The 227486-nt window shown below is 63.9% G+C and carries 212 protein-coding genes, 2 tRNA genes, 5 pseudogenes and 2 riboswitches (2 of these 221 cut by a window edge); of the genes and pseudogenes, 106 read left to right on the top strand and 113 right to left on the bottom strand.

What is annotated here, in order from left to right; genetic code table 11:
• Positions 1 to 761, top strand: the end of a protein-coding gene (locus AAG612_RS14130; protein ID WP_342511163.1) for a M16 family metallopeptidase. It extends 1990 nt beyond the left edge of the window; the window shows 761 of its 2751 coding nt (coding positions 1991-2751); its start codon lies off the left edge, out of view; it ends in the stop codon at positions 759 to 761.
• Positions 762 to 1004: 243 nt separating this feature from the next.
• Here the strand turns inward: AAG612_RS14130 and AAG612_RS14125 are convergent, their stop codons facing one another.
• Positions 1005 to 2942: a S9 family peptidase gene (locus AAG612_RS14125; protein ID WP_342511161.1), complete on the bottom strand. Its 1938-nt coding sequence runs from the start codon at positions 2940 to 2942 to the stop codon at positions 1005 to 1007.
• A 97-nt stretch (positions 2943 to 3039) separates the two neighbouring features.
• Complete coding sequence (locus AAG612_RS14120; RefSeq protein ID WP_342511160.1) at positions 3040 to 6057, bottom strand: TonB-dependent receptor plug domain-containing protein; 3018 nt, start codon at positions 6055 to 6057, stop codon at positions 3040 to 3042.
• Positions 6058 to 6233: 176 nt separating this feature from the next.
• Between AAG612_RS14120 and AAG612_RS14115 the strand changes: the two genes are divergently transcribed.
• From AAG612_RS14115 to AAG612_RS14105, 3 genes and pseudogenes are all read left to right on the top strand, one after another.
• Entirely contained in the window at positions 6234 to 7124 is an 891-nt protein-coding gene (locus AAG612_RS14115; protein ID WP_342511158.1) for a LysR family transcriptional regulator, read from the top strand.
• 678 nt (positions 7125 to 7802) lie between these two features.
• Positions 7803 to 7991: a hypothetical protein gene (locus AAG612_RS14110; RefSeq protein WP_342511155.1), complete on the top strand. Its 189-nt coding sequence runs from the start codon at positions 7803 to 7805 to the stop codon at positions 7989 to 7991.
• A gap of 101 nt (positions 7992 to 8092) precedes the next feature.
• Positions 8093 to 8515 (top strand): annotated as a pseudogene (locus tag AAG612_RS14105) (TonB-dependent receptor domain-containing protein); the annotation flags it as partial.
• Between the two features lie 148 nt (positions 8516 to 8663).
• Here the strand turns inward: AAG612_RS14105 and AAG612_RS14100 are convergent.
• Positions 8664 to 9095 (bottom strand): annotated as a pseudogene (locus AAG612_RS14100) (PfkB family carbohydrate kinase); the annotation flags it as partial.
• A gap of 38 nt (positions 9096 to 9133) precedes the next feature.
• Entirely contained in the window at positions 9134 to 10342 is a 1209-nt protein-coding gene (manD, locus tag AAG612_RS14095; protein WP_342511154.1) for a D-mannonate dehydratase ManD, read from the bottom strand.
• Between the two features lie 104 nt (positions 10343 to 10446).
• On the opposite strand from manD, the gene AAG612_RS14090 reads away from it, so the two are divergent.
• The 6 genes and pseudogenes from AAG612_RS14090 to AAG612_RS14065 all read left to right on the top strand — a co-directional run bounded on the left by AAG612_RS14090 (position 10447) and on the right by AAG612_RS14065 (position 16291).
• Positions 10447 to 11202 carry a FadR/GntR family transcriptional regulator gene (locus AAG612_RS14090; RefSeq protein WP_342511152.1) on the top strand — a complete coding sequence of 252 codons (756 nt, stop codon included), beginning with the start codon at positions 10447 to 10449 and terminating at the stop codon, positions 11200 to 11202.
• 27 nt (positions 11203 to 11229) lie between these two features.
• Positions 11230 to 12639: a glucuronate isomerase gene (gene uxaC / locus AAG612_RS14085; protein ID WP_342511150.1), complete on the top strand. Its 1410-nt coding sequence runs from the start codon at positions 11230 to 11232 to the stop codon at positions 12637 to 12639.
• Positions 12636 to 14009 carry a mannitol dehydrogenase family protein gene (locus AAG612_RS14080; RefSeq protein ID WP_342511149.1) on the top strand — a complete coding sequence of 458 codons (1374 nt, stop codon included), beginning with the start codon at positions 12636 to 12638 and terminating at the stop codon, positions 14007 to 14009. Before uxaC (AAG612_RS14085) ends, AAG612_RS14080 begins: the two co-directional genes overlap by 4 nt.
• A gap of 108 nt (positions 14010 to 14117) precedes the next feature.
• A pseudogene (locus tag AAG612_RS14075) lies at positions 14118 to 14834 on the top strand (TRAP transporter substrate-binding protein); the annotation flags it as partial.
• Entirely contained in the window at positions 14832 to 15731 is a 900-nt protein-coding gene (locus AAG612_RS14070; RefSeq protein ID WP_342511221.1) for a DUF2855 family protein, read from the top strand. The pseudogene AAG612_RS14075 and the gene AAG612_RS14070, both read left to right, overlap by 3 nt.
• 419 nt (positions 15732 to 16150) lie before the next feature.
• A complete protein-coding gene (locus AAG612_RS14065) occupies positions 16151 to 16291 on the top strand; it encodes a hypothetical protein (RefSeq protein ID WP_342511147.1) in 141 nt (46 codons plus the stop codon).
• 102 nt (positions 16292 to 16393) lie between these two features.
• Here AAG612_RS14065 and AAG612_RS14060 read toward each other — a convergent pair whose 3' ends face one another.
• A complete protein-coding gene (locus AAG612_RS14060; RefSeq protein ID WP_342511145.1) occupies positions 16394 to 19480 on the bottom strand; it encodes a PAS domain S-box protein in 3087 nt (1028 codons plus the stop codon).
• Here AAG612_RS14060 and AAG612_RS14055 point away from each other — a divergent pair.
• From AAG612_RS14055 to AAG612_RS14030, 6 genes are all read left to right on the top strand, one after another.
• A complete protein-coding gene (locus AAG612_RS14055) occupies positions 19470 to 19634 on the top strand; it encodes a hypothetical protein (protein WP_342511142.1) in 165 nt (54 codons plus the stop codon). The genes AAG612_RS14060 and AAG612_RS14055 overlap by 11 nt on opposite strands.
• 377 nt (positions 19635 to 20011) lie before the next feature.
• On the top strand, positions 20012 to 20254 hold the full coding sequence (locus AAG612_RS14050) for a hypothetical protein (RefSeq protein WP_342511140.1): 243 nt from the start codon (positions 20012 to 20014) through the stop codon (positions 20252 to 20254).
• Positions 20255 to 21428: 1174 nt separating this feature from the next.
• Positions 21429 to 23522 (top strand): catalase, encoded by a 2094-nt coding sequence (locus tag AAG612_RS14045; RefSeq protein ID WP_342511139.1) that lies wholly within the window; start codon positions 21429 to 21431, stop codon positions 23520 to 23522.
• 17 nt (positions 23523 to 23539) lie between these two features.
• On the top strand, positions 23540 to 24196 hold the full coding sequence (locus AAG612_RS14040) for an SRPBCC family protein (RefSeq protein ID WP_342511137.1): 657 nt from the start codon (positions 23540 to 23542) through the stop codon (positions 24194 to 24196).
• Positions 24196 to 25389 carry a zinc-dependent alcohol dehydrogenase gene (locus AAG612_RS14035; RefSeq protein ID WP_342511135.1) on the top strand — a complete coding sequence of 398 codons (1194 nt, stop codon included), beginning with the start codon at positions 24196 to 24198 and terminating at the stop codon, positions 25387 to 25389. The genes AAG612_RS14040 and AAG612_RS14035 overlap by 1 nt, the downstream gene beginning before the upstream one ends.
• A complete protein-coding gene (locus tag AAG612_RS14030; RefSeq protein WP_342511133.1) occupies positions 25386 to 26183 on the top strand; it encodes an SDR family NAD(P)-dependent oxidoreductase in 798 nt (265 codons plus the stop codon). Before AAG612_RS14035 ends, AAG612_RS14030 begins: the two co-directional genes overlap by 4 nt.
• Here the strand turns inward: AAG612_RS14030 and AAG612_RS14025 are convergent.
• Together AAG612_RS14025 and AAG612_RS14020 are read right to left on the bottom strand one after the other, a co-directional pair.
• A complete protein-coding gene (locus AAG612_RS14025; RefSeq protein ID WP_342511132.1) occupies positions 26180 to 26980 on the bottom strand; it encodes a sulfotransferase in 801 nt (266 codons plus the stop codon). The genes AAG612_RS14030 and AAG612_RS14025 overlap by 4 nt on opposite strands.
• On the bottom strand, positions 26977 to 27822 hold the full coding sequence (locus AAG612_RS14020; RefSeq protein ID WP_342511130.1) for a Crp/Fnr family transcriptional regulator: 846 nt from the start codon (positions 27820 to 27822) through the stop codon (positions 26977 to 26979). The genes AAG612_RS14025 and AAG612_RS14020 overlap by 4 nt, the downstream gene beginning before the upstream one ends.
• Positions 27823 to 27916: 94 nt before the next feature.
• Here AAG612_RS14020 and AAG612_RS14015 point away from each other — a divergent pair, with 94 nt between their 5' ends.
• Positions 27917 to 29053: a glycosyltransferase gene (locus tag AAG612_RS14015; RefSeq protein WP_342511128.1), complete on the top strand. Its 1137-nt coding sequence runs from the start codon at positions 27917 to 27919 to the stop codon at positions 29051 to 29053.
• On the opposite strand, the gene AAG612_RS14010 is transcribed toward AAG612_RS14015, so the two are convergent.
• From AAG612_RS14010 to AAG612_RS13995, 4 genes are all read right to left on the bottom strand, one after another.
• Entirely contained in the window at positions 28945 to 29898 is a 954-nt protein-coding gene (locus tag AAG612_RS14010) for a glycosyltransferase family 2 protein (RefSeq protein WP_342511126.1), read from the bottom strand. The two genes, AAG612_RS14015 and AAG612_RS14010, sit on opposite strands and share 109 nt — an antisense overlap.
• Complete coding sequence (locus AAG612_RS14005) at positions 29895 to 31052, bottom strand: glycosyltransferase family protein (RefSeq protein WP_342511124.1); 1158 nt, start codon at positions 31050 to 31052, stop codon at positions 29895 to 29897. The genes AAG612_RS14010 and AAG612_RS14005 overlap by 4 nt, the downstream gene beginning before the upstream one ends.
• A complete protein-coding gene (locus AAG612_RS14000; RefSeq protein WP_342511123.1) occupies positions 31049 to 33115 on the bottom strand; it encodes an HAD-IIB family hydrolase in 2067 nt (688 codons plus the stop codon). The genes AAG612_RS14005 and AAG612_RS14000 overlap by 4 nt, the downstream gene beginning before the upstream one ends.
• A gap of 529 nt (positions 33116 to 33644) precedes the next feature.
• Entirely contained in the window at positions 33645 to 34433 is a 789-nt protein-coding gene (locus AAG612_RS13995) for a 2-keto-4-pentenoate hydratase (RefSeq protein WP_342511121.1), read from the bottom strand.
• 168 nt (positions 34434 to 34601) lie between these two features.
• Here AAG612_RS13995 and AAG612_RS13990 point away from each other — a divergent pair, with 168 nt between their 5' ends.
• The 6 genes from AAG612_RS13990 (at position 34602) to AAG612_RS13965 (ending at position 40623) form a co-directional block, all read left to right on the top strand.
• Entirely contained in the window at positions 34602 to 35627 is a 1026-nt protein-coding gene (locus AAG612_RS13990) for a LacI family DNA-binding transcriptional regulator (protein ID WP_342511119.1), read from the top strand.
• Between the two features lie 120 nt (positions 35628 to 35747).
• Positions 35748 to 36380, top strand: coding sequence for an RpiB/LacA/LacB family sugar-phosphate isomerase (locus tag AAG612_RS13985; protein WP_342511117.1), 633 nt, complete (start codon positions 35748 to 35750; stop codon positions 36378 to 36380).
• A 22-nt stretch (positions 36381 to 36402) separates the two neighbouring features.
• Positions 36403 to 37176 carry a 2-dehydro-3-deoxy-D-gluconate 5-dehydrogenase KduD gene (gene kduD, locus AAG612_RS13980; protein WP_342511115.1) on the top strand — a complete coding sequence of 258 codons (774 nt, stop codon included), beginning with the start codon at positions 36403 to 36405 and terminating at the stop codon, positions 37174 to 37176.
• On the top strand, positions 37161 to 38198 hold the full coding sequence (locus AAG612_RS13975) for a sugar kinase (protein WP_425341866.1): 1038 nt from the start codon (positions 37161 to 37163) through the stop codon (positions 38196 to 38198). The genes kduD and AAG612_RS13975 overlap by 16 nt, the downstream gene beginning before the upstream one ends.
• A complete protein-coding gene (locus tag AAG612_RS13970) occupies positions 38185 to 39750 on the top strand; it encodes a carboxylesterase/lipase family protein (protein ID WP_342511219.1) in 1566 nt (521 codons plus the stop codon). The genes AAG612_RS13975 and AAG612_RS13970 overlap by 14 nt, the downstream gene beginning before the upstream one ends.
• Positions 39751 to 39753: 3 nt before the next feature.
• Complete coding sequence (locus AAG612_RS13965) at positions 39754 to 40623, top strand: rhamnogalacturonan acetylesterase (RefSeq protein ID WP_342511112.1); 870 nt, start codon at positions 39754 to 39756, stop codon at positions 40621 to 40623.
• Positions 40624 to 40629: 6 nt separating this feature from the next.
• On the opposite strand, the gene AAG612_RS13960 is transcribed toward AAG612_RS13965, so the two are convergent.
• Together AAG612_RS13960 and AAG612_RS13955 are read right to left on the bottom strand one after the other, a co-directional pair.
• Entirely contained in the window at positions 40630 to 40980 is a 351-nt protein-coding gene (locus tag AAG612_RS13960) for a cupin domain-containing protein (RefSeq protein WP_342511217.1), read from the bottom strand.
• A gap of 80 nt (positions 40981 to 41060) precedes the next feature.
• Positions 41061 to 42389, bottom strand: coding sequence for a pectate lyase family protein (locus tag AAG612_RS13955; protein ID WP_342511110.1), 1329 nt, complete (start codon positions 42387 to 42389; stop codon positions 41061 to 41063).
• A gap of 230 nt (positions 42390 to 42619) precedes the next feature.
• Here AAG612_RS13955 and AAG612_RS13950 point away from each other — a divergent pair, with 230 nt between their 5' ends.
• The 6 genes from AAG612_RS13950 to AAG612_RS13925 all read left to right on the top strand — a co-directional run bounded on the left by AAG612_RS13950 (position 42620) and on the right by AAG612_RS13925 (position 50760).
• Positions 42620 to 45313 carry a TonB-dependent receptor gene (locus tag AAG612_RS13950; protein WP_342511108.1) on the top strand — a complete coding sequence of 898 codons (2694 nt, stop codon included), beginning with the start codon at positions 42620 to 42622 and terminating at the stop codon, positions 45311 to 45313.
• Positions 45314 to 45344: 31 nt separating this feature from the next.
• Positions 45345 to 46346, top strand: a complete 1002-nt coding sequence (locus tag AAG612_RS13945) for an alpha/beta hydrolase (RefSeq protein ID WP_342511106.1) — start codon at positions 45345 to 45347, stop codon at positions 46344 to 46346.
• Positions 46343 to 47959, top strand: a complete 1617-nt coding sequence (locus AAG612_RS13940; RefSeq protein WP_342511104.1) for a family 43 glycosylhydrolase — start codon at positions 46343 to 46345, stop codon at positions 47957 to 47959. Before AAG612_RS13945 ends, AAG612_RS13940 begins: the two co-directional genes overlap by 4 nt.
• A 64-nt stretch (positions 47960 to 48023) precedes the next feature.
• Positions 48024 to 48995: a TRAP transporter substrate-binding protein gene (locus AAG612_RS13935; RefSeq protein ID WP_342511102.1), complete on the top strand. Its 972-nt coding sequence runs from the start codon at positions 48024 to 48026 to the stop codon at positions 48993 to 48995.
• Between the two features lie 2 nt (positions 48996 to 48997).
• Positions 48998 to 49477: a TRAP transporter small permease gene (locus AAG612_RS13930; RefSeq protein ID WP_342511100.1), complete on the top strand. Its 480-nt coding sequence runs from the start codon at positions 48998 to 49000 to the stop codon at positions 49475 to 49477.
• Positions 49477 to 50760, top strand: a complete 1284-nt coding sequence (locus tag AAG612_RS13925) for a TRAP transporter large permease (RefSeq protein ID WP_342511098.1) — start codon at positions 49477 to 49479, stop codon at positions 50758 to 50760. Before AAG612_RS13930 ends, AAG612_RS13925 begins: the two co-directional genes overlap by 1 nt.
• Here AAG612_RS13925 and AAG612_RS13920 read toward each other — a convergent pair whose 3' ends face one another.
• The gene (locus AAG612_RS13920; RefSeq protein WP_342511096.1) at positions 50761 to 52284 is read right to left on the bottom strand and encodes a UxaA family hydrolase; all 1524 of its coding nucleotides are present in this window, start codon (positions 52282 to 52284) and stop codon (positions 50761 to 50763) included.
• Positions 52285 to 52439: 155 nt separating this feature from the next.
• Here AAG612_RS13920 and uxaC (AAG612_RS13915) point away from each other — a divergent pair, with 155 nt between their 5' ends.
• On the top strand, positions 52440 to 53840 hold the full coding sequence (uxaC, locus tag AAG612_RS13915) for a glucuronate isomerase (RefSeq protein ID WP_342511093.1): 1401 nt from the start codon (positions 52440 to 52442) through the stop codon (positions 53838 to 53840).
• Between the two features lie 52 nt (positions 53841 to 53892).
• On the opposite strand, the gene AAG612_RS13910 is transcribed toward uxaC (AAG612_RS13915), so the two are convergent.
• The 4 genes and pseudogenes from AAG612_RS13910 to AAG612_RS13895 form a co-directional block, all read right to left on the bottom strand.
• Complete coding sequence (locus AAG612_RS13910) at positions 53893 to 55362, bottom strand: PepSY-associated TM helix domain-containing protein (RefSeq protein ID WP_342511092.1); 1470 nt, start codon at positions 55360 to 55362, stop codon at positions 53893 to 53895.
• 38 nt (positions 55363 to 55400) lie between these two features.
• Positions 55401 to 55970, bottom strand: coding sequence for a hypothetical protein (locus AAG612_RS13905; protein ID WP_342511090.1), 570 nt, complete (start codon positions 55968 to 55970; stop codon positions 55401 to 55403).
• Positions 55967 to 56728: pseudogene (locus tag AAG612_RS13900) on the bottom strand (TonB-dependent receptor domain-containing protein); the annotation flags it as partial. The gene AAG612_RS13905 and the pseudogene AAG612_RS13900, both read right to left, overlap by 4 nt.
• Positions 56729 to 56755: 27 nt before the next feature.
• Positions 56756 to 58252: a TonB-dependent receptor gene (locus tag AAG612_RS13895; RefSeq protein ID WP_342511088.1), complete on the bottom strand. Its 1497-nt coding sequence runs from the start codon at positions 58250 to 58252 to the stop codon at positions 56756 to 56758.
• Positions 58253 to 58448: 196 nt separating this feature from the next.
• On the opposite strand from AAG612_RS13895, the pseudogene AAG612_RS13890 reads away from it, so the two are divergent.
• A pseudogene (locus tag AAG612_RS13890) lies at positions 58449 to 58703 on the top strand (LysR substrate-binding domain-containing protein); the annotation flags it as partial.
• A gap of 710 nt (positions 58704 to 59413) precedes the next feature.
• On the opposite strand, the gene AAG612_RS13885 reads toward AAG612_RS13890, so the two are convergent.
• The 7 genes from AAG612_RS13885 to AAG612_RS13855 form a co-directional block, all read right to left on the bottom strand.
• A complete protein-coding gene (locus AAG612_RS13885) occupies positions 59414 to 60682 on the bottom strand; it encodes a hypothetical protein (RefSeq protein WP_342511085.1) in 1269 nt (422 codons plus the stop codon).
• Between the two features lie 32 nt (positions 60683 to 60714).
• Positions 60715 to 61299 carry a hypothetical protein gene (locus AAG612_RS13880; protein ID WP_342511083.1) on the bottom strand — a complete coding sequence of 195 codons (585 nt, stop codon included), beginning with the start codon at positions 61297 to 61299 and terminating at the stop codon, positions 60715 to 60717.
• A 116-nt stretch (positions 61300 to 61415) separates the two neighbouring features.
• On the bottom strand, positions 61416 to 61814 hold the full coding sequence (locus AAG612_RS13875; RefSeq protein ID WP_342511081.1) for a hypothetical protein: 399 nt from the start codon (positions 61812 to 61814) through the stop codon (positions 61416 to 61418).
• Positions 61815 to 61905: 91 nt separating this feature from the next.
• A complete protein-coding gene (locus tag AAG612_RS13870; protein ID WP_342511079.1) occupies positions 61906 to 62673 on the bottom strand; it encodes a hypothetical protein in 768 nt (255 codons plus the stop codon).
• 123 nt (positions 62674 to 62796) lie between these two features.
• Positions 62797 to 63432 carry a response regulator gene (locus AAG612_RS13865; protein WP_342511077.1) on the bottom strand — a complete coding sequence of 212 codons (636 nt, stop codon included), beginning with the start codon at positions 63430 to 63432 and terminating at the stop codon, positions 62797 to 62799.
• Positions 63433 to 63436: 4 nt separating this feature from the next.
• Positions 63437 to 65854 (bottom strand): sensor histidine kinase, encoded by a 2418-nt coding sequence (locus AAG612_RS13860; protein WP_342511076.1) that lies wholly within the window; start codon positions 65852 to 65854, stop codon positions 63437 to 63439.
• A gap of 166 nt (positions 65855 to 66020) precedes the next feature.
• Positions 66021 to 66323, bottom strand: coding sequence for a hypothetical protein (locus AAG612_RS13855; RefSeq protein ID WP_342511074.1), 303 nt, complete (start codon positions 66321 to 66323; stop codon positions 66021 to 66023).
• Between the two features lie 790 nt (positions 66324 to 67113).
• On the opposite strand from AAG612_RS13855, the gene AAG612_RS13850 reads away from it, so the two are divergent.
• Complete coding sequence (locus AAG612_RS13850; RefSeq protein ID WP_342511072.1) at positions 67114 to 67752, top strand: hypothetical protein; 639 nt, start codon at positions 67114 to 67116, stop codon at positions 67750 to 67752.
• A 57-nt stretch (positions 67753 to 67809) separates the two neighbouring features.
• Here the strand turns inward: AAG612_RS13850 and AAG612_RS13845 are convergent, their stop codons facing one another.
• The 4 genes from AAG612_RS13845 to AAG612_RS13830 form a co-directional block, all read right to left on the bottom strand.
• Positions 67810 to 73716 (bottom strand): autotransporter domain-containing protein, encoded by a 5907-nt coding sequence (locus AAG612_RS13845; RefSeq protein WP_342511069.1) that lies wholly within the window; start codon positions 73714 to 73716, stop codon positions 67810 to 67812.
• A gap of 106 nt (positions 73717 to 73822) precedes the next feature.
• A complete protein-coding gene (locus AAG612_RS13840; RefSeq protein ID WP_342511067.1) occupies positions 73823 to 74653 on the bottom strand; it encodes a hypothetical protein in 831 nt (276 codons plus the stop codon).
• 247 nt (positions 74654 to 74900) lie between these two features.
• Positions 74901 to 75824 carry a helix-turn-helix transcriptional regulator gene (locus tag AAG612_RS13835; protein WP_342511065.1) on the bottom strand — a complete coding sequence of 308 codons (924 nt, stop codon included), beginning with the start codon at positions 75822 to 75824 and terminating at the stop codon, positions 74901 to 74903.
• Between the two features lie 652 nt (positions 75825 to 76476).
• Positions 76477 to 76567, bottom strand: a tRNA-Ser gene (locus tag AAG612_RS13830).
• Positions 76568 to 76649: 82 nt separating this feature from the next.
• On the opposite strand from AAG612_RS13830, the gene AAG612_RS13825 reads away from it, so the two are divergent.
• The 3 genes from AAG612_RS13825 to AAG612_RS13815 all read left to right on the top strand — a co-directional run bounded on the left by AAG612_RS13825 (position 76650) and on the right by AAG612_RS13815 (position 78737).
• A complete protein-coding gene (locus AAG612_RS13825; RefSeq protein ID WP_342511063.1) occupies positions 76650 to 77054 on the top strand; it encodes a metallopeptidase family protein in 405 nt (134 codons plus the stop codon).
• Between the two features lie 115 nt (positions 77055 to 77169).
• Positions 77170 to 78423: a peptidylprolyl isomerase gene (locus AAG612_RS13820; protein WP_342511061.1), complete on the top strand. Its 1254-nt coding sequence runs from the start codon at positions 77170 to 77172 to the stop codon at positions 78421 to 78423.
• Positions 78420 to 78737: a DUF1905 domain-containing protein gene (locus tag AAG612_RS13815; RefSeq protein WP_342511059.1), complete on the top strand. Its 318-nt coding sequence runs from the start codon at positions 78420 to 78422 to the stop codon at positions 78735 to 78737. The genes AAG612_RS13820 and AAG612_RS13815 overlap by 4 nt, the downstream gene beginning before the upstream one ends.
• Here AAG612_RS13815 and AAG612_RS13810 read toward each other — a convergent pair.
• The 5 genes from AAG612_RS13810 to AAG612_RS13790 form a co-directional block, all read right to left on the bottom strand.
• Positions 78734 to 79108: a VOC family protein gene (locus AAG612_RS13810; RefSeq protein WP_342511057.1), complete on the bottom strand. Its 375-nt coding sequence runs from the start codon at positions 79106 to 79108 to the stop codon at positions 78734 to 78736. The two genes, AAG612_RS13815 and AAG612_RS13810, sit on opposite strands and share 4 nt — an antisense overlap.
• On the bottom strand, positions 79105 to 81198 hold the full coding sequence (locus AAG612_RS13805; RefSeq protein ID WP_342511055.1) for a RelA/SpoT family protein: 2094 nt from the start codon (positions 81196 to 81198) through the stop codon (positions 79105 to 79107). Before AAG612_RS13805 ends, AAG612_RS13810 begins: the two co-directional genes overlap by 4 nt.
• Before the next feature lie 49 nt (positions 81199 to 81247).
• Positions 81248 to 83149: a M1 family metallopeptidase gene (locus AAG612_RS13800; protein ID WP_342511053.1), complete on the bottom strand. Its 1902-nt coding sequence runs from the start codon at positions 83147 to 83149 to the stop codon at positions 81248 to 81250.
• 84 nt (positions 83150 to 83233) lie between these two features.
• On the bottom strand, positions 83234 to 83899 hold the full coding sequence (locus tag AAG612_RS13795) for a potassium channel family protein (protein ID WP_342511051.1): 666 nt from the start codon (positions 83897 to 83899) through the stop codon (positions 83234 to 83236).
• Positions 83889 to 85208 (bottom strand): TrkH family potassium uptake protein, encoded by a 1320-nt coding sequence (locus AAG612_RS13790; RefSeq protein ID WP_342511049.1) that lies wholly within the window; start codon positions 85206 to 85208, stop codon positions 83889 to 83891. The genes AAG612_RS13795 and AAG612_RS13790 overlap by 11 nt, the downstream gene beginning before the upstream one ends.
• Before the next feature lie 151 nt (positions 85209 to 85359).
• Here AAG612_RS13790 and AAG612_RS13785 point away from each other — a divergent pair, with 151 nt between their 5' ends.
• Together AAG612_RS13785 and AAG612_RS13780 are read left to right on the top strand one after the other, a co-directional pair.
• Positions 85360 to 86220 carry a glycoside hydrolase family 16 protein gene (locus tag AAG612_RS13785; protein WP_342511047.1) on the top strand — a complete coding sequence of 287 codons (861 nt, stop codon included), beginning with the start codon at positions 85360 to 85362 and terminating at the stop codon, positions 86218 to 86220.
• 139 nt (positions 86221 to 86359) lie between these two features.
• The gene (locus AAG612_RS13780; protein WP_342511045.1) at positions 86360 to 86767 is read left to right on the top strand and encodes a hypothetical protein; all 408 of its coding nucleotides are present in this window, start codon (positions 86360 to 86362) and stop codon (positions 86765 to 86767) included.
• A gap of 51 nt (positions 86768 to 86818) precedes the next feature.
• On the opposite strand, the gene hemF is transcribed toward AAG612_RS13780, so the two are convergent.
• Positions 86819 to 87673 carry an oxygen-dependent coproporphyrinogen oxidase gene (gene hemF, locus AAG612_RS13775; protein ID WP_342511215.1) on the bottom strand — a complete coding sequence of 285 codons (855 nt, stop codon included), beginning with the start codon at positions 87671 to 87673 and terminating at the stop codon, positions 86819 to 86821.
• 70 nt (positions 87674 to 87743) lie between these two features.
• Here hemF and pdeM point away from each other — a divergent pair, with 70 nt between their 5' ends.
• From pdeM to AAG612_RS13750, 5 genes are all read left to right on the top strand, one after another.
• Positions 87744 to 88466, top strand: a complete 723-nt coding sequence (gene pdeM, locus AAG612_RS13770; RefSeq protein WP_342511043.1) for a ligase-associated DNA damage response endonuclease PdeM — start codon at positions 87744 to 87746, stop codon at positions 88464 to 88466.
• Positions 88467 to 88591: 125 nt separating this feature from the next.
• Positions 88592 to 89134, top strand: coding sequence for a translation initiation factor IF-3 (gene infC / locus AAG612_RS13765; RefSeq protein ID WP_342511212.1), 543 nt, complete (start codon positions 88592 to 88594; stop codon positions 89132 to 89134).
• Positions 89135 to 89150: 16 nt separating this feature from the next.
• Entirely contained in the window at positions 89151 to 89387 is a 237-nt protein-coding gene (locus AAG612_RS13760; protein WP_342511041.1) for a hypothetical protein, read from the top strand.
• A gap of 256 nt (positions 89388 to 89643) precedes the next feature.
• Positions 89644 to 90819: a DUF547 domain-containing protein gene (locus AAG612_RS13755; RefSeq protein WP_342511038.1), complete on the top strand. Its 1176-nt coding sequence runs from the start codon at positions 89644 to 89646 to the stop codon at positions 90817 to 90819.
• 100 nt (positions 90820 to 90919) lie between these two features.
• Positions 90920 to 91498 carry a hypothetical protein gene (locus tag AAG612_RS13750; protein ID WP_342511036.1) on the top strand — a complete coding sequence of 193 codons (579 nt, stop codon included), beginning with the start codon at positions 90920 to 90922 and terminating at the stop codon, positions 91496 to 91498.
• 64 nt (positions 91499 to 91562) lie between these two features.
• On the opposite strand, the gene AAG612_RS13745 is transcribed toward AAG612_RS13750, so the two are convergent.
• On the bottom strand, positions 91563 to 92324 hold the full coding sequence (locus AAG612_RS13745; protein WP_342511034.1) for a DNA/RNA non-specific endonuclease: 762 nt from the start codon (positions 92322 to 92324) through the stop codon (positions 91563 to 91565).
• 251 nt (positions 92325 to 92575) lie between these two features.
• On the opposite strand from AAG612_RS13745, the gene AAG612_RS13740 reads away from it, so the two are divergent.
• On the top strand, positions 92576 to 93892 hold the full coding sequence (locus AAG612_RS13740; protein WP_342511032.1) for a cystathionine gamma-synthase family protein: 1317 nt from the start codon (positions 92576 to 92578) through the stop codon (positions 93890 to 93892).
• 60 nt (positions 93893 to 93952) lie between these two features.
• Here the strand turns inward: AAG612_RS13740 and AAG612_RS13735 are convergent, their stop codons facing one another.
• From AAG612_RS13735 to hisB, 16 genes are all read right to left on the bottom strand, one after another.
• The gene (locus tag AAG612_RS13735; protein WP_342511031.1) at positions 93953 to 96328 is read right to left on the bottom strand and encodes a TonB-dependent receptor; all 2376 of its coding nucleotides are present in this window, start codon (positions 96326 to 96328) and stop codon (positions 93953 to 93955) included.
• A 103-nt stretch (positions 96329 to 96431) separates the two neighbouring features.
• Positions 96432 to 96965 carry a J domain-containing protein gene (locus AAG612_RS13730; RefSeq protein WP_342511029.1) on the bottom strand — a complete coding sequence of 178 codons (534 nt, stop codon included), beginning with the start codon at positions 96963 to 96965 and terminating at the stop codon, positions 96432 to 96434.
• 117 nt (positions 96966 to 97082) lie between these two features.
• Positions 97083 to 97598: a peptidoglycan-associated lipoprotein Pal gene (gene pal, locus AAG612_RS13725; RefSeq protein ID WP_342511027.1), complete on the bottom strand. Its 516-nt coding sequence runs from the start codon at positions 97596 to 97598 to the stop codon at positions 97083 to 97085.
• A 74-nt stretch (positions 97599 to 97672) separates the two neighbouring features.
• Positions 97673 to 99097, bottom strand: coding sequence for a Tol-Pal system beta propeller repeat protein TolB (gene tolB / locus AAG612_RS13720; protein ID WP_342511025.1), 1425 nt, complete (start codon positions 99095 to 99097; stop codon positions 97673 to 97675).
• A 2-nt stretch (positions 99098 to 99099) separates the two neighbouring features.
• Positions 99100 to 99933 carry an energy transducer TonB gene (locus tag AAG612_RS13715; RefSeq protein WP_342511023.1) on the bottom strand — a complete coding sequence of 278 codons (834 nt, stop codon included), beginning with the start codon at positions 99931 to 99933 and terminating at the stop codon, positions 99100 to 99102.
• 12 nt (positions 99934 to 99945) lie between these two features.
• On the bottom strand, positions 99946 to 100389 hold the full coding sequence (gene tolR / locus AAG612_RS13710) for a protein TolR (RefSeq protein ID WP_342511021.1): 444 nt from the start codon (positions 100387 to 100389) through the stop codon (positions 99946 to 99948).
• 1 nt (position 100390) lies between these two features.
• Positions 100391 to 101110 carry a protein TolQ gene (gene tolQ, locus AAG612_RS13705; RefSeq protein WP_342511020.1) on the bottom strand — a complete coding sequence of 240 codons (720 nt, stop codon included), beginning with the start codon at positions 101108 to 101110 and terminating at the stop codon, positions 100391 to 100393.
• On the bottom strand, positions 101111 to 101593 hold the full coding sequence (locus AAG612_RS13700; RefSeq protein ID WP_342511018.1) for a YbgC/FadM family acyl-CoA thioesterase: 483 nt from the start codon (positions 101591 to 101593) through the stop codon (positions 101111 to 101113).
• Between the two features lie 109 nt (positions 101594 to 101702).
• The gene (locus AAG612_RS13695) at positions 101703 to 102077 is read right to left on the bottom strand and encodes a histidine triad nucleotide-binding protein (RefSeq protein WP_342511015.1); all 375 of its coding nucleotides are present in this window, start codon (positions 102075 to 102077) and stop codon (positions 101703 to 101705) included.
• Positions 102067 to 102405 (bottom strand): phosphoribosyl-ATP diphosphatase, encoded by a 339-nt coding sequence (locus AAG612_RS13690; protein WP_342511013.1) that lies wholly within the window; start codon positions 102403 to 102405, stop codon positions 102067 to 102069. The genes AAG612_RS13695 and AAG612_RS13690 overlap by 11 nt, the downstream gene beginning before the upstream one ends.
• Positions 102406 to 102440: 35 nt before the next feature.
• Positions 102441 to 103229: an imidazole glycerol phosphate synthase subunit HisF gene (gene hisF / locus AAG612_RS13685; RefSeq protein ID WP_342511011.1), complete on the bottom strand. Its 789-nt coding sequence runs from the start codon at positions 103227 to 103229 to the stop codon at positions 102441 to 102443.
• Positions 103226 to 103498, bottom strand: coding sequence for a hypothetical protein (locus AAG612_RS13680; protein ID WP_342511009.1), 273 nt, complete (start codon positions 103496 to 103498; stop codon positions 103226 to 103228). Before AAG612_RS13680 ends, hisF begins: the two co-directional genes overlap by 4 nt.
• Complete coding sequence (locus AAG612_RS13675) at positions 103495 to 103698, bottom strand: hypothetical protein (RefSeq protein ID WP_342511007.1); 204 nt, start codon at positions 103696 to 103698, stop codon at positions 103495 to 103497. Before AAG612_RS13675 ends, AAG612_RS13680 begins: the two co-directional genes overlap by 4 nt.
• Positions 103695 to 104423: a 1-(5-phosphoribosyl)-5-[(5-phosphoribosylamino)methylideneamino]imidazole-4-carboxamide isomerase gene (gene hisA, locus AAG612_RS13670; protein WP_342511006.1), complete on the bottom strand. Its 729-nt coding sequence runs from the start codon at positions 104421 to 104423 to the stop codon at positions 103695 to 103697. The genes AAG612_RS13675 and hisA overlap by 4 nt, the downstream gene beginning before the upstream one ends.
• A 109-nt stretch (positions 104424 to 104532) precedes the next feature.
• Positions 104533 to 105150: an imidazole glycerol phosphate synthase subunit HisH gene (gene hisH, locus AAG612_RS13665; RefSeq protein WP_342511004.1), complete on the bottom strand. Its 618-nt coding sequence runs from the start codon at positions 105148 to 105150 to the stop codon at positions 104533 to 104535.
• Positions 105143 to 105736 (bottom strand): imidazoleglycerol-phosphate dehydratase HisB, encoded by a 594-nt coding sequence (hisB, locus tag AAG612_RS13660; protein WP_342511002.1) that lies wholly within the window; start codon positions 105734 to 105736, stop codon positions 105143 to 105145. Before hisB ends, hisH begins: the two co-directional genes overlap by 8 nt.
• A 137-nt stretch (positions 105737 to 105873) precedes the next feature.
• On the opposite strand from hisB, the gene AAG612_RS13655 reads away from it, so the two are divergent.
• The 4 genes from AAG612_RS13655 to AAG612_RS13640 all read left to right on the top strand — a co-directional run bounded on the left by AAG612_RS13655 (position 105874) and on the right by AAG612_RS13640 (position 108555).
• On the top strand, positions 105874 to 106377 hold the full coding sequence (locus AAG612_RS13655) for an SspB family protein (protein ID WP_342511001.1): 504 nt from the start codon (positions 105874 to 105876) through the stop codon (positions 106375 to 106377).
• 41 nt (positions 106378 to 106418) lie between these two features.
• Positions 106419 to 106829: a hypothetical protein gene (locus AAG612_RS13650; RefSeq protein ID WP_342510999.1), complete on the top strand. Its 411-nt coding sequence runs from the start codon at positions 106419 to 106421 to the stop codon at positions 106827 to 106829.
• 65 nt (positions 106830 to 106894) lie between these two features.
• Positions 106895 to 107551 (top strand): guanylate kinase, encoded by a 657-nt coding sequence (gene gmk, locus AAG612_RS13645; protein ID WP_342510997.1) that lies wholly within the window; start codon positions 106895 to 106897, stop codon positions 107549 to 107551.
• A 26-nt stretch (positions 107552 to 107577) separates the two neighbouring features.
• The gene (locus tag AAG612_RS13640; protein ID WP_342510994.1) at positions 107578 to 108555 is read left to right on the top strand and encodes a hypothetical protein; all 978 of its coding nucleotides are present in this window, start codon (positions 107578 to 107580) and stop codon (positions 108553 to 108555) included.
• 32 nt (positions 108556 to 108587) lie between these two features.
• On the opposite strand, the gene AAG612_RS13635 is transcribed toward AAG612_RS13640, so the two are convergent.
• The 3 genes from AAG612_RS13635 to AAG612_RS13625 form a co-directional block, all read right to left on the bottom strand.
• Positions 108588 to 109394, bottom strand: a complete 807-nt coding sequence (locus tag AAG612_RS13635; protein ID WP_342511211.1) for an SDR family NAD(P)-dependent oxidoreductase — start codon at positions 109392 to 109394, stop codon at positions 108588 to 108590.
• Between the two features lie 116 nt (positions 109395 to 109510).
• Positions 109511 to 110650, bottom strand: a complete 1140-nt coding sequence (locus tag AAG612_RS13630; RefSeq protein WP_342510993.1) for an acyl-CoA dehydrogenase family protein — start codon at positions 110648 to 110650, stop codon at positions 109511 to 109513.
• Positions 110651 to 110858: 208 nt separating this feature from the next.
• A complete protein-coding gene (locus AAG612_RS13625) occupies positions 110859 to 112037 on the bottom strand; it encodes an acyl-CoA dehydrogenase family protein (RefSeq protein WP_342510992.1) in 1179 nt (392 codons plus the stop codon).
• A gap of 227 nt (positions 112038 to 112264) precedes the next feature.
• Between AAG612_RS13625 and AAG612_RS13620 the strand changes: the two genes are divergently transcribed.
• The 8 genes from AAG612_RS13620 (at position 112265) to AAG612_RS13585 (ending at position 119463) form a co-directional block, all read left to right on the top strand.
• On the top strand, positions 112265 to 113701 hold the full coding sequence (locus AAG612_RS13620; protein WP_342510990.1) for an MFS transporter: 1437 nt from the start codon (positions 112265 to 112267) through the stop codon (positions 113699 to 113701).
• A 111-nt stretch (positions 113702 to 113812) separates the two neighbouring features.
• Positions 113813 to 115105, top strand: a complete 1293-nt coding sequence (locus AAG612_RS13615; RefSeq protein ID WP_342510987.1) for an acyl-CoA dehydrogenase family protein — start codon at positions 113813 to 113815, stop codon at positions 115103 to 115105.
• A gap of 154 nt (positions 115106 to 115259) precedes the next feature.
• Positions 115260 to 116345, top strand: coding sequence for a Zn-dependent alcohol dehydrogenase (locus AAG612_RS13610; RefSeq protein ID WP_342510984.1), 1086 nt, complete (start codon positions 115260 to 115262; stop codon positions 116343 to 116345).
• A gap of 320 nt (positions 116346 to 116665) precedes the next feature.
• Positions 116666 to 117736 carry a phosphotransferase family protein gene (locus tag AAG612_RS13605; RefSeq protein ID WP_342510981.1) on the top strand — a complete coding sequence of 357 codons (1071 nt, stop codon included), beginning with the start codon at positions 116666 to 116668 and terminating at the stop codon, positions 117734 to 117736.
• Positions 117737 to 117816: 80 nt separating this feature from the next.
• Positions 117817 to 118638 carry a 2,3,4,5-tetrahydropyridine-2,6-dicarboxylate N-succinyltransferase gene (gene dapD / locus AAG612_RS13600; protein WP_342510979.1) on the top strand — a complete coding sequence of 274 codons (822 nt, stop codon included), beginning with the start codon at positions 117817 to 117819 and terminating at the stop codon, positions 118636 to 118638.
• Positions 118639 to 118708: 70 nt separating this feature from the next.
• Entirely contained in the window at positions 118709 to 119023 is a 315-nt protein-coding gene (locus AAG612_RS13595; protein ID WP_342510977.1) for a hypothetical protein, read from the top strand.
• Between the two features lie 21 nt (positions 119024 to 119044).
• On the top strand, positions 119045 to 119272 hold the full coding sequence (locus tag AAG612_RS13590; RefSeq protein WP_342510975.1) for a hypervirulence associated TUDOR domain-containing protein: 228 nt from the start codon (positions 119045 to 119047) through the stop codon (positions 119270 to 119272).
• The gene (locus tag AAG612_RS13585) at positions 119272 to 119463 is read left to right on the top strand and encodes a DUF3008 family protein (RefSeq protein ID WP_342510973.1); all 192 of its coding nucleotides are present in this window, start codon (positions 119272 to 119274) and stop codon (positions 119461 to 119463) included. Before AAG612_RS13590 ends, AAG612_RS13585 begins: the two co-directional genes overlap by 1 nt.
• Before the next feature lie 21 nt (positions 119464 to 119484).
• On the opposite strand, the gene AAG612_RS13580 is transcribed toward AAG612_RS13585, so the two are convergent.
• Positions 119485 to 120750, bottom strand: a complete 1266-nt coding sequence (locus tag AAG612_RS13580; protein ID WP_342510972.1) for a dipeptidase — start codon at positions 120748 to 120750, stop codon at positions 119485 to 119487.
• Between the two features lie 143 nt (positions 120751 to 120893).
• Between AAG612_RS13580 and AAG612_RS13575 the strand changes: the two genes are divergently transcribed.
• Together AAG612_RS13575 and AAG612_RS13570 are read left to right on the top strand one after the other, a co-directional pair.
• The gene (locus AAG612_RS13575; protein WP_342510970.1) at positions 120894 to 121331 is read left to right on the top strand and encodes a cupin domain-containing protein; all 438 of its coding nucleotides are present in this window, start codon (positions 120894 to 120896) and stop codon (positions 121329 to 121331) included.
• A gap of 2 nt (positions 121332 to 121333) precedes the next feature.
• Positions 121334 to 121747 (top strand): DoxX family protein, encoded by a 414-nt coding sequence (locus AAG612_RS13570; RefSeq protein WP_342510968.1) that lies wholly within the window; start codon positions 121334 to 121336, stop codon positions 121745 to 121747.
• A 13-nt stretch (positions 121748 to 121760) separates the two neighbouring features.
• Here AAG612_RS13570 and AAG612_RS13565 read toward each other — a convergent pair whose 3' ends face one another.
• Complete coding sequence (locus tag AAG612_RS13565) at positions 121761 to 122345, bottom strand: YbhB/YbcL family Raf kinase inhibitor-like protein (protein ID WP_342510966.1); 585 nt, start codon at positions 122343 to 122345, stop codon at positions 121761 to 121763.
• Positions 122346 to 122533: 188 nt separating this feature from the next.
• On the opposite strand from AAG612_RS13565, the gene AAG612_RS13560 reads away from it, so the two are divergent.
• Positions 122534 to 123943: a S41 family peptidase gene (locus AAG612_RS13560; RefSeq protein ID WP_342510964.1), complete on the top strand. Its 1410-nt coding sequence runs from the start codon at positions 122534 to 122536 to the stop codon at positions 123941 to 123943.
• Between the two features lie 78 nt (positions 123944 to 124021).
• Here the strand turns inward: AAG612_RS13560 and AAG612_RS13555 are convergent, their stop codons facing one another.
• Together AAG612_RS13555 and AAG612_RS13550 are read right to left on the bottom strand one after the other, a co-directional pair.
• The gene (locus tag AAG612_RS13555) at positions 124022 to 124393 is read right to left on the bottom strand and encodes a response regulator (RefSeq protein WP_342510962.1); all 372 of its coding nucleotides are present in this window, start codon (positions 124391 to 124393) and stop codon (positions 124022 to 124024) included.
• Positions 124390 to 125430 (bottom strand): PAS domain-containing protein, encoded by a 1041-nt coding sequence (locus AAG612_RS13550; RefSeq protein WP_425341865.1) that lies wholly within the window; start codon positions 125428 to 125430, stop codon positions 124390 to 124392. Before AAG612_RS13550 ends, AAG612_RS13555 begins: the two co-directional genes overlap by 4 nt.
• A 175-nt stretch (positions 125431 to 125605) precedes the next feature.
• On the opposite strand from AAG612_RS13550, the gene AAG612_RS13545 reads away from it, so the two are divergent.
• Positions 125606 to 125950: an Mpo1-like protein gene (locus tag AAG612_RS13545; RefSeq protein WP_342510958.1), complete on the top strand. Its 345-nt coding sequence runs from the start codon at positions 125606 to 125608 to the stop codon at positions 125948 to 125950.
• Here the strand turns inward: AAG612_RS13545 and AAG612_RS13540 are convergent.
• Positions 125947 to 126390 carry a COG3650 family protein gene (locus tag AAG612_RS13540; protein ID WP_342510953.1) on the bottom strand — a complete coding sequence of 148 codons (444 nt, stop codon included), beginning with the start codon at positions 126388 to 126390 and terminating at the stop codon, positions 125947 to 125949. The genes AAG612_RS13545 and AAG612_RS13540 overlap by 4 nt on opposite strands.
• A 158-nt stretch (positions 126391 to 126548) precedes the next feature.
• On the opposite strand from AAG612_RS13540, the gene AAG612_RS13535 reads away from it, so the two are divergent.
• The gene (locus tag AAG612_RS13535; protein ID WP_342510951.1) at positions 126549 to 127049 is read left to right on the top strand and encodes a hypothetical protein; all 501 of its coding nucleotides are present in this window, start codon (positions 126549 to 126551) and stop codon (positions 127047 to 127049) included.
• 102 nt (positions 127050 to 127151) lie between these two features.
• On the opposite strand, the gene AAG612_RS13530 is transcribed toward AAG612_RS13535, so the two are convergent.
• The 3 genes from AAG612_RS13530 to AAG612_RS13520 form a co-directional block, all read right to left on the bottom strand.
• Positions 127152 to 127733, bottom strand: a complete 582-nt coding sequence (locus AAG612_RS13530; RefSeq protein WP_342510949.1) for a fasciclin domain-containing protein — start codon at positions 127731 to 127733, stop codon at positions 127152 to 127154.
• A 388-nt stretch (positions 127734 to 128121) separates the two neighbouring features.
• A complete protein-coding gene (locus AAG612_RS13525) occupies positions 128122 to 128376 on the bottom strand; it encodes a hypothetical protein (RefSeq protein ID WP_342510947.1) in 255 nt (84 codons plus the stop codon).
• Positions 128377 to 128461: 85 nt separating this feature from the next.
• Positions 128462 to 128674: a cold-shock protein gene (locus AAG612_RS13520; protein WP_342510945.1), complete on the bottom strand. Its 213-nt coding sequence runs from the start codon at positions 128672 to 128674 to the stop codon at positions 128462 to 128464.
• 325 nt (positions 128675 to 128999) lie between these two features.
• Here AAG612_RS13520 and AAG612_RS13515 point away from each other — a divergent pair, with 325 nt between their 5' ends.
• The 3 genes from AAG612_RS13515 (at position 129000) to AAG612_RS13505 (ending at position 130269) form a co-directional block, all read left to right on the top strand.
• Positions 129000 to 129437, top strand: a complete 438-nt coding sequence (locus AAG612_RS13515) for a PRC-barrel domain-containing protein (RefSeq protein ID WP_342510942.1) — start codon at positions 129000 to 129002, stop codon at positions 129435 to 129437.
• 183 nt (positions 129438 to 129620) lie between these two features.
• Positions 129621 to 129752 (top strand): hypothetical protein, encoded by a 132-nt coding sequence (locus AAG612_RS13510; protein WP_342510940.1) that lies wholly within the window; start codon positions 129621 to 129623, stop codon positions 129750 to 129752.
• A gap of 34 nt (positions 129753 to 129786) precedes the next feature.
• Positions 129787 to 130269 (top strand): YaiI/YqxD family protein, encoded by a 483-nt coding sequence (locus AAG612_RS13505; protein WP_342510938.1) that lies wholly within the window; start codon positions 129787 to 129789, stop codon positions 130267 to 130269.
• A gap of 138 nt (positions 130270 to 130407) precedes the next feature.
• On the opposite strand, the gene AAG612_RS13500 is transcribed toward AAG612_RS13505, so the two are convergent.
• From AAG612_RS13500 to thiC, 6 genes are all read right to left on the bottom strand, one after another.
• Positions 130408 to 130560 (bottom strand): hypothetical protein, encoded by a 153-nt coding sequence (locus AAG612_RS13500; protein ID WP_342510936.1) that lies wholly within the window; start codon positions 130558 to 130560, stop codon positions 130408 to 130410.
• Between the two features lie 66 nt (positions 130561 to 130626).
• Positions 130627 to 130926, bottom strand: a complete 300-nt coding sequence (locus AAG612_RS13495) for a hypothetical protein (protein WP_342510934.1) — start codon at positions 130924 to 130926, stop codon at positions 130627 to 130629.
• 107 nt (positions 130927 to 131033) lie between these two features.
• A complete protein-coding gene (locus AAG612_RS13490; protein ID WP_342510933.1) occupies positions 131034 to 132452 on the bottom strand; it encodes a hypothetical protein in 1419 nt (472 codons plus the stop codon).
• A gap of 17 nt (positions 132453 to 132469) precedes the next feature.
• The gene (locus AAG612_RS13485; RefSeq protein WP_342510931.1) at positions 132470 to 132811 is read right to left on the bottom strand and encodes a hypothetical protein; all 342 of its coding nucleotides are present in this window, start codon (positions 132809 to 132811) and stop codon (positions 132470 to 132472) included.
• A gap of 6 nt (positions 132812 to 132817) precedes the next feature.
• The gene (locus tag AAG612_RS13480; protein ID WP_342510929.1) at positions 132818 to 133162 is read right to left on the bottom strand and encodes an HPF/RaiA family ribosome-associated protein; all 345 of its coding nucleotides are present in this window, start codon (positions 133160 to 133162) and stop codon (positions 132818 to 132820) included.
• Between the two features lie 128 nt (positions 133163 to 133290).
• Positions 133291 to 135195: a phosphomethylpyrimidine synthase ThiC gene (gene thiC / locus AAG612_RS13475; RefSeq protein ID WP_342510927.1), complete on the bottom strand. Its 1905-nt coding sequence runs from the start codon at positions 135193 to 135195 to the stop codon at positions 133291 to 133293.
• Positions 135196 to 135237: 42 nt separating this feature from the next.
• Positions 135238 to 135349, bottom strand: a riboswitch (TPP riboswitch).
• Positions 135350 to 135465: 116 nt separating this feature from the next.
• Between thiC and AAG612_RS13470 the strand changes: the two genes are divergently transcribed.
• The gene (locus AAG612_RS13470) at positions 135466 to 137301 is read left to right on the top strand and encodes a hypothetical protein (RefSeq protein WP_342510925.1); all 1836 of its coding nucleotides are present in this window, start codon (positions 135466 to 135468) and stop codon (positions 137299 to 137301) included.
• An 88-nt stretch (positions 137302 to 137389) separates the two neighbouring features.
• Here the strand turns inward: AAG612_RS13470 and AAG612_RS13465 are convergent, their stop codons facing one another.
• Positions 137390 to 137575 carry a DUF1328 domain-containing protein gene (locus AAG612_RS13465; protein WP_342510923.1) on the bottom strand — a complete coding sequence of 62 codons (186 nt, stop codon included), beginning with the start codon at positions 137573 to 137575 and terminating at the stop codon, positions 137390 to 137392.
• A gap of 192 nt (positions 137576 to 137767) precedes the next feature.
• On the opposite strand from AAG612_RS13465, the gene AAG612_RS13460 reads away from it, so the two are divergent.
• A complete protein-coding gene (locus AAG612_RS13460) occupies positions 137768 to 139384 on the top strand; it encodes an AbgT family transporter (RefSeq protein WP_342510921.1) in 1617 nt (538 codons plus the stop codon).
• Positions 139385 to 139469: 85 nt separating this feature from the next.
• Positions 139470 to 139889, top strand: a complete 420-nt coding sequence (locus AAG612_RS13455; protein ID WP_342510918.1) for a hypothetical protein — start codon at positions 139470 to 139472, stop codon at positions 139887 to 139889.
• Positions 139890 to 139917: 28 nt separating this feature from the next.
• Here AAG612_RS13455 and AAG612_RS13450 read toward each other — a convergent pair whose 3' ends face one another.
• The 3 genes from AAG612_RS13450 to AAG612_RS13440 form a co-directional block, all read right to left on the bottom strand.
• Positions 139918 to 140325, bottom strand: a complete 408-nt coding sequence (locus tag AAG612_RS13450) for a hypothetical protein (RefSeq protein WP_342510916.1) — start codon at positions 140323 to 140325, stop codon at positions 139918 to 139920.
• 265 nt (positions 140326 to 140590) lie between these two features.
• Positions 140591 to 142435, bottom strand: a complete 1845-nt coding sequence (locus AAG612_RS13445) for a DUF885 domain-containing protein (protein ID WP_342510914.1) — start codon at positions 142433 to 142435, stop codon at positions 140591 to 140593.
• A gap of 378 nt (positions 142436 to 142813) precedes the next feature.
• The gene (locus tag AAG612_RS13440; protein ID WP_342510912.1) at positions 142814 to 144097 is read right to left on the bottom strand and encodes a metal-dependent hydrolase family protein; all 1284 of its coding nucleotides are present in this window, start codon (positions 144095 to 144097) and stop codon (positions 142814 to 142816) included.
• 146 nt (positions 144098 to 144243) lie between these two features.
• Between AAG612_RS13440 and AAG612_RS13435 the strand changes: the two genes are divergently transcribed.
• The 3 genes from AAG612_RS13435 (at position 144244) to AAG612_RS13425 (ending at position 147214) form a co-directional block, all read left to right on the top strand.
• Positions 144244 to 146292, top strand: coding sequence for a S9 family peptidase (locus tag AAG612_RS13435; RefSeq protein ID WP_342510910.1), 2049 nt, complete (start codon positions 144244 to 144246; stop codon positions 146290 to 146292).
• Between the two features lie 170 nt (positions 146293 to 146462).
• A complete protein-coding gene (locus AAG612_RS13430) occupies positions 146463 to 146909 on the top strand; it encodes a hypothetical protein (RefSeq protein ID WP_342510907.1) in 447 nt (148 codons plus the stop codon).
• Positions 146906 to 147214 carry a transcriptional regulator gene (locus tag AAG612_RS13425; protein WP_342510905.1) on the top strand — a complete coding sequence of 103 codons (309 nt, stop codon included), beginning with the start codon at positions 146906 to 146908 and terminating at the stop codon, positions 147212 to 147214. Before AAG612_RS13430 ends, AAG612_RS13425 begins: the two co-directional genes overlap by 4 nt.
• A 24-nt stretch (positions 147215 to 147238) precedes the next feature.
• Here AAG612_RS13425 and AAG612_RS13420 read toward each other — a convergent pair whose 3' ends face one another.
• Complete coding sequence (locus AAG612_RS13420) at positions 147239 to 148111, bottom strand: MipA/OmpV family protein (protein ID WP_342510903.1); 873 nt, start codon at positions 148109 to 148111, stop codon at positions 147239 to 147241.
• Positions 148112 to 148256: 145 nt separating this feature from the next.
• Here AAG612_RS13420 and AAG612_RS13415 point away from each other — a divergent pair, with 145 nt between their 5' ends.
• From AAG612_RS13415 to AAG612_RS13385, 7 genes are all read left to right on the top strand, one after another.
• Complete coding sequence (locus tag AAG612_RS13415) at positions 148257 to 149018, top strand: hypothetical protein (protein WP_342510902.1); 762 nt, start codon at positions 148257 to 148259, stop codon at positions 149016 to 149018.
• A 45-nt stretch (positions 149019 to 149063) separates the two neighbouring features.
• On the top strand, positions 149064 to 150263 hold the full coding sequence (gene crtY / locus AAG612_RS13410; protein WP_342510899.1) for a lycopene beta-cyclase CrtY: 1200 nt from the start codon (positions 149064 to 149066) through the stop codon (positions 150261 to 150263).
• On the top strand, positions 150256 to 151743 hold the full coding sequence (locus AAG612_RS13405) for a phytoene desaturase (protein WP_342510898.1): 1488 nt from the start codon (positions 150256 to 150258) through the stop codon (positions 151741 to 151743). Before crtY ends, AAG612_RS13405 begins: the two co-directional genes overlap by 8 nt.
• 55 nt (positions 151744 to 151798) lie before the next feature.
• The gene (locus AAG612_RS13400) at positions 151799 to 152221 is read left to right on the top strand and encodes an endonuclease domain-containing protein (RefSeq protein WP_342510896.1); all 423 of its coding nucleotides are present in this window, start codon (positions 151799 to 151801) and stop codon (positions 152219 to 152221) included.
• An 8-nt stretch (positions 152222 to 152229) separates the two neighbouring features.
• On the top strand, positions 152230 to 152811 hold the full coding sequence (locus tag AAG612_RS13395; protein ID WP_342511209.1) for an LOG family protein: 582 nt from the start codon (positions 152230 to 152232) through the stop codon (positions 152809 to 152811).
• Positions 152808 to 153818: a phytoene/squalene synthase family protein gene (locus AAG612_RS13390; RefSeq protein WP_425341864.1), complete on the top strand. Its 1011-nt coding sequence runs from the start codon at positions 152808 to 152810 to the stop codon at positions 153816 to 153818. The genes AAG612_RS13395 and AAG612_RS13390 overlap by 4 nt, the downstream gene beginning before the upstream one ends.
• A gap of 126 nt (positions 153819 to 153944) precedes the next feature.
• Positions 153945 to 155813, top strand: coding sequence for an acetyl/propionyl/methylcrotonyl-CoA carboxylase subunit alpha (locus AAG612_RS13385; RefSeq protein ID WP_342510891.1), 1869 nt, complete (start codon positions 153945 to 153947; stop codon positions 155811 to 155813).
• A gap of 89 nt (positions 155814 to 155902) precedes the next feature.
• Here AAG612_RS13385 and AAG612_RS13380 read toward each other — a convergent pair whose 3' ends face one another.
• Complete coding sequence (locus AAG612_RS13380; RefSeq protein WP_342510889.1) at positions 155903 to 157225, bottom strand: multidrug effflux MFS transporter; 1323 nt, start codon at positions 157223 to 157225, stop codon at positions 155903 to 155905.
• 66 nt (positions 157226 to 157291) lie between these two features.
• Between AAG612_RS13380 and dinB the strand changes: the two genes are divergently transcribed.
• Both dinB and AAG612_RS13370 read left to right on the top strand, forming a co-directional pair.
• A complete protein-coding gene (dinB, locus tag AAG612_RS13375) occupies positions 157292 to 158434 on the top strand; it encodes a DNA polymerase IV (RefSeq protein ID WP_342510888.1) in 1143 nt (380 codons plus the stop codon).
• Between the two features lie 39 nt (positions 158435 to 158473).
• Positions 158474 to 158827, top strand: coding sequence for a hypothetical protein (locus tag AAG612_RS13370; protein WP_342510886.1), 354 nt, complete (start codon positions 158474 to 158476; stop codon positions 158825 to 158827).
• Here AAG612_RS13370 and AAG612_RS13365 read toward each other — a convergent pair.
• The 10 genes from AAG612_RS13365 to AAG612_RS13320 form a co-directional block, all read right to left on the bottom strand.
• A complete protein-coding gene (locus AAG612_RS13365; RefSeq protein WP_342510884.1) occupies positions 158824 to 159288 on the bottom strand; it encodes an NUDIX hydrolase in 465 nt (154 codons plus the stop codon). The genes AAG612_RS13370 and AAG612_RS13365 overlap by 4 nt on opposite strands.
• 76 nt (positions 159289 to 159364) lie before the next feature.
• Positions 159365 to 159826, bottom strand: a complete 462-nt coding sequence (locus AAG612_RS13360) for a Dps family protein (RefSeq protein WP_342510882.1) — start codon at positions 159824 to 159826, stop codon at positions 159365 to 159367.
• Positions 159827 to 159939: 113 nt separating this feature from the next.
• On the bottom strand, positions 159940 to 160491 hold the full coding sequence (locus AAG612_RS13355; protein ID WP_342510880.1) for a hypothetical protein: 552 nt from the start codon (positions 160489 to 160491) through the stop codon (positions 159940 to 159942).
• Between the two features lie 13 nt (positions 160492 to 160504).
• Entirely contained in the window at positions 160505 to 161497 is a 993-nt protein-coding gene (locus tag AAG612_RS13350; protein WP_342510877.1) for a GGDEF domain-containing protein, read from the bottom strand.
• A gap of 162 nt (positions 161498 to 161659) precedes the next feature.
• The gene (locus AAG612_RS13345) at positions 161660 to 162487 is read right to left on the bottom strand and encodes a hypothetical protein (protein ID WP_342510876.1); all 828 of its coding nucleotides are present in this window, start codon (positions 162485 to 162487) and stop codon (positions 161660 to 161662) included.
• A gap of 52 nt (positions 162488 to 162539) precedes the next feature.
• Positions 162540 to 163622: a tetratricopeptide repeat protein gene (locus AAG612_RS13340; protein ID WP_342510874.1), complete on the bottom strand. Its 1083-nt coding sequence runs from the start codon at positions 163620 to 163622 to the stop codon at positions 162540 to 162542.
• A gap of 35 nt (positions 163623 to 163657) precedes the next feature.
• Positions 163658 to 164242 carry a hypothetical protein gene (locus AAG612_RS13335; RefSeq protein WP_342510872.1) on the bottom strand — a complete coding sequence of 195 codons (585 nt, stop codon included), beginning with the start codon at positions 164240 to 164242 and terminating at the stop codon, positions 163658 to 163660.
• A gap of 56 nt (positions 164243 to 164298) precedes the next feature.
• Positions 164299 to 165189: a tetratricopeptide repeat protein gene (locus tag AAG612_RS13330; RefSeq protein WP_342510870.1), complete on the bottom strand. Its 891-nt coding sequence runs from the start codon at positions 165187 to 165189 to the stop codon at positions 164299 to 164301.
• Between the two features lie 16 nt (positions 165190 to 165205).
• Entirely contained in the window at positions 165206 to 166354 is a 1149-nt protein-coding gene (locus tag AAG612_RS13325) for an SEL1-like repeat protein (RefSeq protein WP_342510868.1), read from the bottom strand.
• Positions 166354 to 166704: a hypothetical protein gene (locus AAG612_RS13320; RefSeq protein ID WP_342510866.1), complete on the bottom strand. Its 351-nt coding sequence runs from the start codon at positions 166702 to 166704 to the stop codon at positions 166354 to 166356. The genes AAG612_RS13325 and AAG612_RS13320 overlap by 1 nt, the downstream gene beginning before the upstream one ends.
• 343 nt (positions 166705 to 167047) lie before the next feature.
• On the opposite strand from AAG612_RS13320, the gene AAG612_RS13315 reads away from it, so the two are divergent.
• From AAG612_RS13315 to AAG612_RS13300, 4 genes are all read left to right on the top strand, one after another.
• Positions 167048 to 167731, top strand: a complete 684-nt coding sequence (locus AAG612_RS13315) for a response regulator transcription factor (protein WP_342510864.1) — start codon at positions 167048 to 167050, stop codon at positions 167729 to 167731.
• An 80-nt stretch (positions 167732 to 167811) separates the two neighbouring features.
• Entirely contained in the window at positions 167812 to 169080 is a 1269-nt protein-coding gene (locus AAG612_RS13310; protein ID WP_342510862.1) for a sensor histidine kinase, read from the top strand.
• Entirely contained in the window at positions 169080 to 169694 is a 615-nt protein-coding gene (locus tag AAG612_RS13305; RefSeq protein WP_342510861.1) for a hypothetical protein, read from the top strand. Before AAG612_RS13310 ends, AAG612_RS13305 begins: the two co-directional genes overlap by 1 nt.
• 40 nt (positions 169695 to 169734) lie before the next feature.
• Positions 169735 to 172635: a CHAT domain-containing tetratricopeptide repeat protein gene (locus AAG612_RS13300; protein WP_342510859.1), complete on the top strand. Its 2901-nt coding sequence runs from the start codon at positions 169735 to 169737 to the stop codon at positions 172633 to 172635.
• 50 nt (positions 172636 to 172685) lie between these two features.
• Here AAG612_RS13300 and AAG612_RS13295 read toward each other — a convergent pair.
• The 5 genes from AAG612_RS13295 to AAG612_RS13275 form a co-directional block, all read right to left on the bottom strand.
• Positions 172686 to 172759, bottom strand: a tRNA-Gly gene (locus AAG612_RS13295).
• Positions 172760 to 172982: 223 nt separating this feature from the next.
• Positions 172983 to 173450 (bottom strand): nuclear transport factor 2 family protein, encoded by a 468-nt coding sequence (locus AAG612_RS13290; protein ID WP_342510857.1) that lies wholly within the window; start codon positions 173448 to 173450, stop codon positions 172983 to 172985.
• A 73-nt stretch (positions 173451 to 173523) separates the two neighbouring features.
• Complete coding sequence (locus tag AAG612_RS13285; protein ID WP_342510855.1) at positions 173524 to 174015, bottom strand: YHS domain-containing (seleno)protein; 492 nt, start codon at positions 174013 to 174015, stop codon at positions 173524 to 173526.
• A gap of 150 nt (positions 174016 to 174165) precedes the next feature.
• Positions 174166 to 174387, bottom strand: coding sequence for an isochorismatase family protein (locus tag AAG612_RS13280; RefSeq protein WP_342510851.1), 222 nt, complete (start codon positions 174385 to 174387; stop codon positions 174166 to 174168).
• Positions 174384 to 174983 (bottom strand): isochorismatase family protein, encoded by a 600-nt coding sequence (locus tag AAG612_RS13275; RefSeq protein ID WP_342510849.1) that lies wholly within the window; start codon positions 174981 to 174983, stop codon positions 174384 to 174386. Before AAG612_RS13275 ends, AAG612_RS13280 begins: the two co-directional genes overlap by 4 nt.
• A gap of 176 nt (positions 174984 to 175159) precedes the next feature.
• Here AAG612_RS13275 and AAG612_RS13270 point away from each other — a divergent pair, with 176 nt between their 5' ends.
• Positions 175160 to 176239, top strand: a complete 1080-nt coding sequence (locus tag AAG612_RS13270; protein ID WP_342510847.1) for an AraC family transcriptional regulator — start codon at positions 175160 to 175162, stop codon at positions 176237 to 176239.
• A 3-nt stretch (positions 176240 to 176242) separates the two neighbouring features.
• Here AAG612_RS13270 and AAG612_RS13265 read toward each other — a convergent pair whose 3' ends face one another.
• The 4 genes from AAG612_RS13265 to AAG612_RS13250 all read right to left on the bottom strand — a co-directional run bounded on the left by AAG612_RS13265 (position 176243) and on the right by AAG612_RS13250 (position 179173).
• A complete protein-coding gene (locus AAG612_RS13265; protein ID WP_342510845.1) occupies positions 176243 to 177517 on the bottom strand; it encodes a serine hydrolase domain-containing protein in 1275 nt (424 codons plus the stop codon).
• Complete coding sequence (locus AAG612_RS13260; RefSeq protein WP_342510843.1) at positions 177514 to 178023, bottom strand: anthrone oxygenase family protein; 510 nt, start codon at positions 178021 to 178023, stop codon at positions 177514 to 177516. Before AAG612_RS13260 ends, AAG612_RS13265 begins: the two co-directional genes overlap by 4 nt.
• Positions 178020 to 178865, bottom strand: a complete 846-nt coding sequence (locus AAG612_RS13255) for an NAD(P)H-binding protein (RefSeq protein ID WP_342510841.1) — start codon at positions 178863 to 178865, stop codon at positions 178020 to 178022. Before AAG612_RS13255 ends, AAG612_RS13260 begins: the two co-directional genes overlap by 4 nt.
• Positions 178866 to 178984: 119 nt before the next feature.
• Positions 178985 to 179173, bottom strand: a complete 189-nt coding sequence (locus AAG612_RS13250; RefSeq protein ID WP_342510839.1) for a hypothetical protein — start codon at positions 179171 to 179173, stop codon at positions 178985 to 178987.
• Positions 179174 to 179445: 272 nt separating this feature from the next.
• Here AAG612_RS13250 and AAG612_RS13245 point away from each other — a divergent pair, with 272 nt between their 5' ends.
• From AAG612_RS13245 to AAG612_RS13175, 15 genes are all read left to right on the top strand, one after another.
• Positions 179446 to 180582, top strand: a complete 1137-nt coding sequence (locus AAG612_RS13245; RefSeq protein WP_342510837.1) for an efflux RND transporter periplasmic adaptor subunit — start codon at positions 179446 to 179448, stop codon at positions 180580 to 180582.
• Positions 180572 to 183694: an efflux RND transporter permease subunit gene (locus tag AAG612_RS13240; protein WP_342510836.1), complete on the top strand. Its 3123-nt coding sequence runs from the start codon at positions 180572 to 180574 to the stop codon at positions 183692 to 183694. The genes AAG612_RS13245 and AAG612_RS13240 overlap by 11 nt, the downstream gene beginning before the upstream one ends.
• Positions 183691 to 185052: an efflux transporter outer membrane subunit gene (locus AAG612_RS13235; RefSeq protein ID WP_342510834.1), complete on the top strand. Its 1362-nt coding sequence runs from the start codon at positions 183691 to 183693 to the stop codon at positions 185050 to 185052. Before AAG612_RS13240 ends, AAG612_RS13235 begins: the two co-directional genes overlap by 4 nt.
• Positions 185053 to 185199: 147 nt before the next feature.
• On the top strand, positions 185200 to 186705 hold the full coding sequence (locus tag AAG612_RS13230) for a CoA-acylating methylmalonate-semialdehyde dehydrogenase (RefSeq protein WP_342510832.1): 1506 nt from the start codon (positions 185200 to 185202) through the stop codon (positions 186703 to 186705).
• 107 nt (positions 186706 to 186812) lie between these two features.
• Positions 186813 to 187547 (top strand): hypothetical protein, encoded by a 735-nt coding sequence (locus AAG612_RS13225; protein ID WP_342510830.1) that lies wholly within the window; start codon positions 186813 to 186815, stop codon positions 187545 to 187547.
• Positions 187548 to 187617: 70 nt separating this feature from the next.
• The gene (locus AAG612_RS13220; RefSeq protein ID WP_342510828.1) at positions 187618 to 188217 is read left to right on the top strand and encodes a hypothetical protein; all 600 of its coding nucleotides are present in this window, start codon (positions 187618 to 187620) and stop codon (positions 188215 to 188217) included.
• Positions 188218 to 188226: 9 nt separating this feature from the next.
• Positions 188227 to 189189, top strand: a complete 963-nt coding sequence (locus AAG612_RS13215; protein ID WP_342510826.1) for a polysaccharide deacetylase family protein — start codon at positions 188227 to 188229, stop codon at positions 189187 to 189189.
• An 83-nt stretch (positions 189190 to 189272) separates the two neighbouring features.
• Complete coding sequence (locus tag AAG612_RS13210) at positions 189273 to 190091, top strand: hypothetical protein (RefSeq protein WP_342510824.1); 819 nt, start codon at positions 189273 to 189275, stop codon at positions 190089 to 190091.
• Positions 190092 to 190101: 10 nt separating this feature from the next.
• Positions 190102 to 190305, top strand: coding sequence for a hypothetical protein (locus tag AAG612_RS13205; protein ID WP_342510822.1), 204 nt, complete (start codon positions 190102 to 190104; stop codon positions 190303 to 190305).
• A gap of 12 nt (positions 190306 to 190317) precedes the next feature.
• Positions 190318 to 190935 (top strand): hypothetical protein, encoded by a 618-nt coding sequence (locus tag AAG612_RS13200; RefSeq protein WP_342510820.1) that lies wholly within the window; start codon positions 190318 to 190320, stop codon positions 190933 to 190935.
• 48 nt (positions 190936 to 190983) lie between these two features.
• Positions 190984 to 192129 (top strand): acyl-CoA dehydrogenase family protein, encoded by a 1146-nt coding sequence (locus tag AAG612_RS13195; RefSeq protein WP_342510818.1) that lies wholly within the window; start codon positions 190984 to 190986, stop codon positions 192127 to 192129.
• Positions 192130 to 192292: 163 nt separating this feature from the next.
• Positions 192293 to 193342: an enoyl-CoA hydratase/isomerase family protein gene (locus AAG612_RS13190; RefSeq protein ID WP_342510816.1), complete on the top strand. Its 1050-nt coding sequence runs from the start codon at positions 192293 to 192295 to the stop codon at positions 193340 to 193342.
• Between the two features lie 122 nt (positions 193343 to 193464).
• On the top strand, positions 193465 to 194247 hold the full coding sequence (locus AAG612_RS13185) for an enoyl-CoA hydratase-related protein (protein ID WP_342510814.1): 783 nt from the start codon (positions 193465 to 193467) through the stop codon (positions 194245 to 194247).
• Between the two features lie 167 nt (positions 194248 to 194414).
• Positions 194415 to 195287, top strand: a complete 873-nt coding sequence (gene mmsB, locus AAG612_RS13180) for a 3-hydroxyisobutyrate dehydrogenase (protein ID WP_342510813.1) — start codon at positions 194415 to 194417, stop codon at positions 195285 to 195287.
• Positions 195288 to 195342: 55 nt separating this feature from the next.
• Positions 195343 to 196260, top strand: a complete 918-nt coding sequence (locus AAG612_RS13175) for an oxygenase MpaB family protein (protein ID WP_342510811.1) — start codon at positions 195343 to 195345, stop codon at positions 196258 to 196260.
• 5 nt (positions 196261 to 196265) lie between these two features.
• On the opposite strand, the gene AAG612_RS13170 is transcribed toward AAG612_RS13175, so the two are convergent.
• The 13 genes from AAG612_RS13170 to AAG612_RS13110 all read right to left on the bottom strand — a co-directional run bounded on the left by AAG612_RS13170 (position 196266) and on the right by AAG612_RS13110 (position 209917).
• The gene (locus tag AAG612_RS13170) at positions 196266 to 197000 is read right to left on the bottom strand and encodes an Nmad3 family putative nucleotide modification protein (RefSeq protein WP_342510809.1); all 735 of its coding nucleotides are present in this window, start codon (positions 196998 to 197000) and stop codon (positions 196266 to 196268) included.
• A 17-nt stretch (positions 197001 to 197017) separates the two neighbouring features.
• On the bottom strand, positions 197018 to 197710 hold the full coding sequence (locus AAG612_RS13165) for a hypothetical protein (protein WP_342510807.1): 693 nt from the start codon (positions 197708 to 197710) through the stop codon (positions 197018 to 197020).
• A gap of 62 nt (positions 197711 to 197772) precedes the next feature.
• Complete coding sequence (gene gcvPB, locus AAG612_RS13160; RefSeq protein ID WP_342510804.1) at positions 197773 to 199440, bottom strand: aminomethyl-transferring glycine dehydrogenase subunit GcvPB; 1668 nt, start codon at positions 199438 to 199440, stop codon at positions 197773 to 197775.
• On the bottom strand, positions 199437 to 200804 hold the full coding sequence (gcvPA, locus tag AAG612_RS13155) for an aminomethyl-transferring glycine dehydrogenase subunit GcvPA (RefSeq protein WP_342510801.1): 1368 nt from the start codon (positions 200802 to 200804) through the stop codon (positions 199437 to 199439). The genes gcvPB and gcvPA overlap by 4 nt, the downstream gene beginning before the upstream one ends.
• Complete coding sequence (locus AAG612_RS13150) at positions 200805 to 201257, bottom strand: hypothetical protein (protein ID WP_342510799.1); 453 nt, start codon at positions 201255 to 201257, stop codon at positions 200805 to 200807. It lies immediately after the preceding gene.
• Position 201258: 1 nt separating this feature from the next.
• Positions 201259 to 201630 (bottom strand): glycine cleavage system protein GcvH, encoded by a 372-nt coding sequence (gene gcvH / locus AAG612_RS13145; RefSeq protein ID WP_342510796.1) that lies wholly within the window; start codon positions 201628 to 201630, stop codon positions 201259 to 201261.
• 3 nt (positions 201631 to 201633) lie between these two features.
• Positions 201634 to 202776, bottom strand: a complete 1143-nt coding sequence (gene gcvT, locus AAG612_RS13140; protein ID WP_342510794.1) for a glycine cleavage system aminomethyltransferase GcvT — start codon at positions 202774 to 202776, stop codon at positions 201634 to 201636.
• Between the two features lie 135 nt (positions 202777 to 202911).
• Positions 202912 to 203008: riboswitch (glycine riboswitch) on the bottom strand.
• A gap of 55 nt (positions 203009 to 203063) precedes the next feature.
• The gene (gene metH, locus AAG612_RS13135; RefSeq protein ID WP_342510792.1) at positions 203064 to 205691 is read right to left on the bottom strand and encodes a methionine synthase; all 2628 of its coding nucleotides are present in this window, start codon (positions 205689 to 205691) and stop codon (positions 203064 to 203066) included.
• 3 nt (positions 205692 to 205694) lie between these two features.
• Positions 205695 to 206225, bottom strand: a complete 531-nt coding sequence (locus AAG612_RS13130) for a GNAT family N-acetyltransferase (RefSeq protein ID WP_342510789.1) — start codon at positions 206223 to 206225, stop codon at positions 205695 to 205697.
• Positions 206222 to 207283: a homocysteine S-methyltransferase family protein gene (locus AAG612_RS13125; RefSeq protein ID WP_342510787.1), complete on the bottom strand. Its 1062-nt coding sequence runs from the start codon at positions 207281 to 207283 to the stop codon at positions 206222 to 206224. The genes AAG612_RS13130 and AAG612_RS13125 overlap by 4 nt, the downstream gene beginning before the upstream one ends.
• Entirely contained in the window at positions 207280 to 208239 is a 960-nt protein-coding gene (gene metF / locus AAG612_RS13120; RefSeq protein WP_342510785.1) for a methylenetetrahydrofolate reductase [NAD(P)H], read from the bottom strand. Before metF ends, AAG612_RS13125 begins: the two co-directional genes overlap by 4 nt.
• A complete protein-coding gene (locus tag AAG612_RS13115) occupies positions 208236 to 209225 on the bottom strand; it encodes an ArsR/SmtB family transcription factor (protein ID WP_342510783.1) in 990 nt (329 codons plus the stop codon). Before AAG612_RS13115 ends, metF begins: the two co-directional genes overlap by 4 nt.
• Positions 209226 to 209305: 80 nt before the next feature.
• Positions 209306 to 209917 carry a flavin reductase family protein gene (locus AAG612_RS13110; protein WP_342510781.1) on the bottom strand — a complete coding sequence of 204 codons (612 nt, stop codon included), beginning with the start codon at positions 209915 to 209917 and terminating at the stop codon, positions 209306 to 209308.
• Between the two features lie 88 nt (positions 209918 to 210005).
• Between AAG612_RS13110 and AAG612_RS13105 the strand changes: the two genes are divergently transcribed.
• The 3 genes from AAG612_RS13105 to fghA are packed head-to-tail and all read left to right on the top strand — an operon-like array spanning position 210006 to position 212327.
• A complete protein-coding gene (locus AAG612_RS13105) occupies positions 210006 to 211115 on the top strand; it encodes an S-(hydroxymethyl)glutathione dehydrogenase/class III alcohol dehydrogenase (RefSeq protein WP_342510779.1) in 1110 nt (369 codons plus the stop codon).
• Positions 211115 to 211486, top strand: coding sequence for a cupin domain-containing protein (locus AAG612_RS13100; RefSeq protein ID WP_342510777.1), 372 nt, complete (start codon positions 211115 to 211117; stop codon positions 211484 to 211486). Before AAG612_RS13105 ends, AAG612_RS13100 begins: the two co-directional genes overlap by 1 nt.
• Position 211487: 1 nt before the next feature.
• Positions 211488 to 212327 (top strand): S-formylglutathione hydrolase, encoded by an 840-nt coding sequence (fghA, locus tag AAG612_RS13095; protein ID WP_342510776.1) that lies wholly within the window; start codon positions 211488 to 211490, stop codon positions 212325 to 212327.
• A 6-nt stretch (positions 212328 to 212333) separates the two neighbouring features.
• On the opposite strand, the gene AAG612_RS13090 is transcribed toward fghA, so the two are convergent.
• Complete coding sequence (locus AAG612_RS13090) at positions 212334 to 213626, bottom strand: sensor domain-containing diguanylate cyclase (protein WP_342510773.1); 1293 nt, start codon at positions 213624 to 213626, stop codon at positions 212334 to 212336.
• 446 nt (positions 213627 to 214072) lie between these two features.
• Here AAG612_RS13090 and AAG612_RS13085 point away from each other — a divergent pair, with 446 nt between their 5' ends.
• On the top strand, positions 214073 to 216253 hold the full coding sequence (locus tag AAG612_RS13085; RefSeq protein ID WP_342510771.1) for a hypothetical protein: 2181 nt from the start codon (positions 214073 to 214075) through the stop codon (positions 216251 to 216253).
• A 96-nt stretch (positions 216254 to 216349) separates the two neighbouring features.
• Here AAG612_RS13085 and AAG612_RS13080 read toward each other — a convergent pair whose 3' ends face one another.
• The gene (locus AAG612_RS13080) at positions 216350 to 219304 is read right to left on the bottom strand and encodes a M10 family metallopeptidase C-terminal domain-containing protein (RefSeq protein WP_342510769.1); all 2955 of its coding nucleotides are present in this window, start codon (positions 219302 to 219304) and stop codon (positions 216350 to 216352) included.
• Positions 219305 to 219366: 62 nt separating this feature from the next.
• Complete coding sequence (locus AAG612_RS13075) at positions 219367 to 219756, bottom strand: hypothetical protein (RefSeq protein WP_342510767.1); 390 nt, start codon at positions 219754 to 219756, stop codon at positions 219367 to 219369.
• Positions 219757 to 219969: 213 nt separating this feature from the next.
• On the opposite strand from AAG612_RS13075, the gene AAG612_RS13070 reads away from it, so the two are divergent.
• The 3 genes from AAG612_RS13070 (at position 219970) to AAG612_RS13060 (ending at position 223658) form a co-directional block, all read left to right on the top strand.
• A complete protein-coding gene (locus tag AAG612_RS13070; protein ID WP_342510765.1) occupies positions 219970 to 221694 on the top strand; it encodes an ATP-binding cassette domain-containing protein in 1725 nt (574 codons plus the stop codon).
• A complete protein-coding gene (locus tag AAG612_RS13065; protein ID WP_342510763.1) occupies positions 221691 to 222962 on the top strand; it encodes a nucleotidyltransferase family protein in 1272 nt (423 codons plus the stop codon). Before AAG612_RS13070 ends, AAG612_RS13065 begins: the two co-directional genes overlap by 4 nt.
• 78 nt (positions 222963 to 223040) lie before the next feature.
• Complete coding sequence (locus tag AAG612_RS13060; RefSeq protein WP_342510761.1) at positions 223041 to 223658, top strand: hypothetical protein; 618 nt, start codon at positions 223041 to 223043, stop codon at positions 223656 to 223658.
• A gap of 254 nt (positions 223659 to 223912) precedes the next feature.
• On the opposite strand, the gene AAG612_RS13055 is transcribed toward AAG612_RS13060, so the two are convergent.
• Genes AAG612_RS13055 through AAG612_RS13045 form a run of 3 tightly spaced genes read right to left on the bottom strand, consistent with a single transcriptional unit; the run spans position 223913 to position 226997 of the window.
• Positions 223913 to 225775 carry an asparagine synthase-related protein gene (locus AAG612_RS13055; protein WP_342510759.1) on the bottom strand — a complete coding sequence of 621 codons (1863 nt, stop codon included), beginning with the start codon at positions 225773 to 225775 and terminating at the stop codon, positions 223913 to 223915.
• 6 nt (positions 225776 to 225781) lie between these two features.
• Positions 225782 to 226075: a PqqD family peptide modification chaperone gene (locus AAG612_RS13050; protein ID WP_342510757.1), complete on the bottom strand. Its 294-nt coding sequence runs from the start codon at positions 226073 to 226075 to the stop codon at positions 225782 to 225784.
• Positions 226068 to 226997 carry a phosphoenolpyruvate carboxykinase (ATP) gene (locus tag AAG612_RS13045; RefSeq protein WP_342510755.1) on the bottom strand — a complete coding sequence of 310 codons (930 nt, stop codon included), beginning with the start codon at positions 226995 to 226997 and terminating at the stop codon, positions 226068 to 226070. The genes AAG612_RS13050 and AAG612_RS13045 overlap by 8 nt, the downstream gene beginning before the upstream one ends.
• 175 nt (positions 226998 to 227172) lie before the next feature.
• Here AAG612_RS13045 and AAG612_RS13040 point away from each other — a divergent pair, with 175 nt between their 5' ends.
• Positions 227173 to 227486, top strand: the 5' portion of a protein-coding gene (locus AAG612_RS13040) for a lasso peptide biosynthesis B2 protein (RefSeq protein ID WP_342510753.1). It continues 151 nt past the right edge of the window; only the first 314 of its 465 coding nucleotides appear in the window; its start codon is at positions 227173 to 227175; its stop codon lies off the right edge, out of view.

The following is a 227486-nucleotide window of genomic DNA, read 5'->3' as shown; positions in this document are numbered from 1 at the left end:
TCTACGCTGCCGGGGCGACCGACTATGCACGCCTGATGGCCGAACTGGAGGATGCATTCGGAAGCTGGCAAGCGCCCGACGTGCCTCTGGGGACAAAGAGCGTGACACCGCTCGCCCCTCAGGCCGGCCCGCGGGTCATCCTGATCGACAAGCCGGGCGCCATCCAATCCGCGCTGCGGGTCGGGCGGATCGTGCCGGACGGGCGCGATCCCGTGAACTTCGACCTCGGGGTGCTCAATTCGGTGTTCGGCGGCGGATTTACTGCGCGGATCAATTCCAACCTGCGCGAGGACAAGGGCTGGACCTACGGCGCGGGCAGCGGGATTTCATCCGCTGTCGGACCGCAGACCTTCCAGATTTCGACCAGCGTGCAGACCGACAAGACGGCTGCCGCGCTGGCGGAAATCGTGAAAGAGCTGGAAGGCATCACGGATAGTCGCCCGGTCACCCCCGAAGAGCTGGAGCTTGTCCGGCGCGGCGATGTGCTGACACTGGCCGACCGTTACGAGACGAACAACGCGATGGTTGGCTACCTGCGCTATGTCGACCGCTTCGATCATCCGGTGAACTGGATCGAAACCCTGCCCGACCGCTACGCGTCATTGACCCCGGGCGATACAGCCCAGGTTTCCTCATTACTCGATCCCGAGGCGATGACTTGGGTTATCGTGGGCGATCTCTCGCAGATCGAGGACAACGTGCGCGCCCTGAATCTCGGGCCCGTCGAGGTTCGTGCGCCGGATGGGAGCATTGTGCGATGAGCCTTCCCGGGTCGATCCATGCTCGGGAAGGAAGATCGCAAGAATTGAGGGCGCACCACTATGACGGTGGCCTCGGCAGACGGTAAGCGGCCAGACCCGGCTGCCTCCTGTCCGTGCAGTTCTGTTGCGCCTTGCCCCCGTTGTCTTCCCGCCCGGTCATCGCCGGATCGCTCGTGACCTTCCGCTTGGGCGCGACTGCCCCGGGCGGACGGCGGCCCCTCGCGGGTCAGCTGTCCGCTGCCCTCAGTCGAGCAGCATCTCGCGCAGGAAGGCGATCTGCGCGCCATCGGATATGCGGCTGTTCTCGCTCTTGTCGAAACCGTGCCCCTCATCGGTGGCGAGAACATAGGACACCCGCACGCCGTTGGCCCGGATCGCCGCGATCATGTCTTCGGACTGCTGCTGCGGCACCCGCGGATCGTTGCCCCCCTGAATGAACAGGACGGGCACCGTGATCCTGTCCGCATTCTGCATCGGAGATACCTTCCGGAAGAACGCCGCAACCTCGGGGTCGCGCTCGTCGCCATATTCGCGCCTCCGGTTATCGACCCGGTAAGGCTCGGTATTTTCCATGAAGGAGGCGAAATCGGAGACGCCGAAGCGCGAGATTCCGCCCTTCAGGCGATCCGAATATTCGACCAGCGAGGCAAGCGAGACGAACCCTCCATACGAGCCGCCTGCAATCACCACGCGCGACGCATCGAGATCGGACTGTTCCTCGACCCAATCGAGCAGGGTCCCGATATCGCGGATCGCATCCGCCCGGCGGGTCGTCTCGTCGAGCTGTTCGAAGGTCTTGCCATACCCATCGGAGCCGCGAATGTTCGGCCGCAGCACGGCGATCCCCATCTGCGTCACGATATAGTGGTAGAAACGGCTGAAGCTGGGGCGCGACTGCGATTCCGGGCCGCCATGCGCGAAGATCACCACCGGCGCGGGTTTCTCGGCCGAAGCGGTCGAGGGACGATAGACGAGCAGCGGGATGCGACGGGGTGCGTCGCCATCCATGTCGAAAGTCTGGTAGGAGGTCAGGTCCGGTATGAGCGAGGTCATCTTCTGGTTCGGCTTGAAACCGCCCGTCCACGGCTCGAACGCGCCGGTGCGATAATCGTACAGCCCCGAACGCCATGGCACTTCGGGCTGCGACACGCGCATCGCCAGCATCTCGCCATCGGGCGAAAAGCGCATGCCGCTGACCACACCGGGCGAACGCTCGGCCGGGCCAGCGATGAGCGCCAGCCGGTTCATGTCGATCACGACGATAATCGACAGCCCGTCGCGGTTGTACGACACCGCCATCCGGCTGCGATCGGGCGCAACCGCGATGCCATCAATGTCGAAACCGACATCGCTGAGCACCGGGATCAGTTCGCCGGTCTCACGATCATAACGCATCAGTTCGATGAAGTCGGAATAGGCGTTGCTGGTGAAGAAGATGTACCGCCCGTCCGCTGAGTAGGCGGAGTCCTTTATGTCCTCGTCCGCGTGCAGAAGGATTGTCTCCTCCCCGGTTTCGAGGTCGATTTCCGAGAGCTTGAAGCCCTCGTCTGCCGGGCCTTCGGCGAGCAGGTGGCGGCCAGCGGGGCTGAAGTCGTCGGGATAGAAAGGCGCATTGCCCCGTGCGAGGACCTGCGGAGCTTCATCGGCGCAGGTCGATTGCGCGATCAGCTGCCACACCCCGGTGCCTGCCTCTGCGCTTGCGTAAGCGATCCGGTCGCGCGTGTCGGACACGATGACCGATACGTTGCGCGACTTCCCCGGCGAGATCTTGTCGGCATCGAAAGACCGCCCGTCGGTCAGGTAGACGGCGCTATACTCGTCGCCATCGCGGTCGGAGGTGAAGACATAACCCTCGCGCCCACAGACAGACGCGGGTTTCGCATTCGACAGGCTGACGCCCGGCAGGTCTAGAAGTTTGGCGTAGTCGCCGTTGACGCTCGCCCGGCGATAGAGGTCGCCGCGATAGGAAAACAGCATGGCGTCGCCATCATGCGTCCAGCCGCGCACCGAATAGCTGTTCTGCGTCTGCATGTGCCCGGCGACCTCGCGCCCATCGTACAGAACCGACTGCGGCACATTCTCAAGGTACAGATTATCGCCGAACTGGCGGCGCTCTTGGGCACTTGCGGGTGCGGAGAGAAGGACAAGACAGGTGAGGATCAGGGGCAGCGGTCGCCGCATGGTGGCGCACCTCCATGGCAGGTCTGGGGTTTGCGGCGGATGGGCGAAATGGGGAGAGCCGGGCAATAGCCTGCCCGGCTCTCCTCTCGATCGCTCGTCAGAAAGCGAAGCGTGCGCCGAGGTAGAATTCACGTCCGTCGAGATCGTTGAGCGAGGACACGATGTTGCGGCTGTTTCCGCTGTTCAGGCCGCTGGGCAGGAACGGCCCCAGATCGTCGAACACGTTGTTCACACCGGCATACAAGCGAACCGTCGGACGGCGACGCAGCGTGTAGCCGACGTAGACGTTGTGATAGGACTGCGAACCGACGTCGAAATAGGCGGGTTCGCCCGGTCCAACATCCTTGTCATCCACGCCGCCGCTCTTGAACAGCGTCGTCCAGGTCACGCGCAGGCCCTCGTGACTCCAGCCGATCTTGGCGCGGAATTCGTCCTTCGGATTGCCGATGATGCCGAGCGTATCCTCGGTCTGCAGCCCGTCGATCGCTTGGAACGAATACGAATCCTCAAGGTAGTGCGTGTAGATCACATTGAAATCGAAATCGCCCGGAATGCCGCCGATTTCCCAGTCGTAGTTGAGCGTGGTGTCGATCCCGGACGTCTCGTAGCGATCGAGGTTCTCGGACTGGTTGATGACTTCGCGGACCGCGCCATTGGCCGGGTTGCGAGTGATCGTGTCGCAAAAGCGATTGTTCGGATAATTGTCCGCAGTGTAGCACAGCTCGGCTGCCAGCTGGGTCGAGACCGAACCGATCGCGTCCTTCACGTTGATCTGGTAGTAATCGACGATCAGCGACAGGCCGGGGACGAAGCGGGGGGTCAGGATCACACCCGCAGTGAACGTGTCCGCCGTTTCTTCCCGCAGGTTGGTGTTGCCTGCGTTGGGCCCGTAAACGCTGCCCCCCACACCGAACGCCTGCCCGGCGTTGTCCGGGTCCGCAAAATAGGCCTGGATGCCCGGTTCGGCGAGGCAATTGGCGGCAATCGTCGCCGCACTCGCATCGCTCCCCGGAGGCGGCGTGATTCCGGTACCGTCTGGCAGCAGCCCGCCGCACGGATCGGTGAGCGAGTCATAGTCGCCGCGTGGCGGGGAGAAGAACTCGGTCAGGGTCGGCGCACGCTGCGAGCGCGAATATTGCGCGCGGAAGCGAACGTCGGGGCTTGGGAAGAAGCTGCCCCCGATGTTGTAGCTGGAGACCGTGCCAACGGTGGAGTAGTCCGCAATGCGACCGGCGAGCTGGAGCGAAACGGTCTCCAAAACCGGAACGTCGATCTCGGCAAACGCTTCGATGACGTCGAAGCGCGCCTCGATATCCGGCACGCCGGTCGAGGTCGTCTGAAGGATCTTGTCACCTCCCTGCCCCCAGGTCCGCTGGTACTCGCGACGGTATTCCAGTCCCGCAGCAGCCTTGAGTGGTCCGGCCGGAAGCTCGAACAACGTGCCGTTGGCGCTGGCAAGGCCGGTCACCTGCTCGCGTTCCTGCCGCAGGTCGGCATTGTACCGGATATAGTCTGCCATGGGCTCGGTGATCGAACCCTCGCCGAAGATGTTGACCGCCACGCAGCCCTCCTCGCGCGCTGCGGCGCTGGCGCAGACCACTTCTCCGTCGATCGTTGTCACCTGAAGAGCGTTCGCGAGATGCTGAAGGTCGATCTCGTTCAGGTCACGCTGATGCTGGTTATAGGTGCCGTAGGTGCCGCCGACATTCCACTGCCAGTCGCCCCACGCATCGCCTGAAAGGCCGAAATTGGTCCGCAGGGTCTGGCGATCATTGTTCTTCTCGTCCCAGCCCAGCTCGTTGAAACGGCGGTACCAGCTAACCGAGCCCGAGCGCGTTTCTTCGACTTCGGGCGGAATGAACGGATGGCTGGAGGCGATTTGCGGCAGTTCGGCCTCGATGATGACGCCGTTGGCATCATACGTCGCATTCCCGTCGGCATCGAGCACGGCGTAGGTGTCGCCATAAATCGCCGCTTCCGGTGCGCTGCGGGCGCGCGTGTTGATGACGGTGTACATGGCCCCGGCGTCGAACCTGATGCTCGGCGTCAGGTCGTAACGCGCCTTGATCGCGCCCGACCACATTTCATATTCGGGCGAGAGCGTCTGGCCGGGACGAAGGTTGTAGCCGTCCGGATAGGTCTCGAACGCTTCTCCCGAAGTACGGCCATCGTCGGGCAGCAACGACTGATCATTGTACCACACGCCGCCGATATTCCACGCATCGTCGGACTCGAAGCGCCCGCCGGGGATGTAGGAAGTAAGGCTGGGCGTGAAGCAGTAGCGCCCGCTGTCATCGCAACCCGGAAGCAGCGACTCATCGTTGAAATTGCCGATGTCGCTTGGCACGCCCCACGACACGGCGCGGATCGAATCCGGGCGGGTTCCATCCGCGTAGATCGGGTCTTCATGCTCGTAGCTGAAGCCGACCATGATGTTGCCGCGCCCTTCGTCGAAATTGCGGCCCCACGCCAGGTCGGCAAGGATTTCCTGCTCGCCCGAGCGTTCCGGCTTAGCGTAACGCAGGTTTGCGTCGAACCCGTCGAAGTCGTCCTTGAGCAGAATGTTCACCACCCCCGCGATCGCGTCCGACCCATAGATCGCAGACGCGCCGCCGGTGGTGATTTCGATCGAGTCGACGAACCCGGCCGGGATTGTGTTCAGGCTGACGCGCTCGCCATTGCCCGCGTTGGAGATGGCGCGGCGACCGTCGATCAGGGTCAGCGTCCGATTGCTGCCAAGGCGGCGCAGGTTGATCGTGCTGATGCCCGAGTTCTGGACGCTGGTGTTCGTCGATTCGGGAGAAAGGTCGGAATCGACGCCGGGAATTTCGGCGACAATCTCTGCGAGATCGACCGATCCGCTTTCCTCGATCGTTTCGCGATTGAAGATCTGGAGGGGAATGGCGGCCGTGGCGTTCGAACGCCGGATGCGCGAGCCGGTCACCGTGATGACGTTTTCTTCCGGTTCGGCTTGCTGATCGGTCGCAACCGGCAGTGTCGCAGGGTTTTCCGCCGATCCGGTATCCTGGCCCGTACTCTGGGCGAGAGCGGCGCCAGGGGTCATCGCGATCGCGAGTGCTCCTGTGCAGGACGTGACGAGCAATAGGTTTTTCATACGACCCCCTTATTCTTGATCGATTATCTGAATCCCGACGAAATTTTCGGATGCCGACAACGCCGCAATTTGAAATTCCGTTTCACCCAATAAGGGCGGCGCCTTCCGACCTGCGCAAATTCGAAATTGACCATGGCCGATGACAAAAACGCAAGACGCTGATAAGCCGACGCCTTATGCATCTCAGGTGGCTTGAAGACCTCGTTTGTGTTGCCGAAGTGGGACACTTTGCGCGTGCAGCAGAGCGTCGGCATATCACCCAGTCCGCGCTCAGCCGCCGTATCAAGTCGCTCGAATTGTGGGCCGGCGCGGAACTGCTGGACCGTTCGCAGCATCCCATTCGCATGACCGCTGCGGGGGCGGAATTCGTGGCCGCGGCGCACGAGATCATCTCCCATGCCTATGAAGCCCGGCTCCAGGCCGAAGCGCTCTCGCGAGAATCGCGCGACGAGGTCACCATCGCTTCGCTCCACACGCTGGCGCTCTATTTCGTGCCCTCGCTCGTTTCGAAGCTGAACCGGATGATCGGACCGTTCGAGGTGTCGGTCGTGGCCGAGACCCGGACGGTGGAGGAGTACCTTTCCTCATTGAGCGAGCAGCGGACGGATTTTTTCATCAGCTACGCGCTGCCCACAGGTTCGGAAGCGATCGATTCCAACGTGTTCGAGCAGAAGGTCATCGGCCGCGACCGGCTCGTCCCCTATGCCCACACCAGCATCGAAGATCCGCAGCTGGACAACCCCGATGGCCCGCCGATCCCGTATGTCGGCTATTCGGGCACCGCGATGATGTCGTTCCTGGTCATGGAACTGATTCAGGACGCGCCGTTTCGCCAGCGTCTGCAAACCCGGTACCGTGCGACCCTGGCGGAAAGCGTGCGGACCGCCGTGTCATTCGGCCTCGGGATCGCTTGGCTGCCGGAAACGACGATCATCGCACATGGCAACGACCCGGACTTGCGGCCGATCCCCGGCCCCTGGCAGACCGAATTCGAGATCAGGCTATTCCGGTCGCGTAATAACACCCGGCCCGTGGTCGAACGTATCTGGGCCGCTGCCGGCGAGTGAGCAAGCTCGGACGGGCGGCCAGACATCTTCTCTGGGAGGGCGCAAAGCACCGTCGATCCCCAAGAGTATCTTCTGGGCCTGGTCGAGACGCAGCTATCGGCAGTGCGGCAGAGCCGCCCGGCTTATCCATAGACCGAACCGATAGTTTCCCATCATTCGAAGTCGTTTTACCTTTGGTCCGATCGCTTTAACGTCGCCCACTCGGCGGAGCCATCGCGGCCGAAGGATAGTGCGCAAAGCTCGCTTGGACGGCTCGCGCACGACGCACTTCCCGACCAAGTCCATGCCCCCACATCATCGGTATTACCAATGAGCGGACGCCGCAGGGGGTCTCGCTGCATTTTCACAGCGCCAGCCGAGGGAAATTCACGGCCCCCGCCCGCCCAGACCGCTTTTTTGCGTAATCAACATCGCGACGAAAGACCCGACCGACCACTTCACCGGCTATGCGCAGGCCACCGCGACCACGGACGAGGAATACCGCTTCGACGCGATGCTGTCCGGCCCGATTTCCGATCAGGTAGGCTTCCGGCTCAACGGCTACTATTCCGACTACGAAGGCTACCTGACCAATCTCACCAACAACAGCACGCCGTTGCGGAAGAGAACTGGGGCGTTCGCGGCAAGCTGAATGCCAATCTCGGCGCGGTCGAGATCGGCCTCATCGCCGACTACAGCGTGTCGAGCGGCAACGGCGGGATCGATACCTATCGTCGGCTCGACCAGGTCGATGACAGCGGCAATCCGATCAACCAGGGCTTCGACCTGACCGGCGTGACCGTCGGGCCGGAAAACCGCACGGTCACGATCAATAATGAGAACGTGAACGATACCGACCAGCTTCTGCTGGCCGGCAAAGCGGACTAAGACCTTGGTTTTGCAACCCTGTCTTCCGTGAGCAGTTACCAAAACTGGAACTACTATGCGGAGAACGACCAGGATTTCACCGCCAGCCCACGATCTTCCTGATGAGCCCCTACGCGGCCAAACAATTCTCGCAGGAGCTGCGGCTGACATCGCCGACGAGCGGCGTTTTCGATTACATGGTCGGGCTGTATTTCTCCGACGGGTCGACCGACCGCAGCTTCGAATGCGAAACCGCCCCGTTCCTGTCCTTCCTGCGCCAGAACTGGGAGTCGGAGGCTTCGACGACCAGCAATGCTGCGTTCGCGCAGTTGGGGTACGACATTACGCCAACCACGCTGCTGACCGGCGGTGCCCGTATCAACCGCGAAGAAATCACAGTCCGGTTCGTGGACAACCGCAGCACCCCGGCGGACGTCTACGAAGGCGACACCGGCGAAACCGCGGTAACCTGGCGCTTGGCCTTGCAGCAATTCCTCGGCGACGACCTGATGGCCTTCGGTTCCGTCTCGACCGGCTACAAAGGCCAAGCCTACGATATCTCGTCCGGCTTCGACCAGCGCCGTGCGGACAACCCGACGCCGCGATCGCGCGGTCGCGCCAGCGAGCGGCGGTTGCAGCATCCTCCCACAGGCGCGGGCGGTAATTACCGTCGAAGGCGACAAGCCCGTCCGCTTCGCGGACCGAGCGCGCGAGCGCCACAAGGGCTTCCCTCCCCTCCTCCGGCAATATCGCCAAGGAAATCAGCGAGAAAGCGAGCGCGCCTGTCTCACGGATGGCTTGTGCGAGGGCGCTGCTCCCCGGCATAGCGAAGAGCTGCCGTGCGGCGCTGTCGCTGCGCCAATAGGCAAAGCTGCGTTCGCCCGCCGTATCCAGCGTGATGGCATAGAGCCCGGCGCCACGCTCCGGGTCGGTCAGGATGGCGCTGCAATCGAGCCCTTCAGCAGACCAAGCAGCGTGCAGCTGCGTGCTGAAAGTGTCTTCACCAAGCGCAGTGGCGTATGCAAGGTCGCAGCCGTGGCGGGCCATATGGATCGCGGTATTGAGCGTATCGCCGCCATACCCGATGCGGCATGTGCCGTCGGCTTCATTCCGCAGCTCGACCATGCCTTCTCCGATCAGGCAGATCTTGCGGCCCGCCATTCCTACCAGTTCCACATTGAGCCGTCCTCCAGTCGCGCGACGGGGAGGTAGGCAGGCTTGTAAGGGTACTTCGCGGCAAGGTCCTCGTCGATATCGACGCCGTGGCCCGGGGTTTCGCCGCAATGCAGGTAGCCGTCCGCGAAGCTGTAATCGTGCGGGAAAACCTCGTCGGTTGCCTCGGTATGGCGCATGTATTCCTGAATGCCGAAATTCGGCACCCAAGTGTCGAAATGCAGCGCGGTGCCCATCGTGACGGGCGAGAGGTCGGTCGCGCCGTGGCAGCCGGTGCGCACCTGATACAGCGCGGCAAGGTCGGCGATGCGGCGCAGATGGGTCAGGCCGCCCGCGCCGACGATGGTGGCGCGGATATAGTCGATCAGCTGGTTCTGGATCAGGTCCTTGCAGTCCCAGATCGTGGTGAAGATCTCGCCCACGGCAAGCGGGGTGACCGTATGCTGACGGACCAGCTTGAACGCTTCCTGGTTTTCAGCGGCGGTGCAATCTTCCAGCCAGAACAGCTGGAAAGGTTCGAGCATCTTGCCCAGGTTCGCCGCTTCCTGCGGGGTGTAACGATGATGGCCGTCATGCAGCAGGTGATGGTCGTAGCCGTAAGTATTGCGCAGCTTTTCGAACAGCTTGGGCACGTAGTCCAGCGCCTTGCGCGTATCCCACCCTGTCACCGAAGGCAGCTCCGCATCGGCGGGTTCGTAATGCAGCTTGCCCCGGCCCACTCCATAGGCATCCTTGATGCCCGGCACGCCGGTCTGCGCGCGGATCGCCTTGTAGCCAAGATCGATATACTCGCCCACGGCTTCGACCGTCTCGCCGATATCGCTGCCGTTGGCATGACCATAGACCATCACCTTGTCGCGGCTGCGTCCGCCCCGCAATTGGTACAGCGGCATGCCCGCCATCTTGGCCTTGATATCCCACAGCGCCACGTCGACCGCCGCAATTGCCCGCATTGTCACCGGACCGCGACGCCAGTAGGCGCCGCGATAGAGATACTGCCAGATATCCTCGATCCGGCGCGGATCCTTCCCGATCAGGGCCGGATTGACGTGATCTTCGAGATAGGAAACCACCGAAAGTTCGCGCCCGTTCAGCGTGGCATCGCCGATTCCGTGGACTCCCTGGTCGGTTTCGATCTTGAGCGTCACGAAGTTGCGCCCGGGGCTCGTAACGATGACTTTGGCAGCCTGGATTTGCATGCAGGACCCCGAAAACCAGGCTACTATGGAGCAGTCGCTCCTTGACGCCCGCATTTTGGTCTGTCAATTTTCAAGCAATCGGTAAGTCCAAAAGGTATTCCCAGATGCAGCGCAACATGCGGTCCACGCTGCGGCTCTACAAAGACATTGCGGGAAAATTGATCGCGGCGATCCAGGACGGTCAGTTTCCTGTCGGTGGCCGCCTGCCGGCGGAGCGCGATCTGGCAGAGCAATTCGAAGTCAGCCGCCCGGTCATTCGCGAAGCGATCATTGCGCTCGAGGTGCAGGGTCTGGTCGAAGTACGCGTCGGCTCTGGCGTCTATGTTCTCTCCGCCTGCGAAGCCGAGCAGGATGGCGGGCAGGATGTCTCTGCCATCGAACTGACCGAGGCACGCCTGCTGGTCGAGAGCGAAGTGGCTGCTCTTGCTGCCGCGCAGATCACCGATGCGGAACTGCGCGAGCTGGCGGAACTGGTCGACCGGATCGAAGAAGAGAACAAGACGCCCGATGGCAAGGAAGAGGCGGACGCCGCCTTCCACCTCGCTATCGCCAAGGCCGCGCGCAACAGCGCGCTCTTCGACACGGTGGAGCGTCTGTGGGGCCTTCGCCACACATCGCGCGAGGCGGCGCTGCTGCATGAAAAGGCGCGCCACGCCAACATCAAGCCGATCGTCGATGAACACACGGCCATCCTCACTGCCCTGAGGGCCAGAGACCCGAAGGCCGCGCGCGAAGCGATGCGCGCGCATCTCTCCCAAGTGCTCGAGAGCCTGCTTTTCGCCACCGAACAGCGCGCCGTGGATGAAGCCCGGCGCAATATGCAGGCGCGCCGCGAACGCTTCTCCCGCGTGACGGCCTGAGCGCGCCAGACAACACGGAAATTCCCCATGCCCAAGCTTGAGCTTCACCCCGATCGGCTGTTCCCGGCCGATCCGTCCATCAGGACGATCGCCCGCGATCTGTATAAGTCCGTGCGCGACCTGCCGATCGTCAGCCCGCACGGCCATACGGACCCCTCGTGGTTCGCGCTTGACGAGAGTTTCGGCAACGCGACCGAGCTGTTGCTGGTGCCCGATCACTACGTGCTGCGGATGCTCTATTCGCAGGGCATCGCGATGGAAGACATGGGTGTGGCGCCTGCGGGAAGCGGGGCCGCCGCCGACCCGCGCGAAGCATGGCGCCTGCTGGCCGCGAACTATCACCTTTTCCGCGGTACGCCCTCGCGCATCTGGCTCGACTGGGTGTTCAGCGAGGTCTTCGATCTCGACCAGATGCTGACCGCCGAAACGGCGGACCTTTACTACGACCGTATCACCGACAGCCTGCAGCAGGACGCGTTCCGTCCGCGCGCCCTGTTCGATCGGTTCAATATCGAGGTGATCGCCACCACCGAGGCCCCGCTCGACACGCTGGAACACCACGCGCAGATCCGCGAGAGCGACTGGAACGGGCGCGTCATCACCGCCTACCGGCCCGATCCGGTCATCGACCCCGAGTTCGAAGGCTTCCGCGATAACCTGCGCAAGCTCGGCGAGCTGACCGGCGAGGATTGCACTTCGTGGAAGGGCTATCTCGCCGCGCACCGCCAGCGGCGCGAATTCTTCCGCGAAATGGGCGCGACCTCGACCGATCACGGCCACCCGACCGCGAAGACGGCCGATCTCTCGTCCGGCGAGTGCGAACAGCTGTTCGCGCGGGTGCAGGCCGACGATGTCAGCGCTGCCGATGCCGAGCTGTTCCGCGCGCAGATGCTGACCGAAATGGCGGGGATGAGCCTCGACGACGGGCTGGTGATGCAGATCCACCCCGGCTCTTTCCGCAACCACAATCCGCAGCTCTTCGAACGGTTCGGGCGGGACAAGGGCGCCGATATTCCGGTGCGCACCGAATATGTTCACGCGCTGCAACCGCTGCTGGCGAAGTACGGCAACGACACGCGGCTTTCGGTGATCGTCTTCACGCTCGACGAAACGACCTATGCCCGCGAACTGGCTCCACTGGCCGGGCACTATCCGGTGCTTAAGCTGGGCCCCGCATGGTGGTTCCACGACAGCCCGGAAGGCATGCGCCGCTATCGCCGAATGATCACCGAGACCGCCGGCTTCTACAACACGGTCGGCTTCAACGACGATACGCGCGCGTTCCTCTCGATCCCCGCCCGGCATGATCTGGCGCGGCGGATCGACTGCGGTTTTCTCGCAGAGCTGGTGGCACAGCATCGGCTTGAGGATTGGGAAGCGGGCGAGCTTGCGCAGGACCTTGCGTACAACTTCGCCAAAGCGGCGTACAAGCTGTGAGGCTTTCCGAAGCGAGCAAGGACCGGTTGCCCGGCAACGTCGGCGTACCGGGTTACGACCGGTCCGGCGCACTTCATGCCGTGCATTTCGGTATCGGCGCATTCCACCGCGCGCACCAAGCGGCGTTCACCGATGCCTGCAATCGCGCCGGGAATGAGGCGTGGAGCATCACCGGCGTCTCCATGCGCTCGGCGACGGTTGCGGAGCAGCTCAATCCGCAGGATGGGCTTTATACGCTCACCGTGCGCTCGGACGAAGGCAGCGACACGCGCGTGATCGGTTCGGTCGGCGAAGTGCTGGTCGCCGGGCCCGACCGCGATACGATTGTCGATCGGCTGGCGTCGCCCGAATGCCATCTCGCCACCTTCACCGTGACCGAGAAGGGCTATTGCCGCGCGCCCGACGGATCGCTCGATCTCACGCTGGCGAGCGAGGGCTTCTATCCCATTTTGTGCGAGGCGCTTGTTCGGCGACGCGATGCGGGCCTGCCCGGCCTCTCGCTGCTGAGCTGCGACAACCTTTCGGGCAACGGCAAGCAGCTGGGCCGGCTGATGCGCGAATGGATCGACGCGAAGGCACCGACCTTGCGCGATTGGTTCGCCGAAAATTGCACCACGCCCGATAGCATGGTGGATCGCATCGTGCCTGCCCCCTCCGCCGACGATCTCGACGCGCTGGAGCAGCGCATCGGACTGCGCGACGAAGGTGCCATCTTCACCGAAGGCTTCACCCAGTGGGTGATCGAAGACGACTTCGCGGGCCCGCGCCCTGCATGGGAAAAGCAGGGCGTGCAGGTCGTGGACGACGTTGCACCCTACGAAACCGCCAAGCTGCGCCTGCTAAACGGCGCGCACTCGCTGCTCGCCTATGCCGGACTCGATCATGGGCACACCTACGTGCACCAGGCCATCGCCGATCCGAAGCTTCGCGCGCTGGTGAAGCGCCTGATGCTGGAAGAAGCCGCGCCGACCATCGATGCGGGCGAAGATCAGGACCTTGCGTCCTACGCCGATCAGCTTGTCACGCGATTCGAGAACCCGGCGCTCAATCATCGGCTCGACCAGATCGCGATGGATGGCAGCCAGAAGATCGGCCAGCGCTGGCTTGAGGTACTGGCCGAGCGGAACGACCGCGCCGGCCTGTGCGAAGCGATCCTGACGGGCATCGCCCACTGGCTGCATCATGTGAGCGGGCAGGTGCGTGTCGTCGACGATCCTCGGGCGGACGCGTTGCAAAACGCCTGCGCCGAAGCGTCCGGGGCCGAACTGGTCACAACCATGTTCGGCAAGGCCGGGGTCGTGCAATCACCATGGAGCCCTTCCGATACGGAAACCGCCTTCATTATCGCGCAGCTGCGCGATCTGGCTTGAACCCATGCTGCACCTGAACAGACGGTCCGCCATGCTGGGCGCCGGCGCCTTCGGCATTACCGCCGCTCTGGGCGGCTGCAGCGCGACCGCGCGGCCGCGCGACCGCTGATGGCAGCGGACAGCCAGCCGGAAAGCTACCCGACCGTGCGGGCGCTGCGCTTCTTCGCCAAAGAGCTCGCCCGCCTCACCGAGGGGCGGCTTAAGGTCGACGTCTACCCTTCCGAACAGCTCGGCGGGCAGAGCGACACGCTGGAGCTGGCGCAGTTGGGCGGCATCGATTTCATCCGCATCAACTCCGCGCCGCTCAACGTCCTCGTACCCGAGACGCTCGTCCCATCCCTGCCTTTCCTGTTCCGGTCGATCCCGCACATGCGCGCGGCGATGGACAGGGCGCCGGGCCGTGCAATCCTGTCCGGCCTCACGCAGCACGGCCTTGTCGGCCTCGCGTTCTAAGACAGCGGTGCGCGCTCGATCTATACGGTCGACCGCCCGGTGCGCGAACCGGCAGACATGGCGGGGCTGAAAATCTGGGTGCGAACGTCCGATCTGTTCGTCAGCATGATCGAAGCGATGGGCGGCAATGCCACCCCGATGGCCTATGGAGAAGTGTACCAGGGCATGGTGCAAGGCGTGATCGACGGGGCGGAGAACAACTTCCCGTCTTACGAAAGCTCGCGCCATTTCGAGGTGGCGCCGGTCTACAGCCTCACTCGCCCCGTGATGGCACCCGAAATTCTCGCCATGTCCAAGCGTAGCTGGGATAAGCTCTCCGCCGCCGGCAAGGAAGCGGTGCGCGCAGCCGCGCAGGCTTCGGTCCCCGTCATGACCGCCAACAACGTCACCTATGGCGTGATGCGAGAGCGCATCGGATACTGGAAGTTCTTCCCGGTCGAAAGCGAGTGGGAGGGCGTCATTCCCGTATGGGGTTTCGCCGAGATCGTTGAATCCACCCATCCGGAGGTGCCGGTCGGAGAGCGGATCTACGGCTTCTTCCCCATGGCGAGCCACCTCGTCATGCAGCCGGGAAAGGTCAGCGAAGGCCGTTTCGTCGATGGCGCGGAGCATCGCGCAGGGCTGCCGCCGGTGTACAATTCCTACACCCGTGTCGTCGCAGAGCCCGATTACGATGGCGACCTGGACGATGCGCGCATGGTGCTGTTCCCGCTCTATGCGACATCCTTCTGCATTTACGACTTCATGCAGGACCATGACTGGTACGGGGCCAGACAGGTCGTCGTGCTGAGCGCGTCGTCCAAGACCGCGATCGGGTGCGCCCATGCGATCTCCGCCGATGCGTCTGCGCCCAGGAGCGTCGGCGTCACCTCGCCCCGCAGCGTGGCGTCGGTCGAAAAGCTGGGTCTCTACGACGAGGCCCTGACCTACGACGCGCTGGACAATATCGACGCGAGTATTCCGACCGTCATCATCGACATGTCGGGCGATGGCGGCGTGCTAGGGCGGCTGCACGAGCATCTGAGCGACGCCATGAAGTACACGTCCAACGTCGGCGTCACCCATTACGACGCGAACACCATGCCGCCCGGCTTCATCCGCGAACGCAGCGAAGTGTTCTTTGCGCCCGGCCATATCCAGAAGCGCCGCAAGGAGTGGGGCCCGGGCGTGTTCGAAAAGCGCGCGCACGACTTCTGGAAAGACACCGCGCTGAAATCGCGCGACTGGCTGACGATTCACCGCGAGGAGGGCGATGATGCCGTGAAGTAGGCATGGAGTGCGGTCGCCCTGGGCAAGACCCCGGCGGACGAGGCCTGGGTGGTCGGTTTTTAGCGGGCAGCTGGGATGCAATGCTCTCACGGCCGCTGCGGCGTCATCGGCGAGGGCGAGGATGTTGGCCGCTTTCAAACCCCCAGCCCGTGCGCCCTAGTTTCGGACATTCGTGTCCGCGCCTTGGCCGCCCAGAAGCAGTCATTCGGATTGAAGTGTCCACCGTTGCTCCTTGCCTCGCATACTCTGAACGACAGCTTGCAAAGGCCTGTCTACTATTTGCTCGTGGACGAGATGAATTGGCAGTCCGTCGGGCACCCCAATGACTATTGAGAGGCACAGAGCGAATTCTGGTGATGCCTTTCTGACAAAGCTTAGATCCTTTGATCGTTGGCGTCGGCGAAACGGCTTTCACTGCGATGATCGCCCCGCTCGGCATTGCCTGTCAGCTTAATGGCCAGCGTGAGGAAACCATTGAGACCATCGCGGAAAATGAGCGTCGGAAGCTCAAGGCGGCGAATTCTCAAGGACGCCGTAAAGGTGGCCCGAGAATTGTTTGACTCCGCTCTGGCGCTTTCCACGCCGACCGATCAATTCGGCCCCACTTACGCATATCACCGTCGCTCGTGCGATGCCGCAGAATCAAGGTTAGAGGCGGCCGCCTAGCTCGCTTCTCGAAAGCGCGGAAAATTCTCGCGGAGAATTTGGGCACTCCGGTCTGGCTCCGCGATAAGTGCGTGCTCGATCCTTGACGCCAGTTCGCCAAGGCGATCATCGCCAAACAGCCCAGCGGTTCCGGCAAGCTTGTGCAGCAGTTCCTTCAGTTCCTCCAGTCGAGCTTCGTCGATCAGGTCTACGCCCAGACTTTCTTCGATCGTTGTCAGGACCTTCTGCTTCCGAGCACCGTATTTTTCCAGCAGTGAGGCCGGCATCTGTATGTCGGCAGCGTTGCGCGAAGCAGCGGGTTTGCGCGGGCCCCATCGATCGAGGATTTCGCGCAAACCTTGCAATTTCAGGGGCTTCGCGAGGTGTGCTTGCATGCCGGCCAACAGGCAGGTCCTGATATCCTCTGCGTAGGCATTCGCAGTAATCGCGATGATCGGCAGTTCTTCAGCATTGATCCCTGCAGCCCGCAATCTGCGCGTGGCTTCCAGACCATCAACGACCGGCATCTGGACGTCCATCAGCACCAGATCGAAGCGCTTGCCGCCGTCGCGTGCCGCTATCACTCGCTCAATTGCTTTCTCGCCGTTTTCGGCGATTTCGAGATCGAGCCCGATGCGCTTGCCCATAGCGGTGATCAGCTCCTGGTTGATGTCGTTGTCTTCGGCGACCAGCACGCGCGCAGTGTACCCCGCCTCGACCGGTTCGACGCTCGCATCGCTATCGAAGCTCTGCTCCGGAACGTCCGCCTCGACGAGAGGCAAGGTGACGGTGAAGGTCGTCCCTTCCCCCTCTTTGCTCTCGACCGAGATGGACCCATTCATGAGCTCCACCAGATTTTGGCTGATGCTCAGCCCCAGGCCGGTCCCGCCATATCTGCGTGCAGTCGAGGTCTCTGCCTGTGCGAAACTCTGGAACACGGCATCGATCCGGTCTGCGGGGATCCCGATACCCGTGTCGGAGACGCAAATTCGCAAGACGGGTTTCGATGCGTCTGACACGACGTCGGCACACAGGGAAATGCTTCCCTCGTGCGTGAACTTGACCGCGTTTCCGACCAGGTTGAGTACGACCTGACGCAGCCTGTGCGGATCGCCAACGATGTGGGCGGGAACCTGCTCGGAAACCTCCAGATCCAGTCGGACGCCTTTCTGAGCTGCTAGCGGTTTCAGCAGCCGCACGCAGCTGAGCAGTTTATGCCGAACATCGACCGGCTCGATGGCTATTTGCATCTGCCCCGCTTCGATCTTCGAGATGTCGAGGATATCGTTGAGCAGGCGCATCATCGCTCGTCCCGAATCTGCGATTAACTGCGCGTGCCTCTGCTGACGCTCGGTCAGGTGTTCGGAGAGGAGGATATCGGCAAAGCCGAGAATACCATTCATCGGCGTACGAAGTTCGTGACTCATGTTCGCGAGGAAAGCCGATTTGGCCTTGGCTGCGTCCTCGGCCCGCAGGCGGGCCTCTTTCAGTTCGAATTCCATCTGCTTTCGCTCGGTTATGTCGACCGAGACGCCGATGTAGCCAGTGACCTCGCCATCGGCTTGCCTGATAGGCTGAACGAGCACATCGACCCAGGTTTCTTCCCCGTCTGCGTGCCGCCAGCGAAACTCGCTACGATAGTCTGATGATAGCGCAGTGGCTTTTGCCCAACCTGCAGAGATCCGCTCTGCATCTTCAGGGGTCATGGCGCTCGTCCAGCCACTGTCTTGCGCGTCCTCGAGGGTGAGCCCCGACATGTGGCTCCAGGCAGAATTCACATAAGCGAGCTGATTGTCCGGACCTGTCCGGAAAATGCCGACAGGGGCGGCTTCGGCCAGCAGTCGAAAGCGTTCTTCGCTTTCTCGCAGATGTCGTTCGGCGGTTTTCTGGGGAGTGACATCGCGCAGATTGCCCGCTGTCCCTGCGAAGTTGCCATCTTCGTCGGCGAGGCGCCTGACATTGACCACAATATCATGCCTCGCGCCGGCCGCATCCGTGAAGACTTGTTCCAGCTGGCAATCCAGTAGCTCGCCCGAGGCAATTCTCGGATAGATTTCGCGAGCATCTTCCAGCGATTCAGCAGTCAGCAGCTTGGTGGTTGGCCAGCCAAGGCTTTCCTCGACCGTGTAGCCGGAAAGATCCTCCCACGCGGGGTTGAGAAACACCCATCGGCCTGCTGCGTCCGCCCGAAACACGACGTCGCGCATCCCCAGCAAAATCGACTGCGCCGTGTCCCTGCTCTCGCGCAATTCGCGTCGCATGCCCGCCAGCCCCGCCAGGGCCGATGCGACGGGCAGGGCCATGAAAAAGGTGCTGGCGATGAAGAGCTGCAGGACGATCAGCTTCGTCGACAGGTCGCCTCGGACCAGCATGACAGGACCGTACCCGAACAGGGTCGCAATCCACGCTATGACGGAAATGATCAGCACGGCGACGGCGGTGCCGAGAACCCCGGTACGGAAGGCAGCCACTATCGAGATAGGGCCGACCAGGAAAAGGAAGGGATACCGCGTCTGCGCAAATACCGCGACGGAGACAGCCGACGCGATCGACACGAATATTGCCCATTCCCTCAGCTCTTCGCGGGTTGGTGTGCGGCGATTTCGCCAGGCATCGATCGCGATCAGCATCACCGGTGTGACGACCAGCAAGCCGAGGCCATCCGACACCACCCAGGAGAGCCAGACATCGGCCGAAAAAGTGGAGCCCGGGGAAGCCAGGATGATCGCAGCCGGGCAAGCCGACAAGATCGGAGCAAAGATGCTCGCGGCGACAAGCTTGCACAGATCGGCCAGCTTGCTCATCACGAGCGGTGCGGGGCTAAGATAATGGAGCAGGGCGAGTGCCAGCAGCACCTCCGCCGTATTGGTCAGGCTGAGGCCAATCGCCAATCCGATGCCATCGCCAGCCAGAAGATTGGTAGCGCAGTTCGCCAAGAATGCGGCACCGATGAACTGAATCGATGTCCGCTTGTCGGCCCGCAAAACTGCGGCGAGCACGATCGCATTGGGTATCCACAGAGCCGCGACACGGCCACTGTCGCGCGTCAAACCGATGCCTATCCAGGCGAACAGCCCGAAGGCGAGGGTTAGAATGACGACCACCCAAAGACTGCCTGATAATCGCCGGGCGGACGCACCCTCGTCTGACGGCATTATCGGCGACCTCTCATCAAAATCATTAATTTCATTTGGTTTGGATACTAACAAAACCCTGCTTAAGAAAGCTTGGGCGAGGCTGGCCGAGAACCCGGATTAAGGTGGGCGCATGAGGCCCGGCAGATACTACTCGCTCTTGCGAGCGTGAAGAAAGCGCAGGATCTCGTCGAGCAAACGCGGATTGCCATCGGCCTCGTCGAGCACAAGTTGCCGCTGCGGCGCGGTGAGTCCCGGGTAATCGTTCCTCGCGATCGAGATGAAAGCGGATCGCCCAAATCTGCTTCATGGCGGCAGCAACTGCGATGGTCGGCAGCGCGTTCTCGACCGAGCCCAGCCCCTTCTGAGTGTTGAAGAGATTGACGCTGAAAGAGCCGAGCCAGATGCCGGGCCAGATACCCCGTCCCCGTAAGAGCAGACCGCACAGCGCCACGCCCGATGCCGGCCAGATGATCGTGGCTCGTTGCAGACGGGCGGCTATTGTCCAGAGCGGCCCGACGGGCATCCGACGGGGAAACGACGATCGCCGAGCTCGCCCGCGAGCAAGGCATCAACGCCTCGTGGATCAGCCGGGTCGTGAGGCTCGCCTTCCTGTCGCCGGAGATCGTCGACCGCATCCTCGCCGGGACGCATCCGGCCGCTTTGAACGGCACAACTCTGACTACGGCCAATCAGATCCCCAGATCTTGGAGCGAGCAGGCAATGCGTCTGCGCCCGACCTGATCGGCGGCAATCCAGCGATGCGCAAGGGGTAGCGCGATGCGCTGCCCCTTCTCGTTCCGGCTCGTCGCCGAGTCCGGTGTGGCGAAGTGGCCGCCAGAGAAATCTGGCCGTTTCGGCTAAAAGAGAGCGAGTTGCGAAGTCTTCGACACCGGACAACGTGGCGGAACCCCGCGAGATTGCGGGCTTCAGGGGGGCAGGCCGCAGATCTTGCGAAAATCCCAGACCAGGTGGCGGAGCGGGTGGGATCCGATCTAATTGTCTATTAGACTGATTTCGAAATCGAAATAATAGCCCGCGCCACCGCGAGCCCCCCCACTCATACCCCGCATTCATTTATGAATTTCGGAGCAGATCGATCCTGTATCGGTTCTCATCCCATTTCAGGCTCCGGCTCCAGGGGGAGGCGTCTGCAAAAAGGTTCGAGGCTTCAATCCCGTCTATCGGAAGATAGTTGTGCCCCGTCCAGTTGACCAGAGGACATTCGCCTCCTTTGGGAAGCGAGCGATAGCAAAGGCGCGAGGTGGTTTCGATTTCTGCGGCTGTAAGAAAATACAGGACCTCCGACAGAACGATCAAATCGAATGACCTTCCGGCCACTCCGAGGGAATTTCCCCGAGATAGAACACGACATTACGGCTCGCGGGTATAGGCCGGGCGGGCAGGATTGATCCATTCCGCGCCCGACACGCGCGTTCGTCCCGCGAAGGGTGGTGCACTGAGAATCGAGCCAAGGCCTGGCATGGGCCGTACATCGGAAGCATAGCTGTTCCTCAGCTTGCGGACCGACCTATCGTCCATGGGGGCTTCCGATTTCATCGCTTCGCTGGATCGGGCCAACGGCTGATGCTCCGGCCACGGGTCAAATTACAGAAGCAGAGCATGTGTCTTTCCTTCGCGCCTTGGCATGTCAACCGCTCGCGCGGGACGTTTTAAACGCTAAGGACGAAGGGCGGGATGGTTCCTGGAATAAGCCGCCTTTAGGAAAGGACATCATTTATCAGTTTTACACAGTCGGTACCCAGAGAAATTCCAGCTTGGTGGGGTTTTAGGAACCCCACAAATGTTATTATTCGACGCATTACTGCGATAGCACAAATAATATTCGAGACGGGATGCAACCTAAGGCGAAAGGCTCCGTTGGAGAGGGATTACCCCTCAACCACGGGAGCCTTCAATGCCGAACGAACTCGACCTGTCCAAAGGCGGCGCCAACCATCAGAAGCCTAAGGGCGACGACGATGTGATGACCACCGCGCAAGGTCATCCGATCGCCGACGATCAGAACTGGCTGACTGCCGGCCCGCGCGGGCCCCAGCTGCTCGAAGACCAGATCGCACGCGAGAAAATCTTTCATTTTGACCACGAACGCATTCCCGAGCGTGTGGTTCATGCCCGCGGGTATGGCGTGCATGGTCATTTCGAGCTGAAGAAAGCCATCCCGCAATATTCGCGGGCGCGGATCTTCAATGAAGAGGGTGTGAAGGTGCCCACCTTCACGCGCTTCTCCACGGTGGCGGGCAACAAGGGTTCGCCCGATCTGGCGCGCGACGTGCGCGGCTTCGCGACTAAGTTCTATACGCAGGAGGGTAATTGGGACCTCGTCGGCAACAACATCCCGGTGTTCTTCATCCAGGATGCGATCAAGTTCCCCGACCTGATCCATGCCGCCAAGCCCGCACCCGATCGCGGCTTCCCGCAGGCACAGACTGCGCACGACAATTTCTGGGACTTCATCAGCCTCAGCCCCGAAGCGATGAACATGGTCATGTGGATCATGTCCGACCGCACGATCCCGCGTTCGTTCCGGTTCATGGAAGGCTTCGGCGTCCACACCTTCCGCCTGTTGAACGAGAAGGGTGAGAGCCACTTCGTCAAGTTCCACTGGAAGCCTAAGCTGGGCCTCCAGTCGGTGATCTGGAACGAGGCACTCAAGGTCAACGGGATGGATCCCGATTTCCATCGCCGCGACATGTGGGATGCGATCGATGCGGGCGACTTTCCGCAGTGGGATCTGGGCATTCAGGTGTTCGACGAGGAATTCGCCGAAAAGTTTGATTTCGATGTGCTCGACGCGACCAAGATCATCCCCGAAGAACAGGTCCCGGTCGAAATCATCGGCACGCTGACGCTCGACGCCAATGTCGACAATTTCTTCGCCGAAACCGAGCAGGTCGCCTTCTGTACGCAGAACCTGGTGCCTGGCATCGACCATTCGGACGATCCGCTGCTGCAGGGGCGCAATTTCAGCTATCTCGACACGCAGCTGAAGCGTCTGGGCGGCCCCAACTTCACGCATCTGCCGATCAACGCGCCCAAGTGCCCGGTGCGCCATTTCCAGCAGGATGGTCACATGGCGATGACCAATCCGAAGGGGCGCGTGAACTACGAGCCCAACAGCTGGGGCGACGGCGACGGGGCCGAGGAAGATCGCGGTCCGCGCGCCTGCCCGATGAACGGGTTCCAGAGCTATGAGGCTCCGGTCGAAGGGCCCAAAATGCGCGTGCGCAGCGAAACTTTCGCCGATCACTACAGCCAGGCGCGCCAGTTCTACGTTAGCCAGACCCCGGTCGAGCAGACGCATATGGCCAACGCGCTGACCTTCGAGCTGTCGAAGGTCGGCCGCATGAGCATCCGCAAGCGGATGATCGGCCACCTTCGCCATATCGATGAGGGACTGGCGCAGGAGGTGGCCGACGGGATCGGCCTTCCCGAACTGCCCGAAAAGGTACCGGCGGCGCGCGACCCGATCACCGATCTGGCCGAAAGCCCCGCGCTCTCGATCCTCAAGAACGGGCCCGGCAATTTCAAGGGCCGCAAGCTGGGCATCTATATTGCCGAAGGCGCTGATGCGGATGTGGTGAAGGCGCTGAAGGATGCCGCGACCGGCGCAGGCGGCATGGTCGAGATCGTCGCACCCCATGTGGCCGGTGCCAAGCTGTCCGACGGCACCACGATGGAAGCCGACGAGAAGATCGATGGCGGCCCCTCGGTCACCTACGACGCGGTCGCGGTGGTGATGAGCGAGGCTTCGGCCGATCGCTACGACAAGGACAAGCCGAGCATCGATTTCGTCAACGACGCCTTCGCCCATGCCAAGTTCGTTGCCTACGTCCCGGCGGTGAAGCCGCTCTTCGAAAGCGCGGGCGTGTGGAACTGGATGGACGAAGGCTTCTTCGACGTTTCGGGCGGCAAGGACGCGGCGGACGCCTTCATCGAGAAGTGCGGCGAGCTGCGCTTCTGGGCCCGCGAAAGCGTCAAGCAGGACTGAGTGGGAAGGATACCGACATGAAACATAATCGAGAAATCGGCATCGCAGGTAGCGTCGCGGCCGCCGGAGTCGCGCTGGGGGCGGCCGCCTTCGGCGCGTTCCTCTCCCGCCGGCACGCGGGTGGTGGTGACGACGCCCCCAAATTCGCGCGCCGGAGCAATCATGGTGACCATGCACTGGTCGGTCGGACCGTCACGATCCGCAAACCGGCATCGGACCTCTACGAATTCTGGCGGGACTTTTCGAACCTCCCCGAATTCATGGAAAACGTCGAGAGCATCACCAAGCAGGGCGGTACGAAAAGCCGCGCCACCTGGACGATCAAGGCCCCGGGCGAGACCCATGTCGAACTCAAAACGGAGATCGTCGGCGAGACGGAAAACCAGCGCATTGCATGGGCTTCGGTCGAAGATTCGGACATCGAGACGCGGGGTGAGGTGACCTTCACCCCGGCCCCTGGGGATCGCGGCACGCGGGTGTCGCTGACGATCGAGTACGATGCGCCCGGTGGCGCAGTCGGGCGCGCGATCGCCAAGGCCTTCCTGCGCGAACCCGAAGTGCAGGCCCGCCACGACCTCAAACGATTCAAGATGCTGATGGAAACTGGCGAGATCGCCACGTCCGCGCACCGCAAGAGCGAGACGCGCGAAGCCAAGCAACAGGAGAACACATAATGCGCGCACTAACCTGGCAGGGAACGCACGATGTTCGCGTCGACTCGGTCCCCGACCCCGAAATCATCAACCCGCGCGACGCGATCCTGAAGATTACCTCGACCGCGATCTGTGGTTCCGACCTGCATCTTTATGATGGCGTAATCCCCGGGGTATTGCCCGGCGATGTCCTGGGACATGAGTTCATGGGTGAAGTCGTGGAAACCGGCAAGGACAGCACGCTAAAGAAGGGCCAACGCGTGGTCGTACCCTTCACGATCAGCTGTGGCGGATGCTTTCACTGCAAAATCCAGCAATATTCCGCCTGCGAGAATTCGAACCCGGCGGAAAAGCAGGATATGTCGGCCACGCTCTATGGCCATCCGATGTCCGCGCTGTTCGGATACTCGCACCTCACCGGCGGCTATTCAGGTGGGCAGGCCGAATATGCCCGCGTGCCCTTTTCCGACGTCGGCCCAATCGTCATTCCCGATCACCTCGACGACGATCAGGTGCTGTTCCTGTCCGACATCCTGCCGACCGGCTGGATGGCGGCCGAGAATGCGGATATCCAGCCTGACGATACGGTCGCGGTGTGGGGCTGCGGCCCGGTGGGGCTCTTTTCCATCCAGTCCGCCATCGTCATGGGCGCGAGCAAGGTTATCGCGATCGATCACTATCCGCACCGGCTGGAGCTCGCCAAGCAAATGGGCGCGGAAGTCATCGATTTCCGCAAGACCGAGGTGCGCGAGGCATTGATGGAAATGTCGGGCGGCATCGGCGTCGATGCCGTGATCGACGCGGTCGGCATGGAATCGCACGGCTTCGCGGTCGACAATATGCTCGATATGGTCAAGCAGACCGTCGGCATGGGCGCAGACCGCGCCGCTGCGCTCAAGCAGGCGATCTTGGCGGTTCGGCCCGGCGGGCGCGTCTCGATCCCCGGCGTGTTCGGTGGGATGACCGACAAGTTTCCGCTAGGCGCGCTGATGGAAAAGGGGCTGAAGGTCAATTCGGGCCAGACCCACGTGCAGCGCTACACCAAGCCGCTGCTTGAGAAAATCGAGGACGGCACGCTCGATACCACGTGGCTTATCTCGCACCGGCTGCCGCTGGAAGAAGCCGCGCGCGGCTACAAGAACTTCCGCGAACAACAGGACAGCTGGACCAAGGTTATTCTGAAGCCCGGGATGGAGAAAGGGGCGGCAGCATGAGCAAGAACCCGGTCGAAAGACTTTCTGGCCTGTGCATCGTGACCGGCGCCTCCAGCGGCATCGGGCTCGAATTGGCGAAGCTTGCGGCGAAGGACGGATGCGACCTGCTGCTGGTGGCGGATCGCGATCTGGCCTCCGCCGCCGGTGCCGTACGCGAATGCGGCGCTGCCTCGGTCGAGTATCTCGAGACGGACCTTTCCACCGAGAGCGGTGTCGATGAGTTGATGAACACGATCGGCGATCGCCCGGTCGACGTGCTTATGGCCAATGCGGGCCAGGGCCAGGGCGGCGCTTTCCTCGGCCATTCGTGGAGCGATGTCAAAACCACGATCGATACCAACATCACCGGGACAATTTCGCTGATCCACAAGATCGGTGGCCGTATGGTCCTGCGCGAGGAGGGCCGCATTCTTGTGACCGGTTCCATCGCCGGGAGCATGCCCGGCCCGTTCAACCTGGTATATAATGCGACCAAGGCGTTCATCGACAACTTCTGCGTTGGTCTCGCCAACGAACTGAAGGTGACTCCGGTGGTGATTACGTGCCTCCTGCCCGGGATCACCGAAACGCGCTTTTTCGAGCGCGCGGATATGGAGAACACGGGGCTTGGCCAGTCGAAAAAGGCGGACCCGGCCAAGGTCGCGCGCGATGGTTACGAGGCGCTTCTCAAGGGCGAAACTCAGGAAGTCAGCGGCTTCATGAACAAGCTGCAGGATACGTTCGCAGATATCCTGCCGGACGAACTTGTAGCGAAGATGCACGAGCGGCTGGCGAAGCCTCGACACGCGGCCTAGGCCAAACGGAACGGCTGCCGGGCCAACGCCCGGATGGTCGCTTCCCGGATCGCGCGTAAAGGATGGCGTACGATCGGCTCGAAAGGCGACGCTGCTCCGTCCGCTCCATAGCCCCATCGGCTCGCCCGTTCGATCTGGCTCTGGCTCATGCGGGGAAGGTCATCGTAATCTGCGTTACCATCGCGCAGTGCGACCGCTGTCGGTGCGCCGGGATCGAGACCGAGGAAACCGAACAGCTCAGGCCGCAGGTCGCGTGCCACGAAATCCTCGTACCGGATCACCAATGCCGAATGCAGGTAGGGCAAATCCTGAGCGACGATATCGTACGCGTCGAGCCCGTAGTCTATCAACTCGGACGCGTCATCGACCACCCATTTAGCCAATGCAGCCGCCATGACCGCGGGATGGCGCAGAATGATGATGAACTGGCAGGTCGGGAACAGCTGCTGGTATAATCGCATGCGCGTAAGGTTGACGGGCGATTTTTCGGCCCGCCAGGTGGAGCCTCCGCTGAACCAACGGGCCCAGTCTAACTCGATGCGCTGCTTGGTCTCGCGCGTATCGAACGCGCACCCCTCTATCAAATGCTGCGCAGGGTCGGTCGCAAAGTGACCGGGTCGTCCGTGGAGAGCGGTATGCGGTATGGCACCCTGAAGATAACATCCTTCGTTTTCCGGAACGGGCGCGTTCTCGATGGTCGCAATGTCCGAATGCTCGGCGAGCAATCGCGCCAGCAGGCTCGTCCCGGTCCGATGAAGTCCCGCCACGAAGACGTAACGGCCCGGATAGATGCTCACTTTGCCATTTGCCGTTCGCCCGCTTCCTTGTTTAGCGCCGAACCGACCTCGAGCCCACCTTCGCCGTAGAGGTAGGCTGGGTTGAACCGCGCCATTTCCTTCAGGCGATCGGCATTGAGGATCGTTATTCTTCCGCGACGGAAGTCGACCACTTCGCCCTCGCGCAAATCGCGGACCGAGCGGTTGACGTGGATTTCCGATAACCCGCAAATATGAGCCAGATCCACTTGGGTGAACGGAGTGGTGAAGCCGGACGAGTTGCCCAATCCAACCATGCGCAGGCGATACCAGAGCTCGGTAATGACATGCGCAATCCGGCCCACCGCGCGCAACCTGGCCATCTTTGACAGCCACTCCCGATGGATCGATGCATCCAGCAGGGTTCCGAACCAGAACAGCCGCGCCAGATGCGGCTCGTTCTCGAGCACATCGCGCAGGCGCTCGTGCGGGACGATCCCGAATTGCGTGTAGCCAAGTGCGCAAAGGTCATGATCGAGGCGCTTGAGCGCAAATCCGTGCAGATCGACGAAGTCACCGGGCACCTGCAAGCCGACGATACTGCGGTCGGTTTCATCTTCGATGACGCGGGTCATGAAGCCTTTGATCAGGATGGTGGAGTATTCGCAGAAATCACCCCGCGAGAGAATTTTCGTGTACCCGTTCGTCTCACGCACGTCATCGACCAGGCTTTCGAGAAGCTCCTTCTCCAGCGCGGTCATGGCATGACGCAGGCGGCTTGCCAGAAACCGCCCGGTCATTGGAAACTGCGCGAGCTCTTCGCGCATCGTACCCCTGTCATCCCTCATGGCGTGTTTTACGCGCGTTCGCGCAGCGCGTTCCAACTCCCACACAGGTTAACTTTTGTCCGTCTGTGGGCCCAAGTCGGAAGGCCGGCGGTTCTGGTTGGGATAATCTCTCCGCCGCTGAGGTCTGCCCGTGAAAATCGCCGTCGTCGGTCACATACGCCACCCCATCTCCGCGCCTTTCATGGGCGGTATGGAGTCCCACTGTCATCAACTGACGAGTGCGCTCGAACGGCGCGGGCATGACGTTACCTTGTTCGCTGCGCCCGGCAGCGATGCGCGCCAGCTTTATCCTATCTGCGATGTCCCCTACGAGACCTGTCTACCTTGGCGTGACTGGCATGGATCGGGTCGGCTGCAGAACTTTCAGGACGAAGCTTTTGGCCGGGCGCAACGGGAGATCGAGCACGGTTCATTCGATATCGTGCACAACAATTCGCTTTCGCCAGCGATGATCGAGTGGGGTTTGGCCAGCGGCCATCCCATCGTCACGTCCCAACACGTTCCACCCTTCGCCACGATGAGCGCTGCGGTGGCGCGGGCCCGCAATTCGCACTCCTCGCACTTCACCGTGACATCGAACCACCAGCGTCAGCTGTGGAGCGGGCGTGCGGGCGACAACATGCACGTTGTGCCGAACGGCATTGCGCTGGACGATTGGCACGAAGCACCCGTGCGCTCCGAGTACCTCCTCTGGTTCGGGCGAATAACTCCGACCAAAGGCCTGCGCGAGACCGTGGCTGCCGCCAGGATCGCGGGGGTTAGGCTGAAGATCGTAGGCACCATCGAGGACCGACCCTATTTCGAGGACGATGTCGAGCCATTCCTCGACCACCGTATAACCTACGAAGGCCATTTGGCCGGTAGTGCGTTGGCCGCGATGGTCGCGCAGGCCCGGGCGGCAGTAGTCACGCCCATTTGGGACGAACCCTTTGGCCTCGTCGCGGCGGAGGCGATGGCGGCGGGCGTTCCGGTCATCGCCTTCGATCGTGGCGCGATGCGCGAAGTGCTCGGCGACTGCGGGCAACTTGTTTCTGCTGGAAACGTCGCAGCGCTCGCCCGCACAATGGCGACAGCCGACGACCTTGATGGAGCGCCCTGCCGCGAGAGGGTGCGCACACATTTCTCCGTCGGACGGATGATCGAGCGCTACGAAGCGATCTACGCGCTCGCGATCGCCGGTGCAGGGGTGGCTTCCGGGCCGCCGTCCGCGTCCGGCGAGGCTGCGCGGGCCTCCAGCCAGTCGAGCACGGTAGCGCTGCTCGCATAGGGAGCACTTTCTTGCTGACGGGTCAGTTCGAGGTCGCTTTCGTCAGGCTCGCGCAGCTTACGCCACCCGTCACCGGCTCGTTCCACCAGACCCATCAGGACGAAAGCGCGAAGCCAGTGCTGCATCGTCGGCTCCCCCCACTTCGCAGCGAACCGACGTGCATTCGCGAGCACGCTGTCGAGATGGTGCACCGGCGGCATGTGATGGGGGTGATACTGGTGAAAGGCTTTCGCGCCGAGAACCCACCATATCGGCAGCTCATGTGTCGCCACGGTGCGACCGAAGTCGGTATCTTCGCCGCCATATCCGACGAACCTCTCGTCGAAACCGCCGGTCCGCGTGAAGCTCTCTTTCGTCATTGCGAAGTTGAGCGACCAGAAACAGCGATAGTCGCTGCAAAGAGCATGCGTGCCTTTGGGCGCTCCGGCGCGTTCGGAGTGTTTTACCCCGACCTGCTCGAACCGGGCCTCGTCTATCCCGGGCATGGCGGCTCCATCGGGCAGGTAGGCGACCTCGCCCATCAGCAACCCGCCTAGGCTCTCGGCGTGGCGCGCATAGTCTTCGACGCAGCGCGAAGCAGGGATGCAGTCCACATCGAGAAACACCAGCAGGTCGCCCCTGGCTTCGGCAGCCGCTCGGTTTCGCCCTGCCGCCAGCGGTATGCCATCCGCGCCCAGCATGATCTGCCTGACGGGAAAAGGCGCATCGGGCAGCCGGAAGGGCGCACTCTGCATGACGGCGATCACGAGCTCGTCGGGCAAGCGCGTACTGGCACACAGCCCCCGCACGAGATTGGCGAGATGCTCTTCGCGCCCGAAGGCGAGCGTGCAGACCGAAATGCTCACTGCGTGCTGGCTCCGGAGGTTGCCCGGATGGCCGAGGGAGGTCGGTCGTGCGACCAGAGCCGTGCGATCAGGCCTTCGATCTCGTCGGCCACCTTTCGGTCCGCTCCCCCGCTGACCAACCTGCGCTGGTTTTCGGGTTCGATTCCCGAAGCCGCCTGCCAGTACCCGGCCCATTCCTGCGCGCTGGAAGGCCAGATACGCGCGTGTGCCGCTGCGCCAGCCCGGTCCAGCGCTTCCGCTTTGCAGACCTGTTCTCCGAAGTAGCGCCATTCCGGCACCACGATCCACGGCTTGGCTGCCGCAGCGACGAGGTGGACCGTAGTGTTCCCCGCGCTCGACACGATCCGGTCCGCCGCCGATATCCAGTCCTCTGCGTTCTCCACCCAGCCCAGATGGGTCAGGTTCGCAGGCGGCGTCTCGTGCCATTCGCTCTCGATTTTGCCGAGGGTGACCCATTGCGTGTCGGGCTCGGCCCGCGCGCCTAGCGTCAGAGGTGCCGAGGGCAGACCGCGACCGCCGCCGCCGCCCACGACCACGATATATTCCCTGTTATCCGCCAGCCCTAGCCGACGTCTGGCGGCGGTCTTGTCTCCCAGCCTTGCGGTATCCACGCCAAGGCCGGGTGCGTGAATCGTCTTGGCGCGCTTCCATCCCGGCTCGTTGGGCTGATCGAGCGTGCTGTCATACGGGGCGAGCAATGCCGCGGCGCCGCGATAGGCGGCCACGTGACCGGGATCGTCGCGCAGCCCGTGCTGCAGTACCGCAACGTGTGGAACCGATGCGATCCTCGCAAGCTGCCCCAACTCCGCCGAGACATCCGTGATGAACAGCGTGGGGCGTGCCTCGTCGAACCACCCGACGATCTGTGCGATCGCGTTGGTGATCTGCGGCCATCCGACCGGGGCGCAATGCAGCGTGTCGGGGGTTTCGAGCTCGGCTAGGCTGGGCGGTGAGGGTTTGCCCTCTTCGAAAAGAGAGGGGATCACCCGACATTCGACACCACCGGCCAGTTCGGGGAAGATGTCGTCGCGCGCGCAAAACAGCGTCACCGGGCGGTTCGGCGCGAGCGCGTTGGCGATCGCCGCAGCCCGCTCCGCATGGCCGCGGCCCTGGTGGTGGACAAAGTACCCGACGGGCCCCTGTTCTATGCTCATGCCGCGCTCCTCGAAATGTGCTTTTCGGTCAGCGCGAGCAACCCTTCGAGGACGCCCGCGGAATATGGGCGGGACGCCATGAAGGCGCCCGCGTGATCGCGGCCCTGCTCGATCAGAGCAGGTTCGCTGTTGGCGACGATGATGGGGTTTCGGCATACCCGAACCATATCGGCATCATTGCCGCTATCGCCCGCTACGATCAGGCATTCGTCGGGTAGTCCGAGGCACCTGAGCACATGCCGCGCGGCTTCGCCCTTGCCCGCCCTTGCCGGAAGGATGTCGAGCAGGCGGTGATGGCTGTAAATGACCTTGGCGGGCAGGCTCTCGCGCATCAAGTCGCGTTCGATCTGCCCCGGCAAGGCGGGATCTTCACAAAAATAGCTGCGCTTGAAGCGGCGCTGCTCGATGGGAGGCTGCGGCGGAACGTCCGCGCGCTTGCTCAGCAACCGCTCGATCCGCGACGTGCTCCATCCTCCTGATATGCTGGCATCGTACTCCGTGTCCGCGCGCAGACCGTGCTCGTCGTCCCAATAGATTTCACTGCCGACGGAGGTGATCAGAATGCTGGGCGCTGGCAGGTTCCATTCCAGCAGTAGCCGTCGCGCTTCTGGTAGACTGCGCCCGGTAGCGATGCCGAAGGTAATGTCGGGCCGGGTCTTCAGGTAATCGGTGAGTTCGCGGGCGGAGCGGCGGCACCCGGTGAGCGTGTTGTCGATATCGCAGAGCAGGATCCTGCGCGAACGCGGCATGTCCACCATGCGGGTGGTGCCCTTGCGCAGCGTGCGCAGGATCGCGATGCACTGGTCGGCGTAGCGATCCCACGTGACCTCGCCGATCTTGCGCGCAGCGTTGCGGGCGCATTCGGCGTAGAGTCCGCGATCCGACAGCAGACGATGCAGGCTTGCGCCAAGGGCCGGGGGATCGCCCGGGTTGACCACCAGGCCGTGGCCGATCTCACCCACGATGTCGCTCGGCCCGCCACGGTCGGTCGCCACCACGGGAAGCGCATGGACGGCGGCTTCGAGAATGGTCAGCCCGAACGGTTCGAACATCGCCGGGTTGCAGAAGATGCCACCAGATTTTGCGGCCAGCGCGTAGAGCCCGCGTACGGCTGACGCGTCGTGGTGCCTGGGGTAAGCGACCGATCCGTGCAGGTCGTGCCCATCGATCAGATCGACCAGTTCGCGCATGACAGCGACCTGTTCGCTCTCGCCGCTCTCGACCGAGGTGCGCAGTCCGGGCAGGATGACGAGGTTGGCCATTTCGCGCAGCTGAGGGTGGTCAGCGAAGGCCTGGACCAGCCCGGCGAGGTTCTTCTTGTGAACAGGGCGCGCGATCGCGAGGATGATCGGCCTGCCGGGATTGCGCAGGAAAGGTTCGATCAGGCTGCCTGCGGCCCGTTCGTCCACCAGGCTTGCCCGGGTCTGGTCAATGCCCGGATGGACGCGCCAAATCCGTTCCGGACGGGCGCCGGAATAGGAAGTGACCTGTCGCTCACACTCATCGCGCGAAGATGCGATCACCGCATCCGCCCCTGCTATGGCCCGGTCTTCCTCCGCCAGCCGATCGGCAAAACCGGGTGACACGGCGCACCCGGCGTCAAGCTTATCACGGCCGAGCGAGTGGGGCGTATAGATGACGGGGATCCCGAAAATCTCGCGCACGCGCAGGGCGACATCCGCCGCGTCGGCAAAATGGGCATGGATAGCATCGGGCAACCGGTTGCGCTGATGCAGGTCGGCGATCAGCGCCGTGGCAAACGCGTCGCGATCCGCGGCCAGCGCCTCCTTGGCGAGGTAGCGCCTGTCGCCACTATCAATCCGCGTGATGGTGAGTTTCGGCGCAACGCGTTCGCTCGGTTCCGCGTGGATCGTTCCGAGCCGATCGTCCTCGAACAGCCGCGTCACGATCTCGCACTCGCCTACGTCCCGCCGCCGCGCCATGGCTTTCGCCTCATCCAGGATATAGGTGATATGGCCGCCCGTATCCTCCGTCAGTCCATAGCGTGGCGTGCCCCGCAAACAGCCGCCCAACGCGATATGCATGATGAAAAGTGATTGCATTCAGGGCCATAGCCGATGGGCCCGATATGCGTTCCCCAACCCATCTTTTGACGGGAGCGGGATGCGAGATTTAGCGCCAGTCGCCTTTCGGTTTAGTACCTCCCCTCAAAGACTCGTACGCGGCAACAGACGCATCCCATACCGGAATGGCCGCACAAGTCCTAATTACCGAAGTTGCGAAGTTTTCCGCGGAATAGTGGCCCAGGCATCAGATCGGCGAGAAGAGAACCGGTGGCGGAGCGGGCGGAATTCGATTTGCGCAACGAAATTACTGATAGAAAACGGACAATGACGTCGCATTCCCTCATAATCCCCTGCAATTCCCCGCTCTAAATCCCGCCTCTCTTCTTGTGACAGGCTTAACTTTTCATTACCTGACTATGCGGGGGGATGCTTTCCGCATCAGCTTGTTGGAACGCCCCCAACTGACTTCGATTCCGACCTTCGCAAATTTGCGCATGCGCTCACTCCGCGCAATTTCGCGCCAGTAGCGACAAAGACCTATCTCACACGTCGAGGGGCTCAACAGTCAGGTTGGATCGGCATCTACCCGCGCGGTAATACTTCCGACATTCTCGAAATATGCAGTGGCATCACCGCCAGGCGCGATTTCGTGAACTCCGGTGATCGCACCGCTGGAAATCCACCATCCAGCACGGGGCTCGATCTGGCGTTCGGCAAGATTCTGAATGAGAAAAGTTACAGCTCCGAACGGGCCATCAAGCATCGTCGCCGTCGTGGCCCTGCCTGCTTCCTTGCCATCGATATCGAGCGACACGTCGACTTCATCGAGCATCGGCCAATGCTCCCGATCGATGCGCTGGCCGATCAGGAGGCCGGCATTGTTTCCGTGATCGGAGACCGTCACACAGGGGCCATCAACATTGATCCGGGCATAGGGTGACGAGGCTACCTCTATCCCGATCCGCACATCGTCCACCCAGTCCATCGCCTCCTGACGGTTACGGGGCAAAGGCCCCCCTGTCGGGGCCAATCGGAGCATGAACTCTGCTTCAACTGCAGCAAACCCCCGGTCGAATATCCGGAACACATTGCCATCGCCCATTTCGAACTGGATGGCATCTTCGAAAACCGGGCCGATTAGCCGGTTCGCGCCCAGAGCTTCGCTGGCGGGCGGATTGATCTTGCCCACTTTCCAGCCACCGATCCGGCGCTTCCAAATCGAAAGCGCTTCGTCCTGAATGCGATATGCGGTTGCCAAATCGGCGGGCGGATTACCTGGATAGGTTGAGACGGATTTCCAAGATCGACGGGCTTCAACAAACGCGTGCGCAATCTCTCCCGCTGCGGAATTCATCGGTTTCCCCCTTCGAGAACGGCGTAATTTGCTGGACTTTGACGAAAAAGGAAACCGGTGTCAAAACGATTCCGACTTCCTGCACGCGGATAGGGTGCGGTCAGGCCCTCCACTTCCGCCCCGGTGCGCCTATAGGATGTGCGCAACAATCGAGAAGGGTTTCACGGAATGCCAAAATCCGGTTCGGCACCGACGATCAACGACGTTGCGCGCATTGCAGGCGTGTCGAAGAAGACTGTCAGCAGGGTCATCAATCGCTCGCCGCTGCTCAAGGAAGCGACCCTTCAAAAGGTGCAGAAGGTCATTGCAGAGCTTGGCTATACGCCCAATCCGCAAGCTCGGGCTCTCGCCCTGCGACGCAATTTCCTGCTAGGTTTGCTGCACGACAATCCAAATGCGCAGACCGTACTGAACTTTCAGGAAGGCGTGCTCGACGCGATACGCGATACCGAGTTCGCCCTCGTGGTGCGCCCGGTCGATCGCCATTCGCCAGACATGCTCGAAGATATCCGTAGCTTCCTCGAGCTGCAGAGGCTCTACGGCGTGCTTCTTTTGCCGCCTATCTCCGAGAATGACGAATTGGCGAAACTCTGTCGCGACATGGGTTGCGGTTACGTGAGGATGGGTTCGGCCGCGCTCGACGAAGCCGAGCATCTCGTACAGTCGAACGATCGCGAAATGGTCGAATCCGTGATCGATTATCTGGTTGAGATTGGCCATCGACGGATCGGAATTATCGAGGGGCCGTCGGGATTTCGGTCTGCCGACGAAAGGCGCGTAGGTTTCATGGCGGCGATGAAACGTCACGGCCTGGAGGTGCCGGAAGGTGCCAGCGCGCAAGGCAGTTATCGGTTCAACTCTGGGATCGAGGCAGCGACCAGGCTTCTGGCGGGGGAACCAAAGATAACGGCAATTTTCGCCAGCAACGACGAAATGGCGGCAGGGGCCTATCATGCGGCCAGAGAGCGCGGACTTAAGGTGCCGGAGCAATTATCGATCGTCGGCTTCGACAACTCCCCGATCGCCGCTCATATCTGGCCTCCGATGACGACCGTCGGTTGGCCGATCCGCGAAATGGCCAAGTCCGCCGCGCTGAAATTGATCGATCCCGGGTCCGAGGGTGCGCTGCCATCAACCTTCCCCGCCCGTCTTGTGACCAGGGACTCCGTTGCTCCGCCAACCGAAGGAAGTTGAAGCGCAAGGTTGAAATGCAGTTCCGATTCGGTCTACACACCGTAATGACACCGGTTTCCTCACGTCGAGATCGAGGGCCACTGAAAACGAAACAAGTCTCTACTGAAACGAGGATACTCTATGAAAATCGCGTTGATTAACGAGAATAGCCAAGCTGCGAAGAACGGCATCATTCACGACGCGCTTACGTCCGTTGCCGAGCCCCTTGGCCACGAAGTGCACAATTACGGGATGTACACCGCCGACGACGAGGCGCAGGTGACCTATCCCATGGTCGGCTTGCTGACCGGCATTCTGCTCAATTCGGGCGCTGCCGACTTCGTGGTGACCGGCTGCGGCACTGGCTCGGGCTCGATGCTCGCCGCCAATGCCATGCCGGGCGTGTTCTGCGGGTTGGTGATCGACCCGACCGACGCGTTCCTGTTCGCCCAGATCAATGACGGCAATGCCATCGCCATGCCCTACGCCAAAGGCTTCGGTTGGGCCGCCGAGCTCAATCTTCAGGATTGCTATCGCAAACTTTTCGAAGGTGAAAGCGGCGTCGGCTATCCCAAAGAACGCGCGGCAATCATGAAGAAAAACCGTGGCGTGCTCGCGGATCTGAAATCGAAGACCTGCCATGACATGCTGACGGTTCTGAAGGCCGTGGATCAGGACCTGCTGAAGAGCGCAATCGCGGGCGAGAAATTCTCCGAGCTCTTCTATGCCAACTCGAAAGATGAGAGCATCAGCGATTACCTGCGCGGGCTTTGATTGCGATCGGGAGAATTGATCTATGGCTACCGGAGCATTCGATCTGACCGGAAAGGTCGCGCTCGTTACGGGAGCAAACACGGGCATCGGCCAGGGTATCGCCGTGGCGCTGGCCAAAGCAGGGGCCGATGTGGCGCTTATTGCCCGGCGCGACCCGTCCGAAACACGCGAACTCGTCGAGGCGCAGGGCGTCCGGGCGCATGTCATCATGGCTGATCTATCCTCGATCGAACCGTGCCAGCGGATCGTCGACGAGGCGATTGCCGCACTTGGCCGGATCGACATCCTCGTGAACAATGCTGGAATCATCCGCCGTGCCGACGCACTCGACTTCTCGGAGGAGGACTGGGACGCGGTGATGGAGGTAAACCTCAAGGTCCTGTTCTTCCTCAGCCAGGCGGTCGCCCGCCACATGGTCGGCTGGGCCGGCCAGACGGGTGCGCGCGGCAAGATCATCAACATCGCTTCCATGCTCACCTTCCAAGGTGGCATTCGGGTTCCAAGTTACACTGCCAGCAAGAGCGGTGTGGGCGGGCTGACCAAGCTGATGGCGAACGAATGGGCGCCCAAGGGCATCAACACCAACGCCATCGCCCCGGGCTATATCGCCACCAACAACACGGCCGCGCTTCAGGCAGACGAAACGCGCAACCGCCAGATACTGGAACGCATCCCCGAAGGGCGTTGGGGCGATCCGGCCGATATCGGCGGAGCTGCAGTATTCCTCGCGAGTACGGCGGCGGATTACGTCCAGGGCCATGTTCTGGCAGTCGATGGCGGATGGCTCGCGCGGTGAGCACCGAGCCAGGACCGAGGCCGGTCGTCTGCTTCGGCGAAATGCTGCTGCGCCTGTCGCCGCGCCCCGGTACGCCATTGGCATCGGCGAATTATCTCGAGGTGGCGGTCGGCGGAGCAGAGGCAAATGTAGCGGTCGCACTGGCAAGTCTTGACTGGCCTGCACGCATGGTGACCGCCCTGCCCGACAACCCCTTGGCGCGGCGGGCAATCGGGCAGCTTCGTTTCGCTGGGGTCGATTGCAAGTTTATCGAACAGGGCGAGGGCCGCATCGGCCTCTATTTCTTTGAACCGCCAAGTGGCCCGATCGGCGGGCGGGTAACCTATGATCGTGCGGGAAGCTCGTTCGCGGAAAGTTCGCCAGAGTCGTTCGACTTTAAAGCTGCGCTGAAGGGCGCATCACTATTGCATCTGTCGGGAATTACGCCCGCTCTCGGCCATGCCGGGGTCGAACTGGCGCGCGGAGCGATTGCTGCAGCGAACAATGCCGAAGTGCCCATTTGCTTCGACGGCAATTACCGCGCCAACCTGTGGGACGCGTGGGACAGCGATCCACGCGCAATTCTGACCGAACTGGTCGGCGAAGCGCACATCCTCATCGGCAACCATCGCGACATCTCCCTATTGCTGGGCACGACCTTTTCGGGCGATGGTCCCGACCGTCGGCGTGAAGCCGCCGAGGCCGCGTTCGGCACGTTCCCGAAACTTGAGGTAATAGCTTCGACAGCCCGCCATATGGAAAGCGCAACCGCGAACCGACTGGCGGCACGTGTCGATTTGCGGGAAAGCCACTGGCAAACCGACGAAGTCCGCATCGCACCGATCGTCGATCGCATCGGAACGGGCGATGCATTTGCTGCGGGCGTGCTGCTACGTTGGCTCGAAGATGCCTCGGCTCAGGACATGGCCAAGACCGGGTTGGCTCTGGCGGCGATGAAGCACGGTGTCCCGGGTGACAGCATCGGCGTCACCCGTAACGATCTGGAGACCTTTGATCCGGCCGGGTCCGATGTCAGCAGGTAAGGGAATAACGCGGCGCGGCGCCATCGGCGGTGCGTTGGCCGGCGCTGCGTTTCTGGGTTCGCCCGCAATCGGCGCTGCAGCGGGCCAATCCGATCCGCGTGCATTGAATTATCGTGGTGTCATCGACCGCGGAACTCCCGCCTTCCGGGGCATTCGATATGCCCGCGCGCAGCGGTTCGACAGACCGATCCGCGAGCCTTTGCCTGACAGCGAGACACCTGCCACTCAATTCGGCCCCCTGTGCCCTCAGCGCAATCCCATGACGCCGGAAATCAGCGAGGATTGTCTCTTCCTCAATATCTGGTCGCCGGATCCGCGCCCGGACGTGCGACGCCCAGTGATGGTCTATTTCCATGGCGGCGCTTATAATTGGGGGTCCGTCACAGATCCGATAACGCAAGGCCCTCACCTTGCCGCTGAAGGCGATGTCGTGGTCGTCAGCGTCAACCATCGAATCAACCTGTTCGGTTATGGATGGCTTTCTCCTTTCGGCGAGAGATTTATTCACAGCGGCAATGCCGGACAGCTCGACCTTATCTGCGCACTGGAATGGATACGCGACCATATCGGCGCATTCGGCGGTGACCCGGGCCGGGTAATGGTGTTCGGCCAGTCCGGAGGGGGAGCCAAGATCGCGACCCTCATGGCGATGCCCGAGGCAAGCGGCCTGTTCCATTCCGCGGCCACGATGAGCGGCCAGCAGGTCACCGCACAAGGCCCAAGCAATGCCCTGCAACGCACTCGCGCCTTGATGAGCGAGCTCGGCCTAGGCGAGAACGATGCCGCCGCGCTGTTGACATTGCCGTACGAACGGCTCGTCGAGGGTCTGTCAGCAATCGACCCGGTGCTGGGCGGCGGAATCTATTTCGGCCCCGTGCTCGATATGGTCCATTTGCATCGCCATCCCTTCTGGCCCGATGCGGCTCCGCAGTCGCTGCAACTGCCGATGATTCTAGGCAATACGAGCGACGAGACACGCGCCTTCATCCGGCCGGACGGGCCCGTTGTGCAAGGCCTCGACTGGTCCAACATCGCCCAGCGACTCGCACCGCAGATCAAGATCGACCTGCGACCCGACTGGGTTGTTTCACAGTACCGCTCCCAATTCCCGCAATGGAGCGCGGAAGAAGTATTCTACGCCGCGACGACCGCCGGGCGAAGCTGGCCGGGGCAAGTCATCGAAGCGGACCGGCGTGCGGAAGCAGGCGCTCGGGCGACATGGGTCTACCAGTTGGATCGCGAGAGCCCGCTCGATCCGGGTCGCGGCGCGGCCCATACTGATGATCTGCCCTATGTTTTCGGCACACTGGACGCTCCGGGCAGCTATTCTGGCACCGACAAGCGCGCGCGGGAAATCAGCGAGACGATGATCGCGGCCTTTGCGGGCATGGCGCATAAAGGAAGACCGGGCCTGACGCGCTGGTCGTCTTACGAGCTGCCGTCTCGCGATACGCTGTTTATCGGTCAGGACCGGACCGAGCTACGAAGCGATCCCCGGCAGTGGGAGCGCGAGCTATGGGCCACGGGCCCGTACATCCAACCGGGGAGTTGATACGTGGGCCATCGTCATCTTGTACTTGCGGGTATTGCGGCGTCTTGCCTGGCAAGCCTTGCCTCAGCTCAAACGCAAACTCCGGCCCCGCCTGCCCAAGCCCCAACCGGCTCCATCGAAAGCATCAACAAGATCATCCTGGTTGGCGATTCGACCACTGCAACCGGGAACGGCTGGGGGCCGATGTTCTGCGCCCATCATACCACCCACCCCACCGCCTGCCTGAACCTCGCTCGCAATGGCAGAAGCAGCGGGTCGTTCCGGGCAGAGGGGCTTTGGGACGTCGCCCAGCGCGAAATGCAGGTGGAAGGCTATCGCGAAGTCTTTGTCCTCATCGGATTCGGTCATAATGACCAACCGGGCAAGCCCGGACGATCAACCGATCTCGAAATTGAATTTCCTGAAAACATGCGTCGTTACGTCGAGGAAATCCGTGCGGCCGGAGCAACTCCAATCCTTTTCACCCCGCTTACCCGTCGCCTCTTCGAAGATGGTGAAGTGGTCCGCGATCTGGACCCATGGGCCGACGTAGTGCGCCGGATCGCAGAAGAGACCGGTACGCCGCTGGTCGATCTCAACGAGCGCAGCCGGACGATAGTCCAAGCGCTCGGCCCGTCGGTCCAGAACATGATGGCCGAACGTCCGGCCAGCCCCGAAGTGTCGGCAGCGGCTGCGATAGATGGCGAAACGCTGCCTGCGGAAACGGGGCGCCCCGATCTGCCGGACACGCCCGAGGACCTGCGCATCGCCAAGATGAACTCGCGTTTCGACTACACGCATCTGGGCGAGTACGGGGCCAAGCTTTTCGCATCGGTCGTGGCGGCTGAAGTGGTAAAGGCGGAACCGTCAATCCGTTCGATAATCCGCCCCTGAGCTTGGCTAGTCCTTGCTAGCAACCGGGTAAGAGATGATGATCGAAAGAGGTTCCGTCCCGACCTGCTTGATCCCGACGATGGAGCCTTCATACAGATAGGCCGCCATACCCGGGGCGAGTTCCGCCTCCACTCCGTCTGAGATTACCACCCCGCGACCTGCGGTGACGTAATAGACTTCGTCATGCGAAATCGGATGTTCGCCGACCGCAGCCCCCGGATCCAGGACTCGGCGGCGAAACTCCATTTTGCGCGGTTGCGGAGCAGCGTCGCTAATGCGGTAGGCGGTGGACATTCCGATGGCGCCGTGCGGTGGTGCTTCACGCACCATCACATCGTCTTCGCTCACCACAACCATCGGCGGGACTGTCGCAGAAGGCAGGTCCGCCCCAGCGCAGCTTGCCGAGAGCAGGCCCGCGGCAAGTCCGGCAGACCGCCTCATCTTGCGGTTGACCGCATTGCACGATCGCGCGGCGAGAGATGCTCTTGCGCACTTTCCTTCTGTCCAGGCCAAGATCCTGACTTGGGCGTTAGTGTCGAGAGATCCCATGCGCTCTCGTCAAACCGGGCCGTCGTCGCTTCGAAAGTCGGATAGCCGCCGACCTCATCTTCCGAATCGAGGACTTCGCCCCTCCCCTCGGCGATGAAGAACAGCACGCGCGTCTCCATTTCGCTGCGGTCCCACGGACGCGCGCCAGCAGTCGCGAGCAATGTGGTTTCCACATCCTTGGCAGGCATGATCTCGTAGCCAGACAGGTCAGCCAGCGGTTCGTCCCGCACGACGATCTCGGCATCGGTCACGCCATAGCGGCCGAACATGGGCAATTCGTTGCCGAACCGATCGACCGCGATGTTGTCTCGGCCGTAGTATAACAGATCGCCAACGCCGCCGATCATCAGAAACGGAAGCCCTTCGTCGGTGCTGTTGCCACCACGCATCACGTTGCCGATTGCGGTCAGTTCGCCGTCCACGGGTACGTGCCCTGCCCACTCCAGGTCCATCAGGTTGTAGTGGACCGCGCGCAACTGCGGATCGTAGATCAGATTGTTTATCATCAGCGCCTGCGCGCCGCCCTTGAGCAGAGGCGAGCGCTCCACATTATGGGCCCAGATATTGCGCTCGAACACGATCCCCGTAGCATTGTCGTGGATCAGGGATCCCTTGGAATGCTCGCCCTTGGGATGCGTCGAATCCGCCAAGCCTTCTGCAGCGAGATTGAGCCGGAATACGATGTCACGGCTGGTGCCTTCGCGCCATTCTTCCACCGTATCGCCGGTGAAGCGCGGGCCGGATGCCGACATATTCTCGTCGATCGCCCAGAAGAAACTGTTATTCTCCACCAGTACCCTTTGGGCCGAGCGGGTAGAGAATGCGTCTGCCTCCCACCCGTGGCGCTTGGGGAGCCCGTCGGCGCCGACGACGACGCGCAGGTGCTGCAATTTTACGTCGTGGGTATTGACGTCGATCCCCCCTCGGATGAGCGTGATGCCCGGCGAGGGGGCAGTCTGCCCGGCAATGGTGACGAATGGCTCAGCGATAGCCAGGCTCGATCGTTCAAGATCGATGACACCACCCACCTCGAACACGATGATTCGGGGCCCGGGTGTTGCCAAAGCCTCGGCAAGGCTGCCCGGCCCCTCCTTCTCCAAAGTCGTGACGCGAATTACATCCCCACCGGCACCACCGACGGTCGGATCAGGCGGTTGGGCGCTCGCTGACGTCGAAAATGCTATGAAAAGTGCGAATTTTAGCAACAGTTGCTTCATGACGATATCCTCTCTCCGACAAGCTTCTTGACACCGCGTCAGATGGCATGCAAGAAGATATGACACCGGTTACCAAAAACCGGGTCAGGGAATGCAGGAGTGTCTGAGGCTGTCACGCCGCAACTTCCAGTTGCCGTGCCCTCCTAAAAGACACCGGTGCCATTTGGGAGGAGTTTGAAATGCGTGTTCTTCTGTCTGGAGCAAAATATGCTCTTCTTGCGAGTACCGCGATGGCCATGCCCACGGCGGCTTTCGCGCAAGAAAACGGAACTGGCGACCCGGATGCCGCAACGATAAGCGACGAAGTCGTCGAAGACGAGAACGTCATCATTGTTTCCGGCTTCAGGGAATCCCTCAACGCTGCAGTCCAGGCAAAGCGCGAGGCGGTTGGCCAGGTCGACGTCATCGTGGCGGAAGACATCGGGAAGTTCCCCGATACGAACCTCGCCGAATCGCTCCAGCGCATTCCGGGCGTAGCGATCGAACGCGATGCAGGCGAAGGCCGCCAGATCACCGTTCGCGGGCTCGGTGCGCAGTTCACCAGGGTCCGAGTGAATGGCATGGAGACCATCGCGACCTCGGTCGATGGCGCATCCTCGAACCGCGATCGCGCATTCGATTTCAACGTCTTCGCATCGGAACTGTTCAATTCGATCGTCGTCCACAAGACCGCCTCTTCCCAGCTAGACGAAGGCTCGCTGGGCGCGGTCATCGATCTCAACACGGGTAATCCACTGGCCTATGGCGCGGGCTTGAAGCTCGTCGCCTCAGCGCAGGCCCGGTACAACGACCTCAACGAAGACCTTGCACCGCGCGTTGCCGGGTTGGTTGCATGGAACAATCCTGACGAAACCTTCGGTGCCTCGGCCTCAGTCGCATGGACCAAGTACGAAACTCCCGAGCTTGGCAACAATACTGTTCGCTGGGCGCAGGCCGAGTTCAATTCGGTCGACGGTGTCGACTGTGCCGCCAATCCAGCCGACGCCGGCTGTCTGGAGGTAGCGGACGCGTTCCATCCGCGTATTCCGCGCTACGGCCTGGTCAATCACGAGCGCGAGCGACTTGGTGCGACGGCGGCCATCCAGTTCCGCCCGACCGACAGTACGGACATCGAGATCAGCGGGCTCTATTCGAACTTCAAGGAAGATCGCGACGAATACTGGGGCGAAGTGCTCCTTCGTTCGAACGAAGATACCATCGACGTCACCAATTATCAGATCGATGGGGACAACAACCTCATCAGCGCCGATCTGGAGAACGCATGGATCCGCAACGAACGCTATCACCGCGAGAGCGAAACCGATTTTTACCAGATTTCGGGTCGGCTCGAGCAGCGTTTCGGAGACTTCTTCACTGCTCGCCTCTTGGGAGGATTCTCGGAATCCGACGCTCAAATCCCGGTGGAAACGACGATCATCTTCGATGATCGCGATGGCTCCTATAGCTATGACTACACCGACATGGCCTTCCCCTTGCTGGCGTTTGGAACGGACGTTACCGATCCGACGAACTTCCAGCTCGCCGAGTTTCGCGACCGGCCGAGTATGGTCAATAACAAGTTCCGCACTATCAAACTGGATCTCGAATACGCACCTGTCGATGGGTTACGCATTTCGGCTGGCCCATTCTATCGCAAGTTCGAATTCTTCACGACCAGCGCCCGTCGTGACAGCCAGTACTGTTCGGCCTTCGCGTGTGCTCCTGGCACATACGGCGCACCGGTGACGGCAGATCTGGCCCAACTGTTCGAACTCGGCAATGCCGGACAGCCCAGCGGCAATACCAATGCCTGGATCGTGCCTGATCTCGGCGCGGCAACAGCCTTTCTCGACCTCTATGGCATCCCGGCCGTAACCCGTGAGGGCGATGAGCGCGGCGTTACCGAAGAAGTTAAGGGTGGTTTCTTCCAGACCGATTTCGAACTCGATACGAGCGTTCGTGTGACCGGCAACTTCGGTGTGCGCTACGCCCATACCGACCAGATATCGCAGGGTTTCAACAGCGGGCAGTTCGTTAGCGTCGAGCGGTCTTACGACGATATGTTACCGGCCGTTAACATCAACGTCTTCCCGGCCGACAATTTCATCGTTCGTACCGCCGTGTCGCGGGTCATCACTCGGCCGACCCTCGGTTCGCTGACCCCTGGCGGTTCGGTCGACGAATTCAACTTCCGCATTTCGAGCGGTAATCCATTCCTCGATCCGTATCGTGCGTGGAACTACGACGTTTCGCTCGAATGGTACTTCGCACCCGGAGCGATCATCTCGTTGGCCGGTTTCGTCAAGGATATCGAGAGCTTCCCCGTCTCGAGTTCCACGCAGATCACTTATGCCCAGAGCGGGCTTCCCACGTCGCTGCTGACATCTGGCACGCCTGCGTACGACGCGATCGTCAATGGCACGGATCCCAATCGTCAGTTTGAGTTCCGTGCGGTGGGCAATGGCGAAGGCGCGACGATCAAGGGCGCCGAACTGGGCGTAAACTTGCCGTTTTCCGCCTTCACGTCAGGCATGCTTGCCGACTTCGGTGTTCTCGGAAACCTGACCTACGTCGACAGTAATCAGGATGTTAATTTTGGCGGAACGATCATCGAAACAACGTTCCCCGGCGTCTCGAAGTATTCTGCCAACGGCACGGTGTACTTTGATGACGGCAGGCTCTCGGTCCGCGTTTCCGGTGCCTATCGCAGCGATTACAACACCGGTAACAGCGGCAACGGGAACTTCCTCGAAGGGTTCGGGGAATCCTTCAACCTCGATGCAGCGATCCGTTACAGGGTTACCGACTATCTCGAGCTGACGCTCGACGGTAACAACCTGACCGACGATTACCGCTATCGCTGGACCGACGATCCCACCCGCCGGAACTATGAGAACAACCACTTCGGCCGGATTGTCATGGCTGGTGTTCGCGTAGAACTTTGACACATCGGTTGAACGGGCAGGAGCCTGCGGCATGAGAAGCGATCGAAGATCACTACTCGCCGCAGGCTTCCTGTTGTCAGTCCTGCCAATCGGCCGGGCATCTGGTCAGACACTCCCGCCGGTTGCGCCGGACGAACTTCCGCCCGGTCTGCCGCAGCCGACCGAGACGATCGACCTGTGGCCAGATGGTGCCCCCGGTTTGCCGGACTCACCGCCGGTGGAACGGACCGTAGAGCGATCGAAAGATCGACTGGTCACCGACCGTGCGGTTTTGGGCATCACGACACCCCGCATGGTCGTCTTCCGCCCTGCCCGACCCAATGGTGCAGCCGTGCTGCTGACCCCCGGAGGCGGCTACATGCACGTAGTGGTCGACAAGGAGGGATACGAGATGGGCCGCTGGCTGGCAGCTCGCGGCGTTACCGCCTTCGTGCTTTTCTATCGCCTGCCGGGCGATGGATGGAAGGCCGGCCCCGACGTGGCGTTGAGCGACGCCCAGCGCGCCATGCGCCTGATCCGGCATCGTGCGCGCGACTACGCGATCGAGCCTGAGCGGGTTGCCGCGATGGGCTTTTCGGCCGGGGGGCACTTGTGTGCTGATTTAGCGACACGTTTCGCCTTAAAAACCTATACGCCGGTCGACGCGGCGGACGCGCTTTCGGCGAAACCCTTTTGTGCGGCACCGATCTACCCGGTCATCAGCATGACGCCGGGCGTGGCCCATGCAGGATCGCGCGACTTGCTGATCGGCGCCGATGCGGGCGCAGCCCTCGAAGAAGCGCATTCGCCCGACCGCAATGTGCCCGCGGATGCGCCTCCGTTCTTCCTTCTGCACGCTGAAGACGACGACGCGGTCCCCGTGGAGAACAGCGTGCTTTTGCGCGACGCGCTCAAAGCGCAAGGGATTTCGGTCGAGACGCATCTGTTCGAACATGGCGGCCATGGTTTCGGGCTGCGCAAGGCAATCGGCAAACCGGTGGAAGCTTGGCCCGATCTCTGGCTCGCGTGGGCGCGAACGAGAAGCTTCTTATGAAAATTCATCGCAGGCACATGCTGCTAGGCGCGGGTGCCGCCGGTGTGGGATCGCTGGTGCCCTTTTCCCTCCGCGCGGCCGAGCAGGAGCGTGTCGAGCGATCCGAAGCACGCAGCTATCGCCGAGGCTACGATAACCAGCGCATTCCGGACCAAGGGGACGGTACCTTCCTCAACCCCGTTGTCTCGGGAGATCGGCCCGACCCGGCGATCCTAAAGGACGGCGAAGATTATTACATGACCTTCTCCACCTTCGATGCATATCCCGGACTGACCATCTGGCATTCGCGCGACCTGGTGAACTGGCAGCCGCTTGAAGCGGCGCTTACCCGCAATATCGGGGCTGTGTGGGCCCCCAGCCTCCATAAGGACAAGGGACGTTACCTTCTTTACATTCCGGTGAAGGCACAGCCCGACAACGACATTTTCGTGGCCTGGGCCGACAACATCACCGGGCCGTGGAGCGACCCTGTTCCGCTGGGCCTGCACAAGCATATCGACCCCTGTCACGCAGTCGCGGAAGATGGCAGCCGCTGGCTGTTCCTTTCCGGCGGAGACCGGGTGCGCCTGTCGGACGACAACCTCTCTATCGTGGGCGAGGTCGAACATGTCTACGACCCGTGGCGCTATCCATCCGACTGGATCGTCGAGGGTTTCTCACCCGAAGGTCCGAAAATCCACTTCATCAATGGCTGGTACTACATGATTACCGCAGTCGGCGGGACCGCGGGCCCGCCGACCGGCCACATGGTCATCGCGGCACGATCCCGATCGCTTCATGGACCGTGGGAGCATCATCCTGCTAATCCGCTGGTGCGCACGACCAGTATCGACGAGGCATGGTGGTCGCGCGGCCATGCATCTCTCGTCGAGGCTCCCGACGGCAGTTGGTGGTCGTTCTATCATGGATATGAAAACGGATATTGGACGCTTGGCCGCCAGTGCCTGCTCGATCCGGTCGAGTTCACGCCCGACGGCTGGTTTCGCATGACGGGGGGTGACCTTTCCTCCCCCATCGCAAAGCCTGGCGGAGGAACGGCGGTGCCACACGGCATGGCTCTGTCCGACGATTTCATGGGCCCCCTCGCTCTCGGCAGAAAATGGGCATTCTTCAAGCCGACCGAGGAAGAGGCTGGCCGGATCGAAAGCGGCGATGGCATCTTGCACTTCGCCGGCAAGGGCTCGGCCCCATCCAGCGGGTCGCCGCTCTTGCTGACCGCGGGTGACCGATCATACCGGTTCGAATGCGATGTCGAACTGGCTCCAGGTGGTACTGCCGGTCTTGTCCTGTTCTACGACGACAAACTCTATTGCGGACTGGGCTTCGATAAGGATCGGTTTGTGACGCACCAGTACGGTCGCGAGCGCGCACGCCCCGCGAACCCGCACGGCTCCCGCATGAGGATGCGCGTGACCAATCGGAGGCACATCGTGGTGTACGACACCAGCAGCGACAGCGGGCGCACCTGGCACCGGTTTGACCGGGGTATGGAGGTTTCCGGGTATCACCATAATGTCCGCGGCGATTTTCTCATGCTGCGCCCGGGCCTTTATGCTGCCGGTCCCGGCCAGGCGAAATTTCGCAACTTCAAATTCACAGCGCTGGACGACTGAACGCACCATGGGGACGAGCCGAGAATTCAAGAAGCCAACCGCCCTTCTGTCGAGGAGATCCGTTATGGCCGGATCGCTCGTGATCGGGGCCAGCACGCTGCTTCCTGCGTGCAAACCGGTTATGTCGGGCCTGTTGACCGGGGCGGATGCGCATCCCGGCGATTACCCGACGGTGCGCGCCGTCGAATTCATGGGTCGCTATCTCGACCAGAAGACCGGCGGCAGGCTTGGCATCAAGGTCTTCGCTGGCGGTCAGCTGGGCAGCGAAACCGATACGCTGGAGATCACCAGCTTCGGCGGCATCGACCTCAACCGGGTCAATTTCGCTCCGCTCAACAGCATCGAACCGATGACTTTGCCGTTCTGTCTGCCCTTCGTGTTCGATTCTGTCTCGCACATGCGCCGGGTGGTTGACAGCGAAGTGGGTGACGAGGTGATGGCGTCGCTCGAACCGCACAAGCTCGTCGGCCTGTGCATCTACGATTCCGGGGCGCGCAGCTTCTACAATGTCCGTCGTCCGATCGAAACCCCGCGCGACATGCAGGGCCTCAAGATCCGCGTTCCGGCGTCGGACCTCTATATCTCGATGGTCAATGCGCTCGGTGCCAACGCCGTTCCGATCTCCTTCGGCGAGATCTACCAGTCACTCGCCCAAGGGGTGATCGATGGTGCGGAGAACAACTGGCCGACTTTTGTGGGTGAGCGTCATTACGAAGTGGCCAATTACCTTAGCCTCACGCAGCATCTGCTCACGCCCGAAGCGCTTGTGATGAGCAAGGCCAGTTGGGATCGCCTGCCGCCTGACGACCAGACACTCGTGCGTGAGGCGGCCAAGGCCTCGGTTATCGAAATGAGACGGCTATGGGACGTCCGCGTCGATGAAGCGAAGGCGGCGGTGGCCGCCTCCAGTGTGGAAGTGAACGAAGTCGATACCGAACCCTTCGCGGGCCTCATGCGCCCGGTCTGGGATCAGTTCATTACCACTCCTGCGCAGCAACGTATCGTCCAGCGCATCCTCGAGATGAAGGAAGGGTAATTATGGCTGCTTTCATTTCGCGCATTTTGATTGCGTTCGGCTCGGTCGGATTGCTTGCAATGACGGCTATCATCGGATGGCAGGTTTTCGGTCGCTTCGTGCTCAATTCCAGCCCTTCATGGACCGAGCAGGCATCGCTGATCCTGATGATCTGGTATGTCATGTTTGCAGCGGCTGCCGGCGTCTACGAAGGGTTTCACATTCGCATCGCCCTGCTCGAGGAGAAATTCGGCGAGCGGGCACGGCCTCTATTGCGGGTCGTGGCGACGATCATCGTTATCGTCGGCCTGGTCCTGCTGGTCTACGGTGTCCAGCTTTGCTGGGCCGTCCGTTCTAACGTTGTGCCTTCGCTCGGGATAAGCCGGGCGGTCGCATACATCCCCCTGCCATTATCCGGCGTGCTGATGGCGCTGTTTGCCTTGCCGCAAATGCTCACAGGTCGTCAGCCGGGTCACCACGCGCGCGAAGCGGGAGTTGAATAATGGAACTGCTGGTCCTTTTCGGCGTGCTCTTCCTCCTGCTCATCCTCGGGGTGCCGGTCGCCTTTTCGCTGCTGGCCGCAGCGCTCGCCTGCTTCCTGACGATGGACATACCACCGATCGTCGCGGTGCAGAGAGTGGCTTCGGGCATCAGCGTCTTCACCCTCATGGCAATCCCGTTCTTCATCTTCGCCGGCGATCTCATGTATCGTGCGGGCATCGCCGAACGGCTTGTACGGGTCGCCGATGCAGCAGTTGGCCGTGTCCGGGGCGGCCTTGGCATCGTGGATGTCGGTGCGTCGATGATGTTCGGCGCCGTTTCGGGTTCGGCGATCGCAAGTGCGTCGGCCATCGGATCGACGATGGTCCCGCTGATGAAGGAAAAGGGTTATCCCGGCGACTACGCGGTCAACGTCACCGTCACCGCCGCCATCGTGGGGCTGTTGATCCCGCCGTCGCACAACATGATCATCTACTCCGCCGCATCGGGCATCGGGGTCTCGATCGGCGACCTGTTCCTCGCAGGCGTTATCCCTGGCGTGCTGACCGGCATTATGCTCATGCTGGTTGCCTGGCTCGTCGCACGCAGGCGCAAGCTGCCAACCGGTCGCTTCCCCGGCTGGCGCGAGTTCATCCTCGCAACCGCCTATGCCATCCCCGGTCTCATGACCGCTGTCATAATCATGGGCGGTATCCTGAGCGGTTTTTTCACGCCGACCGAAAGTTCGGCGATCGCCGTGATCTACACGATGCTGATCGGCACCTTCGTTTATCGCAGCCTCGGCTGGAAAGGCATGTGGGAGGCGGCGGCGAAGTCGGTCCGCACGGCATCGATGGTGCTCTTCATCATCGCGGCGGCCACCGCCTTCGGCTTCGCGCTGGCATTGCTTGAGGTACCGGCGTCCTTGGGCGCGCTGATCGGCGTGATGACGGACAATCCGATACTGACCCTGATCATCATCAACCTGATGCTGCTGGCTCTCGGCACATTCATGGACATGGCGCCGCTCATCGTGATTACCACGCCGATCTTCCTGCCAGTGGCGATGGGGGTCGGCATCGATCCGGTCCACTTCGGTATCATCATGATGCTGAACTTGGGCATTGGCCTCGTCACACCGCCGGTCGGGTCGGTTCTGTTCGTGGGGTCTGCCGTGGGTAAGATTGCGGTGACTTCGCTCGTGAAGACGATCTGGCCGTTTTACCTTACTCTGGTCGCAGCGCTGGTTATCATCAGCTTCGTACCCTCGCTGTCGCTCTGGCTGCCGTCGATTTTTGCAGGGTAGTCAAAGCGTGACGCCGCGCTTCCATATGGAAATGACACGGTGACCGGTACGCTCGGCCTGCGTCGGTCGCCCTCCGGCCACCGCATTCAGATAGTCAGCGAAGGCATGATCGATCGCGTCTTTTCCTTCGGTTAGCACACGCCCTGCATCGAAATCGATCCAGCCCGGCTTCGAAGCTGCCAGCCGCGAATTCGACGATACCTTGATGGTCGGCACGGGGAAACCGAGCGGTGTTCCGCGGCCGGTCGTAAACAGAATCATGGTCGCGCCCGCTGCAGCCAGCGCGGTTGAGGAAACGGCGTCGTTCCCCGGCGCTTCGAGCAGGGTCAGGCCTGCGAGCTTGGCGGTCTCGCCGTAATCGATCACATCGACCAACGGTGCCCTTCCGCCCTTCTGCACTGCGCCGAGCGACTTTTCCTCGAGCGTTGTGATCCCGCCAGCGATATTCCCAGGCGAAGGGTTTTCCGAAACAGGTAGGCCCTGCTCAAGAAAATAGCGCTTGAACCGGTTCACCAGTTCGCCCGCAGCGGAGAAGACTTCAGCCGATACGGAACGGGCTAGCAAAGCATCTTCGGCCCCAAACACTTCAGGAATCTCGGTCAGAATCAGTTTCCCGTCCGACGCTGCCAGGCTGTCGCTGAAACGGCCGAGCAAGGGGTTAGCTGTCAGGCCCGAGAGCGCGTCCGATCCTCCACACTTCAGCCCCACCGTCAGCGCGCTCGCTGGCGCTTTCTTACGTTCCAGCGGAGCCAGCATTTCCACCAGCTCCCCGATGATCGCGAGCAATTCCGCACGTTCGTCGCCCGCCTCCTGCGCGCGCATGGTGCGCAATTTGGCACGGCTTCGCGCCGGTACCAGTTCGACCAGATCGTCGAGCTGATTGCTTTCGCACCCCAATCCCACCAGCACGACCGCGCCCGCATTGGGATTGTCGCACAGCGCGGCGAGGATTGCTCTCGTCCCGGAGAGATCGTCGCCCAATTGCGAACACCCATGTGGATGGCCGAACCCCACGATTCCGTCGAGTTTCCCTCGATGAGCTTCGGCAGCTTCCCTCGCCACCATTTCCACCAGCGGGGCAACGCAGCCCACCGTCGGCAGAATCCAGATTTCATTGCGGGTTGCAAATCGCCCATCTTCGCGGCGATACCCCCGCCAATCACCCAGCGACCCGGCCTCGATTTCGCGCGGAGCGGCGGGTTCGAAAGCGCCATAATCGAGCTCACCCGACAATGCTGTAGATAGGTTGTGCGAATGGACGTGCTGACCGGCGCAGATTGCTTGGGTGGCGTGTCCTATTTTCGATCCATAGCGGATCACGTCGGCACCACTCGCATGCTGCCTCAGCGCGAACTTGTGCCCCGCGGGAATGGCATCGACGAGTTGCAGGGATACCCCTGCGAGGGCGACATCTTCTCCTTGGACAAGGTCGCGGATCGCGATTCCCACACTGTCGTCCCGGTGGCAATGCCAGGCACTCGGCACTTGCGTATCGGCTTCAACTGGCTGTGGTATGCTGTTCATGTCCGCCGTGTTTCCCCCGCAGGTGTGGAGAGTTGATTCTTCTGGCCCGGAAGGGCAGAAATCATCTTGTGACACCGGTTACCATCGTTTGCCGCCTGTCTGCAAACGCAACACTCTCCCGCGCCAGCTGGACCGGCAATACAAGGACGTGAAGGATGAACATGCCGCTGCGACTGCATGAAGACCGACTGTTCCCTGCCGATGCAGGGGTTCGGTCCATTGCTCGTACATTGTATGCCGAGGTCGCCGAGCTTCCGATTATCAGCCCGCATGGCCACACCGACCCCGAATGGTTTGCGACCAACGAACCGTTCGGAAATGCGACCGAATTGCTTCTCCACCCCGATCACTACCTTTTCCGCATGCTCTATTCGCAGGGCATCGCGCTGGAAGACCTTGGCATTTCGGGAAGCGGCGCAAACCCTCGCGAATCATGGCGTCTGCTAGCGAAAAACTACCATTTGTTCCGTGCGACGCCGTCACGCATCTGGCTTGACTGGGTGTTTGCGAGCGCGTTCGACATCGAAGTCAGCCTGGATGCTTCGACATCGGATTTCTATTTCGACACGATAACCGAGAAATTGCAGCAGGACGGATTCCGTCCGCGCGCGCTTTTCGACCGCTACGGGCTGGAGGTTCTCGCGACTACGGAAAGCCCTCTCGACACGCTCGCACATCACCAGGCAATTCGTGAAAGCGGCTGGGGCGGCAAAGTCATCACCGCGTATCGACCCGACCCAATCGTCGATCCCGAATTCGAAGGATTTGCCGATAATCTCGTCCGCTTGGGAGAGCTCACCGGCGAGGATACCACGACCTGGTCGGGATATCTCGCGGCCCACCGCAATCGGCGCGACTATTTTGCTGGCTTCGGCGCGACATCGACCGACCATGGTCATCCCACCGCTACAACGGCCAACCTGTCTCACGCAGAGGCACGGGATTTGTTCAACCGCGTAAAGTTCGGCGGTGCGTCCGCTGCGGATTGCGAACTCTTTCGCGGCCACATGCTGACCGAGATGGCCGCAATGAGCATCGACGACGGACTGGTCATGCAGATCCATCCTGGCAGTTTCCGCAATCACAACCTCAAGCTTTTCGAACAGTTCGGCCGAGACAAGGGTGCGGACATTCCGACCCGCACCGATTACGTTCACGCACTGAAACCCCTGCTCAATCGCTTTGGTAACAATGCCGACCTCTCGATCATCCTCTTTACGTTGGACGAGAGTAGCTATGCGCGCGAGCTGGCGCCTTTGGCGGGTCACTACCCTAGCCTCAAGCTGGGGCCCGCTTGGTGGTTTCACGACAGCCCGGAAGGCATGCGGCGCTTCAGGTCCATGACCACCGAAACGGCCGGCTTCTACAACACCGTTGGCTTTAACGACGACACGCGGGCGTTTCTTTCCATCCCGGCGAGGCATGATGTGGCGCGCCGGATCGATTGCGGTTTCCTTGCGCAGATGGTTGCCGAGCACCGCATCGAGGATTGGGAAGCTGCCGAACTGGCGCGCGATCTCGCTTACAACCTCGCCAAGTCGGCCTATCGCCTATGAGGCTTGGCCCGGAATCCCTCCCGATGCTTCCTGCGGTGATTGCCCGGTTCGACTACGACCATGGCGGCGTCGCGCCTCTATTTCTCTGCGGTCTCTTGGCAAGATAAAGCAAGAACCCGCCCCCCGCTGCCACAAGAACCGCATCGATCGCCCAGATCAGAAGGGCCGCCGAGAACCCCGCCATAAGTATGGCGTGGGCCACGCCGAGGACCAGCAACAATGCGCCGGTTGCAGCTTTGCCACACCGGGCGAGGCTGCGGGCCGAGAGTGCGCCGGCCGCAGCAAGCGCGGCCAGACAGACCGCTCCCCACACGGGTATGAGAGCGGTGTATGGCCATACGGGCAGGAGGATCGCACAGAGCGCTGCGACGGCAAGGCCGACGGGCTGGCCCCAGACGACGGCGGCCCATACGCGCTCCCAGCCAGGCGCGGGCCGCCCTTTGTCGCGTCTGCGTACGAGCCAGATTTTCACACCTCCAACCGCAAGATAGGTGAGGCCCAGCCCGAGCAGGCCATAGGCGATTTTGACGATACCACGACCAAACCAGCCAAAATGTAGAGGCCCAAGCGCGCCGAATACCCGCTCCCCAAGCGAAGCTTCTACGATCTTCTTTTCGTAATAGACCTCGCCCCCGCGGGTGATGCCGACACTCGTGACACCGGCGAGCGCCTGTTCGTCGTAGAGGTCGAACACGGCGGCTGCGCCCGCTTCTGTCGGGTGTTCCACGGTAATGCGCTCGAGCGCGCCTTCATCGGGCAAGCGCGCCAGCATCGGCCTTAGGTCGAGCACCGGTGCCTCGGCCGTGTTCTCCGGCGGCTCAGGCGGAGTAAACAGCGCATAGATGCGGCCGGTGTCGCCATCGAACATGGCCATGCCCGGCACACCGACGATGATCGTGGTCAGCCCGAGGAACGCCCCGGTCAGCGAAACGACGAGATGGAAGGGGAGAGCCCACACACCGATACGGTTGTGCAGATCGGCTTCCTGTAGCCGACGCGATCCACCGACGCGAAGGTGAAAGGCGTCCCTTAAAATGCGCGGATGGGCGCACAGGCCGGAGATCAGCGAAGATAGCAGCGCCACGCCGGTCATCCCGACGATGAAGATGCCCCAGGCCGACGGCAAATGCAGGAATATGTGCAGCCGGATTATGAAATCGCTCCAGGCGTTTCTGAGCGGAGCGAGATTTCCCTCGGCATCGGCGACCAGCGAAGCCTGTTCGGCTTCTGCATCTACATAGAGCGAAACGAACGGCTGGTCTGCTGTCGGCATGGCAATGCGGACGTGATGCACCTCCCCCTGCGACTGCGCGACCGCGTTTTCGAGCGCGCGCTGGACGGTTTCGGGCGATGCCTGTGAGACCTGCTCAACCGCAGGGTTCTCCCACACCGCAAATTCGTGAACGAACACCGCCAGTGTGCCCGACAGACACACGACATAGATCGCCGCTGCAAAAGCGAGGCCGAGCGCGCTGTGGCCCTTCAATACGGCCTGCACGAAGGCGGCCGGGATGCGAGCCATCAGCGGTTTTCTCTTGGCGCTCGCCGGTTTTTCCGCGTTCATCCGAAGCCTTTCAGGATCGAGAGGCCGAAGCCCAGTACCGCCACGCCCACCAGGACGGCGGTGGCGCGCAGAATGCGATTATCTGCCAGCGTCCATGCCATTGCTCCGCCCCAGATGACCGGCACCAGCATTCCCCCGATGACCAGCCGCGTATGCTCTGCGCCGCCTGCCCACGTGGACCAGAATATGCCCACCGCCATCGCGGCAATCATGCCGATCGGCCCGGCGAGCAGCCAGCGCAGCGCACTGCGCCACCAGCTCGGCTTGCGATCGAGCGGTTCGGGCGCAAGGCTCTTGCTGCGTCCCGCCCGCCTGGGTTCACGCACCACCATGCCGGTGGCTACCACGGCCAGCACGGCGACCGAGGCGATGGTTAGCCCAATGAAAAGTCCGCGAATGCTGCCGAGCGAGGTCGCGCCAAGCGAGCAGGCGGCTATCAGAAGGAGCCAGCCCACGGCTTTCCAGCCGCGGCCTGCCTGACCGCGCGCGCTCCACGAACGACGCAGCGCAAGCCCGCCGCTGGCAGCAAGGGCGGCCATCGCCACGCAGATGGCTGCCTCGCTCAAAAGCCAGCTTCCAGACCGATGCCGACGATGCGCGGGGCACCGAGAACCGCCTGATTCGCGACCGAGTTCACATACTGGATGTAGTTTTCATCGAGCAGGTTGTTGGCGAAGACGTAGACCATCGCATTGCCGAGGTCGTAACCCAGCTTTGCATTCACCACCGTGCGATCAGAAATGCGCTGCTGATCCTGGTCCACGCCCGTGGTCGAATAGACTTCGCTGCGATAGCTGGCGTTGATATTGCCCATGAAATTGCCGCTGCGGACATTGGCGCCGGCGGCCAGCGTCCATTCGGGAGCATAGGCAAACACGCTGCCAGCGAGATCGGTTGTGGCATTGCCTTGGTCTACCGTGAACTCGTCGAATTCGGTTTGGACGTGCCCCATGGAGGCATACCAGTCGAAGCTGGAATTCACGACATGGGCAAATTCCACCTCGAAGCCGTAGAGATGCGATTTGCCTGCATTGACCGTGTTGAAGTCATAGCTGTTGAGTCCGAAATTGACGTTCACCTGCTGGTCGGTCCAATCGATGTAGAATGCGTTGGCATTCAGGCGCACACCATCGATAGGCTCGGATCGCAAAGAGAACTCGTAGTTCCAGGTGAACTCCGGATCGTAGGGCACTTCGAGCGAGCGCGCCGTGTTGCTGCTCGTCCCGCCCGAGCGATAGCCGCGCTGAACGGTCACGGCAGTGCTGAAGCGCGGCGACCACTCGTAGTCGAGCCCGACCTTCGGCAGAAAGGCATCGAACTCACGCGAGGTCTCGGGCGTCGAATTGCCCGCCTAGTCCACCAACCCTTGAACGCCTGCATTCAGTCCTGCAATGGCCGGGGCCAGCGGGCCGTAATTTGCGGGGTCGGGATAGTTGCCCGCAAACTCGGTGGTTTGCTGCACTTCGATCCTGTGTTCCTCGTGATCGTAACGGAAGCCCGCGATCACAGACAGCCGATCGGTCAGGTATATCGTGGCATCGCCGAACACAGCCATCGTCTTCACATTGTTTGGCGCGAAGCTGGCATAGTCGACCACGATGTTCGGGACGGCCTGCGCATAGAGGTCCACGGCATATTGTGCGGTCGCCTGATCGAGCCCGCCCTGCATAAGCAGGCCCACCGCGGTCTCGATCGGCAGCGGCACCAGCGTGCGGCTGTCGGTTTGGATCACCTGGTCGCGGTTGTAATAGAAGGCACCCAGCAATCCGCTGAACCAGTCGCCATCATAGGCAAGCCGCAATTCCTGCGTGAAGGTCTCGTAATCGCGATCCTGCAGGCCGAATGCCCGGTCCTCGGCGGTGCCGTCGCCGTCATACTGCCCGTCCTCGGCCACGTCGTTCCACGAGGTCACGCTGGTCAAAGTCAAGGCCGGGTCGATTTCATAGCTCAACTCGGCGCTGGCGATTTCGACATTGGACTTGATGAAGTTCGCGACATTGGACCGGTTTACCCGGTTGTCGAAGAAACCCGGCTCGGCGAGATCGGCATAGATATAGTAGTAGCCGCCGTCGCGCTCGTAATGCGTGTAGCCCAGCTTCGCTTCGAATCCGGGCAGTGCTTTGGGCTGCCAGAGAAGCTTCCCGCGCAGGTTCACTGCGGACAGATCATCTTCATAGGCGTCGCGCGTCGGGTTGTAGATGATCCCGCGTTCGTCGCGGTAATCGGCGCTTACACGGAAGGCGAGTTCGTCGTCGACGATCGGCCCGCCGACCGCTGCGGAGACCTGATAGGCCTCTTCCAGTGTGGCGCGAACCTGTGCCCGGCCATCCCAGTAGAACTGCGGATCGCGGGTACGGACATGGACTGCACCTGCCAGAGCATTGAGGCCCTGCAGCGTCGATTGCGGCCCGCGGAATATTTCCACCTGAGAAACGTCCCAGGTGTCGGTCGGCGCGGCGTGCAGCACGGTGGTGGGCATCGGCGCGCCGTCGATATAAACAGTGGCGAGCGCACCATTGCCGCCTCCGCTCACGCCGCGATTGCTCATACCGCGGATGGTGAAGCCGTAAGAGCCGTAGGTTTCCGACACGTTGGCCGTACGGTTGTATATCTCCTGCAGCGTCTGGATGTTCTGCTCTTCGATCTGCTCTGCAGTGGTGACTGATACGCTGGCGACAGTCTCCTGCAGCGTGCGGTCGATTTTCTCGCCTGTCACGATGATCGTACCGGCCGGAGGTGCCGTGGGGTCGCCTTCGGTCTCGACTGTGTCACCGGCCTCCTGTGCAAGAGAGACGGACGGCGCGAGCACCAACAAACTCGCCGAAGCGAGCAGAACATTGCGTTTCATAGAGAACCCCTTTCGGCGGCGCGCTACTGCGAATGCGTTTGCGAGTCAATCGCAATAGAACCTCTGTCGAGAACTTATAACGCCTGGCTCTGGGCACACCGGGTAGTTCAACCCGGCCTCGGCTCCGCCAATTGGAAAAGGGATCAATCTCTCACGGAAATCTCGGGCCTGAGCGTCGGGAAGCTTCAAGGCAGCAGCGATCGAACGCAGGACTCCTGCGAGTCTGCCCAACGCATCGGACCTTGCAACAGTGGTGGCCACAACCGACCTGATCGCCATCGTGCCGCTACGCTATGCAGAACTTATCGCACCCATTTTCCGCCTCAGAATTCTGCCGGTCCCGTTCCACTATCCCACGACGAAGGTGTTCCTCCGATGGGCAGAAGACCGGCACGACGATCCGGGCGTACGCTGGCTGAGGGATACGATCCGCTCGATCTTCTCGACGTAAGGATCGGGTACCTTGAAGCCAATACGATCAAAGTAGCGAAAGCGATGTCTGCGCGCCGTTTAGCTAATGGCGGGGCGCTGAAACGGGGGCTCGCGAAGATATCTCCGAGCATCCCTCAAACATAAGACATCGTCAGAAGGGAATACTGATCGGAGACACCCCAAATGCCGCACTCCTTTCCGAAGACGAAGACTGTTTTTTATTTATTTTAGCAGTGCTTCCCTTTTCCCCTCGCTTGTCGAAGGTATTAATTACTGGTGCGCGCTGGACGATGTTCCGCGGGAGCATATAGAAACCGACCGGTGTGCCGCGCTTCGAACGATTGAGTGCGAAACATGGTGGACCATGGGTTCACCGGTCTGTGCTGCGGATCGCCCTGCTTTCGGACAACCGCTTTGGGGCTATTCGCTAATGATAACGGATCGACTGCTCAGACAAACCGTCTCTAGTCACTGGAACTGAGACGCATTGCATAGAGCTCGCTCTTTCGGGAAGCGGCCAGATAGCTAGCGGCCGGAAGCGAACGAGCATCGGATTGTGGACGCAAGAAGATAGGCTCACAATTCTATCATTTTGGATTGGGGCCGCCGTCATCTTCGTCATTTCGATTCGAATGGCGGCCCCCAATGTTCCTTCACCAGAGCACCAATTATCATGCCCGATCTGCGTATCGTCAGTCTGGTTTTCGCTTGCTCGCCATGCGGTCGTCGTCAGCTAACCAGCGACCAGCCGCCCTCGCCATCGGGTTCGAGCAGGGTCAGGGTGCGATAGTCGATGTCCTCGTAGGCATCCTGCCCCCTGTAGAGATACCAGGAATGACCCTGAAACACCCTCCACAGGCTCGCATCGTCGCCATATCCATAAGGACCGCACAATTGCGCGGGCGGCTGATCCTGCGGCTGGCGGGCGCGCATCGCCGCGCTCACGTCGACTACGTAACCGTCGGCGACATCGTCTATCTTGCGAGCCTTGCAGCTCCTGGGCACTTCGCGCTGGAGGCCATAGAGCGCTCGATGCTGAACGTCCTTCGCCGGTCCATCCTTGAACAACATCATGACATCAGCGTAGCGGATCGGTTCGTCGAGCTTGCCGAACGCGCTGCCATCCTCGTGATAGGCGGTCTCGATGAGTTCGAGGCTGGCCATATGGGCACCCGCACTTCCAAGCAGGCGCGAGGTGCGGCCGCTGCATTGCGCGGCGCGATAAAGCACCAGCATGTCTGCCATCCAGGCCTCGCTCAGCGCCCATTCGCAGGAGCTCGACGCCAGTTCAGGCTCCGGCCCCTCGACAACGTTGAGGTAGGCCGTAGCCGCTTCCGGGCATAGGCCGCTTAGCGGCAGACGGAGGCCGTCGCTCCGGCAAGGGGGCATGCGATCCTCGGTCTCCTGCGCGTAATTCATGGCCATGTCGTAACATTGGTCTAGCGAGCGCAGCAGGACCTCGCCCGTGCCGATGGGGAATGCCATCTGCACTTCGTCCGTGCCCGTGCGGTTGCCCGGATTACTGACCTCGAAGACGATCTCATCGGCGGTGTAAATTTCGCCGAATGCACCATTCAGCTCTTCCTTGGTAGAAAACGCACTCAGCCAATCGTCATTGGGAAACGCGGGGTCCTTGACGAAGCGGCCCATTTCTTCGGTCGCAGTAGGCGTCTTAGAATCGAACCAGAAGGCCAGCGGATATTCGCCATCCTCTCCGAAACTGTCCCTGCTGAAACCGTTCACGCCGAATACGTAGCCATCCGCCACGCGCTCGATGCGGACCGCGTCGTAGGAGCCGGGCAGGCTGGCGACCGCGGCACAGCTGAGCCCGAACGCGTCCGACCCCGTCTGGTAGATGCTCCAGGGACCGTACTGCGCATAGGCCGCCGTGCCCTCGACGAACTCGGGCTGCACATCCGGCGACGCCTGGGCGCTGCAGGAGACCGCACCGAGGGTGGCGATGCTCGCGATGAATGCATTTGCGATCGTATTTCTCATCGAATGTACTCCTGCAGCGGCCCGGCGGGCCCTCAGAATTTCTTGGCGTAGGCGCAGACCTTCAGCAGGTCGCCGTTCCAGCAGGCGTCCTTCGTGCTGGCACGGCTTACCTGGCCGCCGGTCTGCAATTCGCCGTCGGTGTCGCGGAAGGACATCATTGCGATTTTCTTGGTGTCCGCCTCCACGATCACCTCCTCGAACTGCGACGTCATCGGGTAGCCGTCGGCCCGCGAGACCATGAAACTCGCGCCGCCGAAGCCGTCGAAAAGGCAAGGACCACTGTAGGTGTAGCCTTCAATCGTCACGTCGCAGTTGGCGTTCACGCCGTTGGCGAGCTCGTCTGCGGTCGGCATGCGATACTTGCCGTTGCCCGTGGGCGCGGAGGCGACCTTCGGCGCCTTGCCGGGCGATGCGTTTTGCGCCGGCGGTGTTGCCGTTGCTGCCGCGTCGTCGGGCGATCCGGACGCCGCCATTTCGGCCTTCATCGCAGCGGTTTCCGCCTTCGCAGCGGCGGCTTCGGCCTTGGCGGTTGCGAGTTCGCTGCTGTCGTCGGCGCTCGCATCGCCGCACCCGTAAAGGATGAACGCGCAGGAAATCGTGCAAAGGAACCGCTTCATGATGGCCTCCAGGAGATTGGGAAAAGGTCGTTCGTATGGTGAAATGAGACGGAAATCCGGCCCGCCAGTCGCCCGTGCGATCTTGATCGGGCCGGAAGCAATCCGACTACGCTCGGTCAGGAATTGGGCGTGATCGTGCAGGTGCCGGTGACGCCGTTATTCGCGTCTGCACTGATGCGCAGCAGGGTGCACTCCCCCGTGCCGACCACGTAATCGCCGGTATAGAGGATCAGCCCGCTGCGGTTGCCGCTCGTCTCGTTCTTGCCGATCGCAACAAAGTATTGGGCATTCACTCCGTCCGAATGCTGGAGCCAGGTGCCGATGACGCGGCCGTTATACGAGACGGTGAAATCGCCGTTCAGATCGTAGGTGTTGGTGAAGTTGGGCGAGGTAATCCCCCATTTCACACCATTGCTGTTATACATGTTGGTCCGGTTGGACTGGGCCAGCGCGGTGGTGCCTGCGACGAGCGCGGCGGACGCGATTACACCTGCGAAAATTGCTTTCCTGTTCATTTGGTCACTCCTCAAAAAAGGGGGTTGCTACGAAAGTCTTCACGCATTCGGGCGGGGGTCTGGGTTGAGACAATCTGCCCCGCCGAATCTCCTATTCCACCTGAATCCAGCGCCCATCCGTGCCTTTGGCCAAGAGGGTGAAAGAGGCGGGATCGACCTGCCAGACGTCCTGCCCCAACTGGAAAAACCAGCTGCGACCCTGAAACACCCGCCAGAAGGCGGCCTCATCCTCGTTCAGGCCGAAAGGGCCGCAGGCCGACCGCGGTTCGTCGGGCGGCGCCTCGGCTGCTTCCGACGCACTTACGTCCACGACCAGCGCGTCTTCGGGCCATCCCTCGATCCAAATATTGCGGACCGAACATGCCTGCTGTTGCCCGGGATCGTCGATTGCGTCGCGCGCGATCCGCAAGAGCGTGGCGGTCCGGTCGCTGCTGTCGCTTCCGGCAACGCGGGCGAGAACCTGGCCCTTCATGGCGTTTTCGGCATCGCCGTAGGCGACGCTATCGTAGGCAAGGCTCGCCATCCCTGCTCCTTCGGCGAAGGCAAGCCGGGTGGTCTTGTCGCCGCACCGTGTCGCGCGATAGAACAGGGCCTCGTCCTCGAAGCGGGTTTCCTGCACGATCCACCCGCAGCCATCCGGCGCATCGGGCGGGTCGCCTGCAGAGGGGTTCAGGTATGCGCTTGCGGCCCCTGCACAGATGCCGGTGATCGGTAGTCGATCACCCCCGCCCGGGCAGGTTGCTCCGGTTTTTTCGGCCTCGGGGCCCCCCGCAGCCGGTTCACGGGTGGAGCCGCCTCCGCACGCCGACAGAGACAGCACGAAGGCTGCAGGCACCGTAATGGCGATCCAGTTCCGCACAGCCTTGTAGTCCTCCGCTTCCGTGTCGCCACATCAGCCTAGGTCGAGCGGAAATTTAGGGAACTGGTAGGTCTGCTAGGGTGCGCCGCCACGACAATCGCGCGCGTGGCGCCCGTTTCGGCGCTAGAGATCGAATTCGTCGACCAGCTGTTCGCGCACCGCGATGGCAGCGGCTTCGGCGCGGTTGGATACACCAAGCTTGGCGAGAATCGCGCCGACATGGTAATTCGCCGTCGACGCCGAAAAACCAAGATAATTTGCGATTTCGGCGTTGGTGAAACCTTTTGCCAGCAGGACGAGAACACGGCGCTGCTGGCCGGTGAGCGAGCCTGAGAGGTTGGGGCCCCGATCGCTCTTCACAGACTTCCCCTGCACCATGGCCACCTCGCCTTTCACGACCTTGCGCACCGCATCGATCAGCTCGTCGTAGGTAACGGACTTTGGAAGGTGCGCGGAGGCGCCGCTCGCGATCATGCTGGCCACCATGTGGCTTTCCGCGAAAGTGCTGAGCCCGATAATGCGGGTCTCGGGATGCGATCTGTGGATCGCTTCGGTCGCGGCAAGGCCGCCCATGCCCTCCATCCGCAGATCCATCAGCACGATGTCCGGCAACAGTTTTCCGCACAACTCCAGCGCTCTCTCGCCGTTCTCCGCCTCACCGACGATCTCGACCTCGGGCGCGTTCGCCAGAAGCTGGGCGATGCCCCTTCGCACCATCAGATGGTCGTCGACGACCAGGATCCGAATCTTTGTGTCCATCGCCTTATCGAAACCAGATCATGGTCACTCGGCAACCCTGTTGTGGCGCGCTGTCGATTTCGAGTGTGGCCCCGATCGTAGCCGCGCGGTCGCGCATGATCGAAAGCCCCAGCCTTTCGCGCCGGCCTCCGGCGGTCGGATCGAAGCCGCGTCCGGCGTCGCTGACGCTTAGGAGCGCGCGGTCTTCCATCGCGTCGAAGACCAGTTCCACCTCGCTGACACCGCTGTGCTTTAGCACGTTGTTCAGCGATTCCTGGGCCACGCGGTAAAACATCGCGATCACTTCAGGCGGCAGCAGTGCCGTTTCGTGGATGTCGCACTCGACCTTCAGCGCGTGAAGCCTGGTGAAGCTCTCCACCAGCTCGCTGAGGCGGTGGGTGAGCGACCCTTGTTCGCCTTCGTCGCGCAATTCGGACAGCAGGTGCCGCATTTCGCTCAGCGCGTGACGGTTGAGTCGCGCAACCTGCTCGGCCGCCTCGCGATCGGAAGGCGCCAGCTGGTGCAGGCGCGTCGGAAGGGCGCTTGCATGCAGGGCGGCCGATGCCAGGGTTTGCGCGATGGCATCGTGCAGATCGGCCGACAGCCGGGCGCGCTCTTCCAGCTTGGTGCTCTGGATGGTCATGTCGGCAATTTCCGATACGCGGTCGGCCACACGGTCTTCCAGCCGCCGGGTCAATGCGGTCTGCTCGCGCGCCAGCGCATTGAAGGATTCGATCAGGAAGCCGATCTCGTCACTGAAGGCGACGGGAACCTGCGTATCGCTATCCCCCTCTCGATAGCGCCGAATGCCGTTCATAAGACGTTCCAGCGGAGCGAGAAGGAAACTGCGGAAGATCAATGGCAGGCCGATCAGCGCGGCGAGCGCGGTCAGCAGGATGAATAGCACGAAAGGGGCGAACAGCCGGTCCTGATGGACCATGAAGATCCGGTAATGATCCCGGAGCAGTGCAGAGCCGGCATCGGTTTGCCTGCCGGGCGTTATCCCGATCAACCATGGGGCCTCCAGTGGGCTTAGCATGGCAAATCGCGGCGCTTGCGGCACATCCAGAAACTGCATCGCTATGCGACCGTCGGAATGCAAAATGGTCTGAATCCGGTAGCAGCGGCTCATATCCTTCTGGTCGCAACGGTCACGTCGGGTCACCACCAGCCGTTCGTCATCAATGACGGCGGTGATCTGCGTCCCGGACTCGGGCAGCTCGACCAGCATCGGGTAAATGGCGGGCTGGCTGCCGTCGTCGAAAGCCGCATCGACCGGGTGCGGCACCCGCCCGAATGCAATCGTGCCGAGCGCACCCACGTAAACATGATCGTACATGCGTCCGTAGAAAGGAAAGTCGAACGGCAGGTCGATCCGTTCGCCATCGCTGGCGAGGACGGGGCCCCTCACGCGTTCCGGAAGGAAGACCGTGGGCTGCGCCGCGTAGCCCCGATCGCCGCCGCGCGGGACGAACAGCAGTGCATCACCCGATGAGGGCAGGTCAGGCGCCCGGAACTGCTCCTGATAGGCAGGGGCGACGACCCAGGCGGCTCCGTTGACCGCAGCGAGCAGGACCGCAAAACCGATAATGGTGAGCTTGAACAAGAACGTCGTGCGTTCGGGTAGGTAGCCGACCAGCACGAGCGTCAGGCCGACCAGTTGCAACAGGACCAGCCAGCAGATCAGGATGTCGAAAGGAAAGTTGGAGAGACTTTCGTCGGGAAAAAACAGCGCGGCCGTATGGAGGATGGGAAGAACCGTCAAAAACAGGAATGCCCGCGCCACCTTCGCCTCGCGCGATGGCGCAGGCCGCCAGAGCAGGGCGAGCCTGGACAGCAACCGCTTCCGCGTGTCTCGCTGCGAGTCGATCGGCTGCGCCGCTCTCAGCTGGCGCCAGAACACGATTGCCGCCCAGATCATCCCGAGATGCATCCAGCCGGCAAGCCACTGCGGACGCCACCATGCTTCCCGCGCGATCATGGCGATGTCCGCCCGAACGGCGATCGCCGTTTCCGCGGCGATCAGCCCCGCCAGGAAAAACGTCACGACCTGCATTTCGCGCCGGACGCCGCGAAGGGGTTTGGGGAACAGGTAGGCGAGCGCGATCATCGCTAACGGCGCGATGGCTCCGAAAGGACGGGCCCATGGCATGGCAAGTGTCGCCAGTCCGCCCGGATCCGACCAAGGCATCGCATAGCTCAACCAGCCACCACCCGTCAGTACCCGCAACATGGACGTAAACAGCGCGGGCACCAGCGACAGCATGAGGATGGCAAGCAGCCAGGTCGCCGGCTCAAAGCGATCCTGCCTGGAATTCGCAAATGCCCGCCGCAACAGGTAGGTCGCCAGCACCACCGCGAGCAGCAGCTGGCTGAGGTAACTGATTGCGGCTGGATTCCAGAGTAACGAGGGATCCGCTGTGTCGGCCGTCACCCAGTTCATTGCTCCACACGCCGCCCCGTTATTGTCTGCGGCCAAATCTAGCTCGAAATCACCACTGCACCAATTCGATATTGCAGCTAATCCTCGGCGGCAGGGTCATGCATTCGCGACCGGAAAGCTCGACACCTTCGGTCGGCCGATGGGCGGTGGCCAGGTAGTCTCGATCCTAGTGGCGCACTGGGAGCTCGACGATCCGCTGCCTCGCTTTGCAACCGGCGCATTCAACCTTGAGCGATGGTAGGATAATTCGGCGGAAGCCACTCACCACATCTTTGTAAATGCGAAGCAGTTTGATCGCTGACTTTTTTCGTTGCAGCAGCCCGGGCCCCCGACAAATCGGCAGGTTGAAGGGTTCGTCGACCCGCACAACGGGAAGGTCTACGATGGACAGCACGAAGCGATCGTCGAGCGCGCCTTGTGGGACAAGGTCCAAGCCAGCCTCGCTGATAATCGGCAAGGTCAACAGCATGGGAGCCGCGCGATCTGCAGCACGGCGAAGCGAGCGAAGTCGGCTTGCGGATACCGGCGAAGGAACTTGAGCGCGCGGTTACGAAGAGGTTGGGCGAAGCGCGAAGGTACGTTCGATCCGCCAGACACCGAGTCCGGTGTGGCGAAAAGGCCTCCAGAGAAATCCCGCGAAAATCGGCAAATGTCCGCCGTTGAGCGCTTCTCTCGCACCGGAAAGATACGCGAAAGGGCGCGAAATTGCGCTCGTCTCGGAGACATTTATCTCACTTTCCCGTATACTTGGACTGGATGGCGGAGCGGGAGGGATTCGATTTATTAGTTTAAGTCGCTCATGTTACGATATTTTCAATTCTCCCCTTCGCCTGCCACCCCCACAGATACCCCGAGAATTTGCCAAGAATTTTATCGCGACATCGCGACTTGCTGTAACCAACACCGTCAAGCTCCATCGGCACCTGTTCCTAGCATAGGCATTGCATTCGGCTTGCCCCCGCAAACATCGAAAAACGATCGCTATTTGCCTCGATGGCGGTCGTATCGACTGAGAGGGCGAATGGCCGAAAGCAGTCGCGTGCTTGCTCCTAAGGGGAGGGCCAGCTCCCTTGGTTGCGATCATCCCGATCCCCGCATAATATCGTTTCAACCGGGGGCACACCAATAGGGCGGCAAATTCCGTGGAGCCCATAGCTCGACAGCTACCCCTGATTGTGGATGGATAGGCCAACGTTGCCTGATGGGCATTGGACATCGGTTTCGCGACGGCTTTAATCCTCGATATGGAGGGGAAGCCGATGAGCGAATTCGACATTACATTCGAACTGTTTACCTTGCTTCTCGGCCTCACCATGGCCGAGGTGCTGGCGGGCTATGCCCGCGCCTACAAACTGCGCAGCAGGATCCGTCACGATCGTCTCGCGCCGAGCGACACCGACGCAAACGGTAAGCCGCAGCAGATCCGGATTGGTTGGCTGGTGCCGCTGTCCGCTGCCGTGGTCCTGTTTCACCAGGCGACCTTCTGGCTGTTCATGTACGAGGTGCAGGGCAATGTCCCGCTCCACCTGCTCAGCCTCGTGTGCGTGCTCGCCGTCATCGGCTGGTACTATCTGATCAGCGCTGCCCTGTGGCCGGACGAGCCCGAGGCCTGGCCCGATTTCGACGAGTATTACATGGCGCACCGGCGCTTCATCTGGCTCGGCGTGATCGCAATCGCGGTCCTCGTCGAGATCGGATACACGGTCTACTCGGAAGAGCGTGCGATCGACGCTCCGGCGTGGATCGTCGAGCTTGTCGACTGGGCCGACATGATCGGCACCCTGACCCTGCTGGCAATGCCTTTCGTCAAGTCCCGCCGCTGGGCGGTCGGCCTGCTCGCGATCATCGTGGCCCACTTTGCGATCACGACCATCTTCGCGCCGTGGACCTTCGTCTGAACTCCCGGGCGGCCTGAAGGCGTGGGCCGCCGCGCCCCGAGACGCGGCGGCCGAGCCTCAGAACGGGATGCGCAAGCCACCGGCGAAGTCCAGCGCCTCGCGATCTTCGCCAAGCAGGGCATCGCCGCGCAGCGTCAGCTCTCCGAAGCCAAGGTCGAAGGCAACACCGCCGGTCAGCCGGGTGTAGTCTTCCGGCTGCGTGCCTTGCAGTGCGAAGGTCGCATCCGGAAGCGCCACGAAGCTCGCGGTTACCGGCGTGTCGATCTCACCCTGGAAAACATAGCTGGCAGACGCGAAGGGCCGCACGGTCGAGCCTGTGTAGGCGAACCGCAGGCCAAGCTCGGGGGAGAACACCGAGTCCTCCTGCTCGGCGATGGTCAGGGGCGTCGGTCCGCCCGTCTCGGTGAAGCCGTCCACGTCGATGACCCGCCAGGTGAAGGCGGCGAAGGGACCGAAAGCGGCATCGCCGAAGGCCAGATCGTAGCCAAGGTCGCCACTCACGCGCAGTTCGTTGCTCGCAAAGCTCGCACTGCTCGGCCCCCGGTCCACGTCCCAGTCGGTCCACGCGTAGGCGACCTGCGCCGAAGCCAGGACCGGGCCCAAGCGCTGCGCCAGGTAGGCACCCAGCACCAGACTGTCGGCCTGCGCTCCGTAGCCGCTCGCCGTGGCATCGAGACCGTCGTAGCCGAAGCCGAATCCGATCCGCCGTTCCCCCTCGCTCGTCAGCTCGAAGCCGCCGACGATCCCGAAATGGTCGCTCTCCAGCTGCGACGTGCCAAGGACGGGATCCGCCTCGAGCGTCTGCGATCCGAAGCTCGGCATGGCCCAGGCCGTGACCCGTGTCCCCTCGCCACTTTCCCCGCCGAGACTCGACCAGGGTGCACCGGACCGATCGATCGCACGGCTTTGCCTGATCGCTGCGCCGCGTGCGCCGCCACCGGCGCGCCGCTGCGCGACGGGCGAGGCACCGATGCCGGCCCCCAAGCCACCCCGGCCGAGCGGATTGAACGCGTCGAGTGCGGACAGGTTCAGGATCGACCCATAGGCGGCGGCCGAACCGACCGCGCCGAATTGCGTGGCAATGTCGGTACTGCCGAAATCGAGCGCGATCACGCTGTCGCGCAGCGCGGCCAGCCTGGTGCCTTCCGCGATAGCGGGCGCGGACTGGAGCGACGCGAGCGCGCCCTGGAATGCCTCGGCCACCGCGCGCTCGTTCGCGTTGGTCGCGGCACTGGCATAGGGCGTGCGGATCACTTCGATACCGACCAGCGTTGCATCGCCCTCGAGCGCGGTTGTCAGCCGGTAGTCGAGGAAGGGAGACTCATGGGCCGGGTCCACCTCCAGGCCTTCGTCGGAGTAGATTCCGCCGACCGAGAGGAAATCGACCCGCTCGCCGCCGAAGTAGATGCCGGGCTGGTTGAGCAGCGCGATCTGTCCCGCAAGGCTCGCATCTCCGCTCACGTCGAGCCGCGCGGCAGTGCTTGCAGGAGCGGTTGCGATCGTGGCGTTGATCGGCACATAAAGCCGCCCATCGGCCCCTTGCCGATAGTTCCCGGTCACACTGAACGCGATCCCGTCGATGGTGGCGCCCCCCCCCGCATGTCCGACCGTCCGGCCGAGCCACAGGCCGCCATCGTTCGACACATCCCCGCGCAGCCTGAAAACGCCGCTGCCGGCCACGCCCAGCTGAACATCGCCCGACTGGATATCGAAGCTGCCGATGTCGAACGCGTAGTCACCTTCTGCCACGGACGCGGCGACAATCGTGAAGGTCCCCGTGCCGGCCCGCTCAATCCGTTCGACCCCGCTTACCCGTGCGCCCGAGGCGAGCGTGTCGAAATCGTCGAGCAGGCTCGGATCGAAGGCGACGTAAGGCGCGAAGTCGGGGGCGAACAGATAGTCGCCTTCGGCAGGCGTCAGATCGTTCCCCACGCCGAAGAAGCCGCTTCCCGTCAGCGTGACAATGGTCGAGGTCAGGCGCTCGGGCGCGCCCTCGCCCGCGCTGGTGCCCGTCTCGCCCGCGATGGCGCCCAGCGTGATCGAATTGTCGCCCAGGGCGATGTTCGCGCCGATCTGCGAGGTTCGCGTCCCTTCGGGCAGGAAGCCCGCCAGGCCGATCGTCTCCAGTTCGCCGATGCGGATGTTTCCGACAAGCAGGCCGTCCTGCGCGAAGGAATAGGTCTGCTGCAACAGATCCGGGCCGAGTTCAGTGGTGAGCAGCGCGCGGATTTCCTCCATGCCCGGTGGTGTATCGTCGGCCGCCTCGGACAATGCGTCCAGCGCTTCCTGATCGATACTGATGGTCACCTCGTTGGCGGCAGCGGCGCCGAGATTGACCTCGCCGCGCATGATGCCCCGATTCGCAACCGTGCCCGTCCCGGCCTGCACCGCGACGCTGCCATTGATCAGACCGGCATTGTCGAGGCGGGCCGCGCTGGCAAGCGCGGTGCGGGTGAACGAGAGTTCGGACACCGTCTCTTCGCCGGTATTGTCGCTGAACAGCCGTCCCGAACCCTGCGACCCGATGGCCCGCAGGGTGATGTCCCCGAAAATCGCGCCGCCATTCTCGATGGTCGCGGTCTCGCGCGTGCTCTCGCCTTCGGCACCCACGCCGGTAACATTGATGGTGACCGCCGCCTGATCGCTCCCGACAAGGCCGTTATTGAAGAAGCGCGCAATATTGGTCCGCCGCACCTGGGTGAAGGTGGTGGTGTTGGTGGCAACCTCGTTATCGGCGGTATAGGTCTCCTCGATCGACACGACGCTCTCGGTGAAATTCGAGAAATTGCCGCTCGGCGAGATGCTGGTGCTGCTCGACTGTTCGAGCGTGTCGGTCACGCTGTTGCGCGTCGTGACGACCTCGACGCCTTCTTCTTCGTTGCCCGATACGGTCTCGTTCCCGGTCGTTTCGGTTTCGCCGTCGCCCGAGCCGCTGCCTTCTGCGGTTCCACCACCTTCGTCTGGCTCTCCCTCGTCCCCGGTATCTTCCGGTTCGGGCAGGGCTTCGCCGACAGCGATGAGGCCGCCGCCGGGGAGCACCCTGGCGCCCGCTTCCACGGTCAGGATCGACGCTTCGGCACCGGCAAGACGGATGTTGCCCTGCTGGATCGCCGCCGTGGCCTCCGCACCCTCTTGCTGTCCCGAAGGAGCGGCGATCGTCAGCGCGGCTATGCCGCCATAAGTGCTAACCTGTTGGGTTTCGCTTCTGGATTGCCTTGCCTCTGCATCGAGGCTTTCCGGATCACTGCCCGTGTAGGCGGTGGTGACAGTCCGGTTGGCCGCCGTGGCGCCCGATGCGATGGTGATGTCGCCATTGCTGGTGCCGCCCAGCGTGACCGAGACGTCGCCGAAGAAAGCGCGCGCCTGAAGCCCGCCGATGCTGCCGTCGATCTCCGCCACCACATCCCCGGCGAGAGCCGAAGGGGTGTTCTCCTCGACCTCGACGACCGTGCGCGAAACCGCGCCGTCAGGCCCCCGCACGCGGGTATCGCTCGTCCGCTCGAGCGTGTCGAATGCATCCTCCTGCTCCTCCGCGTTCGAGATGCCGAGCACGCCCCCGATCATGCTCTGCGCATCGAGGGCCACGTAAGCGCCGACGGTCCCCTCGCCGCTGCCGAAGCCAAGGACAACTGCATCCCCGTCTATAGTGCCGCCCGTCAGCGTCAGATTGGCCGTGCCACCTGCGAGTGCGTTTGTTTCCGCGGTGATCTCGGTGCGCGAAATCGGCTGAAGATCGCCAGCTTCGGTATCTTGGGAGAGCTCGACGAGGGTGGCGGTTTCCTGCCCGTCGGTTCCGTTTCCGCCCGCAACCGCGACGCTGCCCCCAACGCGGCCGCCTTCGATCTGCAGCGATGCGGTGCCGCGCGATGCGATCACTTCCACATTGCCATCCGCTTCGCCGTTGGAGAGAACCGCGCCGGTCAGAAAGACAGACGAATCCGCTACCAAGTGGGTGACAGTGGTCACCTCCTCGGTTTCGCTTCGGCGGCTCGCAGGCAGGCCGCCCCCCAGGCTCCGTTCGAGCGTGCCGGATCGCGCGATGGTGGACGCAATGGCTTCGGCCCGGCCCTCGAAGCTGCCGTAGATCGTGCCCCCGATGGTGGCGCTGCTTTCCCCTGCGGCAATCTGGGTGACCGCGATATCGCGTGCGTTCTCATCCTCCTCGGGTGCGCCGACGATACCGTAATACCGGCCGGTCACCGATCCTCCGACCGGGGTGTTCTCGGTCAGGCGCGTCTCGGTCGCCACCGACACAACGCGATCGTCTTCACCGTCGACCGGGGTTCGGGTCGTCGTGACCGTACGGATCGTCTCGTCGGTCTGGGCATTGGCCTGCGAGGTGAGGTCGATGTCGCCCAAAGCCATCCCGTCGAGATCGAACGCGATCCCGAGCGCGCTATTCGCGCTGATATCGCCAAGCACGGCGCCCCCGTCGCCGATTGCGGCTTCGATAGCCCCTCCTGCAACGGCGGTCTCGAAGGTGGTGGTCCGGGTTTCGACGGTTTGCGAACCGCCATCCACTTCCGCTTCACTGGTCGCCGTGGCCATGCTGCTCGAATTCGGTAGGGCGAGGCTGGTGAGCTGGAGATTCCCGGCCACCAGGCCCTGGGAATAGAACCCGATGCCGCCGAGCGCCTCGACACTCGCATTGCCGTACACGCTCCCATCCGGCCCGATGGTGACATCCGCTCTCCCGCCGGTGGCCGTTTGCTCGACCTGCTCGAAGGTCGACCCGTCATCGGGGTCGATCCGTGTGAGCTCGTAGGTTTCGATACCCGATGCGATGACCGTCAGATCGCCCCCGGCCTCGGGCTCACCGATCCGACCGTCGATCAGCATGTTCACCGCGCCGCGATTGGTGATCGCCGTCAGTCCGCCCGTGATCGCTCCGCCCGGTGCGATAGTGGCGGTGATATCGCCGCCGACATTGGTGCTGCGCGCCTCGTTGCTGACGCCGATGAAGCTGAAGGTCTCGCCGCCGCCCGGCGAGCGCGCCGTGCGGATCAGATTGACGTCTTCCTCGTAAAATTCCTGATTGGCCGAATTGAGGACCACGGCCCCGTCGATCAGGCCCGCATTCCTCAGCCGCACGCCATCCGACCCGCGCAGCTCGACATCGCCAGAGATCACGCCGGTAACGCCGTTGAGTACCCCGGCCTCCCCGCGCGTGTAGGATGAGCGGTTGGTAACGGTTTCGACCTGGTCGGTCTGCTCGGTGCCATCGTCGAGCACGGTGGTTTCCACCGTGACGAGCTGCTCGGTTTCGATGCTCTGGATGCCGGCCTGCATCTCCACGTCGCCAGAGATCGTCCCGCTGTTGATCAGCGCAACATCGTCTCCGGCAAGCACCGCGACATCGCCCCCGATATTCGCGCCTTCCAGCGTGCGGACCGTCGCGACGCCGAGGGCCGTCGACATGGCCAACACGCCTTCGTCTTCCGCGTCATCGGTAAGGATCAGATCGCCAGCAATAACCGCGCTCAGATCGCCATAACGCGATTCGAGCGACACGGACCCGACCTGCAAGCCGGTGAGGCCGAAACTCGCCGCCAGATCGACGACGACATCGACATCGCCGTACATGGCCCCGTAATTGGCGAAGTCGAAGGACGATCCAACGTCGGGCGTGCCCTCCGGCGGCTGGAAGACGATATCCAGCGGATCGGCTTCGCTCCCGATAACGCCATTATTGGCGATGCTCATATTGCCGGTGACCGGCGGCGTTTGCGGCTCGATCTCGGAGACATCGGCCGTGACGAGGACATCCTCCCCGATCTCCAGCACGCCCGACGGCCCCGACAATTCGCCGAGTGCCTCGTTGATCTCGCTTGCTTCGACATCGGCTTCGCACTCGACGCTATCGCTATCGACCTCGCAGGACTGGGCCATGACCGGTGCTGCGGAAATGATCGCAGTCGCTGCCGCCGCGCCCGCAAGCAGGCGTGCCCGATAAGATGCATTCATTGTCATGATCTCCTGCACGAAGCCCGAAAGAGAGGGAGCCTCGCGATTTCGCTTTTGGATGTGCGCCCCGCGTTCGCGCGGCGGCTGCTCATTGGGAATCGGGCGGCTAGCGCGCCCGGCAAGTGTTCGGGATGTCGATCAGCGTCCAGGAATCACCGTCGCGCGCGATCATCGTGGAGTCGGGATCGGGTTCGGCATTGGTACGGAACATGCAGCTGAACTCGCTCGGCTCGCCGGTTGCCTCGCATGCGGCACTGGACAGGTCCTTGGCCGTGCCGGGGCAGGTATCGAACATGGCGACCGCAAGCTCGTACCTGCCGGGCAGGTCGTCCCGATCGCGCGCGGATGGACGCCGCACCAACGGCCTCCTCCGTCTCGGGCACACCTCGTCCCGGTCGGCAAGGATCCATCGGCCCCGACGCAGGGTGATATCTGTCTTCTGCTGGCCGGAGATGCCGGAGGCCGAATAACGACAAGTGAAGGTATCGTCGCCGCCGTTGACCTTCGGGCTGCACATGGCAGTCGAAATCGAAGGGGCGGAGCGGCCGCAGTCGCGCCTCACCGCCTGCACGAACTGCGCCTTCTTCGGCCGCGCAGAGATCGCCAGCGGCGGCATGTCGCACATCTTGAAAGCATTCTGAGGCCGCCAGCCTCCACCCTCATTGGCGATGGTTAGCATCTGGGAGCCGAAGCGATCCTCGACCTCGTAGCGGCAGCTATAGCGATCCCCCTCGAATCCCATCGCGGTGCATCTGACCTTGGACAATTTGCGCGCTTTGGCAGGGCACTGGGTTGCGATGGCCTGGGCCACCGCATCGCGCTGTTGCGCAACAGTAAGACGATCATCCTGCGCGGCATTCGCATTGTCCTGATAGACGAATGCTCCGCCAAGAATGAGGATTGCCGGTGCGGCAACCAGTGTCAGCCTCGTCTTCATCAATGCCCCCAAGCGAAGAAATCGATCCGGGCAGTGCCTTTTTGCCTGCCCCATCCGATGGCTGCGGACTGTGTATTTGGCCCGCGCCTCCGCCCTACCCAGCCGCATTCCCCCCCTCCCTCAAGTAGATGCGGCCTGTTTGAGACAGGTGGGAAACAAGTCGGGATGCGGGGACAAATTGCGAGAGAGGCACGCCCGTCATCGTCCTGCGAGAACGCGCACTTCCAGGCCTCCAATCAGGCCGGGATCAGGTGAGGGTCCTGAGCCAGTAGGAGAGTTCAGCCTCCCGCGCGCCGCTTGAGAAGCGGAGGATCGAGGAATGATCCTGACACGCAGCACGCCGGATTTTGCTGGCGGACTGCCCGAAATGGATGCGGAAGGCCTTGCTGAAGCTGCTCAGAGATTTGAACCCGCAGTTGAACGCGATCTCGGCAATGCCGACTTGCAAGCACTGTGGCAAGACGAGCAGCTTGCATGCCGCTTCGAGCCGGCGAATCCTGATGAATTCCGCAACTCCGCCCACCGGCTCGAACAGGCGATACAGAGTCGCTCGCGACATGCCGAGATTCTCGCAAATTGAACTCGGGCAGAGTGAAACATCGTGCAGGTTCGCATCGATATGCGTGACAACCGCCCGGAACCGCGAGACCAGTGGCTTCGATCCAGTCGTCCCGAAACATGCATGCCGTTGGGCTGCGACCGCAATAAGCGCGACAGATGCGCGGGCCGCCGCATCGGCTTCGTCCGGAGCCATCCTGGGCATCTCGCCGTGCAGCGTTCGCATATGGTTGGCGAGCATGCAGGTCAGGGGTTCGTCGCCGGACAGCACAATCCCGGAAAGTGCATCGACATCGTCGACGAAACTTCCCAGCAGAGACCGGGGAACGATAAGGGTAACATTCTGAAAGGCGCTCGCCCGGGTTTCGAGCGTGCGTGTCAGATCGAATATGCAGATGTCGCCCGCGCGCACGCGGATATCTGCGCCACCGGCTGACCCGGCAAAGCCACCGCGCTCGTAGAGCTGGATAAGGAAGTGATCCAGGCCGCCCATCGCGATCGAACGGGTGTTCCGCTCGAAGATCTGCGGTGCAGACTCGAACCGCCCGAGAACCAGCGGACCCGGATGATAGAGGTTCATCTCGATCGGGCACTGGCTGATTCCGGCTCGCATGTCCGGCTTCGCATCGAAGACGTCAGCGACCGACTCAAGCCAGATTTCATAGGCCGGCTTGCAGCCGATCTTATCACTGCTGATGCTGATGTTTGGTACGAGCGACCGATAGAGCGATCTGCTCGAAACCTCGCAATCCACCATCCCTCCCTCCGCCCCCGTTCAGGTCCCCACAACGGACAATGTTAATTAGACTAGAGAAAATGGCAAATGAACTAGCGATCCGAGCGATCGTGAGCTGAAAAGATCGGTTGGATTCCTGCTTCAAACAAGCTCGCGCGACGTTGTACTACAAATCCTGCGAGCCAGACTAGCAGCCATGTTGCTACCAAATTGTCGTTCCAGATCGCCCCAATGTAGAGATGATCTCAAAGCTCGCTCCGATGGGGAAGGCCAATCCACCGTTTCCCAGTTCCTGGCACTGGAGAGAATATCAGATGCCATAAACTTGCGATCCACTTGTTGATTAGCTCGTCTACTTGGATTGTCGGCAAGACCTGAGGACTGCCGCTATAGTCTGTCACCCCTCGTCAGTTCCCCACGAAAGGCCAGTGCGCATGCGGCCCCGCTTCTGCGTGTCGGGAAGGCTTCCAAGGAAATTGCAAAAGTTTTAGCGGCGTCTCGGAAAAGGTCGGATCGCCTGAAAAGGCAATGGCGGAGCGGGTGGGATTCGAACCCACGATACGGGGTTACCGTATACACACTTTCCAGGCGTGCGCCTTCGACCACTCGGCCACCGCTCCGCATCGCCCGTTCGGGAAGGAAGGGCACCTAGCTGCGTTCCTGGCGCTTCGCAAGGCGGCGCTGCTCGGTTAGGGGGTGCCTATGCGAGAATTCGGCACCCCCGTGACACTTGACGAGATGGAAACGCTGGGCCGCGCGGCCATTGCCGCCCTGCCGCAGGCGTTCCGCGAACAGCTGGGCGACGTGGTCTTCGCAGTTGAGGATTTCGCCGACGAAGAAACGCTGCGCGAACTCGGCATGGGAAATCCCTTCGAGCTGACCGGCGTCTACGAAGGCCACGCGCTGACCGAACGCAGCATCGAGATGTCGGGCACCCTGCCCACCCGCATCCGGCTGTTCCGTCGCCCGATCCTCGACGAATGGGCAGAGCGCGGGGACGAGACGCTCGAGCATCTGGTGCGCCATGTCGTGATCCACGAGATCGGCCATCATTTCGGCCTGTCGGACGACGATATGCATGCGCTGGAAGACATGGCCGATCGGTAATTTTCATTTCGTCATTGCGAGGAGCGGAGCGACGCAGCAAGCTGGGGCCTCGATGCGATCCGCTCTGGATTGCCGCACCCGGCCGGTGGCCGGGCTCGCAATGACGGGGGAATTCATGCGTATTCTTTTTGCCGGCACCGCCGCACTCGCCCTTGCCACCGCCTCCTTCGCGCAAGAGGCCGAAGCGCCCGCGCCGTCTCCGAGCGAGATCGTCGACGCCGCGCCGCAAGGTGAATGGATGACCATCGATCCCGAAGACCTCGTCGTGATGACGCTGCCTCCCCTGGCCGATGGCACACAGCGCAAGGTGGTGATGCAGCTGATCGCCGAGCCTTTTTCTCAAGGCTGGACCCAAAACATCCGCACCCTCGCCCGCGCGCAATACTGGGATGGCAGCGCGATCCTGCGGGTGCAGGACAATTACGTCGTCCAGTGGGGCCAGCCCGACCCGGACATGGGCGTCGAGCCCAAGCCCGTGCCCGAGGGGCTGAATGTGATGGATGAGGGGGATTATACGGTGGACGGCGACACGCTTGGCGAAGCCGATGGCCAAGCCGACATGGAATCGGGCGAGACCATTCCCGTGATAACCGCAGCGATGGAGAAAACGGAGGAGTTGCTTAGCAATCCGGATGTAACCGAGGCGGAGCGAAGAGCCGCGATTATCGAACTGCTCGAGGCGGCGGGCCTGATGTCGGATAGTGAAATGTCCGAGAGCGAAAAGAATGCCATGATTTCGATCGCAAGCACTCAGGCAGGCACAGCCGTCAATGGTTGGCATGAGCGTGACAGCTACGCCGAGTGGGTCGAATTCTGGCGTGGATGGCCGATCGCCAACGCCGAAACGCGGATATGGTTCGACAAAGACGACAAGCCGGTCGAAGACCCGCGCCTGCTGATGCACGAAGCTTACAAGCAAGGCTACTACAGCGAAGTACTAGAAAGCGAATTCTGGCCCGTCCACTGCTACGGCATGGTCGGCGTTGGCCGGAACTACTCGCCCGACACCGGCGACGGTTCGCAGCTCTACACCGTGATCGGCCAGGCACCGCGCCATCTCGACCGCAATATCGCGCTCGTCGGGAGGATCGTCGAAGGGATGGAGTATCTCTCGAGCCTGCCGCGCGGCAAGGGTGCTCTCGGCTTTTACGAGGACCCGGCCAAACGCGTGCCGATCGTGTCGGTCCGCATGGCCGCGGACCTGCCCGAAGTCGAGCGCCCGCAGTTCGAATACCTTCGCACCGAAAGCGAGAGCTTCGCGAAATATGCCGACGCACGCGCCAACCGCCGCGATCCGTTCTTCATCGTGCCCGCAGGCGGCGCGGATATCTGCAATATCCCGGTGCCGGTGCGCCGCGTGACCGAGTGACCGAGCGCATCGAGCTGACGGCGCCGCTTGGCCGCTGGCAAGGGGAGCGGGGAACGTACCACCTCGTCACGATTACCGGAGCGGAGGCGGAGGCGCTTCAGGCGCACGAGGCGATGCACCGGCTCGAGTTTGGAGCGCGGCGCGGGTTCGGTTCGGTGAAGGTGACGGCCCGCATCGGTGAGACCGAGTGGCCAACATCGGTCTTCCCGCAAAAGCAGCGCAGCGAGTGGGTGCTGCTCGTCAGCAAGAAGGTCATGCGGAGCGAAGACCTGGCCGAAGGTGACCCGGTCGAACTGACGCTCGAGCCGCTCTAGCTGGCCATCCCGACGCGCTGCATGAACTCGAGCCTGTTGCCGAACGGGTCGACCGTGAAGAAGCGGCGGTAGCCCGCAAGCGGCTTGTCGTCGCGGCAGACAACCCTGGCAGCTTCCAGCCGCGCCCGCAGTCCATCTAGGTCGGCGGTGAGGAACGCGGGATGCGCCTTGGTCGCGGGGCGAAAATCGGGATCGACCCCGAGGTGAAGCGAGACTTCGCCCGACTCGAACCAGCAGCCCTGCGCCGAAAGCGTATCGGGCTTGGGCACTTCGCGCATCCCGATCAGACCGATGAAGAAAGCACGCGCGCGATCCTCGCCTCCGCGCGGAATCGCAAGCTGTACGTGATCGTAAGCCAGCAGCGCGCTCAAATCCGCTCTGCCTGCGCCACCGCGTCACTTGCGCGCAGCGCGCTCAATATGCGGGTGAGGTGCGCCAGATCCTGCACTTCGACGTCCATTTCGTAGGTCGCGAAGGGATCTTCGATTCGCACCTTGTCGAGGCTGCGCACGTCGGCATGGTTGCGGGCAACGATGTTGGCCATCTCGGCGATGGTTCCGCGCCGGTCGTACAGCGTCACGACCAGCCGCCCGGTGGCCACACCCGATCGGTCGCCCCAGTCGAGATCGAGCCAGTCATTGTCGATCCCGTTGGCAAGGCTGAGGCACTGGATATTGTGGACCTCCACGCTCTCGCCCTTGCGGCGCAGCCCCACGATCCGGTCGCCCGGCACCGGATGGCAGCAATCGGCGAGGGTATAGGCATTGCCCGGTTTCAGCCCGCGGATCGAGATCGGCTGGCCGTGGCGCCGCGCCCAGTCGGGGTCTTCCCCGAAATCGGCGGTGCTGCCGGGAACCAGCGCCTCCATCACTTCCTGATCGGTGATCTGCGCCGCGCCGATCGCGTACATCAGATCTTCTTCCTCATCCAGCTCCAGCCGCTTCAGCGCCTCGCGCAGCGCCTTCTTGCCGACCTTGGCAGGGGTGCGCGCGGCGATCTGGTCGTAGAGTTTGACGCCCAGTTCGGCGACCTCCTCGCGCTCCTTGTTGCGGACCGCGCGGCGGATCGCGGCGCGCGCCTTTCCGGTCACCACAAAGCCCAGCCACGAGAGCTGGGGCTCGGCATCGCCGCCCTTGATGATCTCCACCACGTCGCCATTGGCGAGCTGCGTGCGCAGCGGCATGTGTCGCCCGTTGATCTTGGCACCGATGGTCTGCGCGCCGAGATCAGTATGGACCGCGAAGGCGAAATCGACCGGGGTCGCGCCCTTGGGCAGCTGAAACAGCGCGCCCTTGGGCGAGAATGCGAAGATGCGATCCTGGTAGATGGCGAGCCGCGTGTTCTCCAGCAGCTCTTCGGCGTCGTGGCTTGAATCGACGATCTCGATCAGGTCGCGCAACCACGCAACCTGGCCGTCCGGCTTGTCATGCTGCTTGTAAGCCCAGTGCGCGGCGAGGCCGAAGCCGTTGGTCCGGTGCATGTCCTGCGTGCGGATCTGCACCTCGACCCGCATCGAACCTTCGTAGATCAGCGCGGTGTGGAGCGAGCGATAGCCGTTGTTCTTCGGCGTCGAGAGATAGTCCTTGAAGCGCCCGGGAATGAACTGCCACGTCGTGTGCAGCGTCCCCAGCGCGCGGTAGCAATCCTCGGGCGTCTCGCACAGCACGCGAAAGGCGAAGATGTCGGTCACCTGATCGAAGCTGACGTGGCGTTCGGCCATCTTGCGCCAGATCGAGAACGGCTGCTTCTCCCGCCCCTTCACCTCGACCTTCAGCCCCGCTTCGGCGAGCGACTGCTTGATCGCCAGCGCGATCGCATCGACCTGTGCGCCCTCCTGATCGCGGATCTGGGCAAGCCGGCCCGAGATGGTCTTGAAGGCATCGGGTTCGAGATGCTCGAAAGCCAGCGCCTGCATCTCGCGCATATATTCGTACATCCCGATCCGCTCGGCCAGCGGGGCGTAGATATCGAGCGTCTCCCGCGCGATCCGGCGGCGCTTGTCCTCGTTCTTGATGAAGTGGAGCGTGCGCATATTGTGCAGCCGGTCGCCCAGCTTGACCAGCAGAACGCGAATATCCTCGCTCATCGCGAGCAGGAACTTGCGCAGGTTTTCCGCCGCGCGCTCGTCCTCCGGCATCTGCTCGATCTTGGAAAGCTTGGTCACGCCGTCGACAAGCCGGGCGACCTTGGGGCCGAAATTGGCCTCGATATCCTCGATCGTGACGAGCGTATCCTCGACCGTGTCGTGCAGCAGCGCGGTGGCGATCGTCTCCTGATCGAGCTTGAGGTCGGTCATCAACCCCGCGACTTCGATCGGGTGGCTGAAATAGGGATCGCCGCTCGCGCGCTTCTGGCTGCCGTGCTTCTGCACGGTATAGACATAGGCGTGGTTGAGCATCGCCTCGTCCGCGTCCGGATCGTAGGCCTTTACCCGTTCAACCAGTTCGTATTGCCGCAACATGCCTGAGATGTGCGGTCGCGGCCTTCCTATTGCAACGCAAAAAGGACGATTAACCCTCGTCTGCGGCCATTAGCCGATCCACTCCGCCCCGCGTGACCGCGTGGTAGCCGTCGCGGGTCTGCGCATAGATGCGTTTGGCGATCGGTCGGCCCCACTCGCCCTGCTCCATGAGCACCACGAACAGCGGGCGGACGAACTTGGCGCGGCCGATCTCGGACAGGAACTTTTCCGCCCGCGGCACCGCCGGATCGTAGCGGTTCGCGAGCGCGAGTTCGAGCCACAGGAACAGCACCTCGTTATTGCCCGCTTCCGAAAGGCCCAGCGTATCGTCCAGCGCGGCAAGCTGCGCGGCGGTCCGCTCCTTGGGAATATTGTCGAGGAAGCGCATCTGCTCGGCGGCGCTCCATCCGGGGAAGGCGCCGGGAATGGTGTTGCCCGTGGCATAGGCATGAACCGCCGCATCGACCTGCGCGAAGGCCTGCGGGTCGGGCTTCACCACGTTGGCGGGCAGGCCGGGCTCGAAGATCCACTCACGCAACATCAGCTTTTTCGCCTCGGCGGGCGAGCGGACGAGGTTTTCCTGCATGTCTTCCAGCAGCAGGCGGCTGGTTGCAGGTTCGAAGGCGTGGTTGTCGAACCATTGCTGCAGCCATGCGTCGAACCGTTCGCGGCCCACGATACGCTCGACCGTGCGCATGAAGAAATGGCCCTTGTCGTAGGCGATCGCGCTGCCGATCAGATCGCCCTCGCCATCATTGTGCAGCGCGGTGCCGGGTGCATCGCGGCCGACTTCGTCGAGCGTCTCGACGATGTTGGCGTAGGCGAGCGCGGCTTCCTGCTCGGCGCGCTGCTTGCCGTAGACCGCCTCGACGATGCGGTTCTCGAAATAGGAGGTGACGCCCTCGTTCAGCCAGCCGTCGCCCCACACTGCGTTGGTGACGAGGTTGCCCGACCAGCTATGCGCCAGTTCGTGCGCGACCAGCCCGTTGTTCGACCGGTCGCCCGCGATGAAGGTCGGCGTGAGGAAGGTCATCACCGGGTTTTCCATCCCCCCGTAAGGGAACGCGGGCGGCAGCACGATCATGTCGTAGCGGCCCCAGCGATACTCGCCGTAAAGCTCTTCGGCGGCTTCGATCATCTGTTCGGTATCATTGACCTCGCGCCATGCGCGGTCGAGCGTGGCGGGCTCTGCCCAGACGCCCGAACGCGGGCCGATGGCGCGGAAGTCGATATCACCCGCCGCAATCGCGATCAGGTAGGGCGGCACCGGCTTGTCCATCACGAACCGGAAAGCGCGGCGACCATTCCCGACATCTTCGGGCTCACCCTGACGCACGCCGCTCATCACGACATCGAGCGGCTTGGGCGCGGTGATGCGCGCTTCCCAGGTCTGGCGGATGCCGGGGCTGTCCTGCGTCGGAATCCACGTCCGGTTGAGGATCGCCTGGCCCTGGCTGAAGAGGTAGGGATATTCACCGCCCGCGGTCTGCTCGGGCGTCAGCCATTGCAGCGCGGCGGCATCGGGCGCGCTACGATAGGAGATGCGCAGCTTGCGCGCACCGTTCAGCTGGATGGTCAGCGGTGCGCCCTTGCCTTCCTCAGCCTTGCCGATGGTAAAGGCTCGCGGCTTGCCCGCCTCGTCGGTCACGCGGTCGATCCGCAGGCCGTTGCTGTCGAGCACGATTTCTTCGGCATCGTCATCCGCGAGGATGTCCAGCACCGCCCCGCCGCCGATCATCTTGGCCTCGAAGTCCAGATCGAGATCCAGCGCGACATGAGTGACGCGGGCGATCTGCGGCTGCGCGAAGGTGCGATCGTCGACCGCGTCGGGCGTAGTCAGGATCGGAGAGACCATTGCATCGCGCTGGACAGATGTCTCCGGCGCTCCGCCGACAGATGCGCAGGCGCTCGTCAGAAGGGCGGCGGCTGCGAGTGCGACGAAGCGTTGCATGAGAATCTCCGGTATAATCTGTGCGTCTGAGTGGCGGTCTGTTGCATGGCGAGCCCTGCCACGCACTGAACGAATGCGAAAGGGTCAGCCCTTGCCGACCGCGAAATCCTCGATCCGGTCGGTCCTTCCGGAGACGACCAGTTCGTCTCCCGGCATGATCAGCGTGTCGCCGGTCGCGTGGATGAAATCCTCGCCCTCGCGCTTCACGCCCACCACGGTCACGTCGAACTTCTTGCGGCACTGGCTGGTGACCAATGGCAGGCCGATGATGAACTCGGGCGCCTTGAGCCGGGCAATCGCGAATTCGTCGCCGAAGGAAATGAAATCGAGCAGGCGCTCGTTGACCAGATAGGCGACCCGGTGCCCCATCCGTTCCTCGGGGAAGACCACGTGGTGCGCCCCGACCCGTTCGAGGATCCGGCCATGGCTCTCGCTGGTCGCCTTGGCCCAGATATTGTTGATCCCCAGATCGCTCAGCGCCAGTACGGTCAGAACGCTCGCTTCGACATCGCTGCCGATACCGACGATGACCGATCCGAAATCGGTCGCACCCAGCCGCCTGAGGCACCCGTTCTCGCTGCCGTCCGCCTCCACCGTCTTGGTCAGACGCCCGGCATAATGTTGCACGCGGTCGGGATCGGTATCGACCGCCAGCACCTCGTGCCCCATCCGTTCGAGCGTGGTGGCCACCGCGCCGCCGAAACGGCCGAGGCCGATGACCATGGCGGGCTTGCGCTTATCAGCCGACAATCGGGTTCTCCTCTGGATAGCGATAGGGCCTGCGCCCCGCGCCCATCGCCAACGCGGTGGCGACGGTAATGGTCCCGACGCGGCCGATGAACATCAGCGCCGCCAGCACCAGCTGCGCGCTGGGCGGTAGCTCTGCGGTAATCCCGGTCGACAGGCCGACGGTCGAGAAGGCCGAGATCACCTCGAACAATACATCGCGCATCTCGAGCGGGGTGATGATGAGGATATACATGCTCGCCACCATGATCAGCGTCGCGGCGGTTACCGCCACGGTCAGCGCCTGGCGTTCGATGCCCGAACCGAAGCGCCGGCCGAACATCGCTGCGTCCTTTTGCCCCGCGACTTCGGAGGCGACCACCGCCAGCAGCACCACGAAGGTGGTGACCTTGATCCCGCCCGCGGTGCCCGCGCTGCCACCGCCGATGAACATCAGCGCGTAGTTGAGCAGCAGGGTCTCGTCCTCGAAGGCCCCGACGTCGAGCGAGTTGAACCCCGCGGTGCGCGGCATCACCGAATGGAATGCGGCGTTGAGTATCTTGGAGCCGGGCGCCATCGGCCCCAGCGTCTGCGGATTGGCCCACTCCTTGCCCAGAATGGCGACGAAGCCGACCAGCAGCAGCCCCAGCGTGCCCAGCACGGTGATCTTGGTGTGCAGCGACCAGCGCGATACCTTGAAGCGGTGCTCGCTCAGATCCTGCATCACCGGAAAGCCCAGCGCGGTCAGGATCACCGCCAGCGCAACCGGAATCAGCACGAAACCATCGTGCTGGAAGCCCATCAGGCTGTCCGAATTGATCGAGAAGCCGGCATTGTTGAACGCGCTGACCGAATGGAACATCCCGTGCCACAGCGCCTTGCTCCACCCGAAATCATAGGCGAGCGCGAACCGCAGCGTGAGGATCGTCGCCAGCATCGCCTCGACCACCACCGTCACGAGCAGGATCAGGCGCAGCACGGATCGCGCGTCGCCGATCTCCAGCCGGCTGCGCTCGACATCCGTGGCGAGCCTGCCGCTCAGCCCGAAGCCGCGTCCGACCAGCAGGCCGAGCAGCGATGCCGAGGCCATGATCCCGAAACCGCCGATCTGGAACATCACCATGATCGCACCCTGGCCAAAGGGCGACCAGTAAGTGGATGTGTCGACCGTGATCAGTCCGGTGACCGCGACTGCCGAAGTGGCCGTGAACAAGGCGGTAATGAAGGGAGGCTGCGTGCCATCGGCGGTCGCCAGCGGCGTCCACAAGGCCAGCGTTCCGAGCACGATCGCACCTGCGAAAAGCAGGGGGATCAACCGGATCGGATCGCGCATCGGTCGCATGGCGCCCCGTAAGACGAGGGCCTTGTTCTGGAAAGGGGGAAAAAGCAGCGTGGCGCGGCAGCGGCCTGCCCATCGCGCCGGGTCTGGAAAAAGGCACCGGATCATGCGATGTGAACGTTAACACAAAAGGGGAGAGACTATCGTGATCCGTTCGACACTGGCCATTCTGGCCGTTTCCACCGCCCTCTTGAGCGCACCTGCTGCGGCGCATGACCCCGAAGCGCGCGAACTGCTCTGGGCCGATGAATTCAACGAAGCCGAGCTCGATCGCGACAACTGGATCGTGATCGGCACCGATTTCTGGGTGAACAACGAACAGCAGGCCTATGTCGACCGGCCCGAGGTGCTTCGGATCGTCGAGGATGCGCCAGGCGCCGACGGCGGCGCGCTGATGCTGCGCCCGGTCTACCAGCCCGGGGTCGACCCGCATCCCGAGCGACAGGCCGATTTCCTCTCCGGCCGCGTCGAAAGTCAGGGCAAGTTCGACTTCACCTATGGCCGCGCCGAAGCGCGCATCAAGATGCCCGATGCGGTCGGCGTATGGCCCGCCTTCTGGGCGCTCGGCAACGATAAATGGCCCGATACGGGCGAGATCGACATCATGGAATATGTCGGCGAGAAGGACTGGGTCGGCGTGGCGCTCCACGGCCCGGGCTATTCGGGCGAGACCCCGCTGGTGAACAAGTACTTCTTTGCCGATGGCGAGGATGTGACCGACTGGCACGTCTACGCGGTCGAGTGGGAAGAGGACCAGCTACTGTTCCAGATCGACGGCCGCACGATCTACCGCGTCACGCGCCCGATGGTCGAGAATTACGGCGACTGGCGGTTCGACAATCCGAAGTACCTGATCCTGAATTTCGCGATGGGCGGCGCCTATCCGTTCAAGACCAACCGGATCGAAGAGCCGTATAACGGCGTGCCGCAAGCGACAGTCGACAAGGTCAAGGCCGAGGAAGTGGCGATGCTGGTCGACTGGGTGCGGGTCTATGCGCCGGAGTAGATAGCTGGGTCCAAGGTAGGATCACAAGGGCCGCAGCCATCAATCCATCCGATATGGACCGGCTTCGGCTTTGCCGCGCGTTGAAACGCTCTCAATCTCTCCTCTCCAAAGCCCGATGGGCGCGAGAGGGAGAGATAAAGTGGCCAACATCATCGAACGTCCGGACGGTTCGACCTGCACCGACCCCTGGCCCAATTTCCCGTTTCCGCCGCGCAACGGGCCCTTTATTCCCGTCGTGATCGCCCATTCCCACCCGTCGAACGAGTTTACGATCGACAGCGATGTCGCAATTGCTCTGGCCGGGATGAAGGAACAGCAACGTCGGTCCGTGATCGAGGCGCTGATCCGTGCCGCCATGGAACGCCGAGCCGTGGCGGTTTCATCGGAAATCGTCGCAAAATCTGCAGAGCAGGTTGCCGATCAACTCGATGCCGGGCGCCTCTCCGAATTGGCGAAAGGCATCTGGCCCCCGGATTCGTTCACCGTCAAACTCAAATACGACACCAAGGGCTTTGGGGCCGAAGCCAGCTTCACCTGGAAGTTCTGACCTTACTCCACCCCTGTAATATGGCCCGGTCGCGCGTGCACCAACCGTGGGTCAGGTCCACACCGCCTCGGGCGGCAGGCTCATCAGGATGGCGTCGACATTGCCGCCGGTCTTGAGGCCGAACAGCGTGCCCCGGTCGTAGACGAGGTTGAACTCGGCATAGCGTCCGCGCCACTGAAGCTGGGTCAACTTGTCGGCATCGGTCCAGTCGGCTTCCATCCGCTTGCGCACGAGACGCGGGAAAACCTCGAGAAAGGTCTTCCCGACGTCCTGCGTAAAATCGAGGTTGCGCGCGAAGGCATCATCATCGGGGCATTCGAGATGATCGTAAAAGATCCCGCCCACCCCGCGATGTACGCCGCGATGGGGAATGTAGAAATAGTCCTCAGCCCATTTCGAAAAGCGTTCGTAGTAGGTCGGGTTGTGCTTGGCGCAGGCAGCGCGGAAAGCCGCGTGAAACTCCTGCGTGTCTTCTTCGTAGGGGATCGGCGGATTGAGGTCCGCCCCGCCCCCGAACCATGCCTTCCCGGTAACGAGGAAGCGCGTGTTCATATGCACCGCAGGGACATGCGGATTGGCCATGTGCGCGACCAGGCTGATGCCGGTGGCCGAAAAGCTGGGATCGTCCTGAGCCCCGTTGATCGTCTGGGCGAATTCCGGCGCAAAGGTGCCGTGTACGGTCGACACGTTGACGCCGACTTTCTCGAACACCTTGCCCTTCATCAGGCCCTGCACGCCGCCGCCGGGATTGTCGTTGCCCTCTTCCTCGCGGTCCCAGGGGGTGTATTCGAACGCGGCGTCGGAGCCCGCCTCGCGCTCGATCGCCTCGAATTCGGCGCAAATCTGGTCGCGCAGACCTTCAAACCAGGTGCGCGCTTGCTTGGTCTGCTCGGTGCGATCGGCCATCATGTTCCCATTCTTGCGAAGACGTTGCGTCATCCTTGCCAAGCCCGCCGGGCTAGGGCAAGTGAGGGCCATGGTTCCCCTTTCGTTCGGCGATACGGAGTTGCTCTTGCGGAGCGATCGTGCGGTCTATTGGCCGCGCGAGCGCACACTGCTCGTCGCCGACCTGCACCTCGAAAAGGCGAGCTTTTTCGCGAGCCACGGCCAGCACCTGCCCCCCTACGACAGCCGCGAGACGCTGGAACGGGTGGCTCTGGCAGTGCGCGAGACCGGTGCGGAGCGGGTCGTGACGCTGGGCGACAATTTTCACGATGCCGAAGGTGCGTCGCGGCTGGAGAAGGTCGCATGCGATATGCTGCGCACGCTCACCTCGCAGGTCGAGTGGATCTGGATCACCGGCAACCACGACGGTCCCGACACCGGCGACGCTGCCGGAGCTGCCGCGCAGTGCGGTGGCACGCTGCATGAAGAGCTTGAGATTGGCGGCATCGTGTGCCGTCACGAAGCACAGCGGGGCGAGACCCGAGGCGAACTTTCCGGCCACTGGCATCCCAAGCTGGAGGTGACCATTCGTGGGCGCCGTATTAGACGTCCCTGCGCAGTCGTCGCGCGGAGCGAGGGCGCGCCGCCGCGCATGGTCCTGCCGGCCTTCGGCACGCTGACCGGCGGGATGGATGCAGGCCACGAGGCGATTCGCGCCAGCCTGAGCCCCGCCGACCGGATCGAAGCGGCCTGCGCGGTCCGCGACCGGCTGGTGCGCTTTGCGCTCTGGCACGCGGAACGGCGCGCAGCTTAGGCCGGGGCCCGCTCGCGCACCCGTGCGGAGCAATTCTTTCGCCTGCGCGTTCAGCCCCCTTTCGCATTGCCGCGAAAAGCCCTAAATACAGCGCTCGCATTTCTGCAACTTCAGGAGATCTTCCCATAGCACGTCCCCCCCGTCGTTCCCTTCAGCCGCCTGTCAAGAGCGGCCCGCGCTACGACAATTTTATCCAGTCGCCCAAGGTCCGCGTCATCGACGAGACCGGCGAGAACATCGGTGTCCTTAACACGCGTGAAGCGATCGAACGCGCTGGCGAAGTTGGCCTGAACCTCGTCGAGGTCTCGCCCAACGCAGACCCGCCCGTGTGCAAGTTCCTCGATGTCGGCAAGCATCGTTACGAGGCGCAGAAGAAGGCGAACATCGCGCGCAAGACGCAGAAGGCGCAGGACATCAAGGAAGTCAAAATGCGTCCGAACATCGACACGCACGATTACGACGTGAAGATGCGCAACGTGGTGAAGTTCATCGAAAACGGCGACAAGGTGAAATGTACGCTCCGCTTCCGCGGCCGCGAGATGGCGCACCAGCAGCTGGGCATGGACCTGCTCAACCGCGTGCGCGACGATGTGGAAGAGATCGCCAAGGTCGAAAGCTTCCCGCGCCTCGAAGGCCGCCAGATGCTGATGGTCCTCGCGCCGAGATAGTGCTCGCGGCGCGCATGTGGTCGCGCTGATTCGCGCTCGCATCGAAAATGGTTTGTCATCGTGGTTTCGGTTCGTGCTCCCGGGTGCGGACCGGATGCCTTGGCAGGACCGCCCGCGCGAGGGCCCGTCCCGCAATGAGCCGCCGGTCGGCTCGCGCGTGAAGTACGGCCACGACCCGCGCTATCGCTTCGAAGGCAGCCGGGTTGCCTGCGAGCTGCTTTCCGACAAGGTAATTGCGCCGCTGACTGAATAGCGCAAGCACCTCGAGCGGATCGATGGCGGAGCTTTCCAAGCTGATCCGTACCGACCGCTAGGGCCGGCCTTATGCTTTCCCGGAACCTGATGAGCCGGCCGAGGTCAAATAGGCGCGGCGGGCGAGCCGCTCCTCGTCATGTCGTTGATCGGACTACGATTACCATTCCTCCCGCAAAGTGTTGTCGGAGCAGGCGAACTGTGCTCCCTTCGCGCGCAAAGCGACAAAGGCCCCTTTAATTCCTATGCAAAACGCCATGCGAACCTTCCACCGTACCACCGCGCTCGGCATTTATGCCGCAAGTCTGCTTGCGACGAGCACCCTTGCCAGCGCACAGCAGCCTTCCGCCACGCTCGCGCTGCAGGCCTCTGCGAGCGACGCGCGGTTCGCACGGTTCGCGCCGAGCGGCCAGCCGAGCGCGACCCGGCTCGACTACAGCCTGTGGAACGAGGCACTCAATTACTTCGTGTTCTCGATGGGGGCATCGCTGCGCGAACGCGCGCCGTCGGTGCAGCCCAATCTGGGGACCCGCCGCGTCTACGGCCACACGTCGGGCTACCGGCTTGAGGCCAACCGGGTCACCTTCTCCTATCTCGAAGACGATGTGATCCAGTCGCTCGCCGACTATCGCCGCGACCTCGAGCTCACCGCCGATCAAGTCGACATTGCGAGCCTGGCGCGCAACGAGCAGCTGGCCTTCTGGATCAACCTGCACAACGTCGCGATCATCGAACAGATCGCCAAGAATTACCCGCTGAAGAATCCGTCCGAACTGATGATCGACGGGTACGATCTCCCGCTGGACGAGGCGCCCTTCATCACCGTGAACGGCGTGAGCATGAGCCCGCGCGATATCCGCACCAAGATCGTCTATCCCAACTGGTCTGACCCGAAGGTGATCTACGGCTTCTTCCGGGGCGATATCGGCGGGCCGTCGCTGCAACGTGAAGCGTTTAACGGGCGCAACGTTGGCCGACTGCTCGATTCCGCGGCGAAGGAGTTCGCCAATGCCCTGCGCGCGGTCGACAAGCGCGGATCGACGATGCGCGTCTCGAAGATCTACGAGGAAGCCCGGCCTTTCTACTTCGCCGACTGGCCGCAGGATATCCGCGCGCATATCTCGGATTTCGCGAGCGAGGAAGTTCGCGGGATTCTGGCCGATACGAGCGAGGTGGACCCGGTGCTTTACGAAACGAGCATCGCCGATCTCGCCAATGGCGAGAAGGAGCCTTCCTACTCCAACGTGTTCTCGACCGATGAAAACGGCATGCCGGTATATCCCGATCCGCGCGTCCCGGAAAACGTCAAGCGGATGGTTCAGGAACGCGATGCGAAGGTTGCCAAGATGCTTCGCAATCGGGACCGCGTCGGCCAGGTCTACATCATCACCGAACAGGATGAGCAGCCCGCAGAGCCCGAGGTGGTCGAGTAACCTTTTCCAGGGGCGGGGAACTTCCGCGATAGTGCAGCGCACCTTTTGCTCAGCGGATGACCGGGCGGGAACACATCCGCGCCTGACCCGCTGAGCGCGCATGCATATCCTGCAATTCGCCGCCCTTTCCTGCGCCGCGATCCTGGCCACCGCATGCTCGGCCCCGTCCGACGGAACCGACGACCAGGCCACGGCCGACGCTTCGCCAGCAACCACGACACAGAGCGCCCCTGCGCAAACGGGCGCTTCGCCCCGCCCGCAGGATGCAGATACGGGCGATGGCGATCCTGACATCGCCCCGGCGCCGCTCGTTTCCGAGGCCGCAAAGGGAGAGAAGGGCGCACGCAACGTACTGCTGGCGTTCAGCCGCGCGATCGAGCTGGGTGAGTTCGGGCAGGCGCACGATTTGATGCGCGAAAATGCCCGCGCGAACACCTCCGCAAAGGATCTTGCACGCCAGTTCGACGGCTTCGGCAAGATCACCGTCGCCGCCCCTTCGGGATCGATCGAGGGCGCTGCGGGCACGCTCTACTACACCGCCCCTGTCACCATTACCGGATCGAACGGACCGCGGATCGAAGGCGACATCGTGCTCAGCCGGGTCAATGACGTGCCCGGAGCGACCCCGGAGCAACTGCGCTGGCGCGTGCGAGAACTGGACCTTTCGCGCACGAACTAGCGCAGGACGCTGGCGACCCGGATGTGGAGAGCCCTGCTATCGCCAAACGCGCACCTGCGTTGCGCTAGGTATCCCACATCGGCTCGATCCAGTCATCGACCCCGCCCTTCGCGCGATGCATGTCGCCGCCTGCCACCCGGTCCCAGAAGCGCCCTCCGACGATCTGCTCGGCGTCGTATGTCTTAACCAGATAATGGCCGAGATCGTGCTCCAGCTTTTCGTTCGGCATCTCGAAGGTCCACAGGTGCAGCTTGCCCTTGTCGTTCTCCGCCAAAACGCTTTTCATGAAGGCATGCGGGATCGGCACGTCGATCCCGTATTCCTTGTCATCCTGGCCAATGGTTTCGACACTGCGATTGAAATAGAAAACCGGGCAAGTGAGCACATAGGTTTCGAGGATATCGGGCCTGGCATCCAGATCGCGGATGGCGCATTCGAGGTCGCGCCAGCCCTGCCGGTTGAGGCCGGGAACCTGCGGCGACATGTTCGACAGCAGGAAGGTCTCGCTGTTCTGCGTCCGGATCAGATCCTGGTTCGCGCTCGCCACCAGATGCCCGCGGTCGAAGCCGCTGCCGCGATAGGCCTTGAGACCGGCACGAAAACGCTTGGGAATGCGGACATCGGCGCGGAAATTGTCCATCCGGTCCTGCAAGGTGACCTCGTTGATCAGCTCACGCTCTCGATTGATGATCTCGAGCGTCCATTTCGCCTGCCGGAAATACCACGAATACCCGATGGTAAATTGCCGGCCGATCAGGATCTGATCGCACACTGGTGCGCCGTAGCGCAGTTCCCGCTGCATCTGGAACGGATCGTCGTAGCTCATGGAAAAAGCCCTCCCCCAAGCAAACAAGGCTGGGCAAATCTATCATGCCGGGGCCGCGCCGGCACTCGGCATTTTCCCTGAGGTCCGCCAACCGCGTGGTTGATCGCGGAAACCGGCAGGGGTAGGTGCGCGTTCGAGTACCGGCAGCCGGTGGAGATGCGTTCCTGCGGAGGTTAGGAACGGGCCCGCCCCGACGATGCCTCGAACCCGATCCCCGCCTTCCTGGGGACGCCTTTGAGGAGCCTTTTCCCATGACCGACGCCGTCGATTCCGTCGAAACCCCCACCCCCCGTCGCAAGCCCAAGCCCGAGATTACCGAGATCGGCGGGCGCAAGATGAAGCCGTCGACCCTGATGATGGGCCATGGCTACGACCCTGCCCTGTCCGAAGGATCGCTCAAGGCGCCGATCTTCCTCACCAGCACCTTCGCCTTCGAAAGCGCGGCTGCGGGCAAGCGTCACTTCGAACGCATCACCGGCATGCGCGAAGGCGGTGCCGAAGGCCTCGTCTATTCGCGCTTCAACGGGCCGAACCAGGAAATCCTCGAAGATCGCCTCGCGATCTGGGACGATGCGGAAGACGCGCTGTGTTTCTCCAGCGGCATGACCGCGATCTGCGTGATGATGATGGCCTTCTGCAGCGCGGGCGACGTGATCGTCCATTCCGGACCGCTCTATGCCGCGACCGAAGGCTTCGTCGCGAAAATCCTCGCCAAGTATGGCGTGACCTATATCGATTTCCCGGCGGGCGCGACGCGCGAGGAATTCGACGAGGTGCTGACCAAGGCCAAGGCCATGGCGGACGAAAGCGGCGGCAAGATCGCGATGATCTACCTCGAAAGCCCGGGCAACCCGACGAATGCGCTGGTCGATATCGAGATGGTGCGCGACGCACGCGATGCGCATCTGACGCCCGAATGCCCGATCGCGATCGACAATACCTTCCTCGGTCCGCTGTGGCAGCGGCCGCTGGAACACGGCGCGGACCTCGTGTGCTATTCGCTGACCAAATATGTCGGCGGCCATTCGGACCTCGTCGCGGGCAGCGTCGCGGGCGCGGAAAAATGGATCAACCCGGTGCGCATGATCCGCAACACGATGGGCGGCATCGCCGACCCGAACACCGCATGGATGCTGTTGCGCAGCCTCGAAACCGTAGAGCTGCGGATGCAGCGCGCGGGTGAGAACGCGGAGAAGGTGTGCGACTTTTTAAGCAAGCATCCGAAGGTCGATGGGCTCGGCTATCTCGGCATGCTGAAGGATGATCGCCAGAAGGACATCTATGCGCGCCATTGCCTTGGCGCAGGGTCGACCTTCTCGCTGTTCATCAAGGGCGGCGAAGAGGAATGCTTCCGCTTCCTCGACGCGCTCAAGGTCGCCAAGCTCGCAGTGAGCCTCGGCGGAACGGAGACTCTCGCCAGCCATCCGGCCAGCATGACGCACCTCTCGGTAGCCCATGCCCGCCGCCAGCAGCTCGGCATTTCGGACAGTCTCGTGCGGATCAGCATCGGGATCGAGGATGCCGAGGATCTGATCGCCGACTTCGATCAGGCGCTCGAAGCGGTCTGACCTTAATTAACTGAAGAAGCGAATGGGCGGAGGCGCACAGCCTCCGCCCATTCTCTTGCATCAGTTGCCCAGGCGCGCGGTCAGTTCGACGCCGAACAGGCGCGGTTCCGCCGGGATGAAGGTCGGAATGCCGAACCCGCCACCGGTGTTGCCCGCGTCGAGCAGGTAATCCTCGTCGAAGGCATTGCGGATGAAGCCCGCGATCTCGAAGCGCTCGTCTGCGAAAGAGATCCCGGCACGCGCATTCACCAGCGTCACCGGACCCTGCGAGATCAGCGGATCGTTGGGCACTTCGAAGAAGATGCGGTCGCGGTACGTGACGCTGGGCGTGGCGAACAGCCGAACGGCGTCTGAAAGCGGATAGTCGATGGTGAAGCCAGCCGCCGCCTGCCTTTCGGGCTGGAGGCGGAAGCGATCGCCAGCGAAGGTTCCGTTCCCAGCCTCGTTGTCGATGCCGCCATCGATGTAGCCCAGGTTCGCGAACACGTTCAGCCAGTCGGTGGCCTGGATCGCGATTTCGGCCTCGACACCCAGATTGCTCGCGCTGCCCGCACTGACGGTCACGAAAGTGCCCGCCGGGCCGTTGGGGGCCGGGATGGACACCTGGAAATCGTCATAGACCTGGTAATATACGCCGAGCGATCCGGAAAAGATGTTCGAGTTGAATTTGAGGCCGCCCTCGTAATTCCACACGACCTCTTGCGGGACGATGCTGGCCCCACCCGCATTGACCTGCACGACGGGCGAACGGCGACCCTTCGAAACGGTTGCGTACAGGTTGGCTTGCGAATTCACGCGGAACAGCACGTTGAAACGCGGCAGCCATGCATCGAAGGAATCTTCTCCGGTGATCGTTGCGCCGCCCGTATCGACCTGGCCCGGAATCAGGGGAGCCCCCCCGAGCAGGCTATTGGGTACGTCGGCGAAGAAGCCGGACTGCCGGTCTTCCCGCAGGTAACGAACACCTGCCGTCAGTTCGAGCGTATCGGTGGCGATGAACGTCACGTCGGCGAATACCGAATAGGCATCGTTCTGGCCCTGGTTCTCGAACACCGAGGAATAGGGCAACGCGGTGACGCCTGGAGGAAGCACGCCAATGGACGACAGCAGCCCGGTGACCGCAGTGGCAGGGACAGAGCCGTCGGGCGCGACACAGGGCAGGTTGGGGATGAGGGGAGTGAAGCCGAAGGCCTGCCCCACCGGCGTGAAGGCCGCGCAATGGATGAACAGGCCTTCCTCGGTCGCGAAGGGCACGTTCTGGATGCTGTCCCCGCTGAAGAGGTTCCAGCCGAAGGACCCGCGCAGCCGGTCGCCCGCATAGGTGAAGCGCCCTTCGTGGCTGTACTGGTCGCCCTTCGCGATTTCCGCGAATTCGAGGAACGGCGCAGCCGAACCGTCGGCGTCGAAAATCTCGTCGCTGTCGAACTTGCGATATCCGTTGACCGTGGTGAAGGTCCAGTCGTCGGCGAACGCCCATTCGGCGGAGAGGTTGATGTCGTAAACCTCGCGGTCGAGGCCCAGTTGGTCGCCGCCCAGCGCCACGGCGGCAGCGGGATTGCCACCGAGGTTCGCATCGACGAAGGCGTTCTCACGCCCGCCAGGCGCACCCGCGAAGGCCGGGAACGTGCCGGAGATGAAGGGCGTGCCGCCGTTACGCTGCTGATCGTAGGTGCCGATCAGATCGATCGTGATGTCGGGCGTGGGCGTGAAGCGCAGCGATGCGCGCAAGCCGAACTGGTCCTTCGCGTAGAGATCTTCTTGCTGGCTCGCGGCGAGGTTTTCGACATAACCGTCGCGCTTGCGCCATTCGCCCGCGATGCGGGCCGCGATCACATCATTGCCCAGGTTGACGAAGCCCGACAGCAGCGTGGCGTCGAAATTGCCGTATCCGCCGGTCAGAGCGGCCGATGCGCCCGGCTGGGGCTTGGCCGACACGAGGCTGATCGCGCCGACGGCGGACGCGGTGCCGAACAGCGTGGCCTGCGGGCCCTTGATCACCTCGACCCGCTCGAGGTCGTAGATCGCCTGGTAGGAACCGCGCGAGCGCGAGATGTCGACGCCGTTGTAATAGAGCGTCACGCGCGGGCCCTGCTGCGCGGAGCCGCTGTCCGAGGTGATGCCGCGGATCACGATGCCCGGGTTGTTGGCGCTTTGCTCCTGGATATTGAGGCCGGGCACGTAGGCCGACAGTTCGTCGAGATCGGTCACGCCCAGTTCGGCGATGCTCTCTCCGGTCAGGGCGCTGATGGTGATCGGCACGTCGAGCGCGCGCTGCTCGATCTTCTGCGCAGTGACGACGATCAGGTTGCCGCTTTCCTCGGCGACATCGTCGTCGGCCACAGGTTCGGCCGGTGCCTGCGCGAGTGCGCCGACGGGGAGAAGCGCGGCTGTGCCGAGCAGGATGAGACGAATCGCGGAAACAGGCGAAGAGCGCATGGTGAGACCCCTTATGTTGCGGTTGCGAAGGGGCGTTAGGAGGGTCGCGTGACCGATCCGCGACTGTAAGGTTACGCTTTGGTGAAGGCGCCGTGTTAATTGATCAACCGTGCCATTCGCGCCGCGCTTCGGCCGATTTGAGCACCTCGTAGGCGAGCTGCAGCTTCTGGAATTCGGCGGCGGCTTCCTTGTCGCCCGGCTTGACGTCGGGATGCACGGTCTTGGCCTTTTCGCGCCACGCACGCTTGATCGTGGCGAAATCGGCATCGGCTTCGAGCTCCAGCACGTCGAGCGCGCGCATCTCGTCGGCGGAGCGCGATCCGTCGCCCGATCCGCCCCAGCTATAGTGCGAGGCTTCGGCATAACCCGCATTGTCGCGCTCTTCGGTGCGCGCGCGTTCTGCGGCCTCGGCCTTTTCGAGACCTTCGAAATAGTCCCAGCCCTTGTTGTATTCTGCCGCGTGCTTCTGACAGAAATACCAGCGGTCCGGATTGTTGGGAGCCTTGGGCGCGGGGCAATCGCCACGCTCGTTGCAGCCGTGCCGATCGCACAGGCGCACGGTCGCCGCCTCGCGGCTTTCCTCGTAGCCGCGCCAGCGCGGGAAACCCCAGTCGTTCGATCTGCGCGCTTTGGCCATTGGTGCAGTTTAGGGCTCCAGCCCGTTCCTTCAACCTTGCGTCGCCAGATGGGCGAACAAAAAAGGGGCGGGCGATCCGGCCCGGACCGCCCGCCCCGTTATTGAGAAGGCTCGCCTCTAGTCGATGACAACGGTCACCGCGCGGCGGTTCTGTGCCCATGCCTGCGGCGTGGAAGCGGTCGCCACGGGGCGTTCCTCGCCATAGCTCACAGTGCGGATGCGGTTGGCCGCAATGCCGAGACTGACGAGATAGTTCTTCGCCGAATTGGCCCGGCGCTCACCCAGCGCGAGGTTGTAGTCGCGCGTACCACGTTCGTCGGCATGGCCTTCGATCGTCACGGTGATGCTGGGATACTCCGAGAGGTACTGCGCCTGGGTCTGCAGCGCGGCGGCATCGGCGGTGTCGATGTTGTAGCGGTCGGTGTCGAAATAGATGACGTTCTGGCCGTTCACCGCGCTTACGAAATGCTGCTGCGTGCCCGGCCCGTTCGGGTCGGTGTAGCCGCCACCATTGCCGGTGCCCGGCTGGCTCACGCCCGGCTCGGGCGGAAGCTCGTCGGGCGCACCCGACTTGCAGGCCGCAAGCGACGCGGTCGCGGCAAGGACAATCGCAAGTTTGAAATGCGCGTTCATAGGTCTCTCCTCACAAGATTGCTTACCATTCGTCGGTGCGACCCCACGAAATCAAGGCGTAATTCGATAACGTCTCAAGGCAGGATCGGTCCCCAGGCAGGGTCCGAAGCATCGACCGGGGTCGGCAGGCGGCGCAGATTGTCGCCGGTCAGATCGACCTGGTAGATCGCGGTGCGGCCGGTGTTCCGTTCGGTGCGGAAGAACTGCAGGATGCGGCCATTGGGCGCCCAGGTCGGCGCTTCGTCCTGCCAGCCGTCGGTCAGCTTGCGGAAGTTGCGACCATCGGGGCTCATGGTGGCGATGTTGAAATCGCCGGGGATGAAGGTGAACGCGATCTGGTCGCCGCGCGGGCTCCATTCGGGCGTCGCCGCGCGACCACCGAAGAAGGTGATCCGCTTCTGGTTCGATCCGTCGGCGTTCATCATGTAAATCTGCTGTTCGCCCGAACGGTCGCTTTCGAATACGATCCGGCTGCCGTCGGGCGAATACGAACCGCCCACGTCGATACCCGGTGCCGTGGTCAGCCGCTCGCTCGCGCCGCCATTGGCGGAGACGCGATAGATGTCGGTATTGCCGTTGACCGCCATCGAATAGAGTACCCAGCGCCCATCGGGGCTCCAGCGCGGGGCGAAGGTCGGGTTCTCGCTCTGGGTGACGAGCGTCTGGCGACCCGTGCCGATGTCGTAGATGTAGATGCGCGGATTGCCGTCGACATAGCTGAGGTACATCAGCTTGCGGTAATCGGGCGAATAGCGCGGGGTGAGCGCAGTCGCGCGGCCGGTGGTGATGAACCGGTGGTTGGCGCCGTCGCTGTCCATGATGGCGAGCCGCTTGGTGCGGTTATCCTTGGGGCCGGTCTCCGCGATATAGGCGATCCGGCTGTCGAAGAACGGGCTCTCGCCGGTCAGCCGCGAATAGATGAGGTCGGCGCACTTGTGTGCTGCACGCCGCCAGTCGGACGGTGGGACGACCCAGCCCGAACGGACCAGCTCGTCCTGCAGCGCGACATCGTACAGATAGCAGCCGACGATCAGCTTGCCGTCGGCCCGGGGGCGGACATAGCCATGGACCAGCATTTCCGCGCGGCGCAGGTTCCACAGGCTCCAGACCGGATCGGTGATCTGCGGGTAGGACGGGCGCGGCAGCGCATCGGGGCCGGTCGGATCGAACAGGCCGTTATTCTGCAGGTCGGCGGTGACGACGCGGGCCAGCTCTTCGCCCAGCGCCGCCGTGCCGCGCGCGTTGGCGGCGGTCGCCACGTCGCGCTCTGCGGCGAAGGCGGGGATCGCGATCGAGAGGTCGTCGAGGCTGCCTTCGAAGGATACCGAGCCGGTCAGCCCGCCGTCATCGTCGGCCTCGCTGCTTTCGGGCTGCACCGTCTCGAGCTCGCCACCGGCCGGAGGCGCGGAGCCGAGATCCTCGTTCTGTGCGAAAGCGGCTGCCGGCAACGCCGACAACAACGCGGCAAGAGCAAAGGCGAAAAGCGGACGAATGGTCATGATCACAAATTCCAGTCGAAGCTGAATGCGGAAACGTTTTTCCACGCGTTATAGTATTCGGGTGGCAAATCGAAGGGAGCTGCCAGCTGAACAGCCCGAATGGCCTGTTCGGCATGGCGTTCCGCCTGCGCGCGATTGGTGTCGTTGACCCCGGTCTGACGCACGAGGCGCGGACGCCCGGAGAGCGACCCGTCCTCGTTCATCCGCCAGGCAATCACACTGACGATCTTCTCGGCATCGGGGCCGCTCGGCGGGGACCAGTGCGGCTTGAGCTGGCGCGAGATCGCCGCTGCGATACTGGCGCGCGCGCTCGCGCCGATCTGCGAGGCGGGGGTACGCGTTTCGCTGGTGCTGGTGGAATCGCCCGCCCCGTCGAAGGCCTTTTCGAATTCGCGCGAAGCGCCCGGGTTGCGGGAGGGACGCTGTGCGGGCGCTGGCGCGGGTGTGGACGTCGCGCGTTCTTGGCGGCGCTGCGGCGGAGCCGTGCGCGTGGTCTGGCGCGGTTCGGGGCGGCTGGTCGCGCGTGGAGCCGGGCGCGGCTGGGGTGCAGGCGCGCTGGTCGGCTGCGGGAGTGGCGGCGGCGGCGCATATTCGATCGGCGGCGGCGCACTGTCGCCCAGCTCGGGCGCGGTCGAGGCCCGCGATTCGCTTACCGGATCGGGCGCGGTGGAGGTCATCCCGACCTCTTCCGCGAAGTTGACGGTGATCCGCGTCGGTTCGGGCATCGGCTCGCGCGTCGCCCCTTGCAGCAACAGCACTGCGACCAGCGCGACGTGCAGCAGCCCGGCGATGATCAGCGCGGCGGCATCGAGGCCAAAAGAGCGGTTCGCTTGCATCGATCCGAGGCGCTAGAGCGATTCGCTTGAACTGTTGGTGACCAGCGAGATCGAGTTGCAGCCGAGCCGGTTCAGCTCGCCCATAACGCCCATCACGCGCCCGTAGTCGAGCGTCTTGTCGGCGCGCAGGACCACCTCGCGCTCGTTGCAGGCCGCGCCCTCGCTCGCCGTGGCCAGCGCTGTGCCCAGCTCGCCCTGCGGCACGGCATCCTCGCCGACGTAGATGACGCCATCGCCCGCGATCGAGACGTTGAGCGGCTCTTCCTCCTGCGGCAGCGCATTGGCGCGGCTGTCCGGCAGGTCGACTGGCACGCCCGCCGTCATCAGCGGTGCGGTGACCATGAAGATGATCAGCAGCACCAGCATCACGTCGACCAGCGGGGTCACGTTGATTTCAGCCATCGGCGCACGCCTGCGGTTGCGCCCGCGCTTATGCGAGTGAACGCCCATCGCCATTTCAGACGCGCTCCAGCTCGCGGCCGAGGTTCGCGTTGAACCGGTCGGCGAAGCGCTGGAGGATCGCCTCGTAGCTGTTCACGCTGTTGCTGAAGCGGTTGTAGGCGATGACCGCCGGAATGGCGGCGAACAGGCCGATCGCGGTGGCGAACAGCGCCTCCGAAATCCCCGGTGCGACCACCGCGAGTGAGGAGTTCTGCTGCGCGCCGATCTGGAAGAAGCTGTTCATGATGCCCCAGACGGTGCCGAACAGGCCCACGAAGGGCGCCACCGAGCCGAGCGTCGCGAGGAAATTCAGCCGTCCTGCCAGCCGGTCCGCCTCTTCGGCGACGTGGCTGTCCATCACGCCTGCGATCCGGCCCTGCGCGCCGCGCACGTCCTTCACGCCGCCCTTGGTCGACTTTTTCCATTCGGTGATGGCGGCCCACGCGATCCGCGCAGGCGCGACGTCGCGGTTGCGATAGGCGTCGAGCGTTTCCTCGTAATTTTCCGAGGCCCAGAAATCCTGCTCGAACTTGCGCGCGCGGGATTTCGCGCCGCGCATCTTGAACGCGAAGGAGATGATGATCATCCAGCTCCAGATCGACGCCAGCACGAGGCCCGCCATCACCGCCTGGACGACGATGTCGGCATCGAGGAACAGCTCCACCGGCTCCAGCCGGGTCGGCGCGGCGGGCATGGACGGGGGCGTGGCTGCGGCAAGCAGGTCGAGGAAGATCATTCAGGCAGGCTCCCCAAGAGGACGAGTATCGAGAATTCTGGTGAAAGCTTCGCGCCATGCCTCGGGCTGGCGGCGCGGGCGGCCATTGGGGGCGACGAAGCCGACGCGCAGCTGCGCGGTGCAGATCGTCTCCCCATTGCGCTTCGCTTCCTGTTCCATCCGCACGCTTGCTGCGCGCAATTCGCTGCATCGTGTATGAATGACGACGTCGTCATCCAGCAGCGCGGGCCGGATGTACCGCAATTGCACATCGGCAACGGCATAGGCGCCCTCTCCCGCCTCGATGGCCGCGCGCTGATCGATCTCCAGCATGCGCAGGACATCGGACCGGGCGCGTTCGAACCAGCGCAGGTAATTGGCGTGATAAACGATGCCGGAAAGGTCGGTATCTTCGTAATAGACCCGCACCGCATAGAGATGCGTAGTGCCGTCGAAGACGCCGCCGGGAGGGTGCGGGGCAACAGGATCGGATGCATCGGTCATAGGCCCCGCGCCTTTACGGCAAAGCGACTCGCGGCGGCAATCACAAACGGTGCCCCTGTCGCACAGCGGGAGCGTTTCACCGCGCTGCGTGTCAGGAAACGGCGGATAATCAGCCGATCATCCGGCCCAGCTTCTGCCCGCCGAACAGGTGGACATGCAGGTGCGGCACTTCCTGACCGCCATTCTCGCCCACATTGGCGAGCAGGCGATAGCCCGGCTCGACAAGGCCCTTCGCACGCGCGACCTTGCCCACCGCGCGGACGAAACCGGCGATCTCTTCGTCCGGGGCCTGGGCCGAAAAATCGTCCCAGCTGACATACCGGCCCTTGGGCACCACCAGCGTATGGATCTCGGCCTGCGGATTGATATCCTCGAACGCGATCGCCCACTCATCCTCGTAGACCTTGGATGAAGGGATTTCGCCGCGCAGGATCTTCGCGAAGATATTGTCGTCGTCGTAGGGCGCGGTCGGATCAATCGGCATTGCTGGTTTCCCCAACTTGCGACCGGCTCGCTTTTTCCTCGATCCCCGAAATACCCTCGCGCCGGTCGAGTTCGGCGAACACATCGGCGAGCGCGATCTCGCGGTCGGCCAGCAGGACCATCAGGTGAAACAGCAGGTCGGCGGATTCGCCCACCAGTTCCTCGTCGCTACCGGCAAGCGAGGCGACCACCGCCTCGACCGCTTCCTCGCCCAGCTTTTGCGCCATGCATTGTCGGCCTTGCCGCCGCAGGTGTGCGACATAGCTGGTTTCCGGGTCGCATTTGCGACGCTGCTGGATCACCTGTTCGAGGCGGGCGAGAGTTTCCATGCGTTGCGGTCTCTTTCTGCTTTAGGCGTGACGGCTCAACCGCGCGTGCCAGCGTAGGGTTCCGGATGGCGGGCTGGCAAGCCTGCCGCGCGCAGCGCATCCTGCGCCTCGGCAATGGTGTGCTGGCCGAAATGGAAGATGCTGGCGGCGAGCACGGCACTGGCGTGGCCTTCGCGCACACCGGTAACCATGTGGTCGAGCGTGCCGACCCCGCCGCTGGCGACCACGGGCACATTGACCGCGTCGGCGATCATCCGCGTCAGGTCGAGGTCGTAGCCGTCCTTCGTGCCGTCGCGATCCATCGAGGTGACGAGCAGTTCGCCCGCGCCCAGCTTTGCCAGCCTGGTGGCATGGTCGAGCGCGTCGATCCCGGTCGCGCGGCGGCCGCCATGGGTGAAGATCTCGTAGCGGCCACGCTCGTTCAGCCTCGCATCCACGCTCGCCACCACGCACTGGCTGCCCATGCGCTGCGCGATGTCGTCGACCAGTTCGGGCCGCGCCACGGCCGCGGAGTTGATCGCGACCTTGTCTGCGCCTGCCAGCAGCAATGCGCGCGCATCCTCCGCGCTACGCACGCCGCCTCCCACGGTCAGCGGCATGAAGCAGACTTCGGCGGTGCGGCGGACAATATCGGCCAGCGTCGCGCGCCCTTCGTGGCTGGCGGAAATGTCGAGGAAGCACAGCTCGTCCGCCCCCGCGAGGTCGTAGGCATGCGCCTGCTCCACCGGATCGCCCGCATCGCGCAGATCGACGAAGTTGACGCCTTTGACCACGCGGCCCTCGGCCACGTCGAGACAGGGGATGACGCGGATACGGACGGTCATGCTTCGGGTATCGTGATGGTCATGGTGGGTCGATCGTCTTTCGGCTCGGGTGCCGGTTCAGGCGCTGCCTGAGGCACCTGGCCTGCGAGCCAGAACAGGCCGAACGCCATGTTGATATAGAGCACGATCGCGAACCAGAAACGGCTCGGGTCGTCGTCCTTCTTGCTCAGCTGGAATTTGCCGAGCGCAGTCTTGCCCCGCACCGCATCGACCGCGGCGACGACCAGCATCACGAAGGTGGCGATGATGGCGATATCGGCGATGGTCACAGGGTGGCCATCCGGTACAGGAAATAGGCAATCACCAGTATCCAGAAGGCAACGACACTCCAGAATATCCTGGGATTGTCTTCTCTGGTCCGTCGCTCCGGTCCGAAGACGAAGCCCACCTTCCCGGTGCGCAAGGCTTGCACGATCTGCAGTGCACAAAGCGCGAGGACGGCGGTGCAGACGATATAGGCGATAATCACTCCCCCGCCCCCTCGCGCAGAGCCTCAGCCAGATCGAGCCGTCCGTCGTAGAGCGCACGGCCGGTAATCACGCCCTCGATGCCGTCCTTGGCATGCGGGGCGAGCGCACGGATATCCTCGAGCCCCGCGACCCCGCCGCTGGCGATCACCGGCAGCGATTGCGCCCTGGCCAGCGCCAAGGTCGCCTCGACATTGCAACCTTTGAGCAGCCCGTCGCGCCCGATATCGGTGAACAGCAGCGCGGCGACGCCCGCATCCTCGAACCGGCGCGCCAGATCCTCTACGGGCAAGTCCGAGACGCTCGCCCAGCCCTCGGTCGCGACCATTCCGTCGCGCGCGTCGACTGCGACCACCACGCGGCCCGGGTGATCCTTCGCCAGTGCCTTGACCAGTTCGGGGTCCTTGAGCGCCGCAGTGCCGATCACGACGCGCGCCACGCCCAATTCCAGCCAACGCTCCGCGCCCTCGCGCGCGCGGATGCCGCCGCCCAGCTGCACCTTGCCGGGGAACCGGCGCAGGATGGTCTCGACCGCGTGGGCATTGACCGGCTCGCCCGCGAAAGCTCCGTCGAGGTCGACCACGTGCAGCCAGCTCGCGCCGGCCATGGCGAAGAGCGCGGCCTGTTCGCCCGGATCGTCGCCATAGACGGTCGCGCGGTCCATATCGCCCTCGGCGAGGCGGACGACTTGGCCGCCCTTTAGATCGATCGCGGGGAAGATGATCATGTTGCGAACCCCTCTCCAATTGCGGCTACCGCACTCCTCCTCTCCCCTTGCGGGAGAGGATAGCGCAGCTTGCCGCGCCAGCGGCTTGCGGAGCTTGGTGAGGGGGAGATTACGGCTTCCACTTCAAAAACCTCTCCAGCAATGCCAGCCCATAGGCCTGGCTCTTCTCGGGATGGAACTGCACCCCGAGGATATTGTCGCGCGCCACCGCCGCCGTCACCGATCCGCCGTGGTCGGTGCGCGCAGCGATATGGGCGTTGCTCGCGCCATCGAAGGCGTAGGAATGGAGGAAATAGGCCTCGCCCGGATGGATCAGGCCAGACGCATCGTCGGCCACGACCACATCGTTCCAGCCCATATGCGGGACTTTGACATGTTCGGACGGCTCCAGCGCGCGGACATCGCCGCCAATCCAGCCGAGCCCCGGCGTCTCACCATGCTCCAATCCTCGGTCGGCCAGCAATTGCATGCCCACACAGATCCCGAGGAAGGGCACGCCATCGCGCAGCACCCTGCTCTCCAGCGCCTCGATCATGCCCGGCAGGCTTGCGAGGCCATTGTAGCACGCACCAAAGGCGCCGACTCCGGGGAGCACGATCCGCTCGGCGCGCGCCAAAGCCCCGGCATCGGCGACCAGAGCCACGTCGGCACCGACGCGCCTCAGCGCGTTCTCGACCGAATGCAGGTTGCCCGCGCCGTAATCGATCAGCGCGACAGTCTCACCCACCAAGAATCCCCTTGGTGCTCGGCACCGCCCCGCCCTTGCGCGGGTCGATCTCGACCGCTTTCCGCATGGCACGCGCGAAGCCCTTGTAGATCGCTTCGCAGATATGGTGATTGTTCGAACCGTAAAGCAGTTCGATGTGGAGCGTGATCCCGGCAGTCTGCGAGACGGACTGGAACCAGTGCTCGATCAGCTCGGTATCCCATTCGCCCAGCTTCGTCTGACTGAAACCGGCGCGCCACACGCAGTAAGGCCGCCCCGAGATATCGAGCGCCACGCGCGCCAGCGTCTCGTCCATCGGCGAGTAAGCCTGGCCGTAGCGCGCGATCCCGCCCTTGTCGCCCAGCGCATCGGCAATCGCCTGGCCCAGCGCGATCGCGCTGTCCTCGGTCGTGTGGTGCTGGTCCACATGCAGGTCGCCATCGACGCGCATTTCGACGTCGATCAGCGAATGGCGGGAGAACTGCTCCACCATGTGATCGAGGAAGCCGATTCCGGTATGGACGTCGTAGGTGCCCGTCCCGTCGAGGTTGACGCCCACGCGGATGCGGGTTTCCGCGGTATCCCGCTCGATAAGACCTGTTCGCATGGGCGAGCGCGCTATCGCCCCCCACGCGCTCGTGCAAGCATTCTGCGCGCCGGGCGTCGCCGCGAACGCCGCATTGCGTGCTTGGCCGCAATCTACGCTTGACCGGGCGGACGCTCCCCGCCACCTAATCGCGAGTGATGAGTGACGATGCGCCCGATAGCCTGATCCCCTACGACCAGATCGTGCAGGAAGCCCTGCGCGCCGTGGTCGGCAGCGTGCTGGAAGAGATCGAAGCGGGTGGCGGCACCCTGCCCGGCAACCACCATTTCTACATCACTTTCAAGACCGGCGTTCCCGGCGTCGAGATTCCCGACCATTTGCGCGAGCGTTTTCCGGACGAGATGACGATCGTGCTCCAGAACAAGTTCTGGGATCTGAACGTTACCGAGGTCGGCTTTTCGGTGGGGCTGAGCTTCAACAAGATATCCTCGCACCTCGTCGTGCCCTTCTCCGCGATCACCGCCTTCGTCGACCCGGCGGTCGATTTCGGGCTGCAGTTCCAGGCCACGGCGGTCGAAGATGCCCCCGCCCAGCCGGACCCTGCGGGCAATGATGGCGGGGAACAGGCGGCTGGCGAACCCGTTGGGAAGAGCGAAGACGGCTCGAACGTCGTCACGGTCGATTTCGGCCGCAAGAAGTAGCCGCCGCACTTGCTGCGGCAAGCGAAGGGCGCGATAGCATCATGAGCAAACGCCGCGAGGAACTGCGCAAGAAGGTGGCCAGAGGGCAGGCGCGCGCGCGTGGCGAGCCGGTGCGCGGCCCCTCGACCAACCCCGCCACCAACCTGATCATGGCCAACGCGATTATCCGCACGGGGTCCATCCTGTTCCGCAAGGCGGTGGAAAAGCGGATGCTGAAAGATCGCTACGGCAAGGAAACCGCCAAATCCATTGTCGAAAACCAAAGCATGGGCTCGACCCTGCTCAGCCTCGGCATGTCGAGGATAGCGACGAAGTCCTCCACCGGCGCCATTGCGGTCGGTGGCGGGATGCTCGCCAAGACGCTGTATGACCGGCGGCAGGCGAAGAAGTCGCGTGCCAAGGGCGACGCGCAATTGCTGGAAGATGCTGCCGAGGGTTCCGGCGAAGGCTGACCGTCCTGAGGAATTGGCTGCAGCAGAGGGTTGATCTCGCGGCGGCCACAGGTCCAAAGGCGGACATGGCCGAGCCTTCCTCACCCCGCACCGATCCCGACACGCTCCATCGCAGGGGCCTGATGTTCATCCTGTCCTCCCCCTCGGGCGCGGGCAAAACCACCATTTCCAACATGCTGCTGGCGGCCGATCCGGCGATCAAGCTGTCGGTTTCGGCAACGACTCGCCCGATGCGCAAGGGCGAGCAGGACGGCGTGCATTATCACTTCGTCGACGATGCCGAGTTCGATCGGTTGCTGGAAGAAGACGGCTTCTACGAATGGGCCCACGTCTTCGATCACCGCTACGGCACGCCCAAGGGGCATATCCGCAGCGCGCTGAAGGACGGGCAGGATTTCCTGTTCGACATCGACTGGCAGGGCACGCAGCAGCTTTACCAGAAAGACCAGCAGGACGTCGTCCGGGTATTCATCCTGCCGCCGAGCCTTGAGGAACTGCGCCGCCGCCTGACCGGGCGCGGGACCGACAGCGAGGAAGTAATCGGTTCGCGCATGGACCGTGCCCGCGCGGAAATCAGCCACTGGGACGGGTACGACTATGTCGTCGTCAACGATAACGTGGATGCGTGCTTCGCCAAGGTGCGCGAGATCCTCGAAGCCGAGCGGATGAAGCGCCAGCGCCAGACCGGGCTGATCGATTTCGTGCGCGACCTGATGGCGTAACGATTGGTTAGCCGATCGGGGCAACAATGCGCGCGATGCTGCGGCGCTCGATCTCTCTTCTGGCATGCCTTTTATGGGGCTGCGTCTCCGCCCCCCAGGCAGAGGTCGGCCAGATAGGCTCAGCGCAGCCGGACGACGCAGGCGCGGTGCCCGAAGACCTGAATGTCAGCCGCGTCTGGATAGGCAGCACGGGCGGCTACATTTACGAAGTCGGCCACTTCACCCCGGCTCAAATGGCGTCTCCGGCGTGGGAAGCTGCGCGACTTGCCGCGCGAAAGCTTGCCATTTTCTGCCCCGCCGAAGAAACCGTCGCACGGCGCGATGTGCGTTGGCGCGAACCTGCCGCGACCGGCGAGCCCAGCTGCGCGCGGGTCGTCTATACCCTCACCTGTTCGAGCAAAAAGAAGGCCTTAAACCCCGCGCTCGCCTATGATCGGGAACAAAGCTTGCTCGAAGAGCCAGCTTTGCCTGCGGCGCGCAATTGCGGCGAGAAGAGCAGGTCGAACATGCAACCGGCCGTGGTCGGCGGGTTCAGGTCCCGCGCGATTTACTCGCGGGATGCGGGGTGCGAGCCGTCGCTGTCCAGCCGCACGGATGCGTTCGAGCTCGACGACGTCACCTATATGAACACCCAAACGATCGCGTCACGATCGGTCCTGCAACAAGCAGCGCTACACCTGATGGATGGTGTCGGGTTCCTGGAGAACGCAGTCAGGAAGGACGGCAAGGTCCATCTGGTGGAGGTTGCGCGCCCGCTTCCCGATGACGGCCGAAATCTTTTCGTCCAGAAAACCTACGGGAGCGACAGGGAAGGCCGATGCATCTCGCTTGCCGCATCGCAGGGCGATGCGCGGTGGCGCAAGACGGTCTACTTCGCCGAAACACCGAACCGGGCCGAAGAGCGGAGCGACCCGGCCGACGACGCAGCACGGTTGAGCGAGCTGGAGAAAGCGCTCCAGAACGAACTGGCCGGCTTGCTGGGCATCCAGATCCCGTCGGAATAGGACGCCCGCAAGCCCGTCGCTAGCCTTGCGCCTTACTCCCCCGACGGATCGACGAAGTTGCCCGCGCCGATATTGGCGTTGACCACGCCGCCGTCGATCGGGATCGTAGTGCCGACCACATAATCGCCCGCGCGGCTGAGCAGGTAGATCGCGCCCGCCGCCATATCCTCGGTCACGCCCACGCGGCGCGAGGGGATACCGCGCTTGACCAAATCTTCGTTGTCGCGCGCAGCGCGGTTCATCGCCGAGGGGAAGGCGCCGGGCCCGATGCCGTTGACCACGATATTGTGGCCGATCAGCTCGGCGGCCATGCGGCGGGTCAGGTGGATCAGCCCCGCCTTGCTCGCCTGATAGGGATAGGTCGGCCACGGGTTGGACTTCATCCCGTCGATGCTGGCGATCATCAGCACCTTGGCCGGACGCTCCGGAGTACCCGCCTTCTTGAGCAGCGGCAGCAGCTTCTGCGTCAGGAAAAACGGCGTCTTCATGTTGAGGTCGACCGTGCGGTGCCAGCCGGCTTCGCTGAATTCCTCGAACGGCTCGCCCCATGCAGCGCCGGCGTTGTTGACCAGCAGATCGAGCTTGTCTTCGCGGCTCGCGAGTTCATCGGCCAGCGCCTTGATCCCGTCCATCTGCGAAAGGTCGCCGGTGAGGCCGATCACCTTGTCGCCCAGCTCGGCAGAGGTTTCGTCCACCTGCTCCTTCTTGCGCGCGACGATATAGACCTTCGCGCAGCCCGCTTCGAGCAGGCCTTCGACGATCATCTTGCCGATCCCGCGGCTGCCGCCCGTCACCAGTGCGATCTTGCCTTCGAGACCGAAAAGGTCGGTGAGTTTCATCATTGAAAAAATCTCCGTCGTCATCCCGGACTTGATCCGGGATCCCGCTTACTTGGGGCCCGCCGCAGGAAGAAAGCGGGACCCCGGCTCGGGGGCCGGGGTGACGAAAAAAGAGCTCAATACCCGCTCAGTTCCGCCACGCGGCCGGCGTGGTAGTACATGTCGCCGAGGAACTCCTGCAGCGCGCGGTCGCGCTTCATGTAGAGGCCGATGTCGTATTCGTCGGTCATCCCGATGCCGCCGTGCATCTGCACGCCTTCCTTGACCGCGAGCCCCGCCGCCTTGGCAACCTTGGCCTTGGCGACCGAGGTCATCAGCTCGGCCTGCTCGCTGCCCGCATCGAGCAGCTGCGCGGCCTTGATGGTCACCGCGCGGGCGATCTCGACTTCGGAATAGAGATGCGCGGCGCGGTGCTGCAGCGCCTGGAAGCTGCCGATCAGCTGCCCGAACTGCTTGCGCTGCTTGAGGTAATCGACCGTCATGTCCATCGCCCCGCGCGCGACGCCGACGCCTTCCGCCGCCGCGCCCACACGGCCTGCCCGCAGCATCGCGTTCAGCACCTCGCGGCCGCCATCGACTTCGCCGATCACCGCATCGCCGTCGAGTTCGACCCCATCGAAGGTGATGTGGCTCGCCATCGAAGAATCGACCAGCCGCACGCTGTCGTGGCTCATCCCGTTCGCGTCCTGCGGCACCGCGAACAAAGTGATCCCATCGGCATCGCTATCGCTGCCCGAAGTGCGCGCGGCGACCACGATCATCTCGGCGCTGGCGCCATAGACCACGAAGTCCTTCTTGCCGCTCAGCTTGAAGCCATTGCCCGATTTCTCTGCCTTGCAGGCGATTGTTTCGGGCCGGTGCTTGGGCCCTTCGTCGATCGCGACAGCGTAGACGTTCTTGCCCGCGATCATATCGGGCAGCCAGCGGCCCCGCGTGTCGTCGCTGCCGTGCTTGAGCGCCGTGGCGGCGAGCACGGAGCTGGAAAGGAAAGGCGACGGGGTGAGGTTCGCGCCGATTTCCTCGAGCACGATGTTCGCCTCGACCTGGCCCATGCCGAGCCCGCCGTCCTCTTCGGGCAGCAAGATGCCGGTGAAGCCCATTTCGCCGAACTGCTCCCACAGTCCGTGGCCGAAACCATCCTTGCAGTCGCGGTCGCGCCAGTGGCGCAGCTGTTTCGCAATCGCGCCTTCCTCGCCAATAAAGTCCTTGGCGCTATCGGCGAGCATCGCTTGATCGTCATCGTAATAAAGTGGCATCTGTTCTCTCTCCAAATCCCCTCCCGCCTGCGGGAGGGGCAGTGAGACTTGGTCGCGTCGGCGACCTAGTCGCAACGGGGTGGGAGGCAGTGCGGCGCAAGGCCTCGCCCACCCGGATTTGGGTCGGCCATGCTCCCAGCATGGCCTGAAACGTCCGGGGGACGTTTCACCCAAATCCCCCCTCCCGCAAGCGGGAGGGGAGAATGATCTACGCGCCCGGCAGCTCCAGGATGCGCTTGGCGACCACGTTGAGCATCACCTCGCTGGTGCCGCCCTCGATCGAGTTCGCCTTGGTCCGCAGCCAGCTGCGGGCAGGCTTGCCGTGCTCGGTCTCTTCGCTTTCCCATTCGAGGGTGCGCGAACCGCCGGCTGCCATCAGCAACTCGTGCCGCCGCTTGTTCAGCTCGGTGCCGGCGTACTTCAGCATGTTCGGCTGCGCCGGGTGGCCCTTGCCCACCTTGACCTCGTCGAGGAACTTCTCGCTCATCGCGGTGAAGGCGAGTGCATCGACATCGAACAGCGCCATCTCGGCGCGCAGCACGGGGTCGAGCTCGCCCTGACGGCTGGTGACGGCACCCAGCGAGGAGGCCCGATCGCCGCCGCCGGTGGCCGAGATCATCTCGCGCTCGTGGCCAAGCAGGTACTTGGCGACATCCCACCCGCGATTGATCTCGCCGACATAGGCGGGGACATCCTCGCCATAGGACTTGGGCACCTTCACATCGTCCATGAAGGTTTCGCAGAACGGGCTGTTGCCACTGATCAGCTTGATCGGCTTGGTGCTGACGCCATCGCCCGCCATGTCGAACAGCATGAAGGTGATGCCCTGGTACTTGTTCGTCTTGTCCGTGCGGACGAGGCAGAAGATCCAGTCGGCTTCGTCGGCGTAGGAGGTCCAGATCTTCTGGCCATTGACGATCCAGTGGTCGCCTTTGTCCTCGCCAAAAGTCTGCATCGAGACGAGGTCCGATCCGCTGCCCGGCTCGCTATAGCCCTGGCACCAGCGAATCTCGCCGCGCGCGATCTCGTTGAGGAAGCGCTGCTTCTGACCTTCGGTGCCGAAGTGCAGCAGCGCCGGGCCGAGCATCCAGATGCCGAAGGAGCTCAAGGGCGGGCGCGCGTTGATCCGCGCCATTTCCTCGCGCAGCACCTTGGCTTCGGCGGGCGAAAGGCCTGCGCCGCCATATTCCTTGGGCCATGCGGGCACGGTGTAGCCCTTGTCGCGGCACGCCTCGAACCAGGACTTCTGCGCGTCGTTCTTGAAGGTGGCGTTGCGCCCGCCCCAGTAGACGTCGTTCTCGTCCTGCACGGGCTCGCGCATTTCGGGCGGGCAGTTGGCTTCGAGCCAGCTGCGCGTTTTCTCGCGGAATTGCTCCAGATCGGCCATATATCTCTCTCCTCGGGATGCGGCGGAGCGGTGTGAGACTCTCGCCGCGGGTGTTTTGCTGACGCATCCGTAAAGCCAAGCGAGGCCCCGCCGCAAGCGTGCATTCGTAAAACGGGTATGCCGTAGCGGCAGGCCGATTGCGCTTGCGCCCACGCCCGCATCCCGTAGTGTTCCGTAAACGTCAACGGCGGCGCGATGAGGCTCCGCACGGGAGAGATTCGCACTTCATGGCCTTCACGCAAGGACCGATTCCGCTTCGCATCAAGCTGATTCAAGGCGTGGGAGCGATGGCCTTCGGGGTGAAGGACAGCGGCTTTTCCTTCTTCCTGCTGATCTTTTACAATCAGGTGCTCGGAATGGATGCCGGGCTGGTCGGGCTGGCGCTGGCCTTGGCGTTGCTAGTCGATGCGGTCGCGGACCCCTTCATCGGCTATTTCTCGGACCGGACCTATTCGAAGTGGGGCCGCCGCCTGCCGTGGCTCTATCTCGCGCCATGGCCGCTCGCGCTGATGTGGATCGTGCTGTGGTCACCGCCCGGAGGCGAGGCGCCCAGCTTCCTCGGGTTGCTCGGCATTGCGGTCGGCGTGCGCCTTCTGCTGTCCGCCTGCGAGGTCCCACAGGTGAGCCTCGTGCCCGAAATCACGACCGATTACGACGAGCGGACCACGCTGTTCCGCTACCGCTACCTGATGGGATGGAGCGGCGGGATCGTGATGATGATCCTCGCCTATACCGTCTTCATGCGCGGGCCCGACGGGATTCTGGAAGCGGACGGCTATGTCGGTTTCGGTATTGCAGGCGGCCTGCTGATGGTGCTTTCGGTTATCGGATCGGCGATCGGGTTGCACACGCTTGTTGCCCATCCCCCGCCCGATCGCCCGCCGCCGTTCCGGTGGCTCGACGCCTTTGCCGAGATCAAGCAAGCCTTCAGCGAGAAGGCGTTCCTGATCTTCGCTGCGGGCGCGATGGCGGCCTATATCAGCCAGGGCACGACCTTCTCCATCTCGCAATATGTCAACGCCTTCGTCTGGCAGTTCGACGAACGTGCCTTCCAGGCCTATCCGGTGGTGCTGTTCTTCAGCGCCCTGCTGATGTTCGTGGTCGTCAGCCCGCTGCACCGCCGCCTCGGCAAGCCACACACCGCCGCCTACGGCGCGCTGGCGGCGTTCGGGTTCGCCTTCACGCCCTATGCTTTGTTCCTCGCCAGTGCCTGGCCCGAAGCCGGGACGCTGCCTTCGACCGCGCTGTTCTATTGCTTCCTGTTCCTCGGCAATACCTCGGGCATCGTCTCGATGATCTCCGCCACCTCGATGGTCGCCGAGATCATCGAGGTCTATGAGGAACGCACCGGCGATCGGGCCGAAGGCAAGTTCTACGCGGGCAACTGGCTGATCCAGAAATGCGCGACCGGTGCGGGGATTTTCATCTCCGGGCAAATCATCGCGCTGGCGCAATTGCCCACCGATGCGCGCCCCGGCACGGTCTCGATGGACGTGCTGACCCCGATGATCCTGCTCTATGGTCTCGTCTCGCTCGTGCTTGCCGCTACGGCCGCCTTCTGGCTCGCGCGGTTCCCGATCACGCGGGAAAGTCACGAGGCGCGGCTCGCCCTGCTCGACGATGCGGCGCGCACCGATCCGACGGGGGAAGCTTTGCGTCCCTGACAACCCACATCACGACGATTGCGGGGTTGGCGCAGGCGCGCGGCTCTGCCACGAGACCTTTTGACCGCATACCCGATTTTCGAAGATAGTCTGAAGCAAGAGAGGCAAGACATGGATTTCCAGCCCACAGACCGCCAGAGCCACTGGCGCGACCGCGTCCGCGATTTCATCGAGAAGGAAGTGCGCCCGGCCGTTCCCACCTACAAGGCACAGGACGCCGAGGGCGACCGCTGGAAGGTCATTCCGGTGGTCGAAGAGCTGAAGGAAAAGGCGAAGGCCAAGGGCCTGTGGAACATGTTCATGCCGCCCCGCAACGACAGCCACCACCATGTCGACGAGAGCTTCGAGTTCGAAGGCCCCGGCCTCACGAACCTTGAATACGCGATGGTCGCCGAAGAGCTGGGCCGCATCGGCTTCGCCAGCGAGACGATGAACTGCTCCGCGCCCGACACGGGCAATATGGAAGTGCTGCACAGGTATGGCACGCGCGAGCAGAAGGAGCAATGGCTCGACCCGCTGATGAACGGCAAGATCCGCAGCGCCTTCCTGATGACCGAACCGCAGGTCGCCAGCTCGGATGCGACCAACATCGAAACCTCGATCATCCGCGAAGGTGACGAATACGTCATCAACGGGCGCAAGTGGTGGTCCAGCGGTGCGGGCGATCCGCGCTGCAAGGTCGCGATCGTCATGGGCAAGAGCGACACCTCGGCCCAGCGTCACCAGCAGCAGTCGATGATCCTCATGCCATTGGATGCCGAAGGCGTGACGATCGAACGCTTCCTGCCCGTGTTCGGTTACGACGATGCCCCGCACGGCCACATGGAAATCAGCCTCAAGAACGTGCGCGTCCCCGCCTCGGCCATGCTGCTGGGTGAGGGCCGCGGTTTCGAGATCGCGCAGGGCCGCCTCGGGCCGGGCCGCATCCACCACTGCATGCGCACGATCGGCGTCGCCGAGGAAGCGCTTGAGAAGATGTGCAAGCGGCTGCAGGCGCGCGAAGCCTTCGGCAAGCCGATCTACAAGCACTCGATTTGGGAACAGCGCGTCGCGCAGGCGCGGATCGACATCGAAATGACGCGCCTCCTTTGCCTGAAGGCCGCCGACATGATGGACAAGGTCGGCAACAAGGCCGCCAAGCAGGAAATCGCGATGATCAAGGTCGCCGCGCCCAACATGGCGCTGCGGATCATCGACGATGCGATCCAGGCGCATGGCGGTGCCGGTGTGTCCGACGATTTCGGTCTTGCCCAGGCCTACGCCCACCAGCGCACCCTGCGGCTGGCGGACGGCCCGGACGAGGTTCACGCACGCTCGATCGCGCGCATGGAATTCGCCCGCCACGCGCCGACTGCGGACGAGATGGAAACCTACAGCTCGGGCGACATGGGCGCCACGCGCTGAACCTTATGCTCCCCTCCCGCTTGCGGGAGGGGTCGGGGGTGGGCCCCCTGAGCGGGTTGTGGCTTGCGAAAGCCCACCCCGCTGCGACTAGGACTTGCGAGGCAAGCCCAAGTCTCGCTCCCCTCCCGTGAACGGGAGGGGATGAAAGGGAAGTATGACCAAAGCAGCCATTCTCGAGAAACCCGGCGAACCGATGGTGATCGGTGAGATTCAGCTCGCCGAGCCCGCCCCGCACGAGGTTCTGATCGACACCAAGGCGTGCGGCCTGTGCCATTCGGACCTGCACTTCATCGACGGTGCCTATCCGCACGCGCTACCGCTGGTGCCCGGGCACGAGGCGGCGGGCGTGGTCCGCGCGGTGGGCAGCGAAGTGACGATGGTGAAGCCGGGCGATCATGTCGTCTCGTGCCTCAGCGCGTTCTGCGGCCAGTGCGAATTCTGCGTCACCGGCCGCATGGCGCTGTGCCTCGGTCAGGGAACCCGGCGCGGCAAGGGTGCGGCCCCGCGCCTTTCCCGAGGCGACGAGCCTGTGCAGCAGTTGCTCAACCTGTCGGCCTTTGCCGAACAGATGCTGATCCACGAACATGCCTGCGTGGCGATCGACAAGGACATGCCGTTCGACCGGGCTGCCGTGCTCGGCTGCGCGGTGACCACCGGTGCGGGCACCATCTTCAACGCGATCAAGCTGACGCCGGGTGAGAGCGTCGCGGTGATCGGCTGCGGCGGCGTCGGCCTTGCAGCGATCAACGCGGCCAAGATCGCGGGCGCAGGCATGATTATCGCCGCCGACCCGCTGCCCGAGAAGCGCGCGCTCGCCGAAACGCTGGGCGCGACACACACGATCGACGCGCTGGCGGAAGATGCAGCTTCGCAGATCGTCAAGCTGTCGGGTGGCGGCGTGCATTACGGCATAGAAGCGGTCGGACGGCAGGCGAGCGCGGATCTCGCGGTCGCATCGCTCCGCCGTGGCGGCACCGCAGTGGTCCTCGGCATGATGCCGCTCGACTGCAAGGTGGGGCTGGGCGCGATGGACCTGCTCGGCGGCAAGAAGCTGATGGGCGCGATCATGGGGATGAACCACTTCCCGGTCGATCTCCCGCGCCTCGTCGACTTCTACCTGCGGGGCCTGCTCGACCTCGACACAATCATCGCCGAGCGGATCGCGCTGGAAGACATCAACGCCGGGTTCGACAAGCTTCGCGAAGGCCACAGCGCACGCAGCATCGTGGTGTTCGACTGACGATACGGGGCACGCCTGTCCTACACGGGGCATGCGCGCTAGAACCTTCCGGGCAGGAAATTCGGAGCGATGAATATTGAAAGGTGACACTTGCCGCTCTCATTTGCGGTCCGGCGCGGCGGATTAGTGCGACTGCACGCCATGACCGGAATTTCGAAAATGGGGGTGGTGTGTGTGCCAGCATCGAAGCTGGCCTTCACCCTGAACTCGTTTCAGGGTCCAGGGCTTATCCGGGATCGATCGATCGAAAGGTTGGACGACACGGAATCTGGATGCTGAAACGAGTTCAGCATGACGAATGGGGTTAGGAGAGGCAGAACTTGACCAACATCGACTACGAGAAGGAAATGGTCGGCACGATCGACGTGCCCGACGCCGACAAGCTGGACGAAGCGGCACTGACCGCGTGGTTCGAGGCGAATGTCGAGGATTTCGACGGGCCGCTGACGCTGTCCAAGTTCAAGGGCGGCCAGTCCAACCCGACCTACAAGGTCGAGAGCGGCAACCGCAAATATGTGCTGCGCCGTCAGCCCTTCGGCAAGCTGCTGCCATCGGCGCACGCGGTCGACCGCGAATATACCGTGATGAGCGCACTCGGGCCCACCGGCTTCCCCGTGCCGCGCACCTACGGCCTGTGCGAAGACGCCGATGTCATTGGCTCCAAGTTCTTCGTCATGGAGCTGATCGAGGGCCGCAACCTGTGGAACGGCTCGCTGCCCGATTACACGCCCGACCAGCGGCGCGAGATCTACCATGCGATGATCGACACGCTGGCCGATCTGCACACGACCGATCCCAAGGCCATCGGCCTTGACGACTACGGCAAGCCGCAGGATTACTGCGCACGCCAGATCGCGCGTTGGACCAAGCAGTACAAGCTCTCCGAAACCGAAGAGATTCCGGAGATGGAAGCGCTGATCGCGTGGCTGCCCGAGACCGTGCCCAATCAGCACGCCAGCGGCATCGTCCATGGCGACTACCGGCTCGACAACATGATTTTCCATTCCGACGAGAACCGCGTTGCCGCCGTGCTCGACTGGGAGCTCTCGACGCTGGGCGATCCGATCGCCGACTTCAGCTATTTCGTGCTCAACTGGCATAATCCGGCGGATGGACGCGCGGGGCTCGGCGGGCTCGATCTCGAAGAGCTGGGCATTCCCAGCGCCGAGGAAACGACCCAGCGCTATGTCGAGCGGACCGGCTATCCGGTGCCCGACATGGACTGGTACTTCGCCTTCAACCTGTTCAAGTTCGCCGGGATCATCCAGGGCATCAAGAAGCGCGTGATCGACGGCACGGCCTCGTCCGCCCACGCCAAGCGGATGAGCGAGCGGGTGCGCCCACTGGTGCAATCCGCCTACGGCTTCGCGCAGCGCGCCGGGATGGACTGAGCGCACCCGCTTCACAACGTGAACCGGCGCGGCTAGCAGTCGCGTGACAGGCCGTGTGCGGCACAAGGAGTTTTCGAGAAATGAGTGACGACCACCAGCAGGTGATCGAACAGGCGTGGGACAATCGCGAGGCGCTCGACACGGGCGATGGCGACCTGCGCGAGGCGGTGGACGCCGCGATCCTGAGCCTCGACAATGGCAGCGCGCGAGTCGCCGAGCCCGACGGGAATGGCGGTTGGAGGGTCAACCAGTGGCTCAAGAAGGCGGTGCTGCTGTCGTTCCGTCTGAGCGACAACCGCCTGATGGACGGTGCGGTGGGCTCGCCCGCCTTCGACAAGGTGCCGAGCAAGTTCGCCGGCTGGGGCGAGGAACGCTACCGCGAAGCGGGCTTCCGCGTCGTACCCGGCGCGATCGCGCGGCGCGGCAGCTTTATCGGCAAGAACTGCGTGCTGATGCCCAGCTTCACCAATATCGGCGCCTATGTGGGCGAGAACACGATGCTCGATACCTGGGCCAGCGTGGGCAGCTGCGCACAGGTCGGCGCCAACTGCCACATCTCGGCGGGGACCGGGATCGGCGGCGTGCTCGAACCGCTGCAGGCCAACCCGACGATCATCGGCGATAACTGCTTCATCGGCGCGCGCTCCGAAATCGTCGAGGGCGTGATCGTGGGCGAAGGCTGCGTGGTCGCGATGGGCGTTTTCATCACCCAGTCGACCAAGATCGTCGTGCGCGAGACGGGCGAGGTTCTGCGCGGGTCGATACCGCCTTATTCGGTAGTTGTGCCGGGCACGCTTCCGTCGGAGAATGGCGGCCCCTCGCTCGCCTGTGCGGTCATCGTCAAGACGGTCGATGCGCGCACGCGCGAGAAGACGGGCATCAACGAGCTGCTGCGCGATTAGCCGCGAAGCTGCGGAACAGGGCGGCTGACGGGCCGTTGGGACTATTCGGCGGACGGGAAAGGAAGACATAATGGCACATGATGACAACAGGAAAATTCACATCGACGAGGAAGACGTCAGCGGTGGCAGCAAGGAAGGCGTGGTGCGCTGGATTCTCGGCATCGGCCTGCTGCTCGCGATCGTCGCGCTGTCGCTCATCTGGATCATCCCCGCATTGACCCAGGGCGATGCCGAGGAAGAGGCGACCGTGATGGGCACGATGGAGGCCACTTCGAACGACGATGGCATCGGCACCGATGGTGTCATCACCGAACAGGATCTGGGCGACGAAGGCTTCAGCGAGGAACCTGCTGCCGACGCCGAGGTTGCTACCGAACAGGAGTAATTCGGCAGGAGCCCCATTTCCATGAGCAATTCCAACAGCTTTCAGAGCGATCAGTATGTTCGATGGGATTGGGGCGACGGCACCGCCAAGGGCCAGATCAAGGAACGCTTCGAACGCGAGGTGACCCGCACGCTGCAAGGCAGCGAGGTCACCCGCAACGGCACCGAAGACAACCCGGCCTACCTCATCAAGCAGGATGATGGCGACGAGGTTCTCAAGCTCGGTTCGGAAATAGAGGCGCAATCCTGATGGCCAAGGCAAAGTCCAAGAAACAGCAACAGGCGGCCGGCGCCGCACTCTCGGCCAAGCGCGGCGAGACGAAGAAGTCCGACCTGCAGGGAGCTTCGGTGGGCATGTACGAAAGCATGACCGAGGACGAGCTGGAGGAAATGGCCTCCACCGACCGCGAAGACCTGCCCGAAGAGGCCGACGATGACTGATCCGTCGCCGTCGATGCGCGCTCAGCGCTCCTCGTTGGTCGAATACTCGTAAGGCGGCACGTCGGCCATCGCGGCCTTGGTCGCCTCAACCTCGCGCATCACCCGCATCATGTTGCGCGAGCTGATCTTCTCCAGATCGTCCTGGCTATAGCCGCGCCGCGCCAGCTCGGTGAACAGCGCGGGATAGGTGGAGACATCCTCCAGCCCCTCGGGCGCGAAGGGGATGCCGTCGTAATCTCCGCCGATGCCGATGGCATCGATACCGGCAATCTTGCGAACGTGGTCGATATGATCGGCCATGTCGCCGATATCTGCCGGAGGATAGGGGTTCGCTTCGTCCCACGCGGTCAGACCGGCTGCAACCGCTTCGGGCTGGCCCTGCCACAGCGCTTCCAGCCGCGCTTCTTCGGCGTCGCGATTGGCGTTCCACACGCGCGCCTCCTCGCTCAGGAAGCCGGGCACCGCGGTGACCATGATGATCCCGCGGTTCTCCACCAGCCGCCGCAGCACCGCATCGGGCACGTTGCGCGCATGGCCGTTGATCGCCCGCGCCGAGGAATGGCTGAAGATGACCGGAGCGCGCGTGACGTCCAGCGCATCGTTCATCGTCGCTTCGGAGACGTGGCTGAGATCGACCACCATCCCGATGCGGTTCATCTCGCGGACCAGATCCTTGCCGAACTCGGTCAGCCCGTCATGCTCGGGCGCGTCGGTAGAGCTGTCGGCCCACGGCGTGTTGCGGCTGTGGGTCAGCGTCATGTAGCGCGCGCCCAGGTCGTACATCTGGCGCAGCACGGCGAGGCTCGAGCCGATCGAGTGACCGCCCTCCATCCCCAGCAGCCCGGCAATCCGCCCCTCGGCCATCGCGGCCTCGACATCGTCGGCGCTCAGTGCGAGCGTCATCTCGCTCGGATAACGGGCGATCAGACGCTTGGTCACGTCGATCTGCTCGATCGTCATCTGCACCGCTTCGGGTTCGTCGAGCGAGGCCGAGACATAGACGGACCACCATTGCGCCCCGACCCTGCCTGCCTTCAGCCGAGCGAGATCGGTATGCATCGCACTGCGCGTATCGGTTTTCGTGTGGCCGGTATGCTCGAAATCGAATTCGCCGATTGCATTGCCGACGCGGCTGCGCAGCTGAATCGGCACATCATTATGCCCGTCCCACACCGGCGCCGCCTCCAGCGCGGCCTCGGCGATCTCCTCGGGCGACTGCGCGGCCAGCGGCGCAGCCAAGGTGAAGGCGAGCGCGGTCGCGGCGGTGATGGCGGTACGGCGCAGCATGCGATGATCCCCTTGCATCGAAATCGAGAGAGGCAAGGCATAGTGTCTCGACACCAAAAGGGAAGCGTGCGGCGCCAGGCCAGGCCAGCCAATCCCTTGCGTATCCCCTTTCGCATCGTGCGCCCCTGCCCTAACGCGTGGCCATGAGCGAAGCACGCACACTCATCGAAGCCCATGGCCTGCAACCCCACCCCGAAGGCGGCTGGTATCGCGAGACGTTCCGCGCCCCGGAAAAGGATGGCCGCGCCACTGCGACGATGATCCATTTCCTGCTCGAAGCGGGACAGGCATCCCACTGGCACCGGGTCGATGCCGACGAGCTGTGGCTGTGGCATGCGGGTGATCCGCTGGCGCTGCGTATTGCGGAAGACGACGACGCAGCAGTCGAGACGCTGGTGCTGGGCGACAGCAATGCAACCGTGACCCAGTGGCAGGGCGTCGTCCCGCAAGGCCACTGGCAGGCAGCGATGCCGCTGCCCGGTTCGCGCGGCTATGCTTTCGTCACGTGCGTGGTGGCACCCGGTTTCGAGTTCGAAGGTTTCGCGCTTGCAGCGCCGGGCTGGGCTCCGCGACGCGCCTAGCGATGGCACGCACCGCAACCCGCTGGTTCCTCGTGCTCGCCTACTTCGCGGCGGGCGTGCTCCACATCGCGGTGCCCGAGCCGTTCCTCGGCATCATGCCGCCGCAGGTGCCTTTCCCGGCAACGGTGATCTTCCTCACCGGCGTTGCGGAAATCCTCGGCGCGGTGGGCCTCGCGCAAGGGTTTTCGCCCCGTCTCAGACGGGCCGCGGGGGTAGGCCTCGCGCTCTATGCGCTGTGCGTATGGCCCGCCAATATCCAGCACATGATCAACGATCTGAGCAGCGCAGGGGGGCTCGACACAGGGGGCCTGGGCCTTGCCTACCACATCCCGCGCATGGCCGCGCAGCCGTTCATCATCTGGGCCGCCTTGTGGGCCAGCCACGCGATCGACTGGCCCTTCGGCAAACGCCGCTAGCGGGCGACTGGTCCTATGCCTCGTCGCCCTCTTCCAGATCGGCGAAGTCTTCCTCTTCCGATCCGCTATAGGTCGCGCTCAGCACGCTGGCCGCAATCACGTGGCCTTCCATTGCGGCGAAGAGTTCCGCCTTGCCCGCGCCGGGCATGAGCGCAATCGGCAGGTCCAGCGCGAACAGCTGGAACACGAAGCAATGCGGCTTCCCGTCGGGATCGACCTTGGGCAGCAACCAGTCGGAATTGCCCCGATCGTTCTTGCCGGTGCGCGGCGGAACCTCGCCCTCCAGCAGCTTCCCGTGCTGCGGCGTGAGGCCCCAGACCAGCCAGTGGCAGGTCGCGTCCTCGGCGCTCGCATCCTGGACCACGAGCACCATCTCTTCGGCCCCCTTGGGCGGCGCGGTCCATTCCATCGGCGGCGCGACCGCGTCTTCCTCGTCGGCGGTGAAGCACGGGTCGAGCTCCTCACCCTGCCCGAAGGCGGGGCTCGAAAGCGCGAAGCCTGCGCGCCCGAGCGCCTCGCGGTTGGCGAAGCGCGCGATGGCGAGGCCGGGGTTGGCGGGGCACGATGCAGGAAGAACTGCGGACAGCCAGTCGGTCATGATAGGTCGAATCTCCTTAACTTGAGCCATTGCTAGGCGTTTGTGCGCGGCGATGTAAGGGCTGGGCAGCGAGTTGTTGCAACAGGTGAACAGCCGGTCGCTCAGGGCGGCGGATTCTTAGGCATGGACTCTTTGCATCGTCCGATAATAAGTTCTCATTCAAAGGTTTGTAGAGGATGTGTTGCCCGATGACTGTTGCCCGCGCTTCGCTCTCGCTGCTCCTGGCCTGTGCCCTCGTTGCCTGCGGGAGCGATAGCGGCGCACCCCGGATCGGCGGCGGAGGCAGCGGCACTTCGACGCCCTCGCAATGTTCGCTGGCGAACCGCAAGGCATGGGTGCTCGACCAGTTGCAGGAATTCTACCTCTTCCCGGGACTGCTCAATACGAGCGTCGACCCCGCAAGTTTCGCAACTGTGCAGGATTACATCAATGCGCTGGTGGCGCCTGCCCGCGCCCAGGGGCGCGACCGGTTCTTCACCTACATCACCTCGATCCGGGAAGAGCAGGAGCTGATCAATTCCGGCTCCTCGGCGGGCTTTGGCATCAGGCTCGGCTACGATACCGTCAATGGCCGCGTCTTCGTGCTCGAAGCTTTCGAAAACGGGCCGGCGTTCCAGCAGGGGTTCGACCGTGGAACCCAGATCCTCTCGGTCAACGGTGTCGACACCGCGACCCTTCTCGCCAATGGCGGGCCCGGCAATTTCAGCGATGCACTGGGGACGAGCGCGCCGGGGGTGAACCGCACTTTCAGGATTCGTCAGCCGGGCGGCACAGAGAGCACGGTCAGCGTCACCAAGACCGAATACCGGCTCGATCCGATTTCCGATCGCTACGGCGCGCAGGTGATCGACAATAACGGGACACAGGTAGGCTACATCAACCTGCGCACCTTCATCGTGGAAGATGCCGGGCCCCAGCTGCGCGCTGCGGTAAACACCTTCCGCCAGCAGGGCGTTACCGAGGTGATCCTCGATTTCCGTTATAATGGCGGCGGTCTGGTTTCGGTGGCCGAACTGCTGGGCGATCTGCTGGCGCGGGACAAGGTCGGGCAGGTGTTCAGCCGCACTCTCGTGCGCCAGCCTCCGCCCCCCGGCCTGAGCAACAGCACCGAACTCTTCGAGAGTCAGCCCGAAGCCATCGCCGCGACCAAGATCGCGCTGATCGGCACGGGTGCCACCGCCTCGGCCAGCGAACTGGTCGGCAATGCCTTCATCCCCTACCTCGGCAACGACACCGCGCTCGTCGGCAGCAACACCTTTGGCAAGCCGGTCGGTCAGATCGCCCGCGACCGGGAGCTATGCGACGATCGCCTGCGTGTGGTCGCTTTCCGGACGGTCAATGCCGCGGGCGGTGGCGACTATTACGACGGACTGGCCAGCGTCTATCCGCAGACATGCGCAGCCGAGGACGACTTCCTCGATCCGATGGGCTCGCCGGGCGAGCAATCGACAGCCACCGCGCTGTCCTTCCTTCGAGGCGGTTCCTGCAACCCGATCAACGGTAAGCCGGAGGGCGTGAAGCAGCAGGCAGCGCGGCTCGAAGCGCTCGAGGCGACCACGCCGAGTGCCGCGCAGTATCGCATTCCGGGACTGTTCTAGAAAGCCGGGAGAACCGCCCACCCGGCGCCGCGCGCGGCAAAGTATCCCGACGCCGCTTTCTCGTCGGTCTGCCTAATGCTACCCGGCAGGCGTGGAGGACAGCGCCAGCGCGGTCTCGACCACGCGCCGCGAGCACGCAGGCTTCGCGATCAGCTGCGCGTTCAGTTCCGCGAGCGTGCCTTCCTGGCGGTTGAGATCGCCCGAATGCAGCAGGTAGGGGATGGCGCGCCGCTCCAGCTCGCGGGCGACCGGCAGGCAGGTCTCGCCATCGCGCAAGGTCACGTCGAGCACCGCGCAGGTCACGCCTTCGTGAGCTTCGATATGGGCCATTGCTTCGCGCACATTGGTCGCGGTGAGCGGGTTACACTCCTGATCTTCCGCTGCGAATTCCAGATCCATCAGGATCAGGGGCTCATCGTCCAGCAACAGAATGCGGCAGCCTTCCCTCATGCTCGATCCCCCTCGACCGGCACGGTCAGGACTGCATGCAGCCCTTCCGGCTTCCAGTTCCTCTCGATCGTCCCACGCGCTGCGGCGACCATTCGGTCCATGATCGTACTGCCCGTGCCCTTCTGCTCAGGCGGACCATCGACGCGCGGCCCGCCGGTTTCGATCCAGGTCAGCACCACCGCGCCATCCCGCCTTTGCCAATCGAGGCTCACCTGCCCGTCGGCCCCTTCGGACCATGCGCCGAAGCGGGTGGCATTGGCCGCCAGTTCGTGAAGCACAAGCCCAATGAGCGACATGGCCGAAAACGGCACTTGTGCTCCATTGCCCAGAAACTTGAGTTTCTCGTCGACCGTATAGGGTTCGAGGATCGCCCTCACCGCAGGGCCCAGATCGATCACGCCGGTCGATGCTTCGTCCAGCGTCGTCTCGTAGGCGCGGCCCAGAGCATGGATGCGGCTGTTGATCTCCGACGCCTCGGTTTCGACACCGCGCACCCGGCCCATGACGTTCACGATCCCCGAGATGACCGAGAACATGTTCTTCATCCGGTGGGATAATTCGCGCGCCATCTCGCGTGCGTGCCGCTCTTCCGCGCGCGCCGCGCGGACATCGGACACATCCCACTGGCTGCCGAAGAAATAAAGCAGCTTGCCGTTGGAATCGTAGATCGGGCCAAGGTGCAGCGCGTTCCAGAACGGCGTGCCGTCCTTGCGGTAATTGAGCAGTTCGACCACCACGACATCTTCGCTCTCGATCGCTTCGCGCACCTTTGCAACCGATTTGCGGTCGGTTTTGGGCCCTTGCAGAAATCGGCAATTGCGGCCGAGGATTTCTTCCTCCTCGTATCCCGTCAATCGGCGAAACGCGCGGTTGGCGAAGACGATCGGCTGGTCTGGCTGGTTCGGATCGCTCAGGCACACAGCCATACGGGTCTGAGCCATGGCCTGCTCGAACAGCACGCCCGAGGTATCGGAGAAGCGATCCTCCTGCTCGACGTCCTTCATGTCGTACCGCGGGCGTGCCCGTGGATCGTTCAAGGAAGCCTGACTGTGCCCGTCCGATGTATCGGCCATAAATTCAATCGAGAAATGGAACCAAGGTTTGGCGATGAACGACCTTAAGCGCCGCCCGTTCCGGCACGAACCGGCATTTTTGTTATTTCTTTCGCGAGACAGCTTTCTGGTTCGGGCAGGAAAATGTTACCGTGCCCCGATGGCACAGCGTACCTACACGACCTTCGCGCAGTTCTGGCCGTTCTATCTGCGCGAGCACAGCCGCCCGGCGACGCGCAACCTGCATTACGTGGGCACCGCGCTGGTCATCGCGTGCGGCATCTGGGCGCTGGCGACGGGCACGTGGTGGCTGCTGATCGCGATGCCGTTCGCAGGATATTTCTTCGCCTGGATCGCGCACTTCCGGGTGGAGCGCAATCGCCCCGCAACCTTCACCTATCCGCTGTGGAGCCTCGCCGCCGATTTTCGCATGTTCTTCATGTGGATCACCGGACGGCTCGGCCCCGAGCTCGAGCGCGCCGGGGTCGAGAGTGATCGCAGCTAGGGCGCAACGGGCCCCGTGAAAGAACTGCTCTCGGTCCACGCGCAGCCGCGCCGCGTTGCCTCGCCGATCCGCAGCGTGGCCGTGAAGGGGTAGCTGCGATCGCTCATCCCGTCGGAGCATTCCCCAGCGGTGACCATCAGGTCGAAGGGCGCGCCGTCCAGCATGCCGGAATAGCCAAGCCCCCCCTGCCCGGTGAAACGCTTCACCGTGATGGTGCGGCCATCGATGTTCTCTGGGGTGGAATAGCTCAGCTGCGAGCCGGTGACCGATCCTCCCCAGAAGGGCTCCGTACCCGTGAACTGGACGGTTTCATCTTCGCCGATTTCGGTGAAGCCTTCAGCCGAGGTGCCCGGCGCTCCGGCAGTATTCTCGGTCTGGCACCCTGCCAGCAACAACAGCGGGGCCAATAGCAGAGGGGGCGCGATCGGGGGCAGGCGCATGCGCGTTTCTCCGGCAGGTTGGGATTTCTGTGGTCCAGACCTCTCTATCGCGACCCGCGCCGACGGGAAAGGCCGGGCTGGTCGACTGGCAGGCGGGGAACCTCCTGCGTGCACCCCGTGTTGATTGGAAAACGGAATAGATCAAGGAGTTCAGTGCCATGCGCGTACTGCCTTTTTATGTGGGGGCGGCAGCAATCGCCGCAATCGGAGGGGCCGTCGCCGGCGGGGCGATCGACACCACCCCGCGCGAGATACACCAGACGCCCGTCGTCCCCGAACGCGGCGCGGTCGCCTTCAACAACGAGCGCGCGCCCCGCGCAATCACCGCCAATCACCATCCACTCGAGACCCAAGGCCGGACCATCGAAGTTGCCGAGCTGCGCGAACGCGGGCTCTACAGCCAAGAGCGTTACGACCACAGCTACTATGGCGAGCAGGACGGCAATGACTCCTTCGACTTCGCCTCCGCTGCGAACGAGCAGCGTCAGTGGGAGGCCGAACAGCGCCGTGCGACGACCCAGCGCCAGCGCATTGTCAGCGAGCGGCGCGTCCCGGCGGCCCGGTCGCTCGATCTGCAACGACCAGCAAAGGTCGCCGACGCCGACATCGCCTATGTCTCGCGCCCCGTGGTGCAGGACACGACCAGTCTGGAACGCTGAGCGGGTTCCACCAGCCCCCGCATCCCCGCAGCACAACCCCAAAACCGCACAAAAAAAGGGCTCCCGAACGGGAGCCCTTTTCGTGTCCTTAGGGCGCGTGCCTTATTCGGGCATCAGCACCGTATCGATCACGTGGATCGTACCGTTCGACGCCGCAATGTCGGTGTCGGTCACGGTCGCGGTGTTGCCGGCCGCATCGCGCAGGACGACGTTATCGCCATCCATCATCGCGGTCAGTTCGGCGCCGTTGACGGTCGTCAGCGTGTAGCCTTCGTCACCCGCATCGGCGATCGCCTGGGTCAGCGCGGCGGCATCGGTGGTGCCTTCGATCACGTGATAGGTAAGGATGTTGGTGAGGTCTTCCTTGCCGGCTTCGCTCATCAGTTCGTCGCGCGTCGCCTGGGGCACCTTTTCGAAGGCGGCATTGGTCGGCGCGAACACGGTGTAATCGCCGCTCGAGAGCGTTTCGCCGAGGTCGGCAGCGGTCACGGCTTCGACGAGGGTCGAGAAGTCCGGGTTGCCCTGCGCCACTTCGACAATGTTGCCGGTGGCCATATCATCAACCGCCATCTGGTCGGCGGCCATATCGTCGGCCATCGCAGTATCGTCGGTCGTATCGGCTTCGGCGCACGCTGCCAGCGAAAGCGCGGCAGCCGAGGTGAGCATGATGCTGAACTTTTTCATGGATTTATAATCCTTGGGTTTTGCTTTGGGGGAGTGCTTTTAGCCGGGCCCGGCGTCGCCGTGCCCTTCACCCACTCAATGGTTGGGGCGAAACCATGTTCCTATTTTGGCAGGAATAGGGCGGATCCCAGACCAAAGCAGGTAGTCGCGCGGGGATAAGCGCCGCGAAAAGTGGCACCCAGCATCTCCGCGCGAGGGTTCCGCGATCGCTTCCCAACAGATGCGGACCGCCTTGGCCACGCTCTTGGGCGCAGAGGCTCTCGACCCTTCCCGCGCCTGTCGATGGCGCGGCGGGTACGCGAGTGCTTGTCGCGGAGCGCACCTGGCTCCGCCCCGCAAGTGATGGTCTATCGGTTGTAAGAAAGCCTGTTCGGTTGGCTAAGAACGCTCAGGCGGTTGCGGCACCCGCAGCAATGACAGCGCCATCGTTTGCGGTATCGTTTGCCGCAGCATCGGCTTCGCTCGCCTTGTCGCGCACAAGCTTGGCGCGTTCCTCGGCCACACCGCGCGCATGCTCGGCCAGCCCGCGCCAGGTCTTCGCCGCGCGCAATTCGCGCTCGCGCACCCTGTCCAGCGTGGCGGCATCGGCGGCGGCGGTAGCTTCGTCCGCGCGTGCGCAGTAGAATTCGTAGCTCTGAGCCATGGGTCTGCTCCGGGTTGGCGGTGGGGGAGTGGGGAATGAAAAAGGGCGCCGCCTCCGTGTGGAAAGCGGCGCCCTCGAAAATCGCTTAGTCGGCGGAGGAAAGGTTGATCGCGCTTTCCTTGCCGTTGCGGCCCTGCTCGACTTCGTAGTTGAGCCGCTGATCCTTATCGAGGCTCTGCATGCCAGCAGCCTGAACAGCGGTAATGTGAACGAAGCTGTCGTTCGAACCATCGTCGGGCTGGATGAAGCCATAGCCCTTGTCGGCGTTGAAGAATTTTACGGTGCCAGTCTTGGCCATCAGTGTTCCTTTCGAGAACGTTCGGTTGTCCACGCGGCAGAGTGCCCCGTGGGTCGTGCGTCAAATCGTCCGATGAAAGGAAAACGTCGTCTGGTTAACGCCGGGGCCGGTTTCAAGCTGGTGGCTCTCATGGCAAGCGGCGAGTCAAATTTCGAAGTCCGTCGCAAATTTCGACGTCAGCGAGGGTCCTCTAGCACGGGGCTGCCGGATTACCTAATCAATCGGACATAGCGAACCGCCAAGCCTTGCAGGGCAGCGTGAAATCTGTCTGGAACCCACCTGCCCTGCGATTCATTGTGTCGCTTTCTAAAGGAGAAGAAATCAAATGCAGTTTTGGAAGTTCGCCGCCATCCCGCTCGCCGCGCTGGCCCTGACCGCCTGCGAATCGCAGGCCGAGCAGGAAGCCGACTTGGCCGAGGACCAGATGGAAGCACAGGCCGAACAAAGCGCCGCCGAAGCGGGTAACGAGGAAGCGGCGCTGGGCATGACCGAAGCGCAACTGCTCGATGCCGAGTTGGTCGACGCGGACGGCAACGAGCTTGGCGAAATCGAGCAGGTCAATCGCAATGCGATGGGCACTGTCGACGGGCTGGTGGTCGAGCTGGAAGGCACCGATCGCTATGTGGTCGTCCCGATGCGCAACCTCGTCGCCCATAGCGACGGCGACGATCAGGATGTCCGCACCACGCGGACCGCCAAGCAGCTCGCCGCTCTTCCCGACGCGAAAATGCCGGGCGCGACCGAAACTGCCGACGCGATGTAACCTGCGCTTCATACGCGCTGCTAACCCGAAACCCGCTCCGGCTCGCAGGCTGGGGCGGGTTTTTTGATGCATAGCGCGCGTTGGCACTGCGGCATGGATGCGCCCTTCGTACGATTTGATGCAAGCCTTCGACCCGAACAGGCGTATCCCCGCGTGGGGCATGCCGCCCCGATTGCATCGACTATGGCCAAAGGCCAGCAGAAGAAGACCCACGAAGCGCGCAAGCCCAAGAAGGGAAAGCTGAAAACCAACGCCTCGCAGCCCAGCACCAAGCCGGGCGCCGTCAAAGGGCTGGAGAACATGAAGAACGGGTAGAGCCTGCCATGCGCGCTCGCTAAAGGCGGGCGCCATGGACACCGCGCCCGAAACCACCGCCGCCCCCGTCACTATCTTGGTCGATGCCGATGCCTGCCCGGTGAAGGACGAGGTGTATCGCGTCGCCCAGCGCCACCGCGCGCATGTCCGCGTGGTCAGCAACAGCCCTTTCCGCGTGCCGGTGAGCGAGCGGGTGAAACGCGTCGTGGTAAGCGACGGGTTCGACGCCGCCGACGACTGGATCGCGGAGCACGCCGGCCCACGCACCATCGTCATCACCGCCGACATCCTGCTGGCCGAGCGGTGCATCAAGGCAGGCGCCACCGTCCTCAAGCACGACGGGCGCGAGTTCGACGCGGCGAGCATCGGCGGCGCGGTGGCGACGCGCGCGATCATGGCGGACCTGCGCGCCGGGATGGACGGTGTGGGAGGCGGCCCGGCCCCGTTCAGCAAGGCGGACCGGTCGCACTTCCTGCAATCGCTCGACCGGGTGCTGGTCAAGCTTTCGCGCGCCTGACACACCTGACACAGTGTTATAGGGACAAAAATTCCGCCACCCCGATCCCGCGTTTGCAAGCGGCCAAGCGGGTGTGCGGCGCAGCCGGATCATCCGCGCCTTATGGGCCCACCTGCGCCGAGTAGGAAAGCGCCGCGCCTAAGCCTTCTTCGCCTTGTGCGCGGCAATAGCCTCGTCGATCTGCGCGATCCGCTGGCGCTGGGGCGTCTCCCTCGCCAGCCCCTTCAGGCGGCATTCGGCCCACAGCTTGCGGCGTTCGGATTCGAGGTTTTTGAGATAGAGATCGGCCATCGGCGGCATATGGGCGAGGCGTGCCCGATATGCCAGCCGTGGCCGGGCGCGACCGGACGCACTCGCTCAGCGCGAGAGACGCCTGCGGTTGGCGCGCACCGGCCTGCCGTAATGCGCCAGCGCGCGGCCCGTGGTTTCCTCAGCGGACTGGTCGAAGCCGCCCGCCATCAGCGCGGGCCACAGCGTCATCGCGGCGCTGAGCTTCTCACTCACCATCCGCTCCGCCTCCCGCTCGGCCGGCTTCCCGCCGGACATCATACGGATCGAGCGCAGCCAGATGACCATGCCCATCTCGGCACCGAGCATCCAGCTTTCGACCGCGAGTTCGGGCCAGGTCTGGGGGTGGGCTTGGTCATTTAGGAGCACTCCGGCAGCGGGGTGCTGCTGAGGGGCAACGCGGGGGGAGCGGGAATGGGGGCGGGGGTTTTGCGCAAAGGCAAGCCAGCGCGGCACAGTTTTGCAATCTTGCCGCCTCAGTCGAATCCAAATGACGGATCATAGAAGAAGAACTCAATGCGGTTCTCGATCTCTCGTGCGAGTGTCCGGATCGATCTAGGACCTGCCGTCCGCTCAATACCAGCATAAAAACTCAAAAAACCGACCAGAATACCAAACGTATGTTCTTCTAGCCCGAAGAAAGCCTTGCGCACTTGGTCAGTCGTGGGTGCATCACCGTGCACCACCATGTTTCGCACATGATAGGCCGAGCGAACATTGTCGTAAATCTCACACGCTGTCGTGGACCGGCTCCACGAGCCAACATTCGCACATCTGACAGCAAGATTATGGGCCTTCTCGTTGGAGCGAATTATCGCCAAAGCCTCGAATGCAGATATCAGCCGCACGAGACGCAAATAGTCGGAAGGCTCACAATACGCCTCCGCGATAAGCCTGTTGGCGTATCGGAGACGCTCGACAGTTGGTGTCCCATCGTGTTTCCCTGAAGCTAGCCAACCCGCAAAACTTGCAAAGAGTGGAGACATTGGCTCAAGCTCCCACTCGAAGCGCTGAATCGCATCATCGTCCAAGAACGATGAGACACCACCAGTTCCATGCGATAGCCAAACGTCGTTCTGCTCGATGATGACCGACGCACGGTTTTGTTCGAGGGTGAAATCCCCCGAAAGTCTAATCCTATGGGTGTGATAATAGCCGAAGAAAGTTCGCACTATATTTAGAGCAAACTCAGCGGTCTCTCGTGCTATCTCCCAAGCCAGTTCTCGCTCTGAATGGCCTACATCCACCGAGATCACATGATCGAAATTTCTCATGTGCTCGATCCACTTTTTTAAGAGAAATTTGTGGAAGTCCTCCGAAGATTCTGAAGGCTCCCATGGCTTTCTAAGCTTCTTTGCATTCTCCCTGTAGAATCTCGCCTTTGATATTATCGATACAGGTCCAATATCAAATTTCAATCCTTTCGCACTGTATGAAAATTGAGAAGCAAATATATATGAGCCATTAGGAAGCTCTATTTCCTTAAGTCTCTTTAGGGCCTTCGAAATTATTGCATTTTCCGAAGCGCTCGCCCATTTTCTCTTTTCTAAATCTTCATTAAAGCATTCTAAAAGTAACTTTTGTGCTGTGTCTTGGCTGACTTTGAGAGATAATCCTGCCTCACCAAGCAAACGAGAAGCGACACTCTCTAACAGGGCGTATCCTTTTCGATTAACAAAATTAGCTTTTTTCAGGGACTGGAGTATAACCGTATCGGGCGTGGCTGAAGAAAAATCTTTCTTGGAAACAGAATCCTGAACAATTATTATAGTTTTCATCCACTCATCGATAAAAGTTGCAAACTCCGCCTCTATCGATTTTTGGTGTGGCAAGCTTCCTACCTTCATCTGATGATTTTTAATAACCGACTTTTTTGAGAGCCCGTAGTCGAACAAGTTTTCTCAGCTGTACCTCACTCCCCACCCGCAATCCGCCGATGCTCGTCCACGCTGCGCCGCATCTCGCGGGCCTGCAGGTGGAGCGCCTGGTTGCTCAGGCGGATTTCGCGGCTTTGCTGGAAGAAGCCGAGGACCAGCCACAGGAACGCGAGCGGGCTGGAGACTCCGCCGAGGAAGTCACCCAGCTCGTTCAGCCGCAGCTCCGCCGGGTTCTGCCCCTGCACCGCGAGGTACACCACCAGCCCCACGACATAGAGCGCGGTCAGCCACAGGCCGATTATCGGCAGGCGGCGCCGCTCTCGCCGGTCCGCTTCCATCGAATCGGTGAGCACGGCGTCGGGGCTGGTGGAGGGCATGAGCGTCTACAGCGCCTTTTCGGGCCGCGCCGCATGCTCGTTGCGCTTCGCCTTGCCGAGCACGCGCTCGAGCCGCTGGGCGAGCGTGCCCGCCGCCTTGCGCGCCGCCGCGTCGACCGTGTCGGCATGCTCGGTCACGCCGATGGGCTTGGCGCCGGCGGGCCGCGCCTCGATCGTGCAGGCCTTGTCGTTAACTCCGCCCTTGGGCCCGTTCTCGTCGCGGACGTGGATTTCGAGCCGGGTCAGCTTGTCTTCGAACCGGGCGATCTTCTCGCGCACGGCAGCCTCGATGCGCTGGGCCACATTATCGGTGCCCATGACGCTGCTGTCGGAATTGAACTGGACCTGCATGATATACGCCTCTCGGTTCGTGTTTGTGTTGTCCAGATCAACGGTCGAGAGCGCCGGGATATCCCGGGCCGATGCACGATTTGCGCATGGCCCGGGGGAGGTGATCGCTTGCTGGGGAGGCCGCGCGGCTACTCCGCTTCCCCTTCGGGCAGGTACAGCCGCTCGCCCTTGGCGCGGTAGACTTCGCTCATGGTTTCCATGCCCTTCTCGTTCTGCGCCCGCTGTTCGGGCGAATTCTCGCCCTTCAAGTCTTCGGCGGCGAGGTAGCTGTCCGAGTTCTGCTTGGCCGCGAAGTCGCGCACTTCCTGGCTGATCTTCATCGAGCAGAATTTCGGCCCGCACATGGAGCAGAAATGCGCGGTCTTGGCGCCTTCCGCGGGCAGCGTCTGGTCGTGGTACTGCTCGGCCGTGTCGGGGTCCAAAGACAGGTTGAACTGGTCGCGCCAGCGGAATTCAAAGCGCGCCTTGCTCAATGCATCGTCGCGCACCTGCGCCGCCGGGTGGCCCTTGGCCAGATCGGCTGCGTGGGCGGCCAGCTTGTAGGTCACCACGCCGACCTTCACGTCGTCGCGATCGGGCAGGCCGAGGTGCTCCTTGGGCGTGACGTAGCAGAGCATCGCGGTGCCGTACCAGCCGATCTGCGCCGCGCCGATGCCGCTGGTGATATGGTCGTAACCCGGCGCGATATCGGTGACGAGCGGCCCGAGCGTGTAGAACGGAGCCTCGCCGCACGCCTCGAGCTGCTTGTCCATGTTCTCCTTGATCTTGTGCATGGGCACGTGGCCCGGCCCTTCGATCATCACCTGCACGGCCTGCTCCCAGGCGCGCTTGGTGAGTTCGCCCAGCGTGTAGAGTTCGGCGAACTGCGCTTCGTCGTTGGCGTCGTAGATCGAGCCGGGGCGCAGGCCGTCGCCCAGCGAATAGGCGATGTCGTAGGCCTTCATGATCTCGGTGATCTCGTCGAAGCGCTCGTACAGGAAACTCTCCTTGTGATGCGCGAGGCACCACTTGGCCATGATCGAGCCGCCACGGCTGACGATCCCGGTCATGCGCTTGGCCGCGAGCGGCACATAGGGCAGGCGCACCCCGGCGTGGATCGTGAAGTAGTCGACGCCCTGCTCGGCCTGCTCAATCAGCGTGTCGCGGAAGATCTCCCAGGTGAGGTCCTCGGCAATGCCGCCGACCTTTTCCAGCGCCTGGTAGATCGGCACGGTGCCGATGGGGACAGGCGAGTTGCGGATGATCCATTCGCGCGTGTCGTGGATATTGCGACCCGTGGAGAGGTCCATGACGGTGTCCGCGCCCCAGCGGATCGACCAGACCATCTTGTCGACCTCGCTCGCCACATCGCTGGCGACGGCGGAGTTGCCGATATTGGCGTTGATCTTGACCAGGAAGTTGCGCCCGATCGCCATCGGTTCGCTTTCGGGGTGGTTGATGTTGTTCGGGATGATCGCGCGGCCCCGCGCCACTTCGTCGCGGACAAATTCGGGCGTGATGAAGTCGGGGATGGCCGCACCCCAGCTGTTCCCGTCGCGCTCCTTCGCGATCTGTTCGCGACCCAGGTTCTCGCGTTCCGCGACATATTCCATCTCGGGCGTGATGATGCCCTTGCGTGCATAGTGCATCTGGCTGACGTTCGCGCCCGCCTTGGCGCGCAGCGGACGCTTCACCACGCTGGGGAACTGCGGGACGCCGCCCGAGCGATCGGGGCCGAGCTGGCCGTTATCCTCCGGCTTCACTTCACGCGCATCGTATTCCTCGACATCGCCCCGGCCCCTGATCCACTCGCGGCGCAGCTGCGGGAGGCCTGCGTTGATGTCGATGGCGGCGTTCGGGTCGGTATAGGGGCCCGAGGTGTCGTAGACGCGCAAAGACGGCTCGCCGCCCTCCAGATCGATCTCGCGCATCGCGACGCGCACGCCGGAGCCGGTGCGCGCGGCCACATGGACCTTGCGGCTGCCGCGGATGGGCCCGGTGGTGACGCCGATTTCGGTGCGCTCGATTTCGGTACGTGCGGGGATGTCGGCCATTAGTTACGCTCCTCAGAATCGGAGCGAGGGCGGCCTTCGCGTTTCGAAAAACCGCTCCCTCCCTCCGCCCGTATTACCGGGATCAGGTTCGACGGGTCGCGGTGTATTCCGCTCTCAACCTGCGTTTGCGCGGCAGGCTCCCCGGGGATGGGCATGGTGTAGGGCCGTTTGGCAGGCGCGGCAAGGCGCACTACCGGATCGGGACCACCGCCTTGAAAACCTAACATTAGTGAGGCTAGGCTTCGTCCCCGCGTCTCTTGGGGGGAAAGAATGAGCGACACGATCCGGCCCTACAAGCTTGGCGAGCGCGAATGCGCCAGCCTTGCGGACCTTGCGGCAGCCATGGCCGAGAACCACGAAACCGCAGCCGAGCACATCGATCGGGGGTACATCCAGAAGTGGCTCGAGGAGGAGCTGCGCGAATACGACGCGCGCATCTCGCTCGACAAGCTGCTCGAGGAGAACACGCCCGAGCTCGCCTTTTTCGAGTTCGCGCTGCGCTACGCGCCCGACTGGATCCCGAGGATCGAGGGCTTCCGGGTCCAGCCCGAATTCCTCGACGAATACATGCCGCAATTGCTGAAGGACGATTACGTCGTCTCCACACCCGAATTGGCGCGATTCGCGGCCAAGCTGTACGACTGGAACGTGCTGACGGACGATCGCGTCTCCGGCGGCAACGAACGCTGGGCTGCCATCGATGCAGCCTGGCGGCGCGAGTATCACGATGCCGCCCTGACCCACGGCGAAGCACTGCTCTATCGCTCCTTCTGGAAGGTGCCGGGCGATGCGCTCGAGCCGTACCTCATGGACGACCGCTACCTCGAGCTGGTGATGGCACGCGCGGCGGCAAAGTCGGCGGACCACGACCCGGCGGAGTTCGAGAAGCTCAAATCGAAGCTGGCGACGAGGGAGAAGCTCGGCCTGCTCGCCGAACTCTGGGTGGCTGACGATCCTGCCGCCCAGCAGTCCCCCCGGCTGAAAGTCGAGGATAGCTTCTATTACGAAAAGGCGATGAACCGCGCGTGGTTCGCGGACATGATGAAGAGCGATGCCCTTCGTACGCCCGGGCGCGAGACGGAACTGCGGGCGCTCGCAAAGGTCGCATCTTACCAGCAGAGCGATGTCGAAGAACACGCCGAGAAGACCGCGGCTCAGGCTGCAAATGCCGACAAGCCAGGCATCGTGAGCCGGATCGATCAGAAACTCTCGGGCCTCGACACCAAGCTGCGCGCGGCCGCTTTCGCGCTCGGCCTGTTCATCCCCCTGTTCTTCTTCGACAGGTATGGCGGCAGCTTGCTGTGGTCACTCCTGTGCTGGGCGGCGATGGCGGCAACAATCGGTGCAGGCATCATGCGCGTCCTGCCGATCAGGCCGGACAAAAGGTGGATCGACGTGTTGGGAGCACTCGCCATCAGCTGGGCGCTGTTTGCTTATCTGGCGATGGACCTGGACGCGTCGGCTTTCCTCTACGAGGCTGCACTGGGCGCGGTGGCAGGTGCGATCGGCTTCTTCTGGACGCAGCTGGGCGGTGTCCGCACGAAGATGCTCGAACGCGAGGCGCAGGAGGCGCAGTCCGCCATTGACCCGAACGATACGAAGCGCCTTTCGCCCAAGGCGCTCGCCAAGATGTTCTTCCCGGAACTGATCTTGGATATCCCGTTCGCGCAGCGCAGCGCGCGCGAGAAGGAATTCGCGGTCGCAGTCCAGTATGGGCATCCGGACACCACCGGCCTGACCCGCTTTGCCGATCGGCGAAGCCCGGTCGCGCCCAATCACGGCGGTGGCATGTCGGTGAACGCGGGAGGCTTCAACGTCGCGAGCGACGGCACCACGACGACGCAGTTGATGGACGGCGTTTCCTTCGACAACAACGACAACTGGAACGTGCGCGTTGCGGATGGCGTGACGGTTCACTCCGACGGCAAACACACGGTCAGCATGGGCGGCTTCGATGTGCGCAGCGACGGCCAGATCAGCACCGAGGTCGGCGGTGTGCGATTCTCCTCGAAGGGCAAGGACGAGAAATCATCCGGCAGCTGGCTGGCCCCGAAGGAAGAAACCGACTGGTTCGGCAACAAGAAGAAAAAGGGCTGGTTCGACTAGCCGCACGCTCGCGCGGTCATGTCATCGGTGGACCCGCGCAGCAGGCGAACGATCCCGTACCAGTGGCGCCGGCTCGCCAGCGCCCGCGTCAGTCGAGCGCGTCGCTCGCCTTCTTGCCCGCAAATATGCCGAGCACGAGGAATACGACGAACAGAACCGCTGCGATGATCGCGAGCCACATCGCGACATCCACGAATGCACCGGCGACGCCGCCGAAACCGAGGATTGCCGCGACAGCGGCGACGACGAGACAGATGATGGCCAGTTTGATCATGCTGCTCCAATCGCCGGGCGCCTGTCCGGTTCCCGCAGGCTCGCGACCTTCACGCGCCGTTTAACCCCGGCTCAGCCCGCATCGTGCCTGTTGGCGGCGCGCTGGCGAGGCTTGTGCCCCGGGCGCTTTTGAGGGCACACCCCTCCCACCTTTATTTTCGCGCGCCCAGGCCGCCAACCGACCGGAGCCACGATGACCGACTTTCCACCGCCCGCCGATGAGAACACGCCCGAGGCGGTCGCCAAGCCGAAACGCAATGCCTTCAGCCGTTTCCTCGACGGGGTCGAATGGCTCGGCAACCTGCTTCCCCACCCTGTCACCCTGTTTGCGCTGCTGGCGCTGGGCATCGTGCTGCTGTCCGGCCTGTTCGGTTACCTCGGCGTTGCGGTGGTCGATCCGCGCCCTGCCGGTGCGCCGGGCGTTTCCGAGGACGGCATGATCCGCGCGGTCAGCCTGCTCAATGGCGATGGCATCCGACGCATCTTCACCGGGCTGGTCGATAACTTCACCTCGTTTGCGCCGCTCGGCGTGGTGCTGGTAGCGATGCTGGGCGTGGGCGTGGCGGAGAAATCGGGCCTGCTGAGCGCCGCGGTCCGCAGCATGGTGATGGGCGCGCCGCCCAAGCTGGTGACGGTCGCCGTGGTGTTCGCGGGGATCATCTCCAACACCGCTTCCGAAGTCGGCTATGTCGTGCTGATCCCGCTGGGCGGCGCGATCTACTACGCGCTCGGCCGCCACCCGCTGGCGGGGATGGCCGCCGCCTTCGCGGGTGTTTCGGGCGGCTATTCCGCCAACCTGCTGATCGGCACGATCGACCCGCTGCTGGCCGGCATTACCGAGGAAGCAGCGCAGCTGATCGACCCCGACTATACCGTGCTGGCGACCGCCAACTGGTATTTCATGGTCGCGAGCACCTTCCTCATCACCGCGATCGGCAGCCTCGTCTCGATCTATATCGTCGAGCCGCAGCTGGGGAAGTTCGACGATTCCAAGGCCGACCCGGACATCCTCGACGAAGGGATGATGCAACCGCTTCAGGATAGCGAGAAGAAGGGCCTGCGCTGGGCGGGAATCGCCATGCTGGGCGTGTTCGCGCTGATGGCGCTGACGCTGTGGCCGGAATGGGGCGTGTTCCGCAATCCGGAGAGCGGCGAGCGGATGGATTCGCCGTTCTTCGACGGGTTCGTGGTGTGGATCCTGATCTTTTTCGTCGTCATCGGCTATGCCTACGGGCGCGCGGCCAAGACGATGAAGACCGACCGCGACGTGATTGATGCGATGGCGGGCGCGCTCTCCTCGCTGGGCCTCTACATCGTGCTGGTGTTCTTCGCCGCGCAGTTCGTCGCCTTCTTCGGCTGGACCAACCTCGGCGGGATCACCGCGGTCACCGGTGCGCAGTTCCTGAAGGATACTGGCATGACCGGCCCGGCGATGTTCTTCGCCTTCATCGGCATCTGCGCGCTCATCAACCTGTCGCTCGGCAGCGCAAGCGCGCAATGGGCGGTGACCGCGCCGATCTTCGTGCCGATGCTGATGCTGATCGGTTATTCGCCAGAAGCCATTCAGGCCGCCTACCGGATCGGCGATTCCACCACCAACATCATCACCCCGATGATGAGCTATTTCGGGCTAATCCTGGCCTGGGCGACGCGATACCAGAAGGATTTGGGTGTCGGCACGCTGATCGCGATGATGCTGCCCTATTCGATCTGCTTCATCGTCGCGTGGTCGCTGTTCTTCTACCTGTGGACCTTCGTGATGGGCCTGCCGGTGGGGCCGGGATCGCCGACCTATTACCCGGCGGGCTAGGCTGGGGGCCGGCGCATCACATCCGCCCGGCTTGCGCGGGTGGGCCTGCCGGGTATGCTCAGCCGCGTTGGAGATGGAGGATATGATGACGATGCGCAGCCTGATTCCCGCCCTGATCCTGGTCGCGTGCGCCGCTTGTTCGGACACGAGCGATACGCCGGAAGCTGCGGAGCTTTCGGGCGACGCCGCCAGAGAAGAGTCGACCACACCGGGCGAAAGCGCGGAGGCGGAAACGCCGCAGGCAACCCCGACCGGGCCCGTGCGCGAAGTGGTGTCCGGCGACGTGTCGAGCCTTGCGCTCGATATGGACCCGGCGGTTGCCGAAATGGTCGAGGACGACGGCCGGTCGATCGTCCTCGAAATCCGGACCGAGAGCCTGCAGGCGGTGCAGGATTCGTGGGGCGGGATTGGAACCCCGATGCGGGTCGACTGCGAACGGGGCGAACCCTTCACCGTCGAGGACGGGACGACCTACGAATATTACAAGGATTGCGTCCTGCCCTGAGCAGCGGCGGCGGAACGGGACGTGAAGCTCAGAACGTCTCCAGCCGCGACAGGGCGACGAAGATCAGCGCGGCGCCGAGCACGGCCGAAATGCCCGCCCAGACCTCGCTCGCGCTCGCTACCAGCCAGCGGCCGAAGGTGACCAGCCGCTCGCCCACGGTCAGGAACGCGATCCCTTCCAGCACCAGCAGCCCGCCGAGCGCCGCGACCGAGATGAACAGCCAGTCGTCCGGCCGCCATGGCGTAACGAGATAGATGGTCGCGCCCAGCGTCAGGGTGAAAATCCCGGCGATGAAGCGCAGCCCGTGCGACTGCTCCATATCGTGCAGCATGCCCTTCCACGTGCCCGGCAAGCGCAGCTCGCCCATCGCGGCAGCAAAGGCATAGATGCCCACGAACAGGACGATCCAGGCTGGAATGGTGTCGGCTGTGGCCATGACCGGTGAATTACCCCCTCAAGAAATCTCTGGCATCATCGATCGTCGGACGAGCGAACCGGCCTGCGAGACGCCCAGCGCGTCCATGTCATCGCTCCGTGAAGAGCCTATGACGCTCGACGGAAAATCCATGCATTGCATGGGTGGCATGCCCAATGTCTCCGCACGGCGCAACCGCACCCTAAGGCCATGTCAGGGCCGCCCCGCCCTGCTACAGAAATGTTAATTTTCCCGCCGGGCCCCTTACCCGTTCGCGGCGCGCCCCTCAGCCGCCGCCATTCGCAATCCAGCGGTCGATCTTCGCTTCGAGCACCGGCAACGGCAGGCCGCCCGTATTGAGCACCTGCGCGTGGAAGTCCTTGATATCGAACGCATCACCCAGCTTGCTCTCGGCCCGCTCGCGCAGCTCCTGAATCTTGAGCGCACCGATCTTGTAAGCCAGCGCCTGAGAGGGAATCGCGATATAGCGCTCGACCTCCGAGACCACCTCGGTCCGCGTCATGCCCGAATTTTCCAGCATGAAGTCGATCGCCTGCTCGCGCGTCCAGCCCTTGGAGTGCAGCCCGGTATCGACCACCAGCCGCATCGCGCGCAGCTGTTCGTCCTGCAAGGTGCCGTAGCGATTCCAGGGATCGTCGTAGAAGCCCATCGGATAGCCCAGCGTCTCGGCATAAAGCGCCCAGCCCTCGACGAAAGAGGTCGTCCCGCCGAAGCGCATGAAGGCGGGCAGATCCTCGTTCTCCTGCGCGAGGCTGATCTGGAAATGGTGCCCCGGCGCGCCCTCGTGCAGATAGAGCGTCACGTTGCCGGTCGTCAGGCGGCTGGGCAGATCGTAGGCGTTGAAGAAGAAGGTGCCCGGGCGCGATCCGTCCGGAGTGCCGCTCTGGTAGGAACCGCCAGCGCTGAACTGCTCGATGCTGGGATCGTAGGGCTCGATCTTGAGCTGCGATTTGGGGAGGAGCGAGAAGTAGTCGCCGATCTTCTCGTCCACCTGCTCGCCGATATCGTAGTAGCTCTGGGTCAGCGCCTCGCGGCTCTCCGGCTTGAACTTGAGATCGGTGCGCACGTAGTCGAAGAATTCGTTGAGCGTGCCCTCGAAGCCGACCTCTGCCTTGAGCACCTCCAGATCGCCCTTGATCCGCTCGACCTCGGACAGGCCCAGCCGGTGGATCGCATCGGCCTCCAGCGGCAGCGTCGTCGTGCTCTCGATCAGCTGTTGGTACAGCAGCTCGCCGCCCTTCATCTGCGACAGGCCCACTTCCTCGCGCGCGGCGGCAAGATATTCGTCGCGCAGGAAATCGCGCATCTTCTCGTGCGCGGCGTAGATTTCTTTCGTCTTCGCTTCGTAGGCGGCGGTCAACCGGACCTTGTCCGCGTCCGAGAAATCCTCGGGAAACATGGTCGTCGGCCCCATGAACTGCGATTGCTCGATCGGGATCGCCAGCTGCGTGTCGAACTGGTCGATCACGTTGCGGATCGTCAGCTTGGTTTCGACCACGCCGCTCTCCATTCCTTCGCGGAATTTCGCGATCGCGCGGTCGGTGATGGCGATGTAATCGTCGTGACGACTGAGATTGTCCTCGTAATTCGCGATGGTCCTGAAGGGCGCGGCACCCGTGCCGCTCGCGAAATTGGGATAGAAGGTGTGGAAGCCGCTGAAGTGGTTCACCGGACGCACTTCGGTCAGCGCGCGGATTTCGGGCGTGCTGCCTTTCAGCGCCTGCTCCTGATTATAGGCGAACACATCGTAGGCGAGTTGATCGGTGGGCGAGAGCTTGCTGCGGTCGATCTGTTCGAGCAGCGCGACATTGAGCTGCGTGTCGCGCAAGCTGGCATAGTAGCTCGCGTCGGTGAAGAAGTCGCCCAGCCGGTCGGCATTGCGATCATCGCCGCGGAACAGGCGGCTGAGCGGGTTGAGTTCGAGGCTGCGTTTGTCGGAATCTGCAAACAGCGCGAAGAGCCGGTCGTGTTCGGACTGCTCGCTATCGGCGCTTTGCGCGTCGAGATCGACGTCGAGGCTGGCCCGCGCGGCGGTTTGAGCGAAGACGGCGCCCGGCGCGGTCAGGATGGCAAGCGCGGCGGCTCCGGTCAGCAAGTTGCGGATGGTCATTGGTGGTTCCCCTGAAAGTCCTTCGCGGCGAAGCCTAGGCGCCGACGCGCGATCCGCCAATCGCCTTCTACGGGCAGCGCCGGAGCCTCGACCGGGGGCGGCGCATAATCTAGTCCTCTCGGGAATCTCCAAGCACGTCGAAAAACTCGTCCGTCGCATCGTTCAGGCCCGGCCAGCAATCGCTCTCGACAACCATCAACCGACACTCCGCCTGATCGCCAAAACCAAGCTGGGATAGCATAAAGGACGTAAGGGCGGGCCCGACGCCCCGGCTATACAGGAAAGAGACGACCTCCCCCGCATCCGCCCCCGCATCGCGTTTCTTCTTCGCGAGTTCCCAATCCGACGGGGGTCTGAGCCAAAGAAGCATTCGGACCATCACTCGATCACCCGCCCGCGAACCATTACGAAGTCAACATCCTCCAACACGGCGACATCCTCCAGCGGGTTGCCATCGACGGCGATGATATCCGCAGAATAGCCGGGTGCGAGCCGCCCGATCTGGTCCTCCATTTCGAGCACTTCGGCCGCGACCGTGGTCGCGCTGGCGAAGGCTTCGCGGTCACTCATGCCCTGGGCGCGCATCAGTGCGAATTCCTCGGCATTGCGGCCATGGTCGAACACGCCCGCGTCGGTGCCAAAGGCAATCGGGACGCCCCAGCGATAGGCCTGCCCCATGAAGACCTGCGCCTGGTCGTAGACGTCGCGGATCTTCGCTTCGACCACGGGAGTGTAGATGCCCTTCCCCAGCCCCTCGCTGACCCCCTTGAACGCCATCAGCGTCGGGATCAGCACCGTGCCATTCTCGCGCATCGCGCGCGCTGCCGGCTCATCGATGAAGGTCGAATGCTCGATCGTGTCGATCCCGGCGCGGCTCGCCGCCTCGATCCCGCGCGCGCCGTGGGCATGCGCCATGACCTTGAGGCCGAGCGAGTGGGCGGTGTCGGCAATCGCCTTCATCTCCGCATCGGTGAAATGTGCGCCCAGCCCGCGCCCCTGCTGGCTGAGAACGCCGCCGGTCGCGGTGATCTTGATCACATCGGAACCGCGCTGCGCCGCGCGGCGGACCTTCTCCGCACATTCGACCGGCCCGGTGCAGGTGAACGGATTGGCGAACAGGTCGAGGATTTCGGGGCGGAAGCCGGTGATGTCGCCATGCCCGCCGACGATCGACAGCGGCGGACCGGCAGCGACGATGCGCGGACCGGGGATCAGTCCCTCGGCCGTCCCGCGACGCAGCGCGAAGGCGGTCGTTTCGCCGCTGCCCGCCTCGCGCACGGTGGTGAACCCGGCCAGCGCAGTGATTCGCGCGTTTTTTGTACCGACGACGGTCGCGTATTCTTCGGTGTCGACGGTGCCCTGACGATAATCGCCCCCCGGATCGCCGGTCAGGTGGACATGCAGGTCGATCAGGCCGGGCAGCACGGTCTTGTCGGCAAGATCGATCACGCGGACCTCGCCGGTCGGCGTCCGGTGCCCTTCCTCGATCGAGACGATCCGGCCCTCGCTGACCGTGATCGTGGCCGGGCCGCTCGGTTCGCTTTCCGCATCGGCCAGCACCGATCCGGCGTGGATCACCGTTACCTGCGCCAGCGCGGGCCCGGCAGCGGACATGGCCAGCAAGGCCATACATCCTGCGATCATCGAAAACAGGCTACGCATCGTCTCTCCCCTTTGGCCGCGACGATGCATCTCGCATCCGCCCAGCGCAAGCGGAACACGCCCCGGTCGTTTCGGCCATCGGTTGCCGTTGAACGCTCAGGCTGTAATGACGCGGTCGGAAAAAGTTTTGCGATGAGAGGACCTTCATGAACCGCACGTTTTTGGCCACCGTCACGCTGCTCGCCGGCGTATCGATCACCGCCATCGCGCAGGCCCGCCCGATGACGCCCGAGGATGTGGCGAGCCTCGAAAGCCTCGGCGGCGTCGCCGTCTCGCCCGACGGTACTCGCGTCGCCTACACCACCGCGAGCCTGCCCGACGTGACCGAGGGGGAAGATAACGGCTCCACCTCGCAGCAGCTGAAGATGGCATTCGGGCCGGACAATGCGCGCGACTTCCTGCCCGAGGACGTGTCCGTTTCCACGGTCAAGTTCTCGCCCGACGGCCGCATGGTCAGCTTCCTGTGGAGCAAGGGCGGCGAAGACCGCGCCGTATGGGGCATCCCCGTCGATGGCGGGGCGCAGGTGAAGCTTGCGGCGGTGAAGGACACCGGCGTGCGCTCCTATGCCTGGGGGCCGGACGGCAGCACGCTGTATCTGCTCGCCAGCCCGGCGGACGACAAGGACCGCAAGGCGCAGTCGAAGGATGGCTTCAACGCGATCGTCTACGAAGAGGAATCGCGCTTCAACCGCCTGTTCTCGGCTCGCGTCGGCGGCGAGGAAATCGACGCCGAGCCGACCGAGATCACCATACCCGGCTACGTCACCAGCTTCGATGTCACACCCGACAATCGCTATGGCGTGATCGAGAGCCAGCCGACCCCGCAGATCGACGACACCTATACCTCCAAGCGGGTCAATATCCTCGACCTGGCGAGCGGCAATGTCGCCCGGGTGGTCGAAACCCCCGGCAAGCTCGGCGATATCGAGATTTCGCCCGATGGCCGCCAGCTTTCGATGGTCGCGGGGGTCGACAAGAACGATCCCGCGGCGACCACGCTGCACCTCGTCGACCTCGCGACCGGCACCTATCGCGCGCTGAACGAAGGCGCGGCGGAAGCTGTCGGGGATACCGAATGGATGGCGAACGGCCAGCTCGCCGCAGTCGTCGACAAGGGCGCGGACACGATCCTGCGCATCTACAACGCCGATGGCAGCGTCGCGCGCGAAGTCGATCCGGGCGAGCTGATCCTCACCAGCCTCGAAAATGGCGGGAGCGAGCGCATGTTCGCGGTCGCCAACAGCCCGCGCCACCCCAGCGAACTGTTCGCTTTCGATGGCAGCGGCTTCACCCGCTGGACCACCCACAACCCGTGGCTGTCGGAAATCGACTTCGGCGAGCAGCGCACCTACACCTATACCGCGCGCGACGGGCAGCAGATCGAAGGCGTGCTGATCGAGCCGGTCGGGGGCGCACCGCGCGGTGGCGCGCCGCTGATCATGGACGTACACGGCGGGCCCGAGGCGCATGAATCGAACGGCTGGGTGACCAACTACAGCGGCCCCGGCCAAGTCGCGGCGGGTCAGGGCTATGCCGTGTTCCTGCCCAACTATCGCGGCTCTACCGGCTACGGGACCGCATTCGCCAAGGCACACCAGAACGATTACGCGGGCAAGGAATTCAACGACATCGTCGATGCCAAGCGCGCGCTGGTGAGCGAAGGGATCGCCGACGGCGATCGCACCGGGATCACCGGTGGCAGCTATGGCGGCTATGCCAGCGCGTGGGGCGCGACGGCGCTGAGCGAGGAATATGCCGCGGCGGTAATGTTCGTCGGCATTTCCAACCAGATCAGCAAGTTCGGCACCACCGACATTCCGATGGAAATGTACAACGTGCATGCGCGCAAGTGGCCGTGGGAAGACTGGCAGGGCATGCTCGAAGTCAGCCCGATCTATCACGTCGACAAGGCCGAAACGCCGATCCTGATCATGCATGGCGAGGAAGACACGCGCGTCTCGCCCAGCCAGAGCTACGAGCTGTATCGCAACATCAAGGTGCGCAAACCCGAGACGCCGGTGCGGCTCGTGCTCTATCCGGGCGAAGGCCACGGCAATTCTCGCGCCGCCGCACGCTATGACTACAACCTGCGCATGATGCAGTGGTTCGATACCTATCTGAAGACGGGCGACCGCGATGCCGCAATGCCCGCCCCGCGTCCCGAACTGATGATCGAGGACGATAGCGAGGACTGATCGCCAGATCGGCACACACGAAAGAGGGCGCGCAGGATCGACCTGCGCGCCCCTTTTATGTGCGTCTGTCAGGGTTCAACGCGCCCACTTTCCAACTTGGAAAGTTTTCACTTGCCGAATCGGAAAGTCGCGTATATCTCTTTCCACACTGGAAAGTGAAGGACCCTCCGATGGACACGAATGAAGCACGCTCGGCACTCGATGCCGTGAAGAATACCGATCGCGCGATGGCCGACCGGATGCGTTGGCCGCTCTGGCGGCACGCGATTTTCGGCGCGATGATGGCTTTGGTTCTGCTGGCTGTCGCCCTGCCCGATCCCGGGCGGATGCTGGTGCTGGCGATCGTGCTGCTGCTGATCTTCCTCGTCGTGCGCGACGACAAGGCACGGCATGGCATGTTCGTGAGCGGCTACCAGAAGGGCCGCACCGGCTGGGTTCTCGTGCTCCAGTTCGCACTCCTCGCAGCCGCGCTCGCGGCGACCATCATGCTGGTCGAAAACCCTCTTGCGAGCCCGCTGTTCTGCGCGATCGCGGCGGTCCTGCTGATCGGCAGCACGGCGATCAGCCTGCTCTGGGAGAAGATTTACCGGGCGGACCTGAAGGCGGGCCGGGCATGAGCGGGCAGATCGACATGGCCCTGCACGCTCCGGCACGGTTGCAGATTGCCGCCATGCTGGCGCGGGCCGACGAGGTGGAATTCGCGACCATCCGCGAGGTGACCGATGTGAGCGACAGCGTTCTCTCGAAACACCTCACCGCCCTCGCCGATGCGGGCTACGTCAAGATCGTGAAGGCTCCGCGCGACGGCCGCCAGCGCACCTGGGCATCGCTGACACGGACCGGGCGCAGCGCCTTCGCCGCGCATATGGAGGCACTGCGCGCACTTGCGGCGGCGGCGGAAGAGGCAGTGGCGACGCGGTGATCGCCCGCTATCGAGCCTAGGGGATCAGAACGTATATCCGATCCCTGCGCCGGCCAGCCACTGATCACGGCTGCCGCGCGTCGCGACGAAGGGCGAATCCGCCGCGTCGCCGATCACCCGCGAATATCCGCCGACGGCGAAAATCGCGAGCCCGCCATTGGTGAGATCGCCATCGAGGTCGAACCCGCCGAGCAGGTTCACGCCGACCTTGTTGAAGCCCGCGTCGGCATCGTAGACCGGCAGACCGCTGGCGAGCTGCTGCGCAGGCGTCACCGAATAATAATAGTCCTGGAAACTGTCGTCGGCATGTTCGGCGGACAGCGACAGGCTGACCGCGGCGCCCCGGCTGACCGGGGTGAAATAGGTCACGCTCGGGCTGATCGTCATGCCGTCATGCGCGCCCGCGACATCCCAGCGCACATCGGCGGTGAAGCTGACGCTGTCATAGGGATTGAGCAGGCCGGAATAGCTGATTCCGGCGGTCGGGCCGACTTCGATCGCGGTATCGAGCTCGCCTGCCGCAGCCACGACCGGGTCCTCGATATCGCCGGTGCGGCTGGTGCGCACCCGCACCACGGGGCCGAAGGTATAGGACACTTTGCCATCGCCATCGGGCACGAAGTCCAGCGCGACGCCAGCCGCGCGCGGCTGGATGTCGACGCCGCCGATGCTGCCGCGGATCAGGGGCAGCGGGAAGGCCTCGTAATCGTCGGACCCGTCGTAATCGGGCGAGAAGGCGACTCCGGCGCCGATCTGGACCCAGTCGCCATCGAACACCGTTCCTTCGGATGGGTCTGCGGCGAAGTCGTCGGTTTCGGTGTCCTGCGTTTGCGCGACGGCAGGCGAGACGCCCGCGCAGGCGGATAGTACGGCAATGGCGTGGACAATACGGCGCATGTCGGAAAAATTCCCTCCAGTTTGAACAATCCAACGGGTTTCGAGAAGCAACGTTCCTCGCCAAGATACGGCAACACAGTGACACCCGGACAACAAGCTCGCCCTGTTGGACAGTTTCGATTGTCGGTCCATCGCAGGCGGAGTAATGGCTGACACCATGAAGATCATCGCTGCGGCCACAGCCCTCGCCATCCTCGCCCCGACCGCCCTTGCCGGGCAGACCGTGCCCCCACCCGCCGATGCATCGACGCAGGAAGCCAGCGGCCACGCGCGCCTCGCCGCCGCGTTGAATTCCGACGCGATTCACGAAGCGAGCATGCGGGCGGTTGTGCGGGACATGCGGACCGTGATGATGCGCGACCCGAACATCGTGCTGATGGAACGCGAATGTGAGGGCATCGTCGATGCGATTGTCTCGGCGACGACCCCCTTCCTCATCGAATATGGCGATGTGGAACGCGCGGTCACTAAAGCGGAAATGAAGTCTCTTTTCGAGAACGAACTGACCGACGAAGAGGCGTCGCAGCTCGCCAGATTCTACGAAAGCAAGAATGGCCAGCGGATCCTGGCGGGCGTCAATGCCAATCTCAATTTCGAACAGACGATCGCCGGAAGCGTATCGGGCAATCCCGACGATCCGGTCATTATCGACGAGAAAGACGCCGAAGCCGATGCCCGGCGGACCGTGGCAGCGATGATCTCCGGATTGAGCAAGCAAGAAATGGAAGAGATCGGGCGCGAGTTCCTGGCCATTCCCGCATCCGGCAAGTTGCAAACCCTTACTCCGGAAATCTCAGCGTTGCGCCTCGATATCGCCAATCGCGACCTCGTTCCGGGGTTCGACGCGAGGCTGGATGAGGCGATGGAGACGACCGTCACGTCGAGACTGGGGGCGTGCGGACTATAAGTCGCCATTTGCCTTGCAGCTATTTGTCCATAATGGATGCGGGTGATGAGCGAACCGCGCGCCGATTTTGCAATCCTTGGGGGAGGCCTGGCGGGCGGGCTGATCGCGCTCGCGCTGCGGCGTGCCGATCCGGCGCTGTCGGTGGTGCTCGTCGAGGCAGGCGAAACGCTGGGCGGCAATCACCGCTGGAGCTGGTTCGAAAGCGATTTGCCCGAAGCTGGCGAGGCGCTGATGGCGCCATTCCGCAAGCTCAACTGGCCGCTCGGCTACGATGTCCATTTCCCCGAACATTCGCGGCGGCTGGGCAGCGTCTACGTCTCGCTCGCCTCGGTCGATTTCGATGCCGCGCTGCGGCGCGAGCTGGCGCAATCGACGATCCACACGAACCGCGCGGTCGCCTCGGTCGATGCGCGCGGCGCAACCCTTGAAGGCGGCGAGCGGATCGAGGCCCGCTGCGTGATCGACGCGCGCGGGTTCATCCTCTCGGACGCATTTGAGGGCGGCTGGCAGGTCTTCATGGGCCGCCACCTGCGCACCGATCGCCCGCATGGGGTCGACCGCCCGATCGTGATGGACGCCAAGGTCCGCCAGCACGATGCCTTCCGCTTCGTCTACACCCTGCCGCTCGCCGCCGACGAGCTGTTCGTCGAGGATACCTATTACCAGGATACGCCGGAGCTCGAGCGGGCGGCGCTTTCTGCAAGGATCGACCGCTATTGCGACACGATGGGCTGGCAGGGCGAGCCGATCGCCTACGAGACCGGCGTGCTGCCGGTGGTGACCGGCGGCGACCTCGCCCGCTATCAGCGCGAGGTCCGCATTCCCGGCGTAGCAATGGCAGGCGCGCGCGCGATGATCGCGCATCCGCTGACCAGCTACACGCTGCCCTTCGCGGTCGAGACCGCGCTGCTGGTGGCCGAGAACCGCGACCTGCCCGGCGAACAGATGGCCGCCCTGCTGGAAGCCCATGCGCGGCGCGTGTGGAAGCGGACCGGCTTCTATCGCATGCTCGGCTCGATGCTGTTCGGCGCGGCGAAACCCGACGAACGTTACCGCATCTTCTCGCGCTTCTACCGCCTCAATCCCGCATTGATCGAACGGTTTTACGCGGCCAGATCGACCCCTGCAGACAAGCTGCGGACCCTTACGGGCAAGCCGCCCGTACCAATCCCGCGTGCCTTGCGCGCACTCGCCGGGCATCGCCCCGCACTGACATCTCGAAAAGGATCGCAACCGAATGGCTGACAGCCGAAATGCATGCGTGATCGGGGCTGGCTTTGGCGGCATGGCACTCGCCATCCGCCTCCAGAGCGCCGGGATCGCGACAACCGTGATCGAGGGGCGCGACAAGCCCGGCGGCCGCGCCTATTACTGGGAGCGTGACGGGTTCACCTTCGATGGCGGGCCCACCGTGGTCACCGATCCCGATTGCCTCAAGGAACTCTGGGCGCTCTCCGGCCACGACATTGCCGAGGATGTCGAGCTTGTTCCGGTCAAGCCGTTCTACCGCCTCAACTGGCCCGACGGCACCAATTTCGACTATTCGAACGACCACGACGAGCTGTTTTCGGAAATCGCCAAGCTCAACCCGAAGGACGTCGAAGGCTACCAGCGCTTCCTCGAATATTCCGCCGGCGTGTACGAGGAAGGCTATGTGAAGCTGGGCACCGTGCCCTTCCTCGATTTCAAGTCGATGCTGAAAGCCGCGCCCGCGCTGGCCAAGAAGCAGGCCTATCGCAGCGTCTATTCGATGGTCTCCAGCTTCGTCGAGAACGAGAAGCTGCGCGAAGCGCTCAGCTTCCACACGCTGCTGGTCGGCGGCAATCCGATGAAGACGAGCAGCATATACGCGCTGATCCATAAGTTGGAGATGGACGGCGGCGTTTGGTGGACCAAGGGCGGCACCAACCGGCTGATCGCCGGGATGGTCCGCCATTTCGAGCGGCTGGGCGGACGCGTGCGCATGGGCGATCCGGTCGTGCAGGTCCATACCGAGAAGAACCGCGCGACCAGCGTGGAATGCGAGAGCGGCTGGCAAGAGACTTTCAGCGCGGTCGCCAGCAATGCCGACATCATGCATTCGTACCGCGACCTGCTGGGCCGCTCGCAGCGCGGGTGGAGCATGGGCCGCAGGCTGAAGCGCAAGAGCTACAGCCCCGGGCTGTTCGTCGTCCATTTCGGGCTCGAAGGAAACTGGCCCGGAATCGCGCACCACATGATCCTGTTCGGCCCGCGCTACAAAGGCCTTCTCGACGACATTTACAGCAACGGCGTGCTGCCGGAAGATTTCTCGATCTACCTCCACCACCCGAGCAAGAGCGACCCCTCCATGGCACCGCCGGGGATGAGCACGTTCTACGCGCTGGTGCCGGTGGCGCATCAGGGCAAGCTGCCGGTCGACTGGGACGAGGTCGGCCCGCTGCTGGAGAAGCGCATTCTCGATGAGGTGGGCAAGCGGCTGGTGCCCGACATTCACGACCGGATCGTGACCAAGTTCCACTACGCGCCGTCCGACTTCTCCGCCGATCTCAACGCGCATCTGGGCAGCGCCTTCAGCCTCGAGCCGGTGCTGACGCAGAGCGCCTTTTTCCGCGGCCATAACCGCGACGATGTTATCAAGAACTTCTACCTCGTCGGTGCGGGCACGCACCCGGGCGCAGGCATCCCCGGCGTGGTCGGCAGCGCCAAGGCGACCGCGGGGCTGATGATCGAGGATCTCAGATGATCCTCCCCGGCACGGGGAGGGGGACCATGGGCAGCATGGTGGAGGGGCACCGTCCGTGATCACGGGCCCCCGCCAGTCGGTAAAGCGCGCCCGCAAACTGCGCAGCGAGATGTCGCTGCCAGAAACCTTGCTGTGGACCGAACTGCGCAAACGTCCGGGTGGGTTCAAGTTTCGCCGTCAGCACGCCGCGGGTGAATACGTACTCGATTTCTACTGCGCGAAGGCGAAGCTTGCCGTCGAAGTCGACGGCATGGCGCATGACAGCGAAGACGCGGTAATCCGCGATGCCAACCGATCTGCGTTCCTAAGATCGCGAGATATTGCGCCCACGCGCATTCCGGCAACCCTGATCCTTGCGAATATCGAGCCGGTCGTTACCCGTCCGACGCAAATCTGCAGAGAGCGTATGCAACAACAACCCGTGCCCCTCCATCAGCCTCCGGCTGGTCCCCCTCCCCGTATCGGGGAGGATCTGTGAACCGCCCCATCCGCAAACTGGCCATCTATTGCGGTGCCGCCACCCCGCCCGATCCGCGTTACCTCGAACTCGCGCGCGACACCGGGGCAAACCTCGCGCGGCGGGGCATCGGAGTCGTCTATGGCGGCGGGCGGCTGGGCCTGATGGGCGCGCTGGCGCAGGGTGCGCTGGCCGAAGGCGGCGAGGTGATCGGAGTGATCCCGCATGCGATGGTTGAGCGCGAGTTCGCCAACCACGACTGCACGCAGCTGATCACGGTCGACACGATGCACCAGCGCAAGGCCCATTTCACCGACCTTGCAGACGGGTTCATCACTCTGCCCGGCGGCATGGGCACAATGGACGAGCTGTTCGAGGCATTGAGCTGGGCGCAGATCGGCTACCATGAAATGCCGGTCGGCCTGCTCAACGCTTTCGGCTTTTACGACGATCTTGTGCATTTCATAAACCGGATGGCGGATACGGGTTTCGTTCGCGCAACACATCGCGAGATTCTGCAGATTGCGGACAGTTTGCCGGAACTGCTCGACAAGCTTGCGTCTTATACGCCTAATACTCCAATCTATCGCATGAGCGCAGACCAGCTTTGAACCAGGCCCGCCCCCTCGTCCCTTCCCGCTTCGTGCGCCCCTCGATCCCCCGCCCCGGCGGAGGGCGCGACCGGGCTGCACTGGTGAACGAATCCTACGAGGCCATTGCCGAGGGGTCGCGCAGCTTCGCCTTCGCGTCCAAGCTGTTCGACAAGCCGACGCGCGAACGCGTGTGGATGCTCTACGCCTGGTGCCGCCGTTGCGACGATCTCGTGGATGCGCAGGACATGGGTGGCGCATTGGGCGATCAGGCGGGGATCGAGGACCGGCTGCAAGCCATCCACGTCCTGACCCGCCGCGCGCTGGAAGGCGGCGCGACCGCCGATCCGGCGTTCGACGCCCTGGGCCAGGTCGCGGGCGAGGCGGGCATCACGCTCGACATGGCGAACGAGGTCATCTCCGGTTTCGCGATGGACGCGAACGGCTTCAGCCCCGTCACCGAGAAGGAGATGATGCGCTATTGCTACCACGTCGCGGGCGCGGTCGGCGTGCTGATGGCGCGGGTGATGTTCGCGCCCAACGACAGTTTTATCTACGATCGCGCGTGCGATCTCGGCCTTGCCTTCCAGCTCGCCAACATCTCGCGCGACGTGATCGAGGATGCGGGCGCCGGGCGCTGCTACCTGCCCGAAGAGTGGCTGGCAGAAGCCGGGCTGACGCGCGAGAATTACGCCGAGGAAGAGAACCGCTTCGCCCTCGCCGCCGTGGTCGCGCGGCTGGTCGACCGGATGGAGATGTACGAGCAGGCGGCAAGGCTCGGCGCGAAGCACCTGCGCTTTCGCCAGCGCTGGGCCGTGCTGTCGGCCCTGAGGATCTATGGCGCGATCGGGCGCAAGGCGCGCGAACGGGGCCAACTGGCGTGGGACCGGCGCATCTATGTGCCTTCGTACAAGAAGCTGTGGCACGTGGCCGTCGCCTTCGGCGAAGCGGTGACGCGCCATGCGCCCGAGCCACGCGAATGGCCGCCGTACAAGCGCGAGGACCTGCGCCCCATCGCGGGGTGGTGATCTTCTGCATGTACGTCATGGCGAGCGGCAAGGCCGCGCGGCAATCCAGGAGCGAGCGTGCGATACGCTCTGGATTGCTTCGCCTACGGCTCGCAATGACGATCCAAATTGGCTAGCGGTCTGCCCATGATCACCAAACTCCTGATCGCCAATCGCGGCGAGATCGCCTGCCGCATTATCCGCACCGCCCGTTCGATGGGTATTGCCACTGTCGCGGTCTATTCCGATGCCGACGCCAAGGCGCTCCACGTTCGCTCAGCCGACGAGGCGGTGCATATCGGTCCCTCGCCCGCTGCCGAAAGCTACCTTGTAGGCGAGAAGATCATCGCCGCCGCCAAACAGACGGGCGCGGAGGCGATTCACCCAGGCTACGGCTTCCTCTCCGAGAACGCCGATTTCGCGCAGGCCGTGAAGGACGCAGGGCTCATCTGGGTCGGCGCGCCGCCCTCCTCGATCCGCGCGATGGGGCTGAAGGACGCCGCCAAGAAGCTGATGCGCGAGGCGGGCGTGCCCGTCACCCCCGGCTATGATGGCGACGACCAGTCGGCCGAGCGCCTGAAGCAGGAGGCCGACGCGATCGGCTATCCCGTGCTGATCAAGGCGGTCGCGGGCGGCGGCGGCAAGGGGATGCGCAAGGTCGATGCCGAGGGCGAGTTCTTCTCCGCGCTCGAATCCTGCCTCCGCGAGGCCAAGGCCAGTTTCGGCAATGACGACGTGATCCTCGAAAAATGGATCACCTCGCCCCGCCATATCGAGGTGCAGGTGTTCGGCGACAGCCACGGCAACCACGTCCACCTGTTCGAACGCGATTGTTCCTTGCAGCGCCGCCACCAGAAGGTGATCGAGGAAGCGCCTGCGCCGGGCATGGACGAGGCGACGCGCGAGGAAATCTGCGCCGCCGCCGTGCGCGCCGCCAAGGCGGTGAATTACGAAGGCGCGGGCACGATCGAATTCATCGCCGATGCCAGCGAAGGCCTGCGCGCTGACCGCATCTTCTTCATGGAAATGAACACGCGGCTTCAGGTGGAGCATCCGGTGACCGAAGAAATCACCGGGGTCGATCTGGTCGAGTGGCAGCTGCTTGTGGCCGCGGGCGAACCGATCCCGCTCAAGCAGGACGAGCTGTTCATCGACGGTCATGCGATCGAAGCCCGCCTCTATGCGGAAGACCCCTCGAGCGGCTTCCTGCCCAGCACCGGGGCACTCGATCATTTCGATATCGGCTTGCGGGGCCGTATCGAGACGGGCGTGGAGGAAGGCGATCAGATATCGCCCTTCTACGATCCGATGGTCGCCAAACTCGTGACCTGGGGAGAGATCCGGGAGGATGCGATCGAGCAGCTGGCAGAGATCGCGGACGGGGTCGAAATCTGGCCCGTGCGCACCAATGCGGCCTTCATCGCGAACTGCCTGAGCGACGAGGATTTCGAGGATGCCAATCTCGATACCGGGTTCATCGAACGCAAGATCGACGATCTGGTCGAATCGGACGAACCTTACGAGGCGATCTGGCAGACCGCTGCGGACTTCGTGGTGCTCGCGGAAACCGAAGAGCATGAGGACCAGCCTGCCGGATTCCGGCTCAACGCACCGGGCCGCCTGACCACCAGCCTCTCCTTCAAGGGCGATACGCGCGTTGTCGCGGCGGCCGAGGGAGCGGCTTTCGAGGCTGCGACCGGCTTCGTCGATCCGCACCGGGTGGTCGTTTTCGCCGATGGCATGTCCTTCGCCTTCGACCGCGGTTCACGCGGCTCTGGGGCGGCTGCGGCAGGCGACGGAGCCATCCTCGCGCCAATGCCGGGCAAGGTCATCGCGCTCGACGTGGCCGAGGGCGACAGTGTCACCGCGGGCCAGCGGCTGATGGTGCTCGAAGCGATGAAGATGGAGCATTCGCTCATCGCCCCGTTCGACGGCACCGTGACCGATCTTGCCGCCAGCGAAGGCGGTCAGGTGCAGGTCGAGGCGGTGCTGTGCGTGGTGGAGCCTGCGGAATAGAACCCACCCCCAGCCCCTCCCGCAAGCGGGAGGGGAGCGAGACTTGCGGGCTTACCCGCTAGTCGCAGCGGGGTGGGCTCACGCCCAAGTCAATCCTCCACCACCGGCGGGCCGAACAGCTTGCCGCGCTCGGCGAACAGCACCAGCGCGATGCAGATCAGCGCGCCGCCGGTCAGCGCACTCGCGAGCGGAATGGCCGTGCCGTTGTAGGCATAGCCGATGCCTGCGCCGATCAGCGCGGCGGTGGTCATCCGCATGAAGGTCTGCACGCTGGCCGCCGCGCCCGCCGTCTCGCGGAAGGGCTGCATCGCGATCGATCCGAAATTGGCGCCGATGAAGCCCAACAGCATCATGTTCGCCGCCATCAGCGGGACGAACGTCCACAGCGTTTCCTCGGTCATCGTCGCGAAGAACAGCTGCATCGCGGCCACGATCAGGAACAGGAACAGGCCGGTATGGCTGACCCGGCGCGCGCCGAAGCGTTCGACGATGCGCGAATTGGTCCAGCTCGCCACTGCCATCGCGCCCGCGCAGCTCGCGAAGATCAGCGGGAACCACGGGCCCGCGCCGAACGCCTCGCCCACCAGCTGCTGCGCCGAGTTGATGAAGCCGAACAGCGCACCGAAGATCACCGCGCTGCCCAGCGTATAGCCGAGCGCCTGCGGCATGGTCAGCGTGGCGCGCATGTTGCGGGCGATCACGCGCGGGCGGATCGGCTGCTTGTCTTCGGGGTGCAGTGTCTCGGGCAGGTTGCGCCATGCCCAGAAACCCATGCAGCAGCCCGCGATCGCGGTGAACACGAAGATCCAGCGCCAGTCGCCCATCAGCATCAGCACGCCCTGCCCCAGACTGGGCGCGACGGCAGGCACCATCAGGAAGATGACGAAGATCAGGCTCATCATCCGGGCCATCTTGTCGCCGCCCACCCGGTCACGAATGATCGCGGGCGGCAGCGCAACGATGCCCGCCGCGCCGAAGCCCTGCAGGAAGCGCAGCGCGAGCAGCGATTCGAAGCTCCACGCCAGCGCGCACAGGATCGAGAAGGCGATGTAGAGCCCCAGGCTGGTGAACAGCACCGGGCGGCGGCCGAAACGGTCCGCCAGCGATCCGGGGACCAGCGCGCCGAGCCCGGCGGCGAGCAGGTAGGCGCCGACCACGAACTGGCGGCTGTTGCCCGTCGCGTCGAGATCGGCCGCGAGATTGTCGAGCGCGGGCAGGATCGCGTCGATGCCGAGCGCGTTCAGTGCCATCAGCAGCGCCATCATCCCGATCAGCTGGCGTTCGCCGATCGTCTTGCCCGAAGGCGGCAGTGCGGCGGGCGCACGCGCATCCCCACGCGCGTCGGCGCGCGGCTCGATCGCCTCGTTCGCTCCCCCGGCAGTCTCGCCGGGGGCATATTGGTCATTTCGCATGTGCACAAAACCGCAAATGGCGTCGTCGGTTCCGGTTGGCAACCTATGTGCTAATCAGGATTCACGATGAGCGAGGATGATGCAGGGTCGGATGGTGGCGCGGACGCGAGCGCGCGCGAAGTGCGCCAGCGCAAGATCATCCATGTCGATATGGATGCCTTCTTCGCCAGCGTGGAGCAGCGCGACAACCCGGAATTGCGTGGCAAGCCGGTCGCGGTCGGCGGATCGAGCGGGCGCGGCGTGGTCGCCGCCGCCAGTTACGAGGCGCGCAGGTTCGGCGTGAAATCGGCCATGCCCTCGGTCACCGCAAAGCGTAAGTGCCCCGACCTGATCTTCGTGAAGAGCCGCTTCGACGCCTATCGCGAGGCCTCGGAGCAGATCCGCGCGATCTTCCGCCACCACACCGACCTCGTCGAACCGCTGAGCCTCGACGAGGCGTATCTCGACGTCACGCAAAACAAGCTCGGCATCCCCTCGGCCACCCGGGTCGCCGAGATGATCCGCCAGGAAATTCGCGCCAAGACGCGGCTCACCGCGAGCGCGGGTGTGAGCTACAACAAGTTCCTCGCCAAGCTGGCGAGCGACCAGAACAAGCCTGACGGGCTGTGCGTGATCCGCCCCGGCGAAGGCGCGGCCTTCGTCCAGACGCTGCCGATCCGGCGGTTCCACGGGGTCGGCCCGCGCGGGGAGGAAAAGATGGCGCGGCTCGGCATCGCCACGGGCGCCGATCTGGCGGCGAAGGACCGCGCGTGGCTCGCGCAGCATTTCGGCAGTTTCGGCGAGTATCTCTACCGCGCCGCACGGGGCATCGACAATCGGCCCGTCCGCTCGAACCGCATCCGCAAGTCGGTCGGCGGGGAGCGGACCTTCTCGGTCGACCGGCACGGGGCAGAGGAACTGCGCACCACGCTGGCCGAGATCGTCGAGATCGTCTGGGAGCGGATAGAGCGGGCGCAGGCGCGCGGGCGCACCGTGACGCTCAAGCTCAAATACAACGATTTCCAGCTGATGACCCGGGCCCGCTCGCTACCGCGCAATGTCGAGGGCAAGGAAGAGTTTGCCGCGCTCGGGCACGAAATCCTGGAAAGCCTGCTGCCGCTGCCCCGCCCGATCCGCCTGATGGGTCTGACGCTTTCCAATCTCGAGCGCGATGGCGAAGAGGAGGCGCTGCGGCGCGACGGCAAAACGGGCCAGCTCTCGCTGCTGTAATAGCTTGTCGGCTTTGCGAGACGGGATTATTCGATGGCGATGATCCGCATGCTCCTGCCGCTCGCGGTACTTCTCGCTTCGCCCGTCGCGGCACAGGAAGCGGCCGCACCACCGCCCGTCGGCTATGACGACGCGGTCACATGCGCCTTTATCGCGATCTCCCTCGTCATGCGCGACGACACAAAGTCTGCAGAAAAGAAGGCGGCCGGCGCCCTCGGCTCGCGCTACATAGAGTATGCCGAGAGCTTGAGCGACAAAGCGACAAGCGAAGTGGTCGCCGACATGGCGATCGCGGGAGATACCGTTATCGCCGATGCGAAGAAGTCCGCCAAGCCTCTTGCCGACCTGAAGGCGCGCTATGCCGACTGCGAAAGCAAGGCCAAGCTCTTCTAGCTTTCGGCGAGGATCGCCAGTCTGCGGCGGGTCAGCGCACTCATTTCAGGTGGCAGGCCGTCGAGGGCGAAGAACCGCGCCTCGACCACTTCGCGCCCGTCGGGCCGGGGCAGCGCATCGATCTGCGCAGTGAACAGGTAGGCGGTGTGCGGCGCGCCCGAAATGGTTTCGCTCAGCGTGCCGAGCAGGACCAGCCGTTCGATCCGCAGCCCCAGCTCTTCCTCCATCTCGCGCCGCGCGGCGTCCTCGGGCGGCTCGCCGCGCGCAATGCCGCCGCCCGGTGGGCTCCACTGAGGCGGCCCATAGGCATGACGGACCATCAGCACCCGCCCCTGGCCATCGCGCAACAGCACGCTGACGCCGCGCAGCTGTGGCCTCGCGATCCTGCGCCAGTAATGGCGCAGGCGATGCGCGATGCGCAGGGCAAGCCGCTCGGCGGGTTTGGGGAGCAGGTGGCGCACGCCGATCACGAATAAAGCAAAGGGCCGACCCGGCAAGCCACCGGTCCGGCCCTTCATGCAATCGCCGGTGTCGGGCTTAGCCGAGCGTCGACTTGAGGAACCACGCGCGTTCCTCCGCCATATCGGTCCAATCGTCGAGCAGGCCATCAGTGGCATTGTCGCCCGCTTCTTCGGCCAGCGGCTTCATACCTTTCAGGCGCTTGACCATGGCGACGTTATCGTCGTGCAGTTCCTGAACCATCGCGTCGGGGGCCAGATCGGTCGAGTCCTGATCCTTGACCTGCGTGGCGCGGGCGACCGAGCCGATGGAGGTCAGGGTCACTTCGCCAAGCTTTCGCACACGCTCTCCGATGGCGTCGATCTGGTCGCGGATCTCGATCGCCTGCTCGTCAAACAGCAGGTGCAGATCGCGAAAGCGCGGGCCGGTCACGTGCCAGTGAAAGTTCTTGGTCTTGAAATAGAGCGCCAGGTGGTCGGCCAGCAGGCCGTTGAGTTCCTGTACCAGTGCAGTCTTAGAATTATCGCCGGATTGGGCCATGTTTGGTCTCCTGTAGTATCCTTGGGGGAGAGGGGTTTCGTATCCTCAACGAGCGAAACCGAAAGGCTTTCCACGCAAGGCTTCGATTACAGTGATTGGCTGGATCGGATCGATCACACGATCCCGCGTGCGCCAAGGCCGATGACGATGCCGACGAGCAACACGATCGCGCCCATCACCAGCCGGAAGGCGCGCAAGGGGAGATTTTCCAGATCGGCCCCCAAGGCCCAGCCCCCGGCGAGCGCGAGCGCCGCGCCCACCGCTCCGCCTGCGGCGACATAAGCGGGCAGCGCGGTCGCGGCAGAAAGGGCGAACAGCAGGAAGCGGGCGGCATCGCCCCATTGGCGCGCAAGCAGGACGATCAAAGCCGCAAACGGCGAATGGGTCGGTTCCTTCGGACGCTTGTCGCGGTTCGGCCAGAACAGTTCGACAGAGGCGACGACGAGCGCGATGGCGACCAGCATGTGCTGGGCGGCAATGGGCAGGATTGCCGCGATGGCATTGCCCGCCAGTGCCATCGCCAGCGCCGTCGCGACTGCGGAGACGAGGCTCGCTGCGAGGATCACCCCGCCCAGCGGCTCGGCAAGGCGCGCCACCAGCAACTGGTCGCGCGCGCCGATCGTCAGCAGCAGGGCCGCCGCGAAACCGAAGAGGAAGGACGACATTGCAGATCGCCGGTCAGGCGGCGTCCTCTACCCGGCCGGTTTCCGGCGCGACCAGCACGGCGTTGCGCCCCGCCTTCTTCGCCGCATAAAGAGCATTGTCCGCACGGCGCAGCGTGTCGTCGCTGTCGGCCGAATTGACGGCAACTCCGGCAGAGAAGGTGATCGCGCCCATCGGCTCGTCCGTTTCGCGCAGTTTCAGGTTACGATCCGCCAGCGCGTCTTTCGCCTCCTGCACCTTTTCACAGACGTGGCCGGCATCGGGTATCTCGGCGATCACGAGAAATTCCTCGCCGCCCCAGCGCGCGACGTGCCACGGCGCGAGTGCTTCGGTCAGCGCACTGGCAACCAGTTTGAGCGCGCGATCGCCGACCGGATGGCCGTAATTGTCGTTGATCGCCTTGAAGTGGTCGATGTCGATGATCGCAAGGCAATAGCGCACCTTGCGGATCTCCAGATCCTGCAAGGCCGCCCGGGTCGCGCGGCGATTGGGAATGTTGGTCAGTTCGTCGACCGAAGCCTTGTTGCGCGCTTCCTCGAGATCGCGCTGCAGGCGATCGATCCGGTTCGACGCATTGGCAAGCTCGCGCTCGGCTTCGTCGGCGCGGTCGACGATGCGGCGGATCGCCCCTTTCAGATCCTCTCCCTCGGCGCCGTCGCGGATGACCTGGCTTTCCTCGGCGATGTCGCGGCCGACCCCATCGGCCTGCCGCTTGGTCTCGCGGGCCAGATCGCCTGCGGCATTAAGAAACATTTCGACCGCCTCGTCGCGCGCGGCGAGGCGTTCTTCGGGATCTTCGGAAGCTGAGGCATGCTTGCCCATGAACTCGACGACCGTCTCCTGCTTCATGCGCATGCCGTTTTCGATATAGGTATCGGTCTCGTGCACGATGACCTTGCTCGACCGGGTCAGGTACAGATAGCCGAAGCGGTAGTTCAGCGGTGTCGGATCGAGCAAATTCCCGGCCAGAAATGCCAGTACATCGCGCCCGATTTTGTCATTACCCATAGCCCAGCCATCTGTTCGTCGATCGGTTCGGCACCCCCCGGGCGCCCGATGCGCCGTCTATAGGGCCGAGGAGTGAATTTTTAACGAAAACGGCAGTTTGGGGAAGGACCGCGAGCGTGAAAAAGGGGGATAGAGGTCGGCACTCAACCCTTATGGGCCAGCTCACTCGTCGCTTTTCTGATGGTCCCGGGGATAGGCGTCGTGCTCGCGTCCGACCGGCATCGTTTCGATGAATCGTACGTGCGCGACCGAGAGACTGTGGTCCGATTGCTCGAAATCCAGCAGCACGGTCCCGCCGGTCGCGCAGCACCCTGCGTCGTCGTCCCTACGCACGAGCGCGAATGCCGAGCCTTCGCGGAAGTCGAAGGCGACCGGCGATGCGATGGCAAACCCGTCCGGCAACAGCCGGTCGACCTCGCTCATGATCTGCAAGGCGCTGGTCCAGTTCCAGCCTTCGCCACTGGTGAACAGCACGAGGTCTTCGTTACCCAGCCCGCGATTGCGCGCGGGCACATGCAGGATGAACCGGCCATCCCCGTCGCGGGCAGCCACGGGTGGATCGAAATAGCCTTCGACCTGCTTGGCAAACAGGAGATACGCGAAGGCATCGTGCATCTCTGCGAGCACCAGCATCTCGACATGCGGGCCGTCGTTCGGCTGCAGGCTGAGCAACTGCCAGTAGAGATCGGGTCCATCGGAGAACCGCGCGACCCGCCCGTTGGCGATGACCGAGCAATCGGCCTCGGTCCGGTAAAGACACCCCTCGCCAAAGTCGGAAGGCCGGGCGCTCTCGACATCGGTCGCGTCCGCGATATCGGCCGCATCGCAGCCGCTTTGATACCCGCCATCGGGGCAGACGAATTCGTACTCGGGATATTCGTCCGGCACCTCGCGATCCGCCGTCTGCGCAAGCGCGGATGACGTCGACGTCATGGCAAGAAGCGCGATGCTCGCCAGCGCTGCCCGCGCCCGGGATCCTGTCTGCTTCATCGAACCACTGCCCCCCTATCTGCCGCCGCCATTGCTGGCGCCCCCCGTCCGATCACAACCTCTGCGCCTCGCACGACACCTGATCGCCCAGTCTGCAGGCTCGGCGCAACGCCTCGGACGCCGCGATCCCACCCGCTTCGCCGTCGTCGGCCTTCGCCGCGATGCCCACGAGGGTGAAGCACGCCTTGGGTTCGCCGAGTTCACAGGAATGCGCCACCAGCGACACTGCTCGCGCTTCATTGACCGGCCCGCCGATACCCTTCTTGTGCATCACTCCGAATGCAAAGCACGCCTTGGCGACGAACTCATCGCAGCCAAGCCGCATATAGCTGCGGGCCATTTCGAAAGAGCGGGCGTCCTCGGGTCCATGGGAAAAATACAGGCCAAGATTGGCGCAGGCGATGCCCAACTGCTGTTCGCAAACGCCCTTCAACACGTCCAGATGGTGCTCGGTGTTCTCACCCGCGACGCCCGCCATCAACGGATTGAGCAGCGCGTCGCAACCGCCCGCCCAGCCGCCGGTGCACAAGGCCACATTGCGTTGGACCGTCTCTGCGCGTGTCCTCGGCTTGCCCGGCAGCATGGCGACCCCGGCACAGGCCGCAAAACGCTCTTTCTCGCAGCCGCGCTCGGCATAGGCGCGCGCCGCCACCAGATCGGCTTCGTGTTCCTCATCCGCCCCGAGCAATTGCGCCGTATCGACGCATGCCTGCTCGCCGTTGGAATGGCGGCACTCCTCCGCCATCGCGAGCAGCGCGAGGACCATGGTGCTGCCCGGCGCTTCGGAGCTGGCACGCGAAAGCGGGCCAATGGCGATGCCGGTCTGCATGCAGGCAAGGTCGTCCCCCGCCCGGCAAGCTTTCGCGAACAGCCGGGCGGCGCGCATGTGGTGGTCTGTGGTTCGGGCAGCTTCGTGCTCGATGAGCCCCGCCATGGTGCAGGCTGCGGGCAGGCCGAGATCGCAGGCCTTGGTGAACGCGGGCAGCGCCGCGGCGGTGTTTCCCTGCGCGTCGAAAGCAAGGCCGCTTCGATGAAGCTCCATCACGGCGTCGCCGTCGGGCGCTTGGGCATGGGCCGTGCCGCAGATGCCCGCGAGGAAGAGCAACGCGAGCGCGTCTTTCAATTTCCGATACATTCCAGCCCCCTTGCTGGCGTGTTTCCGGGTCTTGCTCATTCGCATATCGCCAGCCTCTCCATCAGCCGTTCGAGACCGCCCTTCTCGTTCTGGGCATAAGCTGCGTAGAGGTCGTCGGCCTGTTCCTCTGCGGCAGTCCCTTCGTCCCCCGCCTGCCCCGCCTCGCCATCCTGCGCGCGCCAGAACGCCTCGCGCCTGTCGGCGTTGGCGGCGGAAAGCTCGGGGCGCAGCGCCTGCACGAAGTCCGCACCCGCCGCACTGTCGACCGCATAATTCCAGCGGTTCCAGACTGCGGCGCAGACAAGCTGCTCACCCGTTGTTCGCGGAGAAACCGCCGTGCGGGTGCCCGCCTCGAAGGCTGCGTTATGACGCATCGCATCCCTGAACTGGGCGGCGAAGCCATCGGGCAGGAGGCAGGATTCGCCGCGCTCCTTCCGCTCGGTCTGCTGCTTCGCCCAGGCGAGTTCTTCCTCGCTAACCGTACGCGAGCCGGGGACGGGGAAGATGTTCATCCGGATGTTGGTGTAACGAACCTCGCAGATCTGCTCGTCGGAAGGGCCGCTATCGGTTTGCGCGGGGGAAGCGAGGGCGGGCACTTGCGCGAAGGCCGCGACGGCCATCGCGAAGCACGCGGCGGTGATGCCGCTTCGTGCCAGATACCCGGCGCCCGACGCCCTCACGACGCGCCGATCCGGGCGGCGAGCGTGCAACCATCCTGAATGCCCAGCTTGCAGCCAAGGCCGAAGAGCCGCTTGGCCGCAGCCGGATCGGCCGCGCCGCCCTGCCCGTCGCGCGACATGATCGCGGCATTCATGCAGGCGCCTGCATTGCCGGTGTTGCATGCCTGGGTGAAACTGCTGCGCGCGCCGGCATAATCCTGCGCCACACCGGCGCCGTTATATTGCGCGACGCCGTATTCGAGACACCCGTCGGACTTGCCCGCCTCGCATGATAGCTTGAACGACTTCGCCGCGCCCGCCGCATCGACCGCACCGCCCTGGCCATCGCGCTGAAGCAGCGCGAGGGCGTAGCATCCGTCGGCGGCGTATTCGGGGCAGGCCTTGCCGAAGAACTGCCGCGCCTTGGCGTAATCCGGCCCGTTGCCGACCCGGCCGAAGAAATAGGTGGTTGCGAGATCGTAGCAGGAGGTGGCGAAGCTTGCATTGCAGGCGGTCGTCAGCGGGGCAATCGCGCCCGCTGCATCTTTCGCTCCGCCCTTTCCGGCCTTGAGCATCGAGCCATAGTTCTCGCACGCCTCGGCCTGGCCTTTCTCGCAGCCCGTCCCATAGGCGCGTCGGGCCAGAGCCAGATCGCTGGCACCGCCTTCGCCCTTGGTCGCCATGGCGCCAAGATTGGTGCAGGCAGCGCTGTTGCCTTCGGTAAAGCAACCGGCCTGATATTTCGCGCGGGCGGTGGCGAAGTCGCCCGAGTTGTATGCCGCCTGCCCGGCCAGCGCGGCGCTGCCGCCGCCCGCCTCGACCTTCGCCGGAGATTGCGCGGTGGCGGGCGCCAGAGCGAACGTGGCGAGGGCCGCAATCAGCGTCGCGGTTGTTGCAAGTACCTTCATTGAGAAACTCCTGGATCTATTGGCAAACCGGATGGCTGCTGGGGAGCCTCCGCGAGCCGGTGCAGTTGTTGAAACGGTATTTGTCGCGGGTCTGCCTCGCGATGTCCGCGCTGCTGGGCATCGGTCTCGGAGTGTAGGAGGAGCCGCTTCCGGAATAGGAGCTGCTCGATCGGCCTCCGCCCGCCGCCCGCCACCGCGCTTCGCTGGCGCCGGGCGTATTGGTGCAGTTGAAAATCCCGCAGTCGTTGGACTGCCTGACCTGCGCGATCTGCGAGGCCGCGATCTGCGCCACCGGGCCCGAGGGGAACCAGTATTCGAGGACGTAGAAGTGGTCCTTGAAAATGCTCCCGAGCGCGCCTGCGCGCGCGGCGGCCATGATCGCCCGTTCGGCGTGGCTCTTCGACCGCATGTGGTAGAGCGAATAATACAGCGCCCCGTCATAGTCGCGCCGGGCCATGTAATGATCGAACGCCGCATCCTCGCGCGCCTGCGCGTTGCGCGCCGCCTGGATTGCGGCCTCGCGTTCTGCCTCCGCCTGATGGCGCAGCGATTGCAGCCGGTTGCCGAAGGCGCAGATATCCGCGCTGGCCGGATCGCCCGGGTCGCAGGCGTTGAGCGCGATCTGTTCGGCGGGCAGCGCATCGTCCAGTGCATAGAGGATGCGCGCCAGATCGATGCACGACCGACGATTGCCATAAGCGCAGTTGGTCTTGCGGTAGCCGAGCGCTTTTTCGGCATCGAACTGCGGCGATCCCGGCTCTGCAAACACCGCCTCGGCAACTTCGCACCCGTCGCGATCTTGCCCCGAACACGCGCGCATCGCGAAGTTGCCCGCGCTGGGCAGGTCGCGCTCGACATCGCCTTCGCCGGCGTAGAAAATCAGCGCCAGCCGACCGCAGGCTTTCGCCTCGTTCGCGGCGCAGGCCTGTTGCAGGAAGCGCAGGCTGAGAAAGGCGTCGTAGGCCGAGTTGTCGACATCGGACAGCACGAGCCCGACGGCAAGGCACGCTGCTCTGTCACCACCGTCGCAACGCGCGATGCTCTGCTGGAGATCGTCCGCCCCCTGCGCCTGAGCGGGCGCCATCGAAACTGGACCGAACAGGGCCAGCCATGCCAGCACGGCAAGACGCAGCGCCTGGCGCCCGGGTATGACGAGACGGCGCATCAGATAGCCTCGAGCTGCTGGTCGCATTTGCGCGCATTGGCGATCATGTCGGACAGCGCCTTGTCCGCACCCAGCACCCGGCTGCGCTTGCGATACTTGGCCTTGGCCGTCTCGACCTGCCGTTCGGCGTCGAAGCCGTTCGCTTCGGCATATCTGCTCAGCCACTGGCCCCAGTCGTCCGAGGTGTGGCTCAGCCGGACGCCGTTCGCTTCAGCGACGTTCACCACATAGGCGCAATCGGCCATCATCTTCGCGACCTTTCTGGCCGAAGGCTCCCTTGCACCGGCAGGAGCCGCCGCCGCGGCGGCAGCTGCAAGGCAAGCGATGGTGAGGAAGCATTTCAACCGCATCTGAGCCCTCCCGAAACCGACAGGCAGGGTTTACGCCGCGCTCGACAGGCCGGGTACGAACGTTTGCTGATAGGAAGATGACAAGTGCCGTTAGGCTTCGCGGGCCGTGCCGCGGCGGCCATTGCCGTCTTGCCCCCTAACAGCACTTGTCACGGGAAATTGCGGACCGCGCTTGCTAGCATCTCCCTGCAACCTGACGGCGTTTGCGCTGCACCTTCGGCCCTCTCCCCCGCAAGGGAGAGGTCCGCTCTCGGGTTGCGCGCTTTTCTTCCTTGAACTCGGTGGCAAACAGGCGATTCTGGCAATGGGGCATGACATCGAGGGGACAGGGCGAGATGACGCGATGAAGATACTCTATGTCGAGGACGACGCGCGCGCGGCCGAAGAGTTGACGACGATCGCCCGGCAGGAAGGCGACACCGTCGCGGTCGAGACAAACGGCGCCGACGGGTTGAAGCGCGCCGGGCTGGAATCCTTCGATGTCATCATCATGGACCGGATGCTGGGCGATGCCGACGGGCTCGATCTCATCAAGCGCCTGCGCAGCGGCGGGGTTAGCACGCCGATCCTGATGCTGAGCGCGCTCGGCCGCACGAGCGACCGCGCCGAGGGGTTGGAAGCGGGCGCCGACGACTATCTCGCCAAACCCTTCGAAGCGATCGAACTGGTCGCGCGGGTCCGCGCGCTGCACCGGCGCGCGTCGGGGCGCGAACACAGCGCGGTGATCCTGTTCGGCGCTTTCGAGTGCCACGTGAAGGCGCGCACCGCCTTTCGCGACAACCGGCACATTGCGCTGAGCCCGCGCGAGTTCGAGCTGTTCCGATACTTCATGGAAAACGCAGGGGAGGTCGTCACCCGCGACATGCTGCTGCGCGATGTGTGGAACATGTCCTTCGACCCGCAGACCAATGTCGTCGACGTGAATATCGGCAGGCTGCGGCGCAAGCTTGAGGAAGGGTTCGACAGCCCCGCGCTGGAAACCGTCTGGGGCACCGGATATCGCCTGCTGCAGGGGCGCGGCCAATAATCGCCCCCCGCTCCATCTTCACGCGCGTCGTCCTGCTCTCGGCAGTGCTGTCGGCAGTGTTGCTGGCGGGGCTGTGGTTAATGACGGACCAGACGATCCGCGAGACCTTCGCCGCCTCGACGCGCGATAGCGTGGATGTCGATCTGGCGGGGTTGGTCGATATCTATGCCAGCGGCGGACAGGACGAACTCGAACGCCGCATCGCCGACCGGCTGGCGATGATCCCGACCGATGGCGCGCGGGCGCATTACCTGCTGGCAGACCGGGCAGGAAACCGGATCGCAGGCGATCTGGCGCAGTGGCCCGCTCTCGATCCGCAAATCTCGGAAAGCGGCACGGTCGAAATCGGCGAGCGCACCCGGGCCTATGCCCGCGCCACGCTGATCTCCGAAGACCTGCGCCTGCTGGTCGCACGCGAGCCGCCCGACCGTGCCTTCCTGCTGACCCGGGTCGGGCTGGTTTTTCTGCTGGGCGGGGCGGTGTTCGTCGGCTGCACCGCGCTGTTCGCGCAACTGGCCAGTGCGCGCATTCGCGGCCGGGTCAGCCGGGTGCGCGACGCCTTCCGCCGCCACGACGAGCCCGAGCTGGAACGCCTCGTCGCGCCCGACAGACCCGACGAGATCGACCAGATCGCCAGCCAGGCCGCCCGCGCTGTGCGGCAGGCGCGGCAGTTGATGCTCGCCTATCGCGAAACCTCGGAGCAGATCGCGCACGAAATCCGCACCCCGCTGATGCATCTCGACAGCCGTCTCGTGAAGGCAATCGCTCAGCATCCCGACGCCCAATCGCGGGCGAGCCTTACGGAGGCGCGCGCCGATATCAAGCGGCTGGTCGCCACGCTCGAAGCCCTCCTCGATATCGCCTCAAGCAAAGCGCATGCCGGCGATCCGCGCGGCACGAAACCGGTCGACTTCAGTGCGACGGTGAGGCAGATTTGCGAATTGTATCAGGACAGCGCGGAGGAAGCGGGTTATCGTTTCGACTGGACTGTCGGGGAGGGGGTGATGGTGCAGGGGGATGAGGCACAATTGGGGCGGGTCGTCACCAATCTGCTCGACAATGCCTTCAAGTATAATCGCCCCGGCGGCGCGATCCGAGTATCGCTTGAGCCTGGCCCGAGGCTGAGCGTCGAAGACGACGGGCCGGGGATCCCTGCAGCAGAGCGAGAGAAGGTCTTCGAACGCTTCTATCGGTGCAAGACCGCCGGTCCCGATATCCAGGGCAGCGGCATGGGATTGGCGCTGGCGCGCGCCATTGCCGGCCGTCATGGCCTGTCGCTCGACCTCGCAAAGAGCGACGGGGGCGCGAAGTTCGTCCTCGCGGCAGGCGAGGAGCTTCGAGGCGACTGATGGATCTGTCTGGCCAACATCCCGGCACGCGTTTCGCAACATTGGCGGTGGTCGTCTCGCTGGCAACGACGACAGGCTGCACCGCACCCGATGAGCATGGGGCGGCGCTTTCCGCTGCGGTGGCGAGCGTCGCCATGACCTCGACCGAGCGGCTGGCCAACGACCTTTCCGAAGCGGATGCCGCATTCGAGCGGGGCGATTCCGAGACCCTCGCCCAGCGGCTCCGGTCGATCGATCTCGCAGGAGCAACACCGTCCGATGCGTCCGGCAAAGATGCACTGCAGGAATGGCGCGCCAGCGCGCCGAAAGAGACCCGCGCCCTTCGCGGACGGGTGCTCGGCCCGGCCTACCTCAGCGGTACGCTTGCGCCCGGTGCGCTTGTCCACACCGAGCAGCTTCTAATGGGTGGCAAATCGGTCAGCATCGCTGCCGGCACCGCGCCGCGAGAGGGCGTGCATCTGCGCATCGCCAGAGCGGACGGAAAGACCGTGTGCGAGCAATCGCCCGCCCATGCGCGCGAATGCCGCTTCGTACCGACCTACACGCAGCGATACCGCATAGAATTGCGCAATTCGGGGAAACGGGATGCACGCTATCACATCGTTTTCGATTAGGGGGCTTTCGAAGAAAGGCACCATCCTCGCTTCGGCGGGCTTGCTCGCACTGGCCCCGGCTGCGCCTCTGCTCGCGCAAGAAACGCGCAACCCCTATTCGACCGATCTGCCGCAATATGCGCACCTGCAAGCGCTGGAAGACCGCGCCATAGACCTCCAGGCAAACGGGCCGCAGGATGCCGAGGGCAAGGCGCAGACCGTTGCCGCCTGGCAGGCCCTGCAGGAAGCGGCGCAGCGCACGCTGCTGGCCGATGGAGCGGTCCACCCGCTGGCCCACATCACCAAGATCGCCATTGCCTCTCATCTCTATCGGCAAGGCGAAATCGACGCGGCGCTCGTCGAAGCTGAGGATGGGGTCGCGGGCGCCCTGCCCTATCTTGAAGCCTACCCTGCCAAAATGGCAGAAGGCGCTGCGCTGATCGGGCTGCTGCTGACCCATAAGGGCGAGACGGAGCGCGCTTTTGCCATGGTGGAGGAAACCTATGCCTACTTTCTCCGCCTCGACCCAGAGGGACAGGACGAGAGTTTCTCGATAGCGAAATCCAACCTCGAATTCACGCTCTCGCAAACCGCCCTGCGGCTGGGGCAGACGCAGGAGGCACTGGATTACCAAAAGGCCAGCCTCGACAGCCGCGAAGGGGCTCTCGGACCCAATCACCCCGACACCGTCTCGGGCTATTACAGTTATGCCCAGACGCTGCGCCGTGCCGGGCGGATGGAGGAGGCGGAGGGCTTTGCGCGCACGGCGGTCGACCGGGCGAGCGCGCATGTCGATCCCTCGCACCCCAGCTATGCACGGGCGTTTGAGATGCTGGGCATCATCCTCGCCAATTCGGGCAGGCCTATCGAGGGGTCGCAATTCCTGACCCGCGCGCTCGAACTCAAGCGCGAGCACGAGGGGGCCGACACGCTCGTCTTCGGATACGGCATCCACAATCTCGCCACCCTCCTGCTCGAAAGGCAGCAGTACGAGGAGGCCCAGCCTCTGTTTACCGAGGCCGAGACGATCATGGCGCGCTATCAGGGGCCGGCCAGCGCATTTCCGATCCTCGCGCTCGCCTATAACGGGCAGGCCTCGCTTGCGCTGGGCGACCCTGCCGAGGCCGTCCGCCTGCTCGCGGAAGGACGCAACCGGCTTGGCGAGGATACCGGGGATGTCGAGGCACTGGGGCGGATCGCTCCCGATCTCGTGCATGCCCGAATTCTGGTTGGCGATCGGGATGGTGCGCTCACCGTTGCGCGCCAGTTCGAGAACGCGGTACGCGCCAGCGATACCACCGACACCTTCGAACTCGCGCTCGCCACGCTGCTGCGCGCTTACGCGCAGCCGCCGGAGCAGGCGACTGCGACGGACATGCGCATTCCAGCCGCTCGCAACGTTATCTCGGCAACCCGGCGGTTCGTGACCCTGGGCGAAGGCGCAGCGCTTCCGGTGCGGCATCTGGCGGCAATCGACCTGGTGATGGAAATTGCCGCGCAACAGAACGATGCCGACCTTATGCTCTCCGCCATGGCGCTCGTCAGCGAAGCCAATCTGACCCGCGTGACGAGCCGCAGGGCGGCACAGTTGCAGGCGGACAACCCCGATCTCGCCGCCGCGCTGCGCGATCTGGAAGAGGCCAGCCAGCGGCTCGATCGCGCCGACAGCGCGCTGTTGCTCGCACTTGCGCAAGGCGAGGACGCGAAGGCGCAGCGGCAGGAGTTCGGACAGGCGAAGTCGGCCAGCGAAGCGATCGAGCAGGCGCTGCAACAACGCTTCCCGCAATGGGCGGCGGCCCGGCTGACGCCCGAACCTTCTATCACGCAGCTGCAATCCCTGCTGGGCGACGACGAAGCCGTGCTGGCGGTCACCCCCATCTATTACGGCACCTACGCCCTGCTCGTCACACCCGACGGCGCGCGGGCCATCCAGCTGTCCGCAACCCGGCACGATGTGGTCGCCCTCGCCAATGCGCTCGGCAGCAGCGTGCGCGTGGAATCGTTCGACACGGATTCCTCGCTCAAGCTCGGCGAGGCGCTGTTTCCCGCCGAGATCATGGCCGATCTGGCCGAGACGCAATCGCTCAGGATCTACGCCAACGGGCCGCTCGCCTCGCTGCCCTTCTCGCTGCTGCAGGGATGGGGCGGCGCGGGCGAACAGCGCTGGCTGCTCGACCGCTTTTCGCTAAGCTACCTGTCCGACCTTTCGGGGTGGGAGCATGAGGAAGCCAACGGCAGTGACGACCCCCTGGATCTGGTCGCCTTCGCGGCGCCCTCCCCTTTCTCCAGCCCGGCTAGCGGAGCGGTTTCGCCTACCGGAGCGCCTTCACAGATCGCCGATTATTTCGCGCGAAGCGGAATCGACGTAAGCGCGCTTGCCGGCCTGCTCCCCCTGCCGGGCACCGACGAAGAGGTCAGGTCGATCGCCGCGTCGGTGCCGTGGCGCAGCCAGCGTCTTTTCATCGGGGCCGAGGCGAACGAGCAGGCGATGCGGCAGTCCGAAACGCGCCTTGCGGACATCGTCGTACTCGCCACCCACGGCATCGTCGCCGGTGAGATCGAAGGAATAGCGGAGCCTGCGCTGGTCCTTTCGCCAGGCGAGGCCGCGAAGGATGATGGTGTGCTGACCGCCAGCGAGATCGCGCAGCTCGATATGCGGGCGCAATGGGTCATCCTGTCGTCCTGCGACAGCGCGGCGGGCATGCAAGGCGGGCTCCCGGCATTCTCGGGCCTCGCCCAGGCATTCCGGCAGGCAGGCGCAAAGGACCTGCTCGTCTCGCACTGGAAGGTGCGCGACGACGTCGCTGCTTACGTCAGTTCGCAGACCGTGCTCAATTACCGCACCGGCATGAGCAAGACCGAAGCCCTGCGCGATGCGATCCGCAAACTGCGCAAGGAAAGCGGCATCGTAGGCGCCGACAGCCCCTTTGCGTGGGCCCCCTTTGTCCTGATCACGGGATAGGTGGGCGGGCCGAGCATCGGCTCGGGCTTTCTGCGCTGCGGTCGGGATTGTGGAGCGGGTGAAGGGAATCGAACCCTCGTCGTCAGCTTGGGAAGCTGCTGCTCTACCATTGAGCTACACCCGCAAGGCATTGTGATATAACGGGAACCGAAGCAACCGTGCGAACGGTTTACACGTCGGTTTGCACCCGCCTTCATGATGCGCTCGCCGATTGCCACGATTGCCCGCGACTGGTCAACGTATGTTCTACGGATTCGTCGTGACATGACCGTGAACCTACAGTCGACGAAACGGCCCACGGATCACCAGTGCTGATTCTGGTGGTGAAATACTCAGCAAGGTATAACTCACAGCCCCAGATCCGAAAGGCCCGGATGATCCTTCGGACGGCTGCCGAGCGGCCAGCGCAGCTTTCTTTGTTCCGGGGTTATCGTCAGCTCGTTGATGCTGGCGTGGCGCGCGGTCATCAGACCATGGCTGTCGAATTCCCAGTTCTCGTTGCCATAGGCCCGAAACCACTGATGGACATCGTCGCGATATTCGTAGGCGTAGCGCACTGCGATCCGCACACCGTCGAACGCCCACAGCTCCTTCACCAGGCGGTAGTCGTGTTCGCGGGCCCATTTGCGGGCGAGGAATTCGCGCACTTCTTCGCGCCCGACCGGAAATTCGACTCGGTTGCGCCAGCGCGTGTCGGGTGAATAGGCCAGCGAAACCTTGTCGGGATCGCGGCTGTTCCAGCCATCTTCGGCAAGTCGCACCTTTTGCGTGGCGGTCTCGAATGTGAAGGGCGGCAGCGGCGGACGCTCGATCATCTCGTGTCTCCGAAAGATGGATGGGAGCGGCGGCAGGCCCGACAGACCCCGCCGCCACTCGAGGTTGCGGGGGTTACAGGTCTTCGACCGGGACGTGCTTGATGGTGCCCCACTTCTTGTCGGCGGTGCGCAGCGTGTTTTCCTTGTCGGCGAGATACTTCTCGAACGCCGCGGCGTTGACGAAGAGGTAGAGCTTGCCGTCGACGATGTCGGCGAAGCGCGGGTCGCCATCGAGCTTGCGGCCCAGCGCGATGGCATAGGCGCAGAACCCGCCGTATTGCGGCAGGTAGCGATCGGGATCGGCCTCGAATCGCTCTGCCGTGATCGGCGAGGCGAAGTAGTAGGCGACGCCGTCATGGACGACCGTGTGCGCGGCATCCCCTTCGGCCACGGCGTTGGCGGTGCTCAGCACGACCGGATCAACGCCGTGGACGCCGAGGCCGACGCCGTCGAGCGTATAGCCCTTGCTGACATTGTATTCATCGTCGGCGAGCGCGGGCGCGGCGGGAGCGACGGCCAGCAGGACGGCGACGAGAATCGAATTGGGAAGCAGAATCTTGGTCATTAGTGGTCTCCTTCAAGAATGTCGGTGGGACGTGGGTGACGGCAGCCGGCCGCGCTGGTGGGGGTCGGAGGAAGGTGCGGTCGGCTGCCGCCGGGCCGGGTGCGGGCTGGGGTAGGAAGCCCGGGCCGGTTTCGGGTGACGCGCGGCGCGCTACTCGTATGCCGCGGCGATCGCGCGCAGGGTGTTTGCGGTATTGTCGACCGCGCTCGCGATCATGCGGAAATTGACGAGCGAGGCCGCATAGCCGTCGTAATGTTCGGTGATCGCGCCCGCAGTCGCATCGGTCACGACCATCACTTCGAAGCCCGCCTCGACCAGCGCGCGCATGTGCGATTCGGTGCACAGGTTCGACGACATGCCGCCCAGGATCACCTTGGAAATCCCCGCCTTGCGCAGTTGCAGGACGAGATCGTTGCTATCGGGGCCGTAGACCTTGTGCGGGCTGTCACGACGGTGCGCCCGTTCTCGATCACGGGCTTGTACCGCTCCAGCCAGTCTGCCCCCGACCCTTCGAACCCTTCGAGGGTAAGCGCATGCGGGCGATCGAACATGCCGATGCCATGCATCAGCGTTTCGAGCGTGCCTTCGAACTTCCAGCGATGGTCGTGTTCGTAATAGTAGTGCGGCGAGATGAAGATCGGCATTTTGCTGCGGTCGGCGGCGAGGAACAGATCCTCGATGTTCTCGACCGTACGGTTCGCGGCGACGCTTTCGCCGACAACACCCCACGTGACGCCTTCGGGCGAGAGGAAGTCGTTTTGCGGATCGGTAATGACGAGCGCGGTCGTACCTGGTTCGATCGCGAAGCCGGGCATCGGCAGGCCGTCGTCGACCGGCGGCTGCGTGGCGGTGGCGGCGCGTGGCTCCGCCTTGGCCGGGGCGGCCGATGCGACCACCAGGGCAATCGTGGCGACGGAAGAAAGCGCGGCCGCGGCCAGACGCTCTCGGGTAATCGTATCGCAGATCATGAACGGCTCCTTCGCAATAAAGCGACCCTGCGGGACCCCTCCGATCTCGGGATTGGACCCCCTTGGTCGATCACTTCGATAGGCCGGGCGGGCGCGCGCCATCTTGTCCGTCCGCGACGTTTGCTTGACGCAGGGTGCCAAACGCGGCGCGACGCGCTATGGGAAGGCGGGGCGCTTTGCGGGTCGTTGCAGGGTATCCGGGGGCACTGGTGCAGGTATCGTCGTTATTCTCGGCCAAGGCGCTGGCGCAGGCCGACCCGCAGGTGGCGGAGCGCGCGCTGGCGCGGGTGGGTCTCACGCGCGATGTTCTGGCCGATCCGGCCGCCACGGTCGACGTGTCGCAGCACCACGCGCTGTTCGAGGCGCTGGCGGAGGAAGAGCGGCCCGATATCAGCATCCACATGCGCACGTCGGCATCCATGCGGTGCGAGGATTTCGGCACGCTGGGGCTGACCACGCGCTCCGCCCCCGACCTGCGCGGCGCGCTGACCCGGCTCGACCGCTATACCCGGCTGTTCAACAGCTACTCGGTGTTCGCGCTATCCGCCTTCGGATCGGAGTGCTGGTGGACCAATTCGCGCGTGGCGCAGAGCGACGGCGCACGCCTCTCGCACGAGGCGGGGCTCGGCACTTTCCTGACGTTGTGGCGCGATGCCAATGGGGATGATCTGACGCCCGCACGCGTGCAGTTCATGCACGATCCGGTCGGCTCGGTCGGCCCGCTCGAAGCGCATTTCCGCTGTCCGGTGACTTTCGGCGCCGAAGTCGATGCGATCGTGCTGCGCGGGGATGACCTCGACCGCCCCAATCGCGTCGGCGACAAGCACATCTGGGAATTCCTGCGCGGCCACCTCGAAGAGAGCATCGCCGCGACCGAGGAAGACCATCTCGACCGCGAGGTACTGGTCCATGTCGCCAACACGCTGAGCGAGGGCGTGCCCAAGCTGGAGGATGTCGCCCGCCACCTCGGCATTGGTAGCCGCACCTTGCAGCGGCGCCTGTCCGGGATGGGCCACAGCTACCAGTCTCTGGTCGACGAGGCGCGGCGCGAGGTTGCGCTGCGGCTGGTGGCGGAGGGGCGGCAATCGCTCGTCGAAGTCGCCTTCCTGACGGGCTTTGCGGAACAGAGTTCCTTTACCCGGGCCTTCAGGCGCTGGTCGGGAACCACCCCGCGCAAGTTCCGCGAAACCTCGCCCCGCATGCCGACCGGCGTGCTCGGGCATTCGGCGCGGGCGGGCGAGCGGCTGCGGGCCTGAGCGTCAGTCTCCCCCGCCCTGCAGAGCACGCCGGCGCATGCGAAGGCCGATGAAGATCGCCAGCAGCACGATGACGCCGAGGCCGATCGCCAGCCAGGTCAGCATGGTCGGTATTCCGGCGGCGAAATCCAGATTGTCGACATTGCCGGTTTTCCAGAAGACCCATTCCCCGGCCAGCTCGGTCGCGAGCGAACCGTGCCCGGTCGACAGGATCACGATGCCATCACCCGTCGCCGGTTCGATCCGCGCGGCGGTATTGATCGCCGGACCGTTCTGTCCGTCGTGGCCGATGATGAACCCGCCCCGATTGTCGGGCGCATAAAGCATCGCGCCGAGGCCCCACACATCGGCGCCGAGCTGCGAGGCGTGCGGCGTGGCCATGAGGCGCTGCGTATCGGGCGACAGCACGGGCTGCTGGCCACCCGGCCCCTGCGCGGCGAGAAACCGCGCGAGATCGTCCGCCGTCGTGAACAGCGAGGTGGCCGCGAGCGCGGTGTACCAGCGGAAGGGCTCGGTCGTCCCGTCGGGCCGGAAGTTTTGCGCGAGGCCCAGCTCGAGCGCACGCTCGTGATCGAAGGTTGTGCGCTCCATGCCGAGCGGGTCGAACACTGTGCGCTCCATGTATTGCGCGAATGATTTCCCGGTGACCTCCTCGATCACCAGCTGGAGTAGCGTGTAGCCGCCGCCCGAATACTGCCACTGCGAACCGGGCTTGCTTCCCAGCCGCACGAGGCCCGTCTTGCCCGGCGAAGCGTCGCGCGCGCGGGTCAGCGAGTCTTCCAGCGTCTGGCGATTCTCCTTCGCGGCGAAGCCATCATAGCCGAGGCCATCGTCGAGCCCCGCCGTGTGGCTGAGCAGGCGGCGGACAGTGACGCCGTCGGCGCCGAATTCGCTGTCGGGCAATTGCCAGCGCGACAGGTAGGTGGAGACCGGCGCGTCGAGATCGATCCGGCCTTCCTCCACCAGCGCCATCACGCCCCATGCGGTCAGCCACTTGCCGAGCGATGCGACCTGGAACAGCGCATCGCCGTCGACCGGATCGCCCTTCGACATCGCGAAGCTGGCGACCTGTTGCCCATCTTCGAGCATCACGAAGGCCAGATTGCCGCGATTATCCGCCATCGCTCTGGCCTTCGCCGCAGCGACGAAAGCCTGCGGCTCATCGCCTTCGATTAGCGGACTGCGCAGCCACCCCTCGCTGAAGGTCACGAAGACGAGCGCCGCCCACGCCACACAGACCGCGAGCGCGCCCAGGATCAGAAGCCCATAACGTTTCATTTGAGCCTTCCCGTGCCCGCGCCGAGTTCGAGCGCGGCGAGTGCGTAGAGCGTGCCGGTCACGATGCAACCAAGCGTGCGGAAATGGTTGAGAGCGGTCCAGCGACGCACGTAATGCGCCCAATAGTCTGCGCCCTCGGCACTCGCAGCGTCGACCCGGTCGAGACGGTTGTTCATCGGCACATTACCCAGCATCGTCATGAAAAACGTGCTCGGCAGATAGACTGCCGCCGCCGCGACGATCAGCACGGCGGCGGTGCCGTCGAGCGTGAAGTACGCATAGAGCGCAAAGCCCGGCGTAACCGCGCCGAGTGCAAGGATCGCGAACACGAATTCGGTCCGCAGCACCGTGCGGTTGATCCCCTGCATCGCGGCTATGCCTGCGGCTGGCCCGGCCTGCGCAAGGCCGCGCATGACGAATTCGGAGAATGCCTTGAACACGCCGCCGGTGAGCATCGCCCACAGCGCGAGGACGACGCACGGATAAAGGCTCCAGTGATAGCTCATGCCGCGAGCTCCCATGCTCCGGCGCGTGCTGCCTCTCGCGCATAGTGCGCGAAATCGCGCGGCGGGCGGCCAAGCGCGCGCTGCACCCCGTCGGCGAGGCTCGCATTGCGCCCGTCGAGCACGGTCGAGAACAGGTAGTCGAGCAGCCACACGATCGCTTCGGGCGCGCCCGAATCCGCGAGCTGGCCGATGAATTCGTCGTGGGGCACGTCGACATAGCGGACCGGATGCCCGGTCGCGTGCGCAAGATCGCTGGCAACCTCGCGCAGCGTCATCAGGCGCGGGCCGGTGACCTCGTAGACTTCGCCGTCATGCCCTTGCTCGGTCAGGGCAGCGAGCGCGACGTCGGCCACATCTTCGAGATCGACATAAGGTTCGGGCGTATCGCCGCCCGGCAGCGCGATGATACCGCTTGGCACCATGTCCGCGAACGCGCCTTCGGAGAAGTTCTGCGCGAACCAGCTGGCGCGCACGATGGTCCATTCGAGGCCGCTGTTTTGCACGATAGCCTCGCAAGCCCGCGCCTCGTCCTCGCCCCGGCCCGACAGCAGCACCACCCGCTTTACGTCGTGCAGTTTCGCGCGCCAGACAAGCGCGGCGATCGCGTCCTTGGCGCCGGGTATCGCCAGGTCGGGTGCGTAAGAGATGTAGATGCTCGACACGCCTTGCAGTGCATCGTCCCAGGTGGCTTCGCGCGCCCAGTCGAAGGGCGGCGTACCCGCGCGCGATCCGACGCGTACCGGTAGCCCGCGACTGCGCAGCCGCTCCACGATGCGGCGGCCGGTTTTGCCGGTCCCGCCGAGCACCAGGTTCGGTTTGTTGAACGTCGTTTGCGTGTCCATGCCTTGCTCCTTGTGTCGGGTCAGAAGCAAGTAGGGCACCCGCAGGCCCGGCTCTTGCTCCTGTGCGACAGCTTTTGAGCCGGTCGCGCCAAAACCATTGCGACAGGCTCGCGCCGCGCTCAGGCGGGTGCGTTCTCCGGCGCGGCAGTTGCGAGCGCGGAAACCGCAAGGTCCGGGCCAACGAGCCCGAGGCCGGCCTCGCGCGAGGCGCGAACCTCGGTCGCGATCGAAAGAGTGCCCAGCACGAACATCGCGGCCAGGAGCGAACCGAACAGCTTGTCGAGCAGATCAAAATTCCTGAAATTCATCATCGCTTCCTTTGTTGGTGGCGAGAGGAACCTAGCGGACCTGCGCGGTAGGGCCTTGACGCGGAGTGCCAGAGTTTTGATCCGTCATGCCTGTCTCGGATCGCTAACGTACCAGCTGCGGGCAGATCTCTTCACCGACATCGATGACGGCATTGTATCATCGGTGCCCGCGATCCGGCGGCCCACCCCCGGACCATAGCCGGTGTTGCATCGCATGGGTCGGGGGGCGAGACGCTTTCAATGGTGCGCCTACGCCCCTAGACAGAGAAGCGATGAACCGGTTTCAGCTCAAAAATTTGGCAATCGGCTCGTTTGCCATCCTGATCGCCGCGTGCTCCTCCGGAGAGAAAGCGCGCGAGGACGAAGCCGTCCCGGTGGTCGCGCAGGACGTACGCTTCCTGCCCGAAGTTTCGCAGGTGGAAGCAATCGGCACCGCCCGCGCGGCGACTTCGGCGGAGCTTTATCCGGAGACTGCGGGGCGGGTCACCCGCGTACTCTTTTCCGCCGGCGATTACGTGCGCTCGGGCGCGCCTTTGCTGGAGCTCGACAGCCGGGCCGAGCGGCTGGATGTCGAAGCCGCGCGCGTCGCGGTGCAGGAGGCGAGCCAGCTCCTCGGCCGCTATCGCCGGATCGAAGGGACGGGCGCGATTTCCGACAGCCAGATCGAGGCGGGAGAGAACGCGCTCGCCGCGGCGCGGGTCGAATTGCGGCAGGCGCAGACGGCCTTGGCGGACCGCACGGTGCGGGCGCCTTTCTCCGGCCATGTCGGCCTGACCGAGATCGACGCGGGCGACCGGGTCAACGATTCCACGCCGATTACCCAGATCGACCAGCGCGGCACGCTCTATGTCGATTTCCCCGCACCCGAAGAGGTCTTCGCCAACCTCAGCCGCGGCGACACGGTCGAGGTCGTGCCCTTCTCCGAACCGGGCCGCGCCATCGAGGCTGAAGTGATCGCGACCGACAATCGCATCTCGCAGGATAGCCGCGACTTCATCGTGCGTACCGCGATCCCCAACCGCGACGACAGGCTGCGCCCGGGGATGAGCTTCCGGGTCAATTTCACCCGCAACGGCACCACCCGCGCTGCGATACCCGAGGAGGCGATCGTGTGGGGCGGCGAAGGCGCCCACCTGTTCGTGGTCCGCAATGGCAAGGCGGTCCGCGTGCCCGTCACCATCACCTCGCGCCGCGAGGGGCGCGTGTTCGTCGACGGCGATATCTCCCGCCAGGACCGGGTGATCGTGGAGGGTGTGCAGAAAGTGCGCGACGGGCAGGATATCCGCCTCGTCCGCCAGACGCGCCAGCCCGAACGCGACGTTCGGGTCGAGGGTGCGCAAGGCAGCGGGGCCGGTGGGCAGGCAACCGGCGACGACTCCTCCAGCGAAAACCGCGCCGGTGGAGACTAGAACCGACCTGCCCATGCTGGCGGTCAAGCGCCCGCTGCTGATCGGCGTGCTCAACCTGCTGATCGTGATCGCAGGCATCGCGGCGCTGCTGGGTGTGGAAGTCCGCGAGCTGCCCAACGTGGACCGCCCGATCGTGTCGGTCACCGCCAGCCTGCCCGGCGCCGCGCCCGAGACTATGGACGCGGAGGTCACCAGCATCCTCGAAGATGCGGTCGCGCGCGTTTCGGGCGTGCGCCAGATCAGTTCCTCCAGCGAGGAAAACAACAGCCGCATCCGGGTCGAGTTCAATCCCGGCGTCGACCTCGATACCGCCGCGACCGATGTGCGCGAAGCGGTCAGCCGCACGCAGCGCGACCTGCCCGAGCGGGTCGAGCAGGTGATCGTGGTTAAGGCGGATCAGGATGCGCAGCCAATCATGACGCTGGCGGTGCTGAGCGATGCCTACGACCAGTCCGAACTGACCCGGTTGGTCGACAACGACATCATCCCCGAACTGCTGACAGCAGAAGGGGTCGCCAGTATCGACCCGTTCGGCGCTCGCCAGCGCCAGATGCGCGTCGCGGTCGATCCGCTGCGCCTCAACCGCTTCGGCCTCACGCTGACCGATGTCGCCGACGCGCTGGAAAGCGCGCCCTTTGATGTGCCGGTCGGCTCGTTCCGCTCGGACGCGCAGAGCCTTGTGGTCCGCGCCGATGCCAGCGCGACCGAGCCCGCGCTGATCGAGAGCGTCGTCATCAGAGGGAATGTGCGCGTCGGCGATGTCGCGCAAGCCGATTTCGCCCCCGCCAATGCGAGCAATTTCGTGCGGCTCGACGGGCAGCCTATCATCGGCCTCGGCGTGGTGCGGCAGGCCAGTTCGAACACGATCGAGATTTCGAACTCGATCCGGCAGGCGGTCGAGCGGGTCAACCGCCGGTTCGACGATGTCGAGCTGCAGATCGTGTCCGACGACGCCGAATTCATCCGCATTTCGGTGCGCGAGGTGCTCATCACTCTCGGTTTCACCATCCTCGTCGTGGTTGCCACCATGCTGCTCTTTTTCCGCGCGTGGCGCCCCACGATGATCCCCAGCGCGACCATCCCCGTGGCGCTGGTGGGCGTGATCGCGGGCATCTGGATCATGGGCTTTTCGATCAACCTGCTGACACTGCTCGCGCTGGTCCTCGCCACCGGGCTGATCGTCGACGATGCGATCGTGGTGCTGGAGAATGCCCAGCGCCTGCAGAACAAGGGGCTGGGCAAGCGTGCGGCGGCGGTGGTCGGCACGCGGCAGGTGTTTTTCGCGGTGGTCGCGACGACGGCGGTGCTGGTGTCGGTCTTCGTGCCGATCAGCTTCCTGCCGTCCGAAACCGGGCGCCTGTTCCGCGAATTCGGCTTCGTGCTGGCGGTCGCGGTAATCCTGTCGAGCTTCGTCGCGCTGTCGCTGGTGCCCGCGCTCGCTGCGAGATTCGATCTGACCAGCGATACGCAAGGCAAGGGCCGCCTCCCCCGCTTCGGCAGCGCGGCGACCGAACGGTACGAGCGGGCGCTGCATCGTGCGCTCGGTGCGCCCAAGGCGATGATCGCAGGATCCGTGCTGATCGCAGGGCTGGCGGGTCTGCTCTATACGCAGCTCGACAACGAACTGGTGCCTGATGAGGATCGCGGGGTCATCACCGTCGACGCGACCGGGCCGGACGGGGTCGGGCTCGCCTTCATGGACCGCGAGCTGGACGAGGTCGAACAGGTCCTGCAACCTTACCTCGACAGCGGCGAAATCCGCAGCACCTTCTCCATCGTCGGCCGCTACGACCCGAACCGCGTGCGCGTCACCGCCGAACTCGCCGACTGGAGCGAGCGCGATCGCAGCCAGACGCAGATCGTGCAGGAATTGAACGGACCGCTGGCCGAAATCCCCGGATCGCGCACCAGTGCACGCGGGCGCGGCACGCTCAGTTTCGGCGGCGGCGGTGAGGGTTTGGAAGTCGCGCTGACCGGCCCCGAATACGACCGCATCTACGAAAGCGCAGATGCCCTCGCCGCCGCGATCGACACGCAGTCGGACATCCTTTCCAACGCCGACATCTCCTACCAGCCGACCCAGCCGCAGCTGTCGATCCGGATCGATCGGCAGCGTGCCTCCGACCTCGGCGTGAACCTCGACGATCTTTCGCAAACGCTGCGCGCGATGGTCGGCGGGGAGGAACTGGTCGATCTCAATGTCGGCGATCAGTCGGTCCCGATCTTCCTGACCGCGCAGGCCGTGAGCGTCACCAACCCGAACGACCTGCGCAACCTCTATGTGCGCGGATCGAGCGGCACGGCGAGCGGCAGCGGGCAGACGCTGGTCCCGCTCTCCGCCGTGACCCAGATCGTCGAACAGGGCATCGCCGCCGAACTCGACCGGACCGAGCAGCGCCGCGCGATCGAGGTCGACATGGACATTGCCGCCGGCACGCCGCTGCGCGATGCGGTGGACGAGATCGAGCGGCTGGCCGAAGAGACGGTAGCGGAGGATATCGACATGCTGCTGCAGGGCGATGCGGAAAGCCTGGAAGAAAGCTCCAACGCCCTGCTGCTGACCTATGGCTTTGCGCTGGCGATCGTCTTCTTGGTGCTGGTAGCCCAGTTTGAGAGCCTCACCAGTGCGCTTGTGGTACTCTTGACCGTACCCTTTGCGCTCGCTGCAGCGGTCTTCGCACTGTTCCTCTCGGGCGTGTCGCTCAACATCTATTCGCAGATCGGCCTCGTTATGCTGATCGGTCTGATGGCCAAGAACGGCGTGCTGATCGTCGAATTCGCGGACCAGTTGCGCCACCAGGGACGCAGCGTGCGCGAAGCAGTGGAAGAGGCAGCCGCGATCCGTTTGCGCCCGATCGTCATGACGCTGGTCTCCACCGTGATCGGCGCGACCCCGCTGATCCTCGCGAGCGGCGCAGGGGCCGAGGCACGCCAGTCGATCGGCTGGGTCATCTTCGGCGGGTTGGGCATCGCCAGCCTGTTCACGCTGTTCCTGACGCCCGTGCTCTACCTCGTCATCGCGCGGCTAGGGCAGCCGCGCAGCGTCGACCTCGCCAAGCTGCGCGAGGAAATCGACTCGCTCGACGAAGACATGACCGTGGCACCAGCATGATCCGGATTGCTGCCTTGTCCTGCGCGGCCCTCGCGCTCTCGGCCTGCGCGTCGATCGATCCTTATCCGGCAGAGCGCCCGGTCCTCGCACCCAAAGCCTACGCCGGAGACCTGCCCGAAAGCGGCGTGGCGGAAGACTGGTGGGAAGGCTTCAACGACCCGGTTCTGGAGGAACTGGTCGACCAGGGCCTCGCCGCGAATATCGACATCGCCATCGCGCGTGACCGGCTGCGCGGCGCGGCGGCGCTGCTGCGCGCGGAGCGGGCAGATCGCTTGCCACGCGTCGATGGTGCCGCCGATGGGTCGATCGGGCTCGGCACCTTCGACAGCGATTCCGCCAGTATCGGCCTGCTGGGCACCTTCGATCCCGACATTTCCGGGCGGCTTGCAGCGGAGATCCGCGCCGCCGCCGCCGACTATGCGCAAGCGGAATACATCGTCGCCGACCAGCGCCGCCTCGTCGCCGCCGCCATCGCCGCGCAGTATATCGAGTACCGCCGCACCGGCGCTCAGCTCGATCTGCTCGCCCAATCGACGCAGTTGCAGGAGCGCACGCTCAGGATCGTTACCTTGCGCTTCGAGGCAGGTCTGGCCGCGAACCTCGATGTGCGCCGTGCGGCGGCGGATCTTGCGCAGACCCGCGCGCGGCGGGGGCTGATTGAGATTGCGCGGGCGGGCGCGACCAATCGCCTCGCGATCCTGCTCGGCCGGCCGCCCGGACTTTTCGCGCCCGACCCGCCCGCGGGCGACCGGACCATCCCCGATTATGCAGGCGGACCACCCGCCGGTACGCCCGCCGACCTTTTGCGCAGACGCGCGGATATTCTTGCCGCAGAAGCCGCGCTGCTGCGCGCCGCCGCCGATGTCGGGATCGAGCAGGCCGATCTGCGCCCCTCGCTCACCATCCCTGCGGGCCTTGCGCTGGGCGACGGTTCCATCGGCGGTCTCCTCGACGAATTCATCGCCACCATCGGCGCGGCAATCGACCTGCCGCTGTTCGACGGTGGACGCCGTCGGGCGGAAGTCGCCGCCGCCCAGGCCGAGGCCGATGCGCGCTTCGGCGAGTACCGCCTGACCTTCCTCGAAGCGCTGGGAGAGGTGGAAAATGCGCTGATTGCGCTGAAGGCGAACGGCCAGCGGATCGATGCCCTGTCCGAAGCGATCGAGCAGAGCGAGGCCGCGCTCGAACAATCCGATGCGCTCTACCGCGAAGGGCTGGCGACTTTGTTCGACGTACTCGATGCGCAGCGCCAGCTAATCGCGAGCCGCCAGTCGCTGATCGACAGCGAGGCCGCGCTCGCCACGTCCTTCATCTCGTTCCATGCTGCGGTCGGCTCGCCTGAGGGCGCGGAGCGCTGATCGGGCGCAACGTCGGCCTTGCGCCTCGTGAAACCAAATCCCGCCAGAAGCGCTCGTTCATTCAGGAGCGTGGTCCTGTCTTTGCATGGCCGCGCAGCCCGCGCTAAGCCGCGCGGCGAAACAGAACAAAACGGAGAGAATTCCCCCATGCGCACTATCGACCACCACCTCGCCACCGGTGTTGCCACCGGCGAAGCCAGCCGCACGCACAAGGTATGGAACCCCTCGACCGGCGAGGTGCAGGCCGAGGTTGCGCTGGGCGATGCGGCGCTGCTCGAACGCGCGGTGGCCAAGGCCAAAGAGGTCCAGCCCGAATGGGCGGCGACCAATCCGCAGCGCCGTGCCCGCGTGATGTTCAAGTTCAAGGAACTGGTCGAAGCCAACAAGCAGGAGCTGGCCGAGCTTCTCTCCAGCGAACACGGCAAGGTGGTCGACGATGCGCATGGCGACGTGCAGCGCGGGCTCGAAGTGATCGAATATGCGTGCAGCATTCCGCAGGCGTTGAAGGGTGAGTACACGCAAGGCGCAGGCCCGGGCATCGACGTCTATTCGATGCGCCAGCCGCTCGGCATCGGGGCGGGCATTACGCCGTTCAATTTCCCCGCGATGATCCCGATGTGGATGTTCGGCATGGCGATCGCGGCGGGCAATGCCTTCATCCTCAAGCCGTCCGAGCGCGATCCCAGCGTGCCCATCCGCCTCGCCGAGCTGTTCGTCGAAGCGGGCGCGCCCGAGGGGCTGCTGCAGGTCGTCAACGGCGACAAGGAAATGGTCGACGCGATCATCGACCATGACGATATCGCCGCGATCAGCTTCGTCGGATCGTCCGACATCGCGCAGTACATCTATTCGCGCGGCACCGCGAACGGCAAGCGCGTGCAGGCTTTCGGCGGCGCGAAGAACCACGGCATCGTCATGCCCGACGCCGATCTCGACCAAGTGGTGAACGACCTGGCGGGTGCCGCCTTCGGCTCGGCGGGCGAACGCTGCATGGCGCTGCCCGTGGTGGTGCCGGTGGGCGAGGATACCGCCAAGCGCCTGCGCGAGAAACTGATCCCCGCGATCAACGCCTTGCGCGTCGGCGTCTCCAACGATCCCGAAGCGCATTACGGCCCGGTCGTCACGCCCGAGCACAAGGCGCGCATCGAAAGCTGGATCGACACTGCCGAGAAGGAAGGTGCCGAGGTCGTGATCGACGGGCGCGGGTTCTCGCTGCAGGGGCACGAGAAGGGCTTCTTCGTCGGCCCGACGCTGCTCGACAAGGTCACCACCGACATGGAAAGCTACAAGGAAGAGATCTTCGGCCCCGTGCTCCAGATCGTGCGCGCGAAGGACTTCGAAGAGGCCGTCCGTCTGCCGAGCGAGCACCAGTATGGCAACGGCGTTGCCATCTTCACCCGCAACGGCCACGCCGCGCGCGAATTCGCACACCGGGTGAACGTGGGCATGGTCGGCATCAACGTGCCCATCCCCGTGCCGGTCAGCTATCACAGCTTCGGCGGGTGGAAGCGGTCAGGCTTCGGCGACATCGACCAGTACGGGCAGGAAGGGCTGCGCTTTTGGACCAAGTCGAAGAAGGTCACCCAGCGCTGGCCCGATGGCACTGCCGACGCCGACAACAAGGATGCCTTTATCATTCCGACCATGGGTTAGTCCGAATGGATGAGCATTCTTCTTGCAATGTAGGAGAATACTATTTCTTCTGAAGACTGCGCGGCGATCCCCGATCCATCGTCGCGCAGTTTTACAGGAGAACGAGGATGCAAAACGCTCGCCGTGCGCAGGAGCGCCTGAACGCCCGGGGGTACGACATTGCCATCGATGGCGATTTCGGCCCGATCAGCCACGCCGCCCTCATCAGCTATGTCGGCCGCAAGAGCGCGATCTCCAGCCTGCGTTTTGCACTCGGCGGAGCAATGGCTATCGAGTTCGCCCAAGTTGGCCTCGACCGGCCCCTGCGCCTCGCCCATGCGCTGGGCCAGCAAACCGCCGAGACGGGTGGCTTTTCGCGCCTCGTCGAAAGCATGAACTACTCGACGGGCGGATTGCGGGCGATCTTCGGCCGGCACCGGATCAGCGACGAGGACGTCGAGCGGCTGGGCCGCAAGCCGGGCGAAGGTAGCCTCTCGCTCGCGCGTCAGGCTCAGATCGCCAATCTCGTCTATGGCGGCGACTGGGGGCGGCGCAATCTCGGCAACACGCAGGACGGCGACGGCTGGCGGTTTCGCGGGCGCGGGGTCAAGCAACTTACCGGACGCGAGAATTACACCAGCCACGCCGCCGCGCTGAACCTGCCGCTGGCGGACCGGCCCGAATTGCTGGAGGACCCCTTGCAGGGCGTACGCGCGGCATGCTGGTTCTGGGACAGCAGGGATTGCAATACCCTCGCCGATCGGGACGATCTGGAAGGCGTGACGCGGCGCATCAATGGCGGGCTCAACGGGCTCGACCAGCGCCGCGACGGCACCAGCCGCGCCAAGGCGATCCTGCTATAACCTCGCGCCCGCTTGGCAACACCCGCCGCGATCCTGCATGGGGGGCCTGCCGAGAACAAAGGATATTCCCATGCGCACCCGCTTGCCCCTGCTTCTGATCGCTCTCGCCTGCACGAGTGCCGCCTGCACCGTGAAGGAAGCCAACGAGGACGGAACGTCGTCCGAAGAGACCGCAGCGCAAGAGCCCGGCACCACCAACACCCCCATGCCGGTGGAGCCCGATGGCGGCATCGGCGACGGTGCCCCTCCGCTGGAGGACATGGTGTTGGGCCAGGAATCGGGCCTGCCCGACAGCGATGAAACCACTCAGGAGGCCTCGCAGGAGGCGCTGCCCAAGTCCTTCCCCACCGCGATCCGCGGCAAGTGGCGCGAGACGGACGGTGCTGCGGTCACCAAGGCTCAGTGCGACGGCTATCAGCAGGACAATATGGGCAAGGTCCTGACCGTGCGTGCCGACGGCTATTCCTACTTCGAGACGGGTGGGCGCTTCATTGAGGTGAAGCTGCGCGAACCCGGCCGCATCCGCGCGGTGTTCGACACGACCTATGCCGACGAGCCGACCCGCGACGAGCTGGAATTCACCGTCGATCCGGTGGCGAGGACTCTGACCGTCCGCAATTTCGACACGGGTGAACGCTCGACCACTATGTACCGCCGCTGCCCGCGCTAGCATCCGGCCATGCGCTGGATTCTCGCTCTTCTCCTCGGACTGCTCGCCGCCTGCGCCCATGCCAAGGACACCCCGCCCCCACTGCCACCTGCGGAAAAGCGCATTGCGCTCAGCTTCGACGATGTGCCGCGCGCGCCGGGCGCGTTCCTGACCGAGGAGGAGCGCACCGAACTGCTGATCGCGAACCTCGCCGAAGCGGGCGTCGAGCAGGCCGCGTTCTTCGTCAATCCGGGCAGGATCGACGGACCCGACGATACGCGCCGCATCGCCGCCTATGTCGCGGCAGGTCATGTCATCGCGAACCACTCAGCGAACCACCCGCGCCTCTCGCAGACCGGTCTCACCGAATACCTCGCCGATATCGACGCCGGCGAGGAACGGCTGCGTGACCGCGACGGCTATCGCCCATGGTTCCGGTATCCGTATCTCGACGAAGGGCAGCAGGACGCAGCGAAGCGCGACGCGGTGCGCGCGGCATTGGCAAAGCGGGGGCTGGTCAACGGCTATGCCACCGTCGACGCGAGCGACTGGTTCTACGAAGGCGCAGCCAAGCGGGCGGTGGCCCAGGGCAAGGCGATCGACCGCGAGGCGCTGCGCAAACTCTACGTCGAAGCGCATGTCGATGCGGCGGAATTCTACGACACGCTCGCGCGCAAGGCGATCGGGCGTTCGCCCGCGCATGTGTTGCTGTTGCACGAGACCGACCTCGCCGCGCTGTGGATCGGCGATCTGGTACGGGCGCTCGAGGCGAAGGGCTGGACCATCGTGAGCGCGGACGAGGCCTATGCCGACCCGTTTGCGCAGAGGGCGCGCACCTACGATACCCCTTCCGCCCAGGGCACGCTGACCGAGATGGTGGCTTGGGATAAAGGCCTGCCCGCCCCGCGCTGGTATCGCGGCAACAATACCGATCTGGCGCAGCAGTGGTTCGACACCCGTGTGCTCGGCGAGGCTCGGGAAACCGACGACTGAGTCGCACTTGCGGCCCGACCCTTGCCGATAGGGACGAGCGCGTTAGTCTGCTTTCCGGATGGAAATCCGGGAGGAGATGGAAGATGTCTATCCGCAAACACATTTTCGTAGCGGCCCTGGCCGCGCTCGCCATGTCGGCATGTGGCGAAGGCGAAACAACGGCCGAGGCTGTGGCTGCAAGCGTCGATGAAGCCGCTTCGAAAGCCAACGCCGATGCGGTTTCCGATTCCGATGCCAAAGCCGAAACCGACGCGGCTGCCCCGACACCGACACGCAAGGCCCTGACCCCGATCCCTGCAGCCTTCCACGGCAAGTGGGGCTTTTTCGGCGACTGTTCGGACCCCATGGTCATCACCGCCGGCGGGATCGAGAGCCGCGGCGCGCCGGCGCTCAAGTCAGTGAAGATCCTCTCCACCGACACGATCGAGCTCGACCGCGAACAGGACCCGAAATATCCCGACCAGGACCAGCGCTTCGGCCTGTCGGTCTCCAGTGACGACATGCTGGTCTACAGTGCGCCGCGGATGTCCTCGCTCCGGCTCGAGCGTTGCGGCAAGCCCGCCGCCAAGAAGCAGGCGGCGGCAGCGAGCAGCGGTGGCGGGCTTCCGGCCAGTTTCCTCGGCCAGTGGGATGGCGGCGAATACGCCAGCTGCGATTCGCTCGGTCCCGATGCCATGAAGGTCGAGCCACGCCAGATCGTCAGCGAGACGAACAACGGCTGGAAGCTGAGCAATATCGAGAAGATCGGCCCGTCCAGCTATCGTGCAAAGGCGACCTACTTCGCGGGCGATTACGTGGGCAAGGATTTTGGCATGACCCTGACGCTCAAGGATGGAGGCGAGACGCTGGTTCTCGATCCGGAGGGCCAGGGTAGCATTACCTACGAGCACCGCTGCGGCTGAAGCGCAGTCCATGCGCTTCACGCTCGGCATTCTCGCCGCCGCTCTGGCTCTCGATGCGTCTGCTGCCACCCGTGCGCGAACCCGACGGTTTCGACATCCCGGCGGCGAGGGGAAAAGTCATCATCCTGATCCGCCGGCTCGCCCCACAGAACAGGCCTATCGCGAAATCGAGCGGATTGCGGTAAAGGATGTGTACCGCGAGGGTTCGGGATAGGGGAGACAGCGCATGAGGATCATGGCTGGGACAATGCTGGCAAGCATGGGACTGTTGGCCGCATGCGAGGCCCAGCAGCCCGAAGTCGTCGCCGATAATGGCGGCGTCGCCGCGCAGGACGAACCCCGGCCCACGCCCGAGAGCACACCAGCCGCCCCCGGTTCCGAAGATCCGATGGGCCTGGCCCCCACTCCATCCGGCGACCCGTCGCCAACAGCCGAGCCAACCCTGTTCAACCTGCCTGACGTACCGGCAGGCGACGTTGCGGAAGACCGCGCCGCGCTCACCGCGATTCCGGCGCGCTTCCTCGGCCAGTGGGATGCGCCCGAAGGGCCCTGTTCGCCCGAATCGGAGATGTTTCTCACCATCCGCCCCGGCACGATCACCTTCTATGAATCGCAGGGAGAGGTCACCGCCGTGCGACGTGGCCAGCCCGGCATCGTCGTGCGTCTGGCAATGGAAGGCGAAGGCGAAAAGTGGGACGGCGAATATGCGATGAGCCTGGTCAGGAACAGCGAGCAGCTGGCCACGCGCGAGGTTTCCCAGTCGGATAGCGGCACCATCCGCCGTCGCTGCCCGCCCGCTGCCAGTCCGACCGGTGCAAGCACAACCGGGGCCAGCGGCTATTGACCGCAAGCCCCCTTTAACTGGCGCGCATGTGGGGCTAGGTCGCCCGGCATGACCGGACAATTCCAGCTCTCAGACGACCAGCTCGCGATCCAGGACATGGCGCAGCGGTTCACCGCCGACAACATCACGCCGCACGCGGGCAAGTGGGACGAGGAACACCACTTCCCCGTCGACACGATCAAGCAGACCGCCGAGCTCGGCTTCGGCGCGATCTACGTGTCCGAGGAATCGGGCGGGATCGGCCTCGGCCGCCTCGAAGCGGCGCTGATCATGGAGGCGATGGCCTATGGCTGCCCCACCACAAGCGCATTCATCTCGATCCACAATATGGCCAGCTGGATGATCGACCGCTTCGGCGGCGCGGGCGTGAAGGAGAAATACCTTCCCCAGCTGGTGACGATGGAAAAGCTCGCCTCCTACTGCCTCACCGAACCGGGCAGCGGATCGGACGCGGCGGGCCTGAAGACGCAGGCCGTGCTGGATGGCGACCACTACGTGCTCAACGGCACCAAGCAGTTCATCTCCGGCGGCGGCGTGAACGACGTCTACGTCACCATGGTCCGCACGGGCGAGCACAAGACCAAGGGCATCACCTGCCTCGTGGTCGACAAGGATACGCCCGGCGTCAGCTTCGGCGCACCCGAAAAGAAGCTCGGCTGGAATGCCAGCCCGACCGCGCAGGTCATCTTCGAGGATGCGCGCGTGCCGGTCGAGAACCGCGTGGGCGACGAAGGTGAAGGCTTCCGCTTCGCAATGATGGGCCTCGACGGCGGACGGTTGAACATCGGCGCCTGCTCGCTCGGCGGGGCGCAGCGCTGCCTCGACGAGGCGGTGAAGTACACCAAGGAACGCCAGCAGTTCGACCAACAGATCGCCGACTTCCAGAACACGCAGTTCATGCTCGCCGACATGGCGACCGATCTGGAGGCGGCGCGCGCGCTGCTCTATCTCGCGGCCGCGAAAGTCACCGACAACGCGCCCGACAAGTCGCGCTTCTCCGCGATGGCGAAGCGGCTGGCGACCGATAATGGCAGCAAGGTCGTCAACGACGCGCTGCAGCTGTTCGGCGGCTACGGCTATCTCAAGGACTACCCGATCGAACGCTACTGGCGCGACCTGCGCGTGCACTCGATCCTCGAGGGCACCAACCAGGTGATGCGGATGATCGTGGGCCGGGATCTGCTGCGGCAGTGATTTGTGCGCCCCTTTTCTCCTTCCCCGTTCGGGGAGGGTTAGCGAAACTTGCAAGTTTGCTTGCTAGTTGCAGCAGGGAGGGGCCTGTTTGCCTGACGGCCTCGCTCCGTGCTCCACCCCACCCCTCGATCCCCTCCCCTGAAGAGGAGGGGAGGGAGTTCTTATGACCGATCAACTCAACATCCACACTCACCAGAACGTAGGCCACATTTCGCTCAATCGCCCCAAGGCGATCCATGCGCTGACCACGAAAATGTGCGTCGCGATGGCCGATGCGCTGGGGGAGTGGGCCGACCATGCCGGCATCGCGGCGGTGATGATCGACCATGCCGAGGGGCGCGGCTTCTGCGCGGGCGGCGATATCGCGATGCTGCGCAACTCGGCGCTGAACGACGAGGGCAAGACAGGCCGCGAGTTCTTCCACGCCGAGTACCAGCTCAACCACCAGCTGTTCACTTACAAGAAGCCTGTGGTCGCCTTCATGGACGGGATCACCATGGGCGGCGGCGTGGGCATCAGCCAGCCCGCGAGCTACCGCGTGGCGACCGAGAACACCAAGTTCGCCATGCCCGAGACCGGGATCGGCCTGTTTCCCGACGTAGGCGGCGGCTGGTATCTTTCGCGCCTGCCGGGCCGCATCGGGCATTTCCTCGCGCTCACCGGCGCACGGCTCGACGGGGCGGAGTGCCACGCGATCGGCCTCGCCACGCACTACATCGCGAGCGAGAACCTCGCCCGCGTGAAGGCGGCGATCGTCGACGATCCGGGGAGTATCCAGGCGATCCTCGACCAGGCTTCCGAGACCCCGCCCGAGGCACGCATCCTCGCCAATCGCGAGAACATCGACCGGCTGTTCGCGGGGCGCACGCTGGAAGACATCCTCACCGCGCTCGAAGCCGATGATTCCCAGTGGGCGACGAAGGAACTCAAGACGCTGCGCGCCAAGAGCCCGCAAAGCTGCAAGGTCGCGCTGCGCCAGCTGGCGGACAGCCTGACGCTTGGCAGCTTCGCCGACGAGATGCGGATGGAATACCGCATCGGCAGCCGCGTGCTCGTCAGCCACGATTTTGCCGAAGGCGTGCGCGCGGTGATCGTCGACAAGACCGGCGACCCGCAATGGAACCCCGCCACGCCCCAAGGCGTAACCGACGAACAGATCGAGGCGATCTTCGCCGCCCTGCCCGAGGGCGAGGAGTGGACGCCGCTGAGCTGATCCTTTGCCAAGACCGTCATGCTGAACTCGTTTCAGCATCCAGCCCGCCCCTCGGGCAGACGGTACGGATCGAAGACCGGACCCTGAAACAAGTTCAGGGTGACGAATTTGAGGAGCCCTGAATGCCCTACGAAACCATCACCACGCAGACCGACGGCGCCGTCACCACCATCACGCTCAACCGCCCGCAGGCGCTCAATGCGCTTTCCAGCGTGGTGCTCGACGAGCTGATCGAGGCCTTCACCGCCTATCAGAACGACGACAGCCAGCTGTGCGCGATCCTGACCGGGTCGGGCGACAGGGCCTTCGCCGCGGGCGCGGACATCAAGGAGATGAGCGAGAAGGACGCGGCGGATTTCTACCTGCAGGATTTCTTCGCCAAGTGGACCAGCCACATCGTCGAGGCGGTGCGCAAACCGTGGATCGCGGCGGTCAACGGCTTCGCGCTGGGCGGCGGGTGCGAGCTTGCGATGATGGCCGACTTCATCATCGCGAGCGACAGGGCAAAGTTCGGCCAGCCCGAGATCAAGCTGGGCGTCGCGCCGGGCATGGGCGGATCGCAGCGCCTGACCCGAGCGGTCGGCAAGGCCAAGGCGATGGAAATGTGCCTGACCGGCCGGATGATGGACGCCGAGGAAGCCGAACGCAGCGGCCTCGTCGCGCGCGTCGTGCCGCATGACACGCTGATGGACGAGGCGCGCACCACCGCCGCCACCATTGCCGGAATGCCGCCGATGGCGGCGATGGTGAACAAGGAAATGGTCAACGCCGCCTACGAGACCTTCCTCGGTCAGGGTGTGCTCCACGAACGCCGCCTGTTCCAGATCCTCACCGCAACCGAGGACAAGGCCGAGGGCATGAAAGCCTTCATCGAAAAGCGCGACGGGCAATGGAAGGGGCGGTAAACCCTTAAGCTCTCTCCCCTTGAGGGGAGAGGGTTGGGAGAGGGGTCTGCAAGTCTCGCAGGTCAGATCGCCCCTCTCCAACTTCGGCTAGCGCGCCGGATCAAATCCGGGGTCGCAAGCCTGCGTATCCTCTCCCCGCACGGGGAGAGGGCAATTGGAGAGATGCTATGAAAATCGCCTTTATCGGCCTCGGCAACATGGGCGGCGGGATGGCCGCGAACCTGGTCAAGAACGGCCACGAGGTGCGCGCGTTCGACCTGTCGGAAGACGCGCTTGCCAAGGCCAAGAGCAATGGCTGCGAGACCTTCACCGACGCGAAGGAAGCCGTGCAGGGCGCCGATGCGGTGGTCTCGATGCTGCCCAATGGCGGAATCGTGAAGTCGGTCTATTCCGACGCGGTGATCGGCCATGCGCCCGAGGGCGCGGCGCTGCTCGACTGCTCGACCATCGACGTCGCCACCGCCAAGGAAGTGACCGAACTGGCCACCGCCAAGGGCTACAAGATGGTCGACGCGCCGGTCAGCGGCGGGATCGCCGCAGCGGACGGCGGCACGCTGACCTTCATGGTCGGCGGCACCGAAGAAGCCTTCGCGGCGGCCAGGCCGATTCTCGAAGGCATGGGCAAGGCGGTGATCCACGCGGGCGACGCAGGCGCGGGCCAGACCGCCAAGATCTGCAACAACATGCTGCTCGCAATCTCGATGATCGGCGTCGCCGAGGCGATGAAGATGGCGCAGAAACTCGGCCTCGATCCGCAGAAGTTCTACGAGATCAGCTCTCAGTCGAGCGGCTATTGCTGGTCGCTCAATGCGTATACCCCGCTACCGGGCGTGGGCGTCGAGAGCCCTGCCGACAAGGACTACCAGGGTGGCTTCGCGACCGCGCTGATGCTGAAAGACCTGCGCCTCGCGATGGCGGCGGCGGAAGAGGTCGATGCAGGCGTGCCGCTGGGCGCGCGGGCGGCGAGCCTGTACGAGGATTTCGCCGGCGCGGGTAACGACGCGCTCGATTTCTCGGCGATCATCAAGACGTACAGGTAGGCGGCGGCCGCCGCGTTGCGGGGAACACACCAGCTCGGCTGGCGATTGATCCCGCATGACGAGCGCAGCCTTCTCCCTCCCCTCGCCGGTACAGCGCCGGATCGACCGGGCGGCGGACGATCTTCTCAACCCGGAGGGGATGCCGCGCGTCGATTTCACAACGCCTGCGGGCGAGCCCGCACTGGTGCCCGCGGATTCGGTTTCGTGGCGCATCTTCAAGAACCCGGTCACGCTGTTCATCGGCGGCGTCAGCGCGGTTCTGCTGGAACTGGCCGAGCCCGGCGTGCGCGACGGCGTGTGGCAGCATTCGAGCTTCCGCACCGACGCGCTCACCCGGCTGCAGCGCACCGGCATGGCGGCGATGGTCACCGTCTACGGCGCGAAGAGCCAAGCCGAGGCGATGATCGCGGGCGTGGTGCGCGCGCACGACCGGGTGCGCGGTACGACCAGCGAGGGCAGGCCCTATCACGCCAACGACCCCGTCCTGCTCGACTGGGTGCAGGCGACCGCATCCTTCGGCTTCATCGGTGCCTATGATCGCTATGCGCGTGCATTGAGCCCGGCTGAACGGGACCGCGCCCTGGCCGAGGGAAAGCCGGCTGCCCGCCTTTATGGCGCGGCCGGGGCACCCACCAGCGAGGCGGAGATGCGGGACCTCTTCGCGCGGATGGACGATCGGCTGGTGCCCTCCCCCATCATTGCGGAATTCCTCGGCATCATGCGCCGGGTCGACGCGTTTCCGCTGGCCATGCGCCCCTTGCAATTTGTGTTGCTGCGAGCGGCGACGGACATGCTGCCCGACCATCTGATCGAGCGGCTGGAACTCGATGACTGGCGCCTGCGCACCGGGGAAAGCACGCTGGTGAAGGCCGCTGCCAGGGCGTCGGACCGGATCGTGCTGCGCTCCGCCCCGCCTGCGCTCGCGAGCCAGCGGCTGGGTCTGCCCGCCGATTATTGCTATCGCCGGGCATAGGGGAATCATCTTTCACCGATTTCCGCGACGATCCGTTCCAGCCAATCGCGCGGAGCCTTGCGACGTCCGATATCGGCAATGAATTCCTGCCCGCGGCTGACAGCGATCAGGCGATCACGCTCCGCCCAGCGCCACTGCGCATCGTGGTAGGACAGGTCTCCGCGCCTTAGCCATTTCGGGCGTACCCACCGGCTAAGCGCTTCGCCCGGCGCGGTCAGGCGCAGAGTGTCGCACGCGCGGCCCGCCATGTGTCCCGGCCCCACATAAAGCGTATCATTGCCGCCGTGCGGGCCCAGCGCATGCGGATGGTCGAACTGGACGAATTGTGAGCGGGTTTCCTCAGTGCTGGTGCCAAGCGCGATCACCTGCTCAACTTCGAGGTACCCGAAAATGCGGTGATGGGCCCCGTGCCCGTTCCCCGCGAACCGTCCGAAAAACAGGAACACGTCACCCGGGCCCACGCCACGGTTTGCAAGGTGGGTCTGCGCGGCGCCGACCTGGCCGAAGACGCAACGCCCATCCGGCAGGAACATCGGATCGTGGTGGCAGAGCGAGTCCGCGCCATAGGCGCCCTTGCTCGCCTTTGCGGCATGCCCTCCCAGCCCCAGGTCTCCGTAGGTCGTCCTCGCAATGCCCTTGCTGTCGGGGATGGGCAGCGAGACCGGCGCACCATCGACAATCGGCGACGATCCGCCGCCCGATCCGCTGTCGAACCCCTTGCGGCTGAAGATGATCTTCAAACAGGCATCCCGCCGGATCAATACGTCCCGTCGTTGAAGAAGCCTTCGCGGAAGATGAATGCGGTTTTCCCCTCGTCCTCACGCACCATGCTCACCTGCCCGTGCCAGTCGAAGGTGTCGCTGCCTTTGGCAGGGTACCCTTTCCCCGGAAGCTTGCGCAGCACCTTGGGCGACCCATCGGCGTTCACATCGATGCCGAGATCGGCCAGCTTGCGCGCAACGACCGCGACCGGCTCCGCGAAGTACAATTTGGTGATGTTCGGCGTAAGATCGAAGGTAGTCGGCGCTTCGTCGCTTCCCAGGCCAAGTACCTGCAAACCTTCCCACCGGCCTTCGAAATCGAGCCGAACCTTCCACAGGTCGTCCGTGCCCTGCGGCGCGATGATCCGCGGCGTGACGGTAATGTCGGTTATGGGGACTTCGCGCGGCCCGGCAGAGATCAGCGCCGTGCGGTCGTCATTCGCCTTGTAGGAGTAGTTCAGGAACATGCGCGCATCCATCGTCAGCGGCGCGAGCGGGTGCTCCTCTTTGGCATCGAGCAGGCCCGAAAGGTCCGGCCCGCGCAGCGGCGCGGGCTCGTAAGCCTCTTCTTGGGCGACTTCGTCTGCGGATGCCGTGCCGCTGGAGGCAGCGCCATTATCCGCGGTCGCTTCACCGCAGCCGCCTGCCAAGAGTCCAAGCACTGCCACGAGACCTATCGAAACACGCACGGTCTTCCCTCCCTGTCGAAAAAACCGAAGGATCATGCCGCGCGGACGCGCACCTTACAAGACTACTGCCCGCCGATCTCGCTCGGCACCGGCTGGCCTGCAGGGGCAAGCTCGCCCTCCCATGCCAAGATCGGCTTGCGCGCCGCCTGCGTTTCGTCGAGCCGGCGGCGCGGCGCGAAATAGGGCGCGGCCTTCAGGCTCTCGTCGCCCACCTTCGCCCGCTCCGCCACAGACCGCAGCGCGGCGATGAACTGGTCGAGCCCCGCCTTGCTCTCGGTTTCGGTCGGCTCGATCAGCATCGCGCCGTGGACCACCAGCGGGAAGTACATCGTCATCGGATGAAAGCCCTCGTCGATCAGCGCCTTGGCGAGGTCGAGCGTGGAGATGTCCTCGGCAAAGCCCTTATCGCCGAACAGCGCCTCGTGCATGCACGGGCCGCTCGAACCGTAGGGCGCGTGGAGCACATCCTCGAGCTCGCGCAGGATGTAGTTCGCGTTGAGCACCGCGTCTTCCGCCACCTGTGCCAGCCCGTCCGCCCCGTGGCTGAGGATATAGGTCAGCGCGCGGGTGAACATGCCCATCTGGCCGTGGAAAGCGGTCATCCGGCCGAAGTGCTGCAGTGCCCCGCCGAAATGTTCCTTCGCGAAGGCATCCGCATCCTCTTCCTCGACGAGGTGGACGACGCCATCTGCGGTCCGCGCGGTGTAGGGCAGCGGCATGAAGGGGGCGAGCGCTTCGGAAAGCACCACCGGGCCCGAGCCCGGCCCACCGCCGCCGTGCGGGGTGGAGAAGGTCTTGTGCAGGTTGATGTGCATCGCATCGACGCCGAGGTCGCCGGGGCGCACCTTGCCGACGATGGCGTTGAAGTTGGCGCCGTCGCAATAGACGAAGCCGCCCGCTTCATGAACCGCGTCCGAGATCGCCTTCATGTCGCGCTCGAACAGGCCGCAGGTGTTGGGGTTGGTGATCATCACACCCGCGACGTCCGGCCCGAGCCGCTCTTTCAGCTTCTCCAGATCCACGCGTCCCTCGGCGGTCGCGGGAATATCCTCCACCTCGTAGCCCGCGAAAGCGGCGGTGGCGGGGTTGGTGCCGTGCGCGCTTTCTGGCACCAGCACGACCTTTCTTGGATCGCCGCGCGCTTCGAGCGCAGCGCGGATGCACAATATGCCGCACAGCTCGCCATGCGCGCCCGCCTTGGGGCTCATCGCGACCGAGTGCATGCCGGTGAGGTGGATCAGCCAGAAGGCGAGTTCGTTGACCACTTCGAGCGCGCCGCGCACCGTATCGACCGGCTGCAGCGGATGCACGTCGGCGAAGCCGGGCATCCGTGCGACTTTCTCGTTCAGGCGGGGATTGTGCTTCATCGTGCAGCTGCCGAGCGGGAAGAGACCGAGGTCGATCGCGTAGTTCTGGCGGCTGAGCCGGGTGTAGTGACGCACTGCCTCGGGCTCGGCGAGGCCGGGCAGGCCGATGCTCTCGCTGCGTTCGAGCCCGCCGAGGCGCGACGCGGGCGCCGGTGTCGGAGAGCTGGGCTGCTCCACGCCAGCCAGGTCGAGCTTGGCGGCGAAGTCGAAATCGACGCCGGTGGTGCCGGTCCGTCCGATTTCGAAGATCAGCGGCTCTTCCAGCATCAGCGCGCGATTGCCGGTGGTGGTGGGGCTGTCGCCGCCGTTTTCTCCTGCGAGGGGCGTGCCGGGCTTCCAGCCGGACTTGTTCGGGGCGTTCATTGCAGCACCTCCTTGAGCGCGGCGCAGAGGGCGTCGATATCGTCCTCGCTGGTGGTTTCGGTGAGCGTGACGAGCAGGCCGTCGGCGAGGTCGTCCGCATGCGGGTAGAGCCGCCCGAGCGAAACGCCCGCGAGGATGCCCTTGTCGGCCAAAGTGCGCACGACCTCGCGCGCGTCGCGCCCGATGCGGATCGTGAATTCGTTGAAGAAATTGTCGTTGAGCACACTCACGCCGGGCACCTGCGCCAGCCTGTCCGCCGCAAGGCACGCGAGCCGGTGGTTCTCCGCCGCCAGCCGCCGCAGCCCCTCCTCGCCGAGCAGCGTCATGTGGACGCTGAAGGCGAGCGCGCACAGCCCGCTATTGGTGCAGATATTGCTGGTCGCCTTCTCGCGCCGGATATGCTGCTCGCGCGTCGAGAGCGTCAGCACGAAGCCGCGCTTGCCCTCGGCATCGGTGGTCTCGCCGCACAGGCGGCCCGGCATCATGCGCACGTGCTTCTGGTCGCGCACCGCGAACAGGCCCAGATAGGGCCCGCCGAACTGGAGCCCGACGCCCAGCGCCTGCCCTTCGCCGACGACGATATCCGCGCCCATCTCGCCGGGGGACTTCACCGCGCCCAGCGCCACCGGCTCCAGATTCACCGCGATCAGCAGTGCGCCCTTGGCATGCGCGGCCTCGGCGATTTTCTCGAGGTCCGTCAGGCGGCCGAGAATGTCGGGGTACTGGACCACGACGCAGGACGTATCCTCGTCGATCCGGCCGATCAGTCCGTCGAGATCGGGCGTGCCCTTCATCGTCGGCAGCGCATCGCCGATCTCGTCCTCGGTGAACTTCGCCATGGTCCGCACGACCTCGGCATAATGCGGATGCAGCCCGCCTGAGAGGACGACCTTCCTGCGCTTGCCGCGCGCGATCCGCCCCGCCATCGCGACCGCTTCCCAGCACGCGGTCGAGCCATCGTACATCGATGCATTGGCAACCGCGCAGCCATAGAGCCGCGCGACCTGGCTCTGGAATTCGAACAGCATCTGCAGCGTGCCCTGCGCAATCTCGGGCTGATAGGGCGTGTAGGCGGTCAGGAACTCGCCGCGCTGGATGATGTGATCGACCGATGCGGGCACATGGTGGCGATAGGCCCCCGCACCGAGGAAAAAGGGCGCATCGGCCGCCGCAAGGTTCTTCTTGGAGAGCATACGCATATGCCGCTCCACCGCCATCTCGCTCGCGTGCAGCGGCAGGTCGTGGATCGGGCCATCCAGGCGCGCCTCTTCGGGCACGTCGACGAACAGGTCGTCGATGCTGGACGCACCGATTTTCGCGAGCATCTCGCCGCGGTCGGCGTCGGTCAGGGGGAGGTAGCGCATCTATTCTGCCTCATTCGCAGGATTGATTGGTGTGATATCGAAAGGAATCAGGTCCGGCACCCGGTCGGTACAGCCGCTTTGCCAGCCCCGGCATTGATCATTCACAAGCGCGGTCAACTCGACCTCTTGGAACTGATAAGGCGCGGCCCGATCATCGAAATCGCCCATGCTGGCGATTCCAAGCCGACGATCCATCGCTCTTGACCATACCGCACGATCATAATCGTCACTCGCGACTATGCGCGCATCATCCAGCGTAGGATAGAGCGCGCAATCCAGTCCTTCGCACCGGCCCAGCCAACCGGTCACCCGATAGATTTGACCGTCCCAGGAGCGGATGTTGTCATTCACATCTTCAACAGTGACAGGCTGATTATCGCCCCACTTCGAGTCACTACATGCCGTCGCAGAAAAGCCTAGAAGCGTGGCAAAAAGGGCGAACACAAGGCGCAAGTCACAGCCCGTCCACAAAACTCTTGTAGGCGCCTTCGTCCATCAGGCCTTCCAGTTCGCTTTCGTCGGCGATGGTCAGCTTGAAGAACCAGCCGTCTTCCTCGGGCGAGGAATTGACCAGCGCGGGGTCTTCTTCGAGCGCCGAGTTCACCTCGATCACCGTGCCGCTGATCGGCGCGTAGACGTCGCTCGCGGCCTTGACCGATTCCACGACCGCCGCGTCCTTGCTCTTTTCCAGCTCGGCGCCTTCATCGGGGAGTTCGACGAACACGATGTCGCCCAGCTGCTCCTGCGCATATTCGGTGATGCCGACCGTCGCGGCTTCGCCTTCGACTTCGATCCATTCGTGGTCTTCGGTGTAGTAACGGGACATTTGCTAGCTCCCCCGGAAATAGCGGTGTTGAACAAAGGGCATTTTCGCGACGCGCGCAGGCAGGCGTTTGTTCCGGACCTGCACTTCGAGCGCGGTATCGATTTCGGCATGGGCGGCATCGACATAACCCACGGCGATGGGATGGCCGAGCGTGGGCGAGAAGCCCCCGCTGGTGACGGTGCCGACCTGAGTGTCACCGGCGAAAATCTCCGCGCCCTCGCGCGCGGGCAGGCGGCCTTCGAGTGCAAGGCCGACCCACTTGCGGCCCGTGCCCTCGCCGATCTCACGGTTGATCCGGTCCGCTCCGGGGTAGCCCCCGTCCGTGCGGCGACGCTTGTTGATCCCGAAGATCAATCCGGCTTCGATCGGGCTCGTCTCGGGCGACAGGTCGTGGCCGTAGAGCGGCAGCCCCGCCTCCAGCCGCAGCGAATCGCGCGCGCCGAGGCCGATGGGCTTCACCTCGGGCTCACCGCAAAGCAGCGTAGCGACCTCTTCCACCGCATCGGCGGCGACCGAAATCTCGAACCCGTCTTCGCCGGTGTAGCCTGCCCGCGCGATGGTCACGTCGTGACCGGCAATGGCGTACTGGCCGAACCTCATGAAGGTGAGCGAGGCAAGCGGATATTCGCCCGTCGCATGCCGCGCCAGCGCATCCGCGGCCTTGGGCCCCTGCAGCGCTAGCAGCGCGCGATCTTCGAGGTGGTTGAGAGTGATGTCGTCGGGCAGATGCTCTCGCAGGAAGGCGATATCGTCCCACTTGGTCGCGCCGTTGACCACCAGATACAGATGCTCGGGCCAGCGCGAGACCATCAGGTCGTCGAGCACGCCGCCATTCTCGTCGAGCAGCAGCGAATAGCGTTGGCGGCCCAGCTTGAGCGTCGACAGGTCGATAGGCAGCACCGCTTCCACCGCCGCATCCAGATCCGGCCCGGAGAGCAACAGCTGCCCCATGTGCGACACATCGAACAGCCCGGCACTGGTGCGCGTCCACTCGTGTTCGGCGACAATGCCCCCAAACGGACCGGTGTACTGGATCGGCATTTCGTAGCCCGCGAAAGGCACCATCCGCGCCCCTTGCACGCGGTGCCACGCATCGAGCGGGAGCTTTTCGGGTGGATTTTCGTCGTGATCGTGTTGTTCGCTCATCATTCAATATCCGACAGCTGCGGGAAGACGCGCGGTTCTGCGCATCCTTGCCGCCTGCCCCCTCTGTCGGAATACCTGAGAGCTTACCCCTTCGGTGGCGCCGATTTGCATCGGAGCGCTTTCCAGAGTGTCCAATCGACGCGCGCGGTTCGTCGTGCCTGAGAGTTTCCGGGGCGGTTGCTCCTTCGGCGCCGCCAACCGTAAGGCCGACGATCTCTCCCGCGCGCTCCGCCACAGAATCGCTTCTGCGGAGAACGCATCTGGTGTGCGCGATTTGCTGCGGTGCGTCAATCGAGATTGGGCCTCAGCCAGCGTTCGGCGGTTGCGATATCCACGCCCCTGCGCTTCGCGTAGTCTTCCAGCTGATCGCGGCCGATGCGCGCGACGCCGAAATACTCCGATTCCGGGTGGCCGAAATACATCCCGCTGACCGCAGCCGTGGGCCACATGGCGAAGCTTTCGGTCAGGGTGAGGCCGGCATTCTCGGGCGCGTCGAGGAGGTCGAACAGGATCGGCTTGAGCGAATGGTCGGGGCATGCCGGATAGCCCGGCGCGGGGCGGATGCCGCGATATTCTTCCTTGATCAGCGCTTCGCCGGTGAGCTGCTCGTTCGGCGCATAGCCCCACAGATCGGTGCGGACATGCTCGTGCAGCCGCTCGGCGAAAGCTTCGGCGAAGCGATCGGCCAGCGATTTGAGAAGGATATCCGAATAGTCGTCCTTGTCCTCGCGGAATTTCTTCGACGGCTCGTCGATCCCGTGGATGCCGACCGCAAAGCCGCCGATCCAGTCGCCCGAGGGGTCGATGAAATCGGCGAGGCACATGTTCGCGCGCTCGCGGCTCTTCTTGATCTGCTGACGCAGCATCGGGAGAACGACATGCTCCTCGCGCTCGTCGAGATGCACCGTGATGTCGTCGCCGTCGCGTGCGCAGGGCCAGAAGCCGCATACCCCGCGAGCGGTCAGCCACTGTTCTTCGATGATCCTGTCGAGCATCGCATTGGCATCGTCGAACAGGGTCTGCGCGGTTTCGCCGACGACTTCGTCTTCGAGGATCTTGGGGTAGGTGCCCGCAAGCTCCCACGCGCGGAAGAACGGCGTCCAGTCGATATAGTCGCGCAGTTCGGCGAGCGACCAGTCGTCGTAGACATGCAGGCCGGGCTTCGCGGGCTGTCCCGGCTTGTCGCGGTAGAAGGGATCGTAGTGGTTGGCGCGCGCTTCCTCGATGCTGAGCAGCGGGTTCTTGGTCTTGCCCTCGCGCGCCTCGCGCGTCTTGGTGTAATCCGAAGCGACCTCGGAAACGTAATCGTCACGCTGCGTGTCGGACAGCAGGCGGCTGGCGACGCCGACCGCGCGGCTCGCGTCGAGCACATGGATTACCGGGCCTTCATAGGCCGGATCGATCCTCAGCGCGGTGTGGACCTTGCTGGTGGTCGCCCCGCCGATTAGCAGCGGCAGCGACATTTCCGCCTTTTGCATCTCCTCGGCCACAGTGACCATCTCGTCGAGCGAAGGGGTGATGAGGCCCGACAGGCCGATGATGTCGGCATTGTTCTCGTTCGCGGCCTCCAGGATGTCGCTCCAGGGCACCATCACGCCAAGGTCGATCACCTCGTAGCCGTTGCACTGGAGCACGACGCCGACGATGTTCTTGCCGATATCGTGGACGTCGCCCTTCACGGTCGCCATCACGATCTTGCCCTTGCCCTTGGCGTTCTCGTCCTTCTCCTCCTCGATATACGGGAAGAGGTGGGCCACGGCCTTCTTCATCACGCGGGCGGATTTCACGACCTGCGGTAGGAACATCTTGCCCGATCCGAACAGGTCGCCGACGACGTTCATGCCGTCCATCAGCGGGCCTTCGATCACCTCGATCGGCTTGCCGCCGCGTTCCTTCACCGCGACGCGCATTTCTTCGGTATCGTCGACGATATGCGCGTCGATGCCCTTGACCAGCGCATGCTCCACCCGCTTTTCGACCGGGTATTCGCGCCACTCGGCGGCTTCCTTTTCGGTCTTGGCGTCCTTGCCCTTGTAGCTTTCGGCGAGCGCGATGAGGTTCTCGGTTGCGTCTTGCCCGTTCGCAGGCGTGCGGTTGAGGATCACATCCTCGCAGGCCTCGCGCAGCTCGGGGTCGATATCGTCGTAGATGTCGAGCTGCCCGGCATTGACGATCGCCATATCGAGCCCGGCGGGGATCGCGTGGTAGAGGAAGACCGAGTGCATCGCGCGGCGCACCGGCTCATTGCCGCGGAAGCTGAAGGAGAGGTTCGAGAGGCCGCCGGAGAAATGGACGTGCGGGCAGCTCTTCGAGAGGTGCCGAACCGCCTCGATGAAATCGACGCCGTAGGTCGCGTGCTCCTCGATCCCCGTCGCCACCGCGAAGATGTTGGGATCGAAGATGATGTCCTCGGGCGGGAAGCCGTCTTCGGTCAGCAGCTTGTAGGCGCGCTCGCAGATCTCGACCTTGCGCTCCTTGGTGTCGGCCTGGCCGTCCTCGTCGAAGGCCATGACCACCACCGCCGCGCCGTAGGCCCGGCACAGCCTCGCGTTCTCGAGGAATTCGTCGACGCCTTCCTTCATGCTGATCGAGTTCACGATCGGCTTGCCCGAGACGCACTTGAGCCCCGCTTCGATGACGTGCCACTTGGAACTGTCGATCATCACCGGCACGCGCGCGATATCGGGTTCGGCCGCGATCAGCTTGAGGAACTTGACCATCGCCGCTTCGGAATCGAGCAGGCCCTCGTCCATGTTGACGTCGATCACCTGCGCGCCGTTCTCGACCTGGTCGCGCGCGACCTCGATCGCGGTCTCGTAATCCTCGTTCATGATCAGCTTCTTGAAGCGCGCCGATCCGGTCACGTTCGTGCGCTCGCCGATATTGACGAAACTGGAGGATGCGTTGGTGGTCATGGATCAGGTCCGATTGAGATCGAGGGCCAGCACCACATCGTCATAAAGCACGCCGCCGACATCGAAGCGGCGGGTCGCGATCTGGCGGAACCCCTGTTTGGTATAAAAGGCGATGGCGCGGCGATTGTCGTCCTTCACGCCCAGCAGCAGGTGCGCATGGCCGCGCGCTGCGGCGAGCACGGCGTCGAACAGCCGGTTGGCAACTCCCGAACCCTGAAAGCGCGACAGGAGGTAGATTTTCTTCAGCTCGATATCGCCGTCCTGCGCGGCGTCGAGTTCGGGCGCGGTCAGCAGCGCGTAACCCACGGGCGCCTTATCGACCTCCGCCAGCCATGCGCGCGCTCCATTCTCAAGGAGACCGGCGAGGTAATCGGGCGCGTGACGTTTCGTGCAATGCGCGACCAGTGCATCGCCGGAAATCATCCCGGCGAAGGTCTCCAAAAAGGTCGCGCTGGAGACGAGCGAGAGCCGATCCACGTCCCTGATCGTGGCCTCGCGCACCTCCGCAGTGCCGGCGGAAATCGTGTCGTTCACGCAGCCGCCATGGTGAAGGGTTCGAGCCCTGCGAGGCGCGTCTTGCGCTCGACTTCAGGAATGGTGCGCGGCTCTGCGTTCTTCGCCGCATTGGCGATGGCCGCGATATGTGCGGGCGTGGTGCCGCAGCATCCGCCCACGATGTTCACGAGGTTCTCCTTGAACCACACACCCACGAGCTCGGCGGTCTCGTCCGCTTCCTGGTCGTATTCGCCGAGGTCGTTGGGGAGGCCCGCGTTGGGGTAGGCGAGGATCAGCGTGTCCGCCTGTCGCGACAATGCTGCGAGGTGCGGGCGCAGCTTGTCCGCCCCGAAGGAGCAGTTCACGCCGACCGCGATGGGCTGCGCATGGCGCACCGCGTGCCAGAACGCCTCGACCGTGTGGCCCGACAGATTGCGACCCGAATTGTCGGTGATCGTGAAGCTGAGCATGATCGGGACTTCGCGGCCCGCCGCCTCGGCCGCCTGCTGCGCGGCCATCGCAGCGACCTTGGCGTTGAGCGTGTCGAAGATCGTCTCGATCAGGATGAAATCCACTCCGCCCTCGATCAGCGCGTCGCACTGTTCGCGATAGACGCCCAGCATCTGGTCGAAATCGACCTCGCGAAAGCCCGGGTCCTCGACATCGGGACTGAGCGAGAGCGTCTTGTTGGTCGGCCCGATGGCTCCGGCGACGAAGCGGCGGCGACCGTCCTTTTCCTGCGCGGCATCGGCCGCCTCGCGCGCCACCTTGGCACCCGCAAGGTTCACCTCGCGCACCAGATGCTCGGCCTTGTAGTCTGCGAGCGCAATGGTGGTCGAACTGAAGGTGTTGGTCTCGATCATGTCCGCGCCCGCATCGAGATATTCGCGGTGAATATCGCGGATCACGTCGGGCCGGGTCAGGTTGAGCAGGTCGTTATTGCCCTTCTGATCGGCGTCGAGCCCCAGATCGCCCGCATAATCCTCTTCGGTCAGCTTACGGTTCTGGATGCCGGTACCGTAGCCCCCGTCGAATACGAGGACGCGCTCGGCAGCGGCTGCGCGCAGCGCCTGGCTGGCGGATTGCTGGTGGGTCATGACGTTTTCTTCCCTTCGCCCTTCGGCCTCATCCCCAGCAGGTGGCAGATGGAATAGGCCAGATCGGCGCGGTTGAGCGTGTAGAAATGGTAGTGGCGGATGCCGCCCGCGTAGAGCCGGCGGCACATCTCGCCCGCCACGGTTGCGGCGACGAGCTTGCGCGTGGAGGGCCGGTCATCGAGCCCTTCGAACAGCTCGTCCATCCAGTCGGGAAACTCCGCGCCGTTCTGCCCTGCGAACAACCGCGCCTTGGCGACGTTGGTGATCGGCAGCACGCCGGGCACGATCGGCACCTCGATCCCTGCCTTGTCGGTCTTTTCGAGGTAATCGAAGAAGGTGTTGGGCGAGAAGAAGAACTGCGTGATCGCGCGGCTGGCGCCGGCATCGATCTTGCGCTTCAGATAATCGATCTCGTCCTGCTGGCTCTTCGCGTCCGGATGCGATTCCGGATAGGCGCTGACCGAGATTTCGAAGTCGGCGACTTCCTTGAGGCCGTGGACCAGTTCCTCGGCGCTGTTGTAGCCATCGGGATGCGGCTTGAAGGGCCCTAGCGAACCGTCCTCCTGCGGCATGTCGCCGCGCAGCGCGACGATGTGGCGCACGCCCGCCTCCCAGTATTTCTCCGCGATCCGCTGCGTTTCCTTGCGCGACGCATTGACGCAAGTGAGGTGCGCGGCAGCGGGCAGGCCCGCCTCTGCGATGATCCGCGCGACCGTCTTGTGCGTCCGCTCCCGCGTCGAGCCGCCCGCGCCGTAGGTGACCGAGACGAAGTGCGGATCGAGCGGCTTCAATTCCTGCACCGCGTCCCACAGGGACTGCTCCATCTTGTCGCTCTTCGGCGGGAAGAACTCGAAGCTCACGTCGATATCGCCGGGCAGTCCGCTGAACAGCGGATCGGTCCGCGCGCGGCGGTCTTCGGCTACGGGATCGAGCGATGCGGGGGACGGTGCCGTCATCGGGCCACCTTTCTTGCTTGTGTGGATGTGCGCGGAGCCTCGCCCCGGCGGGCAATCCAGATTTTCACTTCCAGCGTCTCGCCTTCGAGCGACAGCGGCTCCTCGGGCGCAAAGCCGGTCTGTTCGAGCACCGAGGCAAGGTGGTCGTCTTCGAAGCCGAGCCGGGCATGCTGGAATCGCTCGCGCAACTCCTCGTGCCCGTGGGCGGCGAAATCGACGATCGCGATCCGCCCTCCGGGGCGCAGCACCCGCGCCGCTTCGCGCAAGGGATCGCCGGGGACGGGCGCATAGTGGAGCACCTGATGAAGCAGCACGGTGTCGAACGAACGCGCCTCGAACGGGAGCGAGAGAAAATCGCCCTGCACCAGTTCTACCCGGTCTGCCGGAAGGTGCTGCAGCCGCGCGCGCGCGACCCGCAGCATTTCCAGGCTCTTGTCGAGCGCGACCACGTGATCCGCGACTTCGCCGAACAGTTGCGCCATCCGGCCGGTGCCGGTGCCGATATCGAGCAGATCGCCCAGCGCCTCTCCGGCGAGGGCTTCACGCAGCGCGGCTTCGACCTTTGCGTCGGGGCTATGGCGCCGCCGCAGATCGTCCCACTCGCCCGCATGTTCCTCGAACCATTGCGCCGCCTTTTCGTCGCGGGCGTCGCGGATCGCGGCGAGCTGACGACGGTCTTCGTCGCATTGCGCAGCGAATTGCGCGTCTTCGTCCTCTGCGATCGAGAGCAGGCGCGCGACGGCTGCGGTCAGCGGCGATCCGCCCGCAGTCTCGCTCGCGGCTCGCAGGTAGATCCAGCTGCCCTCGCGGCGCCGGGTCGCGAGCCCCGCCTCGCACAGGATCGAGGCGTGGCGCGAAACGCGCGGCTGGCTTTGCTGGAGCACTTGCGAAAGCTCGCCGACGGCAAGCTCCATCGTTCCCAGCAGCCGCATGATCCGCAGCCGGGTGATATCGCCAAGCGCGCGGAGGATGGCTTCGGTGCGCATGGACATCGACATATAAAGATATTTTTATATCTACAAGTCCTGCGAGGCTCTGGCGTCGCTCAGGGACGACGAAGTGTGCGCTACCCGCTCTCTATCTGTCGCAGCAGTTGCAGCTGCGCCTCGCCCGCTTCGGTCAGTTTCCAGTCGCCAGAACCCTCTTGGACGATCAGACCATCGGCGATCAGCCGGGCCCGGTCGGTATCGCTCGCAAGCTCGGCACCCGGCATCACGCGGCCGTAGCGGCCCCCGTGATAGATCAGCGGTTCGGCGGCAGTGCGCTCGAAATCGACCACTTCGCCGAGGAAAATCGCGTGGTCCCCACCCTCGTATTCGAACCGGGCGGTGCAGCCGAAGCGCGCGGCGCAACCCGCGAGGCGCGGCGCACCTTCCGGTCCCTCGCCATGGTTCAGATCGCCGAACTTGTCCTCGCCCGCCCGTGCGAAACGGTTGGACAGGTCCTGCTGATCGGCGGCGAGGATATGCACGGCCCACGAGGCCGCCTCGCGGAACACCGGCAGGTTGCGACTGCCGAGCGACAGGCTCCAGAGCACCATCGGCGGATCGAGCGAAACCGAATTGAAGCTGTTCGCGGTCAGCCCGGAGGGCTTTCCTGCAGAATCATATGCGGTGACAATGGTCACGCCGGTCACGAAAGTGCCGAGCGCGTCGCGAAAGGCGGATTGATCGATCACGGGGCGAAGGACTAGGTGGGCTCGCACAACAGCGCAAGGCACCATCGCGTGCCCCGATGCGTTGGTCGACCAAAGGAGATCTCCCAAGATGAAAACCCGCGCCGCCGTCGCCTTCGAAGCCAAACAACCGCTCGAGATCGTCGAACTCGACCTTGAGGGCCCCAAGGCGGGCGAGGTTCTGATAGAAATCAAGGCCACCGGCATCTGCCATACCGATGCCTACACGCTCGACGGACTGGACAGCGAAGGCCTGTTCCCATCGGTGCTCGGCCACGAAGGCGCAGGCATCGTGCGCGAGGTTGGCGCAGGCGTGACGAGCGTGAAGGAAGGCGACCACGTGATCCCGCTATACACGCCAGAATGCCGCCAGTGCAAAATGTGCCTGTCGGGCAAGACCAACCTGTGCAGCGCGATCCGCGAGACGCAAGGGAAAGGACTGATGCCCGACGGGACCACGCGGTTCAGCTATCAGGGCAAGCCGATCTACCACTACATGGGCTGCTCGACCTTCTCGAACTTCACCGTCCTGCCCGAAATCGCGGTCGCCAAGATCCGCGAAGACGCGCCATTCCACACAAGCTGCTATATCGGCTGCGGCGTCACCACGGGCGTGGGCGCAGTGGTCAACACCGCCGATGTCCGCCCGGGCGACAACGTGGTGGTGTTCGGCCTCGGCGGGATTGGGCTCAACGTGATCCAGGGCGCGCGCATGGCGGGGGCCGACCGGATCGTGGGTGTCGACATCAACCCCGACAAGAAGCCCTATGCCGAACATTTCGGGATGACCGATTTCGTCAATCCGAAAGACGTCGACGATGTCGTCGCCCACCTCGTCCAGATGCTCGACGGCGGGGCGGACTATTCGTTCGACTGCACCGGCAATACCGATGTGATGCGCCAGGCGCTGGAGTGCTGCCACAAGGGCTGGGGCACCTCGATCATCATCGGGGTCGCCGAAGCGGGTAAGACGATCGAGACGCGCCCCTTCCAGCTCGTAACGGGCCGCAACTGGCGCGGCACCGCGTTCGGCGGGGCCAAGGGCCGCACCGACGTGCCTAAGATCGTCGACTGGTACATGGACGGCAAGATCCAGATCGACCCGATGATCACCCACGTCCTGAAGCTCGACGAGATCAACAAGGCGTTCGACCTGATGCACTCGGGCGAAAGCATTCGCTCGGTCGTCGTCTTCGACTGATGCCGCCTGCAGCATCGCCAACCAAGGTCAACCTGGCGGAGAAGTTCGCCAGGTTCGACGACCATTGGGCGCCCCGGATTGCCGGGCGATACAACGGCAACGAAATCCGGCTCGCCAAGGCATCGGGCGATTTCCAGTGGCACTGCCATCCCGACACCGACGAGCTGTTTCTCGTGATCGAGGGGACGCTCAGGATGGAATTTCGCGACCGGGTGGAAACGCTCGGCCCCGGCGAAATCATCGTCGTCCCGCGCGGCGTCGAGCATTTCCCCCGCGTGCCCCAGGGCGAAGCGAAGCTGCTCATCATCGACCCGGCGGAAACCGCCAACACCGGCGATCCGGCCACCGCATTCACGCCTACGGAGATTTAGGATGACGTTAGAAACCGTCAGCGAGAACAAAGCCCACGGCGGCACGCAGGGCGTGTTCCGCCACACCTCGACCACCACGGGCACCGACATGACCTTCTCGGTCTTCGTGCCCGAGCACGAGGAAGGCGCGAAGCTGCCGGTGCTGTGGTATCTTTCGGGCCTCACCTGCACCCATGCGAACGTGACCGAGAAGGGCGAATACCGCGCCGCCTGTGCCGAGGCGGGAATTGTCTTCGTCGCGCCCGACACCTCGCCGCGCGGCGATGCGGTGGCGGACGACGATGCCTACGACATGGGCCAGGGCGCGGGCTTCTACGTCGATGCCACGCAGGATCCGTGGGTGCCGCAGTTCATGATGCGCAGCTATATCGAAGAGGAGCTGCCCGCGCTGGTCGCCGAGCAATTCCCGGTCGACATGGCGCTCCAGGGGATCACCGGCCATTCGATGGGCGGCCACGGCGCGCTCACCATCGGGCTGCGCAACCCCGATCGCTTCGCCTCGATCAGCGCGTTCTCGCCGATCGTCAGCCCGCTGAACTGCCCATGGGGCGAGAAGGCGTTGTCGGGTTATCTGGGTGACGATCGCGCGGCATGGCGCGAGTACGACGCCTGCGCGCTGATTGCGGACGGCGCGCGCGTCGATGCGCTGCTGGTCGATCAGGGGACGGCGGATCAGTTCCTCGACGAACAGCTGAAGCCCGAACTGCTGCGGGAAGCGTGCGACAAGGCGGGCATCCCGCTCACACTCGACATGCGGGCGGGGTACGACCACTCGTACTATTTCATTTCGAGCTTCATGGCCGATCACGTGCGCTGGCACGCGCAGCGGCTGCGCAAATAGCCGAAGTCAACCGGCCTCGTTCGCCACGAGCCGCGGGCTGGCCGGTTCGCCAACCACCTTCTTCTTCGCCAGCGGCGGTGCGGCCAGAACCTGGTTCTTGCCCGCCGCCTTCGCATCGTAGAGCGCCTGATCGGACGCGGAAAGCAGGTCCGAAGCCGACTTGGCGGAGTCCGGCAACGACGCGACGCCGATCGATGCGGCGACATTGCAGCCATGCTGGTCCGACAGCAGCTCGATCCGGGCGCGGACATGTTCGGCGCGCATCATCGCGTCGTCCTGAGGGCAATCGGGCAGGATCACCAGCAGCTCTTCGCCGCCATAGCGGCACACGACATCGGATGGACGAAGCGCGCCGACCACTTGCGCGGCGACATCCTTGAGCACGGCATCGCCCTTGGCGTGGCCATGCTCGTCGTTCAGCACCTTGAAGTTGTCGAGATCGATCATCAGCACCGAGGTCGGCTGGTTCTGCCGGTGCGCGAGCGAGATGAACCGGTCGAGCGTGTCTTCCATATAGCGGCGGTTGTACAGGCCCGTCATCGGATCGCGCAGCGATTGCGTGCGCAGTTGCTCGCGCAGCGAGATGTTGGAGAGCGCAAGCGAGGTCGAATCGGCCAGCGCGCGCGCGATCCGCTGCGCGCGATCGACATTGTGGCACTTGCCGCCCCGGTCGCCCAGGATCAGCAGGCCGAACACCTGTCCGCGCGCCATCATCGGCACTTCGATGCTCGCGACCTCGCCGATATAGTGCGAACAGCATAGCGACTGCTCTTCGGGATTGTTGAGGTGGTCCTTGCCCCGCTTGAGCGCCCAACAATTGGCCGGGACGAGGCTTTCGGAGGGACTATAGCCTTCCGGCATGTCCCAGCAGTCCACCAGATCGAGCCGGTCGCGCGAATTGTTGAACACATAAAGGCACACGCCGCAGCCGGGCAGCAGCTTGCGGCTCGTCGCGCGCAGCACCTGCGCGGCATCGCCGTTGCTGTCCGCCGCCTGCAGCGTATCGGTCATCGAGAAGAGTTCCTCGATCTGCTCTTGCGTTTCGTTGATCTTGTCGACGTGCTTTTTGTACGAAGAAACCTGGATCACCTTCAGCCGGTCGCTGAAAACGCTCGCCAGAATCGCGAGCGCGATCAAAGTGCTGCCGACCGCCAGCGCGGCCGTTCGCCATATTTCCGGCAGAACGAACGATCCAGCGTAGGCCAGCAGCGCGATCAGCAAGACCGCCCGCAATGCAGCCTGAAGCCACGTGACGAGCTTCAACCCGGCGCGGCCTTCGAAAACCGTTGGTGACATCATGTGGTGCAATCTCCCTAGGATGGTGGCTATCGGCAAAGGGTAAAACACCGCTTAACCAGCGAGGTAGGGCGATCCGCCCCCCACATCGAGCGCGTCGGATGGCGCGGTTTCGCATCCTGCTCCGCTTACCCATTGCGGTGAAACTGGCTGGCGCAAATCTCGGAAAAGAAAGACCGAATCGGCTTGCCCGTCACGGCCGATTCGGTGCTGCGCAAGACATTTGGCGCGGTGCCGATGGGCCATCTTTTCTCTTGACGGCAAAGAATCTTCATCCAGCCAGGTTGGCGCGATCTCGCCATTATTACCCCACCGACTCGCCGGAATCGCTTCGCTTCAGCGGCCGGGAACATGGCTCGCCGCATGACGACACATTTGCGCCTTAATATGCGAGACAGAATCGCCCCGGCACCACCGGTCTGCAAAGATTGGCAACAGGTACCAACAGAATGGAAAGTGCGGTTCTTTTTCTCTGGGAAGGCTGGGGCATCCTCGGACGGGTGATCGCCTTCCTGGCGATCGTGGTCTTCGTTCTCGGGATCGAGAGCGTGGTGCTAAAACTGATGGCGGACATCCACGTCTGGCGCCGCCGTTGGGCGGGCCCCACGCTCGAGATGCTGCGCCGCAAGCCGGAAGAGAGCGTCGCGATCCTCGTGACCATCACCGGGCCCGCTCTTCTGGCAGGCACCATGCTGGCGCGGCTCAAACGCTCCGTCCAATACGATAACTACATGATCTTCGTTGCCGTCCGCACGATCGACGCGCAAACGCTCGCCGCCGTGCGACGCAAAACGCGCGGCGACAGCAAGGTGCAGATCTGCCCGATGGAGACAAGCGATGCCGCAACCGATGCGCGCGCACTCAATACGCTGCTCGCTGCGGTCGGCCGCTTCGAGCAAGAGAATGCTGTCGATTTCCAGAGCTATCTGATCCAGGGCCCCGAAACGATCCTGCATCCGTTAACGCTCAAGCTCGTCAACTGGCACTGCGAATTCGCGAGCATCGTCCAGCTCCCCGTGCTGACCGGCCCGCGCCGGACGCTGCCGCTCAACGGTGGCGCGGGGCTCGACGATCTTGGCGAGTATCATGCGCGCGAAACCCGGCTGCGCGCCTCCATGGTGCACAGCGTCCCCGTGCGCGAGACCGGCGTTGCGCTCCGCCGCGACGCAATCCGGGCGCTACGGCTTCGGGGCGACTCTTTCGACGAGGCCACCGAGATGCCCGTATTCGATGCCGTCCGGCGCCTGGGCGAGCGCGGCTATGCAGCCACCTTCGCGTGGCAGCGCGACGCGCGGCGAAAGGTCATCGCGGTCGAGGAACTGGCGCCGCGCAGTTATTCTGCGGCGGTCCGCGCGAAGGCGGCGCGGCTCCGGGTTACCGCATTCTCCGGCTGGCGTCCGCTCGGCAGCCCACAGGGCAGCGTGTGGACGCATTTCTTCAATTACCGCGATCGGCGCGCCGTGGTGGTCGCGGCGACCTGGGGCTGTGCAGCACTGACCGCCCTCGCCGCAGCCGCGCTCCTTGGCGCCGGAATGTTGGTGCCCGGGTTCGACACCACGCCTCGCGTAATCGACGCCCCGTGGGTGATCGCGCTGCTGGCCATCGACGCCGCGCTGCTCGCCGCCGCACTTGCACGCAGGATCGTCCTGACTTCGAGGGTGCGCGGGCTGGCAGCGACACTCATGCTGCCGCTCGACCTCGCGTCCTCCGCGTTGATCGGCGCGCATGGCGTGCTGCTCGCGTCGCGAGCGCCGGCCGGGGCGAATACCGCGGCGGGGACCGGCAGCAGTTCATCGGCTTTGCCGGAAGGTTCGGACCTTGCATCGGGCAAGGCGAAAATCACCGACATCCTGGTCGCTTCGGGGGCAATGGGCAGGGAAGAGGCGAAGCTTGCTGCACGGTATAGCAGGCGAACCGGCCGGAACCTCATGCTTGCCCTGCAGGACTTGCGGCTGGTCGACGGCCCGACCATCGCAAAAGGACTGGCCGCCAAGCTCGGCCTTGAATTCGGACATATCGACGGGCCGCTGGACAACTATTCCAGTGTCTTCCTTTCCCGCCGCGAGGCCGAGCGCTTTTCGGCCTTCGCCCAGCGGGCGCAAGATGGCGGGATCGACGTCTATGTGGGCGAAGATTACCCGATGCGCGAATGGCGCGCGCTACGCGCGGCGCTGCGGCGGTCCGGCGTTCACCGGCCGCATTTCAAGGTCGCGCCGCTGGGCGAGATTGCCTACGCTATCCGCTTCGCCGGAACAGCGCAGGAAATGGCTGTGGAGCAGGCGATCGCGGTCAGCCTGATGGATGGACCGATCCCCGAAGGATCGGCGCGCGACATTCGGCGCCTGCTACGCGGACCTTATCGTCGGCTGGAAGATATTCTGGTCGAGCGCGGTCTGATCGGGTCGCGCAGGATCCGCAATCTTCGCCGACGCATCGATGGCAATGGGCCCGATCTTGAGAACGCGCTGTCCCGCGACCGCCGGATTCCGCCATTCACGCTGGCCGATACGGTGCGTGAGTTCAACGCGTGGCGACCGGCCATCGCCCCGCTGACTTCGGCGGCCCCGAGCGCGCGGGTCGATCAGTCCTTCAAGGCCGAAGACGTATCGGCCTCGCGGCTGGCGGCATAAGGTTAGCCGGGGCCCGGGCTGGCAGGCACAATGCGCGCGCCAGCCTTGCCCGCCTTGCGGGGCGAACCGGATGGCCCGCCCTGCGAAGACTTGCGATCAGGCGAAGATCTCGGGCTGGGCGAACGGGTTGTCGAGGCCGTGCAGGTCGAGACCGCCGGGGACGAAACCGCCCTGCTCGATGCCGAAACCGTCGATCCCGAAGCTGTCGAGACCTGACCGGTCGAAATGACCCGGCTGGGCCATCATGCCCGGCTCGAACGTGGTAGGCTGGACTGCGCCGGACCACGAACCGTCCAACGCGGCGAGCGCATCCTTGCCCGCCTCGCCCAGGCCGGTTTCCGGCTCGGATACCGGCACGGACTTGCCGCCGAAGAGGTCGCTGAGCACCGAATCGAGCGCTCCGCCAGCGACCGGATCGCTAGCTGCGGGAAGCTCTGAAACCGGCACACCCTTGTCGACGTCGGGCTGAACGGTGCTCGAATTCGAACCGTCGAACCAGCCCGCCCAGGTGCTCGCATCGTAACCATTGGCGGTCAGGAAATCGATGACCTGCTGTTCTGTCTGATAGTTGGCGTACTGGATGTTGCCGTCCGCATGCATGTAGGCGTGCAGGTAGGCGGTGCCGTCGGTCAGCGCGAAATAGACCTCCTGCAACCCGTCGCCGTCGTAATCTTCCGCGCCGAGCACGGTGCCGATATTGCCGTTCTGGAGATCGACCTGGAAGCGATACTGGCTGTCGAGGTCGCTGCCGGGCTCGACATCGCCGGACTGGACCAGCGGGTCGATATAGATGCCGACCACGCGGACGTCCCCGCCCCAGCTGTGATCGTTGAAATAGTAGAGCCCGTCATTGGCCGCGCCTACCGTAGCGAAGCGCCCGATTTCCGCGTTCACGAGGATCTGGTCGATATCGCCGTCGCCGTCCACGTCGGCACTGCCGATGCGGACCCAGCTGCCGTCGCCGCCCAGATCATTGCCGTCGAAGTCGCGGATATTGTCCATCGCCGCCTGGTAGGAGGCGGGGTTCGCGAAGTTCACGCTGATCCCGGTGCCCCTGAGCAGTTGGATCGTCTCATCGTCGAACTGCAGATACTCGACCCCGGTCAGCCTATCGCCGCCGTCCGGCCCGGTAATGTCGAAGACCCCGAGTGCAGTCTGCACGATCGTATATTGCGAGCGGTTGCCCCGCACGATCGCCGTGTCGACTTCCGCGCCACCGTCGATGATGTCGTTCCCGAGTCCGCCGGTGAGGATGTTGGCGACGTCGTTACCGATCAGCGTGTCGCCGCCCGAACCACCGATTGCGTTCTCGATGATCGTGCCGCGTGCGATCGACATGTTGCCGACGCTGCCCCCGACGTTCGAGAAGGTTTCGGCGTTCAGATTGATGTACTGCGCACTGCCGAAGGACGAATAGTCGAGCGTGTCGTTGCCGCCGTGATCGATGATCGTGAAGCCCAGCAGGTTGCCCGCGCCGTTCGTCGCCTCGGGTCCGACGCCATAGACCGCACGGCCCGAGGTATTGCCGACGCCGTAAATGGTGTCGTCGGTGCGGGTGGTGGTCGCCACGCCATAGGCGGTCTGGATGGCCACGATGTCCGCGCCGCGCGGGGTGATCGAGTACACCCGGCTATAGCCGAGATCGCCGAAGTAGCTGTTCTCGCGCTGGTCGAAATAGGACATCACCGTGGTGACCCAGGCATCGTTCAGATAGGACGCATCCTGGAAATAGTCGGCGGTCGAATTGTAATTGCCACCATGGCCCAGGCCGAGGGCATGGCCGATCTCGTGGATGAAAGTCTGGAAGGAATAGCTGTCGAGCGTGGTGCCCGAATTGGCCAGCCATGCTTCCGACACGTTGACCTCGGCCAGCGTGATGTTGCCGTTAACGCGGGAGACCGAAGCGAAAGCACCGTCCTGGTCATCGTCGAACACGATCTGCGCGCCCGAGGCCACTTCATTAAAGGTGACGCCGAGCACATCGCTCCACAGGTTCAGAGCTTCGCGGGCAAGGAACTGGCCCTCGGTCGTCAGAGCGGAAACGTTGACGGAGATCGTGCCGCCCGGCCCCACATCGAACGTATGTGCGCCTGCCGGCCCGCCCCAGTATCCATTGAGCAGCTGGTCGGCGATCTGATCGTTGTTGAACAGTGGCAGGGGCTCCGCCACGCGGGCCTGGACCAGGTAGTCGCCGCGCTGCGAATTGGCCCAGCCGCCCACGTCGAGATAATAAGTGCCGCTGGTTTCCGCGATGAAGCGGATGCGCGAATAGGTACCGTCGCTGTCGTCGTTGAAGGCGAGCAGGCTGCCCGATGCATTGCGCAGGCTCAGCGTCGTATCGGGGTCGCCGCTCAAACCGGTCCCCAAAGTGACGAATTCGTAAGTTTCACCCGCTTCGAGCGTGACCGCATACCAGTCGCGGTCGCCGGTCTGTTCCAACACGCCGGCCGTCGGGTCCGCACCCAGCGTGAGGCTGGCAGTGGTGGAGGCATCGCCGGCGACCGGGTCTGCCAGCGGACGCGTGCTCGATAGATAATATTCCCCGGTGAAATCGCCGTAGGCGGCTACATCGAGATAGAACGTGCCGGTCGTCGTTGCGGTGAAGGTGATCTCCGACCACAACAGGCCTGCGTCGTAATTCGCGTCGTCGTTCGAGGTGATGACGCCGCCACTCGAATTGCGCAGCGTCAGGACGCTGTCGCGCAGCCCTCCACCGCCAAGGGTGGTGCTGAATGTGTAGGTCTGCCCGGCGGTCAATTCGATCCGGAACCAGTCGCTATCGCCAGCGCTATCGATCGCGCTCCTCTGGGTGCCGCCGGGGAGGAGCGTCGCGGTGGTGGAGACGCTTGCGGGAATCGTGTCCTCTGCACCGATCGAACCGCCGCCGGACTGGAACTGCTTGCCGCCGTCATGCGCCATGCAGCCGGGGCACGAGCACCCGCCGACATGGAGCGGCTCTTTTCCGTTATCGACGATCGCGTTTCCGAAATAGCCGTTCATGACCCGCGAGTCCCAGAACAATTCATCGCGCGCCTCGATGGCCTGCATCATCGTCATAACTTGCCCACCCATCTTCTTCTCTTGCAAGCTCGCCTAGCCGGCGCAGCATTGCTTCATGAAACCAAGATCCCCGCAACTGCCCGAGCCAGTCGACCCAGATCATCTTGTTGCATCGGTCGATCCATAACATCTATTGCCGCCACCGGGTAGTTTTTCGTTTCGCCACCCGGGAGGCGCTCGACGAGTTGCGCTTTGAGCGTTCCGCGCTTCTCGATTGAAATCGCTACCGAATAATCGCGCGTGCTTTCGGCATGGCCCGAATCGGCAAGCGCGTCTGCCAGCTTTTGCTCGAAGATATCGCACGCCTGCTGCGAATCGATATTGCCCGGCAGCAAGCCCGCCCCCTCGACCGTACAGGTGTTCTCGATATCGCTCGTCACGCAGCCGGTATGCGCCAAAAACAACGCGGACGACAAGGCTGTTGTCCGGAAAATCTGCGCCATGCGAGTAAATGTCATCCCGCTGGCATAAAAATCGAATCATGAACGCAGGCTTTCCTGGAAGTGTTACCGGCTGTTCTTCGCGGATTGAGCGCGGCGGGCCCGGCGCATCCCGGCAACCTTTCCTCGTGCGAACCTGCCGCTTTCCCCCCTTCGAGGCTGCTTGACCCGCCCTGCGTAATGACTACCCCGCCAGTGGCGAGGCAGCGGGGCATCATGCGCGACCAATTCATTTTCTACCTCAGGGATTTGTATGAATTCTCCGGGGTGCGCCTGTGGGTTTCGGCCGCGCTGGTCGGATGCGGGGCCGTGCTGGAAGCGTTCGGAATTGTCGCACTCGTCCCGTTATTCTCCTTCGTCGTAGGCGGCGACGGCGAATGGGGCAGCGTCGATGTCGACGGCGTGTTCCGGCTGGTCGGTATCGAGAGCGCTTTTGCCAAGGCGCTGATGCTGACTGCCCTGTTCGTCGCCCTGATCGCGCTGCGTGCGCTCCTGCTCTATCACCGCGATGTCTACCTGAAGCAGCTCGCGCTCGAGTATGTCGACAAATGGCGGCGGGTCGTGCTGGGCGCGATCCGCGAGGCACCTTGGAAGGCGATCGTGGCGCAGCGCCGGGCCGATCTCGAGCACACCGTGCTGTCCGACGTCTCGCGCCTCTCGGTCGGGAACGACCGCCTGTTGCGAGGCGGGGCGACGATCGCGATCATGATCGCGCAGCTCGCAGTCCTGGCCACGCTTTCGCCTGCGATGCTGGTCTTCGTGATCGTCCTGATGGCCGTCTTCGGCCTGCTGGGAATGCCGCTTTTGCGTCGCTCGGAACGGCGCGGCATCGAAATGACCGGCCGCGGCCGCGGCTTGCACCGGACGCTGACCAATCTGCTGACCGGACAGAAGCTGGCGCGGCTCCATAATGCGCAGGAGGCTTTCAATCGCCAGATGACGCAAGCGGCGCAAGCGATGCGCGAGAACCAGATCGAGTTCACGCGCATCCAGTCCTCCACCCAAGGGATATTGCAGGTCGTCTCGGCCGCCGCGGTCGCAGCGACATTGCTGTTCGGATATTTCGCGATGGCCCTGTCGCTCCCCGTCCTGCTGGTGGTGGTGGTGATCGTCGTGCGGATCGCAGGCGCCGGTCAACAGCTCCTCCAGACCGCCCAGTCGACCGCGAACATGCTACCCGCGCTCGCCGCGATTCGCGCGACGATTGCCTCTCTTTCCGATAGCGGAACCGATGGCTTCGACGATGCCTCCGGCGACGAACCGCGCGCGCGGCGGGAGGCCCCTGCAAGCCTGGCGCTTGAAGAGATCTGGTTCCGGCATGGCAAGGATGCGTGGACCATCGAGGCAATGACCTTGCGCGCGCAGCCCGGCGAGTTCGTGGCGCTGGTCGGCCAGTCGGGCACCGGCAAGACAACCCTGCTCGACATCGCGACCGGCCTCCTGCCGCCCGCCCGCGGGACCGTGCGGGTCGACGGGCAGGTCCTGCAAAGCCCGGCGGACTGGCGCCACTGGCGCGACGAAATCGCCTACCTGCCGCAGGACCCGTTCCTGTTCGATGCCTCCATCGCGGAAAACCTGCGCTGGTTTATCAGCGATATCGGCGAAGCCGCGCTGACGGACGCGATGAGGATCGCGGACATCGCGGACAAGATAACTGCCCTGCCCGACGGCCTCGACACGCGGGTCGGCGAGCGCGGGCAGCTCCTCTCGGGCGGGGAGCGCCAGCGCCTGTGCTTTGCGCGCGCACTGCTCGCCAGACCGCGCCTGCTGATCCTCGACGAAGCACTGAGCGCGGTCGAAGAACACCGTGCGGACCGGATCATGAGGCTACTGGCGCAATGGCCGCATCGCCCGACGGTGATATTCGTCACTCACCGCAGCCAGGGCCTCGCTTTCGCCGACCAGGTGGTCGAGATGACCGTCAAAGGTCGTGAAGGATGACCACCGAAGAGCTTTCGACAGGCGAGCCCGATATCGTCGCAGCGCGCAACGTGCTGTTCGACCTTCTCTGCTGCGCGCCGAGCCCTGCCCCGCTGCGCAGGGAACTGACCGAAGAACAGTGGCTCTGGATCGCGCAAACCGCGCGCGATCATCGCCTTCTCCCGCTGCTGCACGCCGCCGCGCGCGCCGGGCCTGCCGACCTGTGGCCCGACCAACTGATCGAGCAGGCCGAGGCGAGCTACCGCACGCATTCGATGCGCTGGCTGACCCTTCAGTCGGCCATGCGACAGATCGGCACGCGCCTGACCGAGGCGGGCATCGGGTACGTTTTCCTCAAGGGCGCGACCCTCGCCTCCACCGTCTATCCCGAACCGGCGCTGCGCCCGCTGCGCGATCTCGACATCCTGGTCGAGGAGACGAGGGCGATCGACGCGCAGGGCCTGCTCGACGAAATGGGCTATCGGCCGCTGCCCGGTCGCTCGGCCAAGCCCAAGGCGGGGCACTATCAGCTGCCCGCGCTGCACCATCTCGGCACCAGGGTAACGGTTGAGGTGCATCGCTCGCTCGCGTCGGGCCTTGCCTACGACCCGGCCCCGCTCGCGCAGCGCCTGCTTGCGAGCGCGCAGGACCACAACATCGCGAACCGCCCTATCCTGCTGGCCGAACCCGCCGCGCTCTATTGTCACCTGCTGCTCCACGCTGGCCTCAAGTCGACCTTCGACTGCGGGCCGCTGGTCGTGGCGGATATCGCCTTCCTGCACGCCCTCGACCCGTCGCAGAGCGCGCGGTTCGGGGAGGTGGCGGAGGAATTCGGGCTCGCGCGGAGCCATGCGCTCTTTACCGCGATCCTGGCGCGGCACGGGCCGATCGCGCATGCCGATGGCAGCCCAACCGCCGTGCCCGATCGGCTGGTCGATCACGCCACGGCCCTGCTTGCCCTACCCTCCGAGGCGGTGCGCAATCGCAAACTGGTCAGGAACCTGCGGCAGGGCAAACCGCTCGCCAGCAAGCTGCTGGGCATGCTGCGTCTTGCAACCCGCCCGACCCGAGCCAAGATCGCCGTGGCGACGGGCGCCCGGCCCGATTCTCGCTTCGTGCTGCTGGGTTATCCGATCTGGCTGGTCGACCGGGCGTGGCATCTGGCAACGGGCGGCGCGGATGCCGACCGGACGGCAGAGGCCGATGCCGATCTCCAGCTGGAGGACTGGCTGGCCCGATCCGACGCACCCGGAGCGATAGACGCGGACGAAGAGTCCCGCCGCCGATGATGCAATGGCAGGCGTCTTGCTCCGCAGTCATGCTTGCGGCAACTACGTCGCACGCAGCCGGAAAGGATGCCGAGGCGCATGACAGTTGCAAAGGCGCAGTCTGAGCAAGGGTCGCAATTCTGGGACGGTGGCTACACACTCGTCGAAGGCTTGCTGGACGAGACCAAGCTGGATTTTGCCACCCGGGCGATCGACGCTTCGGACAGGCAGGGCGTAATGCGCAGGCGCACGGACCCGTTTCTGGAGCTTGCCGATGACGAATATTCGCCGGTCTTCGGCGAAATCCTGCTCCGCCATTGCCGCCCCAGGATCGAAGCCGTGATCGGCCGGCCGCTGCTCGAAACCTGCGCCTACTGGCGCATCTATCGCGCAGGATCGCTGCTCCAGCCGCACCGCGACCGCGTTGCATGCGAGATCAGCGCGACCTTGACGATTTCCAGCGAGCCGGAGGGGCAAGCCTGGCCGATTTTCGTCGAGGATCTGCACGGTACAGAGGTCCCGGTCACGATCCCTCCCGGATCGGGGCTGGTCTATCAGGGGGCAAAGGTGAAGCATTGGCGCGAACCGCTTCCAAGCGGCTCGCACAGGCAACTCTTGCTACATTATGTGCTGAAAGACGGTCGGTTCCGCGATCATGTCTTCGACAAGCGCGATACCGATCCAATCATGCGGCGAGCGGCTTCCGAGTCGGATTAGACTGCAAGCAAAAAGCGCGAGGCGCGGCCAACCGCGCCTCGCCCTGCCATACATCAGGACTGTTGGAGAATCCCGGGGAACTCGCTCGGGTCCGGAGTCGGGCCGGTCGCCGTGCTTTTCACTTCGAGAACTTCGAGTCGCGGCTCGACAAAAGCTTTCTTGGCTTCACGCTTTTCAAACGACATACGACATCCCCTGCAACCTATTCGAGGCAACTCAGTGCCTTGAGGATATATGGTTGTCAAATGGCAAATCTATGCTGTCTCGTTCTGCAGCCATGCGTCGATCATTCGCACCTGCCACATGAAGAACCGGATTTGGAGAACGTCAGCATCGTGCTGTCGCAGCTTGTCCTGACACATCGCCCCTGCGCGTTCGAAAGCCCGTGCGTCGATGATCTCTCGCAGGGGCCGGGCCAGTTCCTCGTAGGGAACCGGGTCACCACCATCCAGCGCCAGCGTTCCGCCGATGAAACGCCCCATCGACTTCGATTGCTGCCACACGATGCTGTCGGGAATGCGGCCCTGCATCGCGCGTCGATGAAGATAGCGACCCATTCCGCGATGCCGTTTCTCGATCGATGGCGTGGCGAGATATTGCGCAATCAGTTGCCGGTCGAGCAGGGGGTAGCGGTATTCGATGCCGTAACTGCCTGCGAAGTTCGCACATGACTCAAGCCGGGCGGACATCGCATGGCGAAAGCCGGGCTCCAGCGCGGCCATCGTGTTGAGGGTCAACTCGCCGCGCTCGGGGCACATCCAGCGCTCGATGCGATTCGCGAGCCCGCTGTCCTCCAGAAAGTCGCGCTGCAGGCAACTCACCGACAGCTTTTGCCGCATGGCACGGCGCGCAACATCGTCTGCATAGCCGACGCCGCGCGCCAGACCCCTGGCGAAGCGAACGGCATTGCGCGGGAAACGCCCCTCGGTTTCCGCGAACAGCAAGCGATATGCGCGGCGGCTGTGCAGTTCGTCGGCGAGGTGCGTGGCGGAGCCTGTCACCATCTCGTCGCCCCCGAAGCCGGAGAGGATCGTGCGGATGCCCAGCCCCTGCGCCTGATCGTAGAAGGCGGGATAGACGAGCGACTGCGCATGCTCGGGCGGATGGCCGAGGACCTTGAGCGACCTCGTGAAGGCATCACCCAGCCCCAGCATCTTCGGCCGCAGGAGCACGTGGGGATGCGGCACGTCGCATAGGGCCGACAGGGCGCGAAGCTGCGCAGGCTCCAATGCGTTCGTGACCATCGCAAAGGTGTGGAAGTCGGCCCGGTCGTGCGGGAGCACTTCGGCAAGACGCGCGACGACGGAGGAAGAATCGAGCCCGCCCGAGCTTTCTGCCCCGACCAGAAACGCGCTGGGGGCGCGCACCTCGACCGCGCGGTCGAAAGCCTCGCGATAGCGCCCGACCCATGCGGGATCGCGCGTGGTCGCGTGCGGGGCCGACAGGTCGAAATCGAAATAGCGCCGCTGGTCGATCGCGCCGTCCGGCTCCATCGTCATCCGGTGGGCGCGAGGGAGCTTGCGCACTTCTTCGAAAGCCGACCGGTCGTCGGCGAAATTGAAATAGGAGACGACAAGCGCCATCCATTGCGCGCTCGGGGTCAGGGCCAGCCCGTGTGCCGCGCGCATTGCGGCCGCCGATGTGGCGACCATCAGGTGATTATCGGTCACGGTGTAGAACAGCGGCTTTGCGCCCATGGCGTCGCGCGCGCAGAAAGTCCGCCCATTGCGCGGATCAAAGATCAGGAAGCTGAAATCGCCCTCCAGTTCCCCCGCGCAGTCGTCGCCCCACTGCGCGTGCGCGGCCAGAATGATCTGCGGATCGGTCAGTTCGGGCCTCAAGGTCAGGCGCAGCGTCGCACAAAGTTGCTCGCGATTGTCGAGCCGCACCCAGCCGGCGATCACGCGCCCGGTGCGCCCGCAGACCTGAGGCGTGGCTTCATGGAGCGACGCAGGCGTATTGTGATGCGCCGCGTGGCAGATCAGCGCGCGCTCGTTCTCCCAGCACCCCGCGACATCGGCGGGCGTGAAGGGCGTCAGCGCAGCGAGCAGCGCATCGGGGTCGGCCAGATCGCGCGGCGAGGCCGGTGGCTTGCGCGCTATGATCGCGGCGAACATGCCCGGTCAGTCGGCGGCGACCACGAGGCCTTGCGCCAGCATGTCGGACAGAAACCGCGCGACGATCCCTTCGAGATCCTCGACCTCACCCGTTTCGAAATCCTCTTCGATCGAGGCGACGAGTTCGGGCATGGTCCGCGGCTGCGCCAGCTGCGCCCATAAATGCCCGCCGGAGCCGCTGATCGCGAAGTAGGACCCCTTCTCGACATGCATCATCACCAGTTCCCCATCCATGTCGGTGGTGACGACATCCCTGGTGCGGATGAATTTCTGGTCGGGCGCAATCATCGTGTCACTCATCCTTGGTCAGCGATCCTTCGGCCTGGCGTTGATCGATCCGCCGCTCTGGCTCGGCGATCGCTGCGTGAAGCGCAAGCAACTTGTCGATCTGGCGGTCTATCTCGAAACCTTGTGCGGGACGCATCAGCCGGACCATCTGCGTGGTGGAAGCGAGTTCGGCGATCCGTCCCAGCAGCCGTGTCTCGATCCCCATCGCCGCATAGTACTCGGGCCGGAACACATTGTTGCGCAGCACGGTGAAACGATCGGCCCCGGTGATTTCTTCCAGCGCCTCATCCCCCCGCTCCGAGGGTTTCAGGCAGACCAACAGGCCGATGCGGGCAGGCGCAGCGCGATCGTGGCCGCCCAGCGGAAGGTTCCACTTCGCATCCTGCGGGCGCACGCGAGAGAGCGGCGCGGTATCGATGCCCAGCCGCCGCGCCGAATCGTCCCACAATTTCGCGCGGGCTAGACCGGGCAGGATCGTAGCGCCCTCGCCGATGGGGCAGACATCGTCGGCGAGGCAGCGATGGCCGCGCAGCATCATCGCCACCGCCATGGTCGATTTGCCCGCGCCGGAATCCCCGATGCAGGCGATCGCCGTATCGCTGCCCTGCGGCACGACCGCGTTCGCATGGAGCACCAGGAACCCGCGCTGCATCATGATCGCTGCAAGCCCCGAGCCGAGCAGGAACAGGCGCACTTCGTCTTCGTGGACGCCCGGGTACGGGCGATAGGCGATCGTGTGCCCGCCCGTGATCAGCATGGTCAGCGTGCCCGGAAAATCGAGCCACAGCTCCCCTTGCGACCCCCGCACGAAGGTGGCGACATCGGTCGGATCGCCGCCGGTCGATTTTGGCACCGGGCCCTGCCGGATCGTGATATCCGCCGGCCGGCGCGAAGCGGCAGGGGCCAGTTCGGGCAAGGCAATGTCGCTCGCCACGGCGAGGCCGTAAACCTGTCCGGCAAGGTCCGGGAGTGGGCAAGAGGATGGCATGTGCGGTGGCAGACGGCGCGCTGTCTTGTTGTGGTTACCGATACGACAAGCGGCCACGAAAGCCCTATGCCGTTCCTTGCGGCATGCCTATCATACGGGTGTGGGGGGAGCGAGGCGAAACGTGACCCAAGCGATTTTACAAAAGCTGAAGGCGGTATCGAGGCTCCCGGGCCGCTCGGCGGTGCTTGCACTGATCGCCTGGTGCCTCCTGTGGCCGAGCCGCCTCATCGTGACGGTCGTGCCCATTCGCAAGCTCTCGCGCCTGCTTGGCGCGGATCGGGGCTTGCCCTTCCAGAGCGTGGACATCGATGCCGCGCAGCACCGCAGAGCGGTTCGCATGCGCCGGGCGATGAAAATCGCCGCGCGCTTCAGCGGGGTCAGCGACGATTGCTATCCCCAGGCGTTGGTCGCGCATGCGCTGCTGCGCGTGATGGG

Origin of the sequence: Citromicrobium bathyomarinum (assembly GCF_038594605.1) — a bacterium.
GTDB lineage: Bacteria > Pseudomonadota > Alphaproteobacteria > Sphingomonadales > Sphingomonadaceae > Alteriqipengyuania > Alteriqipengyuania bathyomarina_B.
Note: the sequence above shows the minus strand (reverse complement) of the source record. Positions and strands in the feature narration are given on the sequence as shown.

Excerpts from the sequence above, each read along its gene's own strand:
- AAG612_RS14125 (WP_342511161.1), bottom strand. The coding sequence starts at position 2,942 with ATGCGGCGACCGCTGCCCCTGATCCTCACCTGTCTTGTCCTTCTCTCC.
- AAG612_RS14120 (WP_342511160.1), bottom strand. The coding sequence starts at position 6,057 with ATGAAAAACCTATTGCTCGTCACGTCCTGCACAGGAGCACTCGCGATC.
- AAG612_RS14115 (WP_342511158.1), top strand. The coding sequence starts at position 6,234 with ATGCATCTCAGGTGGCTTGAAGACCTCGTTTGTGTTGCCGAAGTGGGA.
- manD (WP_342511154.1), bottom strand. The coding sequence starts at position 10,342 with ATGCAAATCCAGGCTGCCAAAGTCATCGTTACGAGCCCCGGGCGCAAC.
- AAG612_RS14090 (WP_342511152.1), top strand. The coding sequence starts at position 10,447 with ATGCAGCGCAACATGCGGTCCACGCTGCGGCTCTACAAAGACATTGCG.
- uxaC (WP_342511150.1), top strand. The coding sequence starts at position 11,230 with ATGCCCAAGCTTGAGCTTCACCCCGATCGGCTGTTCCCGGCCGATCCG.
- AAG612_RS14070 (WP_342511221.1), top strand. The coding sequence starts at position 14,832 with ATGACCGCCAACAACGTCACCTATGGCGTGATGCGAGAGCGCATCGGA.
- AAG612_RS14065 (WP_342511147.1), top strand. The coding sequence starts at position 16,151 with ATGATCGCCCCGCTCGGCATTGCCTGTCAGCTTAATGGCCAGCGTGAG.
- AAG612_RS14055 (WP_342511142.1), top strand. The coding sequence starts at position 19,470 with ATGACGACCACCCAAAGACTGCCTGATAATCGCCGGGCGGACGCACCC.
- AAG612_RS14045 (WP_342511139.1), top strand. The coding sequence starts at position 21,429 with ATGCCGAACGAACTCGACCTGTCCAAAGGCGGCGCCAACCATCAGAAG.
- AAG612_RS14040 (WP_342511137.1), top strand. The coding sequence starts at position 23,540 with ATGAAACATAATCGAGAAATCGGCATCGCAGGTAGCGTCGCGGCCGCC.
- AAG612_RS14035 (WP_342511135.1), top strand. The coding sequence starts at position 24,196 with ATGCGCGCACTAACCTGGCAGGGAACGCACGATGTTCGCGTCGACTCG.
- AAG612_RS14030 (WP_342511133.1), top strand. The coding sequence starts at position 25,386 with ATGAGCAAGAACCCGGTCGAAAGACTTTCTGGCCTGTGCATCGTGACC.
- AAG612_RS14005 (WP_342511124.1), bottom strand. The coding sequence starts at position 31,052 with ATGAGCATAGAACAGGGGCCCGTCGGGTACTTTGTCCACCACCAGGGC.
- AAG612_RS14000 (WP_342511123.1), bottom strand. The coding sequence starts at position 33,115 with ATGCAATCACTTTTCATCATGCATATCGCGTTGGGCGGCTGTTTGCGG.
- AAG612_RS13995 (WP_342511121.1), bottom strand. The coding sequence starts at position 34,433 with ATGAATTCCGCAGCGGGAGAGATTGCGCACGCGTTTGTTGAAGCCCGT.
- AAG612_RS13990 (WP_342511119.1), top strand. The coding sequence starts at position 34,602 with ATGCCAAAATCCGGTTCGGCACCGACGATCAACGACGTTGCGCGCATT.
- AAG612_RS13985 (WP_342511117.1), top strand. The coding sequence starts at position 35,748 with ATGAAAATCGCGTTGATTAACGAGAATAGCCAAGCTGCGAAGAACGGC.
- kduD (WP_342511115.1), top strand. The coding sequence starts at position 36,403 with ATGGCTACCGGAGCATTCGATCTGACCGGAAAGGTCGCGCTCGTTACG.
- AAG612_RS13975 (WP_425341866.1), top strand. The coding sequence starts at position 37,161 with ATGGCTCGCGCGGTGAGCACCGAGCCAGGACCGAGGCCGGTCGTCTGC.
- AAG612_RS13970 (WP_342511219.1), top strand. The coding sequence starts at position 38,185 with ATGTCAGCAGGTAAGGGAATAACGCGGCGCGGCGCCATCGGCGGTGCG.
- AAG612_RS13960 (WP_342511217.1), bottom strand. The coding sequence starts at position 40,980 with ATGGTTGTGGTGAGCGAAGACGATGTGATGGTGCGTGAAGCACCACCG.
- AAG612_RS13955 (WP_342511110.1), bottom strand. The coding sequence starts at position 42,389 with ATGAAGCAACTGTTGCTAAAATTCGCACTTTTCATAGCATTTTCGACG.
- AAG612_RS13950 (WP_342511108.1), top strand. The coding sequence starts at position 42,620 with ATGGCCATGCCCACGGCGGCTTTCGCGCAAGAAAACGGAACTGGCGAC.
- AAG612_RS13945 (WP_342511106.1), top strand. The coding sequence starts at position 45,345 with ATGAGAAGCGATCGAAGATCACTACTCGCCGCAGGCTTCCTGTTGTCA.
- AAG612_RS13940 (WP_342511104.1), top strand. The coding sequence starts at position 46,343 with ATGAAAATTCATCGCAGGCACATGCTGCTAGGCGCGGGTGCCGCCGGT.
- AAG612_RS13935 (WP_342511102.1), top strand. The coding sequence starts at position 48,024 with ATGGCCGGATCGCTCGTGATCGGGGCCAGCACGCTGCTTCCTGCGTGC.
- AAG612_RS13930 (WP_342511100.1), top strand. The coding sequence starts at position 48,998 with ATGGCTGCTTTCATTTCGCGCATTTTGATTGCGTTCGGCTCGGTCGGA.
- AAG612_RS13925 (WP_342511098.1), top strand. The coding sequence starts at position 49,477 with ATGGAACTGCTGGTCCTTTTCGGCGTGCTCTTCCTCCTGCTCATCCTC.
- AAG612_RS13920 (WP_342511096.1), bottom strand. The coding sequence starts at position 52,284 with ATGAACAGCATACCACAGCCAGTTGAAGCCGATACGCAAGTGCCGAGT.
- uxaC (WP_342511093.1), top strand. The coding sequence starts at position 52,440 with ATGAACATGCCGCTGCGACTGCATGAAGACCGACTGTTCCCTGCCGAT.
- AAG612_RS13910 (WP_342511092.1), bottom strand. The coding sequence starts at position 55,362 with ATGGCTCGCATCCCGGCCGCCTTCGTGCAGGCCGTATTGAAGGGCCAC.
- AAG612_RS13895 (WP_342511088.1), bottom strand. The coding sequence starts at position 58,252 with ATGAAACGCAATGTTCTGCTCGCTTCGGCGAGTTTGTTGGTGCTCGCG.
- AAG612_RS13885 (WP_342511085.1), bottom strand. The coding sequence starts at position 60,682 with ATGAGAAATACGATCGCAAATGCATTCATCGCGAGCATCGCCACCCTC.
- AAG612_RS13880 (WP_342511083.1), bottom strand. The coding sequence starts at position 61,299 with ATGAAGCGGTTCCTTTGCACGATTTCCTGCGCGTTCATCCTTTACGGG.
- AAG612_RS13875 (WP_342511081.1), bottom strand. The coding sequence starts at position 61,814 with ATGAACAGGAAAGCAATTTTCGCAGGTGTAATCGCGTCCGCCGCGCTC.
- AAG612_RS13865 (WP_342511077.1), bottom strand. The coding sequence starts at position 63,432 with ATGGACACAAAGATTCGGATCCTGGTCGTCGACGACCATCTGATGGTG.
- AAG612_RS13860 (WP_342511076.1), bottom strand. The coding sequence starts at position 65,854 with ATGAACTGGGTGACGGCCGACACAGCGGATCCCTCGTTACTCTGGAAT.
- AAG612_RS13855 (WP_342511074.1), bottom strand. The coding sequence starts at position 66,323 with ATGCTGTTGACCTTGCCGATTATCAGCGAGGCTGGCTTGGACCTTGTC.
- AAG612_RS13850 (WP_342511072.1), top strand. The coding sequence starts at position 67,114 with ATGAGCGAATTCGACATTACATTCGAACTGTTTACCTTGCTTCTCGGC.
- AAG612_RS13845 (WP_342511069.1), bottom strand. The coding sequence starts at position 73,716 with ATGAATGCATCTTATCGGGCACGCCTGCTTGCGGGCGCGGCGGCAGCG.
- AAG612_RS13840 (WP_342511067.1), bottom strand. The coding sequence starts at position 74,653 with ATGAAGACGAGGCTGACACTGGTTGCCGCACCGGCAATCCTCATTCTT.
- AAG612_RS13835 (WP_342511065.1), bottom strand. The coding sequence starts at position 75,824 with ATGCGAGCCGGAATCAGCCAGTGCCCGATCGAGATGAACCTCTATCAT.
- AAG612_RS13825 (WP_342511063.1), top strand. The coding sequence starts at position 76,650 with ATGCGAGAATTCGGCACCCCCGTGACACTTGACGAGATGGAAACGCTG.
- AAG612_RS13820 (WP_342511061.1), top strand. The coding sequence starts at position 77,170 with ATGCGTATTCTTTTTGCCGGCACCGCCGCACTCGCCCTTGCCACCGCC.
- AAG612_RS13805 (WP_342511055.1), bottom strand. The coding sequence starts at position 81,198 with ATGTTGCGGCAATACGAACTGGTTGAACGGGTAAAGGCCTACGATCCG.
- AAG612_RS13800 (WP_342511053.1), bottom strand. The coding sequence starts at position 83,149 with ATGCAACGCTTCGTCGCACTCGCAGCCGCCGCCCTTCTGACGAGCGCC.
- AAG612_RS13790 (WP_342511049.1), bottom strand. The coding sequence starts at position 85,208 with ATGCGCGATCCGATCCGGTTGATCCCCCTGCTTTTCGCAGGTGCGATC.
- hemF (WP_342511215.1), bottom strand. The coding sequence starts at position 87,673 with ATGGCCGATCGCACCGAGCAGACCAAGCAAGCGCGCACCTGGTTTGAA.
- pdeM (WP_342511043.1), top strand. The coding sequence starts at position 87,744 with ATGGTTCCCCTTTCGTTCGGCGATACGGAGTTGCTCTTGCGGAGCGAT.
- AAG612_RS13755 (WP_342511038.1), top strand. The coding sequence starts at position 89,644 with ATGCGAACCTTCCACCGTACCACCGCGCTCGGCATTTATGCCGCAAGT.
- AAG612_RS13750 (WP_342511036.1), top strand. The coding sequence starts at position 90,920 with ATGCATATCCTGCAATTCGCCGCCCTTTCCTGCGCCGCGATCCTGGCC.
- AAG612_RS13745 (WP_342511034.1), bottom strand. The coding sequence starts at position 92,324 with ATGAGCTACGACGATCCGTTCCAGATGCAGCGGGAACTGCGCTACGGC.
- AAG612_RS13740 (WP_342511032.1), top strand. The coding sequence starts at position 92,576 with ATGACCGACGCCGTCGATTCCGTCGAAACCCCCACCCCCCGTCGCAAG.
- AAG612_RS13735 (WP_342511031.1), bottom strand. The coding sequence starts at position 96,328 with ATGCGCTCTTCGCCTGTTTCCGCGATTCGTCTCATCCTGCTCGGCACA.
- AAG612_RS13730 (WP_342511029.1), bottom strand. The coding sequence starts at position 96,965 with ATGGCCAAAGCGCGCAGATCGAACGACTGGGGTTTCCCGCGCTGGCGC.
- pal (WP_342511027.1), bottom strand. The coding sequence starts at position 97,598 with ATGAACGCGCATTTCAAACTTGCGATTGTCCTTGCCGCGACCGCGTCG.
- tolB (WP_342511025.1), bottom strand. The coding sequence starts at position 99,097 with ATGACCATTCGTCCGCTTTTCGCCTTTGCTCTTGCCGCGTTGTTGTCG.
- AAG612_RS13715 (WP_342511023.1), bottom strand. The coding sequence starts at position 99,933 with ATGCAAGCGAACCGCTCTTTTGGCCTCGATGCCGCCGCGCTGATCATC.
- tolR (WP_342511021.1), bottom strand. The coding sequence starts at position 100,389 with ATGGCGATGGGCGTTCACTCGCATAAGCGCGGGCGCAACCGCAGGCGT.
- tolQ (WP_342511020.1), bottom strand. The coding sequence starts at position 101,110 with ATGATCTTCCTCGACCTGCTTGCCGCAGCCACGCCCCCGTCCATGCCC.
- AAG612_RS13700 (WP_342511018.1), bottom strand. The coding sequence starts at position 101,593 with ATGACCGATGCATCCGATCCTGTTGCCCCGCACCCTCCCGGCGGCGTC.
- AAG612_RS13695 (WP_342511015.1), bottom strand. The coding sequence starts at position 102,077 with ATGCCGATTGATCCGACCGCGCCCTACGACGACGACAATATCTTCGCG.
- AAG612_RS13690 (WP_342511013.1), bottom strand. The coding sequence starts at position 102,405 with ATGGAAACTCTCGCCCGCCTCGAACAGGTGATCCAGCAGCGTCGCAAA.
- hisF (WP_342511011.1), bottom strand. The coding sequence starts at position 103,229 with ATGACCGTCCGTATCCGCGTCATCCCCTGTCTCGACGTGGCCGAGGGC.
- hisA (WP_342511006.1), bottom strand. The coding sequence starts at position 104,423 with ATGATCATCTTCCCCGCGATCGATCTAAAGGGCGGCCAAGTCGTCCGC.
- hisB (WP_342511002.1), bottom strand. The coding sequence starts at position 105,736 with ATGCGAACAGGTCTTATCGAGCGGGATACCGCGGAAACCCGCATCCGC.
- AAG612_RS13655 (WP_342511001.1), top strand. The coding sequence starts at position 105,874 with ATGAGTGACGATGCGCCCGATAGCCTGATCCCCTACGACCAGATCGTG.
- AAG612_RS13650 (WP_342510999.1), top strand. The coding sequence starts at position 106,419 with ATGAGCAAACGCCGCGAGGAACTGCGCAAGAAGGTGGCCAGAGGGCAG.
- gmk (WP_342510997.1), top strand. The coding sequence starts at position 106,895 with ATGGCCGAGCCTTCCTCACCCCGCACCGATCCCGACACGCTCCATCGC.
- AAG612_RS13640 (WP_342510994.1), top strand. The coding sequence starts at position 107,578 with ATGCGCGCGATGCTGCGGCGCTCGATCTCTCTTCTGGCATGCCTTTTA.
- AAG612_RS13635 (WP_342511211.1), bottom strand. The coding sequence starts at position 109,394 with ATGAAACTCACCGACCTTTTCGGTCTCGAAGGCAAGATCGCACTGGTG.
- AAG612_RS13630 (WP_342510993.1), bottom strand. The coding sequence starts at position 110,650 with ATGCCACTTTATTACGATGACGATCAAGCGATGCTCGCCGATAGCGCC.
- AAG612_RS13625 (WP_342510992.1), bottom strand. The coding sequence starts at position 112,037 with ATGGCCGATCTGGAGCAATTCCGCGAGAAAACGCGCAGCTGGCTCGAA.
- AAG612_RS13620 (WP_342510990.1), top strand. The coding sequence starts at position 112,265 with ATGGCCTTCACGCAAGGACCGATTCCGCTTCGCATCAAGCTGATTCAA.
- AAG612_RS13615 (WP_342510987.1), top strand. The coding sequence starts at position 113,813 with ATGGATTTCCAGCCCACAGACCGCCAGAGCCACTGGCGCGACCGCGTC.
- AAG612_RS13610 (WP_342510984.1), top strand. The coding sequence starts at position 115,260 with ATGACCAAAGCAGCCATTCTCGAGAAACCCGGCGAACCGATGGTGATC.
- dapD (WP_342510979.1), top strand. The coding sequence starts at position 117,817 with ATGAGTGACGACCACCAGCAGGTGATCGAACAGGCGTGGGACAATCGC.
- AAG612_RS13595 (WP_342510977.1), top strand. The coding sequence starts at position 118,709 with ATGGCACATGATGACAACAGGAAAATTCACATCGACGAGGAAGACGTC.
- AAG612_RS13590 (WP_342510975.1), top strand. The coding sequence starts at position 119,045 with ATGAGCAATTCCAACAGCTTTCAGAGCGATCAGTATGTTCGATGGGAT.
- AAG612_RS13585 (WP_342510973.1), top strand. The coding sequence starts at position 119,272 with ATGGCCAAGGCAAAGTCCAAGAAACAGCAACAGGCGGCCGGCGCCGCA.
- AAG612_RS13580 (WP_342510972.1), bottom strand. The coding sequence starts at position 120,750 with ATGCTGCGCCGTACCGCCATCACCGCCGCGACCGCGCTCGCCTTCACC.
- AAG612_RS13575 (WP_342510970.1), top strand. The coding sequence starts at position 120,894 with ATGAGCGAAGCACGCACACTCATCGAAGCCCATGGCCTGCAACCCCAC.
- AAG612_RS13570 (WP_342510968.1), top strand. The coding sequence starts at position 121,334 with ATGGCACGCACCGCAACCCGCTGGTTCCTCGTGCTCGCCTACTTCGCG.
- AAG612_RS13565 (WP_342510966.1), bottom strand. The coding sequence starts at position 122,345 with ATGACCGACTGGCTGTCCGCAGTTCTTCCTGCATCGTGCCCCGCCAAC.
- AAG612_RS13560 (WP_342510964.1), top strand. The coding sequence starts at position 122,534 with ATGACTGTTGCCCGCGCTTCGCTCTCGCTGCTCCTGGCCTGTGCCCTC.
- AAG612_RS13555 (WP_342510962.1), bottom strand. The coding sequence starts at position 124,393 with ATGAGGGAAGGCTGCCGCATTCTGTTGCTGGACGATGAGCCCCTGATC.
- AAG612_RS13545 (WP_342510958.1), top strand. The coding sequence starts at position 125,606 with ATGGCACAGCGTACCTACACGACCTTCGCGCAGTTCTGGCCGTTCTAT.
- AAG612_RS13540 (WP_342510953.1), bottom strand. The coding sequence starts at position 126,390 with ATGCGCCTGCCCCCGATCGCGCCCCCTCTGCTATTGGCCCCGCTGTTG.
- AAG612_RS13535 (WP_342510951.1), top strand. The coding sequence starts at position 126,549 with ATGCGCGTACTGCCTTTTTATGTGGGGGCGGCAGCAATCGCCGCAATC.
- AAG612_RS13530 (WP_342510949.1), bottom strand. The coding sequence starts at position 127,733 with ATGAAAAAGTTCAGCATCATGCTCACCTCGGCTGCCGCGCTTTCGCTG.
- AAG612_RS13525 (WP_342510947.1), bottom strand. The coding sequence starts at position 128,376 with ATGGCTCAGAGCTACGAATTCTACTGCGCACGCGCGGACGAAGCTACC.
- AAG612_RS13520 (WP_342510945.1), bottom strand. The coding sequence starts at position 128,674 with ATGGCCAAGACTGGCACCGTAAAATTCTTCAACGCCGACAAGGGCTAT.
- AAG612_RS13515 (WP_342510942.1), top strand. The coding sequence starts at position 129,000 with ATGCAGTTTTGGAAGTTCGCCGCCATCCCGCTCGCCGCGCTGGCCCTG.
- AAG612_RS13510 (WP_342510940.1), top strand. The coding sequence starts at position 129,621 with ATGGCCAAAGGCCAGCAGAAGAAGACCCACGAAGCGCGCAAGCCCAAG.
- AAG612_RS13505 (WP_342510938.1), top strand. The coding sequence starts at position 129,787 with ATGGACACCGCGCCCGAAACCACCGCCGCCCCCGTCACTATCTTGGTC.
- AAG612_RS13500 (WP_342510936.1), bottom strand. The coding sequence starts at position 130,560 with ATGGCCGATCTCTATCTCAAAAACCTCGAATCCGAACGCCGCAAGCTG.
- AAG612_RS13485 (WP_342510931.1), bottom strand. The coding sequence starts at position 132,811 with ATGCCCTCCACCAGCCCCGACGCCGTGCTCACCGATTCGATGGAAGCG.
- AAG612_RS13480 (WP_342510929.1), bottom strand. The coding sequence starts at position 133,162 with ATGCAGGTCCAGTTCAATTCCGACAGCAGCGTCATGGGCACCGATAAT.
- thiC (WP_342510927.1), bottom strand. The coding sequence starts at position 135,195 with ATGGCCGACATCCCCGCACGTACCGAAATCGAGCGCACCGAAATCGGC.
- AAG612_RS13470 (WP_342510925.1), top strand. The coding sequence starts at position 135,466 with ATGAGCGACACGATCCGGCCCTACAAGCTTGGCGAGCGCGAATGCGCC.
- AAG612_RS13465 (WP_342510923.1), bottom strand. The coding sequence starts at position 137,575 with ATGATCAAACTGGCCATCATCTGTCTCGTCGTCGCCGCTGTCGCGGCA.
- AAG612_RS13460 (WP_342510921.1), top strand. The coding sequence starts at position 137,768 with ATGACCGACTTTCCACCGCCCGCCGATGAGAACACGCCCGAGGCGGTC.
- AAG612_RS13455 (WP_342510918.1), top strand. The coding sequence starts at position 139,470 with ATGACGATGCGCAGCCTGATTCCCGCCCTGATCCTGGTCGCGTGCGCC.
- AAG612_RS13450 (WP_342510916.1), bottom strand. The coding sequence starts at position 140,325 with ATGGCCACAGCCGACACCATTCCAGCCTGGATCGTCCTGTTCGTGGGC.
- AAG612_RS13445 (WP_342510914.1), bottom strand. The coding sequence starts at position 142,435 with ATGACCATCCGCAACTTGCTGACCGGAGCCGCCGCGCTTGCCATCCTG.
- AAG612_RS13440 (WP_342510912.1), bottom strand. The coding sequence starts at position 144,097 with ATGCGTAGCCTGTTTTCGATGATCGCAGGATGTATGGCCTTGCTGGCC.
- AAG612_RS13435 (WP_342510910.1), top strand. The coding sequence starts at position 144,244 with ATGAACCGCACGTTTTTGGCCACCGTCACGCTGCTCGCCGGCGTATCG.
- AAG612_RS13430 (WP_342510907.1), top strand. The coding sequence starts at position 146,463 with ATGGACACGAATGAAGCACGCTCGGCACTCGATGCCGTGAAGAATACC.
- AAG612_RS13425 (WP_342510905.1), top strand. The coding sequence starts at position 146,906 with ATGAGCGGGCAGATCGACATGGCCCTGCACGCTCCGGCACGGTTGCAG.
- AAG612_RS13420 (WP_342510903.1), bottom strand. The coding sequence starts at position 148,111 with ATGCGCCGTATTGTCCACGCCATTGCCGTACTATCCGCCTGCGCGGGC.
- AAG612_RS13415 (WP_342510902.1), top strand. The coding sequence starts at position 148,257 with ATGGCTGACACCATGAAGATCATCGCTGCGGCCACAGCCCTCGCCATC.
- crtY (WP_342510899.1), top strand. The coding sequence starts at position 149,064 with ATGAGCGAACCGCGCGCCGATTTTGCAATCCTTGGGGGAGGCCTGGCG.
- AAG612_RS13405 (WP_342510898.1), top strand. The coding sequence starts at position 150,256 with ATGGCTGACAGCCGAAATGCATGCGTGATCGGGGCTGGCTTTGGCGGC.
- AAG612_RS13385 (WP_342510891.1), top strand. The coding sequence starts at position 153,945 with ATGATCACCAAACTCCTGATCGCCAATCGCGGCGAGATCGCCTGCCGC.
- AAG612_RS13380 (WP_342510889.1), bottom strand. The coding sequence starts at position 157,225 with ATGCGAAATGACCAATATGCCCCCGGCGAGACTGCCGGGGGAGCGAAC.
- dinB (WP_342510888.1), top strand. The coding sequence starts at position 157,292 with ATGAGCGAGGATGATGCAGGGTCGGATGGTGGCGCGGACGCGAGCGCG.
- AAG612_RS13370 (WP_342510886.1), top strand. The coding sequence starts at position 158,474 with ATGATCCGCATGCTCCTGCCGCTCGCGGTACTTCTCGCTTCGCCCGTC.
- AAG612_RS13360 (WP_342510882.1), bottom strand. The coding sequence starts at position 159,826 with ATGGCCCAATCCGGCGATAATTCTAAGACTGCACTGGTACAGGAACTC.
- AAG612_RS13355 (WP_342510880.1), bottom strand. The coding sequence starts at position 160,491 with ATGTCGTCCTTCCTCTTCGGTTTCGCGGCGGCCCTGCTGCTGACGATC.
- AAG612_RS13350 (WP_342510877.1), bottom strand. The coding sequence starts at position 161,497 with ATGGGTAATGACAAAATCGGGCGCGATGTACTGGCATTTCTGGCCGGG.
- AAG612_RS13345 (WP_342510876.1), bottom strand. The coding sequence starts at position 162,487 with ATGAAGCAGACAGGATCCCGGGCGCGGGCAGCGCTGGCGAGCATCGCG.
- AAG612_RS13340 (WP_342510874.1), bottom strand. The coding sequence starts at position 163,622 with ATGTATCGGAAATTGAAAGACGCGCTCGCGTTGCTCTTCCTCGCGGGC.
- AAG612_RS13335 (WP_342510872.1), bottom strand. The coding sequence starts at position 164,242 with ATGGCCGTCGCGGCCTTCGCGCAAGTGCCCGCCCTCGCTTCCCCCGCG.
- AAG612_RS13330 (WP_342510870.1), bottom strand. The coding sequence starts at position 165,189 with ATGAAGGTACTTGCAACAACCGCGACGCTGATTGCGGCCCTCGCCACG.
- AAG612_RS13325 (WP_342510868.1), bottom strand. The coding sequence starts at position 166,354 with ATGCGCCGTCTCGTCATACCCGGGCGCCAGGCGCTGCGTCTTGCCGTG.
- AAG612_RS13320 (WP_342510866.1), bottom strand. The coding sequence starts at position 166,704 with ATGCGGTTGAAATGCTTCCTCACCATCGCTTGCCTTGCAGCTGCCGCC.
- AAG612_RS13315 (WP_342510864.1), top strand. The coding sequence starts at position 167,048 with ATGAAGATACTCTATGTCGAGGACGACGCGCGCGCGGCCGAAGAGTTG.
- AAG612_RS13310 (WP_342510862.1), top strand. The coding sequence starts at position 167,812 with ATGACGGACCAGACGATCCGCGAGACCTTCGCCGCCTCGACGCGCGAT.
- AAG612_RS13305 (WP_342510861.1), top strand. The coding sequence starts at position 169,080 with ATGGATCTGTCTGGCCAACATCCCGGCACGCGTTTCGCAACATTGGCG.
- AAG612_RS13290 (WP_342510857.1), bottom strand. The coding sequence starts at position 173,450 with ATGATCGAGCGTCCGCCGCTGCCGCCCTTCACATTCGAGACCGCCACG.
- AAG612_RS13285 (WP_342510855.1), bottom strand. The coding sequence starts at position 174,015 with ATGACCAAGATTCTGCTTCCCAATTCGATTCTCGTCGCCGTCCTGCTG.
- AAG612_RS13275 (WP_342510849.1), bottom strand. The coding sequence starts at position 174,983 with ATGATCTGCGATACGATTACCCGAGAGCGTCTGGCCGCGGCCGCGCTT.
- AAG612_RS13265 (WP_342510845.1), bottom strand. The coding sequence starts at position 177,517 with ATGAAACGTTATGGGCTTCTGATCCTGGGCGCGCTCGCGGTCTGTGTG.
- AAG612_RS13260 (WP_342510843.1), bottom strand. The coding sequence starts at position 178,023 with ATGAGCTATCACTGGAGCCTTTATCCGTGCGTCGTCCTCGCGCTGTGG.
- AAG612_RS13255 (WP_342510841.1), bottom strand. The coding sequence starts at position 178,865 with ATGGACACGCAAACGACGTTCAACAAACCGAACCTGGTGCTCGGCGGG.
- AAG612_RS13250 (WP_342510839.1), bottom strand. The coding sequence starts at position 179,173 with ATGAATTTCAGGAATTTTGATCTGCTCGACAAGCTGTTCGGTTCGCTC.
- AAG612_RS13245 (WP_342510837.1), top strand. The coding sequence starts at position 179,446 with ATGAACCGGTTTCAGCTCAAAAATTTGGCAATCGGCTCGTTTGCCATC.
- AAG612_RS13235 (WP_342510834.1), top strand. The coding sequence starts at position 183,691 with ATGATCCGGATTGCTGCCTTGTCCTGCGCGGCCCTCGCGCTCTCGGCC.
- AAG612_RS13230 (WP_342510832.1), top strand. The coding sequence starts at position 185,200 with ATGCGCACTATCGACCACCACCTCGCCACCGGTGTTGCCACCGGCGAA.
- AAG612_RS13225 (WP_342510830.1), top strand. The coding sequence starts at position 186,813 with ATGCAAAACGCTCGCCGTGCGCAGGAGCGCCTGAACGCCCGGGGGTAC.
- AAG612_RS13220 (WP_342510828.1), top strand. The coding sequence starts at position 187,618 with ATGCGCACCCGCTTGCCCCTGCTTCTGATCGCTCTCGCCTGCACGAGT.
- AAG612_RS13215 (WP_342510826.1), top strand. The coding sequence starts at position 188,227 with ATGCGCTGGATTCTCGCTCTTCTCCTCGGACTGCTCGCCGCCTGCGCC.
- AAG612_RS13210 (WP_342510824.1), top strand. The coding sequence starts at position 189,273 with ATGTCTATCCGCAAACACATTTTCGTAGCGGCCCTGGCCGCGCTCGCC.
- AAG612_RS13205 (WP_342510822.1), top strand. The coding sequence starts at position 190,102 with ATGCGCTTCACGCTCGGCATTCTCGCCGCCGCTCTGGCTCTCGATGCG.
- AAG612_RS13200 (WP_342510820.1), top strand. The coding sequence starts at position 190,318 with ATGAGGATCATGGCTGGGACAATGCTGGCAAGCATGGGACTGTTGGCC.
- AAG612_RS13195 (WP_342510818.1), top strand. The coding sequence starts at position 190,984 with ATGACCGGACAATTCCAGCTCTCAGACGACCAGCTCGCGATCCAGGAC.
- AAG612_RS13190 (WP_342510816.1), top strand. The coding sequence starts at position 192,293 with ATGACCGATCAACTCAACATCCACACTCACCAGAACGTAGGCCACATT.
- AAG612_RS13185 (WP_342510814.1), top strand. The coding sequence starts at position 193,465 with ATGCCCTACGAAACCATCACCACGCAGACCGACGGCGCCGTCACCACC.
- mmsB (WP_342510813.1), top strand. The coding sequence starts at position 194,415 with ATGAAAATCGCCTTTATCGGCCTCGGCAACATGGGCGGCGGGATGGCC.
- AAG612_RS13175 (WP_342510811.1), top strand. The coding sequence starts at position 195,343 with ATGACGAGCGCAGCCTTCTCCCTCCCCTCGCCGGTACAGCGCCGGATC.
- gcvPB (WP_342510804.1), bottom strand. The coding sequence starts at position 199,440 with ATGAACGCCCCGAACAAGTCCGGCTGGAAGCCCGGCACGCCCCTCGCA.
- gcvPA (WP_342510801.1), bottom strand. The coding sequence starts at position 200,804 with ATGCGCTACCTCCCCCTGACCGACGCCGACCGCGGCGAGATGCTCGCG.
- gcvH (WP_342510796.1), bottom strand. The coding sequence starts at position 201,630 with ATGTCCCGTTACTACACCGAAGACCACGAATGGATCGAAGTCGAAGGC.
- gcvT (WP_342510794.1), bottom strand. The coding sequence starts at position 202,776 with ATGAGCGAACAACACGATCACGACGAAAATCCACCCGAAAAGCTCCCG.
- metH (WP_342510792.1), bottom strand. The coding sequence starts at position 205,691 with ATGACCACCAACGCATCCTCCAGTTTCGTCAATATCGGCGAGCGCACG.
- AAG612_RS13125 (WP_342510787.1), bottom strand. The coding sequence starts at position 207,283 with ATGACCCACCAGCAATCCGCCAGCCAGGCGCTGCGCGCAGCCGCTGCC.
- metF (WP_342510785.1), bottom strand. The coding sequence starts at position 208,239 with ATGACGGCACCGTCCCCCGCATCGCTCGATCCCGTAGCCGAAGACCGC.
- AAG612_RS13115 (WP_342510783.1), bottom strand. The coding sequence starts at position 209,225 with ATGCGCACCGAAGCCATCCTCCGCGCGCTTGGCGATATCACCCGGCTG.
- AAG612_RS13105 (WP_342510779.1), top strand. The coding sequence starts at position 210,006 with ATGAAAACCCGCGCCGCCGTCGCCTTCGAAGCCAAACAACCGCTCGAG.
- AAG612_RS13100 (WP_342510777.1), top strand. The coding sequence starts at position 211,115 with ATGCCGCCTGCAGCATCGCCAACCAAGGTCAACCTGGCGGAGAAGTTC.
- fghA (WP_342510776.1), top strand. The coding sequence starts at position 211,488 with ATGACGTTAGAAACCGTCAGCGAGAACAAAGCCCACGGCGGCACGCAG.
- AAG612_RS13090 (WP_342510773.1), bottom strand. The coding sequence starts at position 213,626 with ATGATGTCACCAACGGTTTTCGAAGGCCGCGCCGGGTTGAAGCTCGTC.
- AAG612_RS13085 (WP_342510771.1), top strand. The coding sequence starts at position 214,073 with ATGGAAAGTGCGGTTCTTTTTCTCTGGGAAGGCTGGGGCATCCTCGGA.
- AAG612_RS13080 (WP_342510769.1), bottom strand. The coding sequence starts at position 219,304 with ATGATGCAGGCCATCGAGGCGCGCGATGAATTGTTCTGGGACTCGCGG.
- AAG612_RS13075 (WP_342510767.1), bottom strand. The coding sequence starts at position 219,756 with ATGGCGCAGATTTTCCGGACAACAGCCTTGTCGTCCGCGTTGTTTTTG.
- AAG612_RS13070 (WP_342510765.1), top strand. The coding sequence starts at position 219,970 with ATGCGCGACCAATTCATTTTCTACCTCAGGGATTTGTATGAATTCTCC.
- AAG612_RS13065 (WP_342510763.1), top strand. The coding sequence starts at position 221,691 with ATGACCACCGAAGAGCTTTCGACAGGCGAGCCCGATATCGTCGCAGCG.
- AAG612_RS13060 (WP_342510761.1), top strand. The coding sequence starts at position 223,041 with ATGACAGTTGCAAAGGCGCAGTCTGAGCAAGGGTCGCAATTCTGGGAC.
- AAG612_RS13055 (WP_342510759.1), bottom strand. The coding sequence starts at position 225,775 with ATGTTCGCCGCGATCATAGCGCGCAAGCCACCGGCCTCGCCGCGCGAT.
- AAG612_RS13050 (WP_342510757.1), bottom strand. The coding sequence starts at position 226,075 with ATGAGTGACACGATGATTGCGCCCGACCAGAAATTCATCCGCACCAGG.